The organism is Flavobacterium salmonis, assembly GCF_903819435.1.
In the GTDB taxonomy this organism is placed as follows: Bacteria; Bacteroidota; Bacteroidia; order Flavobacteriales; family Flavobacteriaceae; genus Flavobacterium; species Flavobacterium chungangense.
Genome location: NZ_CAIJDP010000079.1, coordinates 57,672 through 288,357, shown reverse-complemented (window position 1 = coordinate 288,357; position 230,686 = coordinate 57,672). Strand labels below are relative to the sequence as shown.

Sequence of the window (230,686 nt, the reverse complement as noted above, 5' to 3'; positions counted from 1 at the left end):
TCAATGATAATTTACAAAAATTACAGGCAGTTGTTGATTTGTATCGTGCTCTAGGTGGTGGTTGGAAATAGAATTTTCATCATCATCGTTAAATTAAAATTGTTAAAACGAAGAGCGCCTCATTAATTGAGGCGTTTTTTTTATTAGCAAACCTGAGTTTTAGTTTTCTTTATCGAAGTTACAAATTGTATAGATAAACATATTCTTATGAAAATGATTTCCTTAGCCCAAATAGAAGTAAAAATGCTTTTGTACCGGGTTCGGTATACAAGATTACTTCACTGTATATCTATTTTAAATTCTGTGTTCATTGAAGTTCGTTAAAACGGACAGGGGATTTATCCTTAAAAGAAGTTAGTTAATTATATCGGCTGAAAAGCAGTATTCGTCGATTGGTTCCATGTTTCTGTATAATGCATGTCATAAACCAATATATTGGCACTACTTTCGCCTTAGTTAAATCAAATTAATATTTAACAACAAAAAAGATGAAAAAATCAGTACTTAACTTAGTGCTTTTTATGAGTGTATTTTTTGCTCATGCACAGGTTTCAATTAATGTAAATATTGGAACACCTCCCAGCTGGGGACCAGAAGGAAACGATGACAGCAGATATTATTATTTACCGGATATCGATACTTATTATGATGTTTCCCAAAGTCAGTATATTTATGTTAATAACGGACAATGGATTCGCGAAAGAAGACTTCCTGTAAAATACAGACAATATGATTTGTATAGTGGTTATAAAGTAGTGTTGAATGATTATAAAGGAAATTCTCCTTATACCTATCATAAAAAACACAGAGCCAATTACCCAAAAGGATATCACGGTAAACCTCAAAAAAATAGAGGAAATAAACCTGTCAAAAACGATAAACAGTATAATAGAGAGAAGTCACACAAAGGGAATCCTAAAAACGATAATTCAAATAAATCTAAAGGAAATTCTAACATGGGTCAGGATCATAAGCATAATGGTCACCACTAATTGATTTAAAAATATAACAATGAAAAACGCCTCAAATTACTGAGGCGTTTTTTGATTTTAGAAAATTTATTTGTTAAGTTGAAAAAGTCAATCCTTTAGCTTTAAAGTTGCTAAAGAGAACCTGACGCGCACTGCTTATCGTTTCTTCAGTACGATAAATACTGCACCAGAATTTTACCAATACTTTATATTTTCCATCAGAAATGGCGCTGTAATAAATTTGAGGCGTTTTTTCCATGTTAATCAAAGCTAAACTTTTTAGAGCGTCCATTACTATTACATTAATGTGATCCGGAGTAGTATCACCACTAATTTCTATTGAAATTTCAACCAGTTTAAAATTGTCTGTATATGTCCAGTTAGTGATATTTTGAGATAATAAATTTCCATTCGGAATAATGATTTCAGCACCGTTTGGAGCATTGATTTTTGTAGTTCGCAATCCCATAGATTTTACCCGGCCAGACTCAGAACTTATTTCAATAACATCTCCCACCTGAATTGGTTTGTCAAATATTAAAATTATACCCGATACAAAATTATTCACCACGCTTTGAAGACCAAGTCCAACACCTACGCCTAAGGCACCTAATAGAATACTTAATTTATCCAAAGGCATTCCGGACGCGGCTACGGCCAATAAATAACCGCCAATTAATACAAGCAGTCTGGTAATCAGTAATTTTGAATGCTGTCTTTTATTGACATTTTCTTCGTTTTCATCCTCAATTTCACCAAAAAAGTAAGCTACATATTTTTGAAGCAAATGAGCAATCCAGATAATAATAAAAAACAAAACTATGTTTCCTAAAGTAAAAGTAATGCTTCCGATAGTATTGGGATGGCTTAATAAGTTTCCTAAAGAGGAACGAAGCGATTCCCAAATATTTAAATTGGAGGCAATAACCACAAGCCACATATAGCTGATTACAATAATAAATGGCCTTTTTAGCGTATCAGACAAACTTTCATGATCGAAAATCTTTTCGAAACCACGTTTAATTCGGGTCGTATAGATCTGTAAAATAATGATTTCTAAAATGATTTTCAAAAGCACGCTCAATGCCACAATCTGCGTAAGCGAAATAAAAGCAGTTAAGCTCAGCATATTGGAAAGCGATACTCGTCCAAAAAGATTATAAAGTATAGACAAACCATTTAATCCGATAAAAATAATACTGGCCCATTTAAAAAAACCTTTGATATATAATTGGTCTTTAAGGGTTTTGATTTGCACCAAACCATAGCGAATTCCTAAAATATTAATGATAATAAAAGCACATCGCTGTAATAAACCAACCTCTATAAAAAGATCAAGGAAACAAAGTGTGAAGAATAATCCCAAAAGGAATAGCCAATTTTTCATGGAAATTTTTGACCAATTATTTTTAAAAAGTACAGTCAAAAATCCAAGTAATAAGAGATGAAGTAATTCTAAAAATAGCGCAGGAGCATACAAATTGCTGACAACGGCAATATTGAGCCCAATGACTCCAACAGGCACTATTACACCTCTGTTTAAATATTTAAAATTAAAAGAAGAAAGGTTTTCGTTATATCCGTTCGCATTGAGGTATTTTAAATTACGGGAAATATACCACGCCAAAAGCCCCATAAAAAATAACAGCGTAATTAATCCTCCGGTTCGATAGCTCAAATAATAACCAGCAACGTTTTCTTCAATTACTATTTTGGCTCCTATATTTTGTTTTATCGCTTTTTTAGGAATAGATTCATTGATGCTCCACAAGAAAGGATATTCTTTATGCAGCATGCTGATTCCTGACTTTTCAAGATTGTTTTCGACTGTAATCAAAGCATTTGAAACTGCAATTTTTCGCTGTACTGTTAGTCTTTTCTTCGTGTTTAAAATCCCTTGATTTTTAGTCATCAGACTGTCTGTAGCGAGGTATCTTTTTTTAAGATTCGCAAATTCTTTTTTAAACTGTTTTCGTCGAATAGTATCTTTTAAAAGCCCGGTTAGTGTTTTGTCTTTTCGGAGTTCGATAAATCGGCTTTTAATTTTTTCAAGATTCTGGTTACGCAAATTAATAGCTGCATTCTGTTGATCCAATTGCAGCTGTAATTCTTGTAGAACCGTATGATACATTTGCTGGTTACGTACATTTGTATTAGCGCCCTTTAAGCTTGCCAGAATAAGGTCAAGTTTGCCTTGTGTTCTTTTAATTTCGCGAAACAAATGATGAGATGCACTGTCAAAATCGGCATCGTTATAAGCTGATTCCATTACCTCACCGGCTTTTTCAATAGCCATTAAATAATCGCTGTCTGTAGTAGTTTCTTCAAATAATTTTGAACGGTTTTCTTTTTTTGGAGATGACGTTTGCGAACTCACATTTACGTTATAAAATAAGATAATCAATGTCGCGAGAAGATGAAGAAAATTTCTTTTTTGGAACATAATTTTAAATATAGATTTGGATTTTCAAATGTAATTTTTTTAAAATAGTTTAGTTGTATTTACAGATAAATTATTATAAAAACTTAACTGAAATTAAGTTTCAATTTGCTCATAGGCATGTTTTAATTCAATGAGTCTCACCTGACTGATATTGATGAGATAGATATTTTATAAAATTTAAAAGACAACATATAAACCGATCTGTTTTGTGTAGTCTAAATTTGAAAGTGAAATAATTAAAAAACAGATAAAATATGATACATATAATTGATACTGCAGACAATATAGTGGATTTTAGAGCGCTTGCAGAAGTAACAAAGGAAGATTTTCAGGCAGCTGTTGTTCCTGCCATAGATAATTTGGTAAAAAGAATCAATGAAATTAATTTTTTATTGGTATTAGATACTGATATTGGAAACTTTACGGCAGGAGCATGGCTGCAGGATGCGTTAATTGGATTGAAACATTTAGGAAAATGGAACCGAGCTGCTATTGTTACGGATACTGAAGAAATTATTTCATTTACTAATGGATTTAGCTATGTCGTTCCGGGAGAATTTCGTGGTTTTAAAAAAGAAGAATTTAATAAAGCACTGAATTGGGTCGAAGGAAACATTTAAATTATTTTTTGGCATTATAGTTTTACATGTTTTTTGTACTATTGTTGTGATACGACTAAATCTTATCCGTTGATTTTTATTATATGATAACAGACAAAAATGAATTCAGCAATTTGATGACTAAAATTTACAGGCATGGTGCAACAGGGGCGCTCCTTGACGAATATGAAAAGGCAATTACTGAATTACAACAACTAATTTCTGATATTTCTGATATTGAATTAATTAAAATTATTGATGATAATACAAACGATTCGAATTGTAAATCCATACAAACAATCTTAGCACATGTTGTGTGTTCCGGATTTTGTTATGCAATGGATATTAGACAGTTTTTAGGAGAAAAAGTAGAGTATCCTGATGATTTGCTTCGTTTTACAATAAAGGAATATAACATTGATTTAAATCGTTTCTTAGCCTTCACAATCGAGACTTTTAGAACTATTCAGGATAATCAACTTGAGGAATTTGACAATAATAAAAAAATAGCTACTCCCTGGGGACAAGTTTATGATATTGAACAAATGACAGAGCATGCAATTGTACATGTTTTACGACATAGACGACAAATTGAAAAATTCAAAATTATATTGAAGAAATCATTATAATGAGCTTTTATGTAAAGGAAATCTATTTTTTTTTTGGATTTTAAGTCCTTCGCCTGCGTTCAGGATGATAATTGAATGTGATTTATATTGATTAATAAAACAAAAAACATTCTCAATTTCTTGAGTGAATTTTCGAAAACCAGAGTACCAGAGTACAAGTAAAAGATAAGCAATTGCCATTATGCAGATTGTTCAATTTATCTGTTTCCAATTCCTTAAATTTATCAATTAGTAAATAATAACTAAAAAACTCCAGTAAAATTTTTTTCTTTAAACACAAATAGTATATTTTTTATGCAACCGATTGTTTTTATTTTTTTGTTTGCGATAATGTATTTTTTAAGGTAAAATTTAATCAAATATATTATTTAAGCATTAATTCAATTCAAAATGTTTTTAAAAAGAATAAATTAGTAAAAGATGATTTCATTGCGATTAATTTTCCTTGTATTTATTATTTCCTCTTCTGCAATAGCTCAAAAGGATTATAAATTATGGCTGCAATATGATCAGATAACAAACGCTACACTTGCTTCAGAATAAAAATAAGTTACAGGGAATTGTTTCTTTGGAAAACTCTGAAACGGCTAAGATTTCAACAAAAGAATTAGAAACAGGAATTTTTAACATGCTGGAAAAAACCGGATGTTCTTTCAGAAATTAAAGGAGAAAACAAAATAATTATAGGCTCAAAAGCAGCATTAAATTCTGAAATACAAAGGTTAAAAAGCTCTGATTTTGATAAAATAAACGAAGAAGGATTTGTCATCAAAACCATTTTATTGAAAAACAAGAAACACATTCTAATTACCGGTAAAAAAGAGGTTTGGGTTTTGTATAGTGTTTATAATTTTTTGAGGTTGATTCAGACCAATAAATCAATTCAGGATTTAAATATTGCTGATTCTCCAAAAACGAATATTAGAATTTTAAATCATTGGGATAATTTAGACAGCGCGGTTATGCAGGTTTTTCTTTATGGAACTGGCAAAAATTACCTGATTTTATTGATCAGCGTTATATTTATTATGCCCGTGCAAATGCTTCTGTTGGTATTAACGGAACCGTTTTGACTAATGTAAATGCAAATGCCTTAATCTTAACGCCTCAATATTTAGAGAAAGTTCAAGCTTTGGCAAATGTATTCAGACCCTACGGAATAAAGGTATATTTAACAGCCCGTTTTTCAGCTCCAATTGAAATTGGAGGATTGAAAACAGCAGACTCTTCTACGGGTGCAACCGGGCCTGTTACTATTGAAAAAACAGATGCAGAAAAAACACAACTGATTGATGCAGCCATGACTGACTGGATTTCAAAAATGATGACGCATTTTAAAAATGATGTTCATGCCTGGGATTTAGTAAACGAACCAGTAAAAGAAGATGGAAGTTTACGTGATGGTGTTGTTACTGATATGGCAAATGATGAATTTTACTGGGGAAAATATCTAGGGAAAGATTATGCGGTAAAAGCGTTTAAATTAGCACGTCAATATGGTAATTCTACAGATAAATTATTTATAAACGACTATAATTTAGAATCCAGACTGGACAAATGTGATGGATTAATTAACTACGTTAAATATATTGAAAATCAAGGAGCTACTGTTGATGTAATAGGAACACAAATGCATATTTCTTTAACAACTGATAAAGCCAAAATTGATCAGATGTTTCAAAAATTAGCGGCTTCAGGAAAATTAATAAAAATCTCTGAGCTGGATATTCGCTTAGGAACAAAGAGTCCTACAGCTGTACAATTAGCAGATCAGGCAGCCATGTACCAGTATGTTATTGATTCCTATAAAAAATACATTCCAGCTGCTCAACAATATGGAATAACCATTTGGGGAGTATCTGATAACGAAAAGAACATGAATATTGGTTACCAAATGAATCTCCAAACGTATGGGATACCAGCTATATACGTAAACATGCCTATAAAGGAGTAGCAGATGGTCTTGCCGGCAAAGATGTGAGTAAAGACTTTTCAGGAGAACTTCAGAAATAAAGTCTTTTTATTGTAATTTAATCCATAATATAAATCTGCAAAACGGATTTGTATCATGGATTACTTATTTGTTTTTGATACGTCAAACACTATTTAAATGATAAATTAATTTTTAAAAAATTTATAATGATTGGATTTTCTAAAATAATAGTACCCACATTATTGTTAACTGTTTTCCAGTTCGGATTTTCTCAGGAAAAAATTCCCCATCTTCAAAAAAAAGGCAATAGGACTCAATTAATTGTCGATAATAAACCATTTATTATAAGAGGTGGTGAATTAGGGAATTCTTCTGCTACAAGCATGGAGAGCATGGAACCTATCTGGCCTAAACTTGCTGATATGAATCTGAATACCGTATTGACTCCGGTTTATTGGGAACTCATAGAACCTAAGGAAGGCAAATTTGATTTTTCTTTGGTGGACGACCTGATTCTTAAAGCAAGGAAAGAAAATCTGAAATTGGTATTTCTTTGGTTCGGATCATGGAAAAACAGTATGTCGAGCCATGCTCCGGCATGGGTCAAATTAAACCAGAAGAAATATCCAAGAGTTAAGGATGATAAAGGTAAAAGTCATGAGATTTTAACGCCGTTCAGCGAAAATAATTTAGAAGCCGATTTAAAAGCTTTTCAAAAATTAATGAGTCATATTAAAGATTTTGATCAAAAAGAACAAACGGTCATAATGGTTCAGGTTGAAAATGAAATCGGAATGCTGCCTACAGCAAGGGATTATTGTGTATGGGCAAACGAAGCTTTTAATAAGCCAGTTCCTGATGAATTGTTGAAATACATGCAGAAAAACAAAGAAAAACTGGTTCCTGAGTTCCTGGAAATCTGGAAAAAGAACGGTTTTAAAACTTCAGGAAACTGGGAGCAGATATTTGGAAAAGGTCTTCACACAGACGAAATTTTCATGGCCTGGTATTTTGCAAAATTCACTAATAAAATCGCTAAAGCCGGAAAATATGCGTATGCATTGCCTTTATTTGTAAATGCTGCTTTAAATGCTCCAGAGAAAAAACCTGGAGAATATCCAAGTGCAGGCCCATTACCACATTTGATGGATATCTGGAAAGCTGCAGGAACTTCAATTGATTTACTTTCACCGGATTTTTATAATCCTTTGTTTAAACACTGGAATGATTTGTTTACCCGTCAGGGAGATCCACTTTTTATTCCGGAGCATCGCTTTGACGAAAGCACTCCATTTAAAGGATTATATGCTATTGGCCATTATGAAGCAATTGGTTTTTCGCCTTTCTCAATCGAATCTGTTGCTGATGCTAAAAAAGAACCGCTTGGTAACATTTATAATCTGGTTAAACAATTGACTCCTGTCATTGAAGCGAATAAAGGACAAGGAAAAATTGATGGTGTTTTATTAGATAAAGAAAATCAATTACAGATAATTAAACTGGGTAATTTCGAGTTTACATTTAAACATGATTATACCTTAAACTGGTCTGATGGAGCAAAAGCAGAAGTCTGGCCTATGTCAAGTGCAATCATTATTGAAATCGCTACGGATGAATTTTACATTGCCGGATCAGGCGTAGTGGTAACTTTTAAAGCTTTAAAAAACACAGCTCTTAACGCCGGGATTTTAAAAACAGATCAGGGGAAATTTGAAAATGATTTATGGAGGACTGTAAGACACTTTAATGGTGATCAGACTCATCAGGGAAGACATCTTAGAATTTCGGTGGGCGATTATGAAATTCAAAAGATAAAATTATATATGTATGAATAAGTGTTCTAACAGTTTACAGAAAACAAATTTTAGGATATCATGATTCAATTTAATTTCAAACAGATTTAAGCAGATTAAATTTGATTTTTAGAAATAAATCTTTCAAAATCTGCTTGTTTTTTTTTAAATCTGTGTAAAAAAAATAGATATAATTTTCTAGGGAAAGTAGGTTTTAGAGTAACATCTTTCCTGATTATTTAATGTTTGACGAAAGTAAAAGCAAAAAGAAAAATGAAAAAAATAATACGACTCACAATACTATTTCTAAGTTTTGCAGCTAATTCGCAAATAAAATTGCCTCGATTAATTAGTGACGGCATGATTTTACAGCGGGATGCCAAAGTGAAAATTTGGGGCTGGGCTGCTGCAAATGAAAAAATAGAATTAAACTTTAATAGTAAAATTTACAAAACCATTACGGCTGAAGACGGAACATGGATGATTATTTTACCTCCGCAAAAAGCTGGTGGACCATACGAAATGACTTTTTCATCGAGTAATTACCATAACATTAAAAAATATCCTTCTGGCGAATGGATTTCAGTGACTCCGGTTAATATCTTGTAATTTTCGGCTGTTGGATATTTTTTTGCCCGTGAAATTTATGAAAAGTATAAAATTCCAATCGGATTGATTAATGCTGCTTTGGGAGGTTCTCCGGCCGAATCCTGGATCAATTAAGAAGGAATTAAAAAATTTCCGGAGTATTATCAGGAATATCAAAGATTTAAAGACAAAAACCTGATATACCAAATTGAATCAAATGATAAAAAGAGTAATAACGAATGGTATCAATTACTGAATAAAACAGATGAAGGTTTAAAGAATAAATGGTCAAATCCTGAATTGAATGATTCAGACTGGAACACGATGCATGTTCCCGGTTATTGGGCAGACAATGGTTTAGCAAATATAAATGGTGCTGTGTGGTTTAGAAAAGAATTTAAAATCCAGAAAGTTAAAGAGAATTCGGCTAAACTTATTTTAGGAAGAATAGTCGATGCCGATTCTGTTTTTGTAAATGTTCATTTTGTGGGAACAACTTCGTATCTGTATCCACCCAGAAAATATTCTTTTAATTCAAATATTTTAAAAGAAGGGAAAAATGAAATTGCTATTCGTATCATAAATAATTCAGGCAAGGGAGGTTTTGTCATGGATAAACAATATCAATTAGTGAATGGGAATGATTCTCTAAACCTAAGCTGCATATGGAAGTACAAATTAGGAACAAAAATGCTTCCTTTACCGTCACAGACTTTTATCAGATGGAAACCGGTTGGGCTCTACAATGCGATGTATTGCTCCTTTTAAAAATTATGCAATCAAAGGCGTTCTCTGGTATCAGGGAGAATCAAGCACAAAAAAGCCGGTAGAATATTCAGCATTAATGGAAACCTTGATTACAAATTGGAGGGCAGAATGGAAACATAAATTTCACTTTTATATATGTTCAGCTTGCAAATTATATGGAGCCTAAATCTGAACCAGTTGAAAGCAATTGGGCAGAATTAAGACAGCAGCAAAAAAAAACGTTGTCTGTTCCCAATACAGCTATGGCGGTGACAATAGATTTAGGAGAGTGGAATGACATTCATCCCTTAAACAAATACGATGTAGGCAAAAGGCTTGCTTTACAAGCAATAAAAATGGTTTATGGTGAAAAAAAATTAGTTTTATCAGGACCACTTTTTAAATCCATGAAGCGGGAACAAAACAAATTGGTACTAAGTTTTTCAGATATTGGAACTGGTTTGATAGCAAAAAAGAATGCAATTTTAAAGGGGTTTTCCATCGCCGGTGGCGATGGCAAATTTGTGTGGGCAAATGCCGAAATCATAAACGATAAGATTATGGTTTGGAGTGATTCAATTCCAATCCCTTTAAAAGTCAGATATGCCAGGGCTGACAACCCCTCAGAGGCTAATTTATACAATAAACAAAATTTACCTGCATCGCCTTTTGAAAGCAAGATTTAACTGTTGATCTGTAATTTATTTATCGTAACTAATTTATATTAATATCTAACTTTTATTATTTACTAAAAAGCATTGTTTATTTTTTAGTGAGAAAATAAGTCTAAAAAAGTTGTACCAGCAGTTTGTATAAATTTGATATTATTACGAGTAGAGTTGTAAAAACGTTTCCTCAGTTTTACTTCAGTACCATCAAATAGAATTCCAAAATAGTAAACTGAAAAAGCTGTATTGAATGTAATTTCAATACAGCTTTTTCAGTTTTGAATTAATCAGCCTATAGTATAAAAAAAAAGAAATTATAAAAGACTACTAAAAAAGGTAATAAATAAGCTATTTGATCTTTTGTCAGTCAATTTGGCAATTCTATATTCTTTAATGCTGATAATTTTACAGTAGTTAAGAATGAGTTTAATCATAAAATATAGAAAACATGGAATTTATTAACGATCAAAAGACATTGGAATCTATTGTTAAAAAAGCATGGGAAGATCCTGTTTTTAAGAGTAATTTACTAACCAGTCCGCTATCAGCATTAGAAAGTTTTTTAGAGCGGCCGATTCATTTAGCAGAAGGAAAAACAATTACTGTTACTGACCAGTCAAGTACATCTACGCTATTTATTAATATTCCTTCCAATCCTAATTTGGTTGAAGTTGTAGATAATATGGAACTATCAGAAGAACAATTAGACATTATTTCCGGTGGAGGTGACGGACAGACGCCTCCAATCATTATAAAATGATTATTAGACGGAATGAATTTTAACCGGTGATATAAAAAACGTATGTGTACATTGAACATATACGTTTTTAATTTAATAGTACTGATATGAAAAATTTGCACACCTGCTTATTGTTTTTTCTTTTTCTCACTTTCGGTGCCGGAATAAAATTACACGGGCAAACAAATGTATCAAACAAGCAACGTTTTGATAATAAGAAAACTGCAGACAGTTTATTAAATAGTGGAACAAAGTATCAGGATGCCGGAAAATTTCCGGTGGCAATGATTTTATTTGAAAAAAGTTTAAAAATATACCAAAGTTCCAAAGATCAAAAAGGAGTTGGAAATGTACTCAACAAAATTGCAACAACATATTATTATCAGGGAAATTATGCAAAAGCCCTTGCTTATTATACGAACAGTAAGGAAATTTGTGAAAAGATTGATTTCAAAAAAGGAGTCTCATCAGCATTAAATAATATTGGCGCTGTTCATTATTACTTAGGGAATTACCCAAAAGCACTGGAGTTTTACAATCAGGCAATAAAAATTCAAAAAAAAATTGGCGATAAAAAAATCATTGCTGCGACTACCCAAAATATTGGCGGAATATACATTGATATAAAGGATTATTCTAATGCTATGATTTATTCTCAAAAAGCCAATACCATTTACAAAGAGTTAAAAGATTCAGTAGGAATTTCCCATAATTTAAATGCGGCAGGTAAAATCTACATGATGCAAAAGCAGTATTCTAAAGCTTATAATCATTTGAGTCAGGCTTTAGCGATAGCAGGTAAAATAGGAGATGAACAAAAAAAAATAGAAGCACTCTACAATTTAGGTGAACTATTTAATAATCAGGGAGATTATACAAAATCTTTATCATATTATAATCGCTGTTTAAAATCATCCCAAAAAATTAATAGTTTACAATATACAGGTATATCAGAGGTGGCTATTGGCAGTATATTGACTCAATTAGGAAAGAATACTACAGCTATAAAGAAATGTAAAAAAGGACTCGGAATTGCAGAAAATTTAGGCGCCATATCTTTAAAAAAAGAAGCTTGTAAGTGTCTTTATGAAGCTTTTAAATCTTCGGGAAACACTACAGAAGCTCTTAATTTTTATGAAAAATCAAATGCATATCATGACAGCTTACAGTCTGAAGAAACCTCCAATAAGATTTTAAACATGGAATTTCAAAAGGCACTCTTAATGGATAGTATTGCCTATGTCAATAAAGAGCATAAAATAGAACTTAAACATAAAGAAGAAGTTCAGAAAAAAGAAACCCAAAGAAACATCATTATAATTTCTTTGGGTTTCATATTATTGATTGTCATTGCTTTATGGAATCGGTTAAACTATGTTAGAAAATCCAGAGAAGCCTTAAAAATAGAAAAAGACCGTTCAGAAAAGCTGTTGTTAAATATTCTGCCTGAAGAAATCGCAGAAGAATTAAAAGAAAAAGGCTTTGTAAATGCCCGAGATTTTAATTTGGTTTCAATCCTTTTCACTGATTTTAAATCTTTCACTCAAACTGCTGAAAAAATGTCACCTAAAGATCTTGTAGAAGAAATTAATGTTTGTTTCAAGGCATTTGATTTAATCTCTGATAAGCATAAGATCGAAAAAATTAAAACTATTGGGGATTCCTACATGGCAGCAGGCGGAATACCAAATCCAAATGAAGATTCACTAAAAGACATTGTATTGGCAGGATTAGAAATGCAGGAGTTTATGATTGAAAGAAAAATTCAAAATTCAATCACAAATAAGCCTGCTTTTGAAATGCGTCTTGGTATACACGCTGGTCCTATTGTTGCCGGAATAGTAGGAGTTAAAAAATTCCAATATGATGTATGGGGCGATACAGTAAATACTGCCAGCAGGGTAGAAAGTAATGGAATGGCAGGTAAAGTCAATATAAGTGAATCTCTTTATAATCTGATAAAACACGAAGAGTGCTTTTTGTTTCAGTACCGTGGTAATATTTATGCTAAAGGAAAAGGGGAAATCAATATGTATTTTGTCGAAAAGAATGTTTTTTTTGTCGATAAAAAGAATGTTTTTATCGACAAAATACATGTTTAAGTATTTTTTGTCAGTTTATTTGGCATTTTTATAATATAATGTAATTCTAATTTTACATTGTACAAAAGGAAATAAATCATGGAACAGAAAAAAGAAGAAGAGGTTTTGAGATTAATAATATCTAAAGCATGGGAAGATATTAATTTTAGAAAAAGCCTTGTTTCAGATCCAATAAAAGCAATTGAAGATTTGACAGGTGCGAAGATTGTTTTACCAGAAGGGAAGACGCTGGTAATAAATGATCAGACTGATAAATCTAAGGTTTATGTCAATATTCCAAGTGAACCTAGTATTGAAGACATTGAACTTACAGAAGATCAATTAGAAATAATTGCCGGCGGAGGACAGACAGTTTGGCCGGATCTGGTTAATAGTTTATTTCCCGCATTAAAGAATTACATCGTTGTATAATAACCTTAGAAGACTTTAAATTAAGTTTTATAGGCATAATTATAAAATAATATTTTTTTTAACCCATATTTTACTATTAATAACTCAAAAAAAACATTATCATGGAAATTACTAAAGAACAAAAAATCTACGCAGAAATTGTGCAAAAAGCATGGGAAGATGCTGAATTTAAAAAAGAATTAGTAGCAAATCCGGTAGCTGCAATTGAAAAATTTACAGGAAAAAAATTGAATTTGCCGGAAGGAAAAACATTTGTTGTAAGAGATCAAACAGACGAATCGGCTGTATATATCAATATTCCTGCAAAATCAAGTTTAGATAATGTTGAATTAAGCGATAAACAACTGGAAGCTGTTTCAGGAGGTGTAATATTTCCTATAATTCCTATTGATATCGTTCTTCCGATTATCAAATGGCTGGTTTAAATAAATTTAAATATTAATATTAAAAATACAAATCATGGAAATTACACAAGAACAGAAATTGTATGCAGATATTGTGCAAAAAGCATGGGAAGATACTGAATTCAAAAAAGAATTAGTAGCAAATCCAGTTGCTGCAATCGAAAAACTTACAGGAAAAAAATTGAATTTGCCATCTGGTAAAACATTTGTTGTAAGAGATCAAACTGACGAATCGGCTGTATATATCAATATTCCTGCAGCACCAAAAAAATCTCAGGATACACAATTAAGTGATGAACAATTAGAAGCTGTTGCGGGAGGTATTATAGGACCAGGAGGTTGTATTCTTTTGCCACCGGGACCATGGAATCCAACTTTTCCTAAAGACATTGTTCTTTACTAAAATTATTAACTCAAAACCTTAAAATCATGGAAATTACACAAGAACAAAAATTGTATGCAGAAATGGTACAAAAAGCATGGGAAAATGCTGAATTTAAAAAAGAATTAGTAGCAAATCCAGTTGCTACAATTGAAAAATTTATTGGAAAAAAATTGAATTTACCAGAAGGAAAAACATTAGTGGTAAGAGATCAAACAGATGAATCTGCAGTTTATATTAACATTCCGCCTGCAGTAAAACAATCTGCAGATGCACAATTAAGTGAAGAGCAGTTAGAAGCTGTAGCCGGAGGTGTTGGAAGTATTGCAATTTGGCCTCCAATTACAACACTGCCATGGTTACCGAGTCCAACTTTTCCAATAGATGTTATCAAATATTAATTCATACTAACTATTAAAATTATAAAAATGAAATATACTAAAGAACAACAGGAAAAAGGTGCTGAGTTGATAAAAACTCTAGTCGAAAAAGCTTGGGCAAATGCGGCTTTTAAAGATCAGTTGGTTAAAAATCCTGAAGCAACTATTCAAGAATTTACTAATAAAAGTTTTTCATTGCTGGATAACAAAAAAATCGTTGTTGAAGATCAAACCAATGAATCTGTTATCTATTTTAATATTCCGGCAGAACCTAATTTTGATGAATTAGAACTGACTGATGAACAGTTAGAACTAGTTGCAGGTGGAATTACACCAGCATTTTATGTAGGAGTTACAGTTGGAGTTGCAATATGGGCCGCAACACATCAATAATAATTTGAAAATATAAAGACATGAAAATCACATTAGAACAACAGAAAAAAGGAGCAGAGCTGATGAAAGCTCTAGTAGAAAAAGCTTGGGAAAGTGCAGCTTTTAAAGATCAATTACTAAATAATCCAGAACAGGCATTGCAACAATTAACAGGTAAAAATATTCCTGTTCCGGAAAATGTTAAAATAATAGCTGAAGACCAATCAAATGAGAATATTATTTATTTCAATATTCCGGCAGAACCTAATTTTGATGAATTAGAGCTAACTGAAGAACAATTAGAATTAATTGCAGGCGGTATGACCCCGGCATTATATTTTGGTGGTGTGGCAGTAGGTATTGGTATCTCCTGGGCGGTATCTCATCTTTAAGACAATAAAAACCTCTTGATTACCAATAAAAATCAAGGGGTTTTATATTAAAAATCATAATAATGAAATTGCAATTTAAATATAATTCAAATTAAAAATATGGACACTACGTTTTATCGAACTTCAGGAACTATTTGCGCAATTATTTTAGGAATAGCAGCTTATAGACAATTTGATTTTGAGCACTTAAAGTTTCAAAATTTAGGTATTGGAATTGTATATATAATTGGTTTTATAATTTCACTTTTTATTGTTTTTAAAAGCACACAAAAAGTAGAATAAAATTCAAAAACAGCAATTTACAGCTTCATTTTAAAGTTTATAATTACATGTGAATATGTTGCATAATGCTAATAAAACAATTAGAAATTTTTATAGATTTTAAAACGAATAATTTGAAATGAATACGGAAGCAACATATTTTATAAAAGAAAATTTTAAAACTATTCCTTTTGTTGATATAATTATGCCCTATACGTATAGTTTTATTAGCAATTCTAATATAGAATTGTTCATACTAAAAGATAAGTTGCATACTAAACTATTAGAAGAATTAAGTGTTATTGCAGAGCTATCATTACAATTCGAATTAGATAATTTTATTAAAAATGGCAATGATGATTATAATTTGTTTGTTGACAAAATGTCAATGTCAATAATGAATGATTTTCCCGTTTTGGATAACTTACTTAAGATTAAGACAGAAAATTTTTCAAAACATATTAATAACATTTTTTCTCGTTTTTATAAAGATCGTGAAATAATAGAATTTACATTCAATCTCAACGATATACGAATTGTAGATATTGATGTAAGTCTTGGAGATGGTCATAAAGGCGAAGGTACCTCTATGGTTTATTTATCTAATGAAAAAAAACTAATATATAAGCCCAGAAATATAAATATTGTCAGTTCGTATAATTCATTTATTGATTGGATTAATGATAAATTAGAAACAGATTTAAAAACATTTCAAATACTGGATTGCGGAGATTATGGGTGGCTTGAATTTGTAAATAATGATGAAGCAAATTCTAAAGAAGATTTACAAGAATATTATTTTAAAGCAGGTATGCTTCTGGCTGTTGCTTTTCTCTTGGGCAGCAAGGATTGTCATCGTGAAAATATTATTGCTTCAGGCAAAAATCCTGTTATGATAGATCATGAAACTATTATTCAGCCTTTTTTGGCCAGTCAGTCTGTAGAACGATCCTGGGATGAGCAACAAAAAATCCCTCTTTTTTCTGTATTAGAAAGTGTACTAATAGTAAATAGTAATACTAAAGTTCCTATAGATTGTACAGGTTATGGCGTAAGAGGAAATTTGCACCTAACAGATTTTGGGAAAAAAATTGTCAATCCAAATACTATAAATTCTAAAAGAGTAACCCGTTTTGTAACTCGCGAATTGGTCGGAAAAAATATACCAGTGTACAATGAAAATCGAGTTTTTGTAAATGATTATGCTAAAAATTTTGTTGATGGATTTTCTTTGACTTATGATTTGTTTACCAATTCTAAAGAAGAATTGAAATCCTTAGTCTCACCAATTAATTCTTTTAAGAATCAGGAAGTCAGGTATGTATGGAGGCCAACTTTTGTCTATTTTAATATATTAAGATATATGAGATCACCGGCACTTATGTCTAGTCATAAGAACTATAATTCAAAATTAAAAGAATTATTATCTAAAGCATATTTTGCAGAAAGTATGAAAAGTTACAAATTTATTATGGACTATGAAATTCAGCAAATGCTTAACGGAGATATTCCTATTTTTAGTTTAAGCAGTTTAGATGACTATTTGGAGGGGAATGAATCATTTAAAATATTTGAATATAATTGTATTGATAACATTAATAAAAGAATAGATATCCTTTCTCCTGATCATAAAAAAGATCAGTTAGAATTTATCCATCGATGGGTTACTATTTAATACCAAAATAGTTTGGTATAGCCATAGAACGTTATTTTTAAATTAGTTTATTATTAGTAGCATAAACTATGGCTTCTGAAATATTGGTTACTTCTAATTTTTCAAATAGTTTTCTTCTGTGAAATTTTACGGTATCAGGTGAAACAAATATTTCATTTGCAATTTCATTTATATTAAATGCCCTGGTAGAAAGTTGTAAAATTTCTTTTTCTCTTTTGGATAAAGATATTTTTTCAGAATCTTCCCATAAGCCCTGATTAAGATTATAATTATAGACCTTATTCTCTCCGTCTTTATAGATTTTAATATTGCCAGCTTTACGTTCTGATGATAGCGTAATAATACATATTGCTTTCCATATTTTTCCGGTATCAGTTAAAAAAACAGGAGTGAGTTTTTGGTTTATCAAAATCAATTTTCCTTCTTTATTTTTCAAATGAAAATCATATGTGATGGTATGGTGAGTTCTTTCTTCTACGGGCAGCTTTTCATAAAAATCAAACCCTGCAGAATTAATTTTTAACAATAACTCTAAATCCACTTCAGGTACATGATTAAAATAAAACACATATCCCATTTCCAACACTTCTTCAGCAGTATTTCCACATAGAAATAGCGGATTTTCTGAAACAAATTCAAAACCTTGTTTTAAGTAATCAATAACATATATACTTGTGCATGTAGCCCTTGAAAACGCTTTTATGGGCTCTAAATATTCCATTTTTTTCGATTTTTCCTCATCTGTTAAGCCATGGATCGCATTTCTGGAATAAAAAAATGAATTTAAATCAGCTGCATTCATCATATTTTAGTTTTAACTCAAATTTAATTATTTTTTTTTATGTATGAAAATAATTACATAAATATGGTAGTTATTTAGTAAATAAAAAATATACAGGACATTTATATAGAAATAATTTACATTTTTAACTGATTATCAATTGATTAAATAAGTATAGCCGCAAAATATTGCAATCTATATTTAATCTCATAAAATCAAAAAATTAGCGAAAGAGATTTAGTTTCTCAAAAGAGTTAACTGTCTATTTATTATTTATAAAGATTACTAAAAACAGCATCAGATCGATTTAACAATACTTCTTTTTGCTTTGAATTAATTAAAAACCAAACTACCTAAAAGTGTAGTTTGTTGATTTTCAATAAAATACTACTAATTAGGGTAGCAAAATAACAATGTAGGAAAATTAGCTTTGTAATGAATCTAAAAGCTATGAATATTACTTAAAATTATCTGAAACAATTAGAATTAGATCAGGTAACGGAATTAGCAAATTTTAAAATTTCAGTCATATTGCCAAAGTTTAATTAGAAAGGAAATTGTAACTGGCATATGCTTCAAAAGGGAATAAATATTTTTCACAAGATTAATAATGTTTGCTAACCCCAAATATGCAAACAAAAAATGTTGTCTTTGCTGAGTGTGTCAACCAATTATTAAGAATTATGAATTTCGTTTGAAAAACAGAGGTTACAGGAACTTCTGTTAATTATATAATTTTTCCAAAATAGATCAGTTACGACGAATTAAAAGATTTTTTTATTTTAAAAATAAGTGCTTTGGTAACCTTCTCAATATAAATATCAGCCAATATTTTGAAAATACGAATATAACTATCAGGCATAATATTAAAATATCCTTTTCTGAATGATAAAAACAGATTAAAATTAACAAAAAGACTTGTCAGAGCCAGGTTTTTAAAATTGTTGACTAACAAATTAATTTCCATTAAAATGACAAATCAAATTACAAAAGGTACTACAATAGATTGGTCCTCTCCAGATATTTTAAATCAGATTATTCAAAACATCAAGAATCCATTAGCTAACATTATTACGGCAAGTAAACCGGATAGTATTGATAGTAAAGCTCAAAATGAGATTATATTTTCAAGCAGCACTCAAATAAATGATCTTATTGAAGAAATTTTAAAAGAAATCAAATCAAAATCTGTAAGCCTTACTATTCAGGGACGTCCTGATATTTTTGGCATTTATGAAACTAATAAAAATGTTCAGAGTTTATGTCTGAACAAAATAAACCCTCAAAAAGTCACAAGATTAGATCAGGACTGGTTAATAAATCTAGAAAAGGAAATTTATAGTTCAATTAATCAAAATGATATGAATTTATATGAACTATCATATAAAATGGCGGTTAGCGAAAGACAATTGCATAGAAAAATAGCCCATTTAGTTCATTTAACACCTAATAAATATATAAGAATACTACGACTGCACAAAGCAAAACATATTATTGATAATTATATTCAAAACTCCATTTCGCAAGTCGCTTATTCAGTCGGTTACAATGATGTGCATTATTTTTCTAAGTTATTTTCAAGTCAATATGATATTTCGCCTAAGGAACTAATCAATTCTTTAAGATGAAAATATAAAATAGCAATCAGCATAAATAAATTAAAAAGTCGAAAATGATATTAACAGAAGAACAAAAAAAAGGTCAGGATGTATTTCTTAGAATTATAACTGAAGCATGGGAGAATGATGAATTTAAAAAATCATTGCTTACTAATCCTGAAGAAACATTAGAAAAGTTTTTTGGAAGAAGTCTGCCAACAGGAAAAAAAATTAAGGTAACAGACCAGTCTAATCCGGAGTATATCTACATAAATATCCCTGTAAAACCAGAGCCTAAAGATGTAGAACTGGATGAAAAAAAATTGGATACTGTTAATGGTGGTGCTTCAAATGGAACAAGCGTGTCTGATCATGAAAGCTTGTACGATTCTTTGCGCAACATGTATAAGTAAATCATTAATGTCAGATATATCAGACTTTTTGTCTTAAACAGCAGTATGAATTCAAATAAATTAGTATAACCTTAAATAATACATTATGAAAAGAGCACTTTTTTTCTTAGGCCAGTTAGATAGCAGAGATGTAGAATGGATGATTCAGAATGGTCAAAAAATTGAATTAGGAATTGGTGAAAAATTGATACAGAAAGGTAATTTTATTGACAATCTATACATCATACTTTCCGGTCAATTGTCGGTATGTGCAGAAAATGGCGATAAAGAAGATATTGCAACATTAGGATCCGGAGAAGTTGTAGGCGAAATGTCATTTTTAGAAACAAGGCCTCCATCGGTTTCTGTAATTGCTACAAAAATAGCAACAGTATACAAGATTTCCAAACAGGCTATAGAAGTAAGGCTTTCTACAAATCCTGATTTTAAAGCCAATTTTTATTATGCGCTGGCATTATTTCTTTCTAACAGGTTAAGAAAAACGACAGATCAGTTAGGATATGGTACTCCGGAAGAAGAAGATTTAATAGATACTAAAATACTGGATCATGTGGCACAGGCCGGATCTCGTTTTGGGCAAATTTTAAATAGGTTTTCACAGGCATAATGATATATAAATCATAAAGATCAAATTTATATGAGAGCTTACTATTTCTTTTTTATATTATTGATTGTTGCTGCTAATAACCTCTATAGTCAGTCTAAAATTAAATGCGATTTGATTGAAATTTCCAGTATCGCATTCAATAAAAATCCAAATATTAAAAGCACTTATTATGCTATACAAACTGCAGAAGCAGGCGTTCAGGTACAAGCAGGTACATTTGATTATAATTTAAATTCGGCACTTACATACCAAACCGGCAGATATAATCTGTATGATGCTGATCCCAGAAACGAATTTATTGATCGTTCATTAAAATCCAATTCTGTAGATTTTTTTGCCAGTATTCAAAAAAGATTCCGAACATCACAAATTGCAGAAGTGGGGATAAAATATCTTTACAACGACAGCAATTTTCCGTATAATTCGTTTAATGAATTTGTAGGACCTTTTTATGGCAGGCACACAGGAGTGATTAATTTTTCATTAACCCAGCCACTTTTAAAGGGGCGGGGAAAAAGAATCGCTACAATGGGAGAAAGGATTTCCAGCCTTTATATCGATAAAAATAAGCATGATTACGAGTTTACAAATTCATATGAAATTTTACAAATAGGTATTGCTTATTGGAGTTACTATACGGCATATAAAAGCTTAGATGTTTACCTGCAAAATGAAACACGGGTACGAAATGTGTTGGAAATGACAAATGAACTGGTTAAAGCCGATAAAAAACCTCAGGGAGATCTTGCCCAAATTAATGCAGATTTAACCAATCAGGAAAGATTAACGGTTGTTGCCAGACAAAATTTATACAATACAAGACTAAATCTGGGTAGAGCTATTGGTTTATCTGATGAAGAAAGTCAGCAATTAGATGTTCCTGTGAATGATTTTCCGGCAGTTGGAGAGAGTGGTTATACAGAAAACATCAATAAAGAACCTTTTCTGAAAGCCGCCATAAATAACAGAGGAGATTTAAAAGCGGTTAAAAAAGTGACGGAGGCTGTAGAACTTCAGTATCAATTGGCTCAAAACAATTTGAAACCACAGCTGGATTTGACCGGTTTCGTTTATTATGGAAGTACCAGTAACGGAAACGGAATGGATAAAACCCTGACTTCTTTTGTAAATAATCAGGGACAGGATGTTGGAGGAGGGGCAAAATTAACTTTTTTATTTCCACTAAATAACAATGCAGCAAAAGGAAACTATTCGATCAGTAAAATTGCAGTAAAAGATCAGGAAATAATAAGTAATAACACACAAAGAAACATAGAATTAAATATCAATATTGCATTCAATAATTTAAGAAACAGCGCTTTAATTGTTGACAAAGCAAAAGAATCAATGGCGTTCTATCAGCAAGCTTTTAATAATGAACAGGAGAAATTTCAAATTGGTCTTACAACTCTTTTCAATTTGATGCAGTTTCAGGAAAGATTTACCTATTCAGAATTGGAATATCTGAATGCAGAGCAACAGTTTTCAAATGCAATTATAAGTCTCAGACACGAAACAGGGACACTTGTTTCTAAAGAAAAACTGGATTTTGGTATCCTTAAAAATACATTTTATACGGTTCCTACTATAGAAAATTAATAAAAAGAGAAATCATGTCAGCAAGTTTTTTCAGAAAATCGGCGTTAGAAAAGCTTTCTACTCCCGAAAAATTAGATCAGTTAATAAAAGTCACCGGGCCAAAAGCATGGATAGCCCTTACAACAGTTGCACTTGCATTATTTACCGCAGTAGTCTGGTCATTTGCGGGTACGGTAAAAACAAAATTAGATGCTGTTGGAGTGGTTTTAGGAGGTGAAGTTCATGAGGTTGTAGCCACTTCGCAAGGGCAATTGGTAGAATTGAAAGTAGGCATTGGTAATAAGGTAAAAAAAGGAGATATCATCGCAACCATAAAACAGCCTGACCTGTCCCAACAAATACAAGATGCAAAAGCAGTTGTTTCAGACAGAAAATTCGAGATGGGGAAATTATCATCGTACGGAAACCAGGGAACTCAACTGCAAAGCGAAATGATCAAACAGACTCGTGTCAGTATACAGGGTGAGATTGAATCAGAGAAAAAGAAATTATCGTTTTTAAACAATCAGCTGGAATCAGAGAATGTTCTTCTTAATAAAGGTTTGATAACAAAATCTGAAGTTGCCAATACAAAACAGCAAATTGAAGCTTCAAAAAATACGATTGAAAGACTGAAGGGCCAAAAAGTAGAAACATCAAACCAGCAGCATAATTTAGGTTTTGATATGCAGCAGAAAATTACGCTGCAAAATCAAAGAATAGCCGAAGCCGAAAGAAATTTACAGTTCCTCACAGAACGCTATGATATTCAGCGAAATATAAAAAGTCCTTATGATGGAGAAGTTGTAGAGGTTTTAACCGATGCGGGAGTTGTCGTAGGTGCAGGGACTCCATTATTTAAGCTTAAAAACCTCCATAAAACTGCAGAATCCAAATTAAAAGGAGTGCTTTATATCCCTTCTCAGGATGGAAAAAAAATTAAAAAGGGAATGGAAGCTTTAGTTGTTCCTTCTACCGTCCAGCCACAGGAATATGGCTTTATAAAAGGAAAAGTGACTTATGTTTCTGATTTTCCGGTAACACAACAGGGTATGCTAACCTCTGTTAAAAATGACCAGCTTGCAAAAGGTCTTTTAGCCGCCGGACCGCTATTTGAAGTTCATGTAGATTTTGAGAATGACCCCGATTCATATAGTGGTTTTAAATGGACTTCGGCAAAAGGGCCGGATGTTTTTATAAAAGAAGGCACCTCCTGCATGGGTAAAGTTACAATAAAAGAAGAACCTCCTGTAACTATTGTTGTTCCGGCATTCAAGAAATTTTTTGATCTATATTAATACATACAAATGGCAACCAGTACAACTTTTGTTATAGAAAAACAAGCCAGGCCCGTTAAGGTTCCAACTGTTTTACAGATGGAAAGTGTAGAATGTGGTGCTGCGGCTCTGAGTATCATTTTAGGCCATTTTGGAAAGTTTGTTCCTCTTGAAAAATTAAGAATAGCATGTGGAGTTTCCAGAGATGGTCTAAAAGCTACAAATATCATAAAAGCCGCCAAAGAGTTTGGACTTGAAGCAAAAGGATATGCAAAGTCTATAGAAAAGCTGATGCAGATTAAAACACCTGCGATTATTTTCTGGAATTTCAATCACTTTTTGGTTCTTGAAGGATTTACAAAAAACAGAGTTTATTTGAGTGATCCTGCACAAGGAAGATATTATGTAAGCCATCAGGAATTTGATGATTGTTATACAGGAGTTGTCTTAACTTTTGAAACCAATACAGCTTTTGAAAAAGGAAATGAGAAACGCGGTTTAATTTCGTCATTATTGTCCAGAGTGGCCAACTCTAAATTAAGTATTTCTTATATCATTTTAGCCAGTCTGTTTTTGGTGATTCCGGGGTTGATAATTCCTTCTTTTCTTAAAGTATTTATAGATAAATATTTGATAAACAGTTTTTCAGGATTTGTAATGCCATTGCTTTTGATCATGTCAGCAATCTTAATTATTAATTCGGTTTTGGTTTATCTCCAGCAATATTTTCTACTCAAATTAGAAACAAAACTGGCATTAGTTACATCCAGTAAATTTCTTTGGCATGTTTTTCACTTACCAATAGCATTTTTTACACAGCGCTACAGCGGAGAAGTAGGCAACAGGGTTTCTCTGAATGACAAAGTAGCCAAATTACTAAGTGGAGATCTGGCAAATGCAGCCTTAAATGTTATCGCAGTATTATTTTATGCGACCCTAATGTTTTCTTATAATGTTACCCTGACGTTAATTGGGATTTTTATGGCCGGATTAAATATTTTAATTCTTAGATATGTTTCCACAGCCAGAAAAGACGGAAGCCGCAGGCTTAGCAATGAAACGGGAAAGTTATTAGGCACAACAACTTCCGGAATTAGTATGATAGAAACCTTAAAAGCATCCGGACGAGAAAATGATTTTTTCACAAACTGGATAGGATATCTGGCAAAAGTAATGAATGCACAACAGGAATTAGGATGGCTAACGATTAGACTGAATGTTATGCCCAGTTTAATCACTTCATTAACAAACTCTCTGATTCTAGGAATAGGTGCATTGCAAATTATGAATGGCGAAATGACTTTGGGAGCTTTAGTTGCTTTTACTTATTTAATGTCAAATTTTATTAATCCTGTTAATCAGTTGGTTAGTGTAGGGACGTTGCTTCATGAGACTGAGAGCGATATGAACAAAATTGATGATGTTCTGAACTACGAGATTGATAATCAGTTTAGGGAAAAAGAGCAAAATGAAAATATCAAACAAGCTAATAATGAACAAAAAAGCAAATTAATTGGATATTTTGAAATGAAAAATGTCACATTTGGATACAACACCACTATGCCGGCATTGATTGAAAATTTCAATTTAAAGCTAAGACCAGGAAGCAGAGTCGCATTAGTAGGAGGTTCTGGAAGCGGCAAATCTACAGTAGCAAAGATTGCTTCCGGGCTTTATGATCCATGGGAAGGAGAAATATTACTGGATGCAAAAAATCGTGTAGATATTCCAAGACACATCATTACAAGTTCATTAGCAGTAGTAGATCAGGATGTAATTGTTTTTAACGGTACCATCAGAGAGAATATTTCTTTTTGGGACACCATGATTCCTGAAAAACACATTATAAATTCTGCCCGTGATGCAGTCATTCATGATGTTATTGCAGCCAGAAATGACGGATATGAAAGTAATGTAATGGAAGGTGGAACCAATTTTAGCGGAGGACAGCGTCAGCGTATTGAAATTGCAAGAGCTCTTGCCGTTAATCCGACTATTTTGGTAATGGATGAAGCTACAAGCGCTTTAGATCCTACAACAGAGAAAACAGTAATGGATAATATTAAAAAAAGAGGGTGTACCTGTCTGATTGTTGCCCACAGATTGAGTACCATAATGGATTGTGATGAAATAATTGTTATGGAATTCGGAAAAATCGTGGAGCGGGGCTCTCATCAGGAATTATTAAAATTGAATGGTGTTTATTCTCATTTGATCGAAACAAAATAAATTTAGTGATTATGTCAGTGAAAGAGAAAATACATATCAAGGTCGATAAGCCATTGATTCTTAATAATACAGACTGTTTCTGGATGATTATTTCGGGAGAAGTAAACGTGTTTCATACTAAAATTGATGAACAGGGAGAATACTTATGTGCCTTAAAATACCTTTATTCAGCAAAACAAGGGGAATTATTATTTAGTTTATTGCCTCATGAATGCGACAATAATATAAGACTGATTGTTTTTTCAAATGAAGCAAAATTATTAGCTATTCCAAAAAATGAACTTTTGAATGTGGATCGTTTCTTTTTAAAAAACATGATTAACAAATGGATTTTAAAAACTTCATCTGAATTAAGCTTCAACACCACACCAAGGGTTTACACAGCGCTTAATGATTTTGAAAATTTAAATTTAAAAGAAAATAATATTGCATATCCTTCTAATGGAATAAATTGGATAAGATTACTTAAAGGAAATATTTCAGTTTTTTCAGATGAAATTAATATATCCTCATCTAATAACGAACTTGTTTATCCCATACCAGTATCTAATAAATTATGGATAAAATCGGTATCTGATAACACAGAAATAAAAATATTAAGTACCAGTGAAGTTATTGAAGAAGAAATTAATTTTTTAATTTCTTTAGAAAAAATGCAATCCTATTTTTATAATCAGCTTAATAAAGATATAGAAAAGAACAGTAAATTAGAAAATACACACTTTATTGAGAAACTTACGAATGAGGAAGAAGAATTAGAGACTACGCTGGAAAAAATAAAATCTATAGTTACAGGCAATAAAAAAAATACTTCAATAGCATTCAATAAGATAAACAAACAGAGTGTATTTTTTTCGACATGTCAATTAATTGGGGGTTATAGCGGATTTAAACTTGAGGAACCAAAACATATTGAAACATTTCAAAATACGGCAAATAATCTGTTATATGCAATTGCAAAAAGCTCTAAAATAAGAGTACGCAAAATTATCTTAAGAGATGTATGGTGGAAAGAAGAAAACGGACATTTATTGGCTTTTTTAAAACCAAATAATACACCTGTTGCCCTAATACAAAAAAAATCAGATTCTTATTTGATCAAAAATTTAGAAACGGGTACAGAGTCTGTTGTAAATCAAAAAATCGCTGAGTCCTTAGAGCCAATTGCATATATGTTTTTTTCTGGATTCAATGTTAAAATGGATTCAATAAAAAAAGTATTACGCTTTGCGATGAACGGAGTCTTAAGAGATGCCAAATTATTAATTTTAGCCTCATTTGCCGGCAGTTTAATTGGTTTGTTGATTCCAATTCTATCGGGTATAATTTTTGACGATGTTATTCCAACAGCCGACAGATCAATCCATTTTGAAGTATTTAGCATTATGATCATTATTGGCTTAGTTTCGGCTGGTCTTCAGCTTGTTCAGGGCGTATTGCAAATGCGGGTTGAATCTAAATCCAGCATTAATTTGCAGGCCGGTGTTATGGACTACATTTTAAGATTGCCAGTAACTTTTTATAAAAAATATACAGCTGGAGATCTCACTAACAGAGTACTTAGTATTAATTCTATCAGGCAAATATTATCGAGTACATTGATGACAGCGGTTTTGAGTGGTGCATTTTCGTTCGTTAATCTTATACTTTTGTTTTATTACGATTCGGGTTTAGCCTGGGTAGGAGTATTTTTGGCTTTAGTCGCCGTTGTATTTATGATAGCAATGGGCTGTTTAAAGCTAAAATACGACAGAGAAGTTTCAAAATACCAGGGAGAAATTCAGGGTTTTCTTTTTGAGTTTTTATCCGGAATTAGCAAAATTAGAATTACAGGTGGTGAAAGAAGGGTTTTCGCACTTTGGGCGAACAAGTTTTCTAAACTAAAAACATTAGGATTCAGTTCCGGAAGTTATCAAAATTTTGTCGAAGTTTTTAATAGTTCTTATCCGCTTTTTACAAGTATTTTCTTTTTTTCGTTTATATATCATACCGTTCTAAATTCTGATAAAACAACAAGTATGCTAACCGTAGGGGCATTTATGGCTTTTATTACTGCATTCAATAAATTTTTAAGTGATAGTCTGAGGTTAAGTATGGCTTTTATAACTTCACTCAATGTTATTCCGCTTTATGAAAGGGTAAAACCAATTTTAGAAGAAGAAACCGAATCTGTTGAACAAAGTATTGATCCGGGAGAATTAGCCGGTGAAATTGAAATGAATTCGGTTTCATTTAGATATAACGAGAATCAGCCTTTGATTTTAAAAAATATTACTTTCAAAATTAAGCCAGGAGAAATGGTTGCCTTTGTAGGTGCTTCCGGCTCAGGAAAATCAACTATTATGAGGCTTCTTCTCGGATTTGAACATCCGGAAATGGGCTCTTTATTTTATGATGGAAATACTTTTGACACTATGAATAAAGAATTGGTAAGAAGACAAATAGGAGTAGTATTACAAAACGGGGCACTGATGTCGGGCAGTATTTATCAAAATATAGTAGGAAATTCAGAATTAACACTGAATGATGCCTGGGATGCCGCACGTATGGCCGGAATGGAAGAAGATATCAAAAATATGCCAATGGAAATGCACACTTTTATAAGTGAAGGAGCGGGAACATTTTCCGGCGGTCAAAGACAAAGGCTCATGATTGCAAGAGCTATTGTACACAAACCAAGATTGCTTTATATGGATGAAGCAACCAGTGCATTAGATAACAGAACGCAAAACATTGTAGCAGAAAGTCTGGATAAACTTCAGGCAACCCGTATTGTTATTGCACACAGACTGAGTACTATCCAAAATGCAGACCGCATTTTTGTTTTGGATAAAGGAGAAATTACAGAATCGGGAACTTATGAAGAATTAATGCAATTGAACGGCTTGTTCACACAACTTGCTAAACGACAAATAGCCTAATATGAATTCACCAGCCTCAAAACTGCCTGATAATTTTCCTTTTAAGTTATCTCCCGGTCTTAAAGAATATCTTTTTAATAAGTTTAAGACATTCAAAAAACCATTTTTTACTGAAGAAGTAGCTTGTGAATTTTGGCATGAACATTCAAAAAATAATGATGCTAATACTATATTTGATATACTAAAAAAATGCTATCCTCAACTCAATTTTCCGATTGAAACAGGAATCGAAAAATCTCAATTGTACAAAGACTTCGTTTTAAGAGGTAAAAAAGATTTCACAAATTTAAAAGCCTGCATGGAATTAAATGATCCCAAAAGTATAAAATTTGAAGTCAGTAAAAATTTAGCTGACAAAATACCTTACTTAACAATCTCAAATGAAGAAGATTTTGTAAGACTCATACAATCTTTATTGTACAAAAATAATCCTGTTGAAATTCCTCATTCAATGGGAGCAGTCTTAATAAACGGTATTAATAATTGGGAGAGAATTAATATTTTAAAAAATCGTTGGCTGGAAAAGAATCCGTTAGGTAACTGGAATCAGGAATTTTCGAATATGATACTTAATAAATCTTTATACAAGGATAAGTTGATTATTTTGAGCACAAAACCTTATAGCAATGTGTCTGCAAATCAACTGGGGTTAAATGATGATATATGGATTTCACATTCCATTTCGATTAGAAAGGAACATGAATTTACACATTTGTATACTTTAAAAAGATATGGATTAGCTTCAAACAATCTGCATGATGAGTTAATTGCAGATTATATAGGAATTATTAAAACTATAGGATATTTTGACAAAGGCTGGATGCTAAATTTCATGGGATTAGAAGAATATCCAAAGTATAGAAGAGGAGCGAGATTAGAAAATTATATAAAAGAAAACAGATTATCCCAGGAAGATTTTAAACAATTGATAACGATTATTAAAAATGCTATTGAAACCATCGCTATATTTGATAAAAAAATGGGCAAATTAATATCAGTCAAAGATCAAAGGTGTAGGATAGAGGCACTTTGTGAAACAGGTCTAACAATATTAGCTTCTCAAAATGGTTCTTCTGTACTACTGGATAATTACTATGAGAGCTTTAATATTCACGAAAGTGTTGACTTAGAATTCCCAAATTAATTATATTATTTACTGACTAAAATCTTTTTCATCTTTAATTTCCTGTTCTATTTTTTTATTAATGTTGATTTTCGCATTTGTAAAAACAAAAAGGGTTGTTTTGAATTCTCTTGCGTATTTATTGGTAATTTCTCCTGCTTTAAAAGCGGATTGAAAATACGGACTAGTTTCTTTAAGTTCAGTACTGTTTTTCTCAAACTCTTTAATTCTTATCAGGTTTTTATATTGAACTTTGAGATTAAACCAATTTACATAATCAGCATTAAAAGAAACTGCTTTGATGCCTTTTTTTGTATAATAATTAATAGCTCCCGCTTGTCCGTAATTATCACAAAGCACTAATGTGTTTTGTTGATTGCCTAAAACACTATAAACAGAATCGGTTTTTCTGGCGAGTTCTTTCCACCCAAGCATATCTGCAAAATCCTGTGGCAAAACATGATCTTTCCCGTCTTCCCAGCGAAGCATTCCCAGTTTTTGATATTTCTCTGGATTGGTACTTATTTCCTGAGGACTTTTATTTGGAAAAGCAACATCATAAATTGGAATAAACAGCAATAAAGGAATCGCTATAAATATAGGCTGCAGAAAACGTTTCCAGCCAAATTTTAGAAATTCTCCCAAAAAAGCGGCTCCAAAAGCAATATAAACGGGATATAGCCCAATAGCGTAATAAGCTTTGGCTTTAAAACATATAAAGACAAGAAGTGTAAAAATGACAGAGGTAAAAAAGAATTTATACTTTTTGAAAGGTTTAAAAAACAACAAAGCATAAAAACCTGAAAGAATAACTAACAGCCCGCCAATAAAAAATAGCAATTGTTCTTTTAAAAATTCAACACGGTCAACATTCACCAGTTGTGTTTCTGCCAATTCTTTCATATGATGTACAATAGGAAACTGGTTATTATACTGCCATAAAATATTGGGTAGAATCAATATCAGTCCAAAGAATAAAGCTAAATAGAGTTTTTTTTCTGCTAAAATTTGTCTTTGGTCAGAAAGCAAGATAGCCGGGATCAAACCAATAAGTAAGAAAATAATATTGTATTTATTTAAGAAACCGATTGCAAATACCATTGCTGCCACATAAAACCACTTTGTTTTTTGAGTTGCAACATATTGAATAATCACATAATAAAAAGCTGTCCAGCACAATACATCAAACGAATTAGGTTGAAACAGCATATTAATTCGCAGCAACGAGGAAAATAAAATACACACTGAACCCAAAATCTGTGCGTATAAATTTCCTTTTAAAGTTTCAATTGTTTTCCAAACCACAATAAGCGTTAAAACTCCAAACAAAGCAGGAAAAAACTTCACCCAGAAAACAGAATTTCCAAGCATAAGAATTATATAAGAAATCCATGAAGTGAGAGGAGGAACTGATAAATATCCCCAGGCTAAATGATTTGCCTGATCAAGATGCAAATATTCGTCTCGTTGCAGGTCATATTCAGGACTTAGCAAAACATATTGCAAAACAAATTTAAGAACAATAAATCCAATTAAAACGATTGTTTTTTTAGTCATAATGCTTAGTCGCTTAATTATAATTAGTTCAATTAGGTATTGAAATCCTGTTGAAAAATTAATAACATTTCAGGAAAAATGTGACTACTTAGAATACGATTTGTAAACATCACTTTTGAGCATTTCTTTTTCTTTTTCACGATCAATAGCTTTAAATTCTTTCTCAAAATTGCCTTTAAAATTCTTTTTCAAATCTGTTACACCTAATTTTTCTAAGCAATACAAATACTTGTAAAGAGATTTATCAATTTTTGAATAAGTAGATGTATACCAGAATAATTGTGCAGCAAAATCATAAACTTCCATATCTATTGCGATATCTGCGTATTTATAAATGTCCTCGATTTTATTGTCTTTATTTCTAAATAATGTATCAATCAGACTTCTTCTGTAATGCTGATATGCTTCTCTGGCATCTTTTGCACTCATGTTTACATTATATAAAGGATTATGGCTAAAAATATTACCTTTTATTTTTTCCCAATTTTCAAAACTATTCAGATGTTTGTTTCCAAGTTTATTATTCAGTTCAGACTGAGAATAAAATAATTCAAAATTTGCCCACGCTGAATTCGGATAATTTTTAAGTATTTCAGTGTAGATTTCAATAGCTTTTTCAAATTCTCCTTTATCATGTTCTACAATTCCTTTCTGAATTTCAGAAGCTAACTGATTATTGAATAAACTTAGTCTTTCCTTTAGATGAATTAAAAAATTATCGGCATACGTTTCACGCTTAGAAAAAAATTGTACAATTTCGAGATATTTCAAAGCATAATCAAATTCACCCTGAGAAATAAGCATGAAAATTTTCGTAACTGGAATCAGTTCATTGCTTTGTTCCATTTCCATTGTGGCACGCCAATAGTCAGAATTATTAGCTGTTAGTTTAGTAATGTCCTGATTGTTATTAAAATTAATATTGGCGACCAGGTTTCCGAAATTTTTCACTCCGGCAAATTTTTCATCCACAATTGTCTGATAGGAACTTAAAACTGGTAAAGCTTCCTTTATTGCGAAGCTTTTATTCATCTCAAATTTCCCTTTCAAATCTGCCTTTTTATAATCTTCTAGGGATACATCTTTTATTACAGGAGCATCATTTTGTGAAAATAACATAGAACTAAATAAAAGAATACAAAAAGTAATGTTTTTCATTTTTTAAGATTTAAAGAGATTTTAAAGGATTTGATATAATGATTTCTTTGACGAATGTAGGAAAATTTATAGTGTACTTTCCAATCAGGTCAGCTTAATTATTTAAATATTTTATTGAATAACCAAGGAATAGGTTCGTAATGGTTTAAGATAGATTATATACATTTAACATCTGTAATAATTATAATCTAAGATGTTAATATAAAAACATAAAAATGAAAATTAAAAGAGAACTTATTTATTTCGTTTCAGTACTTATATTCGCTTTTTTATGTTTAAAATTTCCTCAAAACAGGCATGATAAAAATAGCAACATAAAAACCAACCAATTGCCTAAAGAAGAAATGCTGTCGGAGGAGACATTAAAATCAATCGATTCTTTAAATAAAAGTATAGATTCACTTACGATTAAAAATAACACTAAAATAGGACCGGTTATAGAGGTGAAAATTAATTGATGAGTTTGAAATATTTTTAAGTAAATATTGTAATACAAATGATTACAGGTCAATCTTAGTAGCCATAAAGCTTTCTACGCCAACAATAATATTTCTAAAATATAAAAACTGCAACCCTAAAAAAGTTGCAGTTTTTATATTTAATAGAACTCTTAAAGCAAAGGAGCAAACTATGGATAATATGTCTATAGTTTTGAATAATGCGTCCATCTCTCAAAGGTTTTATATCAATAATTTTATCGTTAGTTAAACATCTGATTTTATTTGATGGTTATCAGATGGTATAAAGTGTTTCATGTCCATTATTGCAATCAATACTGGATTAAAATGAGTTAGTTTTTGTGTTAGTTAAAGGGAGATTTATTAATGATCTCCCTATTTTTTGTACTTATATTTTAAGTAATAATTTGATTTTAATCTAATATAATATATATGAGAAGTGAGTGTTTGAATATTAAAAATTATAATGCTTTGAAGAATAACGTTATTCTGTTTTTTGTGATGCTGTTTTTTTTAGCCCCTAATGGATATTGCCAAAATAAAGAAAATACAAAAAGTGCCAGAGCGGTAATAGAAAGACTAATTGGCAATCGGGCAAAGGATTTTGATTTAAATATTGCGCAAAGCAAAAACCAAAGCCAGGATTCGTTTGAAGTAGAATCAGCAGGTAATAAGATAATAATTAGCGGAACTTCAAATGCTTCAATTTGTTATGCAGCTTATACTTTTCTAAAAGATATTGGGGCAGTTTCAATTAGCTGGGAAGGAAACCGGATTGATTTGCCTAAAACATGGCCTAAATATTCCAAAAAACAAGATACTCCTTTTAAATACAGAAAATATTTAAACGCCTGTACATTTGGTTACACTACACCCTGGTGGGATTGGAAACGATGGGAGCAGGAAATTGACTGGATGGCACTACACGGGATTAATCTGCCTACCGCTTTGGAAGGTCAGGAATCAATCTGGCAGCAATTATGGAAAGAGTATGGATTAACAGACAAGCAATTGCAGGAACATTTTACAGGACCCGCATTTTTACCCTGGCAGCGAATGGGGAATATAAATACCCTCGACGGACCGCTGCCACAGGAATGGATTAATAAAAAGCAAAACATTCAGAAGAAACTATTGCAAAGAATGAGGGATTTGGATATGCATCCGGTAGTACCTGCTTTTAGTGGTTATGTACCTAAAGCTTTTGCAGAGTCACATCCCAACTCAAAAATCAGTGAATTAAAATCATGGTCAGGTGGAGGTTTTGAAAGCACTTATTTATTAGATCCCAATGATCCCTTGTTTAAAGAAATAGGAAAACGATTTATAGAAATCTACACTCAGGTATATGGGCCGTCTGACTTTTATCTGGCCGATTCTTTTAATGAAATAACGCCACCGGTTTCAGAACAAAATAAATACGAAGAACTCGCAGATTATGGAAATACCATTTTTGAAACTATAAATGAGGCTTCCCCAAAAGCAACCTGGGTAATGCAGGGATGGCTTTTTGGTGATAATAAGGAGTTCTGGACAAAAGAAGCCACGAAAGCTTTTCTGAGTAAAGTACCCAATGACCGAATGATTGTTCAGGATTATGCAAACGACAGATATAAGGTATGGGAAAATCAGGAGGCTTTTTACGGAAAACAATGGAGTTATGGTTATGTACATAATTATGGAGGATCGAATCCTGTTTATGGAGATTTAAATTTTTATAAAAATGAGCTTACAGGCTTATTAGACAATCCTCATAAAGGAAATCTTGTAGGTTATGGTGTAATGCCCGAAGGCCTGAATAATAACTCTATAGTTTACGAATATATTTATGATCTTCCATGGTCACAAGGAAAAGAACCTGTAAATGACTGGCTAAAAAAACATTTAAATGCGAGATATGGAAAAACTTCAGATGCTGTTTTTCAGGGTTGGCAATTGTTAATCGAATCTGTTTACAGTACTAAATATTGGGAAACCCGCTGGTGGAATGACTGGGCAGGTGCTTATTTGTTTTTTAAAAGACCTACGCTGAAAATAACCGAATTCAAAGGTAATCCGGGAGATATGGATAAACTAAAACAAGCTCTGGATATTTTAAATAAAGAAAGTAAAAACTACAATAAAAATAAGCTGTATAAATATGATCTTATAGACGCGTCCAGACATTATTACTCACTGTATATTGATAAAATGCTGATAGAATGTGTAAAAGCTTATGAATCAAAAGACATTCAAAAAGGAGATGAGTTATTAAAAAAAATAGAAAAAACAGCATTGAATATTGACAGTATGATGTCTGCTCAACCTTTGAATAGCCTAAAAAACTGGGTAAAATCGGCATCAGATTACGGAACAACCCCTGAAGAATCCAGATTATATGTAAAAAACGCCAAAACATTAATAACGCTTTGGGGCGGAGAAGGACACCTGAATGATTACGCTTCAAGAGCCTGGAAAGGAATGTATAAGGATTTTTATTGGCCAAGATGGAAAATGTTTTTGGAGTCACAAAGAGAATCAGCTCTTAATAAAACAGCATTCGATGAAGAAAAAGTAAGAGCATCGATAAAAGAATGGGAAACAAAATGGAGCGAAAGCAGCGAAATGTAGTAGGGATTATAATCAAATATTAACAATAAAAAATAAAGCAATGTTAAAAAGCAGTATAGACAAAGCAACAAGTTTTGAAAAGCGATTTGAGAATATTGGTACTGTGGTTTATGAAAATTCAGTGATAGCATCTAAATCAGTAGCCAATGAAATAGCAGGTCTGATTAGAGAAAAGCAGTCTCAAAATCAGTTATGTATATTAGGTCTCGCCACAGGATCAAGCCCAAAGAGTTTGTATGCAGAGCTGGTTCGGCTTCATAAAGAAGAAGGTTTGAGTTTCAAAAATGTAGTTTCATTCAATTTAGATGAATATTACCCTATGGAACCCGATTCTATCAATAGTTATGTGCGTTTTATGAAGGAGCTCCTATTCAATCATATTGATATTTTACCGGAGAACGTTCATATTCCGGATGGCACTTTATCAAAAGAAGCAATAGGGGATTACTGTGCTAATTACGAAACGAAGATCGAAGCACTTGGAAGTATTGATCTGCAGGTTTTGGGAATTGGAGGAAATGGTCACATCGGATTTAATGAGTCAGGTTCACTTCAAAATTCAAAAACACGTTTGGTAGCTTTGGATCATATTACGCGTGTTGCAGCCAGTAACGATTTTTCAGGCCTGAATAACACACCAAGAACTGCCATTACACTGGGAGTTAAAAAAATTATGGAAGCCAAAAGAGTGATACTTCTGGCATGGGGCGAAGGAAAATCAAATATTATTAAAGCATCTGTAGAAGGTACAGTAACTAATCTCGTACCGGCAACTTTTTTACAAGAACACAGTAATACCACATTTGTACTGGATAAAGCCGCAGCTTCAAAGCTAACACGTATTAACACACCATGGCTTGTTGAAAAAGTAAACTGGACAGACAATCTTATACGAAAAGCAGTTTTAGGTTTGGCTTTACATCTAAAGAAACCAATCTTAATGCTTACAGATGCTGATTACATTGAAAACGGAATGAGTGATCTACTGGCAGATTTAGGTCCGGCCTACGATATCAACATTAAAATTTTCAACAAACTGCAAAACACTATTACCGGATGGCCAGGCGGAAAACCAAATGCCGATGACAGTAAAAGACCGGAAAGAGCAGAACCTGCCAAAAAACGTGTCCTTATTTTTAGTCCGCATCCAGATGATGACATTATAAGTATGGGAGGAACTTTCAAGCGCCTGCATGAACAGGGACATGAAGTACATGTTGGGTATCAGACCTCAGGGAATATTGCAGTTGCTGATGATGAAGCATTGCGATTTGCCGGTTTTGTTTGTGACTATAATGATAAATTCGGTATTAAAAGTGTTGAGGCCGATGATATTTATAAAGAGTCCTTGAGATTTCTACAAAATAAAAAGAACAGCGAAATTGATATTACCGAAGTTAGAAACATTAAAGGATTAATCCGAAAAGGAGAAGCACAGTCTACTTGTTACTTTGTTGGAATCCCGGATAGTCAGATTCATTTTATGGAACTTCCGTTTTATGAAACCGGAACAATTGAGAAAAAACCGCTTGGAGAAGAAGATATTCAAATTACGATGGATCTGATTGAAAAAATTAAGCCTCATCAGATATATGCTGCTGGAGATTTAGCAGATCCACACGGAACACATAAGGTTTGTCTGGATGCTGTTTTTGAAGCAGTAACACGTTTGAAAACAAAAGATTTTATGAAAGACTGCTGGGTTTGGCTTTACAGAGGTGCATGGCAGGAATGGGGAATTGATGAAATTGAGATGGCTGTACCAATGGGACCGGATCAGGTCATGGAAAAAAGAAAAGGAATTTTTAAACATCAGTCTCAAAAAGACGGAGTCGTTTTTCAGGGTTCAGACAGCAGGGAATTTTGGCAAAGAGCCGAAGACAGAAACAAAGAGACCGCAGATTTGTATCATGAACTTGGATTAGCTCATTATGCAGCAATGGAAGCTTTCGTAAGATGGATGTATTAATAAGATTTTAGTTATATAATTTTATAAAAAAAAGCTTCGTAAGTCCTTATTTTATTGGGGTTAGCAAAAAAATCCATGTTTGTGAATAACCTGTCCATTTCTTAACAATTCTTTAATACTAATTTCGACAAAACTATTTAACCAATTAACTAAATACTGAATATGGAAAAACTTAAACTTTTATTGTTAGCCTTTTTTCTAGGTCTTTCAATCAATTCATGGGCACAAAAAACAGAAGTGTCCGGGGTCATTTTAGATGACAAGAATTTGCCGCTTCCCGCTGCTAATATTCTTGAAAAAGGTACTACTCGTAGTGTAGTAACAGATTTTGATGGTAAATTCAAAATATCTGTTTCAAATCCTAATGCAGTATTACTTGTATCCTTTCTTGGATTTGCAGATCAAACTGTTAAATTAGACGGAACAAAAACAAATTTGACAATTAAACTGGCTTCTGCTACTAACGCTTTAGAGCAAGTTGTAGTAGTAGGTTACGGAAAAGGATCCCGTAAAAATTTGACAACATCTGTAACCTCTATTAAAGCTGATGAATTAAACAGAGGAGCAATAAGTGATGTTGGACAATTACTGCAAGGTAAGGTATCAGGTCTTAACATTTCATCAAGTGGAGATCCTACAAGAACAGCTTCTGTTGTTTTGCGTGGTGTTTCAACATTAAACAGTTCTCAGGGACCGTTTTATGTAATCGATGGTGTTCCGGGTGTTGATATTTCTATGATTTCACCAGATGATATCGCAACTATTGATGTATTAAAAGATGCAGCTGCAACTGCAATTTATGGTAACCGTGCTGCCAATGGGGTTATTATGGTTACTACAAAAAAAGGCAGTAAAGACAGAACTCAAATTGCTTATAACGGATATGTTGGCTGGGAAGAAGTTTCGAATCAGCTGGATATGATGGATGCAGCTCAATTGAGAGCATTTACCACAAAAAACAATTTGAACTTTACTCCTGAAAATGACAAAGGTGCTAATACAAACTGGCAGAAAGAAATTTTAAGATCAGGAAAAGCAAAATCAAGCAGTCATAACTTATCGATGAGCGGTGGAGGTAAGAATGGCAGTTATACTGCTAGTATTACTTCACTTAATAAGGAAGGGGTTCTTTTAAAAAGTGATTTTTCACGTGTAATAGCCCGTTTATCTGTTGAGCAATTTGCTTTTGATGATAAAGTTAAATTTGGTTTAAATGTAACCAATTCTAATAGTAAATATACAAATGTACCGCAGCGTAATACTGTACTTTTACAGGCAGCAAGTTATCTTCCGGTTTCACCTGTAAGAAATGCTGACGGAAGTTTTTTTGAAAATTTCACAAGTACTGGCTATTTTAATCCTGTTGCTTTAATACAACACGGAACAGACGAAACAAAAACAAACAATCTTGTTGGTAACCTGACTGCAGAGGTAAAACTTCCTTTTGGATTTACCTATAACTTAAACATTGCACACCAAAAGCTGACTTCTTCACATGGAGAGTTTTACGATAGTTATTATTCGAGATATAATAGTGCTAATTTCTATAATAACCCAGATCCACCACAAACTAAATCGTTAATTAATTTTGGTATAAATGGTTCTGCCTTGAGAAATAATTATGAAAACACAAATAACATTATTGAAAGTTTCTTAACATGGGACAAAACTCTTGGAGTTCATAAGATAAAAGCTGTTTTAGGATATTCCTGGCAGGAAAATACATTAGGAGACGGATTTCAGGCAACAGCAACCAATTTCCCTGTAGATAACGTAGGATATAACAACCTTGCACTTAGTAATTATACATCAGTGAATGGATATGTTGTGAATTTTGGAGATAGCAGAGCCTACCAAAAAACACGTTTAATAGGTGAATTTGCCCGTTTAAATTATAATTATCAGGATAAATACCTATTACAGGGAACAATTAGAAGAGACGGAGGTTCTGTATTTGGAGCAAATAACCGTTGGGGATATTTCCCTTCTGTAGGAGCAGCATGGAGAATTGACAAAGAAAATTTTATGAAAAATCAGCAAATTTTCAGTGACTTAAAATTACGTGGAAGTTATGGAGTTACAGGAAACTCATCAGGATTTAATGCTTACACAGCTCAGTTTATTTCAGGAAGCTTAGGAACTTTTTACTACAATGGACAGCAAATTGGAGCCTATGGACCAAACCAGGCTGCAAATCCGGATTTGAAATGGGAAAAAACTGCAACTAAAAACATTGGAGTTGATTTTGGATTGTTTAATGGAAAAGTTACCGGTTCTGTTGATTTGTACGACAAGAGAACAACAGACATGATTTTTAATTATTCCGTTAGTCCGGTACTTGTACCAGTAGGAACAATTGTGGCAAATGGTGGAACGATGTCTAACAAAGGTATCGAGGTGAGTCTATCGGCAACCCCTGTTAAAACCGCAAACTTTACATGGTCAACGAATTTGAATGTGGCAAGCAATAAAAATGAAATTGTTAAATTAACAAATCCATTCTTTATTGGTGGTGACTCTATCCGCAGAGTACAGCCTGACGGAGGAGGACAAACTGGTAGTACACTACAAATTTTTAAAGAGGGAAAACCTCTAGGGCAATTCTTTACTCTTAAATACGCAGGTAAAAATGCTGCAGGTGTTTCTCAATATGTTGCCAAAGACGGTAGCTTAACCACAACTCCTGCAATTGGTGTAGATTATCACTATGCAGGAAGTGCACAGCCAAAAGTTTTATTAGGCTGGGGGAATAATTTCCAGTATAAGAAATTTGATTTGAGTGTTTTCTTCAGAGGAGTTTTTGGAAATAAAATTTTCAATGCTACCAAAGCTGATTTATTCAGACCTAGTACTGCAATGACCACTAACATCTTAACAGATGCGGCAAATGAGTCGCCAAATGATCTTAATTCTTATAAATATTCATCACGTTTTATAGAAGACGGCAGTTATATCAGATTAGACAATATGACTTTAGGATATAATTTTGGTAAAGTGAGTAAATTTATTCAAAGCGTACGTGTATATCAAACGGTCAATAACTTGTTTGTTATTACCAAGTATTCAGGAATTGATCCGGAAGTAGAACAGGGAGGAACAGCTCCTGGTGTAGATTCGAATAACTTCTATCCAAAAACCAGAACATTTATGTTTGGCTTAAATGTGATATTCTAAAATTTAATTCTAAAAATTATGAAAAATATATTAAAATATTTGGGACTTCCGGTACTTATGGTTGGATTATTCTGGTCTTGTGAAGATCTTGATGTGCCCATTACAACACAACTTACCCCGGAGGTTTTTCCTCAGAACTCGACACAATACATACAAACTACAGGGCCGGTTTATTCTGCTTTCCGAGGTGACTTTGCATTCTCCTGGTGGTGGTCACAATCATTGTCTACAGATGAAGCTATTTTGCCTGCAAGAGGAGGAAACTGGTTTGATAACAGAAACTACATTGCCATGCATTTTCATGATTGGACAGCTGACAACGGCATCATAGGAAGTCTTTGGGACTGGTCATCTAAAGTAATAGGGATCAGTAATCAGACCATTTCAATTCTAAATCAGGCAATGCCGGCAGGTGCAGAAAAAAACACTTTGATTTCTGAAGTAAAAACAATGCGTGCTATCTCTTATTATATGTTAATGGACAGCTACGGAGATGTACCGTTGGATACGCTTTATGGAGATTTTAGCTCTCGTCCTAGATCGAGCAGAACTGAGGTGTTTAATTTTATCGAAAAAGAATTAAAAAAAGCAATTCCTAATTTGAATGCGGCTTCAGGAATTACAACTTACGGAAGACCTAACAAACAGACTGCAAATGCATTGCTTGCCAAATTGTATCTGAATGCTCAGGTATATACAGGAACACAACGTTATAATGATTGTATTGCAGCTTGTGATCAGGTAATTGGTTCAGGATTGTATAATATTGAACCAAGAGCCACTTACCTTCAGATGTTTTATCCAAATAATGGTCCACAAATGAAAGAGTTTATTTTTGCGGTACCTTATGATCCTATTGCTACCACAGTTGGATTTAATGGTCAGATGTATCATGCGCGTTATGATGTACCAAGATCTGAAAGAGCGAAATTTGGTCTTCCTTTCACGCCTAGTGCTCCAAGAAGTACCTTACCTGAATTTTATGCTTATTTTAATGATGCTAATGATATTCGTAACAGACAATGGTTAACAGGTTTACAATACCTGAACGATGGCGTTACTCCGGTAAGAGTTACTACAACAAAAAAAGGGTATGACCAATTCTATACCGGTTCAGATGGTGGTGCAGCTTATACATATCAGGTAGACCTGACACCTAATATTGAACCTCGCCAAAACGCTACTTTGTTTGATTTAGGAAATGACGAAATTGCATGGAACATGGGATACAGAAATATTAAATTTTATCCTGACAATACTTCCACAAGCCGTAATCAAAATAATGACGTACCATTTTTACGCTATTCAGATGTATTGTTAATGAAAGCTGAAGCAATTTTACGCGGAGGTAGCGAAACCTTAGGACAAAATGCTTTAGCACTCGTAAATATGGTTCGTTCAAATCGTACCACTTCTGCAGCTTTGAGCAGTATAACACTAGAAGAACTTTACAAAGAGAGATGCCGTGAGTTTACATGGGAAGCATGGCATAGAAATGATATGATCCGTTTTGGAAAGTATGAAGGACAATGGGGATACAAAACAAACACTGATACATATCGTCGTGTTTTCCCAATTCCGACAGGGGCAAGGGTTTTAAATCCTGCTTTAACTCAAAATGAAGGATATCCTCAATAGGACCCAAGGAAAAATAATTGCAGTTAGTTTTAATTATAAAAGGGAGAGGAGAATTTTCTTCTCCCTTTTTATTAAGAAGTTTTTAAAATTTTTGTAAAACTTCATTTTACCCTTATGAATTCACGGACTTTTTTTGCCCCCAAGCTGATTACCAAAATCAGAATTCTAATGCAGAACAATTTAGAATATAAGTTGTTATGCAAACCTAATGTTGATTGAATTTTCCTGAGAAATAGGCAAAGTACTTTTCTCAGGTAATTCTTCAATACTGTATTTTAAAATCAATCGGTCATTAAAATTATTCAGCATAAAACAAATAGGTTGTTCTGACAATACAAAGACGATAATGAAACTAAATAAAATTTATAAAATTGGACGCATAGGAATAAGTTTAATTCTTATTTTTTTAGTGTCATGCAAAGCTGAAAAAAATACTTCCGCCAATAAAAATAAGGCGCTAGATATGGTTTATCCTTTGTTGGACACTGAAAATTCAAGATGGTTTTTCTTTTCTTCCGCCAGTCGTCCGTTTGGAATGGTAAATTTGAGTCCCGATACGCAAATTAATGGCGATTGGGGAGGTGGATATAAGTACACAACAGATACAATAAGAGGTTTTAGTCATATCCACGAATGGCAATTATCCGGAGTTTCAGTTATGCCGGTTACTATTTCGCCAAAAAATAAAGAAAACATTTTTACCGATTTTTATTCTAAATTCAGTCATCAAACAGAAAAAATAATTCCTGGATACCATTTGCTGAAATTAGACAGATATCAGATCACTACAGAATTAACCAGTACAAAAAGAGTTGGTTTTCATAGATATACATTTCCGGATTCAGCTGAAAAAGCAATTTTGTTTAATTTGAATACTATTTTAGGTCCTTGCGAAAATACGAATGGAAAATTGGAAAAAAACAATGATCAGGAACTATCAGGCTCATTAGTTTTAAGCACTAATTTCAGACGTCCAAAACCTTTGACTGTATTTTTTAAAGTTAAATTTAATGAGCCAGTAACCTCAATAGAACAAAATATAACTACAGGGAATTATTTGGTGAATTTTGGAAAATCAGACAAACAAATAATAATGAAAGTCGGCATTTCATATACTTCAATTGAAAATGCGGCTATCAATATGGAAAAAGAATTACCACATTGGGATTTTGATAAAGTGGTAAGCGATTCAAAAACAGAATGGAATAATTTGTTGGGCAGGATAAAAGTTGAAGGCGGAACACCAACAGATCAAAGAAGATTTTACACCGACCTCTGGCATGCCCTTCAGGGAAGAAAAATGATCAGCGATGCAAACGGTGCTTATCCGGATAACTCAGGAGAAAAATTCAGAATAGGACAATTGCCTTTGGATTCAAACGGAAAACCAAAATTCAATCATTACAATTCAGATGCTTTTTGGGGAGCACAATGGACTATTAATACACTCTGGGGACTTGCATATCCTGAAATAATGGAAGAGTTTGTACACTCATTAATGCAATATTATAAAGACAGCGGCATGATTCCGCGTGGTCCTTCGGGAGGTGATGACACGTTTGTAATGACAGGTGCATCAGCTACCCCCTTTATTGTAAGTGCTATCCAGAAAGGATTGGTAAAAGAGGATCTGCAAGAAATTTATACCGCACTCAAAAAAAACCATATGCTAAATGGTATTATGGGAAAAGCCGGATATGAACACAATACAGACATTGGCGGCGGTTTAAAATATTATTTAGAAAAAGGCTATGTTCCGTACCCGCTTCCGGATGGAAATTTCGGAAGTCATCAGGACGGAGCCAGTCAGACTCTTGAATATGCTTATCAGGATTGGACTTTGGCACAATTGGCCAAAAAGTTAAACCTTCAGGAAGATTACAATTACTTTATCGGCAGGTCTAAAAACTATCAAAACGTTTTTGATAAAACAACAGGATGGATGCGGCCTAAAAATATCGAAGGAAAATGGCTTGATAATTATGATCCTTATAAATACGAAAACGGCTTTATAGAATCAAACGGTGCTCAGGCGACCTGGTTTGTACCACATGATATAAATGGTTTGGCCGAATTAATGGGCGGAAAAGTTAATGCAGTTTTAAAATTAAACAGCCAGTTTGAAACAGCCAAAAATTTAAAATATACTTCTGGAAATTCTCACGATGCAGAATTACATCCTGAATTTAGTCGAATTCCAATTAATTTCGGAAACCAGCCATCGATGCAGACTTCTAATATTTTTAGTTTATTAGGAAGACCGGATCTGACACAATACTGGACAAGAAATGTTGTAAAAGAAACTTTTAGCGGATTAGCTCCGTCAACAGGTTACAATGGAGATGAAGATCAGGGATTGATGGGAAGTTTAAATGTACTGCTAAAAATTGGTCTATTTCAAATGAATGGCGGAACCGAGGAAAATCCAGTTTACCAGATCGGAAGCCCAATTTTCAATAAAATAGAAATTGAGCTGAATCCAAAATATTATACAGGTAAAAAGTTTATAATCAATGCTCATAACAACAGCTCGGAAAACATTTATATAAAGGAAATAAAATACAATAATGCTCCTGTAAACGATTATAGTATTTCTCAAGAGAAAATTACCGGTGGGGGAGAGCTAATTTTAGAAATGTCGAGTACATCCAAGTAGTAATATTAAATTTAATCTGATGGTCATTCTGAGTTAGTCGAAGATTTTTTACCACGAAAAAACTTCGACTCTCATGCTGACATACTACTACCATTCTCATTTTGTCATCAAATGATTTTGAGTCCGGTTTACAGGAAAGTAAACCTCCAAAAAATGCAAAAAACAGTGTTAAAGAAATAAAATAAACAATGAAAATATATCGCAAAATTATACTTTTAGGGATATCATTATTCTTTACAATTACCATAAATGCCCAACAAAAAGTTCACACTTATGTAGATCCAATGATCGGCTCTGAAGGAGATGGGCGGGTTTTTATTGGTCCCTCATGTCCTTACGGAATGGTTAAACCAAGTCCGGATTGTACGGTAAGCCCTAATAGTGGCTGGCTGCCATTGCCTAAAGAGGTTACAGGTTTTAGTCAGGTTCATGTGAGCGGAACCGGTGGAGGCCCTAAATACGGAAACATACAAATTATGCCTTTTTCCGGATCTTTAGACAAATTAGACCAAACTTCACACAGAGCAGAAGAAAACGTAAAGTTGGGGTATTATGAAACCGTTTTCAAAGAAAATCAAATAAAAACAGAAATAACAACAGCCGAAAAAGTTTCTTTCTATCGCATAACCTATCCAAAAAATGCATCAAAAGAATTAAAAATTGATCCGGGATTTTTTTTAGGAGAAAATCCGGAACCCAATGCAAGAGAGTCACAGCAATTTGTAGGTTCCCAGATAGAAATTGTTTCAGATACTGAAGTCCGCGGATACAGCAGAATCAGAGGTGGCTGGAATAACGGACGTGCTTATACCGTTTACTTTTGGGCAACATTTGACCAGCCCATTGCAAAATATGTTACATGGAAAGACGGAAAATTTTACAGCAGCCAATCTGCTCAGTTTGATTCAGGTAAAAAGACTGCGGCTTTGGTTTCTTTTGGTGCAGCAGGAAAACAGGAAGTCAATATTAAAATTGGAATCTCGTTTTTAAGTGAATTAAAAGCAAAAAATAATATCGAAGTCGAAATTCCGCATTGGAATTTTAATACCGTTTTAGCTGATCTGGAAGGTAAATGGGAGCAATTACTCAGTCGTGTTAATCTTTCTGACGATACTTCTGAGAAATATAAAAAAATGTTTTACACAGGTTTGTATCACACCATGATAATGCCTGTTAACAGAACAGGAGAAAATCCGTTATGGACAAATGATGAACCTTATTATGATGATTTTTACTGTATTTGGGACACTTTCAGAAGTTCGAGTCCTTTAATTACGTTAATTGCCCCGAAACGTCAGGTAGAAATTGTTAATGGGATGCTTAATATTTACAAACGCGAAGGCTATTTACCCGAAGGAAGAAGCGGTAATGATAATGGCCGTACCCAAGGCGGTTCGAATGCTGAAACTGTACTTGCTGATGCTTTCGTAAAAAGTTTAAAAGGAATAGATTATGAATTAGCATTAAAAGCGATGCTTAAGGATGCAACAATACCGCCCGGTGGAAATGAAGAACGAGAAGGAAGGGGCGGTTTATTAGATTATTTACGTTTGGGTTATGTACCGTTTGGTACAGATCGTGCCGGAAACCGTACGATGGATTATGCCTACAATGATTATAATATTGCCACTGTTGCCAAAGGTTTAAATCATACCGAAATTTATAATCAGTATATCAAGCAAGCTGATAACTGGCAAAATTTATGGCGTCCGGATTATGAAAATAATGGAGCCAAAGGTTTCATTATGCCAAAAGACGCTTCCGGAAACTGGCTGGATGACGTTGTTTTTGGAGAATCAAAAATTCAGAAACCAACCTATAAATATACGCCAACCATTACAGAATCTCCTTGGTATGTTTGCCATTGGTGCGTGTTTTTTTATGAAGGAACATCATGGGAATATTCGTTAAGTGTGCCGCATGATATTCCGACAATTGTTGCTAAATCAGGCGGTGAAGTAGCTTTCAAAAACAGACTGGATACTTTTTTTGATACCAAATTGTATGATGTATCGAATGAACCTTCCTTTTTGGCACCTACAATGTACCACTGGATCGGGAAACCGTATTTAAGCAGTGACCGCATCAGAACGATTATAAAAGATAATTTTAATACATCACATGAAGGTTTGCCCGGTAATGACGATTCTGGAGCGATGTCTTCCTGGCTTGCTTTTCATATGATGGGATTGTATCCAAATGCCGGTCAGCCGTATTATTTATTAAATACACCATTAATTAAAGGAATCACTTTGCAGTTGGAGGAAGGAAAAACTTTTAAGATTACAACCAAAAAGCTGAGCGAAAAAAATAAATATATCAAAACTGCTTTATTGAACGGAAAAACCTATAATAAAGCCTGGATTTTGCACGATGATATTGTTAAGGGAGGAGAATTGGTCCTTGAAATGGATTCGAAGCCTTCTGCCTGGGGAACTACAATTTTACCACCAACAAAATAAACTACCAATGAAAAATGCAATCTTTACTGTTCTTTTGTGTGGAATATTTCAAATGGTAACCGCACAAAATTATATTCCAACAATTAAAAACAATACAGAATTACATTATATCTGTAAGCTGCACGGTCAAACCAGAACTCTAAAACTGACGTCTAAAACAGATAATAATAAACTGGTTTTAGATCTGGACACAAGAGGTGTAAAAAGCAGTATTATTACCTTGCCTGAAGCATTAAAAAACGGTACTGAATTAAGCTATAACCAGGGAGAATCTGAACCCGTTTTGAACTTAAAACCAACAGAGACTTTCTTTATGATTTCGCAGTCGGCTTATCAGGAATTATTAAAAAATAATAAATTCATTTACAACAATACCACTTATGTTTTAGATCAGAATTCAGAAAACAGCAATGTGTTGATTGAAGGAAAAACGGTTGATACCTTACATGTAATTGCACAAATTGATGAAACCGAAATGTGGATCGTAAAAAATCCGGAGTTTCCTTTAATCTGTAAAATAACCAAAAATCCATTGGGTATCAATTGGGTATTAGTAAAAGTCGTAGACAAGTAGTTTGATTATAATTTCAGAAGTAACTAAGTTGAATGATAAAAAAACAACAGCATGAAAAATCAAATGAGTCGTGGAGAATTTATTAGATTATCAAGCCTCACATTAGCAGGAGCTCTGGTTAGTGATATCGTTTTTGCAAATGATATGCTATCTGATAACAGCAAAGTTAAAGAAGATACAGAGTTAATGAAAAAGCTCATTTTGAACAATGACGCAAAAGTTAAATCTATATTGAATAAACCACCTTTTGATTCTGCTATCAAACTCAGTAGTTTTCGTGGTGTTGCAAGTTCAATAACCATTATGACTGCTTCAATGTCTAATTCAGATTCAGAATATTATAAATCAAAAATACTCGCTGAAAAACTGAATGAGGCAATAGACTTTTTGTTAAAAGAACAATACAGGGACGGTACCTTAGACGCAGGAGGAAACAGGCAATCTCCACCGGATACTGCCTTTATTCTGGAATATATTTGTCCGGCAGCAGCAATATTAAAAAATAATAAACAAGCTGATCTAGTTCAATTAAAGGATAAATTGAAAAAATTTATTCTGAATGCAGGCGAGGCTATGGTTACCGGAGGCGTTCATACCCCTAATCACAGATGGGTGATTTGTGCTGCTTTGGCCAATATTAATTCGTTGTTTCCTGATATCAGATATGTGCAAAGAATTGATGAATGGCTGGCCGAAGGAATTTATATGAATCAAGACGGACATTATGCTGAACGAAGCGGAATTTACTCTGCCGTGATAGACAAGGCTTTAATTACCATGTCCAGATTGTTAAACAGGCCGGAGTTATTAGAGATAGTAAATAAAAACCTGATTACTTATTTTTATTATACAGAATCAAACGGTGATTTGGTTACGGTTGATTCAAAAAGACAAGATCAGTTTATGGATTTAAAGGTGACGAACTTTTATCTCCAGTATCGTTATATGGCAATCCGGACAAAAAATCCAATGTTTGCGCACATGGCAAATCTGATTGAAAATCTTCCGGCTTTTGCCACAGATATTTTATCAGGTTCGCTTGCTTTTTTTATGGAAAATGAAGAACTCAGAAAAAAAATTACTGTTGACACCACGGTTGTAAATGATTTCGAAAAGTTTTTTGCCATTTCAAATCTGGCTAGAATCAGACGTGGCAAAACATCTGTAACCTTATTTGGCGGAAATGACAAACCGGTAATGATTGTTTCAGGGAGATCTTCAAATCCGAATTTTTTAATGTATCGAAAAGGGGAGGCTATACTTAAATACATGCGTCTTTCTACCTCATTTTTCAGAATGGGCTATTTCAGCAGTGATGGAATTGTAAGAGAAGGAAATAAATACATTTTGAAGGAAACCAAAGAAGCCGATTATTATCAGCCTCTTGCTGAAGAATTTCGAAAAGCAGATGGCGATTACAAATTATCAGAGTCACCTGACGGACGTTTTTGGAATAAAATGGATTTTGATTCCCGTATAAAAAGCAACGTAAAAACGCAGACAACTGTCATTGAAATCGCAGAAGATAACGGGACATTAAGTCTTGATTTTAAAGTAGACGGTCCTCCAAATGTAGAAGTAACGATAGAAATGTGTTTTAAAGAAGGAAGCAATATAATCGGAGCAACATTGGATGAAAAAAAGAATTATTTCCTGAAATCCGGACAGGGAGCACTCTCTGTAGGATCAGACAGCATACAATTTGGTCCCGGAAAATGTGAACATTTAAACATAGAAAATCTGGATAGTGAGGAGTATACGTATCATCAGGGAAGTTTACGAACAAACGGTGAACATGTTTACATTACAGGATTTACGCCATTTCATCATAAAATGATAATTTCTTAAATATTTAACTTGTTTGATTTAATTGAAAGCATATGTCATCCTGAGCTGTGTCGAAGGCTTATGAAATTTAGTGGCTTCGACTGATTTTATCCTAAGCAAAGCCAATGGACTCAGTCTGACATTCATTTTTAATTCCACTAAACGAGTTAATATTATAAAAAATGTTGCTGTATTATTAAAAGGTTGTTTTATTTTTACGGAAATTAAATTAATCTTATAAATAATTGAAATTATGAAATTATCATTTTTAGCTGCTTTGCTGTTTTGCTGTATTGGTTTTGCACAAAATAATACAGACACCAGTTTGTATATGAAGTCTGATAAAATAACGTATTTAACAGATATAGGTTCAGAATCAGGAGATTTGTACAAAACAATCGGGCATCACGGACCGGCAATTGAAAACGAATGGATGGCATTGAGAATCTATTTTAGCGATAAAGTGGCTATTGATGTGTACAATAAAGCAAAAGCAGGTTTAGAACTGAAAAAAGCTAATTGGTATCCAACTCCTGAACAGCAAAAAGAAGGATGGGGAGCTGATTATTATAAAGTAGCAGCAACCAGTGGTTTAGGCGGTGTAAAGCTTTGGGACGGTGAAAAAGTGGTGCCATTGAATCCTGTTACAAACCGTTTGGCTCGTGTTGGAAAAACAGATACGACTTCATGGATGGAAATGATTTCAAGAGGAGTGCCATACAAAGGAAAAAAAGTAGATATTTTAGTTCGTGTTACTGTATTTTCAGGAAAAAGAGAGGCAAAAGTGGAAGCTTTTAGCTTAAATGGAGAAAAAGTACAATTTGTTACCGGAGTAAATTATTTTAAAGATTTTCAAACTAAAAAAGGAACTAATTACATCGCCGTATGGGGAAAACATCCAGAAGATGTAGCAGCAGAAATCGTTGAAGTTGGTGCTGCTATCATGTACAATCCTAAAGATTATGTAAAAACGAATGACGATGGAACACAATATTTGTTAATTTCTAAACCAGCAAAATACTTAGAAACAAAAATTATATCCTCTTGCGCAAGAGAGACAGAACTTAACACTTTAGATAAATTAGAAGCTTACATTAAAAAGTAAGATTTCTTTATTTTTTTACAAGCAGTTTTAGTTTAATTTTTTTGTTTGACGGTATTTTCTAAAAGAATAAAAATGTCAAAAATTAAACTAAAACTGTTTTTTATTTCCTTAATAATCCATCTTTTCGCTTTTGGTTTTGAGTCGAACGCACAAAAAGCTCAAAAGGATTTTTCAATTACGAGCTATGGCTCCAAAGCAGACGGAAAAACGATTAGTACCATTGCAATCCAAAAAGCAATTGATGCCGCTTTTAAAAATAAAGGAGGCCGTGTAGTTTTTCCAAAAGGAAACTTTTTATCCGGAAGTATTATTCTAAAAAGCAATGTAACCTTGTATTTTGAAGAAGGATCGGTATTGCTTGGAAGTACAAATCCGAAAGACTATCCTAATATGACTTTTGAAGGAAGACCTGATTCTCCCAAAAAAGATGACAATTCCCAAATGGCTTTGATTATTGCTCATAAAGCCAAAAACATTTCACTAAAAGGTAAAGGAACAATTGATGGTCAGGGTTTACAACTGGCTTTGAATATTGACAGCCTTCATCATGCCGGTATCGCAGTAGATCCTAAATACAGCCTTCGCAGAAACAGGCCAAACGAAACCATGCGGCCAAAACTATTTCGTTTTTCCCAATGTGAAAATATTACAATTGAAGGATTGAATGCAGGAGAAGCCTCTTGTTGGGGATTATCTTTTGAATTATGTAAAAACCTCGTTTTGGATAATCTCAAAATAATAAACCGTTCCTATTGGAACAATGACGGAATAGATATTACAGATTGTAAAAACGTAATGGTAACCAACTGCGATATAAACGCTGCCGATGACGGAATATGTTTAAAATCTTACTACCCGGGGTTTTATAATGATTCGGTTTATATTGCCAATTGTACCATCAGATCCAGCGCCAGTGCTATAAAATTTGGTACCGCTTCTTTTGGCGGATTCAAAAACGTTACCATTAGAGACATTAAGGTTTATGATACGTTTCGTTCTGCCATTGCAATAGAATCTGTTGACGGTGCTTTTATAGAAAACATTGAGGTTTCAAACATAAATGCCATTAATACAGGCAATGCTATTTTTATACGTTTAGGAAATCGAACCGGAGATAAACCCGGAACTATAAAGAATGTTAGCATAAAAAACATAAAAGTACAAATACCTTTTGATCGTCCGGACATTAATTATGACCTGAGAGGCCCTGAAGTTGATTTCTTTCATAACCCTTTTCCATCATCGATTGTGGGTTTGAAAGGGCATAATATTGAAAATGTAGTTTTGGAAAACATCGAAATCAAGTATCCCGGAAGATCCTCAAAAGGAATGGCGTATATTCCGCTAAACCGTTTGAATCAGATTCCTGAAGCTGTTCAGGATTACCCTGAATTTTCTATGTTTGGTGAACTGCCTGCTTATGGATTGTATGTAAGGCACGCGAACGGAATAAGTATGAAAAATATCAAACTTATATTAGATGATTCTGATTTCAGACCGGCGTTTGTGTTTGATGATGTTCAAAATGTAAAAATGCAGGAAATAAATCTTCCTGAACAAAAGCACAAACAAATCGTTTTTAAAAATGTAGTTTCAGCAACGCTGGAAAATCAGTTATTGGGACAAAAACTTGAAATAGAGGGTAAGTAAGAAACGTTTTGAAAAAATAATATATATACGATTTAAAGGTGTCATCATGACATTTTTAATATTGGCAACTATGTGTTTTAAAATCAGTGAAACGCCTTTTTTAAGTTTACTAAATCTATGTTTCTATGTGTTAAATAAAAAAAGTTATATGTTAAGAATATTCGTTTTTGTACTGTTTCTCCTTTCACTTTCTGCCTGTAAATCACAGCAGACAAAAACAAAAAATGTGCAGATCGCTTTTATAGCCGATGCACATTTACAGGATATTTTTGCAAAATTTGAAGACAATAATTATCAGGGAATCCAAAATCCGGTGACCGGGGAATATGCCAATATCAGGACAATGAATGCCCAATTGCATTCCACCCGAATATTCAACGAAAACTATTTTGCTTTTCTGGAAGCCTTAAATAATATTGCAAAAAGAGGAATCAAACAAGTTGTTCTTCCGGGTGATTTTAGTGATGATGGGCAGCCGGTTCATGTACGTGGATTGAGGAAAATATTAGATGAGTATTCGAAAAAATACGGTATGTCATTTTTTGTAACCACCGGAAATCACGATACAGTAAAACCTTTTGCTCAGGAAGCCGTTAAAACCGATTTTTTGGGGAAAGAAGGAAAAGAACAAATTATCAGCAGTTCTAAAAACAACCTGACTAAACATGAAAATCAGTTAGAACCCATCATTACGGCAGATATTAAAAACTGGGGATACAAGGAAACCCTGAATGAAATGCAGGCCTTTGGATTCTTTCCACAAAAAAACTATTTGTATTGGGAAACTCCATTTTCAGATTATAATTATGAAAGTTATAACTTCGAAAAAGCGCTTGCAGAATCTGATTTAGCAAAAAGAACTTATCCTGTCAAAAATACCAATTTATTTCTTCCGGATGCTAGTTATCTCGTTGAGCCCATAAAAGGAGTCTGGCTATTGGCTATAGACGCCAACGCTTATGTCCCGAATGAAAAATTATCCGGTCTGCCGAATGATCCGCATGATTTTTCAGGAGCCAGTGTTGGTTATAATAATGTGCTTATTTATAAACAACATTTGATCAACTGGGTTAAAAAGGTTGCTGGGGAAGCAAAACAAAAAGGAAAAACCTTAATTGCCTTTAGCCATTATCCGATGATTGATTTTAACGATGATGCATCGCCAGAATTAAAATTACTTTTTGGTTCGAACAAATTGCAATTATCAAGAGTTCCAAATGAAGAAGTAGCCCAAATATTTGCCGATGCCGGAATTCAGGTTCATTTTGGCGGACACATGCACATCAACGATACCGGAGTGCGAACTACTTCAAACAAGAATACATTATTTAATATCCAGACACCTTCACTGGCGGCTTATATGCCAGCTTATAAAATACTTACTATTCATAAGGATGCTATTCTTGAAGTACAGACTGTGGTGATTGGCAAAGTTGCAAAGTTTAATAGTTTGTTCCCTTTTTATAATGAGGAATATGCTCATTTACAAAATATAAAAAGCAACACTATTTGGAACAAAGAAATTCTTAATACAAAAGATTATGAAGACTTTACAAAATGGCATTTAAAAGAATTGGTGAGGCTTCGTTTTTTGCCTGAAGATTTTCCTGTTGAATTTTCTACATCACTTTTAAAACTTTCAGGAGCAGATTTATTGTATATAAATAAAAATAATGCAGAAGTTGACACACAAATTAAAACAAATTCACTGGTTGTAAAAGATTTCGAATCCTGGACAGGTTTTGATATGATTTTCGATTTCTACCGATTGAAAAATGCTGATGAATTAGCCATTCCGGAAATTGGCTCCGGCAGATTAAAACAGTACAAAATGGTTTGCGGACAATTAGAAAAATCCGGTAATGAAAAATTGGTTTTATGGGCAAAAATATTTCTGAAAACAATGAATGGTAAACCTTCAAATCATTTTAAGATTAACTTAAAAACAAATCAGATTGAGCGCATAAATCCTTAAAATTTGTTAACTTTATTTTAACCAAAACCACATCTGCATTTTATAATTCATTTTTATGAAAAAAAATACTTTTTTACGATTAGTTACCTTACTTATTTTTTACTATTCGCATTCGCAGAATATAAAATTTACGCATTATAATGACAACAACGGATTGTCACATAATTCGGTTAGGCATATTGTGCAGGATAAAAAAGGTTTTTTGTGGTTTGGAACTTTTTTTGGATTGAATCGTTTTGACGGTTATCAATTCAAAACCTACATGAGTTCATCACCGGGTAATAATAAATTGTACAATGATGATATTACAGCATTAGAATTAGATGAAGCATCAAACCATTTATGGATAGGAACGCGAAAAGGGTTGACGCTTTTTAAAATGGACACGCATGTTTTTGTGACTTTTTTGCCTAAAAAAAATGACCCAAACAGTTTGCCCGAAGGCGAAATACGATCGGTATATGTAGATAAATTCAAGAGAGTTTGGGTAGGCACTAAAAATCAGGGGCTTTATATGTTTTTTTTGAATGAAAACAGGTTCGAAAAGATTCCAATAAAAGGTTTTGATTATGTAAAAGAAATTTTCGAAGATAAAAAAGGAAATATCTGGGTAGGAAGTTATGATAAAGGATCTGTTGCCAAAATAACTTTCGACAGCAAAGGAACAATCGTAAAAATGAATAATTATACGCTTTCTGTACCTTATTCGACTGAAAAAAACCCTTACATCAATTTTATTTATGAAGATGCTAAAGCCGATATTTTTGTGGGAACCCGAAAAGGACTTTACAAATTAGATAAAAAAAAGAATGAATTTGTAAATTTATATATTGAAAACAAAGAAATCAGAGGTAATTTAGGCCCTTATTTTTTATCAGTTGCTAAGGCTCCGGATGGGAAATACTGGGTAGGAACTTTAGGAGGTTTGTTGGTTTGCAACCAATTAGAAGATATCCAAAAGGGTATTTACAAGTGGTATTATTCAGTCTTGTCAGATGATACATCTATCGTTGATAATTTAATTTCTGCTTTATATTTTGATCGTGCAGGAGTTTTATGGATTGGGACAGAAGACGGTCTCGACAAGTTTGATCCATACGAAAACCAATTCACACTTAATAAAGATATTTCCCGCTACATTGGCAATCAGGCACCTCGTATAAGAGGGTTTTCTAAAACATACGACGGAAAAGTAATTGTGGTTACCAGTCATAACGGACTTTTTATTTCAAACGGAAAAGGGTTTACGCCTTTGTACAATAAATCAATCGATATATCCAGTATTTATTCTGAAGACGGCAAAATTTTTTATTGCGGTCTTTGGGATGGCAGAATGATGGTGTACAACTACAGCACCAATTCATCAAAAGAAATCAATCTTGGTTTTGATACATCGCCAATTTTTGCTTTCAATAAAATAGGAAATCAATCCTTAATGGTAGGTTCGTTTGGAGAAGGAGCTGTTATATTAAATACACAAACTTTAGAAGTACAGGCTTCAAAAGGCAAATTATTGCCGGGTTTTCAAATAAATGCCATAGAAAAAGATGCTCAAAATAATGTTTGGTTTGCAACAGAAACAGGCGTTGTAAAATACAATCCATTGTCAGGTAAAATAGAAACTTACAAATCCCTTTCTAAAAAAGAAAACGGATTACCCAATGAGGACAATGTGAGTGATATTATGATTGACAAAAAAGGTAAAATATGGGCATCAACACGTTTTGGATTATGTTTGTACAATTCTAAAAAAAACACTTTTACAACAATAAAAAACTTTAAGGAAATCTCCGGTACATGGATTACAGATATGTTATCAGATGCAAACGGAAATTTATGGCTAAATATCAATAATAATAGCATTGCCTGGGTAAAATCTGATTTAAAAGAGATTAATATTTACCATGTAAACAGTGGAAACAGGCTGGATGTTTTTAGCTCAAGCGGTTTTTTTAATTTTAATAATTCTACAATTTTTCTGGGAGGTAAAAACGGTGTTATTTCTTTTTCTCCACAAACAATGAAGAGAAACAACTGGTCGCCAGAACCTGTTATTACCGAATTTAAAATTCAGAATGAAGAAATCTTTCCGGAAATGGAAATTAACGGAGATATTCCGCTTTCAAAAGAATTGAATTATGGTAAAAAGGTTGAACTCAATTATAAAAACCGTAATTTTTCATTACAATTTTCGACTCCGTCATTTGCAAACGAAAAACTGAATAAGTTTCAGTATATGCTTGAAGGCTTTGACAAACATTGGATTACCGCAAACAGCAATTCAAGAACAGTTCAGTATACTAACCTTTTTCCAGGCAAATATGTATTTAAAATAAAATCCAGTAATAGTGATGGTCACTGGAGTAAAGTTGTTTCGTATCAAATAAAAATTCTTCCGCCTTTTTGGTTAACGCCTATATCCTTTTTATTGCTCTTTTTGTTACTGGTTTCTATTTTTTATTTTATCAGAAGAGAAATTAAAAATCGTATCCGGTTAAAACAGGAATTACTTACCGAAAAAGTAAACAGAGAGCATGATGTAAAACTGAATAATGAAAAGCTTCGATTTTTTACTAACATTTCGCATGAGTTAAGAACGCCGTTAACGCTTATTTTAGGTCCTGCCAAGCAATTATTGGATGAAAGCAGTAATGCGACAGATTATGAAAAAAGCAGGTACAATCTTATTTATCAAAATGCCAGCAGATTGTTGAATCTCGTGAATCAGGTACTTGATTTTAGAAAAGCGCAGTCAGGTGAATTAAAACTTAAAGTTTCAAAAACAGATATTCTGACCTATTCTAAAAATATCTTTGATTCCTTTAAAGAAATGGCATACAATAAGAAAATTAAATTAAATTTCATTGCTGAAAACGAAGATATTACAGGTTGGGTAGATAATGATAAGTATGATAAAATTCTATACAATCTCTTATCTAATGCATTGAAGTTTACCAATAAATATGGCAATGTAGATTTATTTATCAGACTAAAAAGCAGTACCGAGGAAATTTTAATTCTTGAAGTTATTGATGACGGAATTGGTATTCCTTTAAAAAGTCAGGAAAAAATCTTTAAACGATTTTATCAGGCTACCAATAGTAAAGCTCATAATACCGGATCGGGTATTGGTTTGTCGTTGGTTAAATCATTAGTAGCCATTCATAAAGGAACTATAACAGTTGAAAGTGCACTCGGAAAAGGAAGTACATTCAGGGTTGAAATTCCTATAGACCGTCTTTCTTATGAAAGCAAGGAAGTATTTGAATATGCATTAAAAAATGACAACTTAAGTATGCTGATTCCTGAGAAATCGGTTAAGAAAACAATTCAGAATACAGAATTGAAGCAAAAGATATTGGTAATTGATGATAATATTGAACTTAGAAAATATCTCGTCGATTATTTATCTGATTATTATAAAGTTTATGATGCCGAAAATGGGGAAGAAGGGCTTAAAATCTGTCGACAAATTAAACCAATTTTGTGTGTGGCTGATGTAATGATGCCTGTTATGGACGGTTTAGAATTTTGCAGAGAACTGAAAAGTGATGAATTTATCAGCCATATACCAGTAGTGTTGTTAACGGCACTTGCAGAAAATGTAGATAAGGTAAAAGGATATGATATGGGGGCCGATGGTTATTTGGTGAAGCCATTTGAACCACTATTATTAAAAACGGTTATTGAAAATATTATTAAGTCAAGATTAGAACTTAAGGTGAAATTTTCCGGTGAAGTAGAAAGCAAAGTCAGCCTGCTGACGCATTCGCCAATTGATGAGGAATTTATGGAAAAGATCACCAGTTTAATTAATAGTAATCTAAGTGAACTGGACTTGTCAACAGAATTTTTATGCGATAAATTAGGAGTAAGTTCTTCTAAACTATACAGAAAAATTAAAGAATTAACCGATTTGGCTCCTAATGAATTTATTAGAACCATCCGTTTGAAAAAATCGGCTGAATTGCTGAAAACAAAAAAGTATAATGTTTCTGAAGTAACCAATATGGTTGGATTTAATGATCCGTTATATTTTAGCAGATGTTTCAAAAAGCAGTTTGGTTTTCCTCCAAGTAAGCTTATAAACTAAAAATAAATACCAATTTTTTAAATTTTTCAATTAAAAAAAGTAAATCCCAAATTCCAATCTCAGTGAGCTATTGGAATTTGGGATTTTCAGTATTAGAATTTATTTTTCAAAATTTATTAATGTAAAATTCATACAAAATTAAATTCTATCCATGTTTTTGATGTATTAATCCATTTTGATCTGTATATGTAATTCTATTTTTGTCTTATAACTTTTAATTTAAATCTTTATGAAAAAGCATATAGACACTGATAATCCATTGCATAATTTAGATGAGTGGGAAGATGATTTGTTAATCCGATATCCGGATCCGTCTGAGCCCGTTAAAGAAAAAGAAGAATTTAGAAATTATGTAGATTCAGAAAGAGTCGAAACCGTTAGAGAGTTTTACAGAATAAACCACACCTATCAGACATATGATTTTGTGTGTAGCAAAGAACAGGAATTTTTACAGTTCAATAAAAAACAAATGTCAATTTGGGAAGCAGTAGATTTTTTGAACACCCTTGTTGATGACAGCGACCCGGATATTGACTTAGACCAGACACAGCACCTTTTACAGACTTCAGAAGCGATCAGGGCAGACGGTCATCCGGACTGGTTTGTACTTACAGGTTTTATACATGATCTGGGCAAGATTTTATGTTTGTTTGGAGAACCGCAGTGGGCAGTTGTGGGAGATACTTTTCCGGTTGGCTGTGCGTATTCAGATAAGATTGTTTATCCTGAATTTTTCAAAGAAAATCCGGATTATACTGATGAAAGATTCAATACCAAATTTGGAGTTTACACAGAAAATTGCGGTCTTGATAATGTAAAAATGAGCTGGGGACACGATGAATATTTGTACCAGATCATGAAAGATTATTTACCGGATCCGGCTTTATATATGATTCGCTACCATTCATTTTATTCGCAGCATAAAGAGAATGCCTATGCACATTTGATGAATGAGAAAGATATAGAAATGTTCGACTGGGTAAGGAAATTCAACCCGTACGATTTATATACAAAAGCGCCTGTTAAACCAGATGTTAAAGCATTATTGCCATACTATAAAGAATTAGTAGCTAAATATTTGCCGGAAAAATTAAATTTCTAAACGGAATTTACTATTTCTTAAAATTTTGTAATTCTTCCTCTTTGGGAAGATTTAAAATAGAATAAATGCAAAAAATCAAAACGAAAATATTTTTATTTGGTCTGTTAGTAATTTTTGTTTCAGGTGCTGTAGGACAGGAAAAAGACAGAAATGACTGGGAGAATCCGCAAGTATTTCAGATTAACAGAGAACCGGCACGAGCGTCTTTTCTCCCTTATGCAGACGAAGCATCTGCTGTAAGCGATCAATATGAAAACTCACCATGGTATTTTTCCCTAAATGGTAAATGGAAATTTTCCTGGTCCCCAACACCAGACCAAAGGCCAAAAGATTTTTATAAAACAGATTTTAGCACGCTGCACTGGAACGAGATTCAGGTGCCTTCTAACTGGGAATTAAATGGTTACGGTGTACCAATCTATACCAATATTACCTATCCTTTTGAAAAAAATCCGCCTTTTATCAATCATTGGGATAATCCGGTAGGTTCCTATAAAAGAGGTTTTGTACTACCTGATAACTGGAAGGGAAGGCATGTTTATCTTCATTTTGAAGCAGGAACATCAGCCATGTACATTTGGGTAAACGGAGAAAAAGTAGGTTACACGGAAAATACCAAAAGCCCAGCCGAATTTGATATTTCGAAATACCTCAAACCAGGTAAAAATGATCTTGCTGTAGAAGTATACAGATGGAGTGATGGTTCATATCTGGAAGATCAGGATATGTGGAGACTTTCTGGCATAGACAGGAACGTGTATTTGTACAGTACCCATGATATTCGAATTGCTGATTTTTTTGCAAAACCTAATTTAGATACCAATTACAAAAATGGAAGTTTAAATGTTGAAGTAAGTCTAAAAAACCTTACTTCTTCTGCTGTAAACAATCAAAAGCTAACCGCTAAACTGGTTGATGCTTTAGGCGCAACTGTTTTTGTTAAAGAATTGCCTGTAAATTTTGAAGCCAATAAAACGCAGACTATTAATTTTTCTCAAAATGTTTCCGGTCCAAAATTATGGAGTAGTGAGGCTCCTAATTTGTATACTTTAGTCCTGACGCTAAAAAATGAAAAAGACAATATTATCGAAACGACTTCTACCCAAATCGGCTTTAGAAAAGTAGAATTAAAGGGAGGCCAATTATTGGTAAACGGTGTACGATTAATGGTTCATGGAGTTAATATTCACGAACATAATCCGGAAACAGGTCATTATCAGGACCAAGCTACCATGATGAAAGATATCAAGATGATGAAACAGATGAACATCAATTCGGTTCGCTGCAGTCATTATCCGAATAATGTTTTATGGGTAAAACTTTGCAATAAGTATGGTTTGTTTCTGGTAGATGAAGCCAATATTGAAAGCCACGGAATGGGAGTAGAGGGACAGCCTCTAATTTGGATGAATCCAAAAACTAATCCGGGCTATCTTCCGGAATGGAAAGAATCACATCTTGATAGAATTTATAGTCTTGTGGAAAGAGATAAAAATGCGCCATCGGTAATTCTTTGGTCATTAGGTAATGAAAGTGCCAACGGACCTGTTTTTCATGAAGCCTACAAATGGATAAAAAAGAGAGACAATACGCGTTTGGTTCAGTTTGAACAGGCGAAAGAAAACGAAAATACCGATATCGTCTGCCCGATGTATCCAACTATTGAATACATGAAGGAATATGCAGCACGTAAAGAAGTTACACGTCCGTATATCATGTGTGAATATTCGCATGCTATGGGCAATAGCAGCGGGAATTTTCAGCAATACTGGGATATCATTCGCGGAAGCAGAAATATGCAGGGTGGTTTTATATGGGACTGGGTGGATCAGGGATTTAAAATGAAAGATGAAATAGGGCGCGAATATTGGGCATACGGTGGTGATATGGGTGGCCAAAATTACACGAATGATGAAAATTTTTGTCATAACGGATTGGTTTTTGCAGACAGAACACCACATCCCGGAGCATTTGAAGTTAAAAAAGTATATCAGGATATTTTATTTCAAGGTATTGATGTCAAAAATGGAGTTATTGAAATCATAAACGATTTTGGATTCACTAATTTGAATAAATACGACTTTAAATATCAAATTTTAGAAAACGGAAAAAGTATTAAAGAAGGTGCTCTTGATGTTACCCTTAACCCAAAATCAAAAAAACAATTCAAAATTGATTTGCCAAAATTACAGTCAAAAGAAGGAGTTGAATATTTATTGAATGTTTTTGCATATACTAAAACGGGTTCTGAATTACTACCTGAGCATTTTGAAGTGGCAAGAGAACAATTTGTGATTGAAAGCGATACCTATTTTGCGAAAGCTGAATCGACGAATTCTTCAAAAATTAATGAAGAAAAAGACGTATTTGTTTTGAGTTCAGCAGATGTTATTGTTAAAATCAGTAAGACAACAGGATTGATTTCGAATTATAGTTTGAAGGGTGAGGAATACTTTAAACAATATCCGGAGCCTAATTTTTGGAGAGCACCGACAGATAATGATATTGGTAATAAAATGCAGATTAGATGTAATGTCTGGAGAACAGCCGGAAAAAATACCACTTTAGAAAATATTCAGGTTATAGAGGAAAACGGGAAAAAATATGTGACCGCAAAATTAAAGCTTAACGATGTTTTTTCAGATTATATAATCAAATATTCGCTAAATAATGATGGCGCTTTAGAAGTTCAGTCTTCATTCAAAAAAGGCAGCAACACTTTACCTGAAATGCCTCGTTTTGGAATGCTTTTCGTCTTAAAAAACAATTTTGAAAATTTGGATTACTACGGAAGAGGCCCTTTAGAAAATTATCCTGACAGAAACACAGCGGCTTTCAAAGGAATTTATCAAAGTAAAGTGGCAGATCAATATGTGCCTTACACACGCCCGCAGGAAAATGGATATAAAACAGATGTTCGCTGGTTTTCACTTTTAAATAATAAAGGAAAAGGACTGGAAATAAAAGGTCTGCAGCCATTAGGAATCAGCACACTGAATAATTATCCGAGTGATTTTGACGGAGGAATTTCTAAAAAGAATATTCACTCCAGTGATATTACTCCAAGAAATGAAGTGGTAGTTTGTGTTGACTTAACCCAACGAGGATTAGGAGGAGACAACAGCTGGGGATTACCTCCGCATCAACAATATCAGCTTACACAAAATGAATATAGTTACGGATTTGTTATAAAACCAATAGAGTAAAATCAGAATTAAAAAGGTTGCCAAAATCTGCCCCCAATTCAATTTTTAAATATTTCAGTTTTTACACCCGATCACGTTCATTCTGTTGAACGTGACGGTTGTAAAATTTCAAATCATCAAAAATAGTGACTTCCAAAATTTTGGAAAATAGCGTTGAAAATCAATAAATACGAATAAAACAAAACAGTAAGTTGATACTCTGTGGAGGAATCAACAGGTAAAATATGCTTTAAAATATATCCCCTATGAGCAAAATTATTACAAATGACAGATTAGTTTCTTTAGACGTTCTAAGGGGATTTGTTATGTTTTGGATTATGAGCGGTGAACATATCATTCACGCTCTGGCCAAAGCGGCACCAATCCCGGTTTTTGTCTGGATGTCTTCACAATTACATCATACAGACTGGGATGGTATTACGTTTTATGATATGATCTTTCCTGTATTTTTATTCGTTGCCGGGGTTTCGATGCCGTATTCTTTCGATAAAAAAATAAAACAGGCAGGAGTAATCGCACCAAGTGAACTTCCGTCAAATGAAAAGAAAAAAATATACTGGTCCATGTTAAAAAGGACTTGCATTCTGGTATTTCTTGGATTCATAGTCAACGGATTATTGCGTTTTGACGGGTATGACCAAACCCGCTTTGCAAGCGTATTAGGTCGTATCGGAATTGCCTGGTTTTTTGCCGGACTGATTTACTTGAATTTTGATTTAAAAAAGCAGCTTATCTGGTTTGCAGGAATTTTGATTGGTTATTATTTAGCCATGAAACTAATACCTGTTCCCGGATTTGGAGCAGGTGATTTAACTGCAGAAGGATCACTTGAAGGATACATTGACCGTCTTTTACTTCCTGGAAGACTGCACAGCACAGTATATGATCCGGAAGGCATATTTTCAACCATACCAGCCGTTTCCACAGCTTTGTTAGGAATGTTTCTGGGGACTTTTTTAAAGAAACAAGCAAACATTATTTCAGTAAGTAAAACAATAGGGATACTAGTCGTTGCGGCTATTGTTTTAATAGGCGTGGGACTTCTTTGGAATTATGATTTTCCAATCAACAAACATTTATGGACCAGTTCTTTTGTTTGTTTTGTTGGCGGATTCAGTATTCTGTTTTTTACTTTTTTTTACGTGATTATCGATGTGCTTGGCTTTCATAAATGGGCATTTCCTTTATTATTGATTGGCTCAAATTCGATTTTGATTTACATGGCAGCCGAAGGTGTGGTAAATTTTAAACATACTGCAGATTTTGTATTTGGAGGACTTATCAAATTCGCACCAATTGTTTGGCAACCTGTATTTATAACCATATCGGTAACGTTTATACAGCTCCTTTTGCTTTACTTTTTATATAAGAAAAAATGGTTTTTAAAAATTTAAAGGAAGTTTATACTACTAATAACTAACAACCAACTAACAACTATCAACCAAAAACAAGCCTCATTATGAATACTTTACAAAGTGCAGATTACATTGTTTTTCTTATTTATTTTGTGATTGTCGCCTCCTATGGGATGTACATTTACCGAAGCAAGAAAAACGCAACAACCAGTTCAAATGATTATTTTCTGGCTGAAGGCTCACTTACATGGTGGGCGATTGGAGCATCCTTAATTGCTTCAAATATCTCGGCAGAACATTTTATAGGAATGAGTGGTTCCGGTTTTGCCATCGGACTGGCGATTGCTTCTTACGAATGGATGTCGGCTGCAACACTTATTGTAGTGGCCATGTTTATTTTACCTGTTTATCTTAAAAACAAAATATTTACCATGCCACAGTTTTTGGCAAAAAGATACAACGGAACCGTAAGTACCATAATGGCTATCATATGGTTGCTGATCTACGTTTTTGTAAATCTGACTTCGATTATTTACTTAGGTGCTTTGGCTATTTCTTCAATCGCACCCATCAGCTTTCAATTTTGCGTGATTGGATTGAGTTTATTCTCGGTAATAGTAACTTTAGGCGGAATGAAAGTAATTGGTTACACTGATATGTTTCAGGTTATAGTGCTAATTTTGGGTGGTTTGGTTACCACCTATTTATCTTTAACATTATTATCAGAACAGTTTGGTTTTGGAAAAGACATTTTAAAAGGACTTTCTGTTATAGCTGATGAAGCACCGGGCCATTTGCATATGATATTAGAAAAATCAAATCCGCATTATGCTGAATTACCAGGAATTTCAGTATTGGTAGGAGGAATGCTTATCAATAATCTGGCGTATTGGGGTTGTAATCAGTACATTGTTCAAAGAGCTTTGGGAGCCGATTTAAAAACTGCACGAAAAGGAATTTTGTTTGCTGCTTTCCTAAAATTATTAGTTCCAATTATTGCAGTTTTACCGGGTATAGCCATGTATGTGATGCATCAAAACGGAATGTTTCAACAAGAAATGGTTGATGCTGCAGGTGTTTTAAAACCGGATCACGCTTACCCGACATTGATGAATCTATTACCTGCAGGTTTAAAAGGAGTAGCTCTGGCAGCCTTAACAGCAGCAATTGTTGCTTCATTAGCAGGTAAAGCAAATAGTATTTCGACGATTTTTTCTTTAGACATTTATAAAAAATATTTTAACAGAAATGCTACAGAAAGAAAACTGGTACTTACCGGAAGATGGTGCGTTGTAGTGGCTATGTTTATTGCAGCTCTTGTTGCTCCGGCCTTAAAATCTTTAGATCAGGCATATCAGTTTATACAAGAATATGTTGGTTTCTTTTCTCCGGGAGTTTTAGCTATCTTTTTATTAGGAATGTTTTGGAAAAAAACAACTCCTACAGCAGGACTTGCAGGTGCATTGCTTACAGTTCCAATTGCCGCAGTATTAAAATTCCTTCCAATGTGGACAAACGGTGCTTTTCCTGATTATCCATTTTTAGACCGAATGACAATCTCTTTTTTTATAATAGTCTTTTTAATGGTTGCTATCAGTCTTTTAAACCCTCAATCTGAAAACCAGCTTGAGGCTCATAAAATTGAAGTAGATAAATCAATGTTCAAAGTTTCTTCAGAATTCATTATTGGTTCCTTTATTATTAGTGGAGTATTAGTTGCATTATATACCGTTTTCTGGTAATATAAAAACTGATTGAAGTTTATATAAAATAATTATAAATCTGATTTTCATATTTTTAAAGACTATGATTTGAAGTTTTAATAAAATAAAAAGCAAATGATAAAAAAAGCTATAATTGCAATACTCATTTTTTGTATTTCACTGACTGCTGAATCGCAAAAGGTATATGATATCAAAAAATTTGGAGCAAAAGGAGATGGGAAAACTAATGATGCAGCTGCAATTCAGAAAGCCATTGATGCCTGCAGTAAAACAGGTGGGCAGGTATTGATTCCGGCTCCGTTTATATTTTTGGCAGGACCTTTTAATGTAAAATCAAATGTAGATCTGCATATTGAAGGAGGAGCAAAAATTTTAGCAAGTCCTGATGAAAAATTATATACTGAAAGTGCTTTTCGTGAAAACAAAGGCGAAGGTACAATCTGGATTGGCGGAAAGAACGTAGAGAACTTTAGTATTAGCGGAAGCGGTAAAATTGATGGAAACGGAATCTCATTTATGGGAGCCGAAGAGGAGGATGCCTACATTTTGAAACCTTTCAATATTTTAGACCCTCGTCCTCATGTATTGACAATTATAGGAGGAAAGAATATAAGAATAAAAGACGTTCATATTGGAAATTCAGCTTATTGGACCATTCATCTAGTGGGCTGTAACGACGTAGTCATTAGCGGTATCACATTACTAAACAGCTTAAAAGTTCGTAATAGTGACGGAATTGATTTGGATCATTCAAAAAATGTCCGCATCAGTGATTGTTATATCGAAAGCGGTGATGATTGTATTTGCTTAAAAAACAGAAGAGAATTTGAAGAATTTGGTGCCTGTGAAAACATAACGGTTACCAATTGCACAATGACCAGCAGTAGTTGTGCTATTAAGATTGGTTCAGAAAATATGGATGCCATCAGACAGGTAGTTTTCAATAATTGCATCATTAAAAAAAGCAATCGTGGCGTAGGAATTCAAAATCGTGATGAAGGAACTGTGAGCGATGTTATTTTTTCGAATATGATTATCGAAGGTCAGCTAACGACTGATACCTGGTGGGGGAAAGCAGAACCTATTTATGTAACCGCTTATAGTCGTGCTAGTGGAAACCACAAAGATGCCAACTGGCGTTTCCCGAAAGGGGCTACAGAAGGAAAAGTAGGGGCAATCAGTAATATTTCTTTTGCCAACATTCAGTGTTTTGGAGAGAACGGAGTTTATGTTAGCGGTGAAACTAAAGACAAAATAAAAAATATCGTTTTTGAAGGCGTTAATATTTTTATTGATAAAACATCTAATTTTCCTGGAGGAGTTTACGACCGTCGCCCTTCAAAATTGGACGGTTTTGTAAAAGGGAGTACATCAGGATTTTATTTTGATACAGCAGAAAGTATAAAAGTTCAGAATTGTTCAGTAACCTGGGGAAAAAACAAACCGGATTATTTTAAATATGCTGTTGAAAGCAAAAATGTAGCTATTTTGAAAGTGAATAATTTAGATGGAGAAGCGGCTTTTCCGGAGAAATATGAGGCTGTGAAAAAATAATCCCGAAGTAACAGATTTTAAAACAATTGTTTACATAGTTTGGATTATTAAAATTATATAAGTTTTACGCTTAGTTTGTCATTCCGAGGAACGAGGAATCTCCATTAGAAGCTCGACAAAGATTAATAACCGTTGCGGAGCTACTTGCGAAGATTCCTCGTTCATCGGAATTATAAAACTCTGAGGATAATCCTTATTTAAATTAAATCTTCATTTTTCTGAACAATTCTTTATTAAAAATAGTTAAGTCGAAAATATTGTAAAACTTTAAATACATTAGCCAGACTAAATTATTGACCCTTTTACAAATGAAAAATACTATAATTACTAAAATAATCATTGGCAGTTTGCTATTCAGTGGTATTGGCGTACATGCACAAAAAACAAATTTAGAAGTTGACGTTGCTAAAACCATTACCAAAATCCAGCCTACTATGTTTGGTTTGTTTTTTGAAGATATCAATTTCGCTGCAGACGGCGGTTTGTATGCAGAAATGATTAAAAACCGATCTTTTGAATTTGAAAAACCTTTGATGGGATGGGAGCAGCCTAATACAAAAAGGTCATCTTTGAATATGAATTCGGGTGTTGCAACTCCTATAAAGGTATCAGAAAACGAAACCAATCCAAATTTCTGCCGTGTTCTTATAAATGATGACAAAGGATATGCTATCATAAATGAAGGTTTTAGAGGAATGGGCGTAAAAAAAGATGCGAAATACAATCTTTCTTTAAAGGCGGCCAATCATAACAGTGCTATCAAAAAAATAATTATTCAGCTTATTGATAAGGATAAAAAGGTAATTGGTGAAACGAGTATTGTTCCTGCTTCAAATGAATGGAAGCGTTATTCGGCACAATTTACAGCGACTCAGACTGAAGCAAAAGCCAAATTAAAGATAACTTTTGAAGGAACAGGAACGATTGATCTGGATATGATTTCGCTTTTTCCTGAGGATACATGGAAGAATAGAAAGAACGGCTTACGCAAAGATCTTGTACAGTTTTTGTATGATATGAAACCGGGATTTTTGCGTTTTCCGGGCGGCTGTATTGTAGAAGGAAGAACTTTGGCAGATCGCTATCAGTGGAAAAAATCGGTGGGCGATATTGAGAATAGAAGAACGATGATGAACCGCTGGAATGTAGAATTTAACCATAAACAGACCCCGGATTATTTTCAAAGTTTTGGATTAGGATTTTATGAATATTTTCAGCTTTCAGAAGATATTGGTGCAACACCATTACCTATTTTAAGCTGTGGAATGGCTTGTCAGTACAACACAGGTGAATTGACTCCAATAGAAGAATTAGATCCTTACATTCAGGACGCTTTGGATTTAATTCAGTTTGCCAATGGGGCAGAAGATACCGCTTGGGGGAAATTACGCTCTGATATGGGACACCCAAAACCGTTTAACCTTAAATACATTGGTGTTGGAAACGAACAATGGGGACCGGATTATATTGAAAGATATAAAGTTTTTGAAAAAGCAATAAAAACCAAATATCCAAACATTATTATCGTTTCAGGAAGCGGCCCTTCGCCTGATGGTGAGCATTTTGACTTTGCAATGGCAGAACTTAAAAAACTGAACGCAGAATTGATAGACGAACATTATTACAAAAGCCCACAATGGTTTAGGGAAAATGCTTCCCGTTATGATAATTACGACAGAAAAGGACCAAAAATATTTGCCGGTGAATATGCTGCGCAAAGTGTTTCGGGAGCAAATCCAAATAACAGAAACAATTGGGAATGTGCTTTTTCTGAAGCAGCTTTCATGACCGGATTAGAAAGAAATGCAGAAGTTGTGAATATGACCTCGTATGCTCCGTTAATGGCTCATGAAGATGCATGGCAGTGGACACCGGACATGATTTGGTTCAATAATATGGAAGCTTATGGTTCAGCTAATTATTATGTTCAAAAATTATTTTCAACCAATAAAGGAACTGATTTATTAAACATTACCAAAGAAGGAAAACCGTTAACCGGACAAAATGATCTGTATGTATCTGCCGTGAAAGATATAAATACTAAAGAGATCATTATAAAACTGGTTAATACAGCGGTAAAATCACAAGATATTACAATTGATTTAAAAGGAAGCAAGTTAGCAGCAAAAGGATCAGTAATTACGCTTACAAGTCCAAATTTACAAGATGAAAATACTTTTGCCGAACCTAAAAAAATAAGCCCGAAAGAAAATGTGTATAATTTGAAAGGAGAAAAAGCAGAAATAAAACTGCCAGCTTATTCGGTCGTAGTTTTGAAGTTAAAAATTAAATAAATACTTATATAGAATTAAAATACAGATATTTAACTGTTTTAAAACCAGTTAAATATCTGTATTTTGCATAATATCTTTTTTTTGTCTCAGAGGGAGCGTTACGGTAAACTCGCTTCCATTATTTATTTCACCTGTGGCTGTAATTGTGCCATGGTGTCTTTTAACTATTTTTCTGCAAAGGGACAATCCAAGGCCGTTCCCTTCGTACTGATCCTTAGAGTGCAGTCTTTCAAAAGCATTAAATATTTTCTCAGCGTAAGCCGTGTCAAGTCCTATTCCGTTGTCTTTTATGGTAATTTGAACTGAGTCAGTTTCATCAATTTTTATTGCCTCTCCTGATATTATTATTTTAGGAGGTTCTTCTGATTTTGAGAATTTTAATGCATTGTGAATAAGATTGTAAAAAAGCTGATTGATTAAGATTGGTGCCCCTTCTATTACAGGTAATTTACCAATGATTAAGATGGCGTCTTTTTCATTTATAATCAGTTCCAGATCTGTTTTTATACTTTCTATGACCTCATTAAGGTTAATTTTTTCAAACGGCTGTTTGTTTTTATCCATAGTTGAATAGGTGAGAATCCCTTCAATTATATTTTGCATTCTCTCTGCAGACTGATCTATTCTGTTTTGATATTTAATAATACTTTCACTAAAATTTGCTCCTTTGTCATTTTTAATCAGCCCATTGAAAATCTTAATTTTGCGCACAGGCTCTCTGAGATCGTGGCTTACCACGTTAGCAAAGTGAAGTAAGTCATCATTAGACCGACGTAATTCCAGAGTATTTTGTTCAACCTGTTTCTTTAACTCTTCCTGAAACTGTTTATGTTCATGAATATCAAGGATACTTCCTATAATCTTTATTGGCAAATCATTTTCATCGCAAATTATTTTCCCGCTAACCTTAATCCATTTTGAGCAAGTTTTATTTATTATTCGGGTTTCATACATTATAAGACCTGTATTCTTGGCCTCTTTAATCGCTTTTTCACGGGCAAACAAATCATCCGGATGAAGTTTTGACAGTAATTCATCTATGTTGGGTGTGTTTTCACTGCACATGATAGTATTGAAATTATCACATGTTTTAATCTCCTTAGTTAGTAAATCAATCTCATAAGTTCCTATTCCGGATGATTCAACAGCAATTCGCAGTCTTTCTTCAATACTTTGGATTTGTTGTTTGGCAAGGTATAAATCAGTAACATCAACTCCGGTATTCATCACACCATACACTTTTCCATCCGTATCAAACAATGGGATGAAGCTGTAATTGAAATAATGGGATCGCATAGTACCGTTAATGAGCAAATCTACTTTTTTGTTTTCACCATGAAAGGCAATTCCGGTAGAAAGTACAGTAGTTGCCTGATCAAAGAAATCTTCTTTTTTGATCTCAGGAAGAACATCGAGATAATGGTTTCCTATTACATTATCACCCTTACCCCAGGTTTTTATCATAGCAGTATTAGCTAATTCAATTTTTAATTTGCTACCTGTATAAACCGCTATTGGCAAAGGTGTATTATCAATTATATCCTTTAAGATTCTGATGTTTGAATACATGACGATATGTTAATTTTATACGAAGCTAATTTTTAAAAATCCAATTTTATTATATTAAGTAAGTAAAGTGTTTCATAATTATTACACTCCGAAAGTTTAAATTTTACTAAAAATACTTAAACGATTCTTAAACATCAAAATTATTATAGCATTATTAAAATATAAATTAAGATTTTTTTTGATTTAATTGTTACTATTTTTGTCTAACAAAGTAGTTTATTAATTAAACAAAATTGCTTGCTAAAGCGTATTGTTAATTAACATAATTTGAAGTGTTTACAAAGGTTCTATTCTGTCGGAAGTAAAACATTTTTTTTACATTTGTCAGGAGAAGTAATAATTTAACTCTCCAAATAAAATAATTTAGTTAATTAATGAGTGGAAATTTGACTTCTTTAGTACCTTCAGCCTTTATTAGTGATTTAAAAAATAAAACTTCAGATTCCCACAGAAAATTAGAAAGCCTGCCAATATCAGCCTCGATCCTGTCTCCTCACATGAAAATATCAGATTACATTCATTATTTGAGTCTGATGCATGATGTTCATAAAAACACTGAAAATGTTATTTTTCCATTATTATCAGAGATTATAACTGATTTGCATGAAAGAAAAAAAAGTCATCTCATCGAGGATGATTTAAACTTTCTAAAATTTAATAAAAGGGATTCAAATTCTGTTTTTGATACTCAGGAAATCACGGTACCTTTTGCTCTTGGAATTTTATATGTTATAGAGGGTTCCAGTCTGGGCGGAAGATTTATATTAAAAAATATTTCAAAAATTCGGGGTCTTGACAATGGTCAGGGAACTGTCTATTTTCAGGGTTATGGAGATACAACAAGTAATTTTTGGAAAAACTTCCTCAGCTATTTGTCAGAATATGAAGAGAATCATCATTGTGGAAATGCAATCATAGAAGGAGCAACCTATGCTTTTGATAGTATTTACAATCATTTTAGGAGTATAGAAAAATAATGAAAATTAAAGACATTGTTAATCGTGATCTTGTTACATTAACGAACTGTGAACATGAACCTATTCATATACCGGGTAAAATCCAGCCACATGGTTTTCTGATTGGTTTAACTTCCGAAGGGAAAATAGATTTTTGTACCGCAAATATTTCGTGGTATGTCAGCGTTACACATACGGAAGCACTTGGAAAAAAAATTGGTGATATTTTTGGAACAAAAGCAGAAAAGCAAATTTTTGAATATATCAATAATGACAAAAATAAGGATGTTTTTCCCCTTGAAATTGATTTACTTGGAAAGTTTTTTCAAATCAGCATACACAAAAGTTTTGATATTTATGTTTTAGAAGCCGAATTCCAATTTGCAGGTAAAGAAAAGCTCGCCGATGTCTACACACAGACCATTCAGTTTGTAACCCAGATGAATGATACTACTTCACTCAAAGATTTGTGTGCCCTTGTTGCTGAAGGAACACGCAAAATAACAGGGTATGACCGTGTAATGATTTATCGCTTTGATGAACAGTATAATGGTGAAGTTTATGCCGAAAACTGCAGAGAAGATTTAGAACCATTTTTAGGACTGCATTACCCACACACTGATATCCCGGCTCAGGCAAGGGAATTGTATATAAAAAATCAGCTAAGACTTATTGTTGATGTTGATTATGTACCAGTTCCGATTTTTACAGTTGATGATAAAGAAGGTAAAAATCTGGATTTAAGTCTTTCGATATTAAGAAGTACATCTCCAATTCATGTTGAATATTTACAAAATATTGGTGTCGGCGCGACGCTTACCATTTCGCTTATCCATAATGACAGATTATGGGGGTTAATCGCATGCCATCATTATTCAAGTAAAAATATTTCTCCTGAAATCAGACTGGCTGCTAAGCTTCAGGGGCAATTTATTACTTCACAGATTGATATACGCCAGTCAAATGATGAAAATGTGAACGCCCAACAAACAGCTTTAGCTCTGGAGCAATTATCAGGGATGCAATTTCCACTTTTGCAGGAATCAGTTCAAACTATAGTAGAGGTGCCTGAGTTATTAAATATTTGTAATGCAGCCGGCGTATCGATTATTAGCAAAGGCAAAATATACAAAAACGGCCTGGTTCCTACCGAAGAACAAATTGAAAATTTAATAGCTAAAATTAAAAATAAGACCTCTGACAAACTGTTTGTTACTAATAAGTTAATTGATCATTATGATGACATAGGTAAATATTCCAGTTTTGCAGGGATTATTTATCATTCCGTTGGAAACTCTGATTACATAATCTGGTATAGACCTGAAACAATATCCGAAATCAACTGGGGTGGAGACCCTGAAAAAGCTATTATCAAAGACAGCACTGGTCTTCATCCGAGGAATTCTTTTGAAATCTGGAAACAGATCATAAAAAACCAGAGTACTCCATGGAAACAATATGAAGTAAACGGAGCAGTACAATATGCGCATACGTTACACAATCAGCTTATGATGATTTCGTTGAGTGAAGAAGAAGAAAAGTATCGAAACCTTAGCGAAATATTAAAAGAAACTAATTCAGAACTTGAAAACCTTAACTGGATTAGTACTCACGATCTTCAGGAGCCCTTGCGTAAAATTCAGTTATTTACTTCCAAAATGCTGTCTGAACCGAATATTAACCAAAGTGAATCTATTTTTACATCTTTACAGAAAGTATCTAAATCTGCAGGCAGAATGAGAATTTTGCTTGATGATATTCTTAAGTTTTCACGAATAAAATATACAAGGGAGAATTTAGAAAAAATAGATTTAAATAATATTCTAAAGATGACGCTGGTAGAAATGGAAGAAACCATTTCTGAAAACAATGCAGTAATCGAATATGAGAATCTGCCGGAAGTTCATGCGATATACTTTTTAATACAGCAATTATTTTCTAATATTATCCAAAATTCTTTGAAGTTTGCGTCTTCTGAAAGAACTCCTCATATTAAAATAACAGCCTCACAGGAACCTGAATTAGTACGCCATTCTAATAAGATTTACTGTCATTGGATTTGTTTTTCGGATAACGGAATTGGCTTTGAGCAAAAGTATGCAGAAACTATTTTTAAAGTTTTTGGAAGATTGCACAATCAGGAAGAATATAAAGGCTCAGGTGTTGGTCTGGCATTATGTAAAAAAATTATGCAAACCGTTGGAGGTACAATTCATGCTACAGGTAAACCAGGAAATGGGACTGAGGTAAAAGTTTATTTCCCGTGTGATCCTTTGGATACTCTTTTGTAATCATTTCGTAATTGAAAACAAAACTCATTTTAAATCGGTATTTTGATTGCGGTACTCACCTGGTGTCAGGCCTAAAATTTGTTTGAATATTTTTGAAAAATGAGGTAAATTAGAAAAACCTGTGTCCATAGCGATTTCTAAAAATGTATTATTTGTAGTTGTAATGAGGTATTGGGCTCTTTCTATCTTCTTTTCATGAATATAGTTTAACGGTCTTTGGCCTGTATGAATTAAAAATTGTTTTGAAAAATAATCCTGATTTTGATTTATTCTTTTCGCTAATGCTGCAACGGTAAGATTTTCACTTATATGAAGCTGTACATAACTCATAGTATCCAGAATTTTGGAAGGTATCAATTGTGAATTGTTTATTTTGAAATCTTTTGAACTCAAAAATCTGGAAACCAATTGAAGAAGAATACCCTGGTTTTCAAATTGATGGTGCGTTTTCATTTTATTATTAAGTGACTGATATTCCTTGTAGTAAGCTTCTTTCTCATAAACCTTCGGATTATCTGACCGGTTAATTCCTCTTCCCGGATTAGTTTTAAGTAATCTTTTAATCAGTAAAATATCAATTTCACTGGCAGGCAATTTCATTACGCTTCTATTATTGTTAAACAATGATATTCCATCAGGAGATTCTTCAAAAAATTGAATAAAATACTGACTCAGATAAGCATCACAATTTAGGTTACAAATGCTAAAACTTGGTATAAGATATAAATTACCAGGCTCTAAAGTCAGACACTGAGTACTGTCTGAAATAAATCCAATTCCATCATCAATATAGTAAAGTCTGTAATAAGGACTAATAACATTATCATAATTCCAGTGATGATTCAGTTTTACATAATCTACATGTAATAAGGAGAACGAATATTTGAAAATACTTTTAGACATAATAGTAGTAAAAAGACGTTTTTGAATAATAAAAAATCGTTTTTGAATAAAAAATGTTTACTCCTCTTCGGTTATATTTGTTTTTATTTATCCTAAATTTTAATAATAAAAAAATAATACCAAAAATAATAACAGATAAATTTATAGAATACTTAATTATATACTCTTTTATAAAAGTTTAAAACAATATAGTAAAGTAAATAAATATAATCGGAAATATATAAAAAAAATATGAATAGACGTAATGCTTTAAAATTAGCAGCTTCAGGATTAGTAGGCTTATATCTGTCACCCTTATTAGCTCAGAAAAATGTATTTAGTTCTTCAGTATCTAATGGACCCTTTGAACCTAATTGGGATTCTCTTGCTAAATATGTGGTTCCGGACTGGTTTCGTGATGCCAAATTTGGAATGTGGGCGCATTGGGGACCGCAATGCGAACCGGAAGCGGGTGATTGGTACGGAAGAGGAATGTATGAGGAAGGCTCACGACAATATAAAAATCATGTGGAGAAATACGGGCACCCTTCAAAATTTGGCTTTAAAGATGTAATCAATGTCTGGAAAGCTGACAACTGGAACCCGGAGGAATTGGTGAATTTATATAAAGATGCAGGAGCCAAATATTTTATGGCAATGGCAAATCATCATGATAACCTGGATTTGTACGATAGTAAATACCAGCCAGAATGGAATTCGACTAAAATAGGACCTAAAAAAGATATTATTGGAGGCTGGGAAAAAGCAGCCCGTAAAGCTGGTCTGCATTTTGCAGCAAGTGTACACGCAGCTCATGCATGGAATTGGTTTGACACTTCTAAAGGTGCTGATAAAAATGGTCCTTTGGCAGGCGTTCCTTACGATGGCAATTTAACTAAAGCTGACGGAGCAGGAACCTGGTGGGAAGGATTGGATCCTCAGGATTTGTATGCACAAAATCATCCATTAAGCGGAAGACCTTCTGATAATTCATCCATACACAGTCAGTGGAACTGGGGTGATGGGGCTTCAGTACCATCATCAGCCTATTCTGAAAAATTTCATGACAGAACGATCGATTTGATCGAAAAATACAATCCTGATATGATTTATTTTGACGATACGGCATTTCCGTTGTGGCCTGTTAGTGATGCCGGTTTACGTATAGCAGCGCATATGTATAATAAAAGTCTTCAGAAAAATAAAACCGTTCAGGCAGTAATTACAGGTAAAATTTTAACTGAACAACAGCGCAAAACCATGGTTTGGGATATCGAAAAAGGACAAAGTAACAATATCGAATCTTTGCCATGGCAAACAGACACCTGCATTGGTAACTGGCATTATGACCGAAACGTTTATAATGATAAGCGTTACAAATCGGCAAAAACAGTTATTCATACTTTAATAGATGTAGTGAGTAAAAACGGAAACTTAATGCTTAATATTCCGGTACGTGGTGATGGAAGTATCGACGAATTAGAACGTACCATCGTGATGGAAATTGGTGTCTGGATGAAATTAAACAGCAAAAGTATCTATGGTACCCGTCCATGGAAAATCTTTGGCGAAGGCCCCCAGCAGGCAAGTGCAGGAGCTTTAACTGCACAGGGTTTCAACGAGGGAAAAGGTAAACCTTATACATCAGAAGACATTCGTTTTGCTCAAAAAGACAAAAAACTGTATGCTACAGTAATGGCCTGGCCAGAAAACGGTACTGCTGTTATCAAAAATTTAGGGACATCAAATCCGTATCATACAGAAAAAATAAGACAGATAAAATTAGTAAGTACAGGAGAAAAACTAAAGTTTAAACAATCTGAGCAAGGTCTTGAAGTATACTTTCCAAGTAAGAAACCGGAAGCTTCTTATGCAAATCCTTTAGAAATAATTTAGATCTAAAAAACTGCCTGCAAAAATGATGATAATAGAGACTGCATAATTTTAAAAAATATCTCGGCACTTTAGAATTCTTATAAAAATAAATTGAAACAATGAAGCAAATAACAATTTTATTTGTCTTGCTTATTCCAGTGTTTGGTATTGGACAAGTGGTTAAGAGTTATAAAAAACATACTGATAAAGTAGTTATAACTCTCGATAAAGGAGAATTACATTTAAGTCCTTTAACTGAAAATGCCATCAGAGTTCAGTATGGACTGGAAAAGAAAAGTCAAATTCCTGAATTAGTTTTTACTTCAAAAGTTAAGGTGCCACATTTTAAGATTTCGGAGTCAGGCACATTAATTGAAATTGCTACATCAAAAATGACCGTTGTAGTAGATAAAAAGAGTGGTGCATTGTCTTATCGCAATTACGAAGGAAAGGTTTTTCTTAGCGAAAAATCAGGCGGACGTATTCTTAAATCAGGCTTAGTACAAGGAGAACCATGCCACATTGCTGAGCAAAGGTTTAGTACTTTACCTGACGAATATATCTTTGGTACAGGTCAGTTTCAGGACGGATATTTGGATATTAAGGGATTGCCCAGAAGGTTAACTCAGGTAAATACACAAATTGCCATACCATTTATTATGTCTAGCAAAGGCTATGGTTTGCTATGGCATAATTACGGACTTACTGATTTTAATCCTGCCGATACTATTGTGAATTTAAAGCCTTCAGGTACAAGTGGAGAAGCCATCACAGTTGATGTTACCACTGCCAGTGGAAATCAAAAAGAGACTCGCCAGGACGGTGTCTTTACCGGAAATTTTGAGGTTAAAGAAAATGCTGAATATGCGATTCTATTAGATGTAGGGCAAAAAATGGCCAGAAAATGGCAGTTATCCATTGATGGTAAAGAAGTTATTAATTTTAAAAACCATTGGCTGCCTCCCACAACGAGTATATTGGTTAAACTAACGGCAGGTAAACACTATATTGTGGTTACAGCAGAAAAAAATGATCTTCCTGTATTGTATTATCACAAAGTTGTTAATGAAACCGTTTTTAGATCTCCTGTCGCTGATAAGCTGGATTATGTTGTTTTTGCCGGAAATTCAGATGAAGTTATTTCCAACTATCGTGACCTGACAGGACAGGCCCCGCTTATGCCCATATGGTCTTTAGGTTATATCCATTGTCGTGAACGTTTTACCACTCAGGATGATTTGCTTGAAAATGCCCGAGTATTCAGAGAGAAAAAAATACCAATGGATTTAATTGTGCAGGATTGGCAATATTGGGGAAAATACGGATGGAATTCGATGAAATTTGATGAACAAATGTATCCCGATCCTTCTGCAATGGTAAAAGAACTGCATCAAATGAATATGAGGCTGATGCTTTCTGTTTGGTCCAAAATTGATAAAGAAAGTGTACTTGGTAAAGAATTTGACAAGAAAAATTATTATATCCCAAATACCCAATGGGTAGATTTCTTTAATCCCGATGCAGCAAATTATTATTGGAAGAGTTTTAGTGAAAAGCTCTTAAAACTTTATGGAATTGATGCCTGGTGGCAGGATGCTACTGAACCGGAAAATGATGATTTGGTAAATAGAAAAATAAATAACGGAACAACTCCAGGAGAGCAGATGCGAAATGTGTATCCGATGTACGTAACAAAAACAGTATATGAAGGTTTACGAAAAGATGCTCCGGATAAAAGAGTTTTTATTCTTACAAGAAGTGGGTTTTCCGGACAACAGCGTTATGCATCAGCCGTTTGGACCGGAGACATAGGTAACGACTGGGAAACCCTGCGCAGACAACTAACAGCCGGATTAAATTATTCGATAACAGGATTGCCCTGGTGGACTTTCGATTCAGGAGGATTCTTCCGTCCCGGTAAAAGTCAATACACAGATACTAAATTTCACGAACGCTTTTTAAGATGGTTTCAGTTTGCTACATTCTGTCCATTACAAAGAGTACACGGATATGAAACGAATACTGAATTTTGGCGATATGGTGAGAAAGTAGAAACTGAATCTTTAAAATACTTAAACCTTCGTTATCGCCTAATGCCCTATATTTATTCGCAGGCAGCTGACATCACTTTTAAAAACGGAACCTTGATGCGGCCATTGATAATGGATTTTGCAAATGATACAAAAGCACTTCAGCAAAATTACCAGTATATGTTTGGTTCAGCTTTTCTTGTTGCCCCTGTTGTTTCAGAAGGTGTGGAGAACTGGGATGTTTACTTGCCGGAAAACCAATCAGGATGGTTTAATTTTTGGACAGGAAAACACTATAAAGGCGGACAGACAGTACAAACAGCTGCATCTCTCTCGACCATTCCCTTATATGTAAAATCGGGTTCTGTAATTCCAATGGGAGAAAAAATGCAGTATACAAATGAAAAAAAAGCCGATACATTACAAATTAGAGTGTATACAGGAGCTGATGGCAAGTTTGAACTTTATGAAGATGAAGGGGTAAATTATAACTATGAGAAAGGAGCTTTTTCGACGATACTTTTTGAATGGAACGAACAAAAACAAACGTTGACCATTGGAAAACGAAAAGGTGGAATTTTTAAAGGATTAATTGAAAACCGGGTTTTTAATATTGTTTGGCTTGATGAATCAAACGGTATTGGTATAGAAAACGTAAAAACAAATGTTTCGGTAAAATACAATGGAAATAGTATTGTTATTCGAAAAAAATAAAAACATCAAAGTAAGATCAATGAAATACATGTATTTAATATTCTGTCTCCTTATTTCAACTTTGTTTACAATAAATGCTCAGGAAATTGTATCCCCAAATAAAAAAATTAAGGTTATTGTCTCTCAAAAAGAATTTAATGAAAAGCCGTATGGACAAGTATACTTCAAAATTTTGTATAAAAACAAATTGGAATATATTGAAGTAATGCCAAATTCACCGATGGGTATCTACAGAGAAGATCAGCCGTTTACTAATAACCTGAAATTTGTGGGTGAATCAAAAATGCAAGAGATTAACCAAAAATATGAAATGATTTCCGGTAAGCGAAAATTGTGTGCTAATTTAGGAACTGAAAAAGTCTTCAAATATGTAAATTCGAATAACAAACCCTTAAAAATTGCTTTTAGAGTTTATAATGACGGAGTAGCATTTCGTTATGAATTTACAGAGAAAACAGATTCATTAATTAATATTACAGACGAAAGCACCACTTATGTTTTTCCACCAGCTACTAATCGTTGGTTGCAGAAATATACTGAATCGTATGAAGATTTTTTTCCTTTTTCAGACACAGGTAAGAGCGATAAAGATAAACAAGAATGGGGATTTCCAGCCTTATTCAAAATAAATAATAATCCTGTTTGGGTATTAATTTCTGAGGCAAATATATCTAAGAATAATTGCGCTGCAAAATTAAATAACGCTACAAATCCAAACGAGTACAAAGTAACCTATGCTTCAGCCAGAGATAATTTTAAACAAACGGGAGTTAAAACTAACTTACCATGGAGTTCGCAATGGCATACATTAATCATTGGTCAATTATCAGATATAGTAGAATCAACTTTGATTACTGATGTCAGTGAACCTAATACATTAACAGAAACGAACTGGATAAAACCGGGTGCGGTTTCCTGGATTTATTGGGCTTACAATCATGGATCTAAAGATTATCAAAAAGTGGTAGCATATACAGATTTGGCTGTTGAAATGAACTGGCCCTATCTTCTTATTGACTGGGAATGGGATGCAATGAGTAACGGCGGAAATATAACTGATGCGGCAAATTATGCTAAAAGCAAAGGTATTAAACCTATGATTTGGTATAATTCGGGAACTTCATGGCTTGAACCAACTCCTGTTGACCGTTTGTTAACAGCTGAAAAAAGAGCTGAAGAATTTGCCTGGCTTAATAAAATTGGAATATATGGTATTAAAGTTGATTTTTTTGCCGGTGACCAACAGGATATGATGAAATATGGTATTGCTATTTTGAAAGATGCGGCAAAATATAAGTTAATGGTAAATTTTCATGGCACAACAGTGCCGCGCGGCTGGGTCCGTACATATCCGAATTTAATGACTACAGAAGCCGTTTATGGTGCCGAATGGTACAATAACAAACCCGTTCTTACTTCTAAAGCAGCAGTACACAATACAACACTTCCTTTTACCAGAAATGTAATTGGTTCGATGGATTATACACCGGTAACTTTTTCAAATTCGCAACACCCTCACATTACATCATATGCACACGAACTGGCACTATCAGTAGTTTTTGAATCTGGTTTTCAACATTTTGCCGATAAACCAGAAGCTTATATCAATTTGTCTCCAGAGCCCAAAGAATTTCTAAAAAATGTTCCTGTAACCTGGGACAACACCAAACTTTTGGATGGTTTTCCTGGGGATAAAATTATTATAGCCCGAAAAAAAGCAAAACAATGGTATTTGGGAGGACTTAATGGTAAAGACGAATTGCAAACATTAAAAATAAATTTCGATTTTCTTGATGTCGGAAATTTTAAATTAAAACTTATTAAAGACGGCTTAGATGATAAATCATTCGCTGTTGAAGTAATAAAAGTAAAAAAAGGAGATATTTTGAATATTCAATGTCTGCCAAGAGGAGGATTTGTAGCAGTTTTGGAGAAGTTAAGTACAATGAAAAATTAATAAACAGAATTTAAAAAATTATGACTTCAAAAAAACTATGTTATGCCTGTGATTTGGTTAATAATCCGGAATTAATAGAACAGTATAAAAAATATCATTCTAAAAGTAGTACCTGGCCCGAAATCACTAAAAGCATTAGAGATTCGGGGATTTTAGATATGGAAATTTATATACTTTCCAACAGGTTGTTTATGATTATGGAAGTTGATGAAACCTTTAGTCCCGAGCGCAAACAAAAGATGGATAACGAAAACCCCAAAGTTCAGGAATGGGAAAATTTAATGTGGAAATTTCAACAAGCCCCTCCAACTGCAAAGGAAGGAGAGAAGTGGTTACCTATGGAACAAATTTTTAAATTGTAATTTTTTACATTACAGTTTCATCTAAATTATAAAGCCTCCAAAGTCAATATCTTTGGAGGCTTATTTTTGCTCAAATGAAGCAAAAGTCTTTAATTATTGTTTAGATTTTTTGATACAATTTAGAACAGACAATAAAAAAAATTTGTTATGATAAATAACTAATTTTGATTGTGATAAATTTTCAGTTTAAAAAAAACAATAAATAGAATCAAAATGGTGAATGAGAGAGTGATGGAGAAGTTAGGCATATTGGCTGATGCGGCCAAGTATGATGTTTCATGTTCGTCTGCACTAAGCAAACGTGAGAATAAAAATAAAGGACTGGGTAATGCTAAAGGTTACGGAATTTGTCATGCTTTTACTGAAGATGGACGGTGTGTATCACTGCTAAAGATCCTGCTTACCAATCATTGTATTTTTGACTGTGCTTATTGTGTAAGCAGAAAAAGCAATGATGTGAAACGAGCCGCTTTTACGGTAGAAGAAGTAGTGGATCTTACCATAGGTTTTTACCGAAGAAATTATATTGAAGGGCTGTTTTTGAGTTCGGGTATTTTTGATAACGCTGATTATACGATGGAACGTTTGGTAAGAATTGCCAAAAAATTGAGATTGGAATATAATTTTAATGGTTACATACATTTGAAAGCAATTCCCGGAGCCAGTGATGAATTACTAAAAGAGGCTGGTCTGTATGCTGATCGTTTAAGTGTAAATGTTGAAATGCCAACTGAACAAAGTCTTAAATTACTGGCACCCGATAAAAATCATGTTGATGTGATCAATCCAATGAAATATCTTAAAAACGAGATTATTGGATACAAAGAAGAAAGAAAATCAAATTATAAAGCACCACTTTTTGCTCCTGCAGGACAAAGCACACAAATGGTAATAGGAGCAACACAGGAAAGCGATCTTGAAATCCTGGGTATGGCAGATTATTTTTATCAGCAAATGAATATGAAACGCGTCTATTATTCGGGTTATGTTCCTATTAGTTATGATAATCGTCTTCCCGCAATTGGTACACCGGTTCCAATGATACGTGAGAATCGTTTATATCAGGCTGATTGGCTGATTCGTTATTATGGTTTTAATGTAAATGAGATAGTCGGTTTTAATCAGCCAAATCTAGATCTGGATATAGATCCTAAGCTGGGGTGGGCTTTACGCCATCTGAATCAATTCCCAGTTGATATTAATACAGCCGATTTAGAACTAATAAAGCGTATTCCCGGAATTGGATATTTGAGTGCTACGAAAATTGTCGCAGCAAGAAAATTTAAAAAAATAATGCCTCATGATTTGCAAAAAATGGGAATAGCTTATTCTCGGGCTAAATATTTTCTCGCCTTTGCGACACCATTTCAATTACAAAGGGATTTAACCTCCATCCAAATCAAGGATCATATTTTAAATTCTCAAAAAAGTAAATATAAAAATGACTTCTCAAATCAGCTTGCATTATTTTAAACAAAATGACAGAAGTAATTTACGATGGGACTTATGAAGGCTGGCTTACAGCTGTCTTTGAAATTTATGAATATAAATTCTCAGATATAGTTTTTGCAAAAAAAGAAACTTCCGGTACTTTGCTTTTTGCAGATTCTCATTGGGTTATAACAGATATTTCTAAGGCAAAACGTGTTTTAGACGGATTGAAAAAACGTCTTTCGACAGGAGGTCTTACGAGTATGTACAAAGCATTTTTATCCGAAGTTCCACAGATTGAAGAAACCATGCTTCAATTTACGAAACACGTATTGGCTAATACAAAAAACGTCGAAGAAGATTTTACCAACAATGCTGTATGGAGCCTTAAAAAGGCTGCCCGTCTCACCGGAAAAGAATCGCATCGTATGGAAGCATTTGTTCGTTTTAAATTAACAAAAGATCAATTGTATTACGCCATCATTGAACCAGACTGTGATGTGCTGCCTCTGATAGAAAATCATTTTAAAAAACGTTATGCAGATCAACGTTGGCTAATTTATGATGCAAAACGTAAATATGGTATTTATTATGATCTTGAAAATGTTTCTGTAGTAGAGATGCAGTTTAATTCTCAAACTTTTTCTTCTAAACATTTAACCGAAATATGTGATGAAAAAGAAGAGTTTTTTCAGAACTTATGGCGTCGATATTTCAGCAGTGTCAATATAGAATCCCGAAAAAACATGAAACTTCATGTACAGCATATGCCTAAACGCTATTGGAAAAATTTAATAGAGAAAATTCCAACTTTAAATAAGTAATTAGGTATAATTTAAAAATCTTCTAAAAACTTAAAACTATAGTCATTTTTTAGTTTTGGAGATTTTTAAATTTTAATGTGCTTAAAATGTAATAATCTGCAATTATTATTATTATTATTATTATTATTTACTATTGGTTTTAACTAAATAATAAATTTTTATTATTAAAAATAACCTCAACAGAACTAAATAGAGAGGCTTTTTTAAAAACGCGATATAAACTTTCATAAAAACAAAAAAGAAGGCTTAAATCAGTTTATTTGGGTTTTTTAAGTTTTAAGAGCGCAAAATGAAATTCATTATACCTATTTTATGGCTGATTGAAAATAAGTAATTTAATTATTCCTGGGCACTTACCTTAAAAATATAAATCCCATTTCAATGAAACAGGATTTATATTTTGTAAAAAATCATTTTAAATTTCTATTTACTCTTCTTCAAAGCATCTATTAATTCGGCCATATCTACCACAGCATAAGTAGAAGAATAATCTGAAACTGCATAAGGTAATATAAGGCTATTGTTATGAATGATTGCTCCGCAGGAATACACAACATTAGGTACATATCCTTCTCGTTCATCTTCTAATGGCGAAAGTAAAGGCTCTGTAAGTCTTCCTATTTCCTTAGAAGGATCATCAAGATCAAGCAATGAAGCACCAATGCAATAACGTCTCATTGTACCTACACCATGTGTAATGACAAGCCAGCCTTCTTCAGTCCATAATGGTGATCCGCAGTTTCCTATTTGAGTAAACTCCCAGGTATATCGTGGTTCCTGAAGTAGAATAGGGGTGTTCCATTGTGTAACTCTGTCAGAATACATGATGTAATTATTTACACCATCGATTCTGGCAAGCATGGCATATTTACCTTTTATTTTTCTGGGAAACAGAGCCAGGTTTTTATTTTGAGCACCGGCACCATGCAAAGGCATGACTCTAAATGTATAAAAATCTTCAGTAGAAATAAGTTTAGGTAATATAGTATGCCCATTATAAGCTGTATAAGTAGCCATCACACGAGAGGATCCATCGTCGTCTGTAAATCGAACGAAACGGGCGTCCTCAATACCACGGCTTTCTGAATCAGATATTGGAAATATAACACGTTCTGTTATATCAGAGTCATGTTTAAATTCGAGGTCATAAAATGATTTTGCCAGCCAGATTATTTCGTTCAGTGCCATTCTTCTTTCTTCACGAATCGACGGATCGTTTAAGGCGGTGTTTACAATGTTTTTTAAAACAGTATACTCAAATTCATCCGGCAGATCCTGCATAATTTGTGTGATGTATTTATCCTGTGTATGCATTTCGGATAACTTCAATAAAAATCGCTCTTTATTAAAAAAAGATTTATGTATAATTTCGGCCTTATCAATGTGATGACCAATTTTCATCACTTGGAGGTTATTATCCCTGTCTAAAATCCCTCTTCTGAATACAATTGATGAAATATGGCCTTCGCCTGTTGCACGAAAAGAAATAATCACACGTTTTTCACCGGCTTCCAGACCTGTTTGATCAAAGTCTTCTATAATTGAAGGATTAAAAATAGCTGCAGATTCTATAGCATATTCCATAGTGCAATACGAACCTATTAGCATTTTTCGATCAAGAGAAAGTGTATCATAATCGATTTGCATGTTTTCAATTACCTCTCTGATTTTTTCGCAATGCCTTAAAAATATAGCCGAAATATTCCGATGACGTCTTGCAAACTCACGAAGCGTTTGTTCTAAAGTTTCCAGAACTTGTCTGTCATCCAGCGCCATTATGCGAATTACCATTTGTTTGGTCCGTTCATCACCATTTATAAAATATCGTGCAACAACTCTTTTAGAATCTGGGGTAAATTTTATATTTTTTCGGATAACAGATACTCGCATAGTTTAATTTTTTATATATAATTGAAGAAAAACATTATTTTACTTTTATTGAAGTTAACGAATATGTTAATAAAAAACCTTTATTTTTTGTTAAAATTCTTAAACAATTCTATGGTTTCCTAAGATATTTCAGAAATTATATAGTAAATATAGCTTTATGAAATTAAGTTAATTTTTGATTTAAAAAACTGATAAATAGCATTTTAAACTATTTTATTTAAATTTTTAATTTATAAAATTATTTTTTATAAATAATTAGAGATCATTTTTAGATGATACAATCATATAAATCAACAATAACTTGTTCGTAATTTTTATTTGTCTTAATTTTATTATAAGTGTTTTATTTACAATTATAACATTTGATAATAAAATTAGAAGAGATAACAATGAAGTAGCGGTATTAGAATTTAAATTAATTCAAATACAAACTAATTTTCAAAATATTCCACCTCATAAAAAACCAACCTATGCGAAAATTATTAAAATATTCCCTGAGTGCCATAATACTCTATTTTTTTGCACCATCCATCTATGCACAAAGTGCTAAAATTCAAGTAGACCTTACTAAAGAAATTGCACCCATGAAACCGGTATGGGCATGGTTTGGATACGATGAGCCAAATTATACTTACATGAAAGACGGTAAAAAACTTCTGAGCGAAATTGCTGCTTTGAGTCCGGTTCCAGTGTATGTTCGTACACACAGTCTTCTTGTAAGCGGTGATGGTGTCGCTGCCTTAAAATGGGGTTCGACAAATGCTTATACAGAAGACAGCAACGGAAATCCTATATATAATTGGAAAATTATTGACAGTATTTTTGATAACTATGTTTCACGAGGTATGAAGCCTTTGGCACAAATAGGTTTTATGCCTGAAGCATTGTCAACAAATCCAACGCCATACAGGCATTATTGGAAACCCGGAGATCCTTACACAGATATTATTACCGGATGGGCTTATCCGCCGAAGGATTATGATAAATGGAGAAATCTTGTGTATGAGTGGGTAAAACACTCCGTTGAACGTTATGGGCAAAAACAAGTCGAAAGCTGGTATTGGGAAGTTTGGAATGAACCAAACGGTCATTACTGGAAAGGTACTCGTGAAGAGTTTTTTAAAATGTATGATTATGCTGCTGACGGACTTAAAAAAGCACTTCCAACTGCAAAAATTGGGGGTATTAATATTGCGGGTACAAGAGGTAAAGGTGCTCAGGAGTGGACAAATGATTTTATTAAACATTGCATTAACGGTGTAAATTATGCTACAGGCAAAAAAGGAGCCCCAATGGAGGCAATTCTTTTTCATGCAAAAGGATGGCCTAAGCTTGTAGACGGTGCAGTTCGAATGGATATGGCGCCACAATTAAATGATATTGAAACCGGTTTTAAACTCACAATGTCTTATCCGGAAACAAGAGAACTTCCGATCATTATCGGGGAGTCGGATCCGGAAGGATGTGCGGCTTGTGGTATGGCTACCAATCCTGAGAATGCATACCGTAACGGAACCATGTATTCGAGTTATACAGCGGCATCTTTTGCACGAAAATACATTTTGGCAGATCAGACAAAAGCTAATTTTCTTGGAGCAGTGTCCTGGTCATTTGAATTTGAGAATCAGCCATGGTTTTATGGCTTTCGTGATCTTGCAACCAATGGAGTGGATAAACCGGTATTAAATGTATTCCGAATGTTTGGAATGATGTCGGGTAAACGAGTAAACGTAACAAGTAATCGTATGTATGCTATAGAGGAGATTTTAAAATCCAGTGTACGAGGTTCTCAGTCTGATATTGGAGCACTGGCTTCTAAGGATTTAAAATCTGCAGCAGTAATGGTGTGGAATTATCATGATGTTGACAAAACCGGGCCAACAGAAATTGTAAATGTCTTTATTGAAAATATTCCGGCCAGGAAGGTTAATTTAAGTATTTATTTAATTGACAAAGACAACAGTAATTCTTACGAAGTTTGGAAAAATATGGGATCGCCTCAAAATCCAACAAAACAACAAATCGATGTACTTGAAAAATCCGGAAAACTTAAATGTATTTCCACCAGGAAAATAAAAGTAACTGCAGCCAAAATAGAAGTACCTTTAAAAATGGAACGTCAGGCAGTAGCCTTAATAAAACTGGATTGGTAAAATTGATTAACTAAAATAATCCTTAAAATTATTTTTTAGTCAATGATCTGGTCATCTCTGTATAAAATGATTCTTCTTTTTAAAATTTGGGGAACGTATCAGGTATTGAATTTTGACCTTGTTATCAGTGTATTGTGCTGTTATTACTGATTTGTCCCTTCTATTTTATTGTAAAGCCCCTCTTGCCTTATCTTCTGTTATCTAAATTTGTGAACCTGCTTTTGTTTCTGAAAGAACTTCTTTAAAACAAAATCTGAAAGTAATAAATTTTAAAACCTGATTTTATAAATGAAAAAAATTGTAATAGCGTTTGCTTTGTTTTTAAGCCTGCAAAATAATTTTGCCCAAAACAAAGAATGGGAAAATCCTCAAATCACAGATCGTGGAAAAGAAGTTGGGAGAAGTTCGTTTCTTTTATTTGGCAGTGAAGCTGAGTTAAAAAATAATGATCCTAAAAAATCAGAATTATATCAGAGTCTGAATGGCAATTGGAAATTCAATATTGTAAAAGATCCGTCTCAGAGACTTATAGATTTTTATGCAGTAGATTTGAACGATTCCGGATGGAAAAATATACAGGTGCCTTCTAACTGGGAAATACAAGGGTTTGATATTCCTATTTATACCAATATTACCTATCCGCATCCTAAAAATCCGCCTTTTATAGATGGAAATTACAATCCTGTTGGAACCTACAGACGTACTTTTACAATTGCTGATTCTTGGAAAGACAAAGAAATCATATTGCATTTTGGTTCGATTTCAGGTTATGCAAGAGTATTCCTGAACGGAAAAGAAGTCGGGATGACAAAAGCATCCAAAACTCCGGCCGAATTTAATATCACTCCTTTTTTACAGAAAGGAAATAACCTCATTGCCGTACAGGTATTTAGATGGCATGATGGCAGTTATTTAGAAGATCAGGATTTTTGGAGGTTAAGCGGTATTGAGCGTGATGTCTATTTACAGGCACTGCCAAAAACTGCAATTTGGGATTATTTTGTAAAAAGCGAACTGGACAATCAATACAAAAATGGAATTTTTAATCTTGATATTACCCTGAAATATTTTGAGAATAATAAAATAAAAAATCCGGTTGTAAAAGTAGAACTATTTGATAATGAAGGAAAAACTGTTTTTTCTGAAAGCAAAAAAGTGAGCAGTAAAGACCAAAAAATCAACTTTGCCAAAACCATTGAAAATATAAAACAATGGAATGCTGAAACCCCAAATTTATACCGCTACACCATTTCATTACTTGATAATAAAGGTAATGTGCTTGAAATTATTTCCAAAAAAACAGGTTTCAGAAAAGTAGAAATCAAAGATGCACGATTACTCGTAAACGGTAAAGTTGTAATGGTAAAAGGAGTCAATATTCATGAGCATGATGATGAATTAGGACATGTTCCAAGTGAGAAAACGACTTTGAAAGACTTACAATTAATGAAAGAACATAATATAAATGCGATTAGGATGAGTCATTACCCACATGACCCCCATATTTATGATTTATGTGATGAATACGGTTTTTATATAGTAGATGAAGCTAATATCGAAACACACGGAATGGGGGCAGAATGGCAAAACTGGTTTGACAAAACGAAACATCCTGCTTATTTGCCGGAATGGGTACCTGCGCATCTTGATCGTATAAAAAGAATGTTTGAAACCGATAAAAACCATCCGTCAATTATTGTCTGGTCATTAGGAAATGAATGCGGAAACGGCCCTGTTTTTTACGATGCATACGATTGGTTAAAAAAAGTTGATACCACTCGTCCGGTTCAGTTTGAACAGGCAGGGGAAAATAAAAACACGGATATTGTGGCACCTATGTACCCAAGTATCAAGAGTATGAAAAATTATGCAAATTCAGATAAAACACGCCCTTACATTATGTGCGAGTATGCACATGCAATGGGAAACAGCAGTGGTAACTTTCAGGAATACTGGGATATTATCAACAGCAGTAAACGCATGCAGGGCGGTTTTATCTGGGACTGGATCGATCAGGGGATAAAATCCAAAACAGAAAAAGGAGAAGTTTATTGGGCTTATGGAGGCGATTTAGGAGGTGCTAATCTCCAAAATGATGAAAATGGTTGCGCTGATGGACTGGTTTTTTCTAACAGAACTCCAAAACCGGCTTTATCAGAAGTTAAAAAAGTGTATCAAAATATTCAATTTCAGCTTGATAACGAGAAGGATTTAATTGTAACCAATCATTATAATTTCACCAATCTGTCTCAATATGCTTTTAAATGGGAGTTGATTAAGGATGGAACAGTAATAAAATCCGGGACTTTTGATTTGGAAGCAAATCCTGAAGAAAGCAAAAAAGTATCTTTGGATATGGGCAGTGTTGATGACAATTCAGAATATTTTTTAAATGTTTTTGCACTTTCAAAATTCGATGAACCCTTAGTATCAAAAGGATATGAATTTGCAAGAGCACAATTTTCTGTAGGAAAAGGAAATTACTTTGCCAGTAATGCTGTTGCAAAAAAAAGTGCAAAGCTAAAGCATTCGGTTAAAAACAATGTGCTTTATTTTGAAACAGAAAATAGCATTGGAGAATTCGATTTACAAAAGGGAGAAATCCTGAAATATACTCTGAAAAATGGAGTAAATGCAATTTTTAACGCCTTCCCAATACCTTATTTCTGGCGTGCTCCAACCGATAATGACTTTGGAAACGGAATGCAGAATAAATCGGTTATCTGGAAAGAGGCTTCAAAAAAACCGACTCTTGTAAGTGTTAATCTTGATAAAAACACCAGAGATGGTTTACTTATAAAAGTTACATATAAACTACAACAGGCTGATGTTCCTTACACGGTAAATTACCTGATTCAGGAAAATGGCTCGATAAAAGTGACTGCAGCAGTTGATATGAGCGGAAAAGAATTACCCGAACTTCCACGTTTTGGAATGCGTTTAAAATTAAATGGAGACTACGACAATTTAAGTTATTACGGAAGAGGTCCGTGGGAAAATTATTCAGATCGAAATTCAGCTTCATTTATTGGTGAATACTCCGATAAAGTTATAAATCAGTATACCAAAAATTACATCCGTCCTCAGGAGGGGGGCTACAAAACTGATGTTCGTTGGCTGGCTTTAAAAAATAATAAAGGACAGGGAGTAAAAATTGAGGGACAGCAACCTCTTGGTTTTAGTGCATTGAACATTTCGACAGAAGATTTAGATCCTGGAAAAGATAAGGCACAGCGTCATCCTTTCGATTTGAATTTAAATTCCAAAGAAGCGGTTTATCTGCATATAGATTACAAACAAAGAGGAGTGGGCGGTGATGACAGTTGGGGAAGTCTGCCTCATGAACAGTATAGATTACAGGACAAACAATACAGTTATACTTATACAATTTCGTTAGTGAATTAATTTAACGTTTTTCTTTATGTTTGCTTAGAAGAACCTATGATGTCTGGTCATAGGTTTTTCTGATTTTTTGAAATTAAAGACTTTTGAAGCTATTGTTTGATTCAAACTGGCTTAAATTTATACTTTAACCCTACATACTATTATTTTGAAAAACAACATTCTGATATTGATATTTTTCGTAGTCACTTACACAGCTCAACCACAGGTTTTAGGCTCATCTGTACCTAAATACAGACAGGAAAAATATGATATTGGTTATCTGGGCATCAAAAACGGACTGGCCAATAACGCTGTTACATCTGTTTACAAAGACAAACGCGGTCTAATGTGGTTTGGTACTTATGACGGAATAAGCCGTTATGACGGATATAATTTTCTAAATTATAGAAATGAACCTAATGACACCAATTCTTTGGCTAATAACAGAGTTGTAAGCATCTGCGGAACTCAGGATGAAATTTGGATTGCCACAAAAGCCGGTATTAGTGTTTATAGCTATGCAACGAACCGTTTTAGCACAAGATCGTGCATAAATCCTAAAACTGGTAAAAGTGAACCGATTGATTTTGTTGTCAACCAGATTAAGGATGATAAAACCAGGCTATATATTGCTACAGCCGGAAAAGGACTGCTTTATTGCTCCAAAAAAGGAGGAAAGATTCGGTTTCTGCCTCTCTCGATAAACGGAAAATTACAATGGGATTACCATGTTCAGGCAATAGATTTTGATAAATCAGGAAGATTATGGGGCTTTGTTCAGGGTGTCGGAATCGTAGTTCTAGATGCTAAAATTAACCAACTATCTGTCGTTTTTTCTGAAATTCTGGAAGGAACCAGTATTTTTTACGATGCCTTTTCAAATATCTGGGTTGGTATTGATGAAGGTTTACTAAAATACAATACAATCAATAAAACTTCTAAGATTTATCATAATCAGGAAGTACGGTATCCTATTTCCGATTTTATGTTTAAACCTGACTCAAAGGAAATATGGATTGCTACAAACGGGAATGGGGTCGTAAAATACAGTTTTATTACAGATTCATTTTCTTCTCTAAATGTAAATTTCGATGATGAAAAACTAAACAGCAATGCTATCACATCCTTGTATCACGATAGTGGCAACCGGGTCTGGATTGGTACATTAAGAGGCGGGGTAAACAGAGTAGAGAGTAAAAAAAGCCCTTTTTTAACGATCTCAAAAAATGAAAAAACGGCCAATACTTTGCCCAGTGATTTTATTCTTTCACTATCGGAGCAGGACAGCGATCATCTCTGGATAGGAACTGATGGGGCAGGAGCTAGCTTATGGAACAGAAAAACCAACACCTTCATCAATTATGCATATAATTCAAACAATTCCAATTCACTATCCAATAATTTTGTGACCTCAATCGAAAAAGACAATGCAGGAACCTGGTTTGGAACTTATGGCGGAGGGCTTTGTTTTTTTAATCACCAGACTAAAAATTTTAAAAAATACAGGCTTTTTAATCCAAAATACAATATTGTTCAAAAGAATGTCTGGGTACTGTATCGCGGTAAAAATAATATTTTGTGGGCAGCCTCACCAGATGAAGAAGGTTTGTATCATTATAATAAAACGACTGATCAGTTTGATTTTGTTGATGCCGGAATTAGGGGAATTATTTCCATTACAGAAGATGCACAGGGCCATCTCTGGTTAGGTAATTTTACGACACTTACCAAATTCAATCCTCAGACAATGAAAAGTCAGGTCATTGATATTGATTACCCCGTAAGGTCTATTATCGCTGTTTCAAATACAAAAATGCTTGTGGGTACGGAAGGCAGGGGATTACTGATTTTTAATCCAAAAACCTTAACAAAGAGATTCATTACTCAGAAAAACGGGATTTCAAACAATTCGGTTTTAAACATCGTTCAGGATAAACAAGGAACTTATTGGTGCAGTACTTATAACGGAATATTCGTCTATAATGAATCAACCGGAAAAATAAATACGTATCATGATACAGACGGACTTCAAAGCAATCAGTTCAATTATAATGCAGCCCTGAAACTTTCTACCGGAGAAATTCTTTTTGGCGGGATTAAAGGCTTTAATATTATAAATCCAAAACGAAACAGTCAGCTTCACGATTTTCCTAAATTGATTATCAATTCCATAAAAGTCAATAATAAAGTTTACGAAAAGTCGGGTTTAACTACTTTTGGAATTGATAAATTAGAACTGACTTATGAAGAATCCATGCTCAATATTGACTTCGCGGCGTTAGAATACAGTTTGCCCGAGAAAATTTCATATTCCTATTTTTTAGACGGATGGGATACGCAATGGCATTATGTCGACAACATCAGAAGCGCAAATTATTCGAGACTGACAGAAGGTGATTATGTGCTGAAAATTAAATCTACAAATGCAGAAGGAATCTGGAATTCTAAAGCTATTTCATTACCCATTACGATATTACCACCTTGGTACAGAAGCAGTATCGCCTATTTTTTATATGTACTATCAATCGTATTTGTAATTTATTTAGTCGATAAATACCAGCGTCAGCAGGCACATCTTAAATACGAGGTAAAACTTTCCCAGGATTTGGCGAAGCAGGAAAAAGAACTGAACGAGAAAAAAATGACTTTTTTTACCAATATTTCTCACGAGTTCAGGTCGCCGTTGACAATGATCATAAACCCTTTGAAAGAAATAATCTATGGTACTGAACAGCAAATCGATCCGGGAGCCATAGAAATGGTGTACAGTAATTCCCGAAGACTGCTTAGTTTGGTCGATCAGCTGCTTCTTTTTAGAAAAACTGAAACAGAAACAGGAAAACTCAAAATTGGACAGATCGATATTGTAGAACTAAGCAAAGAGGTTTTTAGCTGTTTTGTACATCATGCCAAAACTAAAAAAATAGATTACACTTTTAGTATTTCCGAAGAAAAGCTATTGGTTTATGTAGATCGGGAAAAAATAGAAATGGCCCTTTTTAATCTGATTTCAAATGCCTTAAAATTTACGGAGAAAGAAAACGGAAAGGTTACTGTTAATTTACGTTGTGTAGGTAATGAAGTGATTATAAGCGTGATTGATAATGGAGAAGGAGTTCCGGATGCAGACAAGGATAAGATCTTTAATTTATTCTACCAGTCAAATAACAACATCAAAAATAACCGAAAAGGATTCGGAATTGGTCTTTATCTGGTGAAACAATTTGTTGAGCAGCATTTCGGACAGGTGAACTGTTTTGACAATGAGAACGGGGGAGCTATTTTTGAAATTAAATTATGGCTCGGAAAAGAGCATTTTGGAGATATAGAAATCCGCGAAGATTTAAATGACAGAACCCTGTTTTTAGAAGAAATCCTTGATGATACGATAATTCATGAAAATGTATTGCAGACGATAGAAAAACCTGAAAGGATTGATGATGTAGTAAATGATGCCAAAAGTATTTTAATTGTTGATGATAATGTGCAGATACGGAATTATTTAAAACGAATTTTATCTCCCAAATACCATATTACAGCTGCTGAAAATGCAGAAGCTGCTTTAACAATAATCAAAAAAGTACAGCCAGATTTGGTTATTTCTGATGTTGTTATGGGAGAAATGAATGGTGTGGCTTTTTGTAAGCATATCAAATCTGATGAGGAGTTGAAGCATATTCCTGTAATATTGCTTACAGGAGGAACTTCAGAAGATGTAAAGTTGAAAGGAGCCGAAGTAGGTGCAGACGATTATATTACAAAACCTTTTGATAATGATTATTTACTGGCCAGAATTAACGGTATCCTTACCCGTCGCGACAGCGAACAAAACTATCTGCTCAATTCGGTTACAAAAAAAACTACAAATCTTAAGTTATCAGATGAAGACAAAAAGCTGATTGATAAAATTGTAGACATAATTGATGCCAATCTGGATGTAGAAAACTTTAATGTAAATGATCTGGCTATTGAACTGGGAATGAGCTATTCATTAGTTTATAAAAAAATTAAAAAGATAACAGGCAAATCCGTTTCTGAGTTTACCCGAAATGTAAGATTGCGAAAAGTAGCAACATTATTAATCACTACCGATTTGCAGATCAGTGAAGCCGCTTCAATGGCAGGGTTTGGTGATATTAAATATTTCAGAAAACATTTTCAGCAATTTTATAATTTAAATCCTTCGGAGTTTAAGAAAAAATATCAAAACGTAAAGGACAATAAATATATTTTGAATGAAAGTTTCTGGAAATCAACATGAATTGAAAAACTACTGTCAGGCTGAGCGGAGTCGAAGCCCTTCAAAACTCTTGCGTTTAAAAGGCCTTTGATCAAGTTTATCCTGAACGAAGGCGAATGATCACAGGATGACAAATGTTATTAAGAAGTGTAAAAGATATATGAATAAATAAAAGATATATGAATAATTATTTAAAAAAGGCTATTTTAGTAGGGTTTGCTTATTTTACAGCTATTACAGGTTTACAATCCCAATCAAAAAAGCTTCAAAAAGATTCCCCTAAAAAAGTGCGGGAATTTTTTGTGGCTTCATTAATCAAAATAGGCGATCCTGTATTGGATGCATTGAGCAAAAATCAGTTAAAAAAATTGATGCCCGTAGAAAAATCTCCCGGCGCGTGGGACGAAAGGACTAATGTAACCTATTTGGAGGCTTTTGGGCGAACACTTTCAGGAATGTCTCCATGGCTGGAATTAGGTTCTGACGAAACTCCGGAAGGAAAACTAAGAGCGAAATATATTGACTTAGCACGAAAATCAATTCATAATGCAACTGATCCGAACAGTTTAGATTTTATGAATTTTGTAAATGACAGACAACCTTTGGTAGATGCAGCATTTTTTGCGCAAGCCTTGCTTCGTGCGCCAAAACAGCTTTGGGAGCCGTTGGATGCCGTTACAAAAGAAAATGTAATTACAGCTTTAAAATCAACCAGAACAATTGAACCCTATCATAGCAATTGGCTTCTTTTTGCAGGAATGATAGAAACGGCCATAATTAAATTTGATAAAGATCCTGATACTAACCGATTGAATTATGCTTTATCTGAACATAAAAAATGGTATCTGGGAGACGGAACCTATGGTGATGGCCCTGATTTTCATTGGGATTATTACAACAGTTTTGTAATTCATCCGATGCAATTGGATATTTTAACAGTATTGAAAGAAATAAATAACGATTACAAAGCCGATTATGATATCGAGTTAAAGAGAGCCAGACGTTATGCTGCTATTCAGGAAAGATTAATTTCGCCTGATGGAACTTATCCGCCTATTGGAAGATCATTGGCGTATCGTTTTGGAGCTTTTCAGTTATTATCTCAAATTGCACTTTGGAAAGAACTGCCAAAAGAGGTTGCACCAGCTCAGGTTAGGTCGGCTTTATATGCTATGATTCACAATCAAATACAGGTAAAAGGTACTTTTGATAAAAATGGCTGGCTTCAGGTAGGCTTATACGGCCATCAGAACAATATTGGAGAAGGTTATATTTCTACAGGAAGTTTATATTTGTGTTCAGAAGCCTTTTTAGTTTTGGGTTTACCGGAAACAGATTCGTTTTGGAGTGAGGCTTATGAACCGTGGACACAAAAGAAAATATGGTCTGGTCAGCAAATTCCAATTGACCATGCGGAAAAATAATAGAAATAACAAAATAGGGTTAATTAAAAATGGATGCCGGGCTGAGCGGAGTCGAAGCCCTTTCGATCTAAAAGCCTTGGACTCCGCTCAGGATAACACTAGTTTGTAAAATATTTAGTTTTAAATTAGTTAAACCAAATAAGTCAAAATACTAATCTAATCTCATAACCAAATGAATTTTAAAAAATCATTTTTTCTACTAATAAGTGCTGCTTCTTTAACAGCTTTTAGTTCCAAAAGTACAGCCCAAAAGAAATCTACAATAAAACAATCAAAGGCAGAAGTTATTTCGATTATTGATAAAGTAAACAATCACTGGCAGGAAACACATCCTGAACCAGGGAATTCTTTTTGGCATGTATCAGCCTATCATACCGGAAACATGGAAGCTTACAAAGTGACTAAAAACAAAAAATATCTGAATTATTCTTTGGTCTGGGCCGAGAAAAATCAATGGATGGGGGCTAAATCAAATGACAAGTCGGAGTGGAAATACAATTATGGAGAAACTGACAAACATGTTTTGTTTGGAGACTGGCAGATTTGTTTTCAGACCTATATTGATTTATACAATTTTACAGGAAAAAACGATCCCAGTAAAATTGCCCGTGCCCGCGAAGTTATGGAGTACGAAATGAGTACTTCAGCAAATGATTATTGGTGGTGGGTTGACGGATTGTATATGGTAATGCCTGTAATGACAAAGCTGTACAACGTTACCGGAAACGAAATGTATCTGGAAAAACTGCATTCATATTTACAATATTCGGATAGTATTATGTATGATAATGAAGCAAAATTATATTACCGGGATGCAAAATATATTTATCCAAAACACAAAACTACGAACGGTAAAAAAGACTTTTGGGCAAGGGGAGACGGCTGGATTTTTGCCGGTTATGCCAAAATTATACAGGATTTGCCAAAAAAAGCGAAACATAGAAATGAATACATTAAACGTTTTAAAGATATGGCTCAGGCTTTATCGACAGCTCAGCAAAAAGAGGGCTACTGGACAAGAAGTATTCTGGATCCTGAACATGCACCGGGACCTGAAACAAGCGGTACAGCCTTTTTTACCTACGGCTTTCTTTGGGGAATCAATAATGGAATTTTAGACAAGAAAACCTATCTGCCTGTTGTAGAAAAATCCTGGAATTATTTAACAACATTTGCACTTCAGGAAGATGGTACCGTTGGATACCTACAGCCAATTGGCGAAAAAGCAATTCCAGGGCAGGTAGTTGATAAAAATTCTACCGCTGATTTTGGGGTTGGCGCTTTTTTACTGGCAGCTTCTGAGATGGCACGTTTTGTAAAATAATTATTTAATCTTTATAATGAAAGGCTGTCTTTGCGGACAGCCTTTTGCATTTTTATACGTTTATTTTGAAGTGTTTTTCATGTTAGGACTTTTGAATCCTAAATTAAAAATTTTGTTTTAGATTACTTTATAATTATGTATTACATATTTTAAAAGCTATTTTTTTATTAGAGCCCTAAAAAAATTCAATTTAAATGATAATATGCTGATTTGCCCCTTTTATAATGTTGTAATTACCCCCTTTTGATGGAAAGTGTTAGGTTAGATTTGCAGAGTAAGTTATTGCTGAAGATTAAAATACTATTAAAATACAGTATTGAATACCGCTATAATTACAAACTTACTTAACGAATCAATTAACCAAACTACAACCAAAGATGACAAATTTTATTAGGAAGATTAAGGCTCCTGATTACGTATCCGGATTTGATTTTAAAAAGAAACTCACACTGTTTTGTGTGTTAGTTTCTTTGACTCAGGTGCACGCATCCACCACCAATTCAGCAAGTATTGCTAAATTAGAAAAACTACAGCAGCAAAGTACCATAAATGGACAGGTTAAAGACCAAAACGGTTTACCGTTGCCAGGAACCACTATTTTGATAAAGGGAACAAAAATAAGTACTATAACAGATTTTGATGGAAAATTTAGTTTAGCAGGAGATCAAAATTCAGTATTGATAGTTTCCTTTGTTGGTTATGTAACTCAGGAAATTACAGTAAAAGATAAATCTAATGTTATTATACAATTAAAGGAGAATACTGCTTCTTTAGAGGAAGTAGTGGTGGTGGGATATGGTAAAATGAAGAAAAAGGATTTAACAGGAGCGATTGTTCAGGTGAAACCCGAAGCTTTAGCAAATCAAAATCCACAAACTGTCCAGGATTTATTACGAGGTGTACCAGGCTTAAAAGTTGGGTATTCAGCTGATGCAAAAGGAGGCGGATCTTTACAGGTTCGCGGGCAGACTTCTGTTTACAATCCTGATGGTGCCGGACATAACTCGCCGCTTATTATTTTAGACGGAATGCAGTTTTATGGTGAGCTTTCAGAAATTAATCCTGATGATGTTGGTCAGATAGATATCTTAAAAGATGCATCCGCAACAGCTATTTTTGGCTCTAAAGCAGCAGCAGGGGTTATTGTTATTACAACCAAAAAAGGAAAAACAGGCAAGCCTGTCATAAATGTTACTACCAACACGACCATTGTCAATGAAAGTGCCTATCGTGATGTGTACTCTCCGCAAGGGTATATAAAATACCGTCAGGATTGGGAGACTGCTAAAACGTATGGTCAAAATACAGCTACAGGAAATTACGAAGCATGGATGACAGGAACAGCTGCTGGTAAACCGGGGTATTACACAAGCCCTGACCAATTAGATCAATATGGTATAACTCAGGCCCAATGGTTAGGGTATCAACCGGCGGGACAAACTCAGGGAAAAAGCCTGAATGAAGTATGGGGACTGCGTTTGGGAATCACTGACCCTATGCTTTTAAAAAATTTTACAGAGGGAAAAACACACAATTGGTATGACAGTACATTTAGAACAGGAATCAATCATGACCATAATTTAAGTGTTTCCGGAGCAAATGATAAAGTAAATTATTATATGTCTTTGGGCTATTTAACATCAGAAGGAGCTATTCAGGGTAACGATTATGAGGCAGTTCGTGCCAATATGAAAGTGGATGCTAAAATTACAAGCTGGCTGGAATTTGGGGCAAATATTAATTTTCAGGACCGTACAGATGGCGACATAGCCGTAGGTACAGGGACTAATTACTGGGATGCAAATATGTTGAGAAACAGTCCTTTTTCTGTATTTAAGGAAGCAAACGGCGAATATGCCAGACAGCCAATGGGGCAGACTATCGGAGGATATAATTATTACTACGACCGCCAATTTATAGAACTTGAGAAAGGATATACGGTATTGAATACCATTTTCAATACCAAGGTAAATTTGCCTTTTGGAATTACATATTCTTTTAATGTTGCTCCACGATATCAATTTTTTTACAATCGTTATTTCCAGTCATCAGGTCACAAAGGCTGGAATGCTGCTACCATAGGAGTAGACAGAGAAAACGGTAAAAATTTTACATGGAACCTGAATAATACAATAACATGGGATTATACATTTGCCGAAAAACACCATATTATAGCCACTTTTGTTCAGGAAGCTGAGGAACTTAAAACATGGTCAGATCGTATTGATGCAAATAATATTCTGCCATCAGATGCATTAGGGTTTCATAATATTGCTAATGCAACACTTGCTAATAGTTCGTTTTCATCAAACGACACGCATCAAACAGCCGATGCATTAATGGCGAGACTTTTCTATTCGTTTAATGATCGTTATATGGTAACAGGAACGATACGCCGTGATGGATATTCCGCATTTGGATCTACAGATCCGTATGGAGTTTTTCCTTCTGTAGCAGCAGGATGGAGCTTTAATAAAGAAAACTGGTTCAATTGGGATAAGATGAGTACAGGTAAATTGCGCTTGTCATGGGGTAAAAACGGAAACAGAACACTATCTGACCCCTATCTGGCTTTGGCAAACTTAGCCTCAGGTACTGGCGCAACAATGGGCTATATCGATGCATCAGGGAATATTGTTGATGTGAAATACTTAGGAATTGATCGTATGGCAAATCCAAATTTACAGTGGGAAAAAACAGAAGCAACCAATATTGGTCTTGACCTTGGTTTCTTAAATGACCGAATTACAAGTACCATAGATGTTTACAGAATGATTACCCATGATATGATCATGAATCAACGTTTGTCTCCTTTTACCGGATTTGGATCAATTGCCACTAATCTTGGAGAGGTTGAAAACAAAGGTATTGAGATAAGCCTTAATACAATAAATATAAAAAATCCAAACTTTGAATGGACTACCAGCATTGCTTTTTCATATAACAAGAATACCATCAATGCATTATATGGCAATATGGAAGATGTTAAGGATTCAAATGGCAATGTTATTGGCACTAAAGAATCAGATGATAAGACCAATAAGTGGTTTATCGGGAGACCTATTTCTCAAATCTGGGATTATAAAGTAATCGGGATCTGGCAAAAAGAAGAGTTTGAAGAAGCTGCTAAGTATGGACAGCGCCCCGGTGATCCAAAAGTCGAAAACAGTTACACTGCCGATGATGTGAATGGAAAACCAATTTATAATGAAAAAGATAAACAGTTTTTAGGCCAGGAAGCACCACCAATCAACTGGTCGTTACGTAATGAATTCAGGATTTATAAAAACTGGAATCTGGCCATTAACATGTATTCGTACATGGGGCACAAATCGCTTGATGGACGTTATATGAATACGTATAACGACGGTAGTTTGTATACTAACAATTATAATCCGTTTGTAAATCCGTATTGGACAATTGATAATCCAACCAATGATTGGGCACGCCTTGATGCCAGAGGACCTGCAGGAGCCGGAACACAAAAATTATATGACCGTAGTTTCATTCGTTTAGATAATATTTCGCTGGCTTATACGCTTCCTAAAGATCTTTTAGATCGTCTGCATGTGAACAATTTCAAAATTTTTGCTTCGTGTCAGAACGTGGCTACATGGGCTGCTTCAGGCGAATGGAAATATTACGGAGACCCGGAAACAGGAGGAAAGAATTCAGATGGAGCATATAATAGTGGACTTGCTACACGAATGTTTAATTTAGGTTTTAACGTTTCACTTTAAAAATTACTCAACAATGAAAAAATATATAAAAAATAAAATCTCAGCACTTGTATCTATAGTAGCAGTGACTGCTCTTTTGGTTTCTTGTTCAAAGGATTTTTTGGAGCCGGACCCACTTTCCTTTTACGAGCCTGAAACTACATTTACTACAGAATCCGGTTTGCAGGCAGTTTTGGCAAGTGCTGATAAACAACTCCGTAATAATTATATCCATTTTAGAAGTGCCGGTAATAGTGTGCCTATTGGTACAGAATATGTTTTCTCTGATATGGCAAAATATGGAAAGACGGATAATAGCAGTACAATTTCTGATTTTGCCAATACTATAGTCCCTACCGGAAGTTTTAAAACAGATCCAAATGATGATTTTTACCTTGGATTTTACTGGGGTGAAGCTTATAGTGGTATTAAGCATGCCAATACTATATTGACCTATATTGATAAGGTAACGAGTTTAACTCAGGAAGTTAAGAATAAGTATATCGGTCAGGCCTATTTTCATAGAGCATACCGTTATTTAAATCTGGTATATCAATTTGGAGATGTACCCCTAATTACAAAAATTTTGGAAATTCCTAAGCAAACTTATTATTCGACTAAGAAAGAAGCTATCATTGAAATGATTACAGCTGATATGGAAAAAGCTGTTGAATGGGTTCCGGAACAGTCAAAACTGCCATATTTAGGTGTGGTGAATAAAGGGGCGTGTCGTCAGTTATTGATTAAATGTTATCTGGCATCAGGCAAATTTGCTGAAGCTGAAGCACAGGCCAATATTCTGATCAATCAATCCGGGTATTCTTTAATGCAAAGCAATTTTGGAACTTTTGATCCGGGAGGAAATCCACAAACATGGACGATTACCAGAAATGTTATCTGGGATTTGCACAGACCAGAAAATAAAATCATTGCAGCAAATAAAGAAGCTATCATGATAATGCCCAATGGTGGTGTACAATCATTTTTACCATTTGCTTCCATGAGAATTTTTGGACCTAACTGGAATTCGGGCACACTAACAACACCTGATGGAAAACAGGCAGCAGCTCGTTTTGCCTCAAATAATGCAAATTATCAGGTCAAATACGATTATGCAAGAGCATTGGGGCGTGGTATTGCAACGATTAGTGCTTCCTATTATTCACAGCATCCTATGTGGGTCGTAAACGGTATTGAGGACAAGCAGGATCTTAGACATAATAATACTGTTGGTAACTGGGTCAATATGGAAGATCTTAAATACAGTGATAAAACCTCTGCATACTACCAGCAAAATTTTAGAATGAAACATAATGGTGTTCTGTTATCCAGAGATACCCTTCGTGAATGGTTCGATTTTCCGTTATATAAAATCTACCTGCATGATGTTGTGAATGAAACCAATGCAAATGCGACTGATTTTCAAGGGGCAAGTACCGGAAGTAAGGCGCATTGGTACCTGTATCGTTTAGCCGAAACTTATTTGTTAAGAGCAGAAGCACGTTTTTATCAGGGAAATGTTGGAGGTGCAGCACAGGATGTAAATGCTGTCAGAGCCAGAGCGGGAGCTTCGCAAATGTACACACAGGTAACTATTGGTGATATTTGTGCAGAAAGAGGAAGAGAACTTTATCTGGAAGAATGGAGAAATGTAGAATTAAAACGTATTTCGCATTGTTTAGCCATAAGCGGAAAACCCGATGAATGGGGGCAAACGTACAGTTTAAGCAATTGGGACAAGCAGTCAGGAACAGACAATGCCGGAGGCAGTTACTGGTATCAGCGTATCGTACACTACACACTATATAACAAATATCCAAGCGGAATTGTTGTGCCAAATGGTACTAAATTCTATACTATGGACAAACGTAATAATTACTGGCCTATACCAAACGGTGATATAACAGCTAATATTAAAGGTAAATTAAGTCAGAACTACGGTTATGATGGTTATGACCCTAACATTAAGGTTTGGGATAAATGGCAGGATGCTGTTGCGGATGAAAGTGTATTATAATTCTAAAATGTCAATTTAAATGTACTAATACCACAAAGTTAATTGCTTAAAATTACCACAAAGTTTAAGCTTATCAACAAATCGTACATTGATTAAAAAGATTTAATTTTTTGCCCACCAATTAATAGTTTTTAAGAAGTATTGACCACAAAGGCATTATTTGTAAAAGAATAATGCCGGTGGTCTTTATGAAACTGGATTTGCTTTTTTTGTATAATCCAGCAGTAATTCAGATGGATCCATACATTTTTACCGGTTATTAACTGCAGGAGTTTCTTGGTTTCTGCATCAAATTAATTTGTCACTAACTAAAAAGTAAAACAAAAATTTTAAAACAATTTTTAAATAAGACTTCATATGAAAAAATTATACACCTTTTTATTTTTCGGTCTGTCGGTCTTTTTGTTCCGAATACAGGCACAGGCTCCTAATCTTCCGGTTAAAGTAAATTTGGCTACGACATTAAACGGTTCAAAAACATTTAGTAATAGTGCTGCTCCGGATATACTATCTTTCCCGTTATCCAGTCAGACAGAATTTACGCTGGAAGTAAAGACCAAAATAAATTCAGCTCTGGGCAGGGGATTGGATGTAGAAGTTAAAAATACTTCCGGACTTGGATTCCGGACTTCTTTGGATAAAACTACTTTTAATCATTCCACAGTTTTATCAGCAGTAGAAAGTTTAAGTACTTCTGTTGATAATGCTCAGGAACAGACTTACAGGTACGTGGTAAAAAATAGTCTTGTAAATATTTATCAGGATGGTCATTATTTAACCTCAAAACCATTAGATTTTGTAACTGATATTTCATCAGGACCAATTGTTTACGGATCAGATAACCTGCTTGGCAGATGGGCAGGTGTTGCAGGGAACAATTCGGGTAAACCAAATGATTACGGTTGGGCCAATACTTCGGCAAGTTTACCATGGAACACCGCTAATTCTACCAGTGGTGTAAGATATCTGGATGTAACTTCCGGGCATACATTCGAATCAGATAATACAGCTTACAATGGAAGAATAATGTACATTCGCTGGGATAATAGCGCTTATTCTGCTTCAACCTACAGTTATCCGGTAAAATTAGAGAAAGATCTTAAATATGAGTTTTCATGGATTTATGAATATATATCAAATTCTGCTCCCGGAACTCCTATAAATGTAGCCATATCAGCAGCTGCAAACGGAACCGGAGTTATTGCTTCTAAAACATTTACAACCGGAAATGCCAATAAATTAAGAAGAGGAGACTTGTCTTTTATTTCAAATGCTGATGGTGTTTATTACGTAACTATTACAGCAGGATCCGGACTTATGGCAATTGGGGATTTAAAACTGAAATCTTCAAATTTAATCAATACCTGGGATGGTTTTGTTAATGATAATTCAGGTTCGCCAGCGGCTTATAACTGGACCAACTCATTATCCTCCGCGATTTTCAATACAGCAAATGCGGCCAGCGGAACACGATATATGGATGTAACATCAGGACATGCTTTAGAATCGGATGATTCAAATTATGCAGGAAGATTGCTTTATATTAGATGGGACGGTACGGCTGAAAACTCGGTTTATTCATTTCCGGTACAATTGGAAGCTTCCAGGGATTATCAATTTTCATGGCTGTATGAGTACATTTCAAATTTAGCTCCCGGTTCTCAAATGAGTGTATCTGTTTCTACATCCGCGAATGGTGGCGGGACGGTTATTTCATCGAAAAGCTTTACAACAGGTGCTGTTAATAAATTGAGAAAAGGAGATTTGTCTTTTCAGTCTCAGAGTGCAGGAATCTATTATATCAATATTACAGGCGATAAAGCCCTTTTTGGAATTGGCGATTTAAAAATTCAGACCCAGCAGCTTGCAAGTATCATTATTGGTAAAAATTATGCAGTTGGTGCAGTTAATATGGAAGTGAGTTCCGTAACTTTTGAAAATGCAGCCTATGCACCCGAAAAAGTTATCAGTCCTTCATTGCAAACTGCTGATATTTCGAGTAGTGTGAATGTTGGAGCTTACGCAAAATCAAAAGTGGTTTTAAATTCTTCGGCTTCTTTGTATTTAAAAAATGCCTACAATCCGTTAATCAATTCAACGATAAACTTAAATTCAGCAAATGCACAGGTGTATTTTGAAAATGTTAAACCATCAGTTGTGATCAGTTCTTATCTGCAATATATATCCGTAAATGGAACTTTGGCCGGTAACGGAACTAATGTTATAGTGTCGAACTATGCAGGAGGTGCTGTTGTAGCTCCTTATACTTCAGATTTAAAACCGTTAGAAGTTTTTACAGCAGAAAATTTCGCAGGTACTTCTCAGCAATATGAAACCGTTACGCCACACGATAATTTAAGTTCATTTGATAACGCGATTAAGTCATTCAAATTGAAAAAAGGCTATATGGCAACTTTTGCTTCAAATGCAGACGGAAGCGGTTACAGCAGGGTTTTTATAGCAGAAAATCAGGATTTGGAAATTCCGGTTCTGCCTGTTAATTTAAACGGAACTATTTCGTTTATCAGAACAATGAAATGGCATGAAGTCAATAAAAAAGGGCTCGCTGGCGGAAGTACAGAGGCGATGGAGGCAACCAATATTACGTGGTATTACAACTGGAATACCGGAATGAATTCTACACCCAATATTGAGTATGTACCCATAAGACAGACTAATTTCTGGCCTTCCTTTACTCCAGCTTATACAAAAGAAGGTTATACGCATCTTTTAGGATTTAATGAACCCGATCGTCCTGATCAGTCAAATATGACAGTTGAAGCCGCTATAGCTTCCTGGCCGGCATTAATGAAATCAGGATTGCGATTAGGTTCTCCAGCTACATCTGATCCTTTTAATCCTTGGATGGGGACTTTTATGATGCAGGCTGAGGCTAATAATTACAGAATCGATTACATTGCGATTCACTGTTATTGGTATAAAACTGCAGCACAATGGAAAAGTGATCTTCAAAATGTCTATGACAGATACAAAAGACCGCTTTGGATTACAGAATGGAATATAGGGGCAAACTGGACAGGAAATAATTTTCCTGACGGCCCAACTTTATTAACAGATGCAAATGCAATCAAGCATAAAAATGATCTAGCCGCAATATTAACCGTATTAGAGACCACTGATTATGTTGAGCGCTATTCGATCTATAACTGGGTACAGGATGCAAGAGCAATGTATGTTACAATAGACGATGCTTTTAAAACAAGAAATCCAAACTGGCAAAATTATGTATGGCTTCAAACTGCACCTGTTATTTCAAGTACAGCTACAAGTTATGTGGTATTAACCCCTGCTGGAGAATATTATGCGAATAATACTTCTGCCAAAGCGTACAGCTCAAACAGAGAATATATTTCAACATGGAAAACAAAAGTTGAAACACTGAGTTACCAACTGTCATCCGACTACCAAAACATTACCATAAAATGGACAGGGACTAATAACGATTTGGTAAATAAATATATTCTGGAAAGAAAATTAACCGGCGAAAATGATTTTTCGGTTTTCTATGAATCAACAGATTACAAAGTTACCCAGAAAACTGATTTAGTGCATTCACGAGCAGAATACCGAATCAAAGTAGTGGGTAAAGACAATACAGAATCAGCATATTCGGCTATTATGGTATTTGAGCAGGCTCCAATTGCAGCAACGCCTTCAAATATTGAAGGAAAGGCATTGTCTAAATCCATAATCAACCTAAAATGGACGGCTGTTGCAGGAGCAGAATCGTATACAATTAAAAGATCCGAAACGCTGAATGGTACGTATGAAAATGTCGCGGTTTATCTAAAAGAAACCACTCTGGACGATATTAATTTACAAGAAAACAAAGATTATTTCTATAAACTGGCATCTGTAAATACAGGTGGTGAAAGTCAGTATTCTACACCTTTGAATGTAAAAACAATGGCATTTGCAATTCCGCCAGCCGTTATAAATGCAAGTTTAGCATACGGTAATGCAAAAGTAAATCTGACATGGGATTTCATGTATGATGTTAGTTTTTATGTAAAAAGATCCACTTCATCATCAGGCCCTTTTACAACTATAGCAACTGTTGCAACAAATGCATATAGCGACGTATCAGTTTCAAACGGAACACCGTACTATTATAAAATTGCAGCCTTTAATACTTTAGGCGAAGGCCCTGAATCAAATCTTCTAACCGCAACACCTGCACAGGGACAAAAGATTACGGGCAGCATAATTGGACATACCGGATCGTATCAAAGTAATGGTGCTACAATTGAAAAGGCTTTTGATGAAAACCTGACGACTTATGTTGATGGTCCTACTGCAACAGGTTATGTAGGATATGATTTTGGAACGAATGGAAAAGCAAGTCTGACGGACATCAGATATGTTCCTCGAAATGGTTTTGGCAATCGTATAACCGGAAGTGAAATTCGCGGTTCGAACAGCGAAGATTATCTCAATTCTTATGAAGTTTTGCATATAATAACAAGCACACCGGCAAATGATGTTTTTACACAGGATTCTGGTTTGGCAACTCCAAAATACAGATATATCTATTGGTACACACCAACCGGTTACGGAAATATAGCTGAACTTGAATTTTACGGAAGTGTTGATACGACATTATCGACCAATAAACCCGCTGGGATTTCAGGTAATTTAACCGCTTTTCCAAATCCTACCTCAGGACAGTTCGATATTAGTTTCCCCATAGCTGATGGTGTGCAAAAAATTACAATTTATACTGTAGGCGGAAAATTAATTTCTGAATCGGATTATGAAGTTCAAAACGGTAAAGTTCAACTAAATCTGGAAAATAATAGCTCAGGACTATACTTTGTAAAGCTTCATTCTTATCCGGATAAAGCAATCAGGGTTGTCAAAAAATAATGATTAATTAAATCAAAAAATAAAGTTAGTTTGGTTTTATAATGTGTTTTTGTAATGATGGGGGATTTTGAGCGATCCCCCATTTTTATTATTTAAGAGATGATATAGTAAGCTTAACTTAAATAGAATAAAAGACTTTAATAAAGTCATTGCTTTTTAAGACAATATAACTCATCAATCTTTAACGAATTGATTTTAAAATATATAGAAATGAAATTTAGGAGTTGTTTTTTACTAATAATAGGAAGCCTATTGTCATTAAATTTTGCTTTTGTTCAAAATAAAGACAAAGAATTAAATAATGAAAGATATCAATTAGTTTGGGGTGATGAATTTACGGCTGATGGGATTCCGGATGAAAAGAACTGGAATTACGAAACCGGCTTTGTAAGAAATCAGGAAGCCCAGTGGTATCAAAAAGAAAATGCTTTCTGCAAAAACGGTTTCCTGATTATTGAAGCCCTAAAAGAAAACAGATCAAATCCTGACTTTGTTTCTAAAACCCATTCCGACTGGACAAAAAATAGAGATTCTGTAAAAGTTACATCTTCTTGTTTAATAACCCGTGGAAAGCATTCCTGGCAATATGGGCGATTCGAAATGCGGGCTAAAATTCCGGTTACAAAAGGGATTTGGCCGGCCTTTTGGACTTTGGGTGTAGATGGAAACTGGCCTGAGAACGGGGAGATTGATATTATGGAATATTACACCGGAAAAATATTAGCAAATGCATGCTGGAAATCAGATGAATCGAAAACAGTCTGGGACAGTTCGACAAAAATGCTAAGTGATTTTAATGAAAATTGGGTGGACAAATTTCACATCTGGAGAATGGATTGGGATGCCAAATGGATCAGATTATATGTTGATGACCAGTTATTGAATGAAATAAATATTTCAGAATCAATGAAGTATAAAAATCAAAAGATAAAACCTTTTCAGCAGCCACATTATCTACTGGTAAATCTGGCAGTAGGAGGAATGAACGGCGGGGAATTTACAAGCGATAATTTACCATCACAATACATAATAGATTATATCAGGGTTTATCAAAAACAATTAAAATGAAATTAAAATATTCGATACTTATAAGTTTTATATCTTCATTTTTCAGCCAAAGCAATCGATTTACGAAAATAATGAAAAGATAATGACTGAGTATATATTAATGCTTATGGAACGACAAAAAATCAGGTATTCCAATAGCATTTCATTTAACACCAGGAAAAACAGCTTATGCAAAAGCATTAGGAAGAATGATTGATAAATTACCGGCTATTTTTTTACTGATTTACCCCTCAAAATATGTCGCTATGCCCCCCTTTTTTTTTGAAACCAAATCCTACATTTGAAATCTTGCTTATTTAAATTAATAAGATTTTATCCTTTTAATTTAAATGAAATAGATTTTTTTAATCTTAAATAAAGTCTTTTGTCTAGTAATATAGAATTCAAATTACGAGTGTCTTTTCAAGACAATGTATTTTATTAAAAATCAAAAAAATGAGCAAAGTAAAAAAATTATTGTAGTAAAAATAGAAGTCTAAAAACAGATATTTTTAGCATAAAAATACCCTTTTGCGCAATTGGCAGACACAAACCTTGAGTGTCTTTTTATCTTTTCAAGGCAATAAAATTTAATAAAAATGAAAAAATTAAATCTTAAAAAAAAAGTAATTTCTGAGTTAACAGATGAACAAAAATTATCAATTAAGGGAGGTGGAACTACATCTTACTCGGAATGCACTGGTTTTCTTTGTTGTAATTATCATGGCTGTGCTACAGCTTCCGAGGGCCCCCAGAGAAGTTGTAATACAGATCCTGACAAAGAAAGTTGCGAACCGTTTATGGGATATACCCAATAAATTGCTTTGAATATTATACACAATAAAAATGGTAGATTTTTTCTACCATTTTATTGTGTTAAAAAAATTGAAAAAAATTGAAAAAAATTGATACATATACAGAAAAGTTAATTACAAAAGAAATTTCTATTATTTTAAAATTTCTTCTAGATTGGGATAGTATAAAAGAGTATAGAAACTCGAATCATATTGGTCTTCTTTCTGGCTTACCTGGGATAATTCTGGCTTTATTTGAATATTCTAAAATTAGTCCAATTGTTAATGACAAAGAAGTATTAAATGAATATATCCAGAAAACGATTAAAATTCTTGAAAACACAGAAAAATTAACTCCAACTTATTGCGATGGTTTAGCTGGTTATGGTATTTTTCTTTTAAAATTAAAGTCTAATAAATTTATTGACACGTTCAATGAAGAATTAAACAATCAGATTGATGAGATTTTAGAGGAAATTGATGAAGTACTAGAAGAACACATAGATATATACAATGAAAAAGACAATCTAGATATTTTGCATGGTTTACTTGGTATTGGTCTCTATTTCATCGAAAGAGAAAATAAGATTAGAGTTAATGATATTGTCAAAATTTTAAGCACAACATCAACAACAACAAAAGAAGGTTATGTTTATTGGAAAAAATATGACTCTTATGATGTTTTTGATATTGTCCTTGATATGGGAAATGCACATGGTATAGGGTCAAATATTTTCTTTTTATCAAAGGTTTTATCAAAAAAAAATATTTTAACAGAGGACTTAACAATAATAGTTAATGATTTGATAGATAATTCAATAAAGTTTTATCTTAATAATACACAAATAATTACAAAAGTAATTTACAGTTATTACCCATTTAAAATACTAGCCGTCGATTTTGAACAGCATACCTTAACCGCAGAAAATTCAAGATTAGGTTGGTGTTATGGCGATTTAGGAGTTTTATACACCTTATTGATGGCTTCTATACTACTAGAAAAAAAAATATTTGAAAAAGTAATTTTAGAAAAATTAGTTTTTGTAGCCAGTCGTACCCTTAAAAGAGAAAAACATAGTATTGATGCTGGCTTTTGTCATGGCACTTGCGGTATAGCCATTTTATTTTTAAATATATATAATATTTCAAATAATGAAGTATTTTGGGATGCAGCAAATTATTGGTTAAAAGAAACACTCAATAAAAAAATTGAAATACAATCAAATGAGTATGTTTATTATGGCTTCGCAATTCCAAATTCTACAGAAAAAAATATTTCTATACTTGAAGGACTTACCGGAGTCCTTATCTGTTATCATAAATTTTTATATTCAGAAGCACCGATTTCTGAAGAGTTGTTAATGATCAAATATTAAAAAGAACTTCATGAACAAAAAAAATATTTTCGCAATTACGCTTTGCTTTTGTTTTATTATGCAAATGTTTTCTCAAGAAAAGCAAGTTATTACCAGTATTGAAAAATACAAACAATTTGGTTTGGTATGGGGGCTTCTAAAGTACCATCATTCTGAAGTAAGCAAAGGAAATTACAATTGGGACGAAATTTTCGTTGAAAATATTGACAAACTAGACGCAGCAGTAAAGACACAAACAAATCTTGATTCTTTTTTATTAAATTTTGTTGTATCAGTCAAAGAAAGTAAAATAAAGACCGAGACAAATACGAATAATCTATTCACAAAAAATTTTGATTATAACTGGATAGAACAGTATTCGGACAATAAAGAACTTTATACCAAGTTAAAAAAATTAGAAAACAATACAAGTATAGGTTACTACTACACTTCAAAAAGTGGAATCCCGACTTTCGAAAATGAGAAAGGATTTATAGCATTTGATTCTAAAATTAAAAGCCATAGGCTATTAGAGTTATTCAGTTTTTGGAACGTCATCCAATATTATTATGTAAATAAATATTTGATGGATAAAAACTGGTTTGGTCAGTTAGATTATTTTATTGGTAACTTCGTAAACTGTAATTCTAAATTAGAATATGAGTTAGCAAAGAACAACTTAATTGTATCACTTAATGATTCACATTCTATTTCTTTATCAAAAACAGTATCCGATTCTCTATTTAAATATAGAGCTCCAATCGGAATAAAGAATATTAATGACACTTTAGTTGTTACAAGGATTTTTAATAAAAATTTAGCAAAAAAAGATGATTTGAAATTGGGGGATTTGATTGTTGAAATTAATGACCTAGACATTAAAACACTTCAAAAGCAAAAGATACAATCAAAATTTTCTTCTTCGAATGATACTTATTCAAAAGGGTTTTCTGGGTGGTTGCTGCGTAATAAAGAAGATAGTGTTAAAGTTAGAATTAAAAGAAACGATTCTGTTATTACAAAATATATTTATCTCTATAAAACCTTTGAAAATAAAGATTACTCTTCGCTTCCATTATTTTCTTATAAAAAAGAATGGCAACTTATTGATGATAATATTGGCTATATAAATTTAAAAACAATTTCTAAAGAGGATATCAAAAATGCTTTTGAAGCATTTTCTAACACGGATGGGATTATAATAGATTTAAGAAATTATCCAAAAAATATTAGAGGGTCAGATATTACAAAATACACCTATCCAGACAGGAAAGAATTTATTAAAGTTCTATCGCCATTAAAAGATAGACCATCATTAGCAGGCTTTGGTAAGCCTTCGATTAGCCTTATAATAGATCCTTTTAAAAACGGAGGTAAAAATTCAAAATACTATAATAAAAAGATTATTTTATTAGTAGATCAAACCACTCAAAGTATGGCAGAGTTTGTAGGAATGGCTATTCAAGCATCTCCTAATTGTATAACAGTAGGTGAAAACACAGCTGGTTCTGTAATGAATATTGCCATTTTTAAACTACCTGATGGTACAGAATTTCGATTCACTACTATGGGTGCGTTTTATCCCGATGGAACTGGAGTACAAAGAAAAGGATTGAAAATAGATCACTATGTTAACCAAACCACGTCAAATTTTACTGAGGATCAATATATTCTTAAAGGAATTGAATTGATAAAATCTACAAAAAACAAAGAAAACTAATTTATGTACAAAATTTTTGACACATACGTATTACGTACCCCCCTTTTAACAATAGATTTTTTTTTAAAACTCACAAAAGAAAATAAGGTTACTGATGAGCAATTAAAACATATTTTTTTAGATTCAACAATCAAAGAAGCCATTTTCCTGGCGTCACCAGTTTTTTATAAAGAGGTTGAAAAATGGTCAACAGGTCAAAATTTAGATGAAAAAGGAGAAATTCGAAACTCATTTTTAAAATATTTGTCTAGAATATGTTCCAGACCCACTCCATTTGGTTTGTTTTCAGGATGTTCTACTGGTCATTTTTTGAACGAAAGTAGAATTGAGAGGGAGAATTCATTAAATAAGAGACATACTAGACTTGATATGGATCTAACGGGACTACTAATAAAGTATTTGAAAGAAATTCCTTCAATCAAGGAACAATTAAATTTCTTTCCCAATAATAGTCTTTTTGAATTGGGCAATTTTTTACGTTTTATCGAATCTAAATATAATGATAACGTTACTTTAGTCCAAAAAATGATTGAAGTTGAATCGTCAGATTATCTTAAAAAAATTATTCAATTTTGTGGTGAAGGTAAAAGTATATCTCAAATTTCCAATCTACTTGTCAGTAATGATATTGAATTTGATGATGCTAGAGAATTTATAATAGAGTTAATTGATAGTCAAATCTTAGTAAGTGAATTAGAACAGACCGTTTCCGGTATGGAAAATTTTGATCATATAGTATCTGTTTTGAAGAGGATCGATAATAAAAGTTCATTAATTGAGAATCTAACATTAATAAAATTAAAATTAGCTGAATTGGATAATGATGATCCAAACAGCGTAGATGCGTATTTAGAAATAATAGAGCTACTTAAAGAATTTAATATTGCATTTAATGAAAAATATGTTTTTCAAACGGATCTAATTATTGGACATAATCATAATACATTAAATGGAGATCTTGTAAATAACATCTATGAAGGTCTAACTTTAATCAATAAGATTTCATCTACAAAAAACAACAATACAAATTTATCAGACTTTAAAAAAGCTTTTTATGAAAGGTATGAAACCAAAGAGATTTCTTTAGCCTTAGCACTTGATAACGAAATTGGTTTGGGTTATCCAATTAATTCAGGAAAAGGAGATCCAAATCCATTCATTGATGATATAATGTTCAATAATTCTGACAGCAAAGAAACAAGTGCTAAATTGTCACAAATTGATGTCCTTTTATTTAATAAAATAATTGAAGCAGAAAAAAGTGATAGTAAAGTTATTGAAATTCGAGAAGATGAAATAAAAATATTAGAATCTAATTGGCTAAACTTACCTGATACTTTTTCTACAATTGCACAAATTGCAGTTATAGAAAATCAAACCATGATTCATTTGAGTGCGTTTTCAGGCAGTAGTGCTGGAAATTTATTTGGCAGATTTTGCCATGGAGATTTAAATCTAAATAAATTTGTTGAGGAAATAGTAGCTATTGAGAATAATTTGAATCCTAATACAATTTTGGCTGAAATTGTTCATTTACCTGAAGATCGGATAGGAAATGTTTTAATGCGTCCTTCTTTACGAAATTATGAAATACCTTTTTTATCTAGATCTACTAAATCTTACGAAGAGCAAATTCCAATTAGTGACCTACTGATTTCTATCAAAAATAATCGTATTTTTTTAAGATCTAAAAAATTAAATAAAGAAATATGTCCAAGACTTACTACAGCGCATAACTATAAGCTAAGTAATCTTTCTATTTACCGTTTTTTATGTGATATGCAGTCAGTCGATAAAAGAAAATCATTAACATTTGAATGGAATGCAATGATTTCAAGTTCTTTAACTTTTTTTCCTAGAGTCATTTACAAAAATATTATCCTATCCACTTCAAAATGGAAAATTACATCTGATAAAATAAAAAGAATATTAGATATTAAAGATGACCTGAAGCTTTTTGAAAAATTTGTCGAGTTTTCTAATAAATATAATATTCCAAAATTAGTTTATCTAGTCGAGGGAGATAATAAACTATTAATTAATATTGATAATCTCTCTAGCATCAAGATGTTGTTGAGCCTAATTAAAAATAAAAGTTTTTTCTTTTTGGAAGAATTTCTTTTTTCAGATGATACAATTTGTACAGATCCTAAAGGAAAAGGTTTTGTTAATGAGTTTGTTTTTTCATTTTACAAAAATTAATACAATTAAAATATCGAATAATGGATGGAAATAGTAAAAGGGATTTTATTTTAGGAGATGAATGGTTCTATTTTAAAATTTATACTGGTGTTAAAACTGCAGATAGTTTATTGGTTGATTATTTTGTACCAATGATTAATATTTGGAAGGAGAATAATTATATAAACAAATGGTTTTTTATTAGATATTATGATCCTGAATTTCATTTACGTATCAGAGTTTATTTGACAGATCAAAAAAACATCCTCCCTATTATCCAGGATTTAAGTTCATTATCAAAAACATTAATGGAACAAAACCTGATTTGGAAATTACAAACAGATACGTATAGCAGGGAATTAGAAAGATATGGTACAGATTATATAGAGGATATTGAAAATATTTTTTATCATGATAGTGAAATGATTGTAAAAATATTAGATTATACTGAAAACACAAAAGTTAAAAATGTTCAATGGTTAGCAGGTCTTTACAGTTTAGATAGTTTGCTTAATGTATTTAAGATTCCTATAGAAAGAAAGAAATATCTAATGGAAAAATTTGTGTCAGCATTTAGAAAAGAAATGAATTATGACACTAATTTAAAACGCCAGTTAAGTCTGAAATATCGAAAAAACAAAAATGAAATAAATTCTTTTCTATCAAAAAAGACAGACCATAATGAATTGATCTCTTTCGTAACTATGAGAGACCAAAAAATAGAACAATCAATAGCTAAAATAATCAAGGAAGGATCAAATATTGAAAATATAGACGAACTTATATTTAGTATTTCACATATGAGTTTTAATAGATTATACAGAACTAAAGGTAGAGAAAACGAATTTGTTAGTTATCACTTACTTTTATATTACTATGAATCTAAAATAGCTCAAATGAAATATAAAGAAGTAGTAATGGAATTATGATTAATTTTTATCAAATAAAAATGCAAACTACTTTTTATAATTAGTCTCACTTTTTTGTTTGAAACCAATGAATTTGACAAAACTTATAATATTTTTTAAATCCTAAATGTAATTCATATATTGAAAAAAGATTTTCCCTTTTATATACAACCCGACTCTAAAGATTGCGGTCCAACTTGTTTACGCATTATAGCAAAACATTATGGTAAATTAATCTCTTTGCAAGATATTCGGGATTTATCAGAAACCACCAGAGAGGGTAGTAATTTATTCAAGTTAAGTGATGCCGCTGAAGCCATTGGTTTTAAATCCTTAGGTGTTAAATTAGATTTTGATACACTTACAGAGGCTTCTTTTCCTTTAATTGCTCATTGGAATAAAGCCCATTTTGTAGTAGTCTATAAAATTAAAAAAGATATAGTATATGTTTCTGACCCTTCATATGGTCTTATTTCATATACTAAACAGGAGTTTATTACTTGTTGGATAGGTAATAATGCTACAAAGGATACAAAGGAAGGAATTGCTCTATTATTAGAAATTACTCCAAGGTTTAAACAAATAAACTGGAATGAAACCGATAAAAAATCGTTTCGTTTCCTTTTTCAATATTTATTTAAATACAAAAGTTTAATTCTACAGCTTGTTATTGGTTTGATAGTTGGTAGTATACTGCAACTTATTTTTCCTTTTATAACTCAAAGTATTGTGGATATTGGTATACAAAATCAGGACATTCATTTTATTTATATAGTACTGATTGCTCAGGTAATGTTGTTCCTTGGGCAAACAAGTGTTGGTTTTTTTAGAAGTTGGATTTTATTGCATTTAAGTACCCGCATTAATATTTCATTAGTCTCTGATTTTTTTATAAAATTAATGAATTTGCCTATATCTTATTTTGATACCAGAATGACGGGTGATATTATGCAGCGGATTAATGACCACAGCCGTATAGAAACCTTACTTACAGGTTCTACATTAAATACCCTGTTTTCTATGGTCAATTTATTTGTTTTTGGAGCAGTACTAATTTATTACAGTTTATCTATCTTTTTCATATTTGCTGTTGGCAGTATCATTTATGTGCTTTGGATTTTATTTTTTTTAAAACGCCGTAAAGAATTAGATTACAGACGTTTTTCTCAATTGAGTCAGGAACAAAGTACCGTTATTGAACTTATTAATGGGATGCAGGAAATAAAATTGCACAATGCCGAAAAGCAAAAACGATGGAAATGGGAATACGTACAGGCACGATTATTTAAAGTATCCATGCAAAGTTTATCCTTACAGCAAACACAAGCAGTTGGCGCGTCATTTATTAATCAAATAAAAAATATTTTAATCACATTTACCTCTGCGCTTTTAGTGATTGATGGATCTATTACTTTAGGGATGATGCTTTCCGTTCAGTATATTATTGGTCAGTTAAATAGCCCTATTGAGCAATTAGTTGGTTTTATTCAGGCGGCTCAAGACGCTAAGATAAGTTTAGAACGGTTAGGAGAAATTCACAATAAAGAAGACGAAGAAGGAAAAGAAAAACATTTAATATCTAATATAAAAACCGGTCAGGATATAGAGATTCAGGATGTAACATTTAGGTATTTAGGGAGTAATAAAAATACAATAAAAGGGATAAACATAAAAATCCCTGCTAATAAAATAACAGCTATTGTAGGTGCTAGCGGTAGTGGTAAAACTACTCTAATGAAAATACTTTTAAAGTTCTACGATATTGAAAAAGGAACTATTTTATTTGGCGAACATTATTTAAGCTCGATATCTCATAAAAGCTGGCGGGCCAATTGTGGTGTAGTAATGCAGGAAGGTTATGTGTTTAATGATACTATAGCTTACAATATTGCAGTGGGAGATGAAAGCATAGATCAGGAACGCTTAATACTAGCAACAAAAGTAGCGAATATTTATGATTTCATTCAATCCTTACCCCTTGGTTTTAACACTAAAATAGGTAATGAAGGAGTTGGGGTAAGCACGGGGCAAAAACAACGTCTATTTATAGCCAGAGCAGTTTATAAAAATCCGGATATATTATTTTTTGACGAAGCAACATCTGCTTTAGATGCTAAAAATGAGCGAATTATTATGGAAAATTTAAATCATTTTTTTAAAGACAGAACTGTTGTAATCATTGCACATCGTTTAAGTACAGTCAAAAATGCAGATCAAATAGTGGTTATAGACGATGGTAAAGTAAAAGAATCCGGTAAGCATAATGAATTATTAGATAAACAAGGAGTTTACTATAGTTTAGTGAAAAATCAATTGGAGTTAGAAAAATTAAGTAATGATAGCTATGCCTAAAAATCAAAAAGAAGATAACTTAAATTTAAGATCCGAGGAAGTTCAGGAAATTTTGTCAAATCCACCAATCTGGATTATCAGGTGGGGTATTACACTTGTTTTTATGTTTGTTTGCATCATAGTTTGCCTGTCTTTTATTATCAAATATCCGGATTTTGTAACAGCTAAAATATTAGTAACAACTAACCAACCTACTGAAAAAGTGACATCAAGGTATTCAGGACAATTAGATAAAATTTTCATTAAAAACAGGGATACTGTTAAAAAAGGCCAAAAATTAGCCATTATAAAAAATACAGGGAATTTCAGGGATGTTTATTTATTGAAAAATATTATTGATACACTTCCATTTGAGATAAACAGCTTTCGCTTTCCATTTAACAAAACTTCTCATCTTACATTAGGAGATATTAATAATGCCTATGTGAATTTTGAAAAAAGTTACACCGATTATTTTTTATTAAAAAATTTAGATCCCTATACAAATCAATTAGGTGATAATAAAATATCCCTTCAGGAATTAAAAAATCAGTTAGGAAATCAAATTGCTCAAAAACGGTTGCAAGAACGCGAATTTAAGTTAAAACAAATAGATTTTGAAAGAGATAAACATTTATTTGAAAAAGGTATTATTTCGCAAAGAGATTATGAATTAAAGGAATTAGAGTTTATACAAATTCAAAAAAACATTAGTTCGATGGCAATTTCTATTTCACAGATTACAGAAAATATTTCTTCTGCTAACCATACACTAATAAGTACTAAAATTAATGAACAGGAAGACAGTACCAGATTATTAAAAAATTTGAAACAATCGTATGATTTACTTAAAGAAGCAATTAGAAATTGGGAATACAACTATGCGTTGATATCTTCGATAAATGGTGTTATTAGCTTTCAAGATTTTTGGGGTGCAAATCAATTTGTAAATGTTGGGAATGTAGTTTTTACAATTCTACCAATAAGTACCTCCAATTTAGTTGGGAAGCTCGTGATACCTGCTCAAAACGCTGGAAAAGTAAGTGTTGGACAAAAAGTATTTGTCAAATTAGATAATTATCCATATCAGCAATATGGAATGCTTATTGGTAAAGTCACAAATTTTTCTATATCTCCTGATACGGAAGGGAATTATACAGTTTTTATTACCCTTCCAAAAGGGACAAAAACATCCTACAATAAAAGTTTAAAATTTACCCAGGAATTACTAGGAAACGCTGAAATTGTTACTGAAAATCTAAGTGTAGCGGAACGCATATTCTACAAATTCAGAGAGGTACTTACCTACAATTAATTTTTATTTAAAAGCTTTAATTATAAATCATGATTGCAAAAAAAAAACATAAAATATCTTTTTGTACGGTGTGTATGAATCGTTTAAGTTTTCTAAAAGAAACTTTACCAAAAAACATTAAAGATAATTTAGATTATGGAAATGTAGAATTTATTGTGCTTAATTATAATTCAACAGACGAGTTAGATAAATGGATAAATACAGAAATGTCTCAATATATAAAGCAAGGTGTCTTAAAATACATAAAAACGAGTGAACCCGAATATTTTTTAATGAGTCATTCAAAGAATGTTGTTTCAAAACAAGCCACTGGAGACATAGTGTGTAATGTAGATGCTGACAATTTTATAGGTGAAGGATTTGCTAATTTTATTAATGAGTCTTTTTTAAAAGGTGAAAATATATATTTATCAGTAGATAAAGGTACACAAAGAGATTGTTGTGGCAGGATATGTTTAAAGAAAGATGATTTTGAAACATTACGAGGATATGATGAAAATATGAAAGGTTATGGTTTTGAAGATTTTGACTTAAGAAATCGTCTTGAATTGTTAGGAAGAAAAGTAGTGCTGTTTCCTGAAAAATTTCTAAACGCTTTACCTCATAGTGATGTTGAACGCCTTAAAAACGAGTATAATAACATAGAAATAAAACATATATATATGAAACATAAAACACCATCAATTACTGAGTTAGTTTACTGCTTTAGTAATAACGAGGTGTATGCTGGTTCTATTGTTGAAAAATCAACTTTAAATTCAGAATCTACTGAAAATATATTTATTACAAAAAAAAGTTTTGAATATAATATTATTTTGCTTGATGATAGTTGGAAATTTGGACAATTCATTTCCAATGATAAAATTATTTTCAAAGAAGGAGATATTTCAATTGCTAATAATTCAGAGTATTTTGAAGTATTGAATGAGGCATTTTGCTCATCATTAATAATGCTTTTTTCTCAAATGAGTAACCGCATAAAAATGAATAAAAATTTGACCCATAAAAGAATAACTGTTAATGAAGAATCTTATGGAGACGCTCACTTCGAATAAAAAGATAAAATTCAAATCGAATAATAACTCAAATGTTATTCAGAATGAAGATACAATAAATGTATGTATTTCTATTTTTTACGATAAATTAATGTGGGATATTTTAGTAGTAGACGCTATATTTCCTTTTATTTCGCAAAATAAAAATTTGCCGTTTTATTTTTATTTAAACGAGCTAAGAGGATATAATATAAGATTAGTGTTTGTAGTACAAAAAGAAAATGCTCTCGAAATTGCAAAGTCAATAGATAGCTATTTTAAAGAGTTTCTTGCTAAAAATCCTTCAGAATTAAAAATCGTAAAAGAAGAAAACTTTCGAAGTTTTATGAATTTCAAAAATAATTCTATTCATTATGGATTATTTGAAAATGATTCTGATTCTTGGCAAGGTTTCAATATTGGATTAACGGATTTATTATTTTCTGCTTTTACTGAATATAAGGATGAATTTCATTTATCAATAAATGAAATAATGTTTCAGATTATTACAATTTTTTTTAATGCAATAAAGATTTCTGACAATGACATATTAAAAATAATTAAAAGGCTGTTAGAAATCGAACATTCCCAATATGATTTAAATATGCCACGAGAAATCACAGATTTAAACGAACAATATTTCTTAGAGAACAAAGATGTTTTACTACCCTATTTAAAGGAATATAGAAATATTAAAGTAGATTATTATGAAGAAAAATGGGAAATGGAATGGCACAATTTTGTCTATACTTTTTTTAATGAAAATTTTACTTTAGAAAATAACGCTATTGAAATTAATACTGCTCTAAATAAAATAATAGAAGTATTTAGTGTAAAAAACAAAATTAGCCTCTATTATTTATTGATAAACGCAATAGAAAAATATAATGTTTAAAAAATAGTTGGTCACAGAAACTTTTAACGAAATAAAACTAAGAATCTGATGGAATTTTTTAAAGACAATTCTAAAGTGAATGAATGTAATAATTTGAAATCAGCTTTATTACTATTAACAAACAAAACTAATAAAGTGATATATCAAAAATATGAATCCCTTAGTAAAGTTAGTAATCACCATAAAGCTTATCTTTTATTTCATAGTAATCATAATGATGAAAATGTAGAATTTAAAAAAAATATAAGAATATTTCCTTTCACAAATGATATTCTTGCAGATATTGGTTATAAGGCTATTGGGGAAGATTTATTGCCGGGTAATAATCATTTTCCATTACTGCAGTTCTTTCTGGAAAATCCCGGATATAATTTTTACTGGTTAATTGAAGATGATGTGCATTATAACGGAAATTGGCAAGATTTTTTTGCTTTTTTTTTAAAATTTAATTCTGCAGATTTTATAAGTTCTCACATGAATGATTTCAATGAAAATCCCAATTGGTATTGGTGGAATACATTATTTCATCAAAAAAAAATAATTCTTTCAGAAAATAAAGTGCGGTCCTTTAATCCAATATACCGTCTCTCAAATAAAGCATTAGAGTATTTACACAATCAATTAAAAAATGGATGGCAGGGGCATCATGAAGTGCTTATTCCAACTTTGCTAAAACACGGAGGTTTTAATATACAGGATTTTGGAGGTTTAGGCCCGTACGTGCCTGAAAATTGCAAAAACCGATTTTATAAAAGAATTGATATTAATCAGTCTAATGAATTATTTGGCAATTCTATGAGGTTTAAACCCAATATATGTGATCAGGAAATAACAGAAAGTCTCTTATATCATCCGGCAAAATTTTCAGAAGAAAAAAACATTTGAATTTGATCTTAGAATCCTGAAAATTTAAAATTTTTATTCAAAAATTAAAACGAATCAATCATGAATTTAACAAAAAAGAAGCACAAGAATAAAAAACATTGTATAATAGCAACTGTTGGGGCTTCAAGTTTACATAAACAGTGGATCAAAGGTGAGAATGCATTTGACCTCCACTTAATAGTTTATGATGACTCGTATGAATTGTTTAAATTAGATACTCCTTTTATTACTGTTGGTACGGGAAATAAATTTAAATTAATTTACAATTATTTAAAAAATAATGAAAGATTAATTGATCAATACGATTTTTTTTATATGCCAGATGATGATATAGCAATAGATCAGAATAATATACAAAAGTTGTTTGATTTTATGGAAAATTATGAGTTAGATTTAGCCCAGCCAGCTATAGCTAATTCATATTTTTCTCACCCACATACTTTCCGAAAAGCAAACTCAATTATCCGTTTTACAAATTTTGTTGAAATCATGCAGCCCTGTTTTTCAAGAGATGCGCTAAGAAAAGTGTTGCACACATTTAATGAATCAAAAAGTGGTTGGGGGTTAGATTTTCACTGGGGTATAATTGTTAATTATACTGAATTTAATATGGCTATAATTGATGACATCTATTCATTACATACCAGACCAGTACAATCTAGCAATCATCAAGAGATGCTGGATTACATGAAGAAATATAATTTAAGTTTTAAAATATATAGTACTTAAAAAGATGAAAAAATATGATTTTTTAATTGTAGGGTCAGGGCTATATGGTGCAGTATTTGCACGTGAAATGACAAACCTCGGAAAAAAATGTCTTGTTATTGATAAAAGATTACATGCAGGAGGGAATATCTATTGTGAAAATATAAAAGGAATTAATGTTCATAAATATGGTCCTCATATATTTCATACCAATGATAAAAATATATGGGACTATGTCAATTCATTTGTAAAGTTTAAAGATTTTACATATTCACCATTGGCCAATTATAAAGATACATTATATAATTTACCATTTAACATGAATACTTTTTATCAACTCTGGAATATTAAAAATCCTGTAGAAGTAGAAGAGAAGATTAAAAATCAAGTTAAGGAAGCCGGGTTTATTCGACCAAAAAATTTAGAAGAACAAGCCATCAGTATGGTTGGGAAAGATATATACGAAATATTAATAAAAGGATATACAGAGAAACAATGGGGACGTAAAGCTATAGATCTTCCAACATTTATTATTAAACGACTGCCCGTAAGGTTTACTTATGATAATAATTATTTTAATGATAAATATCAAGGAATTCCTATTGGTGGATATAACAAACTAATTGAAGGACTTTTAAAAGATATTGAAGTTAAAATTGGAGTAGACTTTTTTAAAAATCGTGATGAGCTTACTAAATTAGCCAAACATATAGTTTATACTGGTAAAATAGATGAATTTTATGATTATAAATAGGGACATTTAGAATATAGAAGCCTGCGCTTTGAACATGAGTTCATGAGTATTCCAAACTATCAGGGTGTTTCGGTTGTAAATTTCACAGAAAAAAGTATTCCTTATACTCGAATTATAGAGCATAAACATTTTGAATTCAGTAAATTATCGAAAACTATTGTTACTAAAGAATTTCCACAAGAGTGGAAACCTGGAACTGAAGCATACTATCCTATTAATGATGATTATAATAATAAAATACTTACAAAGTATAATGAGTTAGTAAAAAAAGAAAATAATGTAATTTTTGGAGGACGGTTAGCCGAATATAAATATTATGACATGCATCAAGTTATTGCCTCAGCTTTAGTAAAAATAAATATGTTTAAGTAATATTAGCGGAAGAGTAAAAGGGCAGATGTCGCGGGACTTGACGGTGTATATGGGATGAGAAAGCCTATCTTATCCATTCTTCTGAGGAAAATCTCACGCTTCATATTTCTGAATTGACAGACGATTATTTAGATTTTACAGAAAAATGGACCCGAATGGCGTCAACTGGTCATAACGAAACACCGGTAATTTTAAAAAAAGACGTAATTTATTATATGATAACTTCAGGCTGTACAGGCTGGGAACCAAATGAAGCACGTTCTTTTAAATCGAATTCGATTTGGGGACTGTGAGAAACTTTAGGAAACCCATGTATTGGTAAAGATACAAAGCTTACTTTTCATTCACAAAGCACATATATTTTTCCTGTTCAGGGTAAAAAAGATCAGTTTATTTTCATGGCAGACCGTTGGAAACCGGAATCCTATTGATGGGACATATGTGTGGCTTCCTGTAATAATTAGGGATGAAAAGCCTGTTTTAAAATGGTTTGGTGAATGAAATCTAAACGTATTTTCAGAAAATTAATGACTAAAATTATTGATTTGATAGTCTGGTTATTACTCATTTGTTTTTGTATTGGCCGAAATTTGAACAAGAAAATGACTAAAATAGAATTTATGAAACGACAAAATATTTTTGAAACTGCAAAGGGTAATAATTTTAAAGTGTTGTTTTTAAACTTTTTATTTGATAACTTGCTTTCCCAACCATAAATACAAGTGTTTATGGTTGGAGCTAGCGTATCTAATCAAAACCAAATCATAATGAATAAAACTAAAAGAGTAAGAAAGGCAATAATTTTAGTTTATTTACTTCTAATAAGCTGTATAACAGAAATTACAGCGCAAAATAATACGATACAGCGCAAACAATTATTTAATTCAGATTGGAAATTTGCGCTGGGAGATGCTTCTGAAAGCAGTCAGACAAATTTTAATGACAGCAGCTGGAGAAAATTAAGCCTCCCGCACGATTGGAGTATTGAAGGAAAATCAGAAAAAAACAATCCAAGCGAAGGTGACGGCGGTTTCTATCCAATGGGAAAAGCATGGTACAGAAAAACATTTTCAGTTCCTGCTGAATGGAAAGAAAAAAAGATTGCTATTTATTTTGAAGGAGTTTATATGAATGCAGAGGTAATTATAAATGGAAAATCAGTTGGTTTTCAACCCTACGGTTACACTTCTTTTGAATATGACCTTTCGCCTTATTTAAAGTTTGGAGAAAAAAATACAATTGCAGTTAAAGTTGATAATTCCCAACAGAAAAATTGCAGATGGTACAGCGGTTCCGGTATTTATCGCAATGTGTGGCTGATGGTCAGAAACCCGGTTCATGTGAAAAACTGGGGTGTTGCGATTTCTACCTTAGAAGTCAAAAATAACAAGGCTACAGCTCAAGTTAAAACGATTTTAAAGAATGAAACTGCCAGTTCACTAAGCGTGCTGCTTTCGAATAGTATGGCAGATGGAAAAGGAAAAGCTATTGCAAATACTGAAAACAAAATAGAACTACAGCCAAACGAGGAAAAAGAAGTGACTCAGATCGTAAAAGTAGAAAATCCAAAATTATGGTCAGTTGACGTACCAAATCTATATCAGATTAAAACAGTAATCAAAAAAGAATCAAAAACTCTTGATGTTGTTACCACCAATTTCGGAATGAGAACTATTGCTTTTAGTGCTGAAAACGGATTTTTATTAAACGGAAAAAAAATAAAGCTAAATGGTGGCTGCGCACATCATGACAATGGCGCACTTGGAGCAGCTGCCTATGACCGTGCCGAAGAAAGAAAAGTAGAATTACTCAAAGCAGCCGGATTTAATGCCGTCAGAACTTCGCACAATCCGCCTTCAGAGGCTTTCTTAGATGCTTGCGACCGATTAGGAATGCTTGTTATTGATGAAATTTTTGACGGTTGGAAAGAGAAAAAAAACACTTATGATTATGCCGGTCTTTTTGATAAATGGTGGAAACATGATGTTGAATCAATGGTATTGAGAGACCGCAATCATCCTTCAATAATCATGTGGAGTACAGGCAATGAAATTATTGAAAGAACCAAACCGGAAGCTGTTGAAACTGCAAAAATGCTGGCAAATGCTGTCAAAAATCTAGATTCCACACGTCCGGTAACATCAGCCATGACTACCTGGAATCAGGGTTGGGATATTTTTGATCCTTTGATGGCCGCTCACGATGTGGCAGGATACAATTATCAGTTGCATCATGCCGAAGAAGATCACAAAAGAGTGCCTTCGCGTATTATTGTACAAACCGAATCGTATCCTAAAGATGCTTTTGCAAACTGGGATTTGGTTCAGAAACACAATTATATCCTGGGTGATTTTGTATGGACAGCAATGGATTATATTGGAGAATCGGGTATTGGCCGATATGTGTATCCGGGAGAACCGGAAGGTGAGCACTGGACCGGAAATTTACATCCGTGGCATGGTGCTTATTGCGGAGATATTGATTTAATAGGCTGGCGAAAACCAATCTCGCATTACAGAAGCATGCTGTACAATGATAATGAAAAAATATACATGGCTGTTCGAGAGCCAAATCCGGAAAATGGAGCTATAAAATTGACTTCATGGGCAGTCTGGCCAACATGGGAAAGCTGGACCTGGCCTAATCACGAAGGAAAGAATATTGAGATTGAAGTCTATTCAAAATACCCGAAAGTAAGATTGTACCTGAATGGAAAAAGTCTTGGCGAAAAGGAAACAGGCAAAGCACAGGAATTCAAAGCAACTTTTACGATTCCGTATCAAAAAGGAGAACTAAAGGCTGTGGGTTTAGAAAACGGTAAAGAAGCTGAGTCTGTTACATTGAAAACAGCCACTCAGCCAACTACAATTACACTGATACCTGACCGAAAAAACATAAAAGCTGATGGTCAGGATTTAGTGTATGTAAGTGTCGAAATCACAGATGAAAAAGGTATTTTAAATCCAAACGCAGAAAACCGGCTTACATTTACTGTTACAGGTGCCGGAGCTATTGCGGGAGTTGATAATGCCAATTTAAAAGATACTGATTTGTATTTCGGTAACACGCGTAAAGCATGGAATGGCCGTGCTTTGGTAATTATCAAAAACAATGGTGAATCAGGTATAATTAATCTTGAAGTTACTGCTCCGGGATTAAAGAAAAGTGTAATTAAAATACAAGCAGCAGGTAAAAGATGAATCAAATAAAAACACTATTTCTTTTTGTAACTATTTTTAGTTTGCCTTTATGCTCTCAGCAAAAAGAAAATAAATTACTTCAAATTAGCAATCTTAAGGTAGAAAATGCGGTAACTCCCATTGGTCTTGATGTATCTCAGCCAGTCTTTAGCTGGCAAATGAAAACCGTTGATAAAAACAGAAGCTATTATCAAACTGCCTGTCAAATTATTGTAACAAATAATAAGGGTATTGAGGTTTGGAATACCGGTAAAATTAAAAGTGGAACATCCATTAATATAAAATACAAGGGGGTAGAATTGAAGCCTACAACTTTATATAACTGGACAGTAACTGTTTGGGATCAAAAAGGAAAAAAGTACTCCGTAAATTCGTGGTTTGAAACCGGTTTGATGAACCACAAAATGGTTACAAATACGGATTCAGATAAGGAGACAACTGCCTGGTCAGGAGCAAAATGGATTGGCGGCAGTTCTGATGATATGGTTTTGTATTCCCAATATCTTCCTGTTTTTTGTATCAATAGTACAATTCAGCTGGATAAAAAATCAAAAGCAACAAAAGCATCGTTAGTTTATGGTGCGAATGATCAGCGTTTAATGGATAAAAATAAAAATCTATTTAAACTGGAAAATAAGAAAGGCGAAAGCTACATTCAGATCGAGTTAAATACAAAACCTTTGGATTCCGATGCACAGGCTCAGCTGCATATTTATCGGGTTGGCTATCATCCAAATGATAAAAAAGAAATCCCTTTTAAAAGTTTTTCTATTCCGAATACGCTAATGAATAAGGAAAACAAGTACAATCCCCATACTATAATTGTAAAAAGCTGTTTAGGAGTTACTAAAATTTATATCGATGGAAATTCAAAAGAAAATCAGATAGCCGATGTTAATCTCAATCCATTAGGAGCAGGAGGCGATTTTATAGCTTTTCCTGTAGTAGGCGATATTGGTTTTTTAGTACCTAAGGGAGAAAAAGCTCAGTTCTCAAAACTTGAAATAAAAAATTACCGAAGGCCTTCGAATGTTAGCGCTGCTTCTGGTATCTTTTCGTCATTTAAAGAAGTAACGGTTGAAAATAATAGCTATGTTGTAACAGGAAGAAATAAAGAAACTTTAGTTTTAGCTGATCCAAGTCAGAATTCCATGCCTATGTTGCGTACCCTGTTTAAAATAGATTCTCCTAAAATAAGCAAAGCACGATTGTATGTTACAGCAAGAGGTATTTATGATGTGTATTTAAATGGGGGAAAAATTGGAGACGATTATTTTAATCCCGGACTCACACAGTACAATAAAACTCATTTGTACCAAACGTATGACGTTACGTCCAATATTCAGGAAGGAAATAATGTATTGGGAGCCATTCTTGGAGAAGGCTGGTGGAGTGGAGGCAGTACCTATGTTGGCGAAAACTGGAATTTTTTTGGTGATCGTCAATCGATGTTGGCAAAATTGGTAGTTACTTATGCCGATGGAAGCGAAAAAATTTTCACAAGTAATCCTGAAACATGGACATATTTTAATGACGGACCAGTAAAATACAGCAGCTTTTTTCAGGGCGAAGTTTATGATGCACAAAAAGAAAAAGCAATTGAAGGCTGGAGTACAGCAAAATATGACGCTTCTCTTTGGCATCAGGCGTCAGCCATAGGAACTGATGGATCTGTAAGTCTGGAAGGAACGGCCAATTTACCTAACTTTAATAATTTTGCTGATGCTCAATTGGTGGGGCAATTTGGAACTACGGTTAAACCAATAAATGAATTAACAGCTCAATCGGTTAAGGAAGTTCGTCCGGGTGTATTTGTTTACGATATGGGACAAAATATGGTAGGTGTTCCCAAAGTTCTCCTGAACAATACAGAAAAAGGAAAGAAAATCACATTGCGTTATGCCGAAGTTTTGTATCCAAACTTACCTGAATACAAAGGGAATGAAGATTTACTGATGCTTGAAAATGTCAGGGCAGCCATGTCACAGGATATCTACACAACTAAAGGAGGTAATGAAACCATAACGCCTCGATTTACATTTCATGGATATCGTTACATAGAAATAACCGGAATAGAAAAACCGTTACCGTTAACCGATGTTAAAGGAACAGTATTAAGTTCGATACATGAATTGTCTTCGCATTATCAAACCTCAAATCCTTTGGTAAATAAGTTGTGGGAAAATATTACCTGGTCAATGAGAGGGAATTTTTTATCGATACCTACTGATTGTCCTCAGCGTAACGAACGTTTGGGGTGGAGTGGTGATATTTCCGTTTTTTCCAGAACCGCAGTTTACTTAGCAGATGTGAAACAATTTCTAAAAAGACATATGTTAGCCATGAGAGATATTCAGAGCGAAAATGGACGCTTTCCGGATGTAGCTCCAATAGGTGTAGGATTTGGTGAAACCTTATGGGGAAGTGCCGGAATTACTGTTGTCTGGGAAAACTACCTGCAATACGGTGACCTCAGTTTATTAGAAGAGCATTATGAGGCTATGAAAAACTACGCCAATTATCTGATTGATGATATTGATCCTAAAACAGGTGTTTTAAAAGAAAACGAAAGAGATACCTGGGGTTCATTAGGAGACTGGTTAAGTTTAGAAGATTCTAAAAATGAAAAAACACTATTTTGGGAAGCTTATTTTATTTATGATTTGGAAATCATGTCTAAAGTGGCGGCTCAATTAGATAAAAATAAAGATCAGGAACATTTTTCAGAATATTACAAGCAGAGAAAAGATTTTTTCAATAAAACTTATATTGATAAAGCTACGGGAAAAACTTCATTTAGGGGTAAAGTTATAGATACTCAAACTTCGTATGTGCTGCCTTTTGCCTTTAATGTTTTGGATAAAGAGAATTCAGATTTGGCTATCAAGCAGTTTACAGCTTCTATACAAAGAGAAAACAAAACAGATCAGGGTGTTGTTTGTCTGCCTTATTCCTTAATGACCGGATTTATTGGCACTGCATGGGTCAATAAAGCACTTTCAGATAATGGATATTCGAATATGGCCTATCAATTATTACAAAACAAATCTTATCCTTCGTGGTTGTATCCTGTCACCCAAGGAGCTACGACTATTTGGGAACGATTAAATTCGTATACGCATAAAGACGGATTTGGAGGGAATAACCGAATGAATTCTTTTAATCATTACGCCTTCGGAGCCGTAGGAGCGTGGATGTATAATTATTCGTTAGGAATTGTACGAGACGATAATGCACCGGGATTTAAACATTTTATTTTACAGCCGGAACCCGATACTACCAGACAAATGACTTTTGCAAATGGCTATTACGATTCGATGTACGGACGTATTGAAAGCAGCTGGGAAACGAAAAACGGTAAATATGAGTTCCGCTTTGTTGTGCCTGCAAATACAACTGCGACACTTTATTTACCCGCATTAAAAGAAAGCGACGTAACAATAAATGGTAAAAAGAGCGGAATCAAATTTTTGAATGTAAAAAATAATAAAGCTGTCTTTGAGATAGAATCAGGAGAATATAGTTTCGAAACAGTGACTAGGAATTAAACGAGCAAGATTGCAAAATCCTTAAAAGATGAATAAATTTAAAATATTGTTTTTAGCGATTATTTTTAGTATTTCTTTATTTGCACAGCAAAAAGAAAATACGGCTGCTGTATTTCAGATTAAAAACCCCGATTTTAATGTTAGTCCGCAAACCGGAATGACAAAACAACACTGGAAAGATGCAGCTTTTTATTTGCTGGAAGGAGCTTTCAGCTATATTCATAAACTGGACGATCCAATGCAATTTCCGAAGCAGGAAGGAAAAAGCTATCCGTCAAACCCCAATCAGGTTCCGACAGAAAAACTCGAAGGCCTTTGCAGAACCTTGTTTATTGCTTCACCTTTATTGAAAGAAAATCCCAATTTAGTAATCAATAATATAAAAGTTGCCGATTATTATCGCTATCAGATAGCCAAATTAGCTGATCCAAACAGTCCGACTTACATTGAACCGCGTGCTAAAAATGGCGGACCAAGTCAAAAGCTTGTTGAATTTGGCGCTTTGGCACTTTCTCTTCTGACCAACCCTGAAGTGTTATGGAAACCGCTTCCGCAAAATCAAAAAGACGATCTGGCCAAAATAATGATGAGTTACGGCGACGGTCCAACAGTAGATTCTAACTGGAAATTCTTCAACATTTTTGTACTGAGTTTTTTTAAGGAACAAAGCTATACTGTTAATGAAAAATTATTGGTTGAATATTTAGAAAAATCACTAAAACATTATCGGGGTAATGGGTGGTACAATGACAGTCCGGCATTTGATTATTACAGCATGTGGGCTTTTCAGATGTATGGAAATATCTGGTCGGAGTTTTTTGGAAAAAAATACTATCCTGAAATTGCGGCTAAGTTTATGTCAAATTTTAGTGATTTAAAACACAACTATCCTTATTTGTTTAGCAAAGACGGCGAAATGATTATGTGGGGAAGAAGCATCAGTTACAGAACCGGAGCTGTAGTACCTTTTCCACTGATGGGATTTCAAAATGATTCGAATACCAATTACGGATGGATGCGCAGAATTTCATCCGGTGTAATCAAACAATTTTTGACACATCCTGATTTTATGAAAGACAATGTGCCTACGCTTGGTTTTTATGGTGCATTCGAACCAGCCGTTCAAAATTACAGCTGCCGCGGTAGTGTGTACTGGATGGGAAAAATCTTTCTGGGTTTGCTGGTTCCCGATAATAATCCGTTTTGGACAGCCAAAGAAAACAATGGCGATTGGGATACTACATTCAAAAAAGATGAAGTTTACAATAAATATCAGGGAGATTCGCAAATCCTGATAACAGATTATCCTAATATTGGCGCGTCAGAAGTAAGAGCCTGGTGTCATGAAAAGGTAAAAGACGACTGGCAGAAATTCAGATCAACAGAAAACTACAACAGACTTTCTTACAACAGCGCTTTTCCTTGGCAGGCAGATGGACAAAATGGTGAAGTGGCAATGAATTATGTCATTAAAAATAAAAATGATAAATGGGAAGCCTTTAGATTATTTACTTTTAAAAAGTTTGAAAACGATATTTATTACCGAAATGTAGTTTTAGAAACCGATGAAAATATAAAATTCAGTTTGGCCGAGATTCCTTTACCTAACGGAATTTTAAGAGTAGATAGAAATGACAGTAACAAACCTGTATCAATGCGTTTGGGACATTATGCTTTGCCGAAATTAGATAAAGAAATAATTTCGACTAAAAAAAATATAGCAGGACATGAAGTTACGATTATCGACAACGGAAAATACCAGTTGGCTATGATTCCGCTTTTGGGTTGGGATAAAACTGAAGTCATAAAAGCAAAAGGATTGCATCCGGAAAGCAATGAAAGTTCGGTAATAAATGTTTCCAGCGATTCCAAAGCAAACAAAAAAGGCATTTCTGCAACGCTGATGCTTTGGAAGAAATCAGGCGAAAAGTGGAAGAAAGATGAGCTCGTTCCAGTAAAAATTTTACAACAAACAGATGGATCTGTAACTGTAGAATTTAATAAAGAGATTAAGAAAGTAATCAACTTTAACTAAAACAATATCAGATTTTAAACGAACACATTATATAACTCAAAAACAAATCAAATAAGCATGAAATTAATTAGAATTTTCGCTTTGGTAATAATGGCTGTAATCAATCCATTTCAGGGCAATTCACAATCCATTACATTTAATAATCCAATTGCAGAACAGCGCGCAGATCCGTGGGTGTATAAAACGGATGCCAGTGAATATTATTTAATTGCAACCGTGCCGGAATACGATCGAATTGTAATCCGAAAAGCAAATAGTATAAACGGTTTAAAAGAAGCAAAAGACAAAGAAGTCTGGCACAAACATGAAAAAGGCGTTATGGGCAGCCATATCTGGGCTCCTGAATTACACCGAATTGATGGAAAATGGTACATCTACTTTGCCGCAGGCGAATCTGAAAATATTTGGAACATAAGAATCTGGGTATTGTCTAATCCTTCTGCAAATCCAATGGAAGGCAAATGGACAGAAGAAGGACAGCTAAAAACGCAAAAAGAGTCATTTTCGCTTGATGCGACAACTTTTGAGCATAAAGGAAAAAGATATCTGATCTGGGCTCAAAATGTAAGAGGAGGAAATCACGGAACAGCTTTGGTTATGTCTGAAATGAAGAATCCAACAACGCTTACCGGCCCGGAAATTATTTTAACGGAACCTGAATTTAGCTGGGAAAGAGAAAAATACAACGTAAATGAAGGCCCCGCTGTAATTAAAAAGAACGGAAAAATATTTGTAACGTATTCAGCCAGTGCCACAAATCATAATTATTGCATGGGCTTGCTGTGGATTGATGAAAATGTAAATTTACTGGATGCTTCTAATTGGCAAAAATCTCCCGGCCCGGTTTTTTATACGAATGAAGAACTAAAAAGATACGGTCCCGGTCACAATTCATTTACTGTCAGCGAAGACGGAAAATCTACCATCATGATTTATCATGCCAGAGATTACAAAGAAATTCAGGGACACGAATTATCCGATAAAAATCGTGCAACACGTGCAAGAGCTGTAGAATGGACAAAAAGCGGTTTTCCTGATTTTATACAGAATAAAAATGATTAATTGCTGAAATTTATAATATTGGAAATCAAATAATTTAAAAGAATATTCATGAAATTTTTCAAACTTTTCCTTTGCCTGGTTTTTATCATGCCTGAAATTTTATCGGCTCAGACAAAAGCAGCCATAATGATCGAAAACAATTCGGATTTAGATCGAATAGAAACTGTTGTTTCAATAGACTGGAAAGCCATTTTAGATCGTTATCCTAAAATTGACACTTCAAATTTTGTTGTAATGAATACCAAAACCAAGAAACAGGCTGCTTTTCAGTTAGAACATCGAAATTCTTCTGTTATTCAAAATTTACTGATTCAGGTTGATGTAAAAGCAAAATCAAAACTGGCTCTTTCAATTCAGGAGGGAAAACCTGAAAAATTTACCGTAAAAACATACGCGAGATATGTTCCCGAACGTAAGGATGATTTTGCATGGGAAAACGATCAGATTGCTTTTCGTACTTATGGAAAAGCCATCGAGGGATCAAAAGAAGATGCGTATGGTTTTGACGTCTGGGTAAAACGCACCAATAGAATGATTATTAATGAACGCTATAAATTATCGGATTATCATACCGATCATGGAGACGGAATGGATTATTATCATGTTGGATATTCATTAGGTGCAGGAAATATGGCACCTTATGTGAAAGATACGATTCGTTATTCGGCTAATTATCATCGTTGGAAAGTTTTAGACAACGGGCCATTGCGTTCTACTTTCCAATTAATTTATGATGAATGGAATGCTGGAGGGATAAAAGTCACTGCTGTAAAAACAATCTCACTGGATGCAGGTTCTCAGCTCAGCAAAATCGAAAACGTTTATACTTTTGACGGAAACAAACCTTTACCGGTTCTGGTAGGAATCATTAAAAGACCAGAAGCCGGAAATATTTCACTGAATGAACAACAAGGAATTATGGGCTATTGGGAACCCACTTCTGCAAAAGATGGTACGACGGGTGTTGGATCAATACTAACTACGCCTGTTACAAATATGTGGATAGATAAAATACAGTTACTGGCGAAAACAACCGTTAAAAATAATGAGCCCATTGTTTATTATACTGGTGCTGCCTGGGACAAGGCAGGAAAAATTACAGATGCAAAAAAATGGTTTGAATATCTCTCCACTTTTCATCAGGAAATAAAAAATCCTTTGATTGTAAGTCTAAAATGATTGAATATTAAAATTTCATTTAACAGTTAAAAAATGGAATCATTCTAGACTTATCAAAATATAAATAATAAAAAACATACAAAAAAAGTACGTTTTAATTAGAATAGAAAAAGAATTTTATGAAATTGATTATCATATTACTATAATTTCACTATTAGGTACATTTAAGATATATTTGCAGCATGAGCACAAAGAGAATGACCATTTACGACCTGGCAAAAGAACTTGGACTTTCTGTATCCTATGTTTCCAAAGCCCTGAATAATAAACCGGGAGTAAGGGAAGAGGTACGGAAAGAAGTTTTAAAAAAAGCGGCCGAACTTAATTTCAGACACAATACACAGGCTGCAAATCTAAGACGTGGCTCATCCAGAACACTTGGTGTAATCGTTCCTCAAATTAATCAAAGTTTTTTTTCAGATGCCATTTCAGGTATTGAAAAAGCATGTACAGAAAACAAACACAATTTGATTATTTGTCAGTCACATGAAAAATCTGATCTTGAAAAAACAGCAATCGAAACACTGATTCATCAGAATGTTGATTGTATTTTAATTTCCCTGTCAAAAGAAACACAGTCTGCCAAAGTTTTAGAACAGGTTTTAGAGCATAAAATCAACCTGATTCAATTTGACCGCTGCGATGAAAATTTTCTGGGTCACAAAGTTATAAATGATAATAAGCATGCAACTTATAAAGCTGCAAAAAGCATGATTGATGAAGGATATCAGCGCCTTGCTTTTATTGGAGGCCCTTTGCACATGGATTTGTTCGTTGATCGAAAAGAAGGTTTTATCCAGGCAATTAACGAAGCCGGAATGCATGTTCCGGATCATTTTATTGTAGACGATAATATAAGTAAAGAGAATGCATTTCAAACTGCTTTAAAACTCCTTGCTTTGCCTGAACCACCGGACGGATTTTTGGCAATATCAGATTTACAGGCTTTGGGAATTATGCTGGCTATAACGCAATCCGGACTTAGAATCCCACAGGATATGGGAGTTTTTGGGTACGCTAATGAACCTTTCACAGAAATCATAACACCTTCCATATCTACCGTAGATCAAAATAGTGAAAAGGTTGGATATCAGGCCGCAATGGTTTACTTTGACCATATTTTAAAAAATAAGGAAAGTGATGAAATCATAACTAAAATAATCGAATCTGATTTGATCATCAGGAGCAGTTCAAAAAGAAATAGTCATAATAATCAGCTGGGAATTCTATAATAAGGTATGATTCAAAAGTTCTCAGGTTGAGCGAAGTCAAAGTCTCTTCCATGTAAATTTCGACTTCGCTTAAGATACCATTGATTTCTCAAAGCATACAGATATTCAATCAATTTTATAGTTTTTTTACGTCAATTACATAAAAGGATTAAACAGGAAATTTTAATTGTCAGAGAAAGAACCTATTTGTTGCAAATGTCTTTCTGTTTGATACTTATTAAAGTTATCCCATTTTGGAGGAGAACTTGTTTTTTGCCCGTACATAGAATCCAGACAAATATTGTTGTCTTTGTATTTCTCATGCAAAACAGCCAGAATTTTAAAGAAAAATGCATCCAGCATGACAATGGCTTCAAATTCAGATTTTAGTGACATATAATTCGGATCTGATGGATTCAATAATTGCAATAAATCTAAAACCTCGTTCTTTTCAGCTCTATTAATTTCAGCTAAGTAGCCCATTTTTAAAGTTTTATAAACTAAATTGTTCCAGGCAGCACTGTCATGTCCCCATTGAACGTCGGGCAGATTTAAAGAATGCTCGCAAATTAGAATAATAGAAAAAAGAACATCATTTAGGTATTCTGCCGGAAACTCATCAAAACTTCTGAATTCAAAACCGCTTTGGTACATTTTTTCCTGATTAAAATCAAGACCCACCTCCGAAAGCATTTCATACTCCATATCGGCTTCAATTTGATCTCGCCACCAAATGTTTTCTTCTTTTTCAAATTTCAGCAGTTCTCTAAACTTATCTACATTATAAGTTAGAATTTTACCTTTTGGCATTGCCTTGTTATAAGTTCCAACGCCTATGTAACGTGACATGGCATTTCTCATAGATCCTAAAGTAAAGTTTTTATCCAGACTATATTTATCACTTATCACACCCATAATATCAGGACTCCCAAGGGTTGCTATAAAAAAAGGCTCAAACCATTGCAATAAATAAATGGCATTGGCGTGTGTTTTTTCAAATTCATTGTAGTCAACAATTCTGCTGTCTTCTGTTAATGAGGGTAAAGTAATATGAAAATGGTACGTTCCGTTATTAAACAAAACCAGATTTTCCTGATTGGTCATGAACATATTAAGACCATTGTTATAATCCGGAAAATTTAATTTCCCATTCAATACAGACGATTCATTTATTTTATCCAGGAATAACTTCTTGGTCGCTTTTAATTCTTTACAGGAATCATCAATAGTTCTGTTTTCAAAGTATTTGGTTACAAATTCGATAGAATCTCCATCGAAATGTACAGAACCCATCGTTTTATTTCTTTGGGTAATCATACTTTGAATATTGTACGGTTGATTTTCGAGAAAAAGTTCCATAATAGATTTCCCAAGATATTCCGGATTTTCAAGTGACTGTGTGTTTGATTCAGCCGTTTCTCCCATGTTAACTGAAGGTTTTACAGCAGATAATGTTTTGTGCTGGTAGTTGACATCCAGTTTTTCCAGCGAATGACTATTTAGCATTCGGCTCACCTTATAATTTTCATTCAATCCAAAGGCTTTTTTCAAAATAGGAGCGAGGCTCTCCGGTTTGTAGCATTTTCTGTAATCGATACTGTATTTCTCAAAACCAATTTTTTCTTGTATAAATTCACCAGAAACTATTAGGGACTCCTCAAATTGCATGTAGGTTTCGTTTTCTAATCCTATTCCCCAATAATATTTTTTTGTCTGATTGTCTTTCATTTATACTTTTTATTGTTTTAAGGTTAATTATAATTTTATAAAGTCATTATTTTTATTTGGACATACAAACCTGACTCTGTTCAAAATTAGAGGCGAAAAATCTTTTAACGGACAAAGCATCATTTTGCATCCATTAAAAAATTTATTTTACTTTTAAATTTTAGGAATGTATTTTAATCTCAGAAATTTTGCACTTGTATCGATCGAAAGATTGATAAAAATAAAGCTCTATAATGGGGTTATAAAATTCTATTTGGCAATTAATTGCTTTTATATCAATAATTTATGATGATGAATAGCCTGATTATTACATTTTGCTATTCCTGTATTTTCCAGACTGCAAAAGTAGATTATTATTATGTTATTTCCAAAGAGTTAAAACATTGAATATCAATTATTTTTTTAAAACATTTAAACAATAAGATGAATACTTTATTTACTCATGGTAATACAACACATAGGAAGAATATAATTCGTCATTCCACCAGTCTTTTCTAACTTCCGAAAAGTAATTATAATTCAATTTTCCTGCTTGTGATTGCAGCGGATAAGTTACTACGCCATTCGTGCGATACGCTTTATGCAAATCTGTTTCAGGAACAACAGGAACAATATGTCCGGAGAGTCCTTTTTCTTTTCTTTTGGCACAAATTATTCCAATACCTCCATTAGTATTTACTTTATTCTGAATTTCATCAACCGTATGCATTCTTTCCCAGCCAAAACTAACTCCCCATTCTAAAAACCAATCGTGTATGGCACTGGAATAAATTCGATCGACAGTATCTTCAAAAACAGCTTCAACATCTTGTCCCTGTAAAACCTTTTCCAGAGATTCAGCTGTCCACCAAACTGTTGGAAGATATACTTTAGAGAAATAGCAATAATCATAGGAGTATACATTGCAATAGGTATCTTCAACTGTTTTTTGGTACCTAATACTGGTTTCAACATTAAGTTTAGCAATGAGTTCATGAATACTTTCTTTTTTGCTGCTAGTATTCGTCAAATCTCTAAATGGAATATTAGAATCATCCATAGGTTTTTCTTTCATTTCCATGGAATCTAATCTGGATTCTAAACCCGGTAATAAATCCGCTTTTCTTATTTGAGTGTTTGGTATTGGATTGTCAACCAAGTTTAATGATGCTAATGATACGGTATAATTTTCCATCTTGACTACTTAAATTTATTGACTTGATGCAACAGGAATTGCATATTCGTACAACGACTTTGTTAACCAGATGGTAAATATAACAATTTAAAATTCTTAAGGAGTTTCAGAAAAAATCAAATTAAAGAAAGCAGTACGAATTAACATCAAGATTTTTATTTCTTAATCCAGCATTAAAAGTTTATATTCTAATATCATGGTGGTAAATCATACAGGAAGTATAATATGAAAGGCTGCTCCAACATTTTCTTCTGCTTTTGAAAAAATAAGTCCTTTATGATTTTCAACAATTTTTTTACCAATCGAGAGACCTATGCCAGTACCCGTGTATACTTCATTATTATGGAGTCTTTGAAAGATAGTGAAAATTTTATTTTCATATAGTTTGTTGAAACCAATACCATTATCCTTGATTATTATTTCGCAATATTCTAAACTTTGATTGAGCTCAGGATATTCTTTGATTTTTGTTTTAGAAATTTTACGTGAACTGATTTCTATTTTAGAAACAGAACCATCATTTTTGCAAAACTTAAGAGCATTACTGATCAGGTTGTAAAAAAGCTGGTTCATTTGCAGCGAAATAGCATTAATAACCGGTAATTTCCCCTGCTTTATCTGCACTTTACGTTCTTCTATCATTAATTCAAAATCAACAAGGATATTTTTAACAATCACATTTAGGTCAGTAGCTGCAAATTGACCGTCGGGATTATTAAGGTATGAATAGGCGAGTAAATCCTTAATAAGGGTATTCATCCTCGTTGACGATTTGCTGATTTTTTCTAATAGAATAAGTGCTTCTTTAGAAAAATTTTCGTCCATTTCCAGCAATCTGCTTATAAACATCAGGATTTTACGCAGCGGCTCCTGTAAATCATGACTTGCAACGTAAGCATATTCCTGTAATTGAATATTTGCATGATAAAGATTTTTGACTGTGTTTTCGAGTTCTGTGTTAGATGCTAATAACTCAGAGGTACGTTCCTGAACTTTGGCCTCAAAACCATCTGAAAGAACTTTTAATCTCTTTTCAATAATTCTTCTTTCAGTAATATCTTCAATAGCCAGTAAAATTAATTGTTCTTTACTGGTTTCATTGGTAACTTGTCTGGCATTAAGCAGCATAATACTTTCTCCATACGGCAAAAGATTAACCGATATCTGGTAATCATCTAACTGTGTCTTTTCGGGAAGTATTTTTTCCAGCATGGATCTCATTGGAATATTATCAAAAAGATGATTCTGTATTTCGTAAATTAGCTTGCCAGCGGCTTCTTCTTTGGTAATATTATATTTTTTTGAGAATGCCCTGTTTATATTTTTTATTCTTAAATAGGTATCAAGTACTACGATAGGTTCCCGAAGAGTAGCTACAATAGCCTCGGTGTAATTTTTTGAAATATTAATTTGTTGTTGTTTGTTTAAAAGCTCCTGATTAATTTGTAAAAGTTCTTCGTTGCTGGATTGTAATTCTTCTTTTGAGGTTTCAAGTTCCTCGTTCAGGCTTTGCAGTTCTTCGCTTCCACTTAGCAATTCTTCATTGGCACTCTGCAGTTCTTCATTAGAGGCTTCCTGCTCTTCACTTATGGTATTTACATCGTCGTGTATTTTGGCCAGTTCTTTTTCAAGTTGTACGATCCTTCGTAAATTAATATTGTCCCGTATTTCTTCGGGAGTGAATGTAGTCGAAGAAATATTCTCTTTTTCCATCAAGGTTTTATAAAACAAAACTAAAAAATAAGGTTCTGACGTATCTTCCAGTGGCAGAATTTCGATTGTAATTTCGCTAATTGTGCCTTTATTCGTTACCTGAATATGTTCCTTTTTTACTCGAACATTAGCTTCTTTAGCTTTATGATAAGTATTTCTCAGCTCAAAGGCTAGACCTTCACGCGCCATTTTTAATAAATTAAAAGTAGGCTTTCCTGTCGAAAGCTCAATAAATTCAGCTATAGAACCATTAATATGAACAATATCCAACTGATCATTTACAATAACGCTGGCCGGTGTATATTTTGAAAGTAATACAGCTTCCGCACTTTTTCTAAAATCTTCCTTGATGGTCTCCTTTCTCACTATGGCAGTTTTTATTTTTTTTAATTTATCATTGCTTCCTATACCAGAATGTACAAATCTGCCTGAAACCTGTTTTCTGGTGTAAATTTTTCCGACTTTGTCAAATGGCTGAAAAAGCTCTGCAGCAGGAACAGCCGTTTCTGATTTTCCTAAAAGTAAAAATCCGTTTTCTTTTAAGGCGTAATGAAAAGTGGTAAGTGATTTTTTTTGCAAAAAAGAATCCATATAGATAAATACATTTCTACAGGTAATCAAATCCATTTTTGCAAAAGGAGGATCGGTCAGGAAATTATGAACAGCAAAAATGCACAAATCCTTAATTTGTCTTTTAATTTTATAACCGTTTGTATTGGATGTAAAATATTTGGTCAGAATGGTTTCAGATATATTTCGCATTTGAGTTTTTCTGTAAAATCCAATTCTGGCTTTAGCAATAGCTACTTCTGAAATATCCGATGCAAAAATCTGAATTTCTTTTCCTTCGAGGTTTTCTCCTAAATATTCATGGAGAGTAATAGCGACTGTATAGGCTTCTTCGCCTGTAGAACAGCCTGCAATCCAGATGCGTATCGAATTTTCTTCCGTTACTCTGTTAGTCAATAAGGGAAATACTTTCTCTTTCATGATCTGAAATATTTTAGTATCCCTAAAAAATTCGGTCACAGGTATAAGTAAATCATTGAACAAATCCTCAGGAGCCAGTTTATTGCCCTGAAGCACCTTTAGATAATCCTTTAAATTTAAAATTTTATCCAAAGCCATTCTCCTGGCAATGCGTCTGCGTATAGTACTTTGTTTATAATATGTAAAATCTACTCCGCTATGATGGCGCAAAATTTTGATGATTTCATGAAATAAATCTTCATCATTTAGATTATTTTCTTTGCTGGCCGAATCTCTTACTTTTGAAACTTCAATTAATTTCTCAACGATTTGGCGAGGTGATAATACATAATCGACTACTCCGGCATTGATGGCGTTTTGTGGCATTTCGTTATTTGCGGCGTCAATATCCTGTGCAAAAGTAATCCCTCCATGTTTTTTTATTGCTTTAAGCCCCAACGTTCCATCAGAACCGTTTCCTGAAAGCAATATCCCATATGCCAAATCAAGGTGCACTTCTGCCAATGAATTAAAAAAAACATCTATTGCCTGGTTTTTTGTGTCTTTCTGACGTGGGCTTAACTTTAAAACACCGTCAAAAGAGGTAAGCATTTTGTTTTCGGGAATGACGTAAATGTTATTGGGAGCCAAATGAATATCATCTGTAATTTCATTTATGGGAATTTTGGCTACCCGCGAAAGAATTTCTGTCAGCATGCTTTCATGCTGTGGATGCAAATGCTGTACAATAACATACGCCATTTCAGAATTATCAGGAATTGCCTCTATAAACTGCTTAAAGGCTTCCAGTCCACCTGCAGAAGCACCAATACCAATGATCGGAAAATCCTGTCTGGAAGGTTTTGGTAAATAGTTATTCTCCGTATGCATTGTTTTATTTTTTAGATATTAAGTAACATAAATTGATGCATACCATTAAATAACAGCACTCTTTCAACACTAAATTGTAATCACAAAAGATTCAATGCTAGTCTCTGTCGATTTTTCTTTCCAGTCTGTTTCAATCACTTTTGTGATTATTTTTTTTAAATCAAAAAAAGAAATAGGCTTTACAATATAAACATTGGCACCTAAACCAAAAGTGCTCTTAACTCCATCAAGTGTTGCCGAAGTTGAATAAATAGCAATTACAGGAATATTTTTAAACATGTCATCTTCCCTAATTTTCTGTAAAGTCTCAAAGCCCGACAACTGGGGCATATTAAGATCTAAAAAAATAATATCCGGGATATTAGTGTTTTTATCATAAAGACGTTCCAGAAGTTCCACACCGTTTTTACAAAATTCGACCGGATGATTCAGATGAAGATCTTCTATTGCTTCACCAAAAAATTCCCTGTCATCATCATCGTCATCAGTAAGTAAGACCCTTATATTCGCTTTAGTTTTCATCATTTGAAGCATTTATACCAAATGTACTCTTTATTAATGCCAGGAGATGAATCAAATAAGTTTAATTCTAATTTTGTATAGGAATATTCTTTGATTAAGAAGTTTTTAATAGAACGATTAGCTAAAATCATTGGCTAAATCATTTGTAAGTATACTTTTATGTTAATTATTCCGCATTTTACAAACCAATTATTTTGGTAGTCTTTATATTACTTTTATTTATTTTGATAAACGGTTATCATTAAAGAGTAAAGATTAAATAAAACTTACGACGTTTGTTAAAAAAATTATGATAGTCACGGAGAGTTCATTATTATATTAGAGAGAAAATGGAATAATTACTTCATTTTATCAATTTGGATTCACACTAGTGCAGGAACACTGTTTTTTTTCAAACCCCGGACTTGGAGGTCTACACAACCTGAAACCAGTTTCCTCAAAACTTCGGGACCTAACATAAAGTGATCAATTCAAAGAACTGGATTTCTCTGATATGTATTTCTAAAATAATCCCGGAAAGTATATTTTTTTTCATTTGGATATGAAACGATATCCTTAAATGCTTTCTAACTTCGTGTCTGAAAAATTTCTTCAATTTCAATATAGCGGGCCAGAATAGCCATTCCGTTCCATTGCTTTTGTCCAATTCCATATGGCATCATAACCCGCATACAGTAGTAGTGCTTTTTTGTAGAAATTTATCTTGTGGCGTCTTGACATATAATATCCGGGACCGCTTTTTCAAGCCACCAAAGCAGAACAGTCAGGCGGCTGTTCAATGTCATTAAGTTAAGAGATTTTAGATTGCTTCGCCAGTTCGCCTTTTAGGCTCGTGTGAGGAGTAACGATTTTGATTTCAGATTTGATGTTGCTAAATGTTTTACTGTCGATTTTGCGAGGTTTTTTATACCAGGAATCAAAAATCGTTAATCAAAAATCAGCAATTGGAGTTTCGTTTCCTGAAATTGAATTTTTATTTACGGTACTCTCAACACAATTTAGGTTTAAAGGTAAAGTATCCGGCAAATCATCCCAATGTCCCCAATCTCCTTTATATGCTTTTCGATAAATAAAATCAATATTATCGACTAAACATATCTGGCTGTGCAATGAATCCTGCTGAAAGTCTACGCTGTTATTTTTGTTTAAATTTTCCATGATTGTGTTTAATTAAATGAGTTCAAAAATACAGTGGTGAATTTCTTTAAACTTATATAAAAATCAGGAATTGTTATCTAATTTACATGTTTAGAATAAATTACAACCTTTAAGTTTTAATTAATCCTTAGGACATTAAACTTTTTTATTTAAAACCTTACCCGGATATTTAAATGCGTAGGCATTGATAAGATGCATAATATACTGATTGCTCATGTAGGGCGTAACATACTCTTTAATCTCCGAAGGTTCACTAAATCCAATATCTGACGAAAGATACCCCATACCGTAAAAATGTCCGTTTTCGACCCAGATGCAGCTGCGCTCGTCTGGCGACCGGCCTTTATCAATAATAGCAAAACTGGATCTGTTGCTTACCAAAAAAGCTATTGCGTTTTCTATTTTCTCATTATGGCTGAGAACATCGGGTAAAGCTGTAAAATTGGTATTAGGGAAATGTTCTCCTGCCGTAGCAATACCGTATCTGCAAAATCGGTTATCAATTTCAAACTGCTGTTTAAGGTTCAGGAGCATGTTTATTCCTTCGTGAATAGTATTAAAATGTTCAATACAGGTTTGAAACTTGCTTAGCTTTCCCGTAACAAGATATTTATAACCATTTCGGGCTTCATACTGATAAAGCCCGTATTTAGGTTCAAAGCGTTTTAATGCCCTGTTATAAGCAGGCCAAAGCTTTTTAATCTCTGCACACTCCAGTAGCAATGCCATGAGTTCAGTGGCGCAAACCTCAAAAGAAATACGGTATATATCACGAAGAAAATGTTGTCTTTGCGGCGTAATTTTATGACCACTGAAATGAGAAGCCACACGTTTTTTTAAGTTAATGGCTTTTCCAACATAGATAACCTTATTTACCTGATTATAAAAATAATAGACTCCTGGTTTTTCCGGCAGCTGATCAAAATCTTCAGGTGGCAGGTTGGGAGGTAAGCGCTGGTCTTGTGCCGTGTTTTTGATCATTTTTGCAATTTCTCCATTTTCATCCCATTCCAGCAATTTCGAAAACAAGATTGCTGTAGCATCTGTATCGCCTCCTGCACGATGCTGGTTCACTAAAGGAATCTCTAATGCGTGACACAGTTTCCCCAGGCTGTAGGACGCAAGTCCAGGCTTAATTTTTCTGGCTGCCCGAACTGTGCACAGTTTTCTTGCTGTCCACTTAAAGCCCGATTTTTCAAGTTCATGCCGAACAAAAGAATAATCAAAATTGACATTATGGGCTACAAAGATCCGATCTTTAAGCATTTCCAATACCTTTTCAGATATATCATCAAAGATAGGCGCATCACGAACCATTTCGTTATTAATGCCCGTTAAGGCAAAAATAGAAACAGGAATTTCCTTTTGCGGGTTAACCAGTGTTTCAAAACGGTCAATAACACTACTGCCATCATGTATAACAATCGCTATTTCAGTAATACGGCTGCCACTGGCATTACCACCTGTGGTTTCGATATCGACTATGGCATATTCGGTCTTTTTCATCTGCTATTCTACAACCAGAAGCCTGTTTTATCACTTCTGTCCGGATAATGCAAAATTAATACAGATGATAACAATTTCAATACCAATACGGTTCTAAATTGTAACAAAGTTACACTGGTAAATTATTTCCTTTAACGGTGTAGATACTTACTTATATACTTAAAAGAACCTCAAAGAATTTATTATCTTACAATTAGTCAGCAGGCTGAAGAACAGATTCCATAAACTTTCCTGTAATTATAGTTCCTTCTTCATCTTCCCATTGGGTAATCACATTTTCGATTAATTCAGGCTCAAAACCGATTACTTTCATGACTGGACCACCAAATTCCTGTTTAACATCCTGTCCTTCTTTAAATAGAGTACTCATAGTAGCTGTTTTTTTAATTAAATAGTGAGTTTCTTTAGATTAATTAGCTGTTGGTAGCTGCACTCCCGGAACTTCCCGCACCTCCTGAATTGTCATTTCCACCTTCTTCTTCATAACGATCCGGATCTGTACCCGCTTCGTCACGTTGGTCCTCCCAGTCGCCGGTGTTGGCCTCTTCACGATCATTATTGTTTTGTTCCTGAGCAAGCCGTGCGTGATAAGGATATTTTGTTAATTCTTCGCTGCTGTAGGTATTTGAATTTTCCATGATCTATGTTTTTAAGTTATTAATAATCTTAAAATTAGGTCAATAGAACGATTCTGTTTTATAAAAAATGCTGCATTTCTTACTAAATTATCATGTATTTTCAATTTTTACTTTACAAACTAGTTCATAAGCTTTATAATCTAAATTGATATTTAGCTATCTTTATAAAATAAAAGTATAAGCAATGACCATTCAGCAGTTAAAATATATTGTAGCTTTAGACGAAGAACGCCATTTTGCAAGGGCAGCAGAAGTGTGTATGGTAACACAGCCCGGACTTACGATTCAGTTAAAAAATCTCGAAGAAGAAATTGGAATCAAGATTTTTGACCGTAATAAAGTGCCTTTGACCCCAACCGTTTTAGGAACCGAAATCATCAATAAAGCAAAAAAAATTCTGCGTCAGGCCGATGAAATCAGAGATTTTGTGGTGAACGAAAAAAACCTGCTGGAAGGGGAGTTGAAGCTGGGTATTATTTCGACTTTATCACCTTATTTAATCCCATTGTTTATCAAGGCGATGAAAGAAGCGACACCAAATGTCCGTTTCATTATTCGCGAATCGAATACGGGACAGCTGATGAAAGATCTGGAAACTGGAACAATTGATGTCGCTATTATGGCAACACCTACCGGAAATGCCAATTTAATCGAACATCCGGTTTTTAAGGAACCCTTTGTCGCCTACCTGAATGAAGGACATCCGATGGCGAAAGACGATTTTTATGAATTACAGCCGACTGACAAAACAGAATTGCTCTTGCTGCACCACGAGTTTTGCTACAATGCACAGCTATTGGATATCTGCGGATTAAAAACTTCAGACAAAATAAAAGAACAGTTTACCTACGACATCAGTTCCATAGAAACCTTAAAAAACCTGGTACGTGCCCAGTTGGGATTTGCTATAATTCCGCAGCTTTCTGTTGTAAACGAAACCGAATCAGGACTTTTTAAACCCTTTAAAGAACCCATTCCGGTGCGGGAAATCAGCCTCGTAGTTTCCGATTCGTTTTCGAAAAAACTCTTGCTCGAAAAAATGAACGAAGCAATCTGGAATTGCCTTCCGGAGTCTCTCAAAAAGAACTTCAGTTACCGAAAAATCCGCTGGAACGATTCGCCGTATTTTGTCAAAGAAGTGAGTAAGTTTATGTAAATTTTACTGTCATCATTTTATATCCATTAAGGTTTATACACAATTTTTGTCATTCTGAGGAACGAAGAATCCCCGCAAGTAGCTCCGTACAGAAAGTCACCAATCTTTGTAGAGTTACTTGCGGAGATTTACTTCGTCCGTTCGCTATCGCTCGGGTCTCCTCCGTCGGAATGACAAGATTACATAAGTTGAAATTTAAAACTTATTTTTTAGAATTGGAAGCAGCAATAATAACTTTGGCAACAGCCTGAGGTTGTGAGATAAAAACCACGTGGCTTCCTTTTATTTCTGTAATTTTTGTATGAGAACGTTTGTACATGTTACGCTGAATATCCGGTGTAATACTTTTATCTTCAGTGGCTACAATTCCGTACGAAGGTTTGTCTCTCCACGCAGCTTTTGTAACAGGTGTTAAAAATCCTTTGGCGTGAAAAGCGCCTTGCGAAGCATACATAAAATCAGCTTGTTCTTTACTCAAATCTCCTGCAAAACCAGCGTGAAATTTAGCTTTGTCATAATACGCAATTCCTTTGTCATCCGGATTTAACACACCATTTAGCAGGAGGAGCGGTTTGCAGCCATTGAACAGAATTTTCGCCATTATCAGGCTGTAGAGCGGCTACATAAACTAAAGCCGCTACTTTAGGATGATTCCCGGCTTCTGTAATGACAGTGCCACCCCAGGAATGTCCCACCAGAATCGTTGGTCCGTCTTGTCTGTCAAGTGCTAAATTGGTTGCGGCAACATCATCTTCCAAAGAGCTCAACGGATTTTGAACAATAGTCACATGATACCCCTTTTTACTCAAAACTTCATAAAGTCCTTTCCATCCCGAACCGTCAGCAAAAGCACCGTGAACCAATACCACATTTTTAATTAGTGGGGCAGCAGATGTAGCCTGTGCACTGGCATTTACACTTGTAAATACTAAACTTAAGATCAAAGCGGCGAACAAGAAATAAGATTTCAATTGTTCTTTTATAGATAGTGTTTTCATAATAGTAAAATTTTGAATTCTAGATTTTTGTGTAGATGTTTTTAATAATAAATTCTAATTTTTCACAATCTTTGTCATTTCGACGAAGGAGACCCGAGCGATAGCGAATAGACGAAGTAAATCCCCACAAGTAGCTCCGTACTGAATGTCGCCAATCTTTGTAGAGTTTCTAACGAAGATTTCTCGTTCCTCGAAATGACAAAATTGTGTTGACTCTCATATTTTAAGTTATTGGAATTTGGAATTTTTAAATTGGAATTTATTTAAAGTAAAGTGATTGATAAAGTAATTTCAGTATTAAGTAATTTTGAAATCGGACAAATTTCTTTTGCTTTCTGTGCAGCCTGCTGAAAATCCTCTGCAGAAATCCCGGGAACTTTTCCGGTCAGTTCCAATTGAATTAAAGTGATGGTTCCGTCTTCAAAAGTAACTTTGGCTACCGTATCCAAATCTTCCGGAACAAAACCGGCTTCAGAAAGTAAAAAGCTCAGTTGCATCGTAAAACAGCCGGAATGTGCCGCTGCGATTAATTCTTCAGGATTCGTTCCTACACCCTCGTCAAAACGGGTTTTAAAAGATAATTGTGCTTCGTTTAGGGTTGTACTTTGAGTACTGATAGTTCCTTTTCCGTCCATTCCAGTACCTTTCCAGTTTGCGTTTGCTCTTCTTGTAAATTTCATGATTGCTATTTTTAAAGTTGATTTTTAATATTTCAAATCAGTTGTTTGATTTTGATGAAGCAAAGGTATAGGGAAGGTGTTTATAAATCAAATTAATAATTTTTAAGGGTTATTAAAATATTTTATAACTATTGATTTACAAAGGCTTAATTAAGGATGTTACCCGATACAAATATTTAATTCTTTTTCTGACAACTCGAAAATAGAGGCAGTCGACTTATTGATAAATGCTTTATTTTTGCAGTAAACAGATTAAACAATCATTGGTTATTCGCATTAGCACCTCTTACTATGCACGAAAAATTAAGGCAGCACATAGAAAAAATAGTACCTCTTACAGATGATGAGTTTGCGTTTATAAGTACCCATTTTACCACTAAAAAATTTAAGAAACACCAATTTATGATACAGGAAGGCGATACGGTCAGGTATAGTTATTTTGTAATTTCCGGGCTTTAAAACTCGTTCATACAGATAAGGGAGGAAAACCGCACATTGTTTCTTTTGCAATGGAAGATTGGTGGGAAAGTGATTATTACGCCTTTTTTACGCAGACCGAAGCCACATTGTCTTTAGAATGTTTAGAAGACACAGAAGTGTTGTGCTGTACGCTCGAAGATTATAATAAACTTTGCAACGGCCTCCAAAAAATGCAGCGCTTCTTTCTCGAAAAAGCCAATTTTGGTTTTCTGGGTTCACAACGCCGAATTATTTCATGGTTGACTTCCAACTCCAAAGAACGTTACGAACAGCTGATCAAACAATATCCATCCCTAATGCAGCGCGTTCCCAAAAGTTTGATTGCCTCTTATTTGGGTGTTTCTCGCGAAACCTTAAGCCGTTTATCCGTTTAGTGTGATATAGCGCACTTGATATTCGTGATGTAGGTCAAGTCCGGATTTAGGGATAATCCGGAACTTTGCTTTGCAAATTTAAAATAGCAGTTATGAAAAAAATCACCACGATTTTAGCTGTCATAGTATTCACAATAGTGTCGGGAACGGCACAAAATAAAAACGCAAAGCAAATGGAAAAACACATCACAAATCCGTGGAAATGGCAGGACGAACGCAGTTATGTTCAGGCTGTCGAAGTAAAACAGCCGGCAGGAACCTTATATGTTTCGGGTCAGGCAGCTGTCAACGCTGACGGAACATCAAGCACCGAAGACATGAAATCTCAAATCATTTTAGCGCTGCAAAATCTGGAAACGGTCGTTACCCAGGCAGGTTACGAGCCCAATGGAATTGTCAGACTCACCATTTATACGACTTCGTCAGCGGAGTTTTGGCCTTATTTTTCGCTTTTTCAGGAGTGGATTGCCAAACACGGCATCAAACAAGCCACCTCTTTAATGGAAGTTAAAAGTCTTTTTGAAACGCTAAAAATCGAATTTGAAGCTACAGTGGTAAAATGATTTAATTTAGCATTAATAGTAGGGAAGGATATCTAAACAAAAGTTTGAATATCCTTTTTTCTGTCGTGAAAAAGTTATAATCTACCATTTTTTATAAAGCTGTAAATCGTAATCAATTTAATTGTCAATTATACAAACTTCAATTCAGGCTTGAAGTAGTAGTTCGTTATTCATTAAGAACGAGGTTTAGGCAAATTTCTGTCGTACATCACAATGGTTCCTGCCACGGCTACATTTAGACTTTTTTGAGATTTGAATTTCACCAGATTATGGCATTTTTCCATTGTTTTTTTGGGTAAACCATGATCTTCTGCTCCTAACAGATAAACACAGCGTCTTGGATGCTCAAAGGTTTCTAAGTCCGAAGCGCTTTCATGTAGTTCTACACCAACCAATCGCGCGCCTTTAGGTAAGTTTTCAAAAAAAGCTTCGAAATTCTCATAGTGAAAATACGGAATTGCTTTTACCGCATCATGTGTATCACAAGCTTGTTTGGCATATCGATTGCCTATCGTAAATATAAAAGTTGCCCCTAAGTTCTGAGCCGACCGCCACAAAACACCCAAATTCTCCGGTGTTTTACCATTGTGAATGCCGATGCCAAAGTATTCATTTGTAAAATTATCATTCATGTGGCAAAAGTACGAAGTGTAAGGATGTTGAGCAATTTTTTTATTAGGAGGAAAGGGAGATTATAAATATGGAATGGAAGATTTTGTGATTGTAAGAAAATCTAGTTAAGTCTGGTGTTCGTTTGCAACGAGTACCTTAGATTTACTTATAATAACGAAATAAAGCGTTTGCAATGCGGCTTTTAGATAATTGTTTTATGTAAAAATAGCTTTGTAAGAATTTTATTTTAATGAACCGCGTTACAAATGTTAAAATTTACCGTTTAATTTAAGGAAGTCCTCGTTGCAAACCAGCACCAGTGTTTAGGATATCGCTGGAGCATTTTATTAATTCTGATTTGGAATTGTTCAGTCTATCGCCCGATGCACAGAGCGAGGATTACCAAGAAGAGCAGTTTGCTAAACAGATCAAGAAGAAGAAAAGCTATCAACGGAAAAGATAATTAATTCATGCCTAACCCGCTTTTCTTGTGCAAACTTTTTAGATTTATACCCACATAGAATGATAATTTAAATACCCATTTAATGAGATATTAAATGTTTATTATTACTTTTGACGACGATAAAACAAGTTCCGCAATGAATCGAATAAAAGACGTTTTAGAACAAAAGGGAATTAAACAAAAATGGTTGGCTGAACAATTGGGCAAGAGCTACAATATGGTAAACTCGTATGCCAAAAATAGAAGACAACCAAGTATTGAAGACTTATACAAGATTGCTGAAATCCTTGACGTTGAAGTCGCAATATTATTAATTGAAAGAAAAGCATACTAGAATATGGACGGAACAAGTCTGACAACCGAACAAGAAAAACTCAACACATTGAGACAGGTATTGCCTGAAGCATTTAGCGAAGGAAAATTAGATTGGGAAAAATTAAAAGCTACAATTGGAGAAAATATCAATTTCTCTAATGAACGTTACGTTTTGAATTGGGCTGGAAAAAGTGATGCTTTTAAGATATTACAGACTCCAACAACTAAAACATTGATTCCTGCGAAAGATGAAAGTGTAGATTTTGACAAAACCGAAAACCTTTTTATTGAAGGTGAAAATTTAGAAGTTCTGAAAGTACTACAGAAAAGCTATTTTGGTAAGGTGAAAATGATTTACATTGACCCGCCATACAACACGGGAAACGATTCTTTTATATATCCCGACAAATTCTCTGAAACCAAAGCCGACTATGAAAAACGTGTAGGTGACAAAGATGAAGATGGCTATATGACCAAAGATGGCATGTTCAAAAAGAACAGCAAAGAAAATGGGCAGTATCACAGTAATTGGCTCAATATGATGATGCCTCGTTTGTATTTGGCTAAAAATCTATTAAGACAAGATGGAGTAATTTTCGTTTCTATTGATGATAATGAGGTATATAATCTGCGACTTTTGATGAATGAGATTTTTGGGGAAGAGAATTTTGTAGCAAGTATTGTTTGGCAGAAAAAATATGCTGCAACAAATGATTCAAAAGGTTTTTCAACGACCCATGATTACATAATTTCGTTTCAAAAAAGTGATAGTTTTAATAGAAACTTACTACCTCGTACAGATGAAGTAAATAAACCTTACAAAAATGATGACGGGGATGGTAAAGGATTGTGGAGAACTGGTGATTTATTGGTAAAATCTTTTTCAAAAACTGCTGTTTTCCCAATTGTAAATCCAAACACAGGAGAAGAATTTTACCCAGCCGAAGGTAGTTCTTGGAGGGCTAATAAAGAAACAATGAATAAATGGCTTTCTGAAAACCGAATTTATTTTGGAAAGGATGGAAAAGGCGCACCTCAGTTAAAAAGATACCTTAATGAGGTGCAACAAGGAGTTGTTCCAATTACATGGTGGGCATTTGATGAAGTTGGGCATAATGATGAAGCGAATAAAGAAGTAAGTGCATTATTTGGAAGCAAAACACCTTTTGATACACCAAAACCAACACGTTTATTAACAAAGATATTTAAAATTGGTTCTAATATCAATGATATTATTCTTGACTTTTTTGCAGGTAGCGGCACTACTGCTCATGCAGTGATGGCTTTAAATAAAGAAGACGGAGGGAACCGAAAAAGTATTTCTGTACAATTACCTGAACTATGTGAAGAAAAGAGTGAAGCATACAAAGCTGGATACAAAACTATAGCAGATATTTCTAAAGAACGCATCCGCAGAGCTGGAAAGAAAATACAAGAAGAAATTATAGTAGAAATCAAAAATATAGAAGCTGTAATCAAAAAACTGCAAGGCGAATTACCAACAGAAGAAAATAAAACCGAAGTTGGAAACCTGAAAACCAAAATTGAGCAATTAAAGGGACAAGATTTAGCGTTTAAAGTTTTAAAATTAGATGACAGTAATTTCAAACAATGGCAACAAATTGAAGGTAAAGATACACAAGCACTTGCCGAGCAAATGAAATTGTTTATTGACCCTATTTCTGAATCTGCAACCATTGAAAATATGGTTTATGAATTGCTACTAAAAAGTGGTAAGGATTTAAACAGCAATATTGAAAAGAAAGACAATTTTTATAAAATTAACGGTATTGAATTGGCATTACTATTAGAAAAAGCTTCTCAAGAAATTATTGATTCCGTAATTGCTGAAAAGCCGGTCAAAGTAATTGCCTTAGACAAACTGTTTAAAGACAATGACCAGCTAAAAACCAACACTGTGCTTCAAATGAAAGATGCTGGTATTGAGTTTAAAACAATATAAAACAAGAGCAAATGAAAAATTTAAATGAAATATTTTCGAAGCTCGGTATAAGTAAGGAAAATGGTCTTTTCCTCACAAAAGAGAATAAATGGAAAACCGAAACTTCTTTTCCAAATAGGGTAAAAAGATTAATTGAACGCAAAATTGAGCCTGATGCTATTTTTGTGTTTGATAATAAACCTATGATATTGTTTTTTGAAAACAGAGAAAACAAATCTGAATTACACGAGGCTATTTGGAATTTTAATGAATGTCCGATTGCTATTTTCATTGACAATGGCACTGTTGAAATTTTTAATGGATTCAATTATTTAACAGAAAATAAATCATTAGAAAAATTAGGAAATAGTGACAAGCTTACAAATTTCAGCTACTTTGAATTAGTAACTGGAAGAACTTGGGAGCAATATAAGGAACAATTAGATTATAAAAACCGAGTAGATTATCATTTGCTTCAAAACATTCAAGCAGCACGTGAAATTCTTGTTGAAGGCAATGAGAAAAGAGCCAAACTTATTAATGCACTTTTAGGCAAAATTATTTTTGTTAGATATTTAATCGACCGAAAAGTTAAAATGAAATTTGATGGTAAATCACGCACTTGGACTAACCCAGAGTTTTGTGATCTATTAGATGATCCAGAAAAGATACAAGCATTTTTTGAATATATAGAAGATAAAGAGAAAGGTTTTAATGGTGATTTATTTCCATTATCAGCAAGCGAATATCAACAAGTCGGAAAAAACGATTATCAAGTATTAAAACGATTATTGTTAGGTTTTGATATTGCGAAGAATCAGCCGTCACTCTTTGAATTATACGATTTTTCTATTATACCGATTGAATTTATTAGTAATGTCTATGAAATGTTCATAGGCAAGGACAATCAAAAAGAAGAGGGTGCATACTATACACCGCTTTTTTTAGTGGATTACATTCTGAAAGAAACTGTAGAAAAACATTTGTCAGATACTAGTAAATTAGATGTTCAATTAAATGAAATTTTATTGAATAAACCTGGCAATTATTCCTATTGCAAAGTACTTGATCCAGCTTGCGGTTCTGGAATTTTCCTTGTAGAAACACTTCGAAAAATTATTGAAAAGTATATTACTGATACTGGCATAAAAGTTAGGGATGAGAAATTCAAAACAGCTATAAAAAATTTAGCTAAAGAAAATATCTACGGTGTTGATAAAGATTTAAGTGCTGTGCAAGTTGCTGTATTTTCAATTTATCTTACTTTATTGGATTATTTAGAGCCTCCTGCAATAGAGACTTTTAAGTTTCCAATACTTTTTAATACGAATTTCTTTGAAGCAGATTTTTTTGATGTAAATGCTACATTTAATAGCCAATTTAAAGATATTGAGTTTGATTTTATTTTAGGTAATCCTCCTTGGAAAGGAAATGGAATGAATGATCTAGGTAAAAGCTATTTAAAGCAGAGAAAGAATGACGAGAAGCCTTTAAAAAAGAAGTTTAATATAGCGATTAATAACAATGAAATAGCTGAAGGATTTGTTTTAAGAGTAAGTGACTTTTGTAACAGTCAAACACAAATTGCATTCATTATAGGAAGTAGAAGTTTGTATAATTTGGGCTACAATAAAGAAGAGCGTAGTGTCTTCAGGCAATATTTGCTTGAAGAATATTTTATCGATAAAGTATTTGAGTTAGCACCAGTAAGATATGAAGTATTTGAGAAATCAAATAAACCTGCTGTAGCACCTGCTGCCGTAATTTTTTATCGTTATGCAAATGGAGTAAACACAGATAGAAATATTGTAAATCATGTTTCATTAAAACAAAGCAGATTTTTCTCTTTATTTAAAATATTTACGATAAATCGAAGTGATTATAAGCAAATACAGCAAGACAAATTAAAAGAATTTGATTGGTTATGGAAAGTGTTAGTATATGGTTCTTATTTGGATTTCAATTTTGTAAGAAGATTAAAAGAGGGTTTTCTTACTATAAAGGAAATTATTGGCGATAAAAGAAATTATATTTATGCAACAGGCTTCCATAGCAGATCTAAAGCTTTGGATATTCCAAAAGACACATCTGGAATTGAAAATATACCATTTATAAAAACAAATGCAATTCAATCCTTTTTTATAGATTATAAAAAAGAAGATTTATTAGAAAAGGAAAAAATTGATCTTATTAAAGATGTAAGAATTTACCAAGCTCCAATGCTACTAACAAGGAAAGGTCTTGATATGACTACTCTTACTGTTAAGAATTCTATTGCAAGAAAAGATATGATTTTTAAAGATGGTATTACATCAATCAAGCCGTTGAATGAAAATGGAATATCAGTATTATCTGATATTTCTGCTGTTTTTTCATCAAATCTATTTGCATATTATGCCATAAATACCTTTGTTTCTATTGGAATCGAAAGAGAGCAAGTTCAAAATTATAATAAATTTAGTTTACCTTATCTTGAAATAAATGCAAGCGACAGAATTAAGAAAATTGAGAAAGCTAAACAGCAAATTTATTCAGAGACACAAGAAATACTAATTGACAATCATAAAATTCATAATTTAGAAAACACTGTAAATACTGAATTAAATAACATAAATAAATCCATTTATGAGAAATTAGAATTAGATGATATTGAATTATCCTTGATTAATTATGCTTTGGAAATCAATCTGAATTTGATAGTTGGAAATGATGATAGTAAAAATTTATTATTTTCAACAATTGATATGAATGATGAAATTCTTAAAAATTATGCATCCATTTTTGTAGAACGTTTTAAATCAAAATTAGAAAAGGAAGATAAAAAATTTGTTGTAGAAATTTGGCATACCAATCAAATTGTAGGAATGTTTTTTAAATTAGTTCCTGTCTCCTCTTTCAAAAATGCTATAGTATGGGTGGATAAGCAAGAAAACGATTGGGAAATCTTATCACTTCTTACAAAAATAAGTTCTGAAAAAGTAACAGATAAACTATTTGTTCAGAAAGACATAAGAGGATTTGAAAAAGAATATTTCTATATTTTTAAACCGAATGAAAAGCGACTTTGGCACAAAGCCATTGGTTATTTAGATGTAAATGAGTTTGCTGATGCCATTCTTAAAGCAGGGAGGAAAGGTATATGATATTTACAGAACTAAATGCCTCTGGCTATGAATATAATGGTGTTTTCTATAATGCTGAATTTGAAGATATACTTTCAAAAATCATTATTTGCTATAATTTAATGATTGCTGACAATGTATCGCTAACGAATGATGAAAATAATATTAGAGATGTACTATTGATAAATTACCTAAAAGACAATTCTATCAGAAAAAAGATAAAACTAACTGACTACCTGTTTGATAGGGAAGTTCCTGAAGATAGAAGTATAGGTAGAACTGATTTAAAAATTCAGACACTAAATACTTTTCAGGACACAAGTGCATATTACATTATTGAATGTAAGAGGCTTAATAATATTAACCTTACTGGTAAAACGGGTTTAAATGCAAAATATATCAAAGACGGAATGTATAGATTTGCTTCAACCACTTATTCAACCCACTATAAAACAAATGGGATGATTGGCTTTGTGATAGATCCAATGGATATAAACACAAATGTAGTTTCAATCAATAATCTGTTAGCAAATAATTTTTTAGAAGCAAATACAACACAAAACTTGCAGTACAGAGAAATTCTAACAGATTTTGACTTTTCCTATTGTTCCTGTCACAATGTGTCAGAAGATAGCATAGTTCTTTATCACTTAATGTTTAATTTTTCGCAAAACATAAAATCATGAACAAAATAACTATTATAGAAGGAATAATTATTGGTGGTGTCGGGGGGGCTATCGCCGGTTTAGTGATATGGGTTGCGGAATTAATACGACAATGTATTTTAACATCATGTCATACGAGCCGTGTTGAGAATTGGTTAAAAAAACATTCAACACCAGAATGGCGCTCAACTAGAGCTATAGCAAGTCATAATAACTTGACAGAAGATAGGATACGTTTCATTTGTAGCCAATCTGATAAAATTAAATTAAATTCAATAGATAGTAACGATTCAAAAGAATTGTGGAAATTTAAAATATAATGAAACTAACATTTGAATCCAATCTTCAATACCAACAAGATGCTATAAAAGCCATCACAGATTTATTTGAAGGACAACCGTTGGAAGATTCTATTTTGGAATTTGACCTAAAAGAAAAAGGTACTTTAAACTTGATAAATGGCGTCAGTAATAATCTGATTTTATCAGAAAGCCAAATTCTTTCAAATTTGCAAGGCATACAGGCAAATAACGAAATTAAGGTTTCGGATAATTTGGATGGTATGCACTTTTCTGTAGAAATGGAAACCGGAACAGGTAAAACATATGTATATCTGCGTACAATTTATGAACTGAATAATTTGTACGATTTCAAAAAATTTGTCATTGTTGTGCCGTCGGTGGCTATTCGTGAAGGTGTTTTAAAGAATCTGGAAATTACGCACGAGCATTTTCAAACACTTTACGACAATGTTCCTGTTAATTTTCAGGTTTATGACAGTACAAAAGTTTCTACTTTAAGAGGTTTTGCAACTACAAACAATATTGAAGTTTTAGTTATAAATATTGATTCTTTTGCTAAGGATGAAAATATCATAAATAAGCCTAATGACAAGCTAAACGGACAAAAGCCAGTTGAGTTTATTCAGGCTACACACCCTATTGTGATTGTGGACGAACCGCAAAATATGGAAACTGAAAAGCGTATTACAGCCATAGATAACTTACAAGCCCTTTGTACGCTTCGCTATTCGGCAACCCATAAAAATCAATACAACCTTACTTACAGTTTAACCCCTGTAAAGGCTTATGATTTAGGATTAGTTAAACAAATTGAGGTAGATTCTATCATTGAGGAAAATGCCTATAATGATGCTTTTGTTTCTGTGGAATCCATAACTGCTACGAAGACAAAAGTAACTGCGAAAGTTGCCATAAATAGCAATGAAAATAATGGAGTAAAGAAGAAAACAATTACTGTTAAAGTAGGCGATGATTTATACAAACTTTCCAATGAAAGAGAAATATATGCAGATGGCTATATCATCGAAGAAATTGACGCTTTAAACCAATGTATTTCAATTTCCAACGGAAATCTCTTGTACAAAGGTGATAGTCAAGGCGATTTAACGGATGAAATAATGAAGTTCCAAATACGTAAAACAATTGAAGAACATTTAAAGAAAGAAAAACGCCTGAACAAATTAGGCGTTAAAGTTTTATCTCTGTTCTTTATTGACAAGGTTGCAAATTACCGCAGTTATGATGCAACAGGAAATCCTGTAAAAGGAAAATTCGCAGAATGGTTTGAAGAAATCTATCAAGAATATATTTCAAAACCAGCTTTTAAAGAGTTAGACAGATTCTCTGTTGATGAAACTCATAACGGCTATTTCTCGCAGGACAAAAAAGGTACTTTTAAAGACACTTCGGGCGAAACCAAAGCAGATGATGATACTTATAGTTTGATAATGAAAGACAAAGAAAAACTGTTAGGATTAGAAAATTCTTTACGTTTCATTTTTTCTCATTCTGCACTTCGGGAAGGTTGGGACAATCCAAATGTATTTCAAATTTGCACCTTGAATGAAACGAAGTCAGATATTAAAAAACGTCAGGAAATTGGTAGAGGTTTGCGTTTGGCAGTTGACCAAACTGGAAAAAGAACCTATGATCAAAATATTAACCGACTGACTATTATTGCTAATGAATCCTATGATGATTTTGCAAAAGCCCTACAACAAGAAATTGAAGATGATTGCGGAGTATCATTTACAGGTAGAATCAAAAATAAACAAACAAGAACAGCAATCAAGTATCGCAAAGGTTTTGAAGCCGATCCTAAATTCTTAGAAATTTGGGGAAAACTGAAAAAGAAAACTACTTATAGAGTAGATTACAAAACAGACGAGTTAATAACTTTGACTGCAAAAGCAATTAAAGATTTACCTGAAATTAAATCACCTTCTATTCGCTCCACAAAAATTGGAATCACAATGACGACTGAAGGTGTAGGTACAAATTATGTTGGAGAGAAAATAGAATCTTACGGAGGCTATTCTTGGAAAATCCCTGACGTGTTGGGCTATATTCAAAGCAAAACAGAACTGACACGTTCTACAATTGAAGCAATATTGAGTCAATCAGGAAGAATTAAAGACGTTATTATCAACCCTCAACTATTTTTAGACTTGGCTACGCAAGCCATAAAGCGTACTTTATATAATTTAATGATTGACGGAATCAAATATCAAAAGATTGGTGGCACGGACTACGAAATGGCTTTATTTGAAGCTCAGGAGTTGGAAGTGTATTTGAACGACTTTTCATTTAAAGTTTCCGACTCATCTAAAACTATCTATGACGAATTCGTGCCTCTAGATTCAGGAGTGGAAAGCAAATTTGCTAAAGATTGTGAAACGAGTGAGCAAATAAAATTCTATTTCAAATTACCAAATTGGTTTAAAATACCGACGCCCATAGGGAATTATAATCCTGATTGGGCATTGATATTTGAAGACGAGCAAAAAATTTATTTTGTAGCTGAAACAAAAGATACCGGAACAGCACAAGTTGACTTGTCAAAACTAAGCGCAGATGAACAAATGAAAATTAAATGCGGAAAAGCGCATTTTGAAGAATTTGAAGATTTAGAATATAAGGTAGTGAATAAAGTTGGACAGTTAATAAATTAAGCCGATGGAAGAAAGTATATAGATTCTTAAGTCGAGTAAGGTAAATCTCGACTTAAGATCTTCTATTTTTTTGTCAAAAGAAGGCTTGACTAAAAGAAAACAAGCTCATAAACAACGGATCTTATATCCTTCAAGACAAATATTCTTAATTATATCTTAAGGGACTGCAAATGTTTCCAAATGAATCCTATTCTCTTATTGTCGTACTGATTAAAAACAAATAGATATTCATGCTTTTTTTCATTTATTTGTGATGAGCCAATGGAAACACGTTAAAAAGCTTAATATTCACCTGATATGGCTTTTGTTGAAAACTTTAAAATATAAAACGAGTTAAGCCAAAATCAAAAGGTATGAATGAAATTGATTCTAAATTTAAACATTTGAGAGTAAATCTGAGAAGGTTTGGTGTAGAAATCGCTGAAGATGTTTTTTACAGATTTCATCCTATAACAATAAAAGCAAAAGATGAAATTTGTGTATTTTGTTTATCAACTACAAAAATTACGAAAGAACATGTATTACCAAAATGGGTCTTCGAAAAAAACACAAATATTACTTTTATATCTAGTACTAATAAACAAATACAGACATACAATAAAGCTGTAGTGCCTACTTGTGCAATTTGTAACAACTCAATATTAGCTCCGATAGAAAGTGAAATGATTAAAATTTTCAAAAAGTCAGAAACCCTAAATCTTTTTAGCGACGAGGATTTATATAATATTATTCGATGGTGTGAGATATTAGATTATAAGTTACAAGTTTATGAATGTAGAAAAGTGTATCTAAAATATGCAAATACTGAATATGATCCTCTTTGGGGAATTCTACCACTTGCTCACATGCGTCATTTTATGGAATTAAATCCATTAAAAGCATTTTCCTTTCTCCGTAACTCACAGCGTAGAATTACTGTAAAAAGTAAAATCAATAGATTAAATTCCATTGTGCTATTTAATACAGCTAAACCTCATTTTAATTTTTTTAATAAACCTAATGAATATATATTTGTAAGTTTTCCAATGAATAATTTTGCACTGTTTTATTTTCTAAGAAAAGTTCATACTGATTTGGACAAAGTTGGTGAAGAAGCTATTTATATAATAGGAAAGGTAATGGAAACATAATGCATGTCAAATAGGGATATTTTTCTAATAAAATTTTAAGTTATGAAATTAGTCCTAAAAGAAAAGAGACTCGAAAGTCTCTTTTTAGAATTAATATATCTTAATAAGATTATTTCCCTTTTAATATTTTCTCCAAATACTCAACCTTATCTTTCTCCGCTTGAACTAAACGCTCGTATAATTCAACAATTTTCTCTACTGTATTAAAATTTGGTTGATAATTCAATGAACTTGCAATCAATGTAGAATTATCACTGCTAGTATTGTGATAGGTATTACCAATAATATTAAATATTGCTTCATCACTATAATTTTTAATTGCTTCCGAAGAAACACCTAAAACTTCTGCAATAGCATTCAGTTTTTCGTCATCAACAATTTCACTTCCTTCAATATTAGAAACAGACTGCTGGCTCACACCAATCGCAGCGGCAAGTGCTTCCTGTTTCATTCCTCTAAGCTCTCTGATGCGGCTTATATTTCTTCCAATATGTTTTGGTTTTGTGGCTGTACTCATAGCTCAAAGATATTTAAAATTCCTGAAATTTTGCTGTTTCGGTAAAACACAAGTCCGCTTTGGTAAGATACAATTTCCATTAGTTCGGTACGGTACAATGTATCGCTTACTTGTGCTGTGTTAAACAAAAATACAATTATTAGGACAAGTACCAACTAAAAAGTAAAAATTATGAATCCAACGTTTAAACTAACCTACTAATCAGAAGAGTATGAAAACAGATGAAATTGAAAACATTGAAGCGATCAGGAGATTAACAAACAGCTGCTTGAGAACCTTAAAACCAGCCGGGGATAAAAACGGTTTGTATACGGCAGAAATTAGAGTATCCAATTATTTTGAACTTGCCGCGATTATTAGAAACCTTATGAAGTTATGCATGGTAGCTTTGGATCAGGATTCGGCTGAAATTCCACGTACTATTGAGAGCCAGACAATTGATGTTAGGCTAATACTGGGAGTTGCCCTGCAGTTATTTCCAATTGATGAATTTGAACTTCTAAATGAAATGAATGCATTATTTCCTGAAGATCATGACCTAATGCGAAATAAGGAAACCAATTAAATCTAAAAATCATGTATCACACTATTTTAACGCAAAATAATCAAATACATCTTATGAAAATAATTGCCTTAGCCCCGATAGCGGCTGACGAAATAATCAGCTCCTAAAAAAAACGAGATTCTCTCTAAAAGAAAAAATCTCGTTTTCATATTATTTTTAATCAGCGATAATGCCCAGAATCGTCTTTGGAATTTCGGCAAAAGCTTCGAAAGAGTAGGGTTTGATCAGGTAGGCTTTTACACCCATCAGGTCGCATTTTTCTTTGTAGGATGGATTGATACTTGTAGAATAGACAAAGCACGGAATATCCATTAATTCATTGGTAGTCAGTATTTCCTGTAGAGCTTCGATGCCATCCAGAATAGGCATATTAATGTCGGTCAGGATAACATCAGGAGTTTCAGTAGAAGTGTCTTTCAGGAAATTTAAAAGTTCTTCGCCATTGGCAACGAGACTTACTTTTCTAAAATTAGGATTTTGGGTAAAAGTATCAAAAATAACATCTGCGTCATCATTGTCATCTTCGGCAATAATAATATGTAGGTTATACTTTTCTGTCATTATAAAATTGGAAAATAAAGATTAAATGTGGTGCCTTCATTGGGCGTACTTTCGACCGTGATAGTACCTGAATGGTTTTCCATAATTTTTTTACAAATTGCAAGACCGATACCGTTTCCTGAGTATTCGTTTTTGGCATGCAGACGCTGAAAAATAGTGAAAATTTTAAGCAGGTGACCGGACTCCATTCCGATACCGTTGTCTTTGATCTTAATCTTAACAAATTTAGTGTTTTGATTCGGAATATCAGTGTTAATATTATCATCCTGATAAATCTGAATGAGTGGGGGAGTATCTGCTTTGCTGTACTTGATAGCATTGGTAATCAAATTAGCAAATAGCTGCCGCATTTGTACCCTCGACGCTTGTATGACGGGTAGTTTGCTCATTTTAATTTGGGCGTTTTTATCCGTAATGCTAATTTCGAGATCATCGACAACTTCTGAAATAACTGAATTTAAATCAACCTCTGTACGTTCCAGCTGTGCGGTGTGCGACGAATATTGTACCAAATCATCTATAAGCGAATTCAATCGCAAGGCAGACAGTTTCATAACGCTCATGGATTTGGCATCTGTTTCTGTAAGATTATTTCCCTGAATCCGTTCACTGTGCATCACAATTTTACGCAGCGGTTCTTTGAGATCATGGGATATTACGTGTATGAATTCCTTGAGATTTCTGTTAATCCTGTTTAATTCGGTAATTTTTTCCTCTAATTCTGATTGATGCTGAATGAGTGCTCCTTCATGCTTTTTCTTTTCGGTTAAATCGGTAATTACGATTCCGATAGCTTCAACCGCCGGTTCAAGATCTGTTAAAGCGATGTAAGCCGGAAATGTTTTTTTACCGGATTCTGATTTAAGAAGTATTTCATGGGTCGTAATACCGTATTTCATCGCTTCGATAAGCTGAACAAATTGTGCAGGATTATCAAAATATTCATGGAGATACGTTCCTATAATCATTTCTGATGATATCCCGGTGAGTTTGGAGAAATAATCATTACAATACAATATAAGACCATCTCTGGAAATACTTAATGCACCCTGCCTGAACTTTTCGATAAGAAGCCTGTAAGTATAGTCGGCCGTTTCCAGCGAATAAAGCTGAGGAACTCCGTTGTTGTGTACAACCAATGCATCGACATCTCCTTGTTTTATAGCATTTACAATACTATTTGACTCAAAAAGTTCTTCCTTTAATGCAGCAATTTCTGCCAGCAATGTGTCGATATTTTTATCTTTGTCTTTCAAATTATCCCCTTATATTAAGTATTGTTAATACCTTTTCTGTATCTGACAAATCTCCTAAAATGATTCTTCTCGGTTCCGGACCTGTTTTAATCAGCGTAGGTATCGCTACAATTTGATGAATCACAGCCTGCTCTTTGTCTCGGCTGATATCAATAATTTCTACTTCGTAATTATCTACGAGATAAGTATCACAAATCTTTCGTAGATTTTCAATAGCATAACCTGATTTTACAGACATGCCTGAAACGAAAAGAGTAAATGTATGTTTGGTTGTGACCGGGCCATCAGATGAATCTTCCATGTTTTATGCAATTATAGGTTTAATATTAAGTCCTACAAGCACTCTTTCTTCATTAGAGAGGTCACCTATTATTTTACGAATAGGCTCAGGAAATTTGCGTACCAGCGTTGGTACTGCCAAAATCTGATCCCCTTCTGCCAATTGCGGGCTTTTAAGCAAATCAATGATTTCGATGCTGTATATCCCTTTCAAATGTATTTCGGCATATTTTTTTATATTCTCAAGCGCTTTAATTGATTTTGGCGTTTGTCCGGCTATATAGAGTAATAATTGCCATTCGGCTACAACTTCTTTTTTCATAATACTGTTATTTTTTAGAAGACAATTTCGCCTGTAATTCTTCTGTTGCCCTTAGAATACTAAGTTCTTCTTCAGCAGATTCGAATTCATTCTTAAGTGCTTCTATATTGGCTTCCAAAACTTTACGCTTACGGGCAATTTCCCTGTCTTTTCTGCTGATTTCGTTTTGAAGCTTAATATCGGATACCGTTTTTTTGAATCTGTAGGTTTGTCGTGCAGCACCTGTCAGGATTCCATTTGGTCCTAATTCAACATCCAATAGTTCTATACCATTATTGTTGATTACAAATTCCCTTACCTGATTCGAATGTCCCATTCCTCTTGCCTTGATAATAAAAATACCCCGGTTTCTTTCTCCAATGCCTTCCATATCCCGAACGGTAATCCAGGTATCTACCAAAGAAGAAACCGATTCTTCTGCCAGGTCAGGTCTGAAATTATCCGTTTGTTTGTTTAAAGACGTAAATAAGGCTGTTATATTGTGTGCTTTTAGCATATCAATCAGCCTAACGAGCATCGAACGAACTTCGTGTTCACTTCCTACAGAGATCAAATTGCTTATTGGATCAATGATTATAGTCGTTGGTTTGAATTCCCTGATTAATTTTCTTAGTGTAAGCAAATGCAGTTCAAGACCATTTAAAGATGGTCGTGCCGAATGAATTTGCAGTAATCCTTTTTTGATGTGTACATCCAGGTCAATACCAATCGATCTCATATTTCGGACCAGCTGATGTGGCGATTCCTCAAATGCAAAATAGATTGTTTTCTCCTTATTTTTACATTGCTCGTTCGCGAAATAACATCCAATCGTAGTTTTGGCTGTTCCCGCTGTACCGGATACTAATATATTGCTGCCACGATAAAATCCACCGCCCTGAAACATTTCGTTTAATCCGGGAACACCGGTAGAAATGACTTCTGAAGAAACTTCGTTATCCAGTTTTAGTGAGGTAATGGGCAATACTGAAATTCCGTCTTCGTCAATTAAAAATGGATATTCGTTTGTGCCATGTGTTGATCCTCTGTATTTTACAATTCGTAATCTTCTGGTAGAAACCTGCTCGATAACACGATGATCCAGTACAATCACACAATCCGAAACATATTCTTCTAATCCCTGGCGGGTTAGGGTTGCTTCGCCGCGTTCTCCCGTAATGATAGCCGTTACACCTTTTGTTTTAAGCCAGTGAAACAACCGTCGCAATTCAGCTCTAAGAATAGCCTGATTGTCAAGACCCGCAAAAAGGGATTCTATGGTATCCAATACAACGCGTTTCGCTTTTATGGAGTCGATAGCGTGTCCTAATCGGATAAATAAACCATCAAGATCATATTCGCCGGCTTCTTCAATTTCTGATCTTTCAACTCTCACATGATCTACAACGAGTTTTTTTTCAGCTTTCAGCTTTTCGAGGTCAAATCCAAGAGATTTTACGTTTAAAGTAAGATCATCCGAAGGTTCTTCGAAAGACATGAAAACTCCGGGTTCTTTATACTCTGTAATTCCTTTAATAAGGAACTGCATTGATAACAATGTTTTTCCACAACCGGCTCCGCCACAGATTAATGTTGGGCGTCCTTTTGGGAAACCACCATCTGTAATTTCGTCCAATCCATCTACTCCTGTAGGTATTTTGGGAAATATAAAACTATGTATTTTTGATTTTTCTTGCATGCTTCTAAATATTCTGTGTATCTCAAATATACGGTTTCTTCCATAATTAATAATTAATATTTATTAAAGATTTAACAGCTGTTTACATAAAATACAAATGATTTTAGGGAATACATGGTATTTATTGCATATAAATTAAATATATGGTGAAATCTTAAACTTTGTTAAGAAAATGATTTTCGGATATGGGCTATGCAATAAAAGTTCTAGTTAGATAATGAAGTTTGGGTTTTGATAAATATTTTTTGAAAACTGGTGCCTGTGCCGACAGAAGGGTATCTTTTTTTAGAAAAGGTTTTTCACCAGCTCAAAAAAAATATAACCAAAAGCGGAAATGAGTTCCCATAAAAAACGAGACTGTCTCTTCCAAAGAAACAGTCTCGTTTTTATTAATCTAAAAAAGAAAAGAAATTATCCGTGTGCTGCAACAGAAACATCAGCCCATTCTTCCCAGGTGGCAAGTTTTTGTTCATAGACTTGTTTTGCTAATGGAAAAGCAACTTTTCCTAAAAATAAGCGTAGAGGAGGAGTTTCAGCTTCAACCAATTTAATGATCGCCGGAACTGTAGCACTTGTTTTTCCGAAAGTATCAGGATCATGTCCTTCTGCAATGGCTTTTTTAAGTCCGTCATAAGCATCGATGCTTTTGCTGTTGAATCCATGACCCCAGATATCAGTAGCATAACCGTTTGGTTCAACAAGGGTTACGTTGATACCAAATTGCTTTACTTCAGAAGCCAACGTTTCAGTAAGGCCTTCAACGGCAAATTTTGATGCATTGTAAAGTCCTAAAACAGGTAAAGCGGCGATTCCCAAAATAGAAGAAACCTGAATGATATGGCCGCTTTGCTGCTTTCTCATAATTGGCAAAACGGCTTGCGTTAACCATAAAGTTCCGAAGAAATTGGTTTCAAACTGCGCTCTTGCTTCTTCTTCGCTTGCTTCTTCTACGGCACCATTTAAAGCATAACCTGCATTGTTGATTAGTATATCAATTTTTCCAAAATGCTGATGTACTTTTTCAACCACAGCAAACGAGTCGGCGCGATTATTTACATCCAGTTTTAAAGGTAAAACAGCATCTCCGTACTGTGCTTTTAAATCAGCTAATGAATCGATATTTCTGGCTGTAGCAGCTACCTGATATCCTTTTTCTAAAAATGCTTCTGTCCAGGCTCTTCCAAATCCTTTTGATGCTCCTGAAATTAAAATTGTTTTTGACGACATAATGTTTATTTTTTATTAAATTATTTTATTGATTTATTACTATTGATTTTACCATTGCTATTTATCATTGATTTTTGCCATTGATATTGTTTTTTTATTCAATAAGTGACCGAAAGGTCATTTTTTAAGTAAAAAAATTAGAGGCTGTTTTCCTCTACTATTGATTTTAGGGTATTTGCGACTACATTCATCTTATCATTGTTTCCTGACATTCTCGACATAAGGTGGCCACCTTCCATCATGGCAACCATTACGGTAGCAAAATCTACTCCATTCCAGTCGGTTTTGAATTCACTGTTTGCGATTCCTTTCTTAATAATGGTTTCCAATAACTGCTGATTGCTATTAATTCCCTTATTTATTTTTTCTTTTATAACAGGATTGGTATCATCTGCTTCTGTACCAAAATTTAACAAAGGACACCCACCAGTAAGCGGCGGATTTACAGCATTACTAAAAAAATCTATATAAGTAAACAATTCTTCTTTCGCTGTTTTGCATTTGCTGATTTTGGCCATCAGTTTATCACCTAAAACTTTCATATTATAATCTACAGCTGCACAGGCAAGAACTTCCTTGTTTTCAAAATGAACGTACATACTTCCTTTAGACAACTTTGTGGCTTCCATAATATCACTCATAGCTGTTGCGGCAATCCCTTTGGTATTAAAAATGGGAGCTGCTTTTTCTATGATGAATTGTCTGGTTTCTTCGCCTTTTGCCATGATGATTGTTCTTTCTTTGTTCTATTTTAAAAGAATTACAATGCAAATATATGACCGATTGGTCATTTACGCAAATTTAGTATCATTTATTTCCAAATTATTTTATAATCCGTATAGATTTTCGCGTTTCAATGCTTGATTTTTCATTGGCTCTTGATGAAGTCGACTTGCTGTTCGTTTTTTTTGCAGATGTTCTGGCACTTTCCTCTACGTTGGATTTATGATGTGAAATGTTCATAGCCCGATTTTTAAGTTGTTTTACAAATCTAAAACTGATGACAACCAAATACTTATACTTTTACAATATTTAATTATATTATTATCAGATAATTACAATAAAATCGCTAATAGTTTATATAAAGTAATTTTTTTAAAACTTTTTTAGAACAATGCCAAATAGTAATCCATATTCAGTCGTTTTTATTTTTTTTGTAAATTAGGAAACGAAAATTGCCTGCTTAAAATCGGGTAATTGTTAATCTTAAAAATAAGACTATAATATGATACAACTAACTGTAAACGGCAAAACAGAGAATTTGGATGTCAGTCCGGATATGCCGCTCCTTTGGGCAATTCGTGATACTTTGGGGCTAACCGGTACAAAATTTGGCTGTGGCGTCGCGCAATGCGGAGCCTGTGTAGTGCATTTGGATGGTGAAGCAGTTCGCTCCTGTGTGACCAAAATGAGTCGTGCAAAAGGTAAAAATGTAGTAACTATTGAAGGATTATCTAAAGATAACGATCATCCGGCGCAAAAAGCCTGGCAGGAAATCGACGTGCCTCAATGCGGATATTGCCATTCAGGACAAATCATGTCGGCAGCGGTACTTCTTCGGGAAAATCCAAATCCGACAGATCAGGATATAGACGATGCCATGGCCGGAAACATCTGCAGATGCGGTACTTATCCACGAATACGTAAAGCGATACATTTGGCTTCACAAATGCAGGAGAAAAATAAAATCTGATAGATAAAAAACTATGTCAACAAAAATAAAATTTATATTGATAGCCATAATGTTAGCTTCCGGTATTGGACTTGCATTTACTGTTTCGAATAATCGGATTGTAGAAAAAGAATATGTTTCCATCGTACCGATAAAAAAAGACAGCGTCGCATCCGTAGCAGCATTTAAACAAGTATATAAAGTTTTGATGAGTCCGCGTTGCGTCAATTGCCATCCAAAAGGAGACATTCCGCTTCAGGGAGATAATAGCGTTATTCACAGCATGCAGCCCAAACGCGGCAAAGACGGAAAGGGGGTGTATGCAATGAAATGTGCTAACTGCCATCAATCCTCAAACAGCCCCGGACTGCATACACCACCGGGAAATCCAGACTGGCATTTACCCCCAGCTGATATGAAAATGGTATTTGAAGGAAAAACGGCTCACGAACTCGCTAAACAATTGGTAAATCCAAAACTTAACGGACATAAGGATCTGCAAAAACTTATAGCGCATGCAGATGATGGTTTGGTAAAAGCGGGATGGAACATGGGAAAAGGAAGAACGGTTCCGCCTTTAACGCATGCACAGTTTAAAAAAGCCTGGATTACGTGGCTGCAAACAGGTGCGTATGCTCCTGCAAAATAGTATTGCCTTAATTTAATGATTATCCGATGACTCAAAATAACAACATAGATACTACAAGACGAAATTTCCTGAAACTTACCGGATTAGGTGGTGCTGCACTTTGCCTTGGTTTTTACTTTCCTGCAAATGGCGCGCCGGTGGTGGTACGTCCTTCTGAACTAAATGATTCAGAAATCGAATTATGCCCCTGGATTATTATCAATCCGTCAGGAAAAGTGACTATTGTAAACCACAGGGCAGAAATGGGGCAGGGTTCCTATCAGTCGGTACCGCAAATTGTAGCCGAAGAACTCGAAGTTGACATGAAAGATATCAACGTCATCTTTGCCATTGGTAACGAAAAAAAATATGGAGGACAAATTACCGGAGGAAGTTCAACTATTCGTTCTGCTTATAAAAAACTGCTTAAATTAAGTGCTGCAGCACGTGAAATGCTTATTACGGCCGCAGCAACAAAATGGAATGTTCCCGTAACCGATTGTTATGCCGAATCCGGACACGTAATTCACAAACCATCAGGGAAAAAATTACATTATGGAGAACTTGCTGAAGCAGCCTCAAAACTGGAAACTCCAAAAGAACCAAAGCTGAAGAAAATATCTGAATATAAATTAATTAGAAAGCCACTTAAAAGAATTGACACACCACTTAAAACCAATGGTGTGTTAATTTTTGGACTTGACACGAGAATTCCGGGAATGCTCTTTGCTTCGGTAGAACGCGATCCACGTTATTTTGGAAAAGTTAAAAGTTTTAATGCAACTGCCGCATTAAAAATTCCGGGTGTGAAACGCGTTTTTAAGGTTAAAATGGGATATTATGAGCACATACGTGAAGGTGTTGCCGTTGTTGCTACTTCAACCTGGGCAGCTCTTGAGGGCAGAAAACAATTAAAAGTAGAGTGGGACAGCAGCGGTTTTAAACACTGGAGTACGCCTGAGATATTCGAAACGCAAAACAATCTTCTAAAAACAGAAGAAGGAATGTCGCTAAAAACGCAGGGAAATCCAACAGAAATATTATCAAAAACAGATAAGAAATTAGACGTAATCTATCAAACCCCTTATCAGTCACACGCCGCAATGGAGCCCATAAATTGTATTGCCCATCACAAGGGCGATTCGGTTGAAATTTGGGGACCAATACAAGCACCTGGCTGGGTTCAGGATTACATAAGCAAAAAGTTTGGAATAGATAAAGAGAAAGTGATTGTAAATATGACTTTTCTGGGCGGGGGGTTCGGACGTAAAGCCATGAACGATTATCCATATGAGGCTGTCGCAGTTTCAAAGGAAATTGGCGGTCCGGTTCAGATTGTCTGGACGCGTGAAGATGATGCTACATTAGGGCCATTTCGTCCGGGAATTTCTTACCGCTGCGAAGGAACTATTTCGAATGGAAAAATTGATGCCTTGAAATTCAGGATGGCAGGCCAAAATAATGGTCACTGGAGCGGAGCACCAAAGAACAAACCAAATGGAAGTACCAGCGAAGGATTCTTAAAACCTTATTATGAAAGTATTAAAAACATAAGCATTTCAGATGTTCTTTTTGAGACGAGTATTCCAACAAGCTTCTGGAGATCTGTATATGCCTCCACAAACGGATTTGCCTATGAAAGTTTCATCGATGAAATGGCGCATGAAGCAGGAAAAGATCCGTTAACTTTTCGCCGCGAACATTTACAGGAAGAGCGCTGTCAAAAATTAATTGATAGAATGGAGGAAGTTTCTGGCTGGAAAAACCGTAAAAAAAATGAAGGATATGGTGTCGCTATTACAGAATGTTTTAACTCAACAGTAGGGCAGGTTGTAAAAGTTTCCAAAAACGCTGATGGCGGTGTAAAAATAGATAAAGTCTGGGCTGTCATGGATTGTGGCTGGTATGTAAATCCGGATATCATTCATGCACAGGTTGAAGGCTCTATTGTCATGGGGCTGGGTGCGGCAACTACTCATCAGATTACCTTTAAAGAAAATATTGTTGAGCAGCATAATTTTTATGATTATCCAATGCCCCGTATTAATGAAATTCCTTTAATCGAAGTACACATCATAGATAATGAGGAAGATGCTGGGGGAGTGGGAGAACCGGCACTGCCTCCTTTTGCCCCGGCATTAACCAATGCCATATTTGATTTGACAGGAAAACGAATCAGAACTTTGCCTTTTAGCCTAAAAACAGTTTAAATCAATTAGCAACAATTTAGATGTTCAAGGCAAAATTATTTCAAAAAAGGATTAAAGTATGATGCACGAATTATTAAAGTTAAAAGAATCGTACATTTTAGCCCAGGCAATAGGACTCAAAAGCGTTATGGCTACAGTTGTCGCAATTGAAGGCTCCTCGTACAGAAGACCGGGTGTTCGTATGCTTATTTTTGAAAATGATACAATGGTTGGAGCTGTAAGCGGAGGATGTGTTGAAAATGAAATTCTCAAACAATCTCAATCTGTATTTTTGGATAACAAAGCTAAGATTATGATTTATGATGGGAGATATAGATTGGGATGCGAAGGTATTCTGTATATTCTTTTGGAACCTTTTTCTCCTGATGCAGCTGTGTTGGATGCTTTAGAGACCGTTGTAAAAAAAAGGCAAACTCTGCAAATTGAATCTTTTTACACTAAAACAGAGGGAATTCAACCCGGTTTGGGTTCCGAATTTCATTTTGAAGGAAGAAACTTTGTTTTTTCCAATATCCAATTAGATAAAACATTGCCGGCTTACACACAAATTCTTCAACCACGCTTTCATTTAATTATCATTGGATCAGAACATGATGCAGTTCAATTATGTCAATTTGCCTCTTTAACGGGCTGGCAAATTACAATTATAGCATCAATAAAAGATTCTAAAACGATTGCTAATTTTCCGGGTGCAAATCAGGTTTTACATCTGCTGCCGGAAGAAATTGATTCTATTTCTATTGACAGTGAAACGGCTGTTATGTTAATGACTCACAGTTACTCAACCGATTTAAAGTTTCTTACAGGATTAAAAAATACACAGCCTGCATATCTTGGGCTTCTTGGTCCGGTTAAAAGACGAAATCAAATATTAAACGATTTTTTTGAATTTACTGATTCTTATAATGAAAGCCTTCTGGATGTTACTTATGGTCCATCGGGTATTAGTATTGGGGCAGAAACTCCTCAGGAAATTGCCATTAGTATTATTGCTGAGATACTTTCTGTTGTACGGAAAGAAGAGCCAATATCTTTAAAATATAAAAATAGTGCTATTCATTCCTAAATCATAATTGATGAGTCAGACAGCCATAGTGGTATTAGCAGCAGGAAATGCCAAAAGAATGGGAAAATCAAAACAACTATTGCCATGGGGAAATTCAACTTTATTGGGCAGTATCATTAGAAATGTTTTGTTAACCGATGCCGATCTTTTTTTTGCTGTTCTGGGGGCGTATCAAAATGAAATTATAGAAAAAATAAACTTTTCTAAAACCAATGTACTTATTAATGAAAACTGGCAAAAGGGCTTGGGCAGTTCTATAACACTTGCAGTTGAAGAAATAAATCAAAAATATACTGATGTAAACGCTGTGCTATTTGTACTCGCCGATCAGCCTTTTATTGGGCATATTCATTTAAACACAATGCTGCAACTTCATCAAAAAGGGGAAGATGTGATTATTATTACCGCAAAAGAGGATTATAAAGGTGTTCCGGTTCTATTTCCGGGTAAATATTTTCCGGAACTTATGTTATTATCTGGTGATGAAGGAGCGAAAGAAATTATCAAGAAAAATAAAAGTCAGGTCAGAGAGGTTGAAACTAAAGATGACATAATAGATATTGATACGTTTGAATCTTATCATGCACTTCATAAAATCCTGAATAAAACAGAATAATTTTATTTTGTGATTTGTTAAAGGCAAGCCTTACATAGGTTAGGAGGTATGTAAATAAAAAACGTTTCGGATTATGGATCTGAAACGTCTTTATTTTTTATTTTTTCTCCTGATTATTCAATTTATCATCGAAATCAGGTTCTTCTTTTTTAAATTTATGAGTATCAACATCATAATTTTCATCGTTTGTTAAAACTTCATCATGATCTTTATATTGATGTTTTCTCATATCACTTCGGGTATCAGAACCACTTTTTTTAGTGCTTTTCGGATTTTGATTATTTGTATTCATAAATATATCGTTTTAAATTTAATTAAAATTACCTGAACTATTAAATAAAAACTTACAAAATAATTTATGAAAATTATATAATATTACTATACTAAATTTGATTTAGTAGGAAAATTTAAATAAATATTATTATGAGAACTTTCCTTTAATGCTCTATAATCTATTCTTACGATTTATTTTTGATCAATCTATGCATTTTTATTATAAAAGTTAAAAGTAAAAAAACAACTATGATTTGATTTTTATAGATTTGTAAAGTCTGTTTTCCAAAAATTACCTGGAAAAGAATTATAAATTAATGTCAATGAAAGCTGTTACCTCAATATTTTTATTTTTAATGTTTGTCTATTCAAATTCTTACTCTCAATTGAGTTCAGATAAAATATTCGAAAGCTTTAAACAAGGTGAACGCACAAATTGCTCATCGATTGCTTTTATAAAAGCTTCTTTAAATGTTTATGGATTAGACAACTTGTATGTAACAGAAATAATAAATGATAGTTTAAAAAAAATAACCCTAAAAAATAATGCGTCATTTCATCTAAAAAATGATGAAATAAGCAAAGCCAAAGAATCGGCTGGTTTTGTATTTATCAAAAACAATTGCGAAAGTGAAAAAATTATAGACTATGCAATATTGACATATGCTGTAATGGCAAAATACAAACAAATTATTGATAAAGAAACAACTTTTGATAAAGCATTAGAAGATTTAGAAGACGGTGAAGTGTACACTCCAACAATTTATAAATATTTAGGTTTCGAAATAGGGAAACAGATACAAAAATTGAAGCGCCAGTCCGGAAGTGAATTTTGTGGTGTTGTAGCATGGTCAACAGCGCATGCCGTTTTTGTTTGCGAAGAATTTATGGATTATTATGGCAACAAAAAAAGTATATGGGAAAAGTATCCTGGCCGTTTTAGAATAATCAATCCGGATGAAGAAATAAAAAATAACCTTTAATAACAGATATTTAGATTTCTTTTATTGAATACAATTCATTATTACACAATACTTTAGAAACAAATACTGTACTAATTTCAAAAAAAAGAAAAAAAAGAAAACAATAAAGTTGCAATTAAAGTTAATTTATATACTTTTGTTTTCATTAACAACCAATTAGATTCATAAAATGAAGAGCAAAATTATTTTACTAAGTATCCTATTTTTCTTGACGACTGGTGCTATCTCAGCACAGGCAAAAAATGCTCCAAGAAGTATTATCAGTACAACAGCTCTAATCCGTAAATACCATGATCAAAAAGAATTGAGCGGTATGCAAAAAGGAGAACTTTTGGAGTTATACATTGAGCGTATTAAAGTTTTAGTAAAAACGCTTCCTTACATCGCATTAGTTACAAAACCAGGTGTTACCATGTCTGATTTAGGTATTCCAGACGATAGTGAACACAAGAAAACCTTAGATAACCAAGCAGTTGGTACAACAACATTCTTAGATACAACAGTAGAATTTCAGAGAAAAATGATGCCTTATTCAGACAAGGCAAATCTAATCGCTGCAATTTTGTTTTATGAAGGTACATTGAAATCATTACACGAGTTCAATGACTTGAACGAAATGTAAGATTGATTTAACCTCTCTGTATTTAAGAATTTAAGATAGGTTAATACTTTAAAAATCTAAAATACTAATCAAACCAATTCATTAGAATTGAGTTGAATAATTTATAAATTGCCCATTTCTTTTTTTATGAAATTGGGCTTTTTTTATATGTTAAATTTAAAAAACTTCGCCACGACTTTTTTATTCTTCTGATTGATTTGGAAAGTGCTTTTTTATAACTTCATGGAGCATTGCGACGTTTAAAGTTTTTTGTCTGTAATCTGCTATCTCTTCTATAGTATCTGCTTTGGCTTTGTCCGCCGGATTAAATGAACTGGTAAGCATTATGATTCTAATTTCTTTTTTTCTTTCATCAGATACTAAAATTTTATAGCTTTTAATAAATTCCCAACCATCCATTACCGGCATATTAATATCCAAAAAAACTAATTGAGGTTGTGGATTTATTGTTTCCTGAGATTCAAATTTTCCTTTATTGCATAGGTAGTCAATAGCTTCTTTTCCGTTTAATGCTACTTGAATATGCTCTGTTATATTTGCCTTCTGGACGATCTTTTTATTAATAAAATTTGTGGCAAAGTCATCATCTATCAATAGAACGCAGTTCAATTTATTTTTCATTTTTTAATCACTAGATTGTTCTCTCCCTTTTATATTCTTAATTTAACGGCAATGTCCATTTAAAAGTACTTCCTTCATTATATTTTGATTCTACCCAAATCCTGCCATTATGCTGTTCAATTATTTTTTTACAATGTGACAAACCTATACCTGTTCCCTGATATTCATTACGATTATGTAATCTTTTGAAAATTACAAAAACTTTATCGGTATCTTCTTTTTTGATTCCGATACCATTGTCAGCGACAGAAAACACCCATTTTTTATCTTCCATTACTGCTGTTATTTTTACTTTTGGGCTGAATTCTCTTTTTCTGAATTTAATAGCATTACTGATCATATTTTGAAATAACTGCCTCATTTCGGTAGCATTAGCTTCAATTTTAGGCAAGTTTTCATATTCTATCACTGCATTACTTTCGTCTATGCTGCTTTTCATATCCAAAACTACTTCCGATACAATTGTGTTGCAATCTATTATACTTGTTTTTCTTTCTTTTCCGATTCTGGAATAGTCTAAAAGTCCTTTTACCAATAGCTGCATACGGGAAGTGGAACTACGAATAAAAGTTAAATAATGTTGTTGATCTTCATCCAGTTTTCCTGCTAATTCTTCTTCTAATAATTCTGAACAGTGACTCACAGTGATTAACGGCTCTTGTAAATCATGGGATGCGATATAGGCGAATTGCTCCAGCTCGGTATTTTGAAATTCTAATTTTCTATTTTTGGTAAGCATTTCATCCTGCATGTGTCTTCGTTCATTAATATTTCTCAATGTCCCTTCAATGTTTACCGGAAACCCTTGTTCATCATATAAAAGATGTGCATTTATGGAGAAATATACAGGATTTCCTGAAGAGTCATATAACTGTACATCAAAATCAGAAATATGACCCTGTGTTCTTAATTTTTTTAATAATAATTCTTTATTTTTTTTGTTTGGATAATAATCAAAAACCGAAGTGCCCATAAATTCCGAGCGAGGAATCTGAAAATTCTTTTCAAACGATGGGCTCACATCAAGCAGAATTCCGTCAATAGTCGTTTTCATATAAATATCCTGGAAATTTTCATAAATGGATCGAAATTTTTCCTCACTGACTTTTAGATTTTCTTTGGCTTCAATTTTATCAGTTATATCACGGATAGAACCAACAATGTACTCAGGCAAGTTATTTTCATCATAAATAATTCTTGCATTGATTGAAACAGTATACAATTTAGAATGCACTACTATTTCTACATGATAATTCTTTATTTCTCCAACACTATTAAGTTCTTCGAGTATATATAGCCTATCATCAAGATTATGATAAAAATCTCCAAAATTACTGCCAATAACTTCTTCTTCTTTGATATTAAAATAGGAGCAAGAAGGGCTAATGTCAATTATTTTCTGATCTTTTACAGATGCTCTAAAAAAGACATCATTAACACTCTCAAAAATAGTTCTGTATTTTTTTTCGCTTTCCTTAATTTTTTCATTTGCTAATGCTATTACCAATTCTGTTTTTTTTCTTTCATTAACATTACGCATAGTTCCTTCTACAAAGGCAAGTTCGCCCTCGTCGCTGTATCGTAACTTGGCATTTATTGAAAAGTACAAAATTTCTCCCTTAGAAGTTACAAAGCGTTGTTCAAAATCATTAACTTCTTTTTCTTTAATAAGGGTTTGATAAAATTTGTCAGATTCAGTACGATCATAACAAAAGTCGTTATAGTTTTTACTGATTACTGATTCCCGACTCAAATCGAAATATTTTTCTACTGATGGACTGATTTCTAAAACAATACCTTGTAAATCCCTTTTAAAATAAATATCTTCAAAACTTTCATAGATAGATCTGAATTTTTCTTCACTCAATTTTAGATTTTCTTCTGCAAGTCTGCGCTCTGTAATATCTCTTATAGATCCTACTGCAAATTCAGGTTCATCATTCTCGTCATAAATGATTTTAGCATTAATTGAGACATAAAACAATTTTCCTTTTATTATTATTTCATTGTTAAAATCAATAATTTTTCGTTCGGTAGCCACCTCATTAAACATCAATCGCATTTGAGGCTTGTTATTATATATGATTGACATTTTTTGTCCAATCAGTTCTTCTCTGGTAATACCATTGAAATACCTGCATGATGGACTTACATCCAATATCGTTTTGGTTTTCAAGTCTGTTTTGAAAAATACATCCTGAACACTCTCAAAAATTATACGATAGTTTTCTTCGCTTATTTTTAGATTTTCTTCAGCCACTCTTCGTTCAGTAATGTTTCTCAAAGCTCCTACTAAATATTCAGGTTTGCCCTGTGCATCACAAATTAATTTAGCATTAATAGATACATAATAATGTTGGTTTTTTATAATTATTTCATTGTTATAATCACTAATCTCATGTCCAGAAACTATTATTTCTGCCATTTGTTTTAATTGTTCAACATCCGGATATATATTATAGATCGATTGCCCAATAAGCTCTTCTCTTGTAATGCCATTGAAATAGCTGCATGACGGGCTTACATCTAATATTATGTCCGTTTTTAAATCAGTTTTAAAAAAAACATCCTGAACATTTTCAAACAGGATACGGAAGTCCTGTTCACTTTTTTTTATTTTTCGATGTTGTTCTCTAATTAATAATTGATTTTCTTTCCATTCATCCAGACAACGAACAGAACCTTCAAAATGGGATATCTTTTCTTTTCCTTTTGAAATTATTTTTGCAGTCATCGCAAAAGAACTAACCTGTCCATTTTTTTTCATCAACTCAATCTCGTAATCTTTCACTTCGCCATTTGCCAGTAGTTCCTGTTTCAGTTTTTTTCTGTCATCCGGATTAACATATAAATCTCCCATATTTATGGAGAGCATTTCTGTTCTTGTATAGCCCAGATAATCGTAAATAGAGGGACTAACTTCATAAAGATCACCTTCAAGAGTAGACATAAAATATACATCCATAATGTTCTCAAAAAATGATCGGAATTTTTCTTCGCTTATTTTTAGATTTTCTTCGGCAAAATGATTTTCAAATGATTTCGATAAAATATTAGCAATGGCTCCTAATAAATCCATTTCTTCCGATAAATAACTATCAACACACTCTTTTTCTTTGCAACAGCCTATCTCCAGAATACCATATTCCTCTTTATTGAGTATTATATTTTTCCGGGCATTCCAATATGTTTTTTTGTCTTTGGCAATGTATTCATGTCCCGGGATAATGATTCTGCAATTGGTATTTTCCGGAAATTGAAATGCTTCCGGAATTATTTTTACACAGCTGGCAATGATATCAGTCATTGAAAGTGCATTATTGCTGTTAATTTCGAAAATATTCTGTAAACATGTTATCTCTTTTATCCGCCCGTTTAAAATACGGTTATTTTTTTCTAATTCTATTTCGTTTAATTTCTGTTTCGTTGCATTGATAGAAATTGTACTTATCCCAATAATGGTGCTGTTTTTATCCATTATAGGTGATATGAAGTTATTCCAATAATCTCCAAGATGATTTTCTTCTTTATCCTCTTCTATATGTATATTTCCGTTTAGAACAGATTGGTAAATTTTCATGGCATCCTTTTGTACTTTAGGATCCTTAATATATTCAAACAAATTACCTCCAGTTTCAATCTCAAAACCGTATAAGTTTCTCACATTATCTTTGTGAGTTGAGTTAAAATTGATATAATTAAAGTTAGTATCCAAGGTAAATATACTGATGCCATTTGGACTTTGGATAGTAGCTTCCAAAATGTTTTTTTCAATATTAAGTTTATATTCGCTTTCACCTAATTTGTTGGCTTTGTTACGTTTTTCTTCCAGGGTGCCGTATAGAAACATTATGGAAACTAAATTAACAAAAAGAAATAGCTGCAACATAAAATAGCTATGAATCCAATAGTTATTGACAGGTTCATCCGAATACACGGATGTACAATATAACGAAATGATAGTTACTATTAAAGCTACGAAGGTTATGGCTTTCAGGTCAAATCGATAAGCAGCCCATATAAGGAAAAAAAAGATAATAGACTCATTTTGTACATTGCCCGTAAAAACAAATATTGAGGTAGCTGTTGTAAGTAAAGTCAATACAATAGCCTCTATTTTTTTACTTGAAGTCCACTTCGTAATTTGTTGCTTTTTGTATAGCCAGGAAAGCACAAAAGGGGTAAACAGAATGGCTCCCAAAATATTAGATCTAAACAGATTACTCCAAATTGCCATGAAATTGTTCATATTGACATAGGGAGTGACTGCAAGTGAAACTATACCAAGAGATACACTAATGAAACCTCCAATCAGACAAGCAAAAGTGAAATATAATACATTTATTCCTTTGTCAAAAGGGTACTTAGTTTTGCACCACAACTGGGTTAAACGGGATACGACAATAGCATTTAAACCAATAATGAGCGGTCTTAAAACACAAAAAGACAAGGGTTTAACTAATTCCTCAAAAGTTGCAGCACCTCGAAGATAGGGTTGAAATGCCAACAACGAAAATATGAAACTTCCCAATAGTACGCCAAATATCGCCTTTCTTCCTAAAATAATCAATGCGGCTATGCTAAAACCGACGGCAGGGAAAAAGGGAGCTATATTTATTTCAGGAACAAATGAAAATCCGGAAGCTTTCGCAATGATAATATATAAAATTGCGGTCGTAATGGTAATTTTTATTTTAGAATTCAAAAAAGGTAGTTTATGATATTCTCCTTCATTTTCTTTTACATTCATCTTTGCTTTTTTTTTGGGGAATTCGCTATATTCTCAGTTAGTATTTAAAATACAAAATGATATTATTTCTTAATTGTTATTTTATTGAAATTTGAAAATCACAGTAAAATTACGGGAATATAATTCATGCATTTTATCGAATAAATCTGCATTTTGGCGGTGCAAATTTAATACCAAATCTTTATATTCCAATTTTTTTTAGTCATTATTATTTTTACAAAACACTCATTAACAACTAAATAGACTTAAAAAACATAATTACAAGAAAAGTTGCGCTTAATTTTTCAACACGGTACAAAAATGCTTTCACATTTCATTGTTTGACAAATTTAAATGGCATTTTTTAATACTCAGATTATTCCTAACGTTAAGGTAAGAAGATTTTTAGACTTTGAGGCTTCTTTATTTATTAAAAACAACTTTTTTAATTGACTGATTGTTTCTTATTTGATTATGAGATGAGTATGTTATTTATCCAGATGTCTTTTTGTAATGCTATTGTTTTGTCTCACATATTCAGAAGGAGATATCTTGTAAAACTCCTTAAAGCAGGTGCTGAAATACCCTGCGCCATTAAATCCAACTTTATATGCAATGTTTGCAATGTCAGTTTCACCGGCATCCAGATATTGTCTGGCTCTTTTTAGACGCATTTCGCTGACAAATTCTACTGGTGTCATTTGCGTGAGACTTTTAAATTTTCGGTTAAAAGTTACTCTTGACATATTAATAGTTTTTGCTATGATATCAATGTTGAATTTTGAATCTGTTAAACCATTTTCTACTATAGCAATACTATCTTTTAAAAACTGTTCATCTTTTGTTGTAATAACTATTTCTCCTGGTTCAAGTGTAATTGTTTTTGCATCAGTTTGTAAACTTTCAAATATTTTCTTTCTGTATTTAATTAAATTTTCGATAGAAGCCAATAGAAAATCTGTATCAAAAGGTTTAGTTATATAATAATCAGCTCCATAATTCAATCCTTGAATCTTACTTTCTACAGATAACTTAGCAGTCAATAAAATAACCGGAATATGACTGGTTTCTGTGGTATTTTTTAGAGCATCAAGTAATTCAATACCATCCATTTCTGGCATCATAATATCGCTGATAATTAAATCCGGAAGTTTATTTGTGGCTATTGCAAAGCCTTCGTTTCCGTTTTCAGCTTCTAAAATGCTATAAAATGGCTGTAACTGACTCTTTAGAAAGGACCTCAATTCAGGGTTATCTTCTACTATAAGAACCACAGGAAACTTAGCATTATAATTGTTTTCAACTAGTTGTCTTTCATTGTTTAGTTTGTTAGGAGCGGGGATATTTTTTTGTTTTTCTTCTGACAACTCTAATTTGTAATTGCTATTTTGAAAAACAGGCTTGTTTAAATCTATTTCTATGCAAACTGTAAGACCTTTGTTTTCGTTATTGACGGCATAAATAGTTCCCTGATGCAAATGAACATATTCTTTACAAAGTGCTAAGCCAATCCCGGTTCCTGCAATTTTATTTTTGGCGGTGTCAGTTTCATAATAAAGCTTAAAGATATCTTTAAGATTAGTTTCATCGACTCCGGCTCCCTGATCTGTGACATTAATTTTTAAGATGTGCTTATTTTCTACCTTAAGTTCAACCGTGATATTACTATCATTTGGGGAAAATTTAACAGCATTAGATAATAAATTATAAAGGATAATATCCATTTTTTCTTTGTCCAGATTTACAGGAAGCGTTTCAGAATTGGATAGTGTTTTAATTTTTATATTTTTTTCACGGATTGCCTGAGAAAACAAACTATTGATTTCATTTACAAATGAAACCAATTCTATGGGTTCAATATGGAGTTCTTCATTGCCGCTCTGAACTTTTCTAAAATCAAGTAACTGATTTACAAAACGTACTAACCGATTAGAATTTTTTCGCGCTGTTTCGATATATTCACTTCCTAAATCGCTTAATTGTTCATTTTTTGCAATCTCATTTATAGGGTTCACAATCAAGGTTAGGGGAGTCCTTAATTCATGTGATATATTAGTAAAAAAATTCAGTTTTAATTCGGTCATTTTTTGTTCAACCACAACTTTATTTTGCAATTGAATCATAGAATAAACTATTCTTCTTGAAATTTCCAGCAGAATAATAAAGAGAACTGTATATAAAAAATAAGCCAAATTGGTTTTCCAAAATGGGGGAGTAATCGTAAACGATAAATTCTTTTGAGGAATATTTGCATATAAATCCGTACTTAAACATTTTACTTCGAACTCGTAATCTCCTGGCGGTAAATTGGTAAAGGTTGCTTTTTTCTGATTTTTTACTTCATGCCATGTATTATCCAAACCTTTTAAACGGTAAGCATACAATTGTTTGTTTCCAGATCTGTAATCTAAAACCGTGTAATAAATACTAATTGTGTTTTTAGTATAATCTAACTCTATGTTATTATTGTAATTTATGTCTGCTTTTAAAGAGAATTCCTGAGACTTTACATTTGCATTTTTATTGTTGATCTCAAAATTGGTAAAAACCATTTTTACGGTATTTTTTTGATTTTTTATTTTCTTTGGATTGAAAGTTAAATATCCATTCCTAGAGCCAAAAATCAAATTGCCATTTGACAGCTTTAAACCTGCCGACTCAGAAAATCCGGTTTTTTGCAATCCGTCATTGGAATCATAATTACTAAAGGTCTGATTTAATAAATTGAATTTTGAAATACCATTTTCAGTCGCTAGCCATAAATTTTTCTCATCATCTTCTGCCATACTCAGAATAAAATCACTGGGTAAGCCATCTTTTTTTGCAAAATTTATAAATTTTAAATCATTTCCTTTTTCAATCGCCTGATTAAGTCCGCCTCCCGCTGTCGAAATCCACATTTTAGCTTCTGAATCCTTGTAAATAAATACTACATCATTGCTGCCCAGACTAAATTTATCACTGGAAATCTTTCTATATCTCGAAAATTTTATTTTATCCGGATTGTAATTGTCGGGATCAAAAGTCAGTAATCCATTTGTTGTGGCCACCCAGATTTGGCCTTTATAACCTTCTGCCCGGTATCTTACTTTGCTGAATTCTGTAACCGGATAATTTTTAAATTGATGTATAAAACTAAATTGTCCCTGATTTTCTTCCAGTAAATTGATTCCATTATCATAGGTAGCTACCCAAATACGGCCTTTTTTATCTTCTAAAATAGAATAGATTTGGTTGCTGCTTATACTTTTTGGATTGTTTTGATCTGCTTTAAATTGCTTTAATACATATTGAGAATGTTGTGTGTTGACAGGAGTTGCTTTAAACAGACCATTTCCTTTTGTTCCTAACCAGATATTTCCTTTCCTATCTCCGATGATGGAGTATATATGACCAATTTCATCTGTCTTATAATTGATAAACGGATTTTTCAATTCTTCATTTCCCCGATACACTTTTACTTTCGCTGCTTTTGACGCAAGCCATAATCTATTCTCTTCATCTGCAAAAACAGCTCTGATTTCATTTTCAGATTTAATTTTACTGCCCAGAACTAAAAGATGATGTTCAAAAGTGTTTTTTTGAAAAATAATTTTATTAATACTTCTGTCGTCCGTACTAAGCCAAAGAATTCCTGAAGGATCAAAATACATACTGGAAACAATATTTGAAAATTTCTGATTTTCATCTCCAGGTTTATTCAGAAAGTAATCTAATGTATTGGTTTTCTCGTTGTAATACCCAAATCCACCCCCCTTTTAATTTTATCCAGACCCTGTTGAAATTGTCCTCAAAAAAACCGAAACTATGTTTTAGGTCAAGAAAAGTAGCATCTGTTTGCTGAGAAAAAAAAACGATTCCTTTTTTCTTTTGGATAAACCATAAAAACGCCATGTTTTTTGGGTTCAATCCACAGTATACCTCGACTGTCCTGATAAATTTTATAGATTGGTGCATCAGAAATTTTATCAATTGATTCTATTTTTAAGGTTTTAGTATTAAATGTAATTAACTCACCCGATGAAGTAGTTAGGAATAATAAATTTTCTGTTTTTGATTTTATAATTGCATCTATACTTTTTTTAGCGATAGCAGTTTTCCAATAGCTTTTACGAATTTTATCATAACGAATCAGTACACCTTCATCAGTTCCAAACCAAACATTATTATCCGGTATAATAAGACATTTTATATTACTATTTTTTATTATATTTTTTGTTTGGTATTCCTGACTTTTAGATGCTGTTATATGATCTAATCCCTTATCAGAACCCACCCAAACAGAATTATCCGCGTCTTTAAATAAAAAATTTAAATTATTTGAAGCCAATAAAAAACTTGATTTTTTATTTTGCCAGAAATGTCTGGTTTTTATTTGACTACTTGATTTTTTTTGTATCAGAAAAATACCTTTATTCATAGTTGTCAGCCAAACATTCCCATTGCTGGTTGGAAAAACATTATCAAAATCAATTTTAGTGGTTCCTAAAATGTTTGCGATAGAAAGAAACGATTCGGTGCTTTTGTCGAATCTGTAGATCTGACGATCATAGGCCTTAAGCCATATATATCCGGAAGCATCTTCCTTGATTAACGCAATACGGTTATTATTCAGGCTGCTATTATCGCCGGCAGTTGCTTTGTAAGTAATGAAATTTTTACCATCAAATCTATTTATTCCATCCCAGGTGGCGAACCACATAAAACCTTCCTTGTCCTTCATCGTATAGGCAATGGCATCATGGGAAAGTCCGTCCTCTGTAGAGTAATTTTCTATTTTGCATTTTATCTGCGACACTATTTCATTTGTTGAAATGATGAATAAAAATGTAATTGAAAATTTAATCAATAGAAGTTTTTTCATTACCGATTATAGTTTTTAGTTTTTGGTAGTAAAGTGTTATTTGAGTTTAAAAATAATCTTAAAAACAGAATGAGTCAATCGCAATCCGTGTAAACATGCATAATGACCAAAATTTAAAAGCCGTTATTGTTTTATTAAAATATTTTTGACGCAAGATAGAATTATTATTAAAAAATTGGCATTTAAAATACTGTATTCATAATTTAATTTAACAAAAATAGATATTGATGCTGTTCATTTGTAAGATTTAATAATGTCTATCCAATTAAACAACTTTACTAACCAACCACTTTTTTATGAAAAAACTCGACTTTTTTGTCCTCTTAATTGTAGGGCTATTATTTTTTAATTCATCTACAGCTCAAAATTTTAGTCCTGATATAGTAGTCGATATAAATGGAACAGGAGATTTTACTTCTATACAGGCCGCATTTGATGCAGTTCCGGCAGGCACATCTACAATTATTTATGTAAAACGTGGCTTGTACAACAAAGAGAAGCTCATAGTTCCTGCCAATAAAACCAACATCACTTTGATTGGAGAGAGTAGAGAAGAAACTATTATCTCTTATGATATTTATAATTGTAACGATGGCGGCGATGGTTTGTGTCCGGATGCAAAGGTAGCACTATGGTCAGGCAATAGCAATTTAGTAAAAACTGCTGCAACACTCACTATTATGGCAAATGATTTTAAGGCAGAAAATATAACAATTAGAAATACTGCCGGAGTTGTTGGTCAGGCACAAGCCATAACGCTGCAGACAGACCGGAATGTTTTTATCAATTGTGACATACTTGCGTATCAAGATACAATCTACTTTTGGACAGCAGAAACCTCACGCGCTTATTTTAAATCTTGTATGATTTTAGGCCGTACAGATTATATCTATGGTCGCGGAATTGGAGTATTTAATGAATGCGAAATTAGAAGTTACGGTGGGGCATGGATAACAGCTCCTTCCACAGAAGCAACACAAACATATGGCTGTGTATTTTATAAGTGTAATTTAACATAACAACCTAATAGTCCAAGATTAGGAGATGATGGAATGAAAATTAAATTTGGCCGGCCATGGCATGAATACCCAAAGGTAGCCTGGCTTTATTGTACAATGCCTGTCGAAATTGATCCTTTGGGATGGGGTGACAAATGGAATATGGCTTATTCTGATACTGACACCAGACTCCATTTATACGAATGGATGAATACAGGTGCAGATATGAGTGGCCGAGCCAATTGGGCAGGACTTAGAGCCATGACTGACCAGACCGAAGCCAATTTATACGAACCTAAAATTGTTTTGGCAGGTTCTGATTCTACTACTTCAGTCGCAGGTGAGTTTACAAGTATGACATCTAATACCATGTATGCCGTTTCAAAAATACCTGTTCTTAAAATTCCTTATGGAAAAACTTTAAAACTGCGTGTATATCCTTGGTATAGCTCAGCATCGACTGGAAAGACACTTTGCCTCGCAGATGTTAAAATTCATGGAGTAGCTCTTCCTGCCACAAACTTATCTACCGATGATTTTTCGAAAAACAAATTAAAATGGATCGTAAAAGATGGTTTTATCAGGATAGAAAATGCTCCATCAAATAGTAAATTTACAATTTATGGCATAAGTGGAAAACAAGTACTTAAATCCTCCGTTATTAATGACAATTCATCTCTTGTTGAATTGCCTAAAACCAAAGGTATTTATATTGGTAAAGTTGAATCTGAAAGTGGTACAAAAACAATAAAATTTTTAGTACAGTAAAAAAAATTTATGCCCGACATCTAAATAAAAACCAGATTCAGATCTTCAGAAGAGGATGATCATACATAGTAATAGTAAAAACCTATACAATATACTTTCATATATTGTATAGGTTTTATTTTAGAGTAATTTTGTATCATCCTAAGAATTCTGAAAGCCTTCAAATAAGAAAGTACAAATCGTTGATTCTCAAAAACCTTATGCTTAACGCTATCAATTAGTTAATCTTAACCAAATGTGCCTCAATGCTGGCTCTGTCCGATTCGTATTGAGCAGGAAGTTTTAGGTTTTGTCCCAATTCTTCTAAGCTTTCATCAACCATAAATCCGGGGTTGTCTGTAGCAATTTCAAATAAGACACCGCCCGGTTCCCTAAAATAAAGAGAATGGAAGTAGTTTCTGTCAATCTGTGGTGTAATAGACAATCCGTAAGCTTCTATTTTTTCACGGAAGTACATTAAAATCTCATCATTCTGAACCCTGAATGCCACGTGATGTACAGATCCGTTAGCCACATGGCCTCGTTTTTCTTCTTCCAGTTCTACCAAATCAACAATCGCTGCATTTTCTACCGCTGCTGTTGCATAGCGAAAACGGTTAACGTCCTGATCAATTAATTTATAGCCAAATATTTCGGTTAAAATTGCTGCCGTTGGTTTGATATTGTTCAATGTCAGTGTAATATTGTGAAAACCTCTTGTTGCCACATCTGCTTTTACTTCGTCGGTTTCCCACGTTTTTCTGTTATCGTCAGTTTTAGATTCAATCAATTCTAATTTTAATCCGTCCGAATCTAAGAAAGTAAGGTATTTTTCTCCGAATTTTTCAGACGGTTTATTGTAAATCACATTGTATTGCTCAAAACGTTTCTGCCAGAAATCCAAACTTCCTTTTGGAACAGAATACCCAATTTCTGTTGCCATACCGCTGCCTTTTCTTCCTTGCTGGATTCCTTCGCCCCAAGGGAAAAAAGTTAAGATTGTTCCTGCGCTTCCTACTTCGTCACCAAAATAAAAATGGTACGTTCCCGGATCGTCAAAATTGACAGTTTTTTTGATAAAACGTAATCCTAATATTTTAGAGTAAAAGTCGAAATTGCGTTTAGCATCACCTGCAATTGCAGTAATATGGTGTAAGCCTAAAATTTTATTTTCCATGATTTATATATTTAAATTGTTATTGATTTTCTTTTACAAATTTACCGCTGTTATCCTCCTGCATCGATTAACCTAGATTAAGAAATAAAAAAGGGGCTTTTTTCCAGACAAACTTTAACCAAATAACATTCCGTTTACAGCAATCCCTTGTTTCATAAAAGGGTGGATTTGTTTAGCATATCATAGTGATACGATATATCGTAATTTTATGTTCAGAAAATATTTTATTTTAAAAAACTATAGTCATTCTATAAAAGCCATTTCTTACATTTACGCTTTACCGCATAAAATAGTACGCTTTATGGAAAATCCGAAAGATCAGGCCGAAGTTATGAGGAACAGGCTGCAGGAAAGAGAAAGAGAACAATTGCAGATTTTGTCTATCTGCAAAGCACTTTCAGAAGCTTCAAACCGAAAAGATTTCCATAATGTCATAACCGGTTTAAAACAGCATTTTTTATTTGAAGATTTTATTCTGGCTTCCGCCGAAGAAGGCCAAAAAGACTACCACATATTTTATCAGTTTACCAGTCCGCAGGAATTTTCTAAGGTCTATCCGATTAATGACGGTTTTTTTGACGTTTGTATAGGAACGCCCGAAACCGTTGTTTTTGAATTAAAAACGGTACCGGAGAAAAAAAACAGACTTCCGGTTTATCTGGATTCAGTTCACAATAAAGGTTTCAAGAATGGAATAGGAGTCAGTCTGCCACAGATAAAAGGCAGCCTAAATGTGCTTTTTTTAGTCTTTAAAAACGCTGCCGTTTTCAGCAGGGAATCTAATAGAACTATTCGTGGCATGGCATCGCAGCTTTCGATAACAATCCGGAATATAAAACTGGCAACAGCATTTGAAAGGAATTGGGAAGAATTACAGCTTTTGAAAAATAACTTAAGCGAAAAAAAATCACAAAATATAGCTGTAGAAAATCAGGGTTTTCATGGAATTATCGGAAACAGTGATGCCATGAAAAAGGTGTACGAGTTGATTTCTCAGGCAGCCCCTTCAGAATCGACCGTTTTGATTTTTGGCGAAACCGGAACCGGAAAAGAGTTAATTGCAAATGCCATCCATAAATTGTCATTGGTTGCTAACGAAAAAATGATAAAAGTGAACTGCGCTTCGATTCCCGAAAACCTGATTGAAAGTGAATTATTCGGGCATGAAAAAGGGGCTTTTACCGGAGCTTCAGATTTGAGGATCGGAAAATTTGAACAAGCACATAACGGCACTATTTTTCTGGATGAAATAGGAGAGATGCCATTAGAACTTCAGGGAAAACTGCTTCGTGTACTGCAGGAAAAAGAAATTGAGAGAATTGGCGGTAAAAATACCATCAAAATTAATGTTCGCATAATCGCAGCCACCAACCGATTTTTGGAAAAAGAAGTTGCCGAAGGCCGTTTTAGAAGCGATTTGTATTATAGATTAAACGTTTTTCCGATTGCATTGCCTGCTTTACGCGAACGTGCGGAAGACATTGAAGTGCTGGCTGGTTTTTTCCTCGAAAGGCATTCAATCAAAATCGGAAAAAAAATGAAAGGTTTTTCAAAAAAAGCGCTCAAAAGCATGACCCAGAATGTCTGGCCGGGAAATGTACGGGAATTAGAAAACAGGATCGAAAGAGCTATTTTATTTGCGAACGAAGAGATAATTAAAGAAATGGATTTTCCTGAAATTTTCAGAATCGAAACTCAAAATCCTGAATCAGATTTATATACCAAAACCTTGCAAGAAGTAGAGAAGGAGCATATTCTGAAAGTCGTAAAAAAATGCGATGGCAGAATCTCTGGTCCACAGGGTGCTGCAGTTTTATTAGGTCTTCCCGCAACGACACTGATTTCCCGAATGCAGAAGCTAGGTATTAAAAAAGAACATTTCTTAAGCTGATTATTCGTGCAGTGGGTTTAATTTCCCCTGAAGTAACAGCACATCACTAAAGCAGTATATTATCGTGGTTTGTTTTTATATTTTTATAAATATTGACTTTCTTCGTTTGGGTTCAATATTTTTTGTTTTATGTCCTTTTCCGGTAGTATCTTCGATCAATAAGACTGAACCGGTTCCAAAAATTCTTTTTTCTCCAAGCGAAGTTTCGATTTCTACGCCGCCTTCCAATAAAACGATATATTGGCGGTCAGGCGCATTATGAAAATCGTAATCGTAGGACGGACTCACTTCTCGAAAAACAATAGATTTTACAGGTTCATCATCAGATAAAAAACCGATGTCGCCATTGTTTGTCAACAGAACTTCAAAATCCTCAAAATGACTTTCGCCATTCTTGTCGCTGTATACTCTTGTAATTTGGATCATTATTTTTTAGAAAAAATAAGTGCGTTAGCCGTATCAATTTCGTCCTGACTGATGGTATGGCCCATATTTTCGTAGATTTTTTTGGTCACATCGGCACCCATTTTTTCAAGAAGCGCTTCAGATTGATTCACTCTTTCCACAGGAACATGAAAGTCAGGATCGCTCGTTCCGATGAAAATTGGAGTATCCCCGAAATTCCCGTGATAATGTTCTTCGTAAACCTGATCACCAATTAATCCTCCTGTAAACGCCACGACACCACCATATTTGGCAGCATTTCTGGCAGTAAATTCAAGCGCCAGGCAAGCTCCCTGCGAAAATCCGAGGAAATAAATGTTTTCTTTTTCGATTCCGTTTTGCTGTACGGCAATTAAAACCTGAGCAATAGCATGAAGTGAATTTGAAAATGAAGGTTCATTTTCGGCAATTGGCACTAAAAACGAATAGGGGTACCAGGTTCTGTTTTCTGCCTGTGGCGCGACCAAAGCAAAATCACCAACGTTAAGATATTTAGCAACCGAAAGGATATCATGTGCTCCTGCGCCGCGTCCGTGAAGCAAGATCAAAGCTTTTTTTGCCTCGTTTAAAGGAACGCCTGCTGTAATAGTATCTAAATTCATAAGCTTGTTTTTAAATTATTTTTTCCAGATATCTTCGTATTCGTCCGGATGTTTTTTGAATTGTGCGTGCACATAAGGACAAAGCGGTAAAACTTTCATATTGTGCTCACGAACATACAAAACCATTTCGTCCAGAAGTTTTTTGGCATATCCTTTTCCTTCTGCCTCTGGCTCAACACCGGTGTGGTAAACAGTCAGTAAATCTTCTTTAAGGCTTACGGTCATTTCACCCAGTTTTTTACCTTCTGCATAAAGATTAAAGGCACCGTGTTTTTTTTCGTCTAATTCTAATTTTATTGTTTCCATAATTTTTAATTTATGTCATTGTGTTTTGTTTTAAACACAGAGGATTATAAGATTGCAATATTGATAAAAAAGGCATTTTATTTACTTAAAGGTACATAGAGATTCCGAATCGGCTCTGTTTGAGAAACTAGTTCTTTTTAATTTTTTCGTATGTGCTTAGTTTTTTCTCGCAGATTAGGCAGATTTAAGAGATTTACTTTTAATGCTTTAATTTTTAAATTCTAAAACCTGACACTTTTTCTTTTAACAAAATCAGTTGTACCTCTGTTTTATGCCTAATTTTTTCATTTTTGAATACAAAGTCTGTGGCTGTAGTTTCAGCAGTTCAGCAGCGCCTCCCGGACCCGAAACTTTACCGCCGCAATTTTGCAGCGCAGTCATTATATGTTCTTTTTCCATTTCTTCCATCGTTTTTAATTTACTGCTGTTTTTCTGTAATGGACTCACGGTATGCAACGGAAGATCAAACTTTTCGATTTCGTTTGTTTTAGCCAACAGCACATTTCTTTCTATCAAATGTTCTAGTTCTCTTATGTTTCCCGGCCAGTCGTACTGCATCAATTGTGCTAAAGCTGGCGAACTGATCGCTGAAACATTTTTTCTGGCACTTGCAGCATATTTTCTAAGGAAATGATTGGCGAGAACCTCAATATCTTCTTTACGGTCTTTTAACGTTGGCAGTTGAATCGGGAAGACGTTTAACCGGTAATATAAATCCAAACGAAAACGGCCTTCGGCAACTTCTTTTTCTAAACATCTGTTTGTTGCCGCTACCACCCGAACATTAATTTTTAGGGTTGAATTTCCTCCTAGACGCTGAATTTCTTTTTCCTGCAGGACACGCAATAGCTTTACCTGAGAATCCAATGGCAATTCACCAATTTCATCGAGAAAAATAGTGCCGTTATGTGCCTGTTCAAATTTACCGATCCGTAATGAATTTGCCCCTGTAAAAGCTCCTTTTTCATGGCCAAAAAGTTCTGATTCTACCAATGACTGTGGTAAAGCAGCACAATTGACCACCACAATCGGATTGGGCTTATGGGCAGATAAATTATGTATCGAATGTGCAACCCTTTCTTTTCCGGTACCGCTTTCGCCAAGGATCAAAACCGAAGTTTCTGCCGGAGCTACAATTTTTATTTTTTCAATTACTGCTTTTAGAAGTTCACTGCTACCAATAATGCCTTCAATTTCTTCATCTGCAACTTGGAGCGGTGTATCGGTAAAAGTACCTTTTTCTTCATTGTAACGGTATTTTGCAATATCGAGCATCACTGCCAAATCTCTCTCACGAAAAGGCTTCACCATAAAACCATACGGATGTGTTTCTTTTACGGCCTCAAGAGTTGACTGATTTGTATTGGCGGAAATATAGAGAAATGGAAGCTGCATTTCGCGCAGTTCCCAAGCAAGATCAATTCCGGTAAGGTCACCTTTCAGCATGATATCAAGCAGCACCCAGTCTGGTCTTTTGGCTTCAATTAATTTTCGTGCCTGAACCACAGAAGAAGCAATACCAATTATTTCGTAACCTGTTTTAATCAGCATGATTTTTAAATCGTTTGCTACTATAAATTCGTCTTCAACTATTAGAATTTTTTCTTTCATTTACCTAAAAGTTATATTGGTTCGCGCAATTACCAGCAATAAAAAAACTGTCTTTTTACAAAAAATAAATGTGATGGCTGACAGTATTTAGGGGATTTATAAATCATTTTTTAAAGGTACTCTATATATTAGAAATCTGCAAAGACACAGCAAGCATGCTTACTTATTCCTGTGATACCAGTAACAAATGATCATAGCAACTCCCGGCAACAGCAAAGTGGTTAAACCAAAATATTTTCCGGCAACAGCTCCTAAAAAACAGCCCGTAAGAAAACCAAAAATAGTAACCAACTGTTTCTTAAAACTTAATAAAGAATCGGCATCATTTGTACCGTTTTTAAGCAGGTTTCCCAAATCAAGCGAAGCCTGTGTTACATTTCCCGTCATCATGGTTGTTGGACCATGAGTTTCTTTGGCAAACAATTTTCCGAAAGCATTTTGTAATCCCATCGCAAAGACAGTTGTCATTGCTACAGTGTACATTGCCCATTCTGAGAATATTTCAAAATATCCAAAAACATAAGAAGCAATTCCGCAAAGGACCAATATAATTCCTTCCCAAAACAAAATCGTGTAGCGGTTGATACTTTTTAAGGCGATTCTTCCGCCAACAATAACGGCAAATATAAAGATGGGAAAAGTCAATAATTTGATCCAGGCATGTACATCAGAACCTTTGATAATCTGATAGGCAAAGACGATAAAGTTTCCTGTAACGTGTGCAGAAAATATCGAATCTGCTGCAACGAAAGTTACGGTATCGCAATACCCTGCTATCATAGTGAGGAGCAGGGTTACGTACCAAATATTTTTTTGAATTTCCATCCTTTTTATTTTAAATGGGCACGAAGCATCCAGGCCATTTTTTCGTGAGTTTCTACTAGACCTGTTATAAAATCACTCGTTCCGGCATCCTGAAATTCATTTGCAATATTATTTATATTTTCTCGCAGATAAATAATAATGCTTTCATGATCCAAAAGCAATTCTTTGATAAAACCATTACTGTCATTTTTCTCTTGTAATTCTTCTGTAAGGTGTGTCAGGGCAAGAAAATCTTTAAGAGTGGCAGGCGTGTAATGCCCCAATGCTCTGATTCTTTCTGCTACCGTATCAACAATTTCGTCAATAGCATCATATTGTTGTTCGAAAAAAAGATGTTTGTTATAAAAATCAGGCCCTTCAACGTTCCAGTGAGCTCTTTTTGTTTTAGTATATAATACGAATTCGTCTGCTAAGACTTTTGTTAGAACTTCTGCAACTTTAGAGATGTTTTCTTGTTTAATTCCGATGTTTGCTTTCATTTTTAAAGTAGGTTTAATAAATAATAATCAAGTGAATATTTTCCTGCTCCCAGCGCAAGAATCAGTAATAGGGATAACGTGTACATATATGGAACGTCGCGTACTTCTGGCGAATCTTTTCTGTGAACCACAAAATATCCCACGGCTGTAACACCGATGGTTGGAAGTACTGCAAGTCGGGTTCCGAGGCCGAGAATAATAAAAATCGGGACTACGGTATCTGAAAATGCAGCCACTAATCCGTTTAGTTTTTCAGGAAGATGAAGCGGATTCGGAACCTGTTCTTTTTGTCCATTTTCAGTTCGAAACTTCTTCATTCCGTGGACTCTGAATAATTCAACTGCAAGTAAAACTCTAAATGCTAAAAGTGCCGCATTGCTGAGTGCTGATCCTAAATCTGAATATAGGATTTGTTTTAAAATTTCAGTCATTGTTTTAAAATTTAGAAGGCAAAACAGGAACAGCCCAATGCGCCCCAGAATGCGTTATAGTTACTTACAGGAACATTGCTCATTCTCGCAATATCGTGGCTGTGTGCATGAACATCACAGCTGCCGCTGCAACTGTGTATGTGTGAAGTCAGACCAGGCTTTGCATCTGCTTTTGCGTTTTTCTCTATAGTATTCCTGAAACTGCTTTTTGACGGATATCCGTTGTAAATATTCGTTGGAGACCAGTCAGGCAAAATCGGAATATGAGGCGGGGAAAACGAAGAAAAATCTCCATTGGCATACACAATTTTTCCGTCGACAATAGTCAAATCCGCTTCTATCTTTTTGATTTCTTCATCGTCAATGTTAAAATAATCGCGGTCTAAAACCACCAGATCTGCAAACATTCCGATTTTGATATCACCTTTTTTGGCTTGTTCCTGAGAAAACCAGGCACTACCTCTGGTATACAATTCTAAAGCGGTCTGTCTGTTTAATCTGGTTTCGTTGTACAATTGCAGACCTCCGATTGTTTTTCCAACCGTCATCCAATACATAGAAACCCATGGATTATAGCTGCTCACGCGTGTAGCATCTGAACCTGCACCAACGGGAACTTCCATTTCAATCATTTTTTTGATTGGCGGTGTGTTTTCTGCTGCTTTTGCTCCGTAACGGTCTGTAAAATATTCACCCTGATACGCCATTCTGCTTTGAATGGCGATACCACCGCCAAGTGCTTTTACACGTTCGATATTTCTTTCGTCAATAGTTTCGGCGTGGTCAAAAATCCAGGGCAGTCCGTTGAACGGAATTTCCTGATTTATTTTTTCGAAAACATTCAGAAATCTGGTAATGCTTTCGTTATAAGTGGCATGAAGCCTGAACGGCCAGCGGTTTTCAACCAAAAGACGGACTACTTTTTCCAGTTCGGCTTCCATGTTTTCAGGCAAATCGGGTCTTGGCTGCAGGAAATCTTCAAAATCGGCGGCAGAAAAAACCAGCATTTCTCCCGCACCGTTATGGCGGTACATATCGTCGCCCTGATACAGTTTTACAGTATCAATCCAATCTGAGAAATCTTCAAATTCGTGTTTTGGTTTTTGGGTAAACAGGTTGTAGGCAATCCTAACTGTTAATTGTTTCTTTTCGTTCAGTTCATTAACAACTCTATAATCATCCGGAAAATTCTGAAATCCGCCTCCTGCATCAATCACACTTGTGATTCCGAAACGGTTTAGTTCTTTCATAAAATGTCTCGTCGAATTGATCTGATGTTCATACGAAAGTGTAGGACCTTTAGCCAGTGTCGAATATAAAATCATAGCATTTGGGGTAGCAATAATCAATCCGGTTGGTTCACCGTTTGAATCACGTTCAATATGCCCTCCAGGAGGAGCAGGCGTATTTTTGTTGTAACCAACCGCTCTTAAAGCTGCCCTGTTCATAATGGCTCTGTCATACAGATGCAGAATAAAAACAGGAGTGTCTGGCGCAATTGTATTAATTTCTTCCAGAGTCGGCATTCTGCGTTCGGCAAATTGAAATTCAGACCAGCCGCCAACGACACGAACCCATTGCGGATTTGGCGTACGGTCAACCTGTTCTTTTAGCATTCTTAGCGCATCGGCAAGAGAAGGAACACCATCCCAACGCAATTCTAAATTATAATTTAAGCCCCCACGAATCAGGTGAATGTGCGAATCGTTGATTCCGGGAACAACTCTCTTGTTTTGTAGGTCTATTATTTTAGTTTCTTCAGAAGCAAATCCCATTACATGACTGTCATGTCCAACTGCTATAAATTTTCCGTTTTTGATGGCAACAGCCGTAATGTTTGGAGTCTCAGTATTGAAGCTATGAATTTTTCCGTTGAATAAAATTAAATCTGCTTTCATAATGTTATGATTTAGCGTTAAGTTTTGCAATTGCTTCTTTAATACCTTCACCGGCAACGGTATAAAAAGCCGGTCCGGCAAGCAGAATGATTTTGCTTAAAGGTTTGTGATCTGATAATTTTTTATCTTTTAAATATATTTGCGTTCTGTAAGCTTCAAAAGAACCCAAAACTACATTGGCTGCGACTAACGCTGTTGGCGAATCGATTCCTGCATCTTTTATATCAGACGCAAAAGAATAATTGCTCACACCCAGACGCAAAGCCTCACGCATGGCAACGCTTCCTACACTGATCATTAAATCCGGTGTGAATTTAGTGCGTTCGCCAAGACCAATGAGCAATAACTTTTTGGCTGCCAAAGTACCTTTTGGAGGTATAATCAATAAAGTTTCAAGCGAGTGTCCTGCAAATTTACCGCTTTTGCGTAATTCGGTAATAATGCCTTTCAGGGCATCATCTAAATGTACCATTCCGTTTAAGTTTGCAGGCAGGGCAGGAGGATTAAAAATATCGCCTTCTGTGTATTCAAAAACACAGGCAACCTGCAGTTCTGCTTCGGCTGTAGATGGTCCCTGAACCAATCCGTTTACTGCAACTCCATCTACTTTACCCCAGGTTGTAGATGACCCGAGTGCGGCATTTTGTGCAAAAGCAGTGTTAGTTAAGCCTGCACATATTAGAAGAATTAGAATCGTTGTTCTAATTGTGTATTTGTTAAAAATGACTGATTTTTTCATATTTAGAAATTTAGTTGATAATATAACTGATGTAGATTTTGACGCGGATGACGCAGATTTGCTATCGCAAAAGCATGGATAAAAACGGATTTCTAAATAGATTCTTTAAATGAATCTGCGTAAATCCGCGTTTTTGCGATAGCAAATCCGTTTTATCAGTGTTCTAATTCACTAAGAATATATTTTTAGGTTATTAAAATTTAAATCCAAGTCGGGCATTAAAGAAAACACCATCTTGAGAATTTGAAATAATGTCGTTGATAAAAGCACCGGTTTTAAAATACTGTATCCCGCTTACGACTGATATATATTTGTTTATGCTATAGGTAAAATTGGCTAAATATGCTGTCCCGATATACCGTTCGTCTGATGCGCTTCCGGGTAGATTTAGTGATCCGCTTGGTCTGTAAATCCCGTCTTGAGTTGAAAATCTCCAGTTAAAAACTACATCAACCTGCATCTTCAGCGTTGGCAGTAAATCCATTGTGGCATAAGGATGAATATCGATAAGATTTACCGGCCCCACCTGTGGGCTAAATCCGAAATAACCTCCTTTTGGAAAGAGCGGATTAAAAGTCTGCAGGCTTCCGTTGCCTTGGTTTTTATCCCCTGAGATGTAATCGTTCCGGAGGTTTATAGTGGGTTTGGATCTGATATCTTCAAAAGAATATCCAATATCTATAGATCCTGTCCAGGCATTTATATCGCCGGAACCAAAACTTCCAAACTGATAAGCTGCTTCCACATTATAAATAAAACCACCACCGTATTTCCAAAACCTTGTGCCAACAGTATGTCTTTGTTCTGAAGCAATTCCTTCTTCAAAAACAGCTGTATCTCTTCTGATTCCGAGGTAATACAAATCCAGGTTTCCTGCTTTTGGGAATATTATTTTGGAATAAGCTCCCCAGAGATTCCGTTTTTTTGATATTTTATTATCAAAAAGACCTGTATTGATTTCGTCTTCCATCATAGCAAAACCATCAACTGAAAATCGGGCAGAGGAGTACATTATTTTTGCTCCTGTAAAATACAATCTCGAATTCGGGCCTTCTCTTACTGAAATCAGTCTTCCGGAACCGTAATCGAGTTCCTGCCTTCCGGCACGAACGGTTATTTTTTTGTCTTCTTTCTGATATAAATTTACATCCAAAAAAAGATTCTGTACATTTAACTGATCTTCATCAATACCTCTTGACCCGTTGATTCTTCCGTCCTGCAAAGCACTCCTTAGCTGTACAAATACCCTGAAAGTTTTACCTAAATGCAGATCAGCATGAAGATCATAACGCTGGAGCAAAAAATTGTTCCGGCCAATGTTGAGCCGGCCCCAGTCTTCATTATTAAAATCAACATATTCATATCTGGCTTCGCCACCAAATGACAGGTAAAAATTGTTCTCGCTGTTTAAGGGAACGAATTTTAAATTCTCATAAAAATTTCGGGTTGAATCTCTTAACGACCCGTAATTTTCCTCGTAACGCAAAAGCTTAAAACTTTGTGCTGAAACTAAACTTCCCATTAAGAGAAAAAGAAAAAGCAGCCTGACGTTTTTTGATATGAATGGTGTTGATTTCAACATTGTGAAGGGTAAGATTGTTTCAGGTTGAAATAAAGAAATCAATTAGTGTTTCAGCATGTTGTGCGCGTAGTGAATACCTAAACCGTAAGAACCACCGTGTTTTTTCATTAAATTAGTTACCGGAACATATGTTTCTTCGCGTGCCCAGTCTCTCTGAAGCTCTAATAAGTACTGGATAGAAGTTATAGGTTTTGCCCCAACTTGTATCATTCTTTGCACTGCACGTTCATGAGCTTCTTCGCTTACGTCACCACAAGCATCTGTAATTACATAAACTTCATAGCCTTCTTCGATTGCAGATAAAGCTGGCCCAACGATGCAAACGCCTGTCCATAATCCTGCTAGGACAATTTTTTTCTTGTTTTTGCCTGTAATTGCCTTATAAGCTGCTTCGTCTTCCCAGGTATTCATTGTTGTACGGTCAATATATCCTGAAGTGGCAATTGGGTAATATTCTTCGACTTCAGGAAAAACCGGACCAGAAAAACTTTCTTCGGCAACAGTAGTTACCACAGTAGGCACATTAAAGATTTTTGACGCTCCGCAGATGATTGCCACATTGTTGCGCAATTCGCTTAATGCAATATTACTGGTAGCAAATGCCATTTGCCCTTCAAAATCAATTAATACTAAAGCGTGATTATCCGGTGACAATAAGTTTGTAGATGGTTTCATGATTATTTATTTTAAAATGTTATGTTTTATAAATGCTTAATGTGTTGAGAGTTTCCGGATCATTTCGGCGGAAACACTATCGGCATAGATTCCGAAAGCGCTGGTTAAAACCCCTTTCAGGGCATAAACTTCTGAGATAATGCCATACACTATATCTTCGTCTCCCGGATTTGTATCGCCCTCAAAACGAAAAATATATTCGATTTTGAATTCTTCCGGCGACATGGATTGTTTGTTGTTATTACAGCGAATACAATTTGTATCGAGATTAAAGTTTTCTGTAAAACCCTGATTGTTGAGCCATTGTAAAGCTTCTGTAACGGTATCAAATGATGGCTGTTGAAATGAAATCATAATTAATATGGTTTTAAACTAGCCTGCAAAAGCAAACTTTACAGGCAGTCTGATTCATTAAAGTATTGTTTGCTTATGCTTTTATAAAAGCCAGAATATCATTATTGATCGTTTCTGCTTCGGTAGTAGGCATACCGTGAGAGAATCCCGGGTAGGTAATTAATTTACCGTTTTTTAATAGTTTGGCTGCTCTCGGAGCCTGCTCATAAGGAACAATCTGATCATCTTCTCCGTGTAAAACCAGAACAGGAATATCTAAGCTTTTTAGATCTTCTGTAAAATCTGATTCAGAGAAAGCTTTGATACCTTCGTAATGTGATAAAACAGAACCCATCATTCCCTGGCGCCACCAATTTTGTTTGATGCCTTCCTGAACTGTTGTTCCTTCACGGTTCCATCCGTAAAATGCAATTGGGAAATCATAAAAATACTGTGCTCTGTTAAATCCAGTACCTTTTCTGATTTCATCAAAAACAGATAACGGCACACCTTCCGGATTCGATTCGTTTTTAATCATAATTGGTGTAATAGCACTAATGATTACGGCTTTTGCAATACGTCCTTTACCATATTTTGCTGCGTAGCGTATTACTTCGCCTCCTCCGGTTGAATGCCCCACGTGAATGGCATCTTTTAGATCAAGTGCAGCTGTTAGTTCAGCGATGTCTGATGCATAAGTTTGCATATTGTTGTTCTCAACGCTTTGTCCTGAACGCCCGTGTCCACGGCGATCGTGCGCAATAACCCTGTATCCTTGCTGAAGAAAAAACATCATTTGCGAATCCCAGTCGTCACTTGATAAAGGCCATCCGTGGTGAAAAACGATGGGTTGTCCCGTTCCCCAATCTTTGTAATAAATCTGCGTTCCGTCTTTTACTGTAATTGTACTCATTTTGTATGGTTTTAGATTAATAATTCCCGAGATAAACATCCGGTTCGATTCTGTATCCGGACTTGTTTTGTTAAATTGCTTATGTAAACTTAGGGCAGCGGCCAAAAGCTGTCGCTTAATCCAGATTAATAAATAAAAAATCAGTACTGTTTTGCTGTATTCTGAATTTATTTGGCGTCGCAGAACACTAGCCAAATAACATACCTATATGATGATGGCTTTGGCTATAAGGAGTTTGGATATTTTAAGTGTATTTTTTTATTACGATATATCGTAAAATTATGAAGAGGGTAATAATAATTTAGGAAATTACCTATCTGTTTGGATTAAAAGTTGCTTTTTAAATCCATAAATTAAAAATAAATTCCGCTTTAAGTTTTGCAGAAATTGTAAGGATTCATGATCCTAAATTAAGAAATAGTGAAGCGTTAACTTTTTTATGGAGAATTATTTAAAAGAACCGGGTTATTTCTTAAGAAATATTTTTCCGTATAAATTCAACATCGATTACAGCACCATGATCATTAAAAAAAGAGGCTTCGCCGTCAAGCTGCTGAGCTAAACCACTGATTAAGTTGATTCCTAAAGTTGATGAAGTATTAAAATTTTCAGGAAAACCAATTCCGTTATCCTTTATTTGAAGTTTTACTTTCAAATTTTCAAGAGGCTTCATCACAATAAGAATAACGCCTTTTTGATTATCTGGAAAGGCATATTTAATCGAATTTGTAATTGCTTCGTTCAAAATAAGTCCAACAGAAACAGCTTGTGCTTCGTCCAGATGTAATGGATGAAGATCTGTTTCAAAATTAATATGCTGCATATCAAATGTGTCGTTAAAATTATACAACAGATCATTGATATAATTTTCCATTTCTATTTCCCTAATAATATCTGTTCTGTATAATTTTTGATGTAAAAGGGAAATCGCATACAATCTGTGCTGGCTTTTTTGAATGGCATCAAAAGCTTCTTTGCTTTTTAAGATTGAAGACTGCGAATTCAGGAGGCTCATAACAATCTGCAGATTATTCTTTACACGATGATGAATCTCCTGCATAAGAGATTCTTTTTCGTTTACCAATTTCAGGAGTGTCTCGTTTTTTTGATCTATTTCTCTTTTTTGACTGATTAAAAGATCGTTGTTTTTTTTCTTGGATTGATAACTTATCCCAAACAAAAGGATACTCACTAAAAGAAAAACAACAATGCAGATTCCAAATTTTATGGTACTTTGAGCCTGGATCCTTTTTCCTTTTTCAGTATCCATATCCAATTTTAAATTAGATAATTCTTTTTCTTTCTTTTCAAGTCCATATAAAATTTGCAGTTCTCCAATTTGCCTGTTCGTTTTTTCATTAAAAATAGAATCATTCAGTTTTTTATATCTCTGAAAATATTTTATTGCGGCAATATAATTTCCTTTGGCAGAATCAATTTTAAACAAATATAAATTTGCGTCTTTGATTTGGGAAAGCTCCACAATTCCTTTTGAAAAATTCAGCGATTTTTGAAAATTGATCCTGGCATTATCATAGTTTTTATGCTCTTCGTAGAATTTTCCAAACTCAAAATAAGCTTTGGATAAATCAATGATATACATTGCATTACTTTTTTCATACAACTCAATCATTTTTTTAAAATTGGCTTCGGCAAGCTTAACCTGATTATTTTTGTTATAACAATAGGCCAGTGAACCAAAAATTATTGCTTTGCCACTATCATTTTGAGGAGGATATTCTTTTATAATTTTTTGTACTTGTTTTAGTGCTGCTTTTTCTCTTTTTACTTCAATGAGTTCCTTGGCCAGTAAATCTGTAAATTCATATAAGTTATAATAATCAATTTCTTTCTTGAATTTCAGTGTTTTAATTGCCTTTCTGAGCCATTCTATACTTAAATTATGTTTGCCGATATCTTTGTACGCAATTGCTAGCTGTTGATAAAAATCTGCATCATAATCAAGATCTCCTGTTTTTTCCATACTTTTTACACAGGCAAGAGAATAATAAAGGCTTTTACCCAAATTTCCTTTAAGCCTGTTCACATCTGCTAAAAGATCGTAAGTAAAATGCAGCTTTTTAAAACCAATTTTTTTATAAACAGCGAGAATCTGTAATAATTCTTTTTCTGCCAGATCTAATCTTCCCTGATTTAAATGAGCATCTGCTTTGTATTTTATGAAATAGGCAAATTTTTCTAAAAGGCCCAGATTTTTGTAAATCAGGGATGCTTTATCAAAACAAATTACAGCTTCTTCAAGAGTTTTAAAGCTACGTGGTGACTGCCAGAATAATCTTTTTCCCTGTATAGCCCATAAGTCGGCTTCTTGTTTATACTGTTTCGTTTTTTTATAATAAGCAATTACTTTTTGAATCATTTCAATAGCTTTTGGGTATTTGTTTTCTTCAAACAAAAGTTCTCCATAGTAAACCAGGCATTTATGTTTGAGGTTTTCATCGTTAATGCTTTTGCTTAAAACATAAGCACGATCAAAATTAGACTTTGCACTGTCCATATCCATTTTATGGCTTTCCGGTTTGTACAGGAAAGCGGCTCCACGATCAAGAAAATTAGTAATTTTTGCTTTAGTGGCAGAATGCTTTTGGCTGACAACAGAATTTGAATATGTAGGAATCTCTACAGAATAGCAATTGTAACTGAGCATTAAGAATGTAAACACAAGCTTTGCTATACGAATTCTTATCATATTATATGTAAGTAACTATTAGAAAAGGAATAGATATTGGATGCCGTTCACATACCAAATAATTAAGTTTTTAAAAGTAAATAAATTACCGTTTGCAAACAAATAGAAACCAACATCTAAAAATTATTAAAGAATTTGCCTGTATAAATGGTCAAAGATATTTAGCTCAACAACTATAATCCTTACAAAATATTTTATATCCTGATTTTTCTACTGCCAGCGCTAACAAGTTAAATATTTGTCAAATACCATTTTAATTATATGCTAAAAAAACATCCTTAATGCTACAAAATCAAGTGTTATGAATAGAGTATAGACAGTACAAAAAAAGCTGTCTTTAGCGGGCAGCCTTCTTCATTTTTTGTAATAGATTATTTGTCTATAAATACAATCTTTTTAGGAGTTTTAAACCTGACTTTTTATTTGTCAAGAGGCTCATAAAATTCTGCTTCCACGATTGGCAATTCGCCGTTCTTTTTATCTCCTGATTTTAATCCCGCCTGATCTACTTTTCCTGTAATTTCAACCAGGTTGATTTCGTTGCTGTCTTTAGTGGCGCCAGCTAATTCAATTCTGACTTTTTTACCTTTTGTTGGCTTGCATTCCAGAGTTACATATCCTAAACTGGTTGGTGTTGTACCATTGAATACTTCCTTATTGTCTACATAAATTCGGATTGGGTATTTTTTGCTTCTCCATCCTGCAAATTTTATTACTGCCTGACTGATTAGGGCTTCACGTTCTAATTCAAATTCAATTACCGGACTTCCGTCTTTACTGTTTGACCATTCTGTTAATTCATTATCATCATAACTTTTAGCAGCATCTGCCTGATTCGAAGCAGTTTTAGCGTCAATTATGGCAATTGGGGTTCTTATCTTTTTAAAAGAAGGTGTGACTGGTGACGGGCCTTTTTTAGCATAAGACGGTAATTGATGATCCGGCATAACTGTCGTGAGTTTTGCATTATCTACAGCAATGGTTTTAATCACCAGGGTTCCCGTTTTAAGATTCTCAGAAGAAGCATTTATTTTAATCTCTCCTTGTTTCTCTCCGGCTCTTACCATAATTCGGTTTACCCCGCATTCAACAGGAAGATTTTTCGAACCGATGTAATTATCCGGTCCCTGAGCGATTCCTCCAATAAATGTGCCTTGACCCTGAACATCAAAATTAATCATATTCAAAGCTGTCGGACAGCGATTTCCTTTGTCATCTGCCACTTCAACTTCTACAATTACGACATCACTACCATCAGCTAATGTTCCTCCCGGTCTTTGAATAGCAGTTAGTTTAATAGCAGCAGGCTTACCTGTGCTTTTAATTTCAGTTTCACATATTTTTTTGCCAGTGCTGTCATATCCAACAGCGCGAATGGTTCCGGGCTCAAACTTTACGTTTTCAAAGCTGAATAAAAACTGATCAGACTGAATGCCTTTTCCTAAGCTTTTGTTGTTGACAAACAATTCTACGGCATCAGCAGATGATACTACAGAAACTTTTTTTGTGACAGGGCTGTCGTAATTCCAGTGACCCATAATATGAGCACTAGGATTTTCGATATCTACCCATCCATCCCACATTACTTTATGTGCATAAAAACCATCTTTTGGAAGTCTCATTGGATCCACTTCACCACTTCTTCTGTAATTTTCAGCCCCTCTGAAATGAGTATTACTGTCTGAAAAAATAATATTAACACCGCCTGAACTTACTCTTGTCCCGGTTCCGGGACGTTCACGATAATAATCATACCAGCGTGTTACGTTTTCTATGGCATGCGCATCCTGATTGTGATTATAGGCACTCGCATCAGCTACTTTTGTTCCGTTAACATTCGAATGGGTTGTTCCACCAGTTCCCTCTTTGTGAAAAGGCGGGGTATATTCATCCCAATATTTACGAAGACCTTCATCACGACTGTATTCTGTAGCCCAAAAAGGGAGTCTTGCACTTTTGTTGATGTACAGCATTTCTCCGCCATATTCAGCAGTTTTGCTGTCGAGCATTTCCCTACTTCCTATAGCACGTCCTCCATTAGGGTCGTACTTATCTCTAATTGCCTTCATTTCTGCCATGTGCTCTTCAGAGATGTTTTCATTTCCACATTCGTAGAACAAAATACTAGGATTGTTTCGGTTATAAATAATCGCATCACGCATTAACTCGGTACGCTGTTCCCATCTTCTGCCGGTAACATCTTTTTCTGAATCTCCTGCCGGCATTGCCTGAATCAGACCAACCCTGTCACAGGATTCTACATCCTGTTTCCATGGCGTAATATGCATCCAGCGTACCAGATTAGCATTGCTTTCTATCATCTGGCTGTTGCTGTAATCGCTCATCCAGGCAGGAACTGACATTCCTAATGACGGCCATTCGTTACTCGTTCGCTGTGCATAACCGTGCATCATGATTACACGATCGTTGAGCCAGATCATGCCTTTTTCAAATTTGGTTTTTCGAAATCCGGTACGAATTAGGGTCTGATCAACAGCTTTATTGTCTACAACCAGTTCACTTTTGATATTGTATAAATAGCCGTAACCCCAGCTCCAGAAATTCAGGTCATTCACGATTTTGGAAGCTTTCAGGTCTTTTATTTCATTAGGAGCTATTGGAACATTTTCTCCCGAAAAAACAGCAACGACTTTTCCGTCCATGTCTGTAACACTAATTTTTAGTTGTGCATTCACAGCCAATTTTTCTTCATTCTTAACTTGTGACGAAACATTAATCAACGCTTTCTTATTTGCAATATCAATATCAGATACATATACGTAAGTTCCTGTTGTACCTAAACCAGAAAACAGAGGCAGGGTTTGATATACTTTTGATTTTATATGCAGAAAAACATTTTTGGGAATTCCACCATAATTAGCATTGAAGTTTTTGTCGTTCCACTGAAACCCTGATTGTGTAGCTTTCTCCTTGTATTTCCAGTCGTTATCCGTTTTTACCGCAATTACATTTTCCTGAGGAAAAGGCCTCATGAAAGACGTAATATCGAAACCAAAAGCCATGGCACCATTTTCATGTCTGCCAACAAATTCTCCGTTCACATAAATTTCTCCCATCTGTCTAACACCTTCAAATTCGATAAAAACTTTTTGATTTTTTGATTTAGCCGGAAGCTGGAATGTTTTGCGGTACCACGCAATCCCTGTAGACAATCTTGTAATATCTACTTTAAATGCTTCTGCCTGATTCCAGGCGTAAGGAAGATTTACTTTTGACCAGTTTTTATCATTATAACTTGTATTTTTTGCCTGATCATCATAGCCTGTAAAAAGCTTCCAGTCATAGTTGAAATTGTATTTAATTCCGTCGGGGTTTTGTTTTTGGGCAAATGTAAAGTTTGCAAGCAGCAACAATAATGTAAAAAAAGGATAAATAATCTTTCTATTCATTTTGGTCTCTTAATTAAGTTAGTAATCTTTCAAAGCTTCTGCTAAAACCTGTGAGAAGCATTAGCAAATTTAGTTTTGAACTGTATTTCTCTGCTATCAAAGATTGCCAATTCCTATCATATTCTGCCATGTCAAAGTATGATAAGAGAGTGTTTTTATGTATATGTATTTGATATATAATGTGTTGTTGATTGGGTGTAAAATTTGAAATGAAATAGAGCAAATTACCTTCACTAATTATTTTCCGTATTGTGAAGGGCTGCAGCCAAAATGTTTCGAAAACGTTCTTGAAAAATTAGAGGCTTCTGAAAAACCAACTTTATAAGCAATCTGCGAAATACTGAGATCCGAATTTCGGAGAAGCTTTTCGGCATGATCCATTCTGACTTTGGTAATAAACTCATGAACTGTACAGCCGCTGACAGCCTTTATTTTTCTGTATAATTGCCTTTGGCTGATTTTTAGTTCATTTGCCAGTATTTCAGGACCAAAATCTGTTTCTTCGATATGGGAGCTAATCAGATCAACCGTTTTAGACAGAAAAGCTTTGTCGAGATTTGGTGACTCAACCTGTAGCTGACTGATACTGTTGATATGTGCTAATCTATTTTGCAGAATAAGCCTGTTGTCCAGAACACTTTTAATCTGAGCTTTTAAGACTTCGACGCTGAAAGGCTTCATCACATATGCTTCGGCACCTAATTCATAACCCTCAATTTGATTTTCATCAGATCCTTTTGCTGTTAATAAAATGATTGGAATGTGACAGGTGTTTTCGTTCATTTTAAGTTCGCTACATAATTGAGTTCCTTCCATTTCAGGCATCATAACATCTGAAATGATAATATCAGGTATTGTCTGTAGGGCTGTTTCAAACCCTTTTTTTCCGTTGTATTCCTGAATGAGATTATATTCATTTGATAATTCATTGTTTAAATAAGCCTGAACGTCGGGATTGTCCTCAACAACAAGTACTGTGGGTTTAGTAGTTTCATCCGCAACAACAGGTAAAGTATCAACTGATTTATGTTCTAATGTTTCAATTAATATTTCTTTATTTTGAATAACAGGTGTATCTGATAAGGCAATAAAAGGCAATGAAATAATAACAGTTGTCCCTTTTTTCACAATGCTTTCAATAGTAATTGTTCCATTCAAAAATTCTACAAGACTTCTGGTTAACGATAAGCCTATTCCGGAAGAATATCCGTGAAAAGGAGTAGGGCCTGAATTATTGAAGGCTTCGAATATTTTTTCTAGTTCTTTTGCTTCAATACCGATTCCATTGTCCTGTACAGTAATATTTAATACATTTTCGGTATTGTTTAAATGAGCTGAAAGTAAAACGACACCTCCGTCAGGGGTATATTTTAGTGCATTAGAAATTATATTAATCAGAATCTGATCTGTTTTTTCGAAATCTAAATAACAATTTAATGATGTTTTTCCGACTTCAAGTTTAAAATCGATATTGCGTTTATCTGCTATATATTTGAAGGTATTGTAACATTCTTCGATAAACACATTAAAATCCTGAGTGCTTGTATTTAATTTTAATTTTCCAATTTCGGATTTCCTGAAATCTAAAATTTGCTGTATAAGTCTGGTCAGGTAATTTAGATTTCTGTTTATTATCGAAAAATACAGTGTTTTTTCATTAGCCGATAATTTTTTGTTTTCTAACTGTTTTATAGGATCCGCAATCAGCGTGAGCGGTGTTTTTAAATCGTGCGATATATTGGTGAAGAACTTTAATTTTTCACGGTTTAATTCTTCCTGTCTCTCAGTATTTAATCGTACTAACCTGATTTCGTTTTTGAGACGTTCTCTGTATAAAATTTCTTTAAAAACCCAGTAAGCAGAACCAATTATTAGTAGTAAAAACAGCACTTTGGCCAATAGTGTATCATACCATGGCCCACTAATATTTACTTCCATTGTCTGTAATGGAGATCTGGCATCATTCAGAGAAATTATTCTGGCTTTAAAAATATAGCTGCCTGGAGGTATCATGTTGTAAATTGTCTTGCTTGAACTGGTTTTAATCCATTTTTCATCATAACCTTCGAGCATATATTCGAAGACTTCTTTATTTGTTATACTGTAATTTAAAGAAGCCAATTCAATAGTGAAACTCCGGTTATCGGAATCGAGCTGGATTTCTTTAGTTTGGGAAAGATCTTTTGAAAGTACTTTTTTCCCATTAAAGAATTTCATCGGACTCATTTTTTCATTGGCTAAGTACAAGGATTTAAAAACAAGTTTACTATCAGATACTATCGTTTTGATTTCATCCGGATTAAAAGAGAGATATCCATTTTTGTCGCCAAAATATATTTTTTGTTCTGAAATATCTTTATATACAGCCCGCTCTGAAAATGTCCATAAACCAAATCGGTCTTCTTTCTGGTAATTTGAAACTTTATTGGAAACAATATCGATCATAGAGATTCCTTGTTTATGGGCGACCCAAAGATTACCCTGACTGTCATCGGTTATAGAAGATATGTATGAATTTGGGTTTTCCGAAAGAAGCTGTATTTTTTCAATTCGCATTGGGTTGGCAGAGGGAGTTATTTTATTTAAACCTTCGCTGGAACCGGACCAGATATTTCCACGTTTATCCTTGTGCAATGCAAATATGATATTATCGGAAGTATTGTACATGGAATTTTTCTGAAATGAATTTAACCGAACTGCATTATGTACCATGCCTTTACTGTCTAATTTTACACGAACAATACCATTACCCTCAGTTGCCAGCCAGAGTTCACGATTACTGAAAGATAAAATATCCATAACACTGTGTTCGTTAATTTCTTTCGACAAATCAAAAAATTGGATGCTGTCATCGGTTAGATTCACACGTGCTATTCCTTTATAAAGCCCCACCCACAAGTAATCTGAGCCGGCAGATTCTAAAGTAAATATCGACCAGGTTTCTAACTTTGGTGCCAACACTTTATTTATTACAGATCTACACTGGTTGGTTTTCGGATCATAGCATTCGAGTCCGGTGATTCCTCCAATCCAGATTCGCCCTTTATTGTCCCTCAATAAACTGCGTACATTCTTAATACTGCTGTTGGATTTATAAAAAGGGTCGCTAGAATCCAGTTTGTTGTTTTTGTAAATCAGAATACTTTCGTCTGTGCCTAACCAGATTTTATCTTTAGATTTTGTTACCGCTCTTACTGTTGCCAGCTTTTTATTGTCGCTTCCCTTTCTAAAACTGTAATGCAGTTCAAAAGGATTGCGGTTGGGGTTTGCTTTATAAATATCCCCGCTTCTGGTTCCAAGCCAAATAATATTCTGATCATCAATAAAAAAATCGGTTATATAGTCATCCTGCAACTGTCCGGGATTGTTGATGTTGGCTGTATACTGATATTCTTTACCCGAATTCAGTTCATACGAAGTAAAGAGGTGAGAGGATAAAAAATATCTTTTTCCGTCTATAATCTTATTTTTGTTTAGTGTATTGGAATTGCTTCCAAGGTCTTTGACTACAGATTTGGGAACATCAGCAGAATTGACAAGTTTAAAAGAATTTAGTTTGTAGTTAAATTTTGCATATCTATTGTCAAAGGTTAAAAACCAAAGCCCTGTTTTTTTATCAGAAATAATATTTCGTATCCGATTATTAGGGAGTGATGTTTTATCGTTTGGATTGTGATAATAAAAGTCAAATGTTTTACCGTCGTACCTGTAAGATCCATTCCAGCTTCCTATCCAGATATAGCCCACAGAGTCTTTTGCGATTCCGTGTATTTGTGTTACGGGATTTAATTCCTTTGAGGTTATTTTTTCAAAAAAAAGATTTTGCGCATCTAAGTTCGTTATGCACAAGAAAGAAATGAAAATAAAACACAAATAGGTATTTTTATTTTTAACTATATCCATAATCATTTGTTAGACATGATTTAAGTCATGTATCTAGAATTACTTTAAAAGGCGAATATAATGTTATAATTTAAATTCTATAGATTATCAGATTGCATTTAGTAAATCTGATTTCAAATACGATCCCTATAGCTGATTCTGGATTTATATGTTATATTATTTTTACTAATATCATCTAAAGTCTGATTTAGGATTTCTAGTCCTAAAAATTGTATTAATAAATCATAAGTATCTAAAAATGAGTATTTATACGTGCTGTAAAATATATTTATAGGTTTATAGCGGACTTAAAGAAAAAAGTAAGGAATCAGTAATCTCCAGGCTGAGAGTGGTTGATGGAATTGTCTATGGTCTTGTAAATGTGCGTACTGACGGAAGTAAAATATTGTGTGCAACATTAAACGAGGGAAAGAGCAAACGGGAAATAAAAACCTTTAATTCAAGATTTTAATCTATTTATTTTTCAAAGATTCTTATATAAAGATCTGCGAATGTTTATTTATTTGAAGGTGTTGTAATGTTTAAACCTGATTCAGGCTACTAAAAAACATCTGGGTTTTACTTATTCTTAATTCGAAAGAATTCGAAAGACATTTTTAGAATAACGCTATATAACTGCTAATACAATTGAGAGGCAATTGGCTTATGCAAAATTGGTTTGGCTTTAAAGAATTTGTCAAATCCAAAAATAGCACTTAATTTAGTAATCAACTCGATGAAATTGAAGAAAATTAGATGTCATTTTATATGGCAACTGAGAAAAAAAACAACCTACAAAATATAAATCATGGCGCTTATCAATCCACACATTAACTTCAACGGAAATGCCGAAGAAGCATTTAGTTTTTACAAATCGGTATTTGGCGGAGAGTTCGCAAAGGTTATACGATTCAAAGATATATCAAGCCCTGAATATCCAATTCCAGAGAATGAAGCAAATAAGATAATGCACATTGCTTTGCCTATTGGCAAAAACCTTTTAATAGGCAATGACATTCCGGAAAGTATGGGACAAGTAAATGAAAATGAAAACAGGTCAAAAATAGCCATTAGTGCAGAAAGTCTAGAAGAAGCTGACAAATTATTTAACGGACTCTCAGAAGGGGGAAAAATTGAAGTGCCTTGGAATTCAAATTTTGGAATGTTTAGAGACAAATTCGGTATTGAATGGATAGTTGATTTTGACCCGAAATAGAAAGTATCATCATAAAATTTTATGTAAATATTTGTCACTTCTTACTATTTTATTTAATATCTGATAAATTTATAAAGATGCTTATAAATACAGCTTTTGCAAAAAGTTCTGAATATCAAGCATATAATTTCTAATCTTCATTTTTTTTTGTTTTTATGTTGTTTTTTGTTTGTACATCTCACATTTATTCCTATATTTGCACCCGAAAACAGCGTTCAACTAAAGCTAATATAGTTAAGCATAACACTGTAAAAATGGCCTCGTGGCGCAACTGAATAGCGCATCTGATTACGGCTCAGAAGGTTACTGGTTTGAATCCAGTCGAGGTCACTAAAAAATCCCATTTCTAATGAAATGGGATTTTTTTTGTTATAAATTATTATTAGCCGTTAAACTTTTAAATTACTTAAAACTTATATTTGATTCTGACAGATACTGCAGAATCAAATAACTAATTTTTTATTAAAAATTTCATGAGCAATCCATTTTCTTCAAACAACCAAATTGGTATGGTATCTACTTTTTCTGAGCTTGTGCATACCGATTTCAAGGGCGAAATAAATGCGTTATGCTGGTATAGAAATTTAGACGGCGATTTTAACGAAATCGTAACACAACTATCTGTAAAAGAAAATGTAACAGAAGTTTATGCTCATGATTTAATTGCACTCCAACTATCAGAAAAGGGAAATATAGCAAGGGAAATAATCTTAAATGATTTACAAGTATTAACTGATTTTGGAGCTTCGCCTTCTCTTAATTTAATAAAGTGTTATGAGCGAGATGATGAATTTGATTTCATATCTACTGATGTGTATTCGTTTCATGTTGATCGCTCGCCTATTGCAACAGATACTTTTTTATGTACCTATCATGGAGCAGCGAGTGATATAGTATCTAATTCACAGGCTGAGCAAAAAATTCTAATTCCAGAAATCCGGGCAAAGCTAAAAGAGCTGCATAATGGTCCATCAGAAGAATTCGAAAACTTTCTGAAGGAGAATTACTTTGATTTACATTATCAGATACATGCTGATGTAAAACCTATTAATTTAGGGTTAATGCATTTATGGCGTCTGGCAGTGGATCATCCTAAACAAAAAGTACTACCTTGTATTCATAGAGCGCCATTAGAAAATGAAGGGGAATATCGATTGCTGTTGATTTGTTAACACAAGCCAATAGCATAAAAAACCTGTAAATCGAAAAACTTGAGTGGTTTAGCAAAACTTTAAGGACTTTGAAAAGATTGAAAAACTTTTGTTTTATTTCTTTAATTTTTTTTCTAAACTATTATTTATAAGTAAAATAGATTTGTAATTTTTATAAGTTTGAAATAAAAAAAGCACCTGTCTAACAGGTGCTTTCCAAACTTTTCCTATGATATATATTATGCTACGATTACGTTTACTGCATTTGGACCTTTTTGGCCTTCTTGTATGTCATATCGTACTGAATCGTTTTGACGAACGTTTTCTGATAGACCTGAAACATGAACAAAGATTTCGTTACCACCATCATTAGGTGTTATAAATCCAAAACCTTTTTCTTCATTGAAAAATTTTACTGTACCTTCTTGCATCTTAAAATATTTAATTTGTTCAAATGTATCCTTTTAATTATTGGAAATAGAGTAATAAAATTTTAATTATGATTTTATTAACTTTTCAAAATCTCAATTTGCTAAGATGAACACAATATCAGCAAAACTTTTTTTTCCGGAAGAAAAGGTCTCCACTTAAAATTTGTTTTTTACTCAATTTTTACCATTCCTTTAAACTGAAGTGAATAACAAATGTAAAATATTTTAAATAGAAAGTGTCTGCACAAATAAAAGCAGTTTTCCAAATTAGATAATTGAACATTGAACATTTTAGACAACAATTGGAATATAGTACACTCTCTATTGTGCTTTTATCTGTACGATGAATATTGTATTTGATCAGTAAAAGAGATTATATAGCAGACAGTAAATAAAAATGTTTAAAAATGAATATTGAACATTTAGTAAGCATTTTTATAGTAATTTTGAAATTGTAAATCCCAATCAACATGATAAATTCTGAAGACCCAGTCGGAACTTCAAGCGACTTAAAAGATATCGAACCCATAATAGTTTTATTGGCTGATGATGATAAAGATGACCAAGAGTTATTTAAGGAAGCACTTGATGCCACAAAAGTCCCTTCTGAAGTTATTACAGTAGACAACGGTCAGGAACTGGTTAACAAATTAAAAGATGGGTCAGAACCAAAACCTGATATTGTTTTCATAGATATAAATATGCCTGTTAAAGGAGGTAAGGAAGCACTGGCAGAAATAAAGAGTGATCAGGAACTAAAGGAAATTCCTGCTGTTATGCTCTCCACTTCCAATCACCCTAAAGATATTGAAGATACTTTTAATGATGGAGCAAACCTTTACATACAGAAACCAAATTCTTTCACCGGTTTTATTCTCATTCTCAAAAAAGTATTCACTCTCCACTGGACAAAAGCTTTAATGAATCCGTTTAAAGATATTTTTTTTATTTCGGAGAAGAATATTTCTAAGAAGGAGTAAAATAAGCTTGAATCAAACCCCTCTTTCCCAATACGTAATCTATAACTTTTTGAGCAGTTAATAGCTTTCTGTTGTACATATTCCGTCTTGTATTCATCAACTCTTAGAATCAGTTAATCCAGAAAAAAGTTTAAAGATCTGGCATCTTCTTTATTTCCAATAGTTCTTTCTGTTTTTGAATCTCATCGTACAATGTCACATAAACGTTTGGTGGATGTTTCCTTTCGAATACCATCTACGATAATTCTAAGATAAACGTTTCTAATTTTTACTTTCAGCACGGGGCATTTTCAAAAAGAAAAATAACCCAAATCTGCTATAACATAATTCAATTTTTTAGATTAATAAATATAGAATTTTAGCGTAAAGAAACAAGTTATTAATCTCGTTAACCTTTTATTTTACAGGTGTTTTTTTGCGTTTTCTGGTGCACAATTGGAAAAATGCAGGAGTATGCCCGATTTCGCACCTTTAACTTTGAGAAGTTTTGAAAAAATTGAAAAGTGTTTTAAAACAAAAAAACTGCGAATCCTAGGATTTTACAAGTTTTACCACGTTTTTTTTTTCGGGTTTTTGAAAAGATTGAAAAAAATGACTTTTTACTTTTTTTACCCTTTTTGTGGGGAGAGCAGGATTCTAACCTTAAGCTTGAAAACCTCATATTTCCTGCATTTTTATTTTTTTAAACCTACACTTTAAGTCGCAAAAAAGGTATCAAATCCACTACTTTATGCAACTCCAAATAAATCATATTTAAGTTCTTTAAAGAAAAATTATCTGTTTTTTTTATTATTACATTATTAAAAAGACAAATAATCTTTAAAAATACACTAAAAAGGAATAATCATCTGATTTAAACTCTAAATTAAAATTATCCATCTTTTATTTTGAAATTTGCAAGGTAAAAAAACTAAATATCCTCATCAAATGAAAGCGAACATACAAGAAGATACAATATTAAACGAAAAGCAAGATATTGAAAACACACAGAATGCAATCAAAAATTATTTTACATTCACGCTAAAGAGCACTTGTTTAGATGAAAACTATCACCCAGCAAGTCAAACGCGTCTGACAACCAATTTTGCAAATCTGGCCAGAGGAGATAATCGCCAACAAAACTTGCGTAATGCCTTAAATATGATTAACAATCGATTTAATGCATTGGCTCATTTGGATAATCCGAAAGGTGACCGTTACCATGTAGAACTTGAAATCATCACAGTAACGATGAGTATTGATGATAAGAATGGTATTAACAATCTGCCAATGATTGAAGTTTTAAAAACGAATATTTTTGACCGTAAGACTAATCAGCATATTGAAGGTATTGCCGGAAATAATTTTTCTTCTTATGTGCGTGATTATGATTTCAGTGTTTTATTGATCGAGTACAATAAAAATAAATCTAGTTTTTGTGTTCCTGAAAATTTTGGTGATTTGCACGGAAAACTTTATAAGTGCTTTGTGAGTTCAACCACTTATAAAGATTACTTTAAGATGTCACCGATCATTTGTCTAAGTGTATCGAGCAACAAAACTTATACTCGCACTGAGTATCAGCATCCGGTTCTGGGTTATGAATATTTGCAGGATCAGTATTCTCTCACTGATGAATATTTCTCTAAAATGGGATTAAAGGTTCGTTTTTTCATGCCTCCGAACAGTGTGGCTCCGATGGCTTTTTATCATTCCGGAGATCTACTTGCTGATTATACTGATCTTGGACTAATCAGCTCAATCAGCACAATGGAGACTTTCCAGAAGATTTATCGCCCTGAAATTTACAATGCAAATTCAGTGGCTGGGAAAATCTATCAACCTAGTCTTAAACAAGAAGATTATTCACTGACTCGCGTGGTTTATGACCGCGAAGAGCGCAGCCGACTGGCTATTGAACAGGGCAAATATGCTGAAGAGCATTTCATTAAGCCTCACAAAAGTGTGTTAGAACAGTGGTCTGCCAATTTCGCTCTTTAATTAATTACAACAACACATTAAAATTATTTTATTATGAAGAAATTACTATTACCCACCTCAATTGTTGGAAGTTTACCCAAACCTGCCTGGCTTGCTCCACCTGAAAAACTTTGGTCACCTTGGAAATTAGAGGGAGATCATTTATTTGAAGGGAAACAAGATGCTTTGCGTATTTCTTTGCATGAACAACAATTGGCAGGGGTTGATATCATTAGTGATGGTGAGCAGACACGTCAACATTTTGTAACGACTTTTATCGAGCACTTAAGCGGTGTAGATTTTGAAAATCGTAAGATTGTAAAAATCCGTGACCGTTATGATGCAAGTGTTCCTGTTGTTGTAGATCAGGTTGCACGTCAAAAATCAGTTTTTGTTGATGATGCTAAATTTTTACGTAAACAGACTAATAAGCCTATAAAATGGGCCTTGCCTGGTCCGATGACAATGGTAGATACCTTATACGATGACCATTACAAAAGCCGAGAAAAATTGGCGTGGGAATTTGCAAAAGCGCTCAATAAAGAAGCAAGAGAACTGCAAGATGCAGGGGTAGATATTATCCAGTTTGATGAACCTGCATTTAATGTATTCTTTGATGAAGTAAACGATTGGGGAATGGCAGTATTGGAAAGAGCCATTGAAGGTTTAAAATGCGAAACTGCTATACATATTTGTTACGGTTACGGAATACAAGCCAACACTGATTGGAAAAAAACATTGGGTTCAGAGTGGCGTCAATACGAAGAAATTTTTCCGAAAATTCAAAAATCTAAAATTGATATTGTGTCATTAGAATGTCATAACTCAAATGTACCTTATAATTTAATGGAACTTGTTCGTGGTAAAAAAGTAATGGTAGGTGCCATTGATGTGGCAACCAACACTATTGAAACACCCGAAGAAGTAGCTGATACGCTACGTAAAGCGCTGGAGTTTGTAAATATTGAAAATCTTTACCCTTCTACAAACTGCGGTATGGCTCCGTTAGCTCGAAACGTAGCTAGAGGTAAGTTAAATGCTTTAAGCGCAGGAGCAGCAATTATACGCAAAGAATTCGCTATTTAGTTCAATGTATTAATTAGAAAAACGGGGTTCTTTTTTTGACTCCTCTGTCCGTAGGTTTAACGACTCTACGGACTAACAAATGAATCTAGAGACTCCGTTCCGGGATTGGCTCTAAAAATTATACTTCTTTTCGTCGAGCCATACCCTGAGCGATGATGCTGGCTGCAATCAATTGCAAGGCATGGTAAAGCATGAGTGGCAACAATACGATGCCGGTAATGGTACTGTGCTGAAAAAGCACTTTTGACATGACGGTGCCGTGTACCAATGACTTTTTAGATCCGCAAAATAACACAGTAATACGATCTTCATCTGAAAAACCAAGCAAGCGGCTGAGTAGTCCTACACAAAGGAATACGGCAAAAAACAAGACCATCATCCCTGTAGCAAGTCCAGCAAGTTCAAATGCAGTGAAGCCTTCGAAAAGATGTTCGGAGAATGACTTACAAAACGATGTGTAAATGATGGTAAGGATGACTGCCTGATCGAAATATTTGAGCTGTTTCTTATATTTTTCAGCAATGGCCCCAAAACGGGAGTTGAGGCTGATGCCAATGATAACAGGCAACAAGACTTGAAGAACCAACTTTATGACGATATCAGTGATATCAAAATCGCCTGTTGCAGAAGCTATGAACAGCCCAACCCAGAGCGGTGTAACAACTACTCCAATCAAACTGGAAATACTCGCATTGAAAATGGCTGCGGGAATGTTGCCTTTGGCGATAGAAACCATAACCACAGAAGAGGAAACTGTGGATGGTAAAGCTGCCAGAAAAAATACACCTAACCAAAGCAACTCAAAGCCAGCGTTGACGAACAAGGGACGAAATGCTAAAACGATAAGCGGAAAAAACAAAAAAGTTGTCAACTGAACGACAATGTGCATTTTCCAGTTAGCAAGCCCGGCTTTTAGTTTCTCAACACTCAGTCGTAAGCCATAAAACAAGAAAATAAACGATACGCCTACATTGGCAATATCCTCCAGCGAAACAGGTTCTTTAACCAAGCCTGGCTTTGGCAAAAAATAGGCCAGCAGTATCATGGTTCCTATCATTAACAGGAAACCGTCGAAACCTGCTTTACGTAATACTTCTAATAATTTCTTCAATGTGTTCTTAATTTTTATTTTTAGATTTTTATACGGCAAAAATAAGTTTTGCAAGCCGTTAAATCTTATATTTAATTAAAATAAGGTTTTTGTATTGTTTTTTGTTATATTTGAAGATTATTATTCTTTTTCGCAAATTAATTCAACCTATTTTAAGTAAAATATTCTATGGAGCAGATAGACGATATTGATCTTCAGTTACTAAATATACTTCACGATAATTCTAAATACACAGTAAAAGAACTGGCAAAGATGGTAAATCTTTCGGCATCGCCAGTTTTTGAGCGTATTAAAAGATTGGAAAACAGCGGTTATATTAAGAAATATATAGCACTCCTTGATGCAGAAAAATTAAACAGGGGATTCATTGTTTTCTGTAATATCAAACTTAAACACCACGATCGTAATATTGGGAATCAGTTTGTTAGCGATATTATGAAAATAGAAGAAGTTGTGGAATGTTACAATATTTCAGGTGATTACGATTTTTTAATGAAAGTTTCTGCCAAAGACATGAAGCATTATCAGGATTTTGTGTTTAATAAATTGGGATCAGTTGAAAGCATAGGGAGTACCCAAAGTACATTTGTTATGTCGGAGATAAAAAACATGTATGGATAGTTCTATGATGGTATATTTATTTGAAATTAGCAAAGTTTTTTATCTGTTGCATAAATTTTTCCTAAACTAATAGCTTGATTTCGTAAAGGTCCTACTTTTCCAAATTAAGTAGTTTACTAAGTTTCTGCCGCAAAACTTATGTTGGCGATTATTTTTAAAATTCGCCTTAGCTTTTGTGGCAGAAAATGTATTAAGGCATCGATTTTTTGCCACGATTTTGCCATATAGATTTTGAGCAGTTTTAAAAAATTTGAAAAACTGTATAAAACAAAAAAAACCTGTAAATCTTAGGATTTACAGGTTTTACCCTTTTTGTGGGGAGAGCAAGATTCGAACTTTACGCCTGAAACCGCTGTAAATGCCACTTTTATTTATGTCTTGAACCTCTGTGCACCGATTCTGCACCCAAATTCAATTTTACTATTTCAATATTAAATCATTCACAAAAATTAAAATACTAACTAATTAACAGACAGTAGTATTATTCTTTTTGTTTTACAAATATATTATAAATATTTAAAATGCAGAGTTTCCGTGGTTCTGTCGCATTTGGGAATAGCTTTTATCTTTGGAATTTTAAAACTAAAAAAAAATGAATACCGCAGGTCATAGCTATCCAAAATCTATTATTCTTCAGGCAGTGTATTTTAAATTAAGATTTACCCTTAGTTACCGGGATGTTGAAGAGATCATGAAAATGCGAGGAGTTCATGTTGATCATGCTACCATTCAGCGCTGGTTTTATAAGTTTACACCTTTCATTGAGTCGGAGATCAAGAAGAGAAAGGTTAGAGTGGGGACAAGCTGGAGATTGGATGAGACTTATATCAAAGTAAAAGGTATTTGGTGTTATTTATATAGAGCAGTAGATAAATTAGGCAATACGGTTGACTTTCTTTTGACCAGAAGAAGACAAAGAATGAGCGCTCAGTCTTTTCTAATTAAAGCAATTAGTAATAACTGCATACCAAGAGTAATAAACATTGATAAAAGCGGTTCTAATATCGCAGCGATCAAAGTCTATAATAAGCGTTCGTTCTCAAAGATTAAAATTCGGCAGTGTAAATATCTTAACAATATTGCAGAACAGGACCATCGATTTATAAAATGGAGGATACAAAACGGGTTAGGCTTTAAAAACTTTGAATCAGCAAGACGAACATTGAGTGGAATTGAAGTTGTGCATATGCTTAGAAAGAATCAGATGATTAGACCAGGGATATCTATGTTTAAATCATTCTGTAATTGGCGAGCTAATTTTTAAATGACTTAAATTCTTATATTTGATTCTGACAGATGCGACAGAACCGCACAAGATGCAAGATAATGTATTATCTACGTTTTTTAGCGGTCTGCTTTCTTTCTACCTTTTCTTTTCCAAAGAAAAAATCCCGTAATAGAAAGCACTGCGGGGCTCAGTCCGGCAATGACGTAAAGTATTTTAACAAACAAATTATCATAATCACCCCGGTGAAGCTGTTTCATCATCCAGTAAAACCTATCGGAAAATGGTTTTTCTTCAATGCGTATTGTTTTGGTCCGCTTACCGGTATCACTGTCATAATAAACATCGCTGCCTTTACCCAAATACAGAGGGTTTTTGGTATTAGAAAACTCGCCGCTTACAACAATGTCCGTTTTTTTATCAGCAGCAATTTTTACGGCAATTGGCCTGAAATTGGGAATTTCCCTGGCCTGTTTTATCACTTGGTCTATATCTGCCTTTGCCTGATAATTCACTTCTTTTTTCGGGATTAATTCCCATTCAGCAGGTAAAAAGAGGCTTTTGTTCATCCAGAAACCGGTAAAAAAAAGAATGAAATTAAACAACAGAGTCCAGACACCGATAATCCTGTGCAGTGATGAATTAAGGGTTCTGGCGGATTTACGATTTAACTTCTCCCGGAACATAAGAGTAGCAAATATCTTTTTACGATAAATAATCACACCCGCAATTAAGTTTAGCAGTAAAGCAAGGCCTGCAATGGCTGTTATAAGTCTGCCTGGTTTATCAATTAAAAGTGAGTAGTGCGCAAGATACAGCCAGCGAAAAAATGGAGACTCAAAAGAGCCAAAATCACCCTCTCTTATAATTTTTCCAGTATAAGGGTCTACCATACAGCAGTAGAGATAATTATCGGTCACCTTATCCTGATAATTAAAAATCATAAATTCGTAGGTATCGCGCGTATTTCTTGGAAAAGTATGCAGCATAATCTGTCTTGCCTGAGGATAACGCTCAGAGACTTTATGATACATCTGGTTTAATGAAATGGTTTTACTGCCCTTCACACAGTAATGCATGGGCGGGTTATTGAAATACTCAATGTCTTTTTTAAAAACCAGCATTGCGCCCGAAATTCCAAAAAACAAATACAGCACCCCGAAAAATAATCCGAGGTAGCTGTGCAGCTGAAATGATATTTTTGTGATTTTTTTCACTTTAAGTTCTAAATAACAGCTTTATAATTTTAATTTTAAAGATAAGATAACCTCACGCAGCACTCCCGGGGTAATCATACCACGGCCGCCATACCAATAATACTCGTTGAGCAGATTATTAGCAGAAAGAGAAAAAACATATCCTGTTTTCTCAAAACTCAGAACCGAGTTGATTAAGGTATAAGCATTAGTGGAAAAAGAACCATTAGCGTTGTTAATCATCAAATCTTTACCATAATGACTGCCGCCCAGGCCTAAAGAAAACCCGCTCAAAGCTTTTGACTGCGCAGCGTAATTGATATACCAGGTTCCGGAAAGTTTAGGACCGGCATCTACAGGTCTGAGTCCTTGAGTAAGTGCATCAGAGACTATAAGCTTACTGTCGTTATAAGCAAAACCTGCATGCAAAAACAATCCTGCCATCGGATTTGATTCTAAATCTGCTTCAAAACCTTTACTGCGCTGCTCGCCATTCTGCAGATAGGAAGCCGAATCATTTGGATCCTGCCTTACCACATTGGTTACATCAATAGTATAATAACTCAAAACGGCATCCAGCAGGTTCTTTTGCAGAGAGATTTTAACGCCCGATTCCCATTGATTTCCATAAACGGGCTCAAAATTGGTCATCTGACCGTTTACTGATTGCGGTGCCTGAGGCTGAAAACCATTCATATAATTGGCAAACAATGCAATTCTTTCAGAAACAATCTGGTAATTAATTCCCAATTTCGGAGAAATAGCCGTTTGTGTATAAGCCCCGGTAGTTGTTTCTGTTAACAAATCCTCTGTCCCTTTGTTATCAATATAATTGATTCTCGCGCTGAGCATCACACTTAAATTCTTCAATGGGTTAATCACATCTGAAGCATATAGGGAATAATGATCCTGAATTGCCTTATAGTTCTCTCCATAGGGTTTTAAGGCCAGTTGATCAGAAATATATTCATTATTGAAATAAGCATTTTGAGGATCTGCAGCAGTGGCCGAAACTTTAGTAAAATTCATAGATTTACTGGCAATCCCGTACAGATAATGATAATATTCAACACCCGTAATTAGTCGGTTTTTAATACTGCCAATTTTGAAATTCCCAACAAAGTCTTGCTGGATTTGCTGACTGGTAATATTTTCCGGATACATTCTGTACACTCTTCGTGTCACATTCTGGCTGTCATCATCGAGTCTCAACCTTATATAATCTCCCGGGGTTTTATTGTTGATGGAAATTAAATTGGTTTGGGATTTCCAATTTTCTGAAAGCCTGTAAATGATTTTTCCGTAAATATTTACCGCTTTATTATTCAAAGTTACCGTATTGTCCTGGAAGGAGCGCAGATAATCCAGATTCAGTTCCCCGGAGGATTTAGCAGTCCCCAAAGCCACTTGGTACAGTGGATTATTGGTAGCAGTTTTGTTTAGAATTTCGGCATCAAGCTGGATATTTAAATCATCGCTAATCTTGTAAGAAATACTGGGAGCTAAAAAAAATGTTTTTGAAAAACCCTGGTCCTGAAAAGAACCTTTGTAGGTATAAGCGCTGGTTATTCGGGCAAGAACCTTTCCGTCTTTGTCAAGAGGTCTGTTGATATCAAGGGTGGCCCGCTGCAGGTTGTAAGATCCGCCCGTTGCACTAATGTCGGCAAAGGCAGTACGCTGAGGTTTTACAGTTACACGATTAATCAGCCCGCCGAAAGTAATCATAGTAGCGCCGCCGCCTCCGAAAATTACGGCGCTTGGTCCTTTGATAACCTCAAGCTGTGCTATGCTGACCGGATCCATATCAGAGGCTACATAACCGTTTACGCCATTTCTAAAACTCGAACGCGTACGAAATCCCCTAATGGAATAATACGGGGAAATACCGGCCCAGCTCGGGGCAACACCAGCGGCATTGTGCAGCATTTCGCCCTGGGTGTAAAAATTTCTGTTTTTAATCAGCTGCGGGGAAACCGAAGCGGTAACCTGGGGGTTTTCTAAGTTTTTAATCGGGAGTTTTGAGGCCAGTTCGCTCGATACGTCCTTAGATTTTCTGACCCCTTCAATAATCACTTCGTCCATTAGGGTATATTTACCCGGGATGCTGTCCTTTTTTTGTGCATAGAGCTGCAGGGAAGCCGCCAGGGCCAGCGCAAAAAATATCTGTTTTTTCATTTTGTAATTTTATATAATTGTAATTTGATTAGAGTGCAGGCACTCCTTCATTGTTTGTCACAATGAAAAATCATTCCAATACGAATTGAAATGGAAAGTAAAATTTATATAAAAAGGGAAGGGGGACGCAGATTCTCTGCTGAAACTGAAACAGGCTTATTGTCGAATCTATCGGGAAAGTCTGCTTTGACTGCGATAGGCGCGGTTAATGCAAAATTGTTATCCGAAGTATGCAGGATGCAGACCTGCTCTGTTTTTCCTTTCAGGCTGTCCTGCATTTTCTTTTCGTTGTCCTCGTATTTCTTCAGGCTCTTTTGAAGTTCACAGCGCCCGTTGCAGGTATTGAAAACCATTTTTCGCTGTACGCAGATGGTCTTTACAATCTCCTGCTGCTCGAGCTTAAAAGATGCGTAAAGAAACACACTGCCCAATGAGGGCAGTAAAATACTGCAGCCAAGCAGTATGATTAGGTACTTTTTCAACGTTGCTGTTTTGTTTACGGGCGCAAAAGTACCATTTTTTGTTTTTATTTTAAACGAAAGTTCTTCTTTACTTAAGCCAAAAGCAGCACTTTGCTTATTAATAATAACTTAAGCAGTATTTTTTTGGTTGCTTTAATTTGCTCTGAAACCAGATTAATCAAGTATTAAGAATTGTTACCAGAACCTGATTTGAGTGATCATTATCGTTAATTGTATATTATTTTTAATGAGCTCTTCCCGCTGTACGTTCTATACGAACCTTTAGCTAATCTTAAGAAATTACTAACCTATTCCAAATCCATAGTGTTACATCTTTGTATAAAAATAAAATATGATGATATCTTCTACACATCTGCATGCTATGGTAATACATTTTCCCATTGCATTACTTATCATTGGGTTTCTAAGCGAATTAGTGGGGCATTTAATACGGAAGCCATTTTTTAATCAAGCAGCTTTTTATTTATTAATATTAGGTACATTTGGGACTATTGTTGCTTATCTATCAGGCGATGCTGCGGGAGAAGGAATGGAAGAGGGTACTTTAGGAAGGGCAATAGGCATGCATGAAGAGGCTGCTATTATAACAATGTGGCTCGCCATGGGAACATGCCTGCTGTATGCTGCTACAGTATTTTTTAAGTTACAAAGTAAATGGTTCAAAGTAATTAGTGTTTTGCTGTTTGCTGCTGTAATTGGCGCTGTTAGCCGTACAGCCTATTTAGGAGGACAATTAGTCTACAAACACGGAGCTGGAGTAGAATTGGGCTTGCCTGATTTAAATAGTAATCAATAATATAGTATTAATGAGAGTTTTACTAGTAGAGGATGAATCGTCCATTTCAGGTTTCTTAAAAGAGGGACTTGAAGAAGAAGGCTTTGCTGTCGATTTAGCCGATAATGGCAGAAAAGGTCTTGAAATGGCTTTGGATTTCGTAAACGAGTATGATATCATGTTACTCGATTGGATGCTGCCGGGTGTTAGCGGTATTGAGATTTGCCGGAGTGTCCGCAAAGTAAACCAGGAGGTTCCTATTATTTTCCTAACCGCTAAAAATACAGTAGATCATACTGTTTTTGGCTTGGAGACAGGAGCCAATGATTATCTGAAAAAGCCTTTTGCTTTCGAAGAATTATTAGCGCGCATCAGAGTTCTAATGCGTAAAAAAACTGGGGAACAATCCGTTTTTAAAATTGGAGATATTCAATTGGATATTGATATACATGAAGTAACGAAATCAGGTAAACAAATCATCCTGACACAAAAGGAATTTGCACTACTCGAACTGCTGTTACGCAACAAGGGAAAAGTATGCCGCCGTACACGCATCATGGAAAAAATATGGGATGTTCATTTTGATAAAGATACCGCCGTTATCGATGTTTTTATTAATGGCATACGAAAAAAACTGGACGAAAAAAATTCAGAATCTTTTATCCAGACCATCAGAGGGGTTGGCTATAGAATTAACCAAGAGGAATGAAACTAAGTTTTAAGAAAAGAATTGCTACCTATAATTTAATTGCGATCGCTACATTAACAGCTATCGCTTTTATCACTATTTATGGTGTAGTCTATTATACTTCCTACAAGCACCTAGACGATGATATTACTACCGAAAAAGCGGAAGTTTTTTCTAATTTAGATTGGGAAGAGGATACCATCATCATGAACAAAATGCCCGAGTGGGAAGAAGCAGAGCACAAACAGCTTGAAGTCAATCCCACTTTCATACAAATCGTCGATTTGAATGGTGAAACAGTTTTTAAATCGGCCAATTTACAAGAGAATCACTTTCTTTTTGATCCAAAAAATAAAGCGACCACCTTTTACAACGCAACGATAAATAATCAAAGAATACGACAAGGCCAATTCCCTGTTTATAATAATGATAAAAAAATAATTGGGCAACTTACAATCGGTGTATCACAACAGGAATCCTATAATGTTTTACACAATTTGCTGATTGTGCTTTCTGTAATCTATATTTTTATCTTATCTATTTTGTACTTCATCATGAGTTTTGTGGCTTCCAAAGCCATAGCACCAATTCATCAATTGATTGAATCAACTGCTAAAATCAATTACTCCAACATAAATTCACGCTTACCTCTTCCCGAAAATGAGGATGAAATATACCAATTAGCCACTACTATCAATGAATTGTTGAACCGGCTGGAAAGTAGTTTCTACCAACAAAAACAATTCACCTCAGATGCATCCCACGAAATGCAGACACCACTGGCGGCAATAAAAGGGATTATCGAGGTGCTTTTAAGAAAACCCAGGACAGCCGAACGGTATGAAGAAAAAATGC

Annotated in this window: 168 protein-coding genes, 1 tRNA gene and 4 pseudogenes (2 of these 173 only partly in view); 117 read left to right on the top strand and 56 right to left on the bottom strand. The window is 33.9% G+C overall.

Translation table 11 applies throughout. From position 1 onward, the window contains the following. Both FLACHUCJ7_RS17615 and FLACHUCJ7_RS17610 read left to right on the top strand, forming a co-directional pair. Positions 1-71: the 3' end of an efflux transporter outer membrane subunit gene (locus FLACHUCJ7_RS17615; RefSeq protein ID WP_180909828.1), read on the top strand. 1,333 nt of this gene lie to the left of the window's left edge; the window shows 71 of its 1,404 coding nt (coding positions 1,334-1,404); its start codon lies beyond the left edge, outside the window; it ends in the stop codon at positions 69-71. A gap of 417 nt (positions 72-488) precedes the next feature. Then, the gene (locus tag FLACHUCJ7_RS17610; protein ID WP_180909827.1) at positions 489-992 is read left to right on the top strand and encodes a hypothetical protein; all 504 of its coding nucleotides are present in this window, start codon (positions 489-491) and stop codon (positions 990-992) included. Between the two features lie 73 nt (positions 993-1,065). Here the strand turns inward: FLACHUCJ7_RS17610 and FLACHUCJ7_RS17605 are convergent, their stop codons facing one another. Next, the gene (locus FLACHUCJ7_RS17605) at positions 1,066-3,414 is read right to left on the bottom strand and encodes a mechanosensitive ion channel family protein (protein WP_180909826.1); all 2,349 of its coding nucleotides are present in this window, start codon (positions 3,412-3,414) and stop codon (positions 1,066-1,068) included. Positions 3,415-3,668: 254 nt separating this feature from the next. Between FLACHUCJ7_RS17605 and FLACHUCJ7_RS17600 the strand changes: the two genes are divergently transcribed. From FLACHUCJ7_RS17600 to FLACHUCJ7_RS17530, 19 genes and pseudogenes are all read left to right on the top strand, one after another. Next, entirely contained in the window at positions 3,669-4,034 is a 366-nt protein-coding gene (locus FLACHUCJ7_RS17600) for a SpoIIAA family protein (RefSeq protein WP_180909825.1), read from the top strand. Between the two features lie 83 nt (positions 4,035-4,117). Further along, positions 4,118-4,642, top strand: coding sequence for a DinB family protein (locus FLACHUCJ7_RS17595; RefSeq protein ID WP_223255472.1), 525 nt, complete (start codon positions 4,118-4,120; stop codon positions 4,640-4,642). A gap of 659 nt (positions 4,643-5,301) precedes the next feature. Further along, a pseudogene (locus tag FLACHUCJ7_RS25435) lies at positions 5,302-5,810 on the top strand (alpha-glucuronidase family glycosyl hydrolase); the annotation flags it as partial. A 132-nt stretch (positions 5,811-5,942) separates the two neighbouring features. Then, positions 5,943-6,596: an endo-1,4-beta-xylanase gene (locus tag FLACHUCJ7_RS25430; protein ID WP_317170928.1), complete on the top strand. Its 654-nt coding sequence runs from the start codon at positions 5,943-5,945 to the stop codon at positions 6,594-6,596. Between the two features lie 185 nt (positions 6,597-6,781). Next, complete coding sequence (locus FLACHUCJ7_RS17585; RefSeq protein WP_078228161.1) at positions 6,782-8,410, top strand: GH35 family beta-galactosidase; 1,629 nt, start codon at positions 6,782-6,784, stop codon at positions 8,408-8,410. A gap of 231 nt (positions 8,411-8,641) precedes the next feature. Then, a complete protein-coding gene (locus FLACHUCJ7_RS25425; RefSeq protein WP_230408859.1) occupies positions 8,642-8,977 on the top strand; it encodes a hypothetical protein in 336 nt (111 codons plus the stop codon). Between the two features lie 120 nt (positions 8,978-9,097). Continuing rightward, positions 9,098-9,724, top strand: coding sequence for a sugar-binding domain-containing protein (locus tag FLACHUCJ7_RS25420; RefSeq protein ID WP_317170927.1), 627 nt, complete (start codon positions 9,098-9,100; stop codon positions 9,722-9,724). Next, positions 9,702-9,890, top strand: coding sequence for a sialate O-acetylesterase (locus FLACHUCJ7_RS25415; RefSeq protein WP_230408858.1), 189 nt, complete (start codon positions 9,702-9,704; stop codon positions 9,888-9,890). The genes FLACHUCJ7_RS25420 and FLACHUCJ7_RS25415 overlap by 23 nt, the downstream gene beginning before the upstream one ends. Further along, on the top strand, positions 9,880-10,389 hold the full coding sequence (locus FLACHUCJ7_RS25410) for a hypothetical protein (protein ID WP_230408857.1): 510 nt from the start codon (positions 9,880-9,882) through the stop codon (positions 10,387-10,389). Before FLACHUCJ7_RS25415 ends, FLACHUCJ7_RS25410 begins: the two co-directional genes overlap by 11 nt. 430 nt (positions 10,390-10,819) lie before the next feature. Next, on the top strand, positions 10,820-11,131 hold the full coding sequence (locus FLACHUCJ7_RS17575) for a TOMM propeptide domain-containing protein (protein ID WP_180909824.1): 312 nt from the start codon (positions 10,820-10,822) through the stop codon (positions 11,129-11,131). An 86-nt stretch (positions 11,132-11,217) separates the two neighbouring features. Then, positions 11,218-13,212 carry an adenylate/guanylate cyclase domain-containing protein gene (locus FLACHUCJ7_RS17570; protein WP_180909823.1) on the top strand — a complete coding sequence of 665 codons (1,995 nt, stop codon included), beginning with the start codon at positions 11,218-11,220 and terminating at the stop codon, positions 13,210-13,212. A 78-nt stretch (positions 13,213-13,290) separates the two neighbouring features. Beyond that, a complete protein-coding gene (locus tag FLACHUCJ7_RS17565) occupies positions 13,291-13,623 on the top strand; it encodes a TOMM propeptide domain-containing protein (RefSeq protein WP_031453572.1) in 333 nt (110 codons plus the stop codon). Between the two features lie 101 nt (positions 13,624-13,724). Beyond that, positions 13,725-14,048 (top strand): NHLP leader peptide family RiPP precursor, encoded by a 324-nt coding sequence (locus tag FLACHUCJ7_RS17560; protein WP_035136360.1) that lies wholly within the window; start codon positions 13,725-13,727, stop codon positions 14,046-14,048. A gap of 34 nt (positions 14,049-14,082) precedes the next feature. Then, positions 14,083-14,430 carry an NHLP leader peptide family RiPP precursor gene (locus tag FLACHUCJ7_RS17555; RefSeq protein ID WP_180909822.1) on the top strand — a complete coding sequence of 116 codons (348 nt, stop codon included), beginning with the start codon at positions 14,083-14,085 and terminating at the stop codon, positions 14,428-14,430. A 26-nt stretch (positions 14,431-14,456) separates the two neighbouring features. Then, the gene (locus tag FLACHUCJ7_RS17550) at positions 14,457-14,810 is read left to right on the top strand and encodes an NHLP leader peptide family RiPP precursor (protein ID WP_180909821.1); all 354 of its coding nucleotides are present in this window, start codon (positions 14,457-14,459) and stop codon (positions 14,808-14,810) included. Positions 14,811-14,837: 27 nt separating this feature from the next. After that, a complete protein-coding gene (locus FLACHUCJ7_RS17545; RefSeq protein ID WP_180909820.1) occupies positions 14,838-15,182 on the top strand; it encodes a TOMM propeptide domain-containing protein in 345 nt (114 codons plus the stop codon). Between the two features lie 20 nt (positions 15,183-15,202). Next, positions 15,203-15,553: an NHLP leader peptide family RiPP precursor gene (locus tag FLACHUCJ7_RS17540; protein WP_180909819.1), complete on the top strand. Its 351-nt coding sequence runs from the start codon at positions 15,203-15,205 to the stop codon at positions 15,551-15,553. Positions 15,554-15,652: 99 nt separating this feature from the next. Beyond that, positions 15,653-15,835 carry a hypothetical protein gene (locus FLACHUCJ7_RS17535; protein WP_180909818.1) on the top strand — a complete coding sequence of 61 codons (183 nt, stop codon included), beginning with the start codon at positions 15,653-15,655 and terminating at the stop codon, positions 15,833-15,835. 118 nt (positions 15,836-15,953) lie between these two features. After that, positions 15,954-17,489: a type 2 lanthipeptide synthetase LanM gene (locus FLACHUCJ7_RS17530; RefSeq protein WP_180909817.1), complete on the top strand. Its 1,536-nt coding sequence runs from the start codon at positions 15,954-15,956 to the stop codon at positions 17,487-17,489. A 37-nt stretch (positions 17,490-17,526) separates the two neighbouring features. Here FLACHUCJ7_RS17530 and FLACHUCJ7_RS17525 read toward each other — a convergent pair whose 3' ends face one another. Then, the gene (locus FLACHUCJ7_RS17525; RefSeq protein ID WP_230408856.1) at positions 17,527-18,294 is read right to left on the bottom strand and encodes a response regulator transcription factor; all 768 of its coding nucleotides are present in this window, start codon (positions 18,292-18,294) and stop codon (positions 17,527-17,529) included. A gap of 947 nt (positions 18,295-19,241) precedes the next feature. On the opposite strand from FLACHUCJ7_RS17525, the gene FLACHUCJ7_RS17520 reads away from it, so the two are divergent. From FLACHUCJ7_RS17520 to FLACHUCJ7_RS17485, 8 genes are all read left to right on the top strand, one after another. Then, entirely contained in the window at positions 19,242-19,898 is a 657-nt protein-coding gene (locus tag FLACHUCJ7_RS17520) for a helix-turn-helix domain-containing protein (RefSeq protein ID WP_180909816.1), read from the top strand. A gap of 44 nt (positions 19,899-19,942) precedes the next feature. Further along, entirely contained in the window at positions 19,943-20,281 is a 339-nt protein-coding gene (locus tag FLACHUCJ7_RS17515; protein ID WP_180909815.1) for an NHLP leader peptide family RiPP precursor, read from the top strand. 85 nt (positions 20,282-20,366) lie between these two features. Beyond that, positions 20,367-20,888: a cyclic nucleotide-binding domain-containing protein gene (locus FLACHUCJ7_RS17510; protein WP_180909814.1), complete on the top strand. Its 522-nt coding sequence runs from the start codon at positions 20,367-20,369 to the stop codon at positions 20,886-20,888. A gap of 30 nt (positions 20,889-20,918) precedes the next feature. After that, positions 20,919-22,487, top strand: coding sequence for a TolC family protein (locus FLACHUCJ7_RS17505; RefSeq protein WP_180909813.1), 1,569 nt, complete (start codon positions 20,919-20,921; stop codon positions 22,485-22,487). Positions 22,488-22,501: 14 nt separating this feature from the next. Then, complete coding sequence (locus FLACHUCJ7_RS17500) at positions 22,502-23,764, top strand: NHLP bacteriocin system secretion protein (protein WP_180909812.1); 1,263 nt, start codon at positions 22,502-22,504, stop codon at positions 23,762-23,764. 9 nt (positions 23,765-23,773) lie between these two features. After that, entirely contained in the window at positions 23,774-25,972 is a 2,199-nt protein-coding gene (locus FLACHUCJ7_RS17495) for an NHLP family bacteriocin export ABC transporter peptidase/permease/ATPase subunit (RefSeq protein WP_078228145.1), read from the top strand. A gap of 11 nt (positions 25,973-25,983) precedes the next feature. Then, complete coding sequence (locus tag FLACHUCJ7_RS17490; RefSeq protein WP_219634128.1) at positions 25,984-28,893, top strand: NHLP bacteriocin export ABC transporter permease/ATPase subunit; 2,910 nt, start codon at positions 25,984-25,986, stop codon at positions 28,891-28,893. 1 nt (position 28,894) lies between these two features. Continuing rightward, complete coding sequence (locus FLACHUCJ7_RS17485) at positions 28,895-30,037, top strand: DUF7005 family protein (RefSeq protein ID WP_180909811.1); 1,143 nt, start codon at positions 28,895-28,897, stop codon at positions 30,035-30,037. 9 nt (positions 30,038-30,046) lie between these two features. On the opposite strand, the gene FLACHUCJ7_RS17480 is transcribed toward FLACHUCJ7_RS17485, so the two are convergent. Together FLACHUCJ7_RS17480 and FLACHUCJ7_RS17475 are read right to left on the bottom strand one after the other, a co-directional pair. After that, positions 30,047-31,573: a glycosyltransferase family 39 protein gene (locus tag FLACHUCJ7_RS17480; protein WP_180909810.1), complete on the bottom strand. Its 1,527-nt coding sequence runs from the start codon at positions 31,571-31,573 to the stop codon at positions 30,047-30,049. Positions 31,574-31,657: 84 nt separating this feature from the next. Next, positions 31,658-32,731: a hypothetical protein gene (locus tag FLACHUCJ7_RS17475; RefSeq protein ID WP_180909809.1), complete on the bottom strand. Its 1,074-nt coding sequence runs from the start codon at positions 32,729-32,731 to the stop codon at positions 31,658-31,660. A gap of 215 nt (positions 32,732-32,946) precedes the next feature. Between FLACHUCJ7_RS17475 and FLACHUCJ7_RS17470 the strand changes: the two genes are divergently transcribed. Then, positions 32,947-33,189: a hypothetical protein gene (locus tag FLACHUCJ7_RS17470; RefSeq protein WP_031453592.1), complete on the top strand. Its 243-nt coding sequence runs from the start codon at positions 32,947-32,949 to the stop codon at positions 33,187-33,189. Between the two features lie 42 nt (positions 33,190-33,231). Here the strand turns inward: FLACHUCJ7_RS17470 and FLACHUCJ7_RS17465 are convergent, their stop codons facing one another. Further along, on the bottom strand, positions 33,232-33,399 hold the full coding sequence (locus FLACHUCJ7_RS17465; protein ID WP_219634126.1) for a hypothetical protein: 168 nt from the start codon (positions 33,397-33,399) through the stop codon (positions 33,232-33,234). 222 nt (positions 33,400-33,621) lie between these two features. Here FLACHUCJ7_RS17465 and FLACHUCJ7_RS17460 point away from each other — a divergent pair, with 222 nt between their 5' ends. The 18 genes from FLACHUCJ7_RS17460 (at position 33,622) to FLACHUCJ7_RS17375 (ending at position 70,157) form a co-directional block, all read left to right on the top strand. Next, complete coding sequence (locus FLACHUCJ7_RS17460; RefSeq protein WP_180909808.1) at positions 33,622-35,799, top strand: alpha-N-acetylglucosaminidase; 2,178 nt, start codon at positions 33,622-33,624, stop codon at positions 35,797-35,799. A 40-nt stretch (positions 35,800-35,839) separates the two neighbouring features. After that, the gene (nagB, locus tag FLACHUCJ7_RS17455) at positions 35,840-37,768 is read left to right on the top strand and encodes a glucosamine-6-phosphate deaminase (RefSeq protein WP_180909807.1); all 1,929 of its coding nucleotides are present in this window, start codon (positions 35,840-35,842) and stop codon (positions 37,766-37,768) included. A 162-nt stretch (positions 37,769-37,930) separates the two neighbouring features. After that, positions 37,931-40,942 carry a SusC/RagA family TonB-linked outer membrane protein gene (locus FLACHUCJ7_RS17450; RefSeq protein ID WP_078228139.1) on the top strand — a complete coding sequence of 1,004 codons (3,012 nt, stop codon included), beginning with the start codon at positions 37,931-37,933 and terminating at the stop codon, positions 40,940-40,942. A gap of 18 nt (positions 40,943-40,960) precedes the next feature. Further along, positions 40,961-42,580, top strand: coding sequence for a RagB/SusD family nutrient uptake outer membrane protein (locus tag FLACHUCJ7_RS17445; protein WP_078228138.1), 1,620 nt, complete (start codon positions 40,961-40,963; stop codon positions 42,578-42,580). A gap of 346 nt (positions 42,581-42,926) precedes the next feature. Continuing rightward, positions 42,927-45,236: a GH92 family glycosyl hydrolase gene (locus FLACHUCJ7_RS17440; protein WP_180909806.1), complete on the top strand. Its 2,310-nt coding sequence runs from the start codon at positions 42,927-42,929 to the stop codon at positions 45,234-45,236. A 188-nt stretch (positions 45,237-45,424) separates the two neighbouring features. Next, complete coding sequence (locus tag FLACHUCJ7_RS17435; RefSeq protein ID WP_180909805.1) at positions 45,425-47,698, top strand: GH92 family glycosyl hydrolase; 2,274 nt, start codon at positions 45,425-45,427, stop codon at positions 47,696-47,698. 7 nt (positions 47,699-47,705) lie between these two features. Next, on the top strand, positions 47,706-48,272 hold the full coding sequence (locus FLACHUCJ7_RS17430) for a hypothetical protein (RefSeq protein WP_180909804.1): 567 nt from the start codon (positions 47,706-47,708) through the stop codon (positions 48,270-48,272). A 51-nt stretch (positions 48,273-48,323) separates the two neighbouring features. Then, positions 48,324-50,120, top strand: coding sequence for a hypothetical protein (locus tag FLACHUCJ7_RS17425; protein WP_180909803.1), 1,797 nt, complete (start codon positions 48,324-48,326; stop codon positions 50,118-50,120). A 232-nt stretch (positions 50,121-50,352) separates the two neighbouring features. Next, positions 50,353-51,204 carry a DUF4861 family protein gene (locus tag FLACHUCJ7_RS17420; protein ID WP_078228133.1) on the top strand — a complete coding sequence of 284 codons (852 nt, stop codon included), beginning with the start codon at positions 50,353-50,355 and terminating at the stop codon, positions 51,202-51,204. Positions 51,205-51,276: 72 nt separating this feature from the next. Then, positions 51,277-52,854, top strand: a complete 1,578-nt coding sequence (locus tag FLACHUCJ7_RS17415; RefSeq protein ID WP_180909802.1) for a glycoside hydrolase family 28 protein — start codon at positions 51,277-51,279, stop codon at positions 52,852-52,854. A 148-nt stretch (positions 52,855-53,002) separates the two neighbouring features. After that, positions 53,003-54,829, top strand: a complete 1,827-nt coding sequence (locus tag FLACHUCJ7_RS17410) for a metallophosphoesterase family protein (protein ID WP_180909801.1) — start codon at positions 53,003-53,005, stop codon at positions 54,827-54,829. 55 nt (positions 54,830-54,884) lie between these two features. After that, positions 54,885-58,922, top strand: a complete 4,038-nt coding sequence (locus tag FLACHUCJ7_RS17405) for a hybrid sensor histidine kinase/response regulator (protein WP_180909800.1) — start codon at positions 54,885-54,887, stop codon at positions 58,920-58,922. Between the two features lie 229 nt (positions 58,923-59,151). Next, complete coding sequence (locus tag FLACHUCJ7_RS17400; protein WP_031453606.1) at positions 59,152-60,024, top strand: inositol oxygenase family protein; 873 nt, start codon at positions 59,152-59,154, stop codon at positions 60,022-60,024. A gap of 65 nt (positions 60,025-60,089) precedes the next feature. Then, on the top strand, positions 60,090-63,230 hold the full coding sequence (locus tag FLACHUCJ7_RS17395) for a glycoside hydrolase family 2 TIM barrel-domain containing protein (RefSeq protein WP_180909799.1): 3,141 nt from the start codon (positions 60,090-60,092) through the stop codon (positions 63,228-63,230). Between the two features lie 245 nt (positions 63,231-63,475). After that, entirely contained in the window at positions 63,476-64,624 is a 1,149-nt protein-coding gene (locus FLACHUCJ7_RS17390) for an acyltransferase family protein (protein WP_180909798.1), read from the top strand. Between the two features lie 65 nt (positions 64,625-64,689). Then, a complete protein-coding gene (locus FLACHUCJ7_RS17385; RefSeq protein ID WP_031453609.1) occupies positions 64,690-66,327 on the top strand; it encodes a sodium/sugar symporter in 1,638 nt (545 codons plus the stop codon). A 96-nt stretch (positions 66,328-66,423) separates the two neighbouring features. Beyond that, on the top strand, positions 66,424-67,863 hold the full coding sequence (locus tag FLACHUCJ7_RS17380; RefSeq protein ID WP_180909797.1) for a glycoside hydrolase family 28 protein: 1,440 nt from the start codon (positions 66,424-66,426) through the stop codon (positions 67,861-67,863). Positions 67,864-68,171: 308 nt separating this feature from the next. Beyond that, positions 68,172-70,157, top strand: a complete 1,986-nt coding sequence (locus FLACHUCJ7_RS17375) for an alpha-L-arabinofuranosidase C-terminal domain-containing protein (protein WP_180909796.1) — start codon at positions 68,172-68,174, stop codon at positions 70,155-70,157. Positions 70,158-70,205: 48 nt separating this feature from the next. On the opposite strand, the gene FLACHUCJ7_RS17370 is transcribed toward FLACHUCJ7_RS17375, so the two are convergent. Then, positions 70,206-71,726: a PAS domain-containing sensor histidine kinase gene (locus tag FLACHUCJ7_RS17370; RefSeq protein WP_180909795.1), complete on the bottom strand. Its 1,521-nt coding sequence runs from the start codon at positions 71,724-71,726 to the stop codon at positions 70,206-70,208. Between the two features lie 374 nt (positions 71,727-72,100). Here FLACHUCJ7_RS17370 and FLACHUCJ7_RS17365 point away from each other — a divergent pair, with 374 nt between their 5' ends. Beyond that, a complete protein-coding gene (locus FLACHUCJ7_RS17365) occupies positions 72,101-72,703 on the top strand; it encodes a biliverdin-producing heme oxygenase (protein WP_180909794.1) in 603 nt (200 codons plus the stop codon). After that, entirely contained in the window at positions 72,703-74,973 is a 2,271-nt protein-coding gene (locus FLACHUCJ7_RS17360) for an ATP-binding protein (protein WP_180909793.1), read from the top strand. Before FLACHUCJ7_RS17365 ends, FLACHUCJ7_RS17360 begins: the two co-directional genes overlap by 1 nt. 24 nt (positions 74,974-74,997) lie before the next feature. On the opposite strand, the gene FLACHUCJ7_RS17355 is transcribed toward FLACHUCJ7_RS17360, so the two are convergent. After that, positions 74,998-75,876 (bottom strand): helix-turn-helix domain-containing protein, encoded by an 879-nt coding sequence (locus FLACHUCJ7_RS17355; protein ID WP_180909792.1) that lies wholly within the window; start codon positions 75,874-75,876, stop codon positions 74,998-75,000. 231 nt (positions 75,877-76,107) lie between these two features. Between FLACHUCJ7_RS17355 and FLACHUCJ7_RS17350 the strand changes: the two genes are divergently transcribed. From FLACHUCJ7_RS17350 to FLACHUCJ7_RS17325, 6 genes are all read left to right on the top strand, one after another. Then, entirely contained in the window at positions 76,108-77,751 is a 1,644-nt protein-coding gene (locus tag FLACHUCJ7_RS17350; protein WP_180909791.1) for an alpha-L-fucosidase, read from the top strand. Positions 77,752-77,849: 98 nt separating this feature from the next. Beyond that, positions 77,850-80,474, top strand: a complete 2,625-nt coding sequence (locus FLACHUCJ7_RS17345) for a glycoside hydrolase family 31 protein (RefSeq protein WP_180909790.1) — start codon at positions 77,850-77,852, stop codon at positions 80,472-80,474. Continuing rightward, entirely contained in the window at positions 80,443-82,431 is a 1,989-nt protein-coding gene (locus tag FLACHUCJ7_RS17340) for a glycoside hydrolase family 97 protein (RefSeq protein ID WP_230408855.1), read from the top strand. Before FLACHUCJ7_RS17345 ends, FLACHUCJ7_RS17340 begins: the two co-directional genes overlap by 32 nt. 20 nt (positions 82,432-82,451) lie before the next feature. Then, positions 82,452-82,793, top strand: a complete 342-nt coding sequence (locus tag FLACHUCJ7_RS17335) for an L-rhamnose mutarotase (protein WP_078228119.1) — start codon at positions 82,452-82,454, stop codon at positions 82,791-82,793. 213 nt (positions 82,794-83,006) lie between these two features. Beyond that, the gene (locus FLACHUCJ7_RS17330; protein WP_180909789.1) at positions 83,007-84,266 is read left to right on the top strand and encodes a putative DNA modification/repair radical SAM protein; all 1,260 of its coding nucleotides are present in this window, start codon (positions 83,007-83,009) and stop codon (positions 84,264-84,266) included. A gap of 5 nt (positions 84,267-84,271) precedes the next feature. Continuing rightward, positions 84,272-85,048, top strand: a complete 777-nt coding sequence (locus FLACHUCJ7_RS17325; RefSeq protein WP_180909788.1) for a TIGR03915 family putative DNA repair protein — start codon at positions 84,272-84,274, stop codon at positions 85,046-85,048. 423 nt (positions 85,049-85,471) lie between these two features. On the opposite strand, the gene FLACHUCJ7_RS17320 is transcribed toward FLACHUCJ7_RS17325, so the two are convergent. Further along, positions 85,472-86,938 carry a glycoside hydrolase family 130 protein gene (locus tag FLACHUCJ7_RS17320; protein ID WP_078228116.1) on the bottom strand — a complete coding sequence of 489 codons (1,467 nt, stop codon included), beginning with the start codon at positions 86,936-86,938 and terminating at the stop codon, positions 85,472-85,474. A gap of 470 nt (positions 86,939-87,408) precedes the next feature. Here FLACHUCJ7_RS17320 and FLACHUCJ7_RS17315 point away from each other — a divergent pair, with 470 nt between their 5' ends. From FLACHUCJ7_RS17315 to FLACHUCJ7_RS17180, 29 genes and pseudogenes are all read left to right on the top strand, one after another. Continuing rightward, positions 87,409-89,091 (top strand): GH39 family glycosyl hydrolase, encoded by a 1,683-nt coding sequence (locus FLACHUCJ7_RS17315; protein WP_180909787.1) that lies wholly within the window; start codon positions 87,409-87,411, stop codon positions 89,089-89,091. A 288-nt stretch (positions 89,092-89,379) separates the two neighbouring features. Continuing rightward, positions 89,380-92,496 carry a glycoside hydrolase family 2 TIM barrel-domain containing protein gene (locus tag FLACHUCJ7_RS17310; RefSeq protein WP_180909786.1) on the top strand — a complete coding sequence of 1,039 codons (3,117 nt, stop codon included), beginning with the start codon at positions 89,380-89,382 and terminating at the stop codon, positions 92,494-92,496. Between the two features lie 145 nt (positions 92,497-92,641). After that, complete coding sequence (locus tag FLACHUCJ7_RS17305) at positions 92,642-96,736, top strand: hybrid sensor histidine kinase/response regulator transcription factor (protein WP_180909785.1); 4,095 nt, start codon at positions 92,642-92,644, stop codon at positions 96,734-96,736. Positions 96,737-96,894: 158 nt separating this feature from the next. After that, a complete protein-coding gene (locus FLACHUCJ7_RS17300; protein WP_180909784.1) occupies positions 96,895-98,139 on the top strand; it encodes a DUF2264 domain-containing protein in 1,245 nt (414 codons plus the stop codon). A 172-nt stretch (positions 98,140-98,311) separates the two neighbouring features. Then, positions 98,312-99,463: a glycoside hydrolase family 88/105 protein gene (locus FLACHUCJ7_RS17295; RefSeq protein ID WP_180909783.1), complete on the top strand. Its 1,152-nt coding sequence runs from the start codon at positions 98,312-98,314 to the stop codon at positions 99,461-99,463. Positions 99,464-99,840: 377 nt separating this feature from the next. Beyond that, complete coding sequence (locus FLACHUCJ7_RS17290) at positions 99,841-103,203, top strand: SusC/RagA family TonB-linked outer membrane protein (protein WP_180909782.1); 3,363 nt, start codon at positions 99,841-99,843, stop codon at positions 103,201-103,203. A 13-nt stretch (positions 103,204-103,216) separates the two neighbouring features. Continuing rightward, complete coding sequence (locus tag FLACHUCJ7_RS17285) at positions 103,217-105,199, top strand: RagB/SusD family nutrient uptake outer membrane protein (protein WP_078228109.1); 1,983 nt, start codon at positions 103,217-103,219, stop codon at positions 105,197-105,199. Positions 105,200-105,556: 357 nt separating this feature from the next. Then, positions 105,557-110,086 (top strand): glycosyl hydrolase, encoded by a 4,530-nt coding sequence (locus FLACHUCJ7_RS17280; protein WP_180909781.1) that lies wholly within the window; start codon positions 105,557-105,559, stop codon positions 110,084-110,086. Between the two features lie 210 nt (positions 110,087-110,296). After that, positions 110,297-111,154 carry a glycoside hydrolase family 16 protein gene (locus tag FLACHUCJ7_RS17275; RefSeq protein WP_180909780.1) on the top strand — a complete coding sequence of 286 codons (858 nt, stop codon included), beginning with the start codon at positions 110,297-110,299 and terminating at the stop codon, positions 111,152-111,154. 119 nt (positions 111,155-111,273) lie between these two features. Beyond that, positions 111,274-111,393 (top strand): annotated as a pseudogene (locus FLACHUCJ7_RS25685) (IS982 family transposase); the annotation flags it as partial. Positions 111,394-111,732: 339 nt separating this feature from the next. Then, complete coding sequence (locus FLACHUCJ7_RS17270) at positions 111,733-111,951, top strand: class I lanthipeptide (protein WP_078228106.1); 219 nt, start codon at positions 111,733-111,735, stop codon at positions 111,949-111,951. Positions 111,952-112,028: 77 nt separating this feature from the next. Next, the gene (locus FLACHUCJ7_RS17265; protein WP_180909779.1) at positions 112,029-113,303 is read left to right on the top strand and encodes a lanthionine synthetase LanC family protein; all 1,275 of its coding nucleotides are present in this window, start codon (positions 112,029-112,031) and stop codon (positions 113,301-113,303) included. Between the two features lie 10 nt (positions 113,304-113,313). Next, on the top strand, positions 113,314-115,002 hold the full coding sequence (locus FLACHUCJ7_RS17260) for a S41 family peptidase (RefSeq protein ID WP_180909778.1): 1,689 nt from the start codon (positions 113,314-113,316) through the stop codon (positions 115,000-115,002). A 3-nt stretch (positions 115,003-115,005) separates the two neighbouring features. Continuing rightward, positions 115,006-117,204: a lantibiotic dehydratase family protein gene (locus FLACHUCJ7_RS17255; RefSeq protein WP_180909777.1), complete on the top strand. Its 2,199-nt coding sequence runs from the start codon at positions 115,006-115,008 to the stop codon at positions 117,202-117,204. A gap of 20 nt (positions 117,205-117,224) precedes the next feature. Further along, positions 117,225-118,112, top strand: a complete 888-nt coding sequence (locus tag FLACHUCJ7_RS17250; RefSeq protein WP_078228102.1) for a thiopeptide-type bacteriocin biosynthesis protein — start codon at positions 117,225-117,227, stop codon at positions 118,110-118,112. 120 nt (positions 118,113-118,232) lie between these two features. Continuing rightward, positions 118,233-120,443, top strand: coding sequence for a peptidase domain-containing ABC transporter (locus FLACHUCJ7_RS17245; RefSeq protein WP_180909776.1), 2,211 nt, complete (start codon positions 118,233-118,235; stop codon positions 120,441-120,443). Continuing rightward, positions 120,427-121,737, top strand: coding sequence for an HlyD family secretion protein (locus FLACHUCJ7_RS17240; RefSeq protein WP_219634124.1), 1,311 nt, complete (start codon positions 120,427-120,429; stop codon positions 121,735-121,737). Before FLACHUCJ7_RS17245 ends, FLACHUCJ7_RS17240 begins: the two co-directional genes overlap by 17 nt. A 29-nt stretch (positions 121,738-121,766) precedes the next feature. Further along, the gene (locus FLACHUCJ7_RS17235) at positions 121,767-122,792 is read left to right on the top strand and encodes a glycosyltransferase family 2 protein (protein ID WP_078228099.1); all 1,026 of its coding nucleotides are present in this window, start codon (positions 121,767-121,769) and stop codon (positions 122,790-122,792) included. Between the two features lie 91 nt (positions 122,793-122,883). After that, entirely contained in the window at positions 122,884-123,666 is a 783-nt protein-coding gene (locus tag FLACHUCJ7_RS17230) for a hypothetical protein (protein ID WP_180909775.1), read from the top strand. Positions 123,667-123,714: 48 nt separating this feature from the next. Next, on the top strand, positions 123,715-124,551 hold the full coding sequence (locus FLACHUCJ7_RS17225; RefSeq protein ID WP_180909774.1) for a hypothetical protein: 837 nt from the start codon (positions 123,715-123,717) through the stop codon (positions 124,549-124,551). Between the two features lie 60 nt (positions 124,552-124,611). Continuing rightward, positions 124,612-125,280 carry a DUF707 domain-containing protein gene (locus tag FLACHUCJ7_RS17220; RefSeq protein ID WP_078228096.1) on the top strand — a complete coding sequence of 223 codons (669 nt, stop codon included), beginning with the start codon at positions 124,612-124,614 and terminating at the stop codon, positions 125,278-125,280. A 4-nt stretch (positions 125,281-125,284) separates the two neighbouring features. Beyond that, positions 125,285-126,385 (top strand): annotated as a pseudogene (gene glf / locus FLACHUCJ7_RS17215) (UDP-galactopyranose mutase). Positions 126,386-126,498: 113 nt separating this feature from the next. Then, on the top strand, positions 126,499-126,678 hold the full coding sequence (locus tag FLACHUCJ7_RS17210; RefSeq protein ID WP_180909773.1) for a hypothetical protein: 180 nt from the start codon (positions 126,499-126,501) through the stop codon (positions 126,676-126,678). A gap of 474 nt (positions 126,679-127,152) precedes the next feature. Next, positions 127,153-129,585, top strand: coding sequence for a sugar-binding domain-containing protein (locus tag FLACHUCJ7_RS17205; protein WP_180909772.1), 2,433 nt, complete (start codon positions 127,153-127,155; stop codon positions 129,583-129,585). Further along, complete coding sequence (locus tag FLACHUCJ7_RS17200) at positions 129,582-133,133, top strand: family 78 glycoside hydrolase catalytic domain (RefSeq protein WP_180909771.1); 3,552 nt, start codon at positions 129,582-129,584, stop codon at positions 133,131-133,133. Before FLACHUCJ7_RS17205 ends, FLACHUCJ7_RS17200 begins: the two co-directional genes overlap by 4 nt. 28 nt (positions 133,134-133,161) lie before the next feature. Beyond that, the gene (locus FLACHUCJ7_RS17195) at positions 133,162-135,168 is read left to right on the top strand and encodes a DUF2264 domain-containing protein (protein WP_180909770.1); all 2,007 of its coding nucleotides are present in this window, start codon (positions 133,162-133,164) and stop codon (positions 135,166-135,168) included. A gap of 57 nt (positions 135,169-135,225) precedes the next feature. Further along, positions 135,226-136,230, top strand: a complete 1,005-nt coding sequence (locus tag FLACHUCJ7_RS17190; protein ID WP_180909769.1) for a glycoside hydrolase family 43 protein — start codon at positions 135,226-135,228, stop codon at positions 136,228-136,230. Positions 136,231-136,278: 48 nt separating this feature from the next. Next, the gene (locus FLACHUCJ7_RS17185; protein ID WP_180909768.1) at positions 136,279-137,409 is read left to right on the top strand and encodes a DUF4861 family protein; all 1,131 of its coding nucleotides are present in this window, start codon (positions 136,279-136,281) and stop codon (positions 137,407-137,409) included. A 182-nt stretch (positions 137,410-137,591) separates the two neighbouring features. Continuing rightward, positions 137,592-138,641, top strand: coding sequence for a LacI family DNA-binding transcriptional regulator (locus FLACHUCJ7_RS17180; RefSeq protein ID WP_180909767.1), 1,050 nt, complete (start codon positions 137,592-137,594; stop codon positions 138,639-138,641). Between the two features lie 162 nt (positions 138,642-138,803). On the opposite strand, the gene FLACHUCJ7_RS17175 is transcribed toward FLACHUCJ7_RS17180, so the two are convergent. The 8 genes from FLACHUCJ7_RS17175 to FLACHUCJ7_RS17140 form a co-directional block, all read right to left on the bottom strand. After that, positions 138,804-140,348, bottom strand: coding sequence for a hypothetical protein (locus FLACHUCJ7_RS17175; RefSeq protein WP_180909766.1), 1,545 nt, complete (start codon positions 140,346-140,348; stop codon positions 138,804-138,806). Positions 140,349-140,784: 436 nt separating this feature from the next. Further along, complete coding sequence (locus tag FLACHUCJ7_RS17170) at positions 140,785-141,522, bottom strand: hypothetical protein (protein WP_180909765.1); 738 nt, start codon at positions 141,520-141,522, stop codon at positions 140,785-140,787. A gap of 207 nt (positions 141,523-141,729) precedes the next feature. Then, positions 141,730-145,095: a CheR family methyltransferase gene (locus tag FLACHUCJ7_RS17165; protein ID WP_180909764.1), complete on the bottom strand. Its 3,366-nt coding sequence runs from the start codon at positions 145,093-145,095 to the stop codon at positions 141,730-141,732. A 69-nt stretch (positions 145,096-145,164) separates the two neighbouring features. Continuing rightward, positions 145,165-145,620, bottom strand: a complete 456-nt coding sequence (locus FLACHUCJ7_RS17160; RefSeq protein WP_031453653.1) for a response regulator — start codon at positions 145,618-145,620, stop codon at positions 145,165-145,167. A gap of 927 nt (positions 145,621-146,547) precedes the next feature. Then, positions 146,548-146,775, bottom strand: coding sequence for a hypothetical protein (locus FLACHUCJ7_RS17155; protein WP_078228083.1), 228 nt, complete (start codon positions 146,773-146,775; stop codon positions 146,548-146,550). 135 nt (positions 146,776-146,910) lie between these two features. Then, positions 146,911-148,281, bottom strand: a complete 1,371-nt coding sequence (locus tag FLACHUCJ7_RS17150; RefSeq protein WP_180909763.1) for an exonuclease domain-containing protein — start codon at positions 148,279-148,281, stop codon at positions 146,911-146,913. 193 nt (positions 148,282-148,474) lie between these two features. Then, complete coding sequence (locus tag FLACHUCJ7_RS17145; protein WP_167343411.1) at positions 148,475-148,651, bottom strand: hypothetical protein; 177 nt, start codon at positions 148,649-148,651, stop codon at positions 148,475-148,477. Between the two features lie 43 nt (positions 148,652-148,694). Continuing rightward, positions 148,695-148,919: a hypothetical protein gene (locus FLACHUCJ7_RS17140; RefSeq protein ID WP_180909762.1), complete on the bottom strand. Its 225-nt coding sequence runs from the start codon at positions 148,917-148,919 to the stop codon at positions 148,695-148,697. Between the two features lie 184 nt (positions 148,920-149,103). On the opposite strand from FLACHUCJ7_RS17140, the gene FLACHUCJ7_RS17135 reads away from it, so the two are divergent. Next, positions 149,104-150,075, top strand: coding sequence for a hydrogen peroxide-inducible genes activator (locus FLACHUCJ7_RS17135; RefSeq protein ID WP_078228080.1), 972 nt, complete (start codon positions 149,104-149,106; stop codon positions 150,073-150,075). 202 nt (positions 150,076-150,277) lie between these two features. Here FLACHUCJ7_RS17135 and FLACHUCJ7_RS25405 read toward each other — a convergent pair whose 3' ends face one another. The 3 genes from FLACHUCJ7_RS25405 to FLACHUCJ7_RS17125 all read right to left on the bottom strand — a co-directional run bounded on the left by FLACHUCJ7_RS25405 (position 150,278) and on the right by FLACHUCJ7_RS17125 (position 151,753). Beyond that, complete coding sequence (locus tag FLACHUCJ7_RS25405) at positions 150,278-150,625, bottom strand: alpha/beta hydrolase (RefSeq protein WP_230408854.1); 348 nt, start codon at positions 150,623-150,625, stop codon at positions 150,278-150,280. After that, positions 150,609-151,073: an alpha/beta fold hydrolase gene (locus FLACHUCJ7_RS25400; protein ID WP_230408853.1), complete on the bottom strand. Its 465-nt coding sequence runs from the start codon at positions 151,071-151,073 to the stop codon at positions 150,609-150,611. The genes FLACHUCJ7_RS25405 and FLACHUCJ7_RS25400 overlap by 17 nt, the downstream gene beginning before the upstream one ends. A gap of 263 nt (positions 151,074-151,336) precedes the next feature. Further along, positions 151,337-151,753 (bottom strand): OsmC family protein, encoded by a 417-nt coding sequence (locus FLACHUCJ7_RS17125; RefSeq protein WP_180909761.1) that lies wholly within the window; start codon positions 151,751-151,753, stop codon positions 151,337-151,339. 509 nt (positions 151,754-152,262) lie between these two features. On the opposite strand from FLACHUCJ7_RS17125, the gene FLACHUCJ7_RS25595 reads away from it, so the two are divergent. Both FLACHUCJ7_RS25595 and FLACHUCJ7_RS17115 read left to right on the top strand, forming a co-directional pair. Then, a complete protein-coding gene (locus FLACHUCJ7_RS25595; protein ID WP_317170924.1) occupies positions 152,263-152,607 on the top strand; it encodes a Crp/Fnr family transcriptional regulator in 345 nt (114 codons plus the stop codon). 173 nt (positions 152,608-152,780) lie between these two features. Then, complete coding sequence (locus FLACHUCJ7_RS17115) at positions 152,781-153,170, top strand: RidA family protein (RefSeq protein ID WP_180909883.1); 390 nt, start codon at positions 152,781-152,783, stop codon at positions 153,168-153,170. Between the two features lie 173 nt (positions 153,171-153,343). On the opposite strand, the gene FLACHUCJ7_RS17110 is transcribed toward FLACHUCJ7_RS17115, so the two are convergent. Beyond that, a complete protein-coding gene (locus FLACHUCJ7_RS17110; protein WP_180909760.1) occupies positions 153,344-153,802 on the bottom strand; it encodes an RNA methyltransferase in 459 nt (152 codons plus the stop codon). A 579-nt stretch (positions 153,803-154,381) separates the two neighbouring features. Here FLACHUCJ7_RS17110 and FLACHUCJ7_RS17105 point away from each other — a divergent pair. From FLACHUCJ7_RS17105 to FLACHUCJ7_RS17075, 7 genes are all read left to right on the top strand, one after another. Next, positions 154,382-154,579: a helix-turn-helix domain-containing protein gene (locus tag FLACHUCJ7_RS17105; protein WP_180909759.1), complete on the top strand. Its 198-nt coding sequence runs from the start codon at positions 154,382-154,384 to the stop codon at positions 154,577-154,579. A 3-nt stretch (positions 154,580-154,582) separates the two neighbouring features. Next, positions 154,583-156,523: a site-specific DNA-methyltransferase gene (locus FLACHUCJ7_RS17100; protein WP_180909758.1), complete on the top strand. Its 1,941-nt coding sequence runs from the start codon at positions 154,583-154,585 to the stop codon at positions 156,521-156,523. Between the two features lie 11 nt (positions 156,524-156,534). Continuing rightward, entirely contained in the window at positions 156,535-159,645 is a 3,111-nt protein-coding gene (locus FLACHUCJ7_RS17095; protein ID WP_180909757.1) for an Eco57I restriction-modification methylase domain-containing protein, read from the top strand. Next, entirely contained in the window at positions 159,642-160,310 is a 669-nt protein-coding gene (locus tag FLACHUCJ7_RS17090; protein ID WP_180909756.1) for a hypothetical protein, read from the top strand. The genes FLACHUCJ7_RS17095 and FLACHUCJ7_RS17090 overlap by 4 nt, the downstream gene beginning before the upstream one ends. Beyond that, positions 160,307-160,609, top strand: a complete 303-nt coding sequence (locus tag FLACHUCJ7_RS17085; RefSeq protein WP_180909755.1) for a hypothetical protein — start codon at positions 160,307-160,309, stop codon at positions 160,607-160,609. Before FLACHUCJ7_RS17090 ends, FLACHUCJ7_RS17085 begins: the two co-directional genes overlap by 4 nt. Further along, positions 160,609-163,263, top strand: coding sequence for a restriction endonuclease (locus FLACHUCJ7_RS17080; RefSeq protein WP_180909754.1), 2,655 nt, complete (start codon positions 160,609-160,611; stop codon positions 163,261-163,263). Before FLACHUCJ7_RS17085 ends, FLACHUCJ7_RS17080 begins: the two co-directional genes overlap by 1 nt. Before the next feature lie 353 nt (positions 163,264-163,616). Beyond that, positions 163,617-164,393, top strand: coding sequence for a hypothetical protein (locus tag FLACHUCJ7_RS17075; protein WP_180909753.1), 777 nt, complete (start codon positions 163,617-163,619; stop codon positions 164,391-164,393). A gap of 109 nt (positions 164,394-164,502) precedes the next feature. Here FLACHUCJ7_RS17075 and FLACHUCJ7_RS17070 read toward each other — a convergent pair whose 3' ends face one another. Further along, positions 164,503-164,910, bottom strand: coding sequence for a helix-turn-helix domain-containing protein (locus FLACHUCJ7_RS17070; RefSeq protein WP_180909752.1), 408 nt, complete (start codon positions 164,908-164,910; stop codon positions 164,503-164,505). 211 nt (positions 164,911-165,121) lie between these two features. Here FLACHUCJ7_RS17070 and FLACHUCJ7_RS17065 point away from each other — a divergent pair, with 211 nt between their 5' ends. After that, positions 165,122-165,475, top strand: a complete 354-nt coding sequence (locus FLACHUCJ7_RS17065; RefSeq protein WP_180909751.1) for a hypothetical protein — start codon at positions 165,122-165,124, stop codon at positions 165,473-165,475. Between the two features lie 156 nt (positions 165,476-165,631). On the opposite strand, the gene FLACHUCJ7_RS17060 is transcribed toward FLACHUCJ7_RS17065, so the two are convergent. The 8 genes from FLACHUCJ7_RS17060 to FLACHUCJ7_RS17025 form a co-directional block, all read right to left on the bottom strand. Beyond that, positions 165,632-166,036: a response regulator gene (locus FLACHUCJ7_RS17060; RefSeq protein WP_180909750.1), complete on the bottom strand. Its 405-nt coding sequence runs from the start codon at positions 166,034-166,036 to the stop codon at positions 165,632-165,634. Continuing rightward, a complete protein-coding gene (locus FLACHUCJ7_RS17055) occupies positions 166,036-167,292 on the bottom strand; it encodes a sensor histidine kinase (protein ID WP_180909749.1) in 1,257 nt (418 codons plus the stop codon). The genes FLACHUCJ7_RS17060 and FLACHUCJ7_RS17055 overlap by 1 nt, the downstream gene beginning before the upstream one ends. A gap of 1 nt (position 167,293) precedes the next feature. After that, positions 167,294-167,593, bottom strand: a complete 300-nt coding sequence (locus FLACHUCJ7_RS17050; RefSeq protein WP_031456493.1) for a circadian clock KaiB family protein — start codon at positions 167,591-167,593, stop codon at positions 167,294-167,296. Positions 167,594-167,596: 3 nt separating this feature from the next. Then, complete coding sequence (locus FLACHUCJ7_RS17045; protein WP_031456492.1) at positions 167,597-167,893, bottom strand: circadian clock KaiB family protein; 297 nt, start codon at positions 167,891-167,893, stop codon at positions 167,597-167,599. A 7-nt stretch (positions 167,894-167,900) separates the two neighbouring features. After that, on the bottom strand, positions 167,901-169,571 hold the full coding sequence (gene kaiC, locus FLACHUCJ7_RS17040) for a circadian clock protein KaiC (protein ID WP_180909748.1): 1,671 nt from the start codon (positions 169,569-169,571) through the stop codon (positions 167,901-167,903). Positions 169,572-169,982: 411 nt separating this feature from the next. Further along, positions 169,983-170,798 carry an SDR family NAD(P)-dependent oxidoreductase gene (locus FLACHUCJ7_RS17035; RefSeq protein ID WP_180909747.1) on the bottom strand — a complete coding sequence of 272 codons (816 nt, stop codon included), beginning with the start codon at positions 170,796-170,798 and terminating at the stop codon, positions 169,983-169,985. A gap of 137 nt (positions 170,799-170,935) precedes the next feature. Beyond that, entirely contained in the window at positions 170,936-171,523 is a 588-nt protein-coding gene (locus FLACHUCJ7_RS17030) for a TetR/AcrR family transcriptional regulator (RefSeq protein WP_180909746.1), read from the bottom strand. A gap of 97 nt (positions 171,524-171,620) precedes the next feature. Continuing rightward, positions 171,621-171,761, bottom strand: a complete 141-nt coding sequence (locus FLACHUCJ7_RS17025) for a hypothetical protein (RefSeq protein WP_180909745.1) — start codon at positions 171,759-171,761, stop codon at positions 171,621-171,623. A gap of 262 nt (positions 171,762-172,023) precedes the next feature. On the opposite strand from FLACHUCJ7_RS17025, the gene FLACHUCJ7_RS17020 reads away from it, so the two are divergent. Genes FLACHUCJ7_RS17020 through FLACHUCJ7_RS17000 form a run of 5 tightly spaced genes read left to right on the top strand, consistent with a single transcriptional unit; the run spans position 172,024 to position 176,990 of the window. Then, the gene (locus FLACHUCJ7_RS17020; protein ID WP_078228064.1) at positions 172,024-172,491 is read left to right on the top strand and encodes a (2Fe-2S)-binding protein; all 468 of its coding nucleotides are present in this window, start codon (positions 172,024-172,026) and stop codon (positions 172,489-172,491) included. Between the two features lie 13 nt (positions 172,492-172,504). Then, a complete protein-coding gene (locus FLACHUCJ7_RS17015; protein ID WP_180909744.1) occupies positions 172,505-173,119 on the top strand; it encodes a hypothetical protein in 615 nt (204 codons plus the stop codon). 26 nt (positions 173,120-173,145) lie between these two features. Continuing rightward, the gene (locus tag FLACHUCJ7_RS17010) at positions 173,146-175,308 is read left to right on the top strand and encodes a xanthine dehydrogenase family protein molybdopterin-binding subunit (protein ID WP_180909743.1); all 2,163 of its coding nucleotides are present in this window, start codon (positions 173,146-173,148) and stop codon (positions 175,306-175,308) included. 58 nt (positions 175,309-175,366) lie between these two features. Continuing rightward, on the top strand, positions 175,367-176,374 hold the full coding sequence (locus tag FLACHUCJ7_RS17005) for an XdhC family protein (protein ID WP_180909742.1): 1,008 nt from the start codon (positions 175,367-175,369) through the stop codon (positions 176,372-176,374). Positions 176,375-176,384: 10 nt separating this feature from the next. Then, positions 176,385-176,990: a nucleotidyltransferase family protein gene (locus tag FLACHUCJ7_RS17000; protein WP_078228060.1), complete on the top strand. Its 606-nt coding sequence runs from the start codon at positions 176,385-176,387 to the stop codon at positions 176,988-176,990. A gap of 97 nt (positions 176,991-177,087) precedes the next feature. Here the strand turns inward: FLACHUCJ7_RS17000 and FLACHUCJ7_RS16995 are convergent, their stop codons facing one another. Beyond that, positions 177,088-177,282: a hypothetical protein gene (locus tag FLACHUCJ7_RS16995; protein WP_078228059.1), complete on the bottom strand. Its 195-nt coding sequence runs from the start codon at positions 177,280-177,282 to the stop codon at positions 177,088-177,090. Between the two features lie 304 nt (positions 177,283-177,586). Here FLACHUCJ7_RS16995 and FLACHUCJ7_RS16990 point away from each other — a divergent pair, with 304 nt between their 5' ends. Next, positions 177,587-178,246, top strand: a complete 660-nt coding sequence (locus FLACHUCJ7_RS16990; RefSeq protein ID WP_180909741.1) for a hypothetical protein — start codon at positions 177,587-177,589, stop codon at positions 178,244-178,246. Positions 178,247-178,415: 169 nt separating this feature from the next. After that, complete coding sequence (locus FLACHUCJ7_RS16985; RefSeq protein WP_078228058.1) at positions 178,416-178,868, top strand: hypothetical protein; 453 nt, start codon at positions 178,416-178,418, stop codon at positions 178,866-178,868. Between the two features lie 180 nt (positions 178,869-179,048). Here the strand turns inward: FLACHUCJ7_RS16985 and FLACHUCJ7_RS16980 are convergent, their stop codons facing one another. The 4 genes from FLACHUCJ7_RS16980 to FLACHUCJ7_RS16965 all read right to left on the bottom strand — a co-directional run bounded on the left by FLACHUCJ7_RS16980 (position 179,049) and on the right by FLACHUCJ7_RS16965 (position 189,082). Beyond that, positions 179,049-179,489: a response regulator gene (locus FLACHUCJ7_RS16980; protein ID WP_180909740.1), complete on the bottom strand. Its 441-nt coding sequence runs from the start codon at positions 179,487-179,489 to the stop codon at positions 179,049-179,051. A 37-nt stretch (positions 179,490-179,526) separates the two neighbouring features. After that, a complete protein-coding gene (locus FLACHUCJ7_RS16975) occupies positions 179,527-184,239 on the bottom strand; it encodes a PAS domain S-box protein (protein WP_180909739.1) in 4,713 nt (1,570 codons plus the stop codon). 467 nt (positions 184,240-184,706) lie between these two features. After that, positions 184,707-187,871: a response regulator gene (locus tag FLACHUCJ7_RS16970; RefSeq protein WP_180909738.1), complete on the bottom strand. Its 3,165-nt coding sequence runs from the start codon at positions 187,869-187,871 to the stop codon at positions 184,707-184,709. A gap of 164 nt (positions 187,872-188,035) precedes the next feature. Then, complete coding sequence (locus FLACHUCJ7_RS16965; protein ID WP_180909737.1) at positions 188,036-189,082, bottom strand: ligand-binding sensor domain-containing protein; 1,047 nt, start codon at positions 189,080-189,082, stop codon at positions 188,036-188,038. Positions 189,083-189,378: 296 nt separating this feature from the next. Here FLACHUCJ7_RS16965 and FLACHUCJ7_RS16960 point away from each other — a divergent pair. Next, positions 189,379-190,380 (top strand): annotated as a pseudogene (locus FLACHUCJ7_RS16960) (pectinesterase family protein); the annotation flags it as partial. Between the two features lie 54 nt (positions 190,381-190,434). After that, the gene (locus FLACHUCJ7_RS25395; protein WP_317170926.1) at positions 190,435-190,848 is read left to right on the top strand and encodes a T9SS type A sorting domain-containing protein; all 414 of its coding nucleotides are present in this window, start codon (positions 190,435-190,437) and stop codon (positions 190,846-190,848) included. Between the two features lie 217 nt (positions 190,849-191,065). Here FLACHUCJ7_RS25395 and FLACHUCJ7_RS16950 read toward each other — a convergent pair whose 3' ends face one another. Beyond that, on the bottom strand, positions 191,066-192,004 hold the full coding sequence (locus tag FLACHUCJ7_RS16950) for a ring-cleaving dioxygenase (protein WP_180909734.1): 939 nt from the start codon (positions 192,002-192,004) through the stop codon (positions 191,066-191,068). Positions 192,005-192,305: 301 nt separating this feature from the next. Between FLACHUCJ7_RS16950 and FLACHUCJ7_RS16945 the strand changes: the two genes are divergently transcribed. Beyond that, a complete protein-coding gene (locus tag FLACHUCJ7_RS16945) occupies positions 192,306-193,895 on the top strand; it encodes a sigma-54 interaction domain-containing protein (protein ID WP_180909733.1) in 1,590 nt (529 codons plus the stop codon). A gap of 75 nt (positions 193,896-193,970) precedes the next feature. Here the strand turns inward: FLACHUCJ7_RS16945 and FLACHUCJ7_RS16940 are convergent, their stop codons facing one another. From FLACHUCJ7_RS16940 to FLACHUCJ7_RS16865, 16 genes are all read right to left on the bottom strand, one after another. Further along, the gene (locus FLACHUCJ7_RS16940; RefSeq protein WP_180909732.1) at positions 193,971-194,321 is read right to left on the bottom strand and encodes a cupin domain-containing protein; all 351 of its coding nucleotides are present in this window, start codon (positions 194,319-194,321) and stop codon (positions 193,971-193,973) included. Next, positions 194,321-194,941 carry an alpha/beta hydrolase gene (locus FLACHUCJ7_RS16935; protein ID WP_078228049.1) on the bottom strand — a complete coding sequence of 207 codons (621 nt, stop codon included), beginning with the start codon at positions 194,939-194,941 and terminating at the stop codon, positions 194,321-194,323. The genes FLACHUCJ7_RS16940 and FLACHUCJ7_RS16935 overlap by 1 nt, the downstream gene beginning before the upstream one ends. Before the next feature lie 15 nt (positions 194,942-194,956). Further along, complete coding sequence (locus FLACHUCJ7_RS16930) at positions 194,957-195,247, bottom strand: GNAT family N-acetyltransferase (protein WP_031456471.1); 291 nt, start codon at positions 195,245-195,247, stop codon at positions 194,957-194,959. A 252-nt stretch (positions 195,248-195,499) separates the two neighbouring features. Beyond that, positions 195,500-196,858 (bottom strand): sigma-54-dependent transcriptional regulator, encoded by a 1,359-nt coding sequence (locus FLACHUCJ7_RS16925; RefSeq protein ID WP_180909731.1) that lies wholly within the window; start codon positions 196,856-196,858, stop codon positions 195,500-195,502. 159 nt (positions 196,859-197,017) lie between these two features. After that, entirely contained in the window at positions 197,018-197,683 is a 666-nt protein-coding gene (locus FLACHUCJ7_RS16920) for a YoaK family protein (RefSeq protein WP_078228047.1), read from the bottom strand. Positions 197,684-197,688: 5 nt separating this feature from the next. Continuing rightward, entirely contained in the window at positions 197,689-198,162 is a 474-nt protein-coding gene (locus FLACHUCJ7_RS16915) for a Dps family protein (RefSeq protein WP_180909730.1), read from the bottom strand. Between the two features lie 2 nt (positions 198,163-198,164). Continuing rightward, positions 198,165-198,593, bottom strand: coding sequence for a DoxX family protein (locus FLACHUCJ7_RS16910; protein WP_180909729.1), 429 nt, complete (start codon positions 198,591-198,593; stop codon positions 198,165-198,167). Between the two features lie 11 nt (positions 198,594-198,604). Next, positions 198,605-200,491 (bottom strand): amidohydrolase, encoded by a 1,887-nt coding sequence (locus tag FLACHUCJ7_RS16905; RefSeq protein ID WP_180909728.1) that lies wholly within the window; start codon positions 200,489-200,491, stop codon positions 198,605-198,607. 4 nt (positions 200,492-200,495) lie between these two features. After that, positions 200,496-201,230: a M17 family peptidase N-terminal domain-containing protein gene (locus FLACHUCJ7_RS16900; protein WP_180909727.1), complete on the bottom strand. Its 735-nt coding sequence runs from the start codon at positions 201,228-201,230 to the stop codon at positions 200,496-200,498. Positions 201,231-201,423: 193 nt separating this feature from the next. Continuing rightward, on the bottom strand, positions 201,424-202,752 hold the full coding sequence (locus FLACHUCJ7_RS16895; protein WP_230408852.1) for an alginate export family protein: 1,329 nt from the start codon (positions 202,750-202,752) through the stop codon (positions 201,424-201,426). A gap of 102 nt (positions 202,753-202,854) precedes the next feature. Further along, entirely contained in the window at positions 202,855-203,487 is a 633-nt protein-coding gene (locus FLACHUCJ7_RS16890) for a hydrolase (RefSeq protein WP_180909725.1), read from the bottom strand. Between the two features lie 36 nt (positions 203,488-203,523). Further along, positions 203,524-203,841, bottom strand: coding sequence for a phosphoribosylpyrophosphate synthetase (locus FLACHUCJ7_RS16885; RefSeq protein WP_180909724.1), 318 nt, complete (start codon positions 203,839-203,841; stop codon positions 203,524-203,526). A 73-nt stretch (positions 203,842-203,914) separates the two neighbouring features. Then, positions 203,915-204,733 (bottom strand): alpha/beta fold hydrolase, encoded by an 819-nt coding sequence (locus FLACHUCJ7_RS16880; protein WP_180909723.1) that lies wholly within the window; start codon positions 204,731-204,733, stop codon positions 203,915-203,917. A 472-nt stretch (positions 204,734-205,205) separates the two neighbouring features. Further along, the gene (locus FLACHUCJ7_RS16875; RefSeq protein WP_180909722.1) at positions 205,206-207,443 is read right to left on the bottom strand and encodes a tetratricopeptide repeat-containing sensor histidine kinase; all 2,238 of its coding nucleotides are present in this window, start codon (positions 207,441-207,443) and stop codon (positions 205,206-205,208) included. A 419-nt stretch (positions 207,444-207,862) separates the two neighbouring features. After that, positions 207,863-210,853, bottom strand: coding sequence for a glycoside hydrolase family 2 protein (locus FLACHUCJ7_RS16870; protein ID WP_180909721.1), 2,991 nt, complete (start codon positions 210,851-210,853; stop codon positions 207,863-207,865). A 237-nt stretch (positions 210,854-211,090) separates the two neighbouring features. Then, entirely contained in the window at positions 211,091-214,756 is a 3,666-nt protein-coding gene (locus FLACHUCJ7_RS16865; RefSeq protein WP_180909720.1) for a hybrid sensor histidine kinase/response regulator transcription factor, read from the bottom strand. A gap of 787 nt (positions 214,757-215,543) precedes the next feature. Between FLACHUCJ7_RS16865 and FLACHUCJ7_RS16860 the strand changes: the two genes are divergently transcribed. From FLACHUCJ7_RS16860 to FLACHUCJ7_RS16850, 3 genes are all read left to right on the top strand, one after another. Beyond that, a complete protein-coding gene (locus FLACHUCJ7_RS16860) occupies positions 215,544-215,951 on the top strand; it encodes a VOC family protein (RefSeq protein ID WP_078228036.1) in 408 nt (135 codons plus the stop codon). Between the two features lie 256 nt (positions 215,952-216,207). After that, positions 216,208-216,281: transfer RNA gene (locus FLACHUCJ7_RS16855), tRNA-Arg, on the top strand. A 143-nt stretch (positions 216,282-216,424) separates the two neighbouring features. After that, positions 216,425-217,123: a DUF1826 domain-containing protein gene (locus FLACHUCJ7_RS16850; RefSeq protein WP_078228035.1), complete on the top strand. Its 699-nt coding sequence runs from the start codon at positions 216,425-216,427 to the stop codon at positions 217,121-217,123. Positions 217,124-217,341: 218 nt separating this feature from the next. Here FLACHUCJ7_RS16850 and FLACHUCJ7_RS16845 read toward each other — a convergent pair whose 3' ends face one another. Continuing rightward, a complete protein-coding gene (locus FLACHUCJ7_RS16845) occupies positions 217,342-217,533 on the bottom strand; it encodes a cold-shock protein (protein WP_078228034.1) in 192 nt (63 codons plus the stop codon). 470 nt (positions 217,534-218,003) lie between these two features. On the opposite strand from FLACHUCJ7_RS16845, the gene FLACHUCJ7_RS16840 reads away from it, so the two are divergent. From FLACHUCJ7_RS16840 to FLACHUCJ7_RS16830, 3 genes are all read left to right on the top strand, one after another. Next, positions 218,004-218,513, top strand: coding sequence for a response regulator (locus FLACHUCJ7_RS16840; RefSeq protein WP_180909719.1), 510 nt, complete (start codon positions 218,004-218,006; stop codon positions 218,511-218,513). A gap of 927 nt (positions 218,514-219,440) precedes the next feature. After that, positions 219,441-220,493 carry a DUF1852 domain-containing protein gene (locus tag FLACHUCJ7_RS16835; RefSeq protein WP_219634123.1) on the top strand — a complete coding sequence of 351 codons (1,053 nt, stop codon included), beginning with the start codon at positions 219,441-219,443 and terminating at the stop codon, positions 220,491-220,493. A gap of 33 nt (positions 220,494-220,526) precedes the next feature. After that, positions 220,527-221,558 (top strand): methionine synthase, encoded by a 1,032-nt coding sequence (locus tag FLACHUCJ7_RS16830; protein ID WP_180909718.1) that lies wholly within the window; start codon positions 220,527-220,529, stop codon positions 221,556-221,558. Positions 221,559-221,676: 118 nt separating this feature from the next. Here the strand turns inward: FLACHUCJ7_RS16830 and FLACHUCJ7_RS16825 are convergent, their stop codons facing one another. Next, the gene (locus tag FLACHUCJ7_RS16825; protein WP_180909717.1) at positions 221,677-222,669 is read right to left on the bottom strand and encodes a bile acid:sodium symporter family protein; all 993 of its coding nucleotides are present in this window, start codon (positions 222,667-222,669) and stop codon (positions 221,677-221,679) included. Positions 222,670-222,837: 168 nt separating this feature from the next. Here FLACHUCJ7_RS16825 and FLACHUCJ7_RS16820 point away from each other — a divergent pair, with 168 nt between their 5' ends. Both FLACHUCJ7_RS16820 and FLACHUCJ7_RS16815 read left to right on the top strand, forming a co-directional pair. Further along, complete coding sequence (locus FLACHUCJ7_RS16820; protein ID WP_078228029.1) at positions 222,838-223,290, top strand: Lrp/AsnC family transcriptional regulator; 453 nt, start codon at positions 222,838-222,840, stop codon at positions 223,288-223,290. Between the two features lie 592 nt (positions 223,291-223,882). Further along, entirely contained in the window at positions 223,883-224,554 is a 672-nt protein-coding gene (locus FLACHUCJ7_RS16815; protein WP_180909716.1) for an IS6 family transposase, read from the top strand. An 80-nt stretch (positions 224,555-224,634) separates the two neighbouring features. Here FLACHUCJ7_RS16815 and FLACHUCJ7_RS16810 read toward each other — a convergent pair whose 3' ends face one another. From FLACHUCJ7_RS16810 to FLACHUCJ7_RS16800, 3 genes are all read right to left on the bottom strand, one after another. Further along, positions 224,635-225,732, bottom strand: a complete 1,098-nt coding sequence (locus FLACHUCJ7_RS16810) for a PepSY-associated TM helix domain-containing protein (RefSeq protein WP_180909715.1) — start codon at positions 225,730-225,732, stop codon at positions 224,635-224,637. Between the two features lie 21 nt (positions 225,733-225,753). Continuing rightward, positions 225,754-227,886, bottom strand: a complete 2,133-nt coding sequence (locus FLACHUCJ7_RS16805) for a TonB-dependent siderophore receptor (protein WP_180909714.1) — start codon at positions 227,884-227,886, stop codon at positions 225,754-225,756. 104 nt (positions 227,887-227,990) lie between these two features. After that, positions 227,991-228,368, bottom strand: coding sequence for a hypothetical protein (locus FLACHUCJ7_RS16800; RefSeq protein ID WP_180909713.1), 378 nt, complete (start codon positions 228,366-228,368; stop codon positions 227,991-227,993). A 331-nt stretch (positions 228,369-228,699) separates the two neighbouring features. Between FLACHUCJ7_RS16800 and FLACHUCJ7_RS16795 the strand changes: the two genes are divergently transcribed. The 3 genes in view from FLACHUCJ7_RS16795 to FLACHUCJ7_RS16785 are tightly spaced (at most 10 nt apart) and all read left to right on the top strand, a layout consistent with a single transcriptional unit that may run on beyond the window. After that, entirely contained in the window at positions 228,700-229,164 is a 465-nt protein-coding gene (locus tag FLACHUCJ7_RS16795; RefSeq protein WP_180909712.1) for a DUF2231 domain-containing protein, read from the top strand. A 10-nt stretch (positions 229,165-229,174) separates the two neighbouring features. Continuing rightward, the gene (locus FLACHUCJ7_RS16790; RefSeq protein WP_180909711.1) at positions 229,175-229,852 is read left to right on the top strand and encodes a response regulator transcription factor; all 678 of its coding nucleotides are present in this window, start codon (positions 229,175-229,177) and stop codon (positions 229,850-229,852) included. Continuing rightward, positions 229,849-230,686, top strand: partial view of a sensor histidine kinase gene (locus FLACHUCJ7_RS16785; RefSeq protein WP_180909710.1) — the 5' portion only. It continues 539 nt past the right edge of the window; the window shows 838 of its 1,377 coding nt (coding positions 1-838); the start codon lies at positions 229,849-229,851; the stop codon falls past the right edge of the window. Before FLACHUCJ7_RS16790 ends, FLACHUCJ7_RS16785 begins: the two co-directional genes overlap by 4 nt.

Bases quoted from the DNA above. Each gene is read 5' to 3' on its own strand.
- FLACHUCJ7_RS17610 (WP_180909827.1), top strand. From the start codon at position 489: ATGAAAAAATCAGTACTTAACTTAGTGCTTTTTATGAGTGTATTTTTT.
- FLACHUCJ7_RS17605 (WP_180909826.1), bottom strand. From the start codon at position 3,414: ATGTTCCAAAAAAGAAATTTTCTTCATCTTCTCGCGACATTGATTATC.
- FLACHUCJ7_RS17600 (WP_180909825.1), top strand. From the start codon at position 3,669: ATGATACATATAATTGATACTGCAGACAATATAGTGGATTTTAGAGCG.
- FLACHUCJ7_RS17595 (WP_223255472.1), top strand. From the start codon at position 4,118: ATGATAACAGACAAAAATGAATTCAGCAATTTGATGACTAAAATTTAC.
- FLACHUCJ7_RS25430 (WP_317170928.1), top strand. From the start codon at position 5,943: ATGACTGACTGGATTTCAAAAATGATGACGCATTTTAAAAATGATGTT.
- FLACHUCJ7_RS17585 (WP_078228161.1), top strand. From the start codon at position 6,782: ATGATTGGATTTTCTAAAATAATAGTACCCACATTATTGTTAACTGTT.
- FLACHUCJ7_RS25425 (WP_230408859.1), top strand. From the start codon at position 8,642: ATGAAAAAAATAATACGACTCACAATACTATTTCTAAGTTTTGCAGCT.
- FLACHUCJ7_RS25415 (WP_230408858.1), top strand. From the start codon at position 9,702: ATGCGATGTATTGCTCCTTTTAAAAATTATGCAATCAAAGGCGTTCTC.
- FLACHUCJ7_RS25410 (WP_230408857.1), top strand. From the start codon at position 9,880: ATGGAGCCTAAATCTGAACCAGTTGAAAGCAATTGGGCAGAATTAAGA.
- FLACHUCJ7_RS17575 (WP_180909824.1), top strand. From the start codon at position 10,820: ATGGAATTTATTAACGATCAAAAGACATTGGAATCTATTGTTAAAAAA.
- FLACHUCJ7_RS17570 (WP_180909823.1), top strand. From the start codon at position 11,218: ATGAAAAATTTGCACACCTGCTTATTGTTTTTTCTTTTTCTCACTTTC.
- FLACHUCJ7_RS17565 (WP_031453572.1), top strand. From the start codon at position 13,291: ATGGAACAGAAAAAAGAAGAAGAGGTTTTGAGATTAATAATATCTAAA.
- FLACHUCJ7_RS17560 (WP_035136360.1), top strand. From the start codon at position 13,725: ATGGAAATTACTAAAGAACAAAAAATCTACGCAGAAATTGTGCAAAAA.
- FLACHUCJ7_RS17555 (WP_180909822.1), top strand. From the start codon at position 14,083: ATGGAAATTACACAAGAACAGAAATTGTATGCAGATATTGTGCAAAAA.
- FLACHUCJ7_RS17550 (WP_180909821.1), top strand. From the start codon at position 14,457: ATGGAAATTACACAAGAACAAAAATTGTATGCAGAAATGGTACAAAAA.
- FLACHUCJ7_RS17545 (WP_180909820.1), top strand. From the start codon at position 14,838: ATGAAATATACTAAAGAACAACAGGAAAAAGGTGCTGAGTTGATAAAA.
- FLACHUCJ7_RS17540 (WP_180909819.1), top strand. From the start codon at position 15,203: ATGAAAATCACATTAGAACAACAGAAAAAAGGAGCAGAGCTGATGAAA.
- FLACHUCJ7_RS17535 (WP_180909818.1), top strand. From the start codon at position 15,653: ATGGACACTACGTTTTATCGAACTTCAGGAACTATTTGCGCAATTATT.
- FLACHUCJ7_RS17530 (WP_180909817.1), top strand. From the start codon at position 15,954: ATGAATACGGAAGCAACATATTTTATAAAAGAAAATTTTAAAACTATT.
- FLACHUCJ7_RS17525 (WP_230408856.1), bottom strand. From the start codon at position 18,294: ATGATGAATGCAGCTGATTTAAATTCATTTTTTTATTCCAGAAATGCG.
- FLACHUCJ7_RS17520 (WP_180909816.1), top strand. From the start codon at position 19,242: ATGACAAATCAAATTACAAAAGGTACTACAATAGATTGGTCCTCTCCA.
- FLACHUCJ7_RS17515 (WP_180909815.1), top strand. From the start codon at position 19,943: ATGATATTAACAGAAGAACAAAAAAAAGGTCAGGATGTATTTCTTAGA.
- FLACHUCJ7_RS17510 (WP_180909814.1), top strand. From the start codon at position 20,367: ATGAAAAGAGCACTTTTTTTCTTAGGCCAGTTAGATAGCAGAGATGTA.
- FLACHUCJ7_RS17505 (WP_180909813.1), top strand. From the start codon at position 20,919: ATGAGAGCTTACTATTTCTTTTTTATATTATTGATTGTTGCTGCTAAT.
- FLACHUCJ7_RS17500 (WP_180909812.1), top strand. From the start codon at position 22,502: ATGTCAGCAAGTTTTTTCAGAAAATCGGCGTTAGAAAAGCTTTCTACT.
- FLACHUCJ7_RS17495 (WP_078228145.1), top strand. From the start codon at position 23,774: ATGGCAACCAGTACAACTTTTGTTATAGAAAAACAAGCCAGGCCCGTT.
- FLACHUCJ7_RS17490 (WP_219634128.1), top strand. From the start codon at position 25,984: ATGTCAGTGAAAGAGAAAATACATATCAAGGTCGATAAGCCATTGATT.
- FLACHUCJ7_RS17485 (WP_180909811.1), top strand. From the start codon at position 28,895: ATGAATTCACCAGCCTCAAAACTGCCTGATAATTTTCCTTTTAAGTTA.
- FLACHUCJ7_RS17480 (WP_180909810.1), bottom strand. From the start codon at position 31,573: ATGACTAAAAAAACAATCGTTTTAATTGGATTTATTGTTCTTAAATTT.
- FLACHUCJ7_RS17475 (WP_180909809.1), bottom strand. From the start codon at position 32,731: ATGAAAAACATTACTTTTTGTATTCTTTTATTTAGTTCTATGTTATTT.
- FLACHUCJ7_RS17470 (WP_031453592.1), top strand. From the start codon at position 32,947: ATGAAAATTAAAAGAGAACTTATTTATTTCGTTTCAGTACTTATATTC.
- FLACHUCJ7_RS17465 (WP_219634126.1), bottom strand. From the start codon at position 33,399: ATGGACGCATTATTCAAAACTATAGACATATTATCCATAGTTTGCTCC.
- FLACHUCJ7_RS17460 (WP_180909808.1), top strand. From the start codon at position 33,622: ATGAGAAGTGAGTGTTTGAATATTAAAAATTATAATGCTTTGAAGAAT.
- nagB (WP_180909807.1), top strand. From the start codon at position 35,840: ATGTTAAAAAGCAGTATAGACAAAGCAACAAGTTTTGAAAAGCGATTT.
- FLACHUCJ7_RS17450 (WP_078228139.1), top strand. From the start codon at position 37,931: ATGGAAAAACTTAAACTTTTATTGTTAGCCTTTTTTCTAGGTCTTTCA.
- FLACHUCJ7_RS17445 (WP_078228138.1), top strand. From the start codon at position 40,961: ATGAAAAATATATTAAAATATTTGGGACTTCCGGTACTTATGGTTGGA.
- FLACHUCJ7_RS17440 (WP_180909806.1), top strand. From the start codon at position 42,927: ATGAAACTAAATAAAATTTATAAAATTGGACGCATAGGAATAAGTTTA.
- FLACHUCJ7_RS17435 (WP_180909805.1), top strand. From the start codon at position 45,425: ATGAAAATATATCGCAAAATTATACTTTTAGGGATATCATTATTCTTT.
- FLACHUCJ7_RS17430 (WP_180909804.1), top strand. From the start codon at position 47,706: ATGAAAAATGCAATCTTTACTGTTCTTTTGTGTGGAATATTTCAAATG.
- FLACHUCJ7_RS17425 (WP_180909803.1), top strand. From the start codon at position 48,324: ATGAAAAATCAAATGAGTCGTGGAGAATTTATTAGATTATCAAGCCTC.
- FLACHUCJ7_RS17420 (WP_078228133.1), top strand. From the start codon at position 50,353: ATGAAATTATCATTTTTAGCTGCTTTGCTGTTTTGCTGTATTGGTTTT.
- FLACHUCJ7_RS17415 (WP_180909802.1), top strand. From the start codon at position 51,277: ATGTCAAAAATTAAACTAAAACTGTTTTTTATTTCCTTAATAATCCAT.
- FLACHUCJ7_RS17410 (WP_180909801.1), top strand. From the start codon at position 53,003: ATGTTAAGAATATTCGTTTTTGTACTGTTTCTCCTTTCACTTTCTGCC.
- FLACHUCJ7_RS17405 (WP_180909800.1), top strand. From the start codon at position 54,885: ATGAAAAAAAATACTTTTTTACGATTAGTTACCTTACTTATTTTTTAC.
- FLACHUCJ7_RS17400 (WP_031453606.1), top strand. From the start codon at position 59,152: ATGAAAAAGCATATAGACACTGATAATCCATTGCATAATTTAGATGAG.
- FLACHUCJ7_RS17395 (WP_180909799.1), top strand. From the start codon at position 60,090: ATGCAAAAAATCAAAACGAAAATATTTTTATTTGGTCTGTTAGTAATT.
- FLACHUCJ7_RS17390 (WP_180909798.1), top strand. From the start codon at position 63,476: ATGAGCAAAATTATTACAAATGACAGATTAGTTTCTTTAGACGTTCTA.
- FLACHUCJ7_RS17385 (WP_031453609.1), top strand. From the start codon at position 64,690: ATGAATACTTTACAAAGTGCAGATTACATTGTTTTTCTTATTTATTTT.
- FLACHUCJ7_RS17380 (WP_180909797.1), top strand. From the start codon at position 66,424: ATGATAAAAAAAGCTATAATTGCAATACTCATTTTTTGTATTTCACTG.
- FLACHUCJ7_RS17375 (WP_180909796.1), top strand. From the start codon at position 68,172: ATGAAAAATACTATAATTACTAAAATAATCATTGGCAGTTTGCTATTC.
- FLACHUCJ7_RS17370 (WP_180909795.1), bottom strand. From the start codon at position 71,726: ATGTATTCAAACATCAGAATCTTAAAGGATATAATTGATAATACACCT.
- FLACHUCJ7_RS17365 (WP_180909794.1), top strand. From the start codon at position 72,101: ATGAGTGGAAATTTGACTTCTTTAGTACCTTCAGCCTTTATTAGTGAT.
- FLACHUCJ7_RS17360 (WP_180909793.1), top strand. From the start codon at position 72,703: ATGAAAATTAAAGACATTGTTAATCGTGATCTTGTTACATTAACGAAC.
- FLACHUCJ7_RS17355 (WP_180909792.1), bottom strand. From the start codon at position 75,876: ATGTCTAAAAGTATTTTCAAATATTCGTTCTCCTTATTACATGTAGAT.
- FLACHUCJ7_RS17350 (WP_180909791.1), top strand. From the start codon at position 76,108: ATGAATAGACGTAATGCTTTAAAATTAGCAGCTTCAGGATTAGTAGGC.
- FLACHUCJ7_RS17345 (WP_180909790.1), top strand. From the start codon at position 77,850: ATGAAGCAAATAACAATTTTATTTGTCTTGCTTATTCCAGTGTTTGGT.
- FLACHUCJ7_RS17340 (WP_230408855.1), top strand. From the start codon at position 80,443: ATGGAAATAGTATTGTTATTCGAAAAAAATAAAAACATCAAAGTAAGA.
- FLACHUCJ7_RS17335 (WP_078228119.1), top strand. From the start codon at position 82,452: ATGACTTCAAAAAAACTATGTTATGCCTGTGATTTGGTTAATAATCCG.
- FLACHUCJ7_RS17330 (WP_180909789.1), top strand. From the start codon at position 83,007: ATGGTGAATGAGAGAGTGATGGAGAAGTTAGGCATATTGGCTGATGCG.
- FLACHUCJ7_RS17325 (WP_180909788.1), top strand. From the start codon at position 84,272: ATGACAGAAGTAATTTACGATGGGACTTATGAAGGCTGGCTTACAGCT.
- FLACHUCJ7_RS17320 (WP_078228116.1), bottom strand. From the start codon at position 86,938: ATGCGAGTATCTGTTATCCGAAAAAATATAAAATTTACCCCAGATTCT.
- FLACHUCJ7_RS17315 (WP_180909787.1), top strand. From the start codon at position 87,409: ATGCGAAAATTATTAAAATATTCCCTGAGTGCCATAATACTCTATTTT.
- FLACHUCJ7_RS17310 (WP_180909786.1), top strand. From the start codon at position 89,380: ATGAAAAAAATTGTAATAGCGTTTGCTTTGTTTTTAAGCCTGCAAAAT.
- FLACHUCJ7_RS17300 (WP_180909784.1), top strand. From the start codon at position 96,895: ATGAATAATTATTTAAAAAAGGCTATTTTAGTAGGGTTTGCTTATTTT.
- FLACHUCJ7_RS17295 (WP_180909783.1), top strand. From the start codon at position 98,312: ATGAATTTTAAAAAATCATTTTTTCTACTAATAAGTGCTGCTTCTTTA.
- FLACHUCJ7_RS17290 (WP_180909782.1), top strand. From the start codon at position 99,841: ATGACAAATTTTATTAGGAAGATTAAGGCTCCTGATTACGTATCCGGA.
- FLACHUCJ7_RS17285 (WP_078228109.1), top strand. From the start codon at position 103,217: ATGAAAAAATATATAAAAAATAAAATCTCAGCACTTGTATCTATAGTA.
- FLACHUCJ7_RS17280 (WP_180909781.1), top strand. From the start codon at position 105,557: ATGAAAAAATTATACACCTTTTTATTTTTCGGTCTGTCGGTCTTTTTG.
- FLACHUCJ7_RS17275 (WP_180909780.1), top strand. From the start codon at position 110,297: ATGAAATTTAGGAGTTGTTTTTTACTAATAATAGGAAGCCTATTGTCA.
- FLACHUCJ7_RS17270 (WP_078228106.1), top strand. From the start codon at position 111,733: ATGAAAAAATTAAATCTTAAAAAAAAAGTAATTTCTGAGTTAACAGAT.
- FLACHUCJ7_RS17260 (WP_180909778.1), top strand. From the start codon at position 113,314: ATGAACAAAAAAAATATTTTCGCAATTACGCTTTGCTTTTGTTTTATT.
- FLACHUCJ7_RS17255 (WP_180909777.1), top strand. From the start codon at position 115,006: ATGTACAAAATTTTTGACACATACGTATTACGTACCCCCCTTTTAACA.
- FLACHUCJ7_RS17250 (WP_078228102.1), top strand. From the start codon at position 117,225: ATGGATGGAAATAGTAAAAGGGATTTTATTTTAGGAGATGAATGGTTC.
- FLACHUCJ7_RS17240 (WP_219634124.1), top strand. From the start codon at position 120,427: ATGATAGCTATGCCTAAAAATCAAAAAGAAGATAACTTAAATTTAAGA.
- FLACHUCJ7_RS17235 (WP_078228099.1), top strand. From the start codon at position 121,767: ATGATTGCAAAAAAAAAACATAAAATATCTTTTTGTACGGTGTGTATG.
- FLACHUCJ7_RS17230 (WP_180909775.1), top strand. From the start codon at position 122,884: ATGTGGGATATTTTAGTAGTAGACGCTATATTTCCTTTTATTTCGCAA.
- FLACHUCJ7_RS17225 (WP_180909774.1), top strand. From the start codon at position 123,715: ATGGAATTTTTTAAAGACAATTCTAAAGTGAATGAATGTAATAATTTG.
- FLACHUCJ7_RS17220 (WP_078228096.1), top strand. From the start codon at position 124,612: ATGAATTTAACAAAAAAGAAGCACAAGAATAAAAAACATTGTATAATA.
- FLACHUCJ7_RS17205 (WP_180909772.1), top strand. From the start codon at position 127,153: ATGAATAAAACTAAAAGAGTAAGAAAGGCAATAATTTTAGTTTATTTA.
- FLACHUCJ7_RS17200 (WP_180909771.1), top strand. From the start codon at position 129,582: ATGAATCAAATAAAAACACTATTTCTTTTTGTAACTATTTTTAGTTTG.
- FLACHUCJ7_RS17195 (WP_180909770.1), top strand. From the start codon at position 133,162: ATGAATAAATTTAAAATATTGTTTTTAGCGATTATTTTTAGTATTTCT.
- FLACHUCJ7_RS17190 (WP_180909769.1), top strand. From the start codon at position 135,226: ATGAAATTAATTAGAATTTTCGCTTTGGTAATAATGGCTGTAATCAAT.
- FLACHUCJ7_RS17185 (WP_180909768.1), top strand. From the start codon at position 136,279: ATGAAATTTTTCAAACTTTTCCTTTGCCTGGTTTTTATCATGCCTGAA.
- FLACHUCJ7_RS17180 (WP_180909767.1), top strand. From the start codon at position 137,592: ATGAGCACAAAGAGAATGACCATTTACGACCTGGCAAAAGAACTTGGA.
- FLACHUCJ7_RS17175 (WP_180909766.1), bottom strand. From the start codon at position 140,348: ATGAAAGACAATCAGACAAAAAAATATTATTGGGGAATAGGATTAGAA.
- FLACHUCJ7_RS17170 (WP_180909765.1), bottom strand. From the start codon at position 141,522: ATGGAAAATTATACCGTATCATTAGCATCATTAAACTTGGTTGACAAT.
- FLACHUCJ7_RS17165 (WP_180909764.1), bottom strand. From the start codon at position 145,095: ATGCATACGGAGAATAACTATTTACCAAAACCTTCCAGACAGGATTTT.
- FLACHUCJ7_RS17160 (WP_031453653.1), bottom strand. From the start codon at position 145,620: ATGATGAAAACTAAAGCGAATATAAGGGTCTTACTTACTGATGACGAT.
- FLACHUCJ7_RS17155 (WP_078228083.1), bottom strand. From the start codon at position 146,775: ATGGAAAATTTAAACAAAAATAACAGCGTAGACTTTCAGCAGGATTCA.
- FLACHUCJ7_RS17150 (WP_180909763.1), bottom strand. From the start codon at position 148,281: ATGAAAAAGACCGAATATGCCATAGTCGATATCGAAACCACAGGTGGT.
- FLACHUCJ7_RS17145 (WP_167343411.1), bottom strand. From the start codon at position 148,651: ATGAGTACTCTATTTAAAGAAGGACAGGATGTTAAACAGGAATTTGGT.
- FLACHUCJ7_RS17140 (WP_180909762.1), bottom strand. From the start codon at position 148,919: ATGGAAAATTCAAATACCTACAGCAGCGAAGAATTAACAAAATATCCT.
- FLACHUCJ7_RS17135 (WP_078228080.1), top strand. From the start codon at position 149,104: ATGACCATTCAGCAGTTAAAATATATTGTAGCTTTAGACGAAGAACGC.
- FLACHUCJ7_RS25400 (WP_230408853.1), bottom strand. From the start codon at position 151,073: ATGAAAACACTATCTATAAAAGAACAATTGAAATCTTATTTCTTGTTC.
- FLACHUCJ7_RS17125 (WP_180909761.1), bottom strand. From the start codon at position 151,753: ATGAAATTTACAAGAAGAGCAAACGCAAACTGGAAAGGTACTGGAATG.
- FLACHUCJ7_RS25595 (WP_317170924.1), top strand. From the start codon at position 152,263: ATGGAAGATTGGTGGGAAAGTGATTATTACGCCTTTTTTACGCAGACC.
- FLACHUCJ7_RS17115 (WP_180909883.1), top strand. From the start codon at position 152,781: ATGGAAAAACACATCACAAATCCGTGGAAATGGCAGGACGAACGCAGT.
- FLACHUCJ7_RS17110 (WP_180909760.1), bottom strand. From the start codon at position 153,802: ATGAATGATAATTTTACAAATGAATACTTTGGCATCGGCATTCACAAT.
- FLACHUCJ7_RS17105 (WP_180909759.1), top strand. From the start codon at position 154,382: ATGAATCGAATAAAAGACGTTTTAGAACAAAAGGGAATTAAACAAAAA.
- FLACHUCJ7_RS17100 (WP_180909758.1), top strand. From the start codon at position 154,583: ATGGACGGAACAAGTCTGACAACCGAACAAGAAAAACTCAACACATTG.
- FLACHUCJ7_RS17095 (WP_180909757.1), top strand. From the start codon at position 156,535: ATGAAAAATTTAAATGAAATATTTTCGAAGCTCGGTATAAGTAAGGAA.
- FLACHUCJ7_RS17090 (WP_180909756.1), top strand. From the start codon at position 159,642: ATGATATTTACAGAACTAAATGCCTCTGGCTATGAATATAATGGTGTT.
- FLACHUCJ7_RS17085 (WP_180909755.1), top strand. From the start codon at position 160,307: ATGAACAAAATAACTATTATAGAAGGAATAATTATTGGTGGTGTCGGG.
- FLACHUCJ7_RS17080 (WP_180909754.1), top strand. From the start codon at position 160,609: ATGAAACTAACATTTGAATCCAATCTTCAATACCAACAAGATGCTATA.
- FLACHUCJ7_RS17075 (WP_180909753.1), top strand. From the start codon at position 163,617: ATGAATGAAATTGATTCTAAATTTAAACATTTGAGAGTAAATCTGAGA.
- FLACHUCJ7_RS17070 (WP_180909752.1), bottom strand. From the start codon at position 164,910: ATGAGTACAGCCACAAAACCAAAACATATTGGAAGAAATATAAGCCGC.
- FLACHUCJ7_RS17065 (WP_180909751.1), top strand. From the start codon at position 165,122: ATGAAAACAGATGAAATTGAAAACATTGAAGCGATCAGGAGATTAACA.
- FLACHUCJ7_RS17060 (WP_180909750.1), bottom strand. From the start codon at position 166,036: ATGACAGAAAAGTATAACCTACATATTATTATTGCCGAAGATGACAAT.
- FLACHUCJ7_RS17050 (WP_031456493.1), bottom strand. From the start codon at position 167,593: ATGGAAGATTCATCTGATGGCCCGGTCACAACCAAACATACATTTACT.
- FLACHUCJ7_RS17045 (WP_031456492.1), bottom strand. From the start codon at position 167,893: ATGAAAAAAGAAGTTGTAGCCGAATGGCAATTATTACTCTATATAGCC.
- kaiC (WP_180909748.1), bottom strand. From the start codon at position 169,571: ATGCAAGAAAAATCAAAAATACATAGTTTTATATTTCCCAAAATACCT.
- FLACHUCJ7_RS17035 (WP_180909747.1), bottom strand. From the start codon at position 170,798: ATGTCGTCAAAAACAATTTTAATTTCAGGAGCATCAAAAGGATTTGGA.
- FLACHUCJ7_RS17030 (WP_180909746.1), bottom strand. From the start codon at position 171,523: ATGGCAAAAGGCGAAGAAACCAGACAATTCATCATAGAAAAAGCAGCT.
- FLACHUCJ7_RS17025 (WP_180909745.1), bottom strand. From the start codon at position 171,761: ATGAACATTTCACATCATAAATCCAACGTAGAGGAAAGTGCCAGAACA.
- FLACHUCJ7_RS17020 (WP_078228064.1), top strand. From the start codon at position 172,024: ATGATACAACTAACTGTAAACGGCAAAACAGAGAATTTGGATGTCAGT.
- FLACHUCJ7_RS17015 (WP_180909744.1), top strand. From the start codon at position 172,505: ATGTCAACAAAAATAAAATTTATATTGATAGCCATAATGTTAGCTTCC.
- FLACHUCJ7_RS17010 (WP_180909743.1), top strand. From the start codon at position 173,146: ATGACTCAAAATAACAACATAGATACTACAAGACGAAATTTCCTGAAA.
- FLACHUCJ7_RS17005 (WP_180909742.1), top strand. From the start codon at position 175,367: ATGATGCACGAATTATTAAAGTTAAAAGAATCGTACATTTTAGCCCAG.
- FLACHUCJ7_RS17000 (WP_078228060.1), top strand. From the start codon at position 176,385: ATGAGTCAGACAGCCATAGTGGTATTAGCAGCAGGAAATGCCAAAAGA.
- FLACHUCJ7_RS16995 (WP_078228059.1), bottom strand. From the start codon at position 177,282: ATGAATACAAATAATCAAAATCCGAAAAGCACTAAAAAAAGTGGTTCT.
- FLACHUCJ7_RS16990 (WP_180909741.1), top strand. From the start codon at position 177,587: ATGAAAGCTGTTACCTCAATATTTTTATTTTTAATGTTTGTCTATTCA.
- FLACHUCJ7_RS16985 (WP_078228058.1), top strand. From the start codon at position 178,416: ATGAAGAGCAAAATTATTTTACTAAGTATCCTATTTTTCTTGACGACT.
- FLACHUCJ7_RS16980 (WP_180909740.1), bottom strand. From the start codon at position 179,489: ATGAAAAATAAATTGAACTGCGTTCTATTGATAGATGATGACTTTGCC.
- FLACHUCJ7_RS16975 (WP_180909739.1), bottom strand. From the start codon at position 184,239: ATGAATGTAAAAGAAAATGAAGGAGAATATCATAAACTACCTTTTTTG.
- FLACHUCJ7_RS16970 (WP_180909738.1), bottom strand. From the start codon at position 187,871: ATGTATTTTGATCCTTCAGGAATTCTTTGGCTTAGTACGGACGACAGA.
- FLACHUCJ7_RS16965 (WP_180909737.1), bottom strand. From the start codon at position 189,082: ATGAAAAAACTTCTATTGATTAAATTTTCAATTACATTTTTATTCATC.
- FLACHUCJ7_RS25395 (WP_317170926.1), top strand. From the start codon at position 190,435: ATGACATCTAATACCATGTATGCCGTTTCAAAAATACCTGTTCTTAAA.
- FLACHUCJ7_RS16950 (WP_180909734.1), bottom strand. From the start codon at position 192,004: ATGGAAAATAAAATTTTAGGCTTACACCATATTACTGCAATTGCAGGT.
- FLACHUCJ7_RS16945 (WP_180909733.1), top strand. From the start codon at position 192,306: ATGGAAAATCCGAAAGATCAGGCCGAAGTTATGAGGAACAGGCTGCAG.
- FLACHUCJ7_RS16940 (WP_180909732.1), bottom strand. From the start codon at position 194,321: ATGATCCAAATTACAAGAGTATACAGCGACAAGAATGGCGAAAGTCAT.
- FLACHUCJ7_RS16935 (WP_078228049.1), bottom strand. From the start codon at position 194,941: ATGAATTTAGATACTATTACAGCAGGCGTTCCTTTAAACGAGGCAAAA.
- FLACHUCJ7_RS16930 (WP_031456471.1), bottom strand. From the start codon at position 195,247: ATGGAAACAATAAAATTAGAATTAGACGAAAAAAAACACGGTGCCTTT.
- FLACHUCJ7_RS16925 (WP_180909731.1), bottom strand. From the start codon at position 196,858: ATGAAAGAAAAAATTCTAATAGTTGAAGACGAATTTATAGTAGCAAAC.
- FLACHUCJ7_RS16920 (WP_078228047.1), bottom strand. From the start codon at position 197,683: ATGGAAATTCAAAAAAATATTTGGTACGTAACCCTGCTCCTCACTATG.
- FLACHUCJ7_RS16915 (WP_180909730.1), bottom strand. From the start codon at position 198,162: ATGAAAGCAAACATCGGAATTAAACAAGAAAACATCTCTAAAGTTGCA.
- FLACHUCJ7_RS16910 (WP_180909729.1), bottom strand. From the start codon at position 198,593: ATGACTGAAATTTTAAAACAAATCCTATATTCAGATTTAGGATCAGCA.
- FLACHUCJ7_RS16905 (WP_180909728.1), bottom strand. From the start codon at position 200,491: ATGAAAGCAGATTTAATTTTATTCAACGGAAAAATTCATAGCTTCAAT.
- FLACHUCJ7_RS16900 (WP_180909727.1), bottom strand. From the start codon at position 201,230: ATGAAAAAATCAGTCATTTTTAACAAATACACAATTAGAACAACGATT.
- FLACHUCJ7_RS16895 (WP_230408852.1), bottom strand. From the start codon at position 202,752: ATGGGAAGTTTAGTTTCAGCACAAAGTTTTAAGCTTTTGCGTTACGAG.
- FLACHUCJ7_RS16890 (WP_180909725.1), bottom strand. From the start codon at position 203,487: ATGAAACCATCTACAAACTTATTGTCACCGGATAATCACGCTTTAGTA.
- FLACHUCJ7_RS16885 (WP_180909724.1), bottom strand. From the start codon at position 203,841: ATGATTTCATTTCAACAGCCATCATTTGATACCGTTACAGAAGCTTTA.
- FLACHUCJ7_RS16880 (WP_180909723.1), bottom strand. From the start codon at position 204,733: ATGAGTACAATTACAGTAAAAGACGGAACGCAGATTTATTACAAAGAT.
- FLACHUCJ7_RS16875 (WP_180909722.1), bottom strand. From the start codon at position 207,443: ATGATAAGAATTCGTATAGCAAAGCTTGTGTTTACATTCTTAATGCTC.
- FLACHUCJ7_RS16870 (WP_180909721.1), bottom strand. From the start codon at position 210,853: ATGAATAGAAAGATTATTTATCCTTTTTTTACATTATTGTTGCTGCTT.
- FLACHUCJ7_RS16865 (WP_180909720.1), bottom strand. From the start codon at position 214,756: ATGGATATAGTTAAAAATAAAAATACCTATTTGTGTTTTATTTTCATT.
- FLACHUCJ7_RS16860 (WP_078228036.1), top strand. From the start codon at position 215,544: ATGGCGCTTATCAATCCACACATTAACTTCAACGGAAATGCCGAAGAA.
- FLACHUCJ7_RS16850 (WP_078228035.1), top strand. From the start codon at position 216,425: ATGAGCAATCCATTTTCTTCAAACAACCAAATTGGTATGGTATCTACT.
- FLACHUCJ7_RS16845 (WP_078228034.1), bottom strand. From the start codon at position 217,533: ATGCAAGAAGGTACAGTAAAATTTTTCAATGAAGAAAAAGGTTTTGGA.
- FLACHUCJ7_RS16840 (WP_180909719.1), top strand. From the start codon at position 218,004: ATGATAAATTCTGAAGACCCAGTCGGAACTTCAAGCGACTTAAAAGAT.
- FLACHUCJ7_RS16835 (WP_219634123.1), top strand. From the start codon at position 219,441: ATGAAAGCGAACATACAAGAAGATACAATATTAAACGAAAAGCAAGAT.
- FLACHUCJ7_RS16830 (WP_180909718.1), top strand. From the start codon at position 220,527: ATGAAGAAATTACTATTACCCACCTCAATTGTTGGAAGTTTACCCAAA.
- FLACHUCJ7_RS16820 (WP_078228029.1), top strand. From the start codon at position 222,838: ATGGAGCAGATAGACGATATTGATCTTCAGTTACTAAATATACTTCAC.
- FLACHUCJ7_RS16815 (WP_180909716.1), top strand. From the start codon at position 223,883: ATGAATACCGCAGGTCATAGCTATCCAAAATCTATTATTCTTCAGGCA.
- FLACHUCJ7_RS16805 (WP_180909714.1), bottom strand. From the start codon at position 227,886: ATGAAAAAACAGATATTTTTTGCGCTGGCCCTGGCGGCTTCCCTGCAG.
- FLACHUCJ7_RS16795 (WP_180909712.1), top strand. From the start codon at position 228,700: ATGATGATATCTTCTACACATCTGCATGCTATGGTAATACATTTTCCC.
- FLACHUCJ7_RS16790 (WP_180909711.1), top strand. From the start codon at position 229,175: ATGAGAGTTTTACTAGTAGAGGATGAATCGTCCATTTCAGGTTTCTTA.